Origin of the sequence: Spirosoma terrae, from assembly GCF_010435915.1 — a bacterium.
In the GTDB taxonomy this organism is placed as follows: Bacteria; Bacteroidota; Bacteroidia; order Cytophagales; family Spirosomataceae; genus Spirosoma; species Spirosoma terrae.
The window spans coordinates 230,686-461,371 of record NZ_JAAFZH010000002.1; the positions used below are offsets into that span (position 1 = coordinate 230,686).

Consider the following 230,686-nt stretch of genomic DNA (forward strand, 5'->3'; position numbering starts at 1 on the left):
AAATATACTTGTCGTTGTAGGTGTAACGTGCCTGCCCAAAAATCGAGTAGAAGTTATTCCCTAAGCCATAGTAGCTGTTTACCTGACGAGTAGCGCCTGGTGTTGTTGTGCCAATGGTTACGTAGTTAGGATCGGTGGTGAAAGGGTTCAAACCAGATCCATTGATTCCGCGGCCATTTCCGGTGTTCAGCGCTTCAATACCTGCTAATACACTTACGTCATGAATACCAAACTTCTGCTTGAACTGCGCTGTATTGGTAAACGTCCAGGCTAAGCCAACGTTTGCCGATTCATTATATACGTAGTTCGTATTGTTTTCCGAGTTTTCGTATTGCGACCGGTTATACGAGTTATTATAGTTGCTGAAGTACGTTCCGCCTAAGCTACTGCGTAGTGTTAACGAAGGAATAACATCGTATTCCAGATAAGCGTTACCAAAAGCGATCAGATTGTAGTTCAGGTTGTCTTTTGCTCCAATACGGTTCGCAACAGGGTTACGAGCATTATTGAAACCAGAAGCAGCCGTACCAGCATATCCTCCGAACACGTTGTAGACCGGAATAATCGGTGCCAGACGGAAAGCCAACAAGATGTCGTTCTCGTCGGCGGCAACGCTGGAGTTGTTGTTGGTTCCGTTACCCAGCGTGCTACCAGTGCTTCCCTGCAAACCAGTGGCCGATACATACGCTAACTGGATGTTCTCGCCAAAACGCAATTTCTTCGTGATATCGAACTCCGTATTGACCCGGAATGTGTAACGAGAGAAGTTATTGTATTGAATGATACCGGCTTGTTGCTGCATACCTAAGCTTAGGTAATAGCGGCTCGATTCTGTACCGCCAGAGAAACCTAATGTATGACGCATCAGGGGAGCAAACCGTGTAATTTCTTTATACCAATCGGTGCCTTGCTTATTGGCAGCAATAACGTTATAAATAGCGCCATTGGCAGGGTTAATATTATATTTTAACCGTTCTGCCTCCAGATTTACGGCTGAAGCCGATAAACCAGTTTGGCTACCTACTAACAAATAATCTGGCAAAACAGGAGTTTGTCCAGAACCATATTGGTTGTTGGCGATTCCAGTAAAGCTATCAGGACCAATAGTACCACCTGCCTGATAAATATCATTTTTACGGGCCTGCCATGTCCAGTCAGCCTGCTCTTGTGGGTTCAGGATTTTCTGGCCTTTACCTGGATCCGTGGTACCATATAGACCATCATAGGAAATGCTGAGCTTTTGAGCACGGCGCTGGCCTTTTTTGGTTGTCAGGACAATAACGCCAGATGCAGCACGAGCACCATACACAGAAGCAGAAGCGGCATCTTTCAGAACGGTTGTACTTTCAATATCATCGGGAGCCAGATATTGGATCGTTTGCGTAGGCACCCCATCCACAACGTACAAAGGTTGGTTACCACCAAAAGAACCGAATCCCCGAACACGTACCTGACTGGTCGTACCGGGTTGCCCGTTGGTAATAACCGTAACACCAGCTACGCGGCCCTGAAGCTGTTGTTCTACGTTGGTAGAAGGAACGACCTTAAGTTGCGCTGGTTTTACCGTAGATACGGCGCCTGTTACGTCTCTGCGATTTTCGGTCGAATAACCAGTAACGACCACCTCGCTCAGAGCCGTAGCTTCATCCTCGAGGGTTACGCTGACATCAGTTTGGTTGCCCAGGGCAACTTCCTTTGTCTTGTAACCGATTGCAGAAATGACCAAGGTAGGATCGGCTCCCCGAACGTTGAGGGAAAACGCCCCGTTGGCATCTGTGGCTGTACCCGTCGTTGTTCCTTTTAAAACAACGTTGGCCCCAGGCACTGCCCCATCAGCACCAGAAATCTTACCCGTCACCCGACGGTCTTGAGCAGAAGCATGAAAGCTCCATAGCAGCATAACTGCGCCTAAAAAAGAGGCTTGCAGAAGTCTGTAAAGTGTTGACTTCATAGGTTAGTTAAACTTAGTTTTAAGGGTTGCACTAAATTTATAGTAAAATTAATCGTACAAATATTATAGCTGTTTTATCATATTCCAAAGTAGAATAAGAATAAAATTTGGCTATTCTGTCTTAGTGAAGTACAAATTCTAGGTAATATCACTTAAGTTCGGGAGTAATTAGCCTGAAAAACAGCAGTTTAGCTGATTGGGTATATAGATAATAGACTATATATTTTTTTATTAAAATCTTATGAAAAGATCAACTATACTTTGTTTGAAGCCAATAGAGGGACTTTTTTAAAGTATATCTTTGCTTAATTATGCATACTAATTTTTATTTCCTTCGTCAACTGGCATCCGCTCTTGAAACAAGCCTGACTGGCTTACGATTTATGGAATGTTTTAGCCAGGATCGAGACGAAGTTGTTCTTGTCTTTGCACAGGCTAAAGGAAGGCTGAATTACTACAAACCATTTTATATCAAAGCAACCTTACGGCCCGATTTCTCTGGTTTGTCGTTTCCTGAAACGGTTCGTCGGGCCCGTACAAATAGTGTCGATTTGTTCGAAGCAATCAGTAAATTCTCCGAAGATGATTCGCCAAATCCAGCGTTTGAAAAAGAAGGAAGGGTAGTTATTGGTGTACGATCGTTCCTCAATGAACGATGTCTGGCAATTTTACTGGAGGATAATTACGCAATGGTGTTTAAATTTTTTGGTAATCGCCCAAACCTAGTGGCATTTTACCATAACACGGTAGTCGAATTATTCAATCAGCGACTTGTAGCCGACTACCAGCTTATATTCGATACCTTTGATAGACCTATTGATCAGTCCTGGGATGCTTTTGAAAAAGCTGATTTTGACCATCGGAAGCTATTTCCAACATTTGGCAAAATTGTTAATGATTGGCTCAGCACTGAATTCCAGAAGCAAAAGCTTCAGCCTGAGCAACAATGGATACTTATTCAGGACGTAGTGAAACAGCTGGAAAGCCCAATTTACTACGTAACAAAACTTCAGTATAGGCCAACCTTAAGCTTGCTGCCCGTTGGCGATATTCTGCAGGAGTTTTCTGATCCTATTGCGGCAACCAATCGTTTTTATGGCCTTTACAACGGTGTCGATACGTTCGATCGGGAAAAAGGAGAAATTCTTCGGGTGCTCGACAAGCGAAAAAAAAGGGCCGAATCGCTCATCGACGTAAATATGCAGCGTCTGATTGCCCGTGAGGAAGGGGCCAGCCACGAAGAAATGGGACATATATTGATGGCGAATCTGCACGACATCCAGGCTGTTCCTGGAGCAAAGTCGCCGGAGTCTGTTACGTTGACGGATTTTTATCGCGATGAACCAATTACGATTAAGCTCAAACCCGATTTGAGTCCCCAGAAAAATGCTGAAAACTTTTACCGAAAGTCTAAAAATGAGAAAATAGAAGAAGAGTTTCTGGCGGCTCAGGTTGCATCGCGCGAGAAAGAGATTGAGCAAATCGACCAACAGAAAACAGATCTGGCAGCGATCAATACATTGAAAGAATTACGGCGTTATAGCAAGTTGCATAACCTGCAGAATGAAGACGGTAGAAATAAGGGAGAGATTTCGCAATTATTTAAAGAAGCAATTGTGGATAATTTTCGGATACTGATCGGACGTAACGCCAGGAATAATGATTTGCTGACGCAGAAGTACGCGTTTAAAGAGGATTTATGGCTGCACGCCCGCGACGTGTCAGGGTCTCACGTTGTTATCAAATATCAGGCTGGTAAACCCTTTCCGAAGAACGTAATAGAACGAGCTGCCGAACTGGCTGCCTGGTATTCCAAACGGCGCACTGATAGCCTTTGCCCTGTTATTGTGACACCAAAGAAATACGTTCGTAAGCCGAAAGGACTTGCCGAGGGGCAGGTAATTGTTGAGAAAGAAGATATTGTGATGGTAGTGCCGAAAGAGTAAAAACAACTAAACGCTGGGGAGATATACCTGAAAGGTAGAGCCTTGTCCTTCCTGGCTCTTAGCGGTAATATAACCTCCGTGAATATCTACCACCTTTTTACAGATTGCCAGGCCCATCCCAGTTCCTTTATAGACTAAACGGCCATGTAGTCGCTGGAATATGGTAAAAATCCGGTCCAGATAGCGCTCATCAAAACCGATACCATTGTCGCCAATCGTTAGAACCGCAAATTGACGATCCGTTGTTGTGGTCGACGAAGCAATTATTTCGGGAGGCAGTTCGGCATTAGTAACGATACGCCCGCTTATTACGACCTGAGGAAGGCTGGATGTATGATCTGAGTTTGGTTTTTGAAACTTAAGCGCATTACTTAACAAATTCTGAACCAACTGACGTAGCAGCGATGCGTCGCCCTGAACGGTAGGGAGTTGATCGGTAATAATATGGGCATTCTGCTCCTGAATGGTCAGTTCCAGATCATCGATTACTGCTGAGACCAACTGATTCATGTCGACTGGTTTAAATTTTTTCGAGTTGCCTGATAGCCGCGAAAAGGCCAGCAAATCCTGAACCAGTGAGCGCATTCGATCCGCTGCGGTTTGCATACGCCGAATGAGATCACTGGCCGATTCGTTCAGTTCATGAGCATGCTGACTATGTAGCATATCGCCAAACGATACAATTTTACGTAGCGGTTCCTGCAAATCATGCGATGCTACGTAGGCATACTGTTCAAGGCTTTTATTGGAACGATGTAGCTCCTGAACCGTACTTTTAAGCTGCTGATGCATCTGTTTGGATGCCGTAATGTTTTGTATAGTAGCAACAAAGCCGTCATTCAGTGGTGTTAGTGTAATAGAAAGCCATTGTTCCAATACGGCAACGTATTCTTCCAGGTGAATGCTTTCCTCTGCACTCAGGCGTTGCTTGAGCTGTTCAATACGTTCGGGTTTGATTGGATAGATATCCGTTAGCATCAAACCCATGAAGTGCATGTTTCCCTGGTCTATCAGCTTCTCGAATTGGCGATTCGTGAGCGAAATCTGAAAATTGATAATTTCCTGCTGTGTATTGCGAACGGCTTCAAAAACGACTATAGCGTTAGGCGATGAATTCAGAACACCATTGAGCAGTGTTGTTTGTCGGGCAAGCCGTCGGGCTGTCTGATGCAGATCACTGGAGTCAGTGTAAGAAAGCATCAGACCATCATGACCGAAAGGGGCAGCAGATTGAATAACCCAAATCTCCCGATCATCAATGCGATAGTTTTGCTCTACCCGGCAGGCTTCTCCTGTTTCAACAACGTTAATATAGGCTTCCCAGAGTTTAGTTTCCTTAATCGCTGGGAAAAAGTCGGTTAGTAAATGGCCAGTAAGATCTGTTATGCCATTTTTGCTACCCAGGGTGTCTTTTATAGCCGTATTATTCGCAAAAAGATACCGGAAGTTTATGATCTGTCCCTGAGGGTTATCGTCATGTCGAACTGCTATTAGGCCAACTAAACCGTTAATGGAGTGCGTTAATGCTTGTTGCCACAGGAAAGATCGCTCTTCTACCGATAATTCGAAGCCACCGAAAGCTGATTGGGTTAGAGGTAGGTGATTCATGAAAGTTACGGGAGGTCTTCAGGCAGATACGTAATTACACAACTTTAAGTTTTATCCATTTCGTATAAATAATTCAGTTAAAGTGATGTGATTGACGTAGCAAAGACCAGTCAATAGTGTGGAATAATGCTTTTCTTGTAAAAAGTTAACTACTAGACTATGAGAGGATTGTTGTAAAGCGTTAAACTGGATGACCGTTAAATAATTGATGAATAGTCTATAATTTCAACAACGTGCTCTTAGCACAGTACCAATGTCAGTCTTTTTGGAATAACGGACTGCTTTCAGCTTGGTTCTTCAGTTCGTCGAGCTTTTTTTGTTCGGCTTCGGGTAACTGAAGCTGCCAACCCATTGAATTCGCTAGCTGATACATCATGTATTGTATCTGATTATTGGCAATTTTAGGTAGATCACTTTGAAGAGCCCGTTCATTCATAGCTTTTTTGGCTTCTTCCAGAATCTGTGTGTAATCGTCACCACTGAAATGATTCAGAATCCCAGCCTGTATATCATAAAATTTATAATCGGTATCTATCGATAAAACTTCCGGCTGAGGGAACGATTCGATAACTAATTTTTTATCTCCGCTGTCGGGGTTTCGGAAACGTACTTTGGCAAAATCGAAACCGACCAGAACCTTCGATTTGGCAATGATCATGGCTTTTTTGGGATCATTAAGCAGATAAAGAATTTTCTTCTGGTCCTGATAATTATAAATCTCGGAGAAATATCCCTCTGCCATGACCACTTTAAAGACCTTCTCAATACGTTCTAATAAGAGCGTTGATTCATATCGGACATCAGCCTTGCCTGAACGGCTACGTAGTATGTTGGCAAATGCAATGCCTCCACCGGCACCGACAAGGATCAATAAAATTATCGTTAGAAAATCCATCTGCGTTAAGACAACTGATCAGCAGTAAAGTAACAGATTTTAGACGGGTTTATTAAAAACAAAAAGGGGCCGGTTATGGCCCCTTCATACCTCGTGAAACTGGCTTTTACTTCGCGTAAGCTACTGCCCGCATTTCGCGGATGACAGTCACTTTAATCTGGCCAGGATACTGCATTTCTTTCTCGATTTTTTGCGAAATCTCGTACGATAGAGCTCCTGCTTTTTCGTCCGAAACATGATCCGCATCCACCATAATACGTAATTCTCGTCCGGCCTGTATAGCGTAGCATTTTGTAACACCGGGGAAATTTCCGGCCAATTCTTCCAGTTCTTTAAGTCGCTTGATATACGATTCCATCATTTCGCGACGCGCTCCTGGCCGCGATCCCGATACGGCATCACATACCTGCACAATTGGCGAGATCATGCTGGTCATTTCAATCTCATCGTGGTGAGCGCCAATGGCATTAATTACTTCTGGATTTTCTTTGTATTTCTTGGCTAGTTCCATGCCCAGAATAGCGTGAGGAAGTTCCGCTTCTTCGGGCCATACTTTCCCAATATCGTGGAGCAGACCAGCGCGTTTAGCCAGCTTGGCATTGAGACCTAGCTCAGCGGCCATAGTTGCGCATAATTTGGCAACTTCGCGGGAGTGCTGGAGCAGGTTCTGGCCATAACTGGATCGGAAACGCATCCGGCCTACCATTTTAATTAACTCCGGGTGAAGGCCGTGGATTCCCAGGTCGATTACGGTTCGTTCGCCAATCTCGACAATCTCATCTTCAATGTTCTTGCGGGTTTTGGCAACAATTTCTTCAATACGGGCGGGGTGAATTCGACCGTCCTGTACCAGACGGTGGAGCGAGAGCCGGGCAATCTCACGACGAACGGGGTCAAAGCCTGAAATAATGATTGCTTCAGGCGTATCATCAACGATGATTTCAACGCCAGTAGCGGCTTCCAGAGCCCGTATGTTTCGACCTTCGCGGCCAATAACTTTACCTTTTACGTCGTCTGATTCGATATTAAATACGGAAACGCAGTTTTCGATAGCATGTTCAGTCGCCGTACGCTGAATGGTTTCGATAACTACTTTCTTCGCTTCTTTCGTAGCGGTTAATTTCGCTTCTTCAATAATACTCTTTATGTAGGACGATGCTCGTGTTTCGGCTTCTGCCTTGAGCGTATCGATCAACTGTTCGCGGGCCTGATCGGCTGAAAGACCCGCTATTTTTTCAAGCTGGGTTACCTGTTCTGCCAACATTCGATCGGCTTCCTGCTGTCGACGGTCAACGTCTTCACGGCGCCGGTTAAGCGCATCTACTTGTTGCGATAAGCTATTTTTTTGCTGAGCGAGTTCATTACGTTGCTGATTCAGGTCGTTTTCACGATGCCGCTGCTGATCGGCCTGCTGGTTCAGTTGTTGTTCCCGCTGCTTTAATTTTGTTTCGTTCTGAAGAAGAATAGTCCGTTTCTGGTTGGTTGTCTCTTCGAATTCAGATTTTAGTTTAAGGTATTTTTCCTTTGCCTCCAGCATCCGGTCCTTTTTAATTGTCTCGGCCTGCAATTCAGCATTTTTCAGGATGTTAGCCGCTTTTTCTTCGGCTTCCTGCTCGCGTTTGGCATGATCGGACGCCATCATTCGGCGTCCGATCATTAGCCCAATCCCTCCGCCAGCGAAAGCGGCCAGAATGGCTAACCAAAGTGGAATATCCATTGTACTTATATCGTTTGGGGTGAACAAATAAACCATTCAACCTGCCGCGATACGAGTGCCCTGCACAATTCCAGGTATTGTGGGGTGTTGCCCCGCCGTTGTTATGTTGTTATGGCCGGCGTGACGACCTGATCTAATTGAGTTATTTTGTCAAACACCATCTGTTGTAATCGTTGCATCTGTCTTTCTCCTCTGAGCTTAGTTATCAGGCAATCGAAGGCTATTCGGGCCAAAGCTTCCTGTGTATCGTTGATCCCTAGATCTCGATACTGGTTCAGCTCGTCCTGAATCAGTTTGGCGGCCTCGCGCACGACTGCTTCCGATTCCGGCTCTACAAAAAGCCTATAGTACCGGTCGGCAATTTTTACGCGAATAGACAATTCTTCCATCGCTGCGGTCGGCTCAGATTGGGTTTTGCCCGGGAGCCAATTTAGGTTTATGACAAACTACTCAAGTGAGCAATACACCGTTCTAATTCCCGGATATACTCGTCGAGTTGTTTTTTAAATTCGGCATTCGTATCTGTTCCAGACAGATTGTTATTTACAATAATACCAAAGTCTTTTGACTTTGAAATCTTTTTTTCTGAATTATCCAGTTTTTTCTGTAACTCTTTCGAGAGCGTTTGCTGTTCTTTTAGCTTCTCATTCAGCTCTGAATTTTGTTCTTCTAACTGGTTAATTCGTTTCTTCGCATCATCACATATCCCCTTGAGCAACCCAATTTTTCGTTCGAGTTGTTCTACTAAGGCTATGATTTGAAGCTCACTGACCATACTTTACTGGTTGAACTCTTGACAAAAAATCAACAATCGGCAAGCTAATCAGTCAATCATTATTTACGAATAACAGCGCTCAATTCTCGTTCGAAACCACTAATCAACCGTTGCATAGTTTTGTCAATAGTGGCATCTGTTAACGTTTGAGTTGGGTCCTGAAGTGTAAAACTCACAGAATACGACTTTTTACCCGAACCAAGGTTTTCTCCTTCGTAAACGTCAAAAACATTTATCGAACGTAACAGCTTGCGTTCGGTCTGATGCGCCAGCCGACGGATTTGCTCGAACGTAACGGCCTTATCCAGCACAAGCGATAAATCCCGACGAACCTCAGGGAACCGTGGTACTTCTTCGTAACGTGATTTGGAATTAGCTAGTTTAAGAAGGGCGTTCCAGTCAAAGTCCGCGTAAAATACCGGTTGTTTCAGATCGACTAACTTCGCCAGTTTAGGTTGTACTAAACCTAAGCTCACTAACGGTTTCTTGTTAACCAGATACGTCAAGCCATACTGGAACAAAGATGGGTCAGCAGGCTGTGTATCAATCTGTTTTATTCTGAATAGATTCAAAACGCGCTGCACCGACGTAGCCAGGTCGTGGTAAGCCACCGACTGCGCTTTCTGCTGCCAGCTTTCAGCTTCCTGATTACCAACGAGTGCCAGACTTAAGCGCATTTTTTCGACATATTTGGTCGATCCATCTTCACTTTGCGTTTGAGAATAAATCTTGCCAAACTCAAATGTCTTCAGGTCTTTCTGACGACGATTGATGTTGTATACCAGCGTTTCGAGCGATGAAAACAACAGGCTTTGACGCATAACCGACAACTCCTCACTGAGCGGATTCAGAAGTGTTACGTCGGCGCCGGTCAGTGTCGAGCGAATGGCATCGTTATAAGCAGGTCGGGTTAACGACAGAGTAAGGATTTCATAAAAACCATTGGCGGCCAAAAGCTGACCTACCCGGCTCTGCCATTGGTTTGGATCGACTTTAGGGAACTCGGAGAGCGTATCGGCAGCAAGATGGACCGACAACGGTACGTTATCCAGGCCATAAATACGGAGAATCTCTTCAATAACGTCGGCTTCCCGTGTTACGTCTACCCGATAAGCGGGCACAACGGCGATGAAACTTTCGGCATTTACTTCATCGGCTTCGATATCCAATGCACTTAGGATACGGTGGATCTCGGTACGATCAATCTGGATACCAATCAGACGGTCAATGTTTTTATAGCGAACCTGTACCCGGAATGGATCAATTGGCGTTGGGTAGAGATCCGTAATGTCGGAACTCACCACGCCCCCCGCTACGTCCTGAATGAGCAACGCAGCCCGTTTGAGAGCAAAAACAGGCATGTTAGGGTCAGTACCGCGCTCAAACCGGAATGATGCATCGGTTTTCAGACCATGATGCTGTGCGGTTTTGCGGACAGATGCAGGCGAAAAATAAGCCGACTCCAGAAAAATGCTGGTTGTATGGCTAGTAACACCAGAGTTCTGACCGCCAAATACACCCGCAATGCACATTGGCTTTTCGGCATCGCAAATCATCAGGTCGGTAGCGGTGAGTTTACGCTCAACCCCATCGAGCGTCACAAACGGCGTGCCTTCTGGAAGTGTTTGTACAATAATCTCATTACCCGCTATTTTGTCGGCATCAAACGCATGAAGTGGTTGCCCGAGATCATGACAGACGAAATTCGTTACGTCGACGACGTTATTGATAGGGTTAAGCCCGATACTGAGCAGACGTTGTTTTAACCAGTCGGGCGATTCCTGAACGGTAAGACCGCTGATGGTTAAACCTGTGTAGCGCGGGCAGGCCACTACGTCGTCAACCCGTACGTTGAGCGTACGATCCTGGTTGTCGACAGAAAAACCATCGACCGAAGGCATAGTCAGTGGACGATTCAACACCGCTTTAAGATCGCGGGCTGTGCCAAAGTGAGAAGCCGCATCGATGCGGTTTGGCGTCAGGCCAATGGCGATTTGATAATCGGCTTCCAGGTTAAAGTAACGAGCGGCTGGCGTGCCATTGGGTAGATCGGTGTCGAGCACCATAATGCCCGCATGCGAAGCACCTAATCCAATTTCGTCTTCGGCGCAGATCATCCCTTCTGACGCTGCACCCCGAATTTTGGCTTTCTTGATCTGGAATGGCTCACCGGAAGAAGGATGTAACGTTGCTCCCACGAGAGCCACAATAACTTTCTGACCGGCCGCTACGTTCGGCGCACCGCAGACAATAGGAAGCGGCTGTTCAGCGCCCACATCAACCGTAGTCAGGCTGAGTTTATCAGCGTCCGGATGGCGAGAACAGGTCAGAACTTCGCCAATCACCACGCCTTCTAGGCCACCTGGGATGGCGTCAATTTTCTCGACTCCTTCAACTTCAAGACCTGTACCGGTCAGTATTTTGCCAACAACTTCAGGTAATTCAGGTAACTCAATATACTCTTGTAACCATTTATAGGAAATCTCCATACGATACCAATGCAATAAATATGACAAAGGTAAGGAGAAAAAGGGGGAAGCTAAATTAAGAAAAGCAAATGATCGTACTGTTCGGCAACTGAGTTTGCTTGGGAGGTTAGTGATAACGCTCACCAGCGTTAACGGCTACCGTTAATTTGTTTTCTGCTGGTGGAAGCGGACAGGCATAGGTGGGATTATAGGCGCAGTAAGGATTGTAGGCTGTATTAAAGTCCAATATAGCCTGATTAGCCGTCAGTTGTGCCTGCGAAAGCTCTATATAGCGCCCACCACCGTATGTTTCCTTGCCCGATGTGGCATCCCGAAATAGGATCGAATAGGTGTCGGCAAGTTTGACAATCAGAAGCCGACAGGTTTCCCCATTAAGATTGAAAACGGCGTGAGCAAACTTGTCATAAACTTCTTCTGAGCCATCGCTCATGCGGACAACGAGTTTCTGTGTTTTATCGGCAAAAGGCTCTAGTCGGGCAATCACCCGGTACGATGGATCAGCGGGAAAGTAGGAGAGGCCTTTAAAATTGGCTTTATCGGTAAGCGGGGAGTCAGCTCCGGTTTTGAACGAATCATCCTTTTTTTTTCGCTCTTCGCTCAGTTGCTGATTGTACTGTTCGGCGTTTACCGTAGCATCCAGATTGCCGGATGAGGAAGGACTGTTGTCGAAAAAGCTAAAATACAGAACAGCCAGAATGAGCAGGAAAACCCCTGCCAGCAAATACTTGTTTTTCAACATAGGTGCAAACGTGCGAAATTTTATTGAAATCCACTAAAATAGACGTAATTAATTGAACAATTCGGCCTTCATAAATTAAAGAATTGTCTATGTAACCTTTAGGGGTTTTTACTTATATTATTTTTTTAGGTTGTTTTAATATATTTGGCGTCAAAGTATAAATCTTCATAAGCTTCTATATCTGCCTCTCTACGATGTCTCAACTTTATCAGCTAAAAACGTTCGAATCCGATAAAGGAAACCTCACTGTTTTCGAGAATATTATTCCGGGAACGATCCAGCGTGTTTTTTATATTTATGGTGCCGGACAACATCCAAGAGCTGGGCATCGGCATCATCAGGCCTGGCATGCGCTTATTTGTCTCAATGGCCGATGCCGCGTTTACAGTCATAATGGAATTGAGGAAACTACTTACTGGTTGGATAGTCCCCGCGATTGTCTGGTATTAGAGCCGGAAGATTGGCATATAATGGACGAGTTTTCCGACGATGCGATCTTACTGGTTGTATCTAATCGGTTATACGACAAAGACGATTATATCTACGAACCCTACCCGAATAGCAGAGCGCTAGCTCACTCGGCATGATTCCTTTTCTGGATTTAGGACGCCTGAATCGTCCCCATGAACGTAGCATACAGGAAGCTATAAACCGGGTAGTCCAGTCTGGATGGTATATTTTAGGTCGTGAAGTCGATGCCTTTGAGCAAGCTTTTGCTAGTTTTTGTGGTACCCGGCATTGTGTGGGTGTAGCCAACGGCCTCGACGCGCTAACCTTGGTTCTGAAAGCCTGGAGTTTTCCGGCTGGTAGTGAGGTCATCATTCCGGCTAATACGTATATCGCGTCGATTTTGAGCGTTACGTTAACCGACCTAACGCCAGTTTGGGTAGAACCCGACCCCAAGACCTACCTTATTGATCCGACACGTATCGAAGCGGCCATTACGTCGAGAACCAGAGCCATTCTGCCGGTGCATTTATATGGTCGTTGCTGCGATATGGAGTCAATCCGAGCAATAGCAAAGCACTATGAGTTAACAATTCTGGAAGATGCGGCTCAGGCACACGGTGCTACGTATCGAGGGAAGAAAGCCGGTAATCTGGGCGATGCGGCTGGCTGGAGTTTCTACCCTAGTAAGAACTTAGGCGCTTTGGGTGATGCGGGTGCTATAACAACCAACGATGATAGGCTGGCAGCGAAGCTACGTGCCTTACGGAATTACGGATCAGCCCAGAAATACGTAAACGACTATGTTGGGCATAATAGCCGCCTGGACGAAATTCAGGCCGCCATCCTGTCGGCCAAGCTACCGCATCTGCCAGCGGATAATGAACGACGTAGCACCATTGCCCGACGTTATCTGGAAGGAATCATTAATCCGGCTGTTACGTTGCCGCCTGCCGATCAGATCGATCAGGACGCCTGGCATTTGTTCGTTATCCGGCACCCCGACCGTAATGCGTTACGTTCCTTCCTGAGCGAAAAAGGAATTGGTACCGACGTCCATTATCCAACTCCTCCGTACAAACAGCAGGCCTATATACACTACGCTCAGCTCTCATTGCCTATCTCGGAACAGCTACATCGGGAAGTCGTTAGCTTACCGCTGAACCCGGCTCTTACGGACGAAGACGTAACATTGGTGATTGACGCAATCAATCAGTTTGATCGATAATACCTCTTTAAAAAGCTACTGTATGCAACTGACGGTTGTTATTCCTGTTTATAATAGCGAACGAACGATTAAACCGCTCGTTGATCGGCTTCAACAATGTCTGCAAAAGGAACGCTTTGACGTAGTGCTGGTCAATGATGGGAGTGCTGATCAATCGGAGTCTGTTTGTGAACAGCTTACGCATCATTACGATAATGTCCGATTCATATCGCTGCGTCGGAATTTTGGGGAATTCAATGCTGTGCTGTGCGGATTAACACACGCTCGTGGAAAATATACGGCCATTATTGACGACGATTTTCAGAATCCTCCCGAAGCTATTCTGACGCTGATGGACGTAGCCGTGCAGGGGAATTACGACGTCGTGTACAGTCGCTATGCTCAGAAGAAACATCACTGGTTCAGAAACCTGGGAAGCTGGCTCGTTAATACCTTAACCACGTATTCACTCGGCAAACCAAAGGGTTTATATCTGTCTAGTTTTAAGCTAATTGAGCGTGATGTTGTGGCCGAAATCGTAAACTATACTGGCCCTTATCCGTACATCGATGGACTGATTTTTCGGGTCACACGTAACGTCGGCAGTGTTGAGGTACCGCACATGGACCGGGTCGAAGGACGATCAAACTATACGGTTAAAAAACTGGTCGGTCTTTTTTTGAACGTGCTGATTGGCTATTCTGTCTGGCCAATTCGCCTGTTTACCATAGTTGGGTTTAGTTTGCTGATTGCTAGTGTTCTGGCGGGATTTGGTCTGCTACTTGGCCGACTAACCAATACGTGGTCCACTCCGGGCTGGGCCATTATCAGCTGGTCGGTTTGGATGGCAACGGCGTTGGTGCTCACCTTTCTGGGAATAATAGGCGAATACATCGGGAAATTATTTATGACCAGTAGTGGTGTGCCGCCTTATGTTGAAAAGCAGCGACATGGTTTTAACCAACGTAACGAAATACACTCAACCCGCTCCGAATTAAGCACGTAACGTATGATTGGGATTTCTGAAGAATATGAGAAAATGTTTCAGCTGGAGGAGAAGCTCTGGTGGTATCGTATTCTGCATGAGCGAGTTGTTAAAACCATTCAGAAGCGTTATCCCGACCGTAAAGACATTACTATACTCGATGTCGGATGTGGTACGGGCGGAATGCTTGCCAGTTTGAGGCATAATGGATATACAAATCTGCAAGGTATCGATGGATCAATGGATGCGGTGGCGTTTTGCGAAAAACGTGGCTTCTCGGTTACGTTGCTCAATCTGAATGAGATAGCGTCTTTTGAACCAGACGCCCGTTATGATGTCCTGATCTGTAATGATGTTTTCTGCTATTTCAACGACGCCGATCTCGACCGATTACTGGGTGAACTAGTGAAACGACTTAAACCAACCGGATTGCTGATCTGTAATAATAACGCTTTCAATGTATTTCGAGGGCAGCATGATTTGGCGGTTGGTAGTATTCGCCGGTTTGTTAAAGCCGACTTTACGATGCTGGCGACTAAAGTCAGTCTGCATATTCTGGAGTCGACTTACTGGAGTTTTGTCTTATCGCCGATGATCTTATTGATGCGTCAGTGGCAGAACGCACAGCTTCGGCTGGGCTGGCAAAAGCCCGATAATGCCCAGTCGGACGTATATTTGCCCAGCGAATGGTTGAACGAAACGCTCTATCAGATTGTCCATATAGAAGATAAACTGCTACAACGAACCCCGTTTGGAAGTTCGTTGTTTGTCGTACTAAGTCCGGCCGGATAGTGTTGGAGGAAGCGTAATTACTAATCAACGATGTTTACGGGAATTATAGAAGCTACAGGTACCGTAGCCAGCATAGAAGCAGAAGGTACGAATCTGACGTTCCGAATCGAGTCGTCGATGGCGCCAGAACTAAAAATAGATCAAAGCGTAAGTCATAATGGTGTTTGTTTGACCGTTACGAGCGTTGCCGATGGGAGCTATACCGTAACGGCCGTTGATGAAACGCTGAAAAAGACCAATCTGGGCAGCGTCAAACCGGGCGATAGTGTGAATCTGGAGCGTTGTATGCCCGCTCATGGCCGATTTGACGGACATATTGTTCAGGGGCATGTAGACCAGACCGGTATTTGCACCAACGTACAGGATATGAACGGCAGTTGGCTGTTCGATTTTCAGTACGATCCAACCGTAGCCGATAACGTAACCGTCGAAAAAGGGTCTATTTGTATCAACGGCGTCAGTTTAACTGTTTTCAATTCGCATGACGATGGTTTTCGGGTTACAATTATCCCGTATACATATGAGCACACAAATTTTCGCGATTTGAAACCGGGCGATATTGTTAACCTCGAATTTGACGTTGTAGGAAAGTACATCAAAAAAATGCTGGCAGGCTATCGGTAATCGTTTTTATATTCTGCTAATTTTGGGCGTTTTAGGTAAACAGACCCATATATAAAAACCCATAAATCTCATCTCCACCAATTATTTGACTGAATGGCTAAAATCAGCACCCGATCTCTACCTGACCTGCTGATTCAGATTGGCATTGTTTTGGCCCTGATGGCCGTTTTGTTTCTGGGTTTCTTTTTCGTGTATTTACCTTTTACGACCAATCATGGTCAAACGATTACCGTGCCGGACGTGTCGAAACTGAGTTTCGATGAGATGAAGAATATTCTGGATGACCGGGGCTTACGCTACGAAGTCAGTGATTGTACATTTGTGGCCGGTGCTCAGCCCCTGACAGTTATTCAGCAATATCCGCGAGCCAACTCTAAGGTAAAGGAAGGACGTAAAATATACGTAACGCTCATTAAGCGGGTTGCTCCGATGGTATCAATGCCTAATTTGGTGGATATGATCGACCGTAGTGCCGCCCGTACACTTGAAGCGCTGGGGCTCATAGAAGGCGAACGAATTTACGTCCCCGACGTAGCGAAGAATTCAGTACTACGTCAGCTCTATAATGGCAAGGAAATAACACCGGGAACACCAGTGCCAAAAGGAGCCCGAATAGACCTCGAAATTGGGGACGGATTAGGAAATACGATGTTTGAAGTTCCGAACGTTGTAGGCTTACAACTAGATGAGGCAGAAGCGGCAATTCGGGGGTCAAATCTTAAAGTTGGCACGAAAATTTCCGTTGAAGATCCTGAGAAGGAAGTTGGCACTGTTGTTCGGCAACGGCCCGAAGCCCGGTCGGGCGAACGAATCCGTGTTGGCGAAACAATGGATTTGTGGGTTGTAGGGCCAATAGAACCCAACCAGGAGTAATCTGCTTCCGGAACCTATTGTACATGAATATTGCGCTACCTCTATTTCTGCATCAACGATTTGATCAGCGGCTGCTACGTTGTTTCCTGTTAGTACTGTGCTGTTTATTGTCGTTCATTGGCTACGCTCAGGCTCCTCTGAGTTTGCCTTTTTTCGACGACTTTTCAACAGCCTCAGGACAGCCGGGAATCGATCAGCCCGACCCCGCTCGTTGGCAACCGGGTAGTGGCGTGTACATCAATAACACGATGGCGATTAATCCGCCAACGATTAACGTAGCGTCGTTTGACGGATTACGGGCCAACGGGTTACCTTACGTTTTTAACAACGAACTGGCCCAGGGCTATACCGATACGTTAGCATCGTTACCAATCAACCTCGCCAATCTGACGGCCAGTGACTCAGTCTATCTAAGTTTTTACTGGCAAATCAAAGGGCTGGGTGAGCTACCCGATGCCGGGGATTCGCTAACACGTTTACCGGGCGATTCATTGACGGTTCAGTTTCTGGACGTTAATAACGTTTGGCGAACGGTATGGTGGCGAGTTGGGGGTGAACCCAATAATAATTTCTTTCAGGTTTTTATACCGGTTCGCGACCAGCGCTATTTGCATGCTGGATTTGCTTTCCGGTTTCGGTCGTTCGGGCGCGCGTCAGGCCCATTTGATACGTGGAATATCGATTACATCTATCTGAACAAAGGACGTAGTAATACAGATCGGTTTGTCAAAGATGTTGCTATTCGCGTGGCGCCAACTCCGTTTCTAAAACGATATACGGCTATGCCATTGACGCAGTATACAGTCAATCCCGGTGCTGAAACGGCCGATTCTGTATCGACAGAAATTGTTAATCGGTTTAGCACATTCAACTTTACAACGTTTCGCTTCACAGTACGCGATGAGGTGTCTGGACGACTCATTCAGGACCTTCCCCAAATCTCCTCTGTGCCGATTGAGGCACTTAGTTCTCAGCGTAAGGTCGTTAAGCCAGATCCTGTTACCAGCTTTGGTTCAGCAACCAGAGCCGTTTTACGCTATAAATTTGATATACTGACAACTGACGACCAGAATCCCTCAATTCCTGGAGTGAATCTACGGCAGAACGATACTATTTCGAGAGTTGCCGTTCTTGGTAATTACTATGCTTATGACGATGGGTCCTGGGAGTATGCCGCCCAAATTGGCCCCCGCGAGCAGGTAGCTGTCCGGTTTATTTTGAATAAGCCAGATATAATGGCTGGAATCATGGCCAGCATCGTTCCGATTCGGTTAAATCAAACAGGTCAGCCGTTTGTTATTACGGTCTATAGCAACACAAACGGGCGTCCGGGTAACGCTATTTATCGTCAGTCGTTTACGACGCAATATCCATCGTATCGGAATGGGTTCGTTACGTTCCCTTTTGATAGAGGAGTATCGGTGAAAGATACGTTCTATGTTGGTTACCAGCAAATTAGCGTGAGTGATACTACGTTCCTACGGCTCGGATTCGATAAGAACAGCCCGTTTGGTGATCAGATTTTCTACAATGGAGGCACTATTTGGGAACAGAACCTACAACCCGATCGTCCACTGCAACTGCAGGGTGCTTTTATGCTTCGACCAATAATGGGAGGGAAGCCAGATACCATTGTTACTGCTTTGCCAGAGCCAGAGCCGCTACGTCCGTTGCAGGCGTATCCAAATCCAACATCGGGCGTAATACGTTGGGAGAGTTCTAAAGTAACACGACTAGACGTACTGAGTCTGTCGGGTCAACTAATCCGACAAGCCGAACCAAGCCGGGGGCAGCAACTGTTAGATCTGAGCGATCTGCCCGATGGTCTGTATGTAGTACGGCTTGTGGAAGGCGATCGGCAGGTTGTTCAACGACTTATTATTCACCATTAATCAGTTTTGCCTATCGTTATGTAAGAGCGAGTAGCAAAACATACTAAACATGGATATTACCGTACAGGAATTAAAGGAAAGACTGGAGAAAGGCGAAACGCTTAATCTGATTGATGTTCGGGAACCCGCCGAATACGAAGCCGACAACATTGGGGCTCGTTTAATACCGCTTGGCGATCTGCCGTATCAACTCGATGAACTCGACGGTTTGCAGGATGAAGAAGTAATTGTGCACTGTCGTTCGGGTAAACGTAGCGCTATGGCCCAGCAAATTCTGGAGCAGAACGGTTTCAATAACGTTCGTAACGTTATTGGCGGTATGCTGGCGTATCGCGCTCAATAAGTGGCTGGCAGTAGACAGTAACCGTCAGACATGGATGCTGTCTACTGCTAGCTTAAGAATTTCTGTGTCATCGTCTGGGCCAAACCAGTGATAATCGCCCTGATTGTGAAACCAAGTAAGTTGCCGTTTCGCATATCGTCGGGAGTTTCGTTTTAACAGACGTACCATTTCCTCATACTCGTACTCGCCATTCAGGAAAGGGAAAACCTCCTGATAGCCTACCGTTTGTAAGGCTTTATAGTCACGATACGGCAGCAGTGAACGGACTTCTTCTACAAGCCCTGCTGCCAGCATAGCATCCATTCTGCTATCGATACGCTTATATAGTTCGTCGCGTGGACGATCCAGCGCGACAAAAACCGACTTGAATGGCCGTTCGATCGGTTGCTTCCTGCGAAATAGTGAATAGGGCTGACCTGTTGTCAGGCAAATTTCTAGCGCTCGTAAGACCCGCGCAGGATTTTTCATATCGGCTGCCTGAACATAATCGGGATCAAGATGCTGGAGTTCCTGTTGAATCGGGCCTAAGCCTTCCGTTTCCCATCGCTCACGAAGAGACTGCCGCAGTGCTGGATCGACCGTGGGCATATCGTCCAGTCCGACGCATATTGCATTTATATATAGTCCCGTTCCACCTGATAAAATTACTACGTCTTTTTTCTGAAATAATTCCTGGAGCAGCGTGAGACATTCCCGTTCGTAGCGACCTGCGTTTATGGCTTCCGTTATTGAATGTGAGCTTACAAAATGGTGTGGTACGCCATCCATCTCATAGGGTGTTGGTTTAGCCGTTCCAATTGATAATTCACGATAAAGTTGCCTTGAGTCAGCAGATACTACGTCGGTTTGTAAGGATTTAGCCAGACGCACGCAGAGCGCGGTTTTGCCTACTGCCGTGGGGCCAGCTATGACGAGTAGTGTTTTCAATACGTATTTTCAGATTGTTATGTATACAAAATTATTGAAGTAAAGCTGAAAACTGCTTTTTATACGAATAGCTTCAGTATGTAATCTATTCTTATTTTCTAGTATATAGGATTTATAGTTATATAGCCATAGCTTTGTCGTTCTATAGGTATATTTACGGTACTTGTTTTGTTTGTATTAGATGTATATTAGATACAAATAGGTATGTTCTTGAGGAATATCAAATAATATGGTGTCATTTGCTCACTTTTTTCTGTTATTTGTTAACCCTGTATCTCCATTTATAATTACTTAAATTATGTTGATCTGGTTAAGAATGTATAGATGTTAATTTTTTGTTATATAAATTTGACGACTATTTTTGCTAAGGTAAGTTAATTTTAATCTGAAATGATTACAATAGAACTCTGCCAGAAACAAAATGCTTGTCCTATATAGTATATATGACATAAATTTTTATCTTTGCCTTTGTTAGCCAAGTGCCTACTAGTCAGTGAGTTACATACCAAAAGGTTAGTGAATTCATTTCTCATGAACGCAAATAATACCGAAAACTTGTCAGAAATCTCCCAGCCAGTTTTAAAAAGAACATTAGACATCATCTGTGGCAAATGGCGTTTGTACATTATTTTTCAATTGAGCAAACAGGACTATCGATATGGTGAGTTGCGCCGTATGATCCCTGAAGTCAGTGAAAAGGTGCTAATTCAGGAGTTGAAAACACTGGTATCGCTAGGGGTTCTACAGAAAAGGTCTTACAATGAAGTGCCTCCCCGCGTTGAATACGGACTCACCCCAAAAGCGCGCGAAATACTTCCAGTTCTGAAGGAGATTGCAACAATAGGTAAAACGTTTCTTGACGTATAACGTCAGCAGACGTAACTATTTTTGACTTCGTATCGTTATTGGTTTTGAATCATTGGGTACGGAGGAGCGCATGAAACTATTGATCAGTGGACTTTTGGTTTCTTTATGGTGGGGTTTAGCACTGGTGCCCTCGGGGAGCCAGTCTGATCGTTATCATACGGATAAAAGACCAGCGTCTGTTGTTTATGAAGATTCGTTGCGCTATAACGTATATCGATTCCATATCACGGCTGCCGATAGTGGAGCCGTGCGCGACCTTATTATCAAAGCCTACAGAGGAGAATTGTTATTAACCAATTTCCGAACGCGGATTGATGGGGGAGTGGTAGGAGCGGAAGTCGCTGATTTAGATAATAACCGATTCCCTGAATTGTACGTATATAGTACCAGTGATGGCAGCGGCTCATTTGGTCGTGTGTATGGGTGGCAGTTCTTAGCGGAACGCAAGGCCGATATACAGGCAGCAAATTGGCTGAAGATGCCGGATGGCTATATGGGGCACGACAGTTTGTGGGTAGAACGGGATGTACTCTGTCGCCAGTATCCTATTTACAATTCAGGTGATGCCAATGCCGAGCCAACGGGTGGTGTTAACAGGATACGTTATCGGTTGAAAACCAACGGTAAAGCTTATACGCTTGTAACTGAGCAACCCATCGATCAGTCGGCCAGTCGATAAGCCAGTAAGCATACCGTTACGGTATGCTTACTGGCTTATTCAGTTTTTAGAACAATCGTAGGCCCAGGGATAACGTAGCGATGCCCAGGAAGCCAGTAATATCCTTATTTTTATAAATTCCTCCTACGGGCAACGCATATCGGGCGTCCAGATCAAGGCGTCGGAAAAAGGTATACCCTACACCGATTTCGGCCGCGTACGTAAATGGTTTAACTTCCAGAAGAGTTTCGGATGGACTTTGCGGATTTGGATTTTTTAAATCCGATGTAGTTTCTGGCGTTGGAATCGTAAGCGACAAAATACTAACCGTCGACGTACGAGTTGCCTGTGCCTTTGTCGTAAATAATAAATTAGGACCTACAAAAGCCCGGAACTTGCCATCGGCCCATTTTTTGCCAAACAAAATAGGAATATTGACTGATTCAAGAACCGATTCTGAGACCGTATTAATGCTGGCTGGTGTTGCTGCCGGGATTTGGGATGGCAAGGGCTGGCCAGCCAATGCTGCCGCTACTGCCGCCGATACCGAGAAATCGGTTTTCTGATTTAACAGAAAACGGTTGTAATCCACTTCTACCTGGATGTAAAATTTATCGAAATTCTTCCGACTCCAGATACCAAACGAATAACCTGTTCCAATGCCATTATTCTTATTGTTTAGTTCAGGAACAGTTAACGACGCAGTTAATGGAACGGGCGGAATAGTCGTATACCCGTGGGTAAAGGTTGCTCCTCCTTTGATGCCTCCTTCAAAATTTTCTTGAGCTAAGGCAGCTAGTCCGCAGAAAAGGAGGGATAGCGTAATGAGCAAGGTCCGTTGCATAAATCGTTGATAAAAGATAGTCGGGAAAAAATGAGAAGAATTCGGTTTTTAAACGTTGAGATTGACCATCTCTGCATCTAAAACGGCTATTATTATTTAAATGTTATTAGCCTTTCTCGTTAATAGAGTAAACATTAACACAATTACAGGGTTGTTTGACATAGATTAATTGGCTTATTTGCCAGCCACAAAATAGATGTTTCACTAATAATACCACGCTAAACGAATGGGGCTCTTATCATTTTTCAAAGGAGTAGGCGAAAAAATCTTTAACAAGGAGCAAACGGCAGCACCTGCTGATCCAGTACAGGCTGAGAAAGTTGAACCAGTACGTGCTCAGGCCTTGCTGGACCACGTAAAGCAATTAGGTCTGGCTTACAATACGTTAACGGTAAAAACAAAAGGAGATACCGTTACGCTGTTAGGGTCGGTTAAATCGCAGGAAGACGCCGAAAAAATCGCTCTGGCAGTAGGTAATGTTGAAGGCGTAAGTGCTGTAGACAACCAACTGGAGGTAGATGAACCAACTCCAGAAGGCAAATACTATACGGTTAAATCGGGCGATACGCTGTCGAAAATCGCTAAAGAAGTATACGGTGATCCAATGAAATACGGCATCATTTTCGAAGCGAACAAGCCAATGCTGAAAGATCCTGATTTGATTTATCCAGATCAGGTGCTACGTATCCCTCAATTGTAGGGTATCCGTAATCATATACACAAGGCTGAACAGTACCCGAGCACAGAAAAAATATGTTCTCAGGTGTTGTTCAGCCTTTCTATTGATAGACGAAAGGGGAGATCTTCTTTCCGAACATTCCGTCGGTGGATACGTTTACATGATCTCAACTGTATGAAAAACTTATGGCTGTTCATCTGTTATCGTATCTGAACGATCAATTTACGCCGGGTGCCATTGATCAGCTTAGTGGTGATCTCAACGAAGCACCCGCCAACCTATCAAAGGCCGTTTCTGGCTCAGTGCCTATATTGCTGGGTGCTTTGACCAAACGAGTGCAGGCTTCAGGCGGAGCTTCGTCCGTGATTGCTACGTTGGATAAGGCCGACTATAGCAATAATCCGCTCGACATAAGTCAGGTAACGGACTCGGACCGAAAACTAGCGGATACGTCTACTTCGGCCCGTACATTCCTGCATCAAATGCTTGACGATAAACTTACAGGAACCACAGAACTGGTTGCGATGTATAGTGGCGTGAAGCCAGAGTCGGCTCTGCTCATTTTTGAGTTGGCCGGATCAATTTTGATGGGTGTTCTTGGGCGCCAGGAACAGGAGAAAGGGTTGACGGCTCACAGTCTTACTACGTTGCTACTTGGGCAGGCTTCTGAGTTCCGACGGGCCGTGCCGAGTGGTCTGGAAGCAGTTAGTAGTTTACTTGGATTTGAAGAGCTCGTTACGCCTGCCGGGCCAACCACCGACGTGCAGGGGTCCGATAATTTCAGTGGTACGGAATTGAACCCCAATATCCCTAAAAGCGACGAGGGTGATCGCCGACGGGAAAATGTTCGTTGGTTACGCTGGGCAATGATCGTAATTGCTGGTCTAATACTGGCTCTACTAATACAGAAATGTAGTGAAAATCAGAACAGTATCGATGGCGTAAGTACCGACTCTACATCTCGTATCGAATCCAATGCGGTAGAAGATACATCGGTATCGACAAAACAAAGTATCGAAGAAGCACACGGACAGGTTGGCGATTCTACGGCACCGGGGGCTTTGGGGATTCGGGATTCATCGGCTGTAAAACCCTGATTCATAAAAAGGGAGCTTAAGCTAACAAAGGCCAAACAGTGCAAAGAATACGTTGGTTACTACATGTAAACTCAACGTATATGAATTATGATGCATAGTCGAAAAAAACAATGGCGGGTATGGCTGATAGCAAGCTTATTCGCCAGTTCAGGATTGATGTTCTCCAACTGTTCGGGCAATAAGTCCAGTTCGGAATCGGAGGGAATGTCTAATTCAACCGCTAGTGATAGCTCCGTTTTTGGTCGTCAGGGCGACACCATAAATTCAAGCCTGGATGCGCCCATACAAGCCCCGCCCGATAGCGCTAGTGCTCGGGGAGCGGTTGTTCCGGCCGAAATTAAGGTAAAAGCAAAGAAATAGACGTAATATTTCGGGCAGCCAATCAGTCCATAGGCTATATTGCTGGATAAATTGACTGTCCGATTTTTTTATGTTTGTTGACGCCATTGAGCGCGTAGATCTTTACACCCGACCGCTTCATTCGATTATTCGGCTGTATGGCCACGATGAAATTGTTCCAGGCAGCGCTACGTTGTTTTTTGTAAATGAGCTGGGCTGTGCTATCACGTGCAAACACGTTGCTGAACTAGTTACGCAGGCCGAACCGATTCTCCACAATTATCTGAATTTTCAGGGGGCTCGACGCCGAGTTTCTCGTGAAAAGAATGCTGCCAAACTGATCCGTGATCTGGAAGTTCAGTATAAACTCCAGTCCGAAACTATTATTCGGGTCCGTAATAATTTTATTGGCTGTGTCGATCAGTATGAGAAACTGACGATTGATATGCACCCAACGCAGGATCTGGCCCTGCTACGTTTCGAAGGATACAAACGGCTATTATATAACTCCTACGCTACGTTCGTGAAGGATACAAACCGGATCAAGCCCGGTAGGAGTTTATGCCGCCTGGGCTATCCATTTCCTGAATTTACTAATTTTCGATTTAGCTCGGAAGTCGACGATATCGAATGGACATCGGAAGGTCGTGTTACGTCTCCGCGTTTTCCTATCGACGGTATTATCACTCGGTTATTAAGTGAGAATGGCGGGATTACGGGTATTGAAATAAGCACTCCAGGACTCCGGGGCCAGAGTGGTGGCCCTTTATTCGATACAGGCGGGCTAGTATACGGAATGCAGTCGGCAACTCGTCATTTGCATCTGGGATTCGATATTGTCGATCGCGAAGTACTCGTCAATGGGCGCAAGAGTCGCGTATCAAACCACCCCTTCCTTAATGTCGGTCAATGCGTGCATGTGGACGTGATCAAGAATTTCCTGAGAGAAAAGGGGGTAAAATTTTATGAAGCCTAATGCCCGCTCTTTCATTGGCTTGCTCATAGGCAATAAATTTTTACCAATTTTCTTAGAGCAGCCATTGGCAGGTAGAGTCAGTTCACTGAAAAAAAGAAAGTGCGTCTGACGTAGTGAAATCGCCATATTGGATGCGCAGGAACAAAAAAATGGCGGCAAAATTGGTATTGAAATTCTGACATCTATTAATATATGGCGCTCGTTAGAGCTGGTCAACAAACGGATTAAACGGCGTCATTATCCCAATAAATAAGAGTTGGCTTTATCTTTGCGCGGCCAACTCTTTATTTATGTCCGAATTTACTCCTCAGACGAACCGGATAACGCCCTTTGCTACTGATGCGCTGGCGCTACTCAAACGTTTGATTGCGACACAATCGTTTAGCCGCGAAGAAGATAAAACGGCTCGTATCATAGGTGATTTTTTTCAGGAAAGACAGATTCCTTTTCAGCGCCTGAAAAATAATGTATGGGCTAAAAATCGCCATTTCGATGAGCAAAAGCCTACTATTTTGCTGAACTCGCACCATGATACCGTTAAACCCAACAAATCCTGGACGCTCGATCCGCTGGAACCACTCGTAAAGGATGATAAACTGTTTGGGCTTGGGTCAAATGATGCGGGTGGTTGTCTGGTTTCCTTACTCGCTACGTTTGCTTATTTCTACGATCGGCCGGATATGGCCTACAATATCGTGATGGCGGCTTCGGCTGAGGAAGAGATTTCGGGGCGAGATGGATTGGAGTTATTACTGCCTGAGCTTCCGCCAATTAGCTTTGCTATTGTTGGCGAACCTACCGAAATGCAGTTGGCAATAGCTGAGAAAGGGCTGCTGGTTATCGACTGTACAGCGCATGGGATCAGCGGCCATGCCGCTCGCGATGAGGGAGATAACGCCATATACAAGGCTATTCGCGATATTAACTGGCTTACTACGTATCAGTTCCCCAGAGTATCGCCAACGCTTGGACCAGTCAAACTGTCGGTAACACTGATTAATGCGGGTACGCAGCACAACGTAGTGCCGGATACCTGCACGTTTACCATCGACGCCCGTGTAACGGAGCAGTACACGCTCGAAGAAGTAATTGACACCATACGGGAAAACATTCAATCGGAAGTGCATCCCCGATCGGTTCGGTTAAAACCCTCCAGTATTCCTGCCGATCATCCAATCGTAAAGGCTGGTCTTGCGCTGGGACGCTATACATACGGTTCGCCTACAACGTCGGATCAGGCCGTTTTGAACTGCCCTTCGCTTAAATGTGGCCCTGGTCATTCTGGCCGTTCGCACTCGGCGGATGAATTTATCTATCTCCGCGAAATAGAAGAAGGAGTAACAGGATACATTCAAATGGTAGAGCAGGTTCTCTAAGCAATTCGCGATACATGAATAGTTGGTTATCTGGTATGGCAGTTCGACGCAATACGTTGAATTGCCTGAGATGACTTCTCCCAATACATACGGTCTTTAGAGAGATAGCTAATTTTTGTTAATCAATTAGCAGTAAAACTGTATGGATCCTTTGTTTTAGTTAGTCAGTAGTTGAATATATAAACATTTCTTTCCTCGGAAATGTAACCTTGAAAATGAGAAATTTGCGTAGCGTAAATCAGGTTTTTATTACGTTCCTGAGTGTAACCGTATTGGCAGGAACGAGCTTTAGTCAGGGCTCATCGAAAAAAAATCAAGCAGTAAACCATACGTATAGCCACGAAGCGTTTTCGCCAGCTTATATTAAGGATGCGTTAGTTAAATCCGCCAAATGGCAGCTTAAACATCCTAAACACAGTATTACTGACTGGACCAACGGCGCATTTTATGCTGGTTTATTTGCCGCCTACGAAGCAACGCAGTCTGCCGAAATACTGGATTCATTGTTAGCCATTGGTGAACGAGCAAAATGGCGTCCGGGCCCACGATACGATCATGCCGACGATATTGCTGTCTGTCAGACGTATATTGACCTGTATCGTATTAAACGAGATCCGCGTATGATTCAGCCCACCCTCGATACGATTCATAAATTAAGAACCGTATCGGGCAATGAAATCATAAAACATGGCCTGACCTGGTGGTGGTGCGATGCTTTGTTTATGGCCCCGCCTACATTAGCTAAGCTAAGTGCTACGTTGGATGATCCTGCTTTTAATACATTCTCTGATTTGCTGTTTAAGCAAACGTATCAGCTACTGTATAACCAACGAGAACATCTATTTGCCCGTGATGCCAACTATCTGATTGATGCCAAGGGCGCAGGTAAGAAAGAAACCAATGGACAGCCGATTTTCTGGTCGCGTGGAAATGGTTGGGTATTAGGTGGCCTGGTACGCGTTCTGAATGAATTACCACCTAAACATCCGACGCGTTCATTCTATATTGATCTCTACAAGCAGATGAGTGAACGTATCGTTTCATTGCAGCAGCCAGATGGTTTATGGCGGGCCAGTTTGCTCGATCCGGCTGCCTATCCTGGTGGAGAAGCCAGTGGCTCTGGTTTCGATTGTTACGCCCTGGCCTGGGGAATCAATCAGGGAATTTTGCTTAAAGAAACTTACCAGCCTGCTGTTGAAAAAGCGTGGATAGCGTTAACAAAGTTGATGTCGCCGGAAGGACGGGTTGGCTGGGTGCAGCCCATCGGCGCTGATCCTCGACGTAACTTTAGCGAAGACAGTTGGGAGGTTTATGGAACAGGAGCTTTTTTGCTGGCTGGATCGGAAATGATCAAACTGAATCCTTAGAACCTATTATGGCTTTGCTTCAGTAGCCTTGCTGGCCGACGCTTTTCAAGAATAAGTGCTTTACCACCAATGACACAGACTCGGTTCTGCTATCTGAACTGGGTTTGTAAAAAGTATCGTTGGGCGCGGAAAATTAATAATGGCTTTCAGAATAGATGCCAACAAATGCCGTATTTTGGCGGTTAGTTGAACATACACGACGATATAAGATTCCTTCATTATGTTATACCCTCTTACATTCGAGACAATTTATAAAGATAAAATCTGGGGTGGCCAGAAGATAAATACCATTCTTGGGAAAGATTTTTCACCACTACCGAATTGTGGGGAAACCTGGGAAGTATCTGATGTTGAGGGGAACGTATCGGTTGTGAAGGAGGGAAGCCTGCAGGGTAAAACGTTACGTGAACTGGTTGAGCAATACAAAGAGGAACTGGTTGGCAAACACGTATATGACCAATACGGCAATCGATTTCCGCTACTGATTAAGTTTATTGATGCCAACGACGATCTGTCGATTCAGGTCCATCCCGACGATGCGCTGGCTGCTAAACGGAATAGTGGCTTTGGAAAAACCGAGATGTGGTATATCATGCAGGCCGACGAAGGTGCTAAGCTAAATTCCGGGTTTAATCGGGAGGTAACGAAGGAAGAGTACGTACAGGCCGTGGCTGATAATACCATTCAGGATATTCTGAATATTGAGCCAGCTCAGCCCGGCGATGTGTTCTTTTTGCCAGCTGGTCGGGTTCATTATATCGGAAAGGGGTTGCTACTGGCCGAAATTCAGCAAACTTCCGACACTACGTATCGTATTTATGATTTCGATCGGGTAGATGCTACCACAGGCCAGAAACGTGAACTGCATACAGATCTTGCCGTAGACGCTATCGATTATCAACATTACGATCATTATAAAACGCAGTACGAGAAAAAGCTCAACGAGAGTGTCAATGCCGTAACGAGCAACTACTTTGTTACGAACGTATTAAATTTTGAGCAGGAAGTTGAACACGACTATAGCCACATCGATTCGTTTGTGATTCTGATATGTGTAGGCGGTTCGTTAACGATTGAAGCAGCGGGTGGGTATAGCGTACCGCTCAAAATGGGTCAGTGTGCGCTCATTCCAGCATCAGTAAACAACGTAACGCTAGTGCCCGATGGATCGATGACCGTTCTGGAAACATACGTACCATAAAGAGGTGTAGGCTGTATGATCGGCTTGGATGACGACGACAGCAATAGCTTATTTTTAAAATTCTTAAAAAAATAATACGCCCAATCGGAGCAGATCGCGGACAAGAGTTTACTAAACTCTTGTCCGCGATTTTTGATTTTTAGTCGCCTAATTTACAGCGATTTAATTGAGTTTTAATACGAAATGGTCAAACGGCCAGACTGTCAGAAGGCTTAAGTCGGAGATTGGTCCGCACCTGATGAGCGAAAAGTCAGGCCGTTTTATTGGGAACGAGTCAATTCAAATGCCGGTTTACTGAACGAGCTTCGCTGGTCTGCTAAAGGTATTCCGGCTTTTGTAGGTGTAGGGCCAATTCTAGGGCGGAGCTTATGCACTACCTTATATACTATGTTCTCTCAAGTTCACTATAGCCCAACGTTTGCTGCTGTCTTCCTCGCCACCAGTTTGTTAAGTTGTTCGTCAGAACAGACTCAGAATCAGGCGGCAACAGAGGTTCCTGCTCTGCCCGTTGTTCAGGTCAAACAATCGTCAGTCACTACGTATCAGGAGTTTGCGGCAACGCTTGAAGGTCGTGTCAATGTTGATATTCGGCCGCAGGTGGAGGGCTACCTGGAAAAAATATATGTCGATGAAGGGGCTTCAGTCCGCAAAGGGCAACCCCTGTTTCGGATCGATACCCGGACGTATCGTGAGCAGGTCGGTAATGCCGATGCTACGTTGTTATCGGCCAAAGCGAACCTGGAAAAAGCGGCTCTGGAGGTGACTCGACTGACACCGCTGGTTGAGAATAATGTTGTGTCGGACGTACAACTGAAAGCTGCTCAATCGGCCTATGCTGCGGCCAAAGCGAATGTTGAGCAGGCCAAATCAATGCTGGGTAATGCCAACGTCAATCTGGATAGAACCCTTATCAAAGCGCCGGTTAGTGGTTTCATTGGTCGTTTGCCTTACAAAGCGGGCAGTTTGGTTGGACGCTCGGAGGTTCAGCCATTGACTACCGTATCAGACGTACAGGAAATTTATGCGTATTTCTCAATGAGTGAGGTCGATTTTCTCCGGTTCACGCAACAGGCGTCGGGAGGGAGTATGGCCGATAAGATCAGGAAATTACCTGCTGTGGATCTGATTCTGGCCGACGGAAAAGCCTATGCCCAGAAAGGGCACGTAGAAATGGTTTCCGGGCAATTTGACAAGACGATGGGCGCCATCAGTTTTCGGGCCGTTTTTCCGAATTCACTGGGTTTGTTACGTTCCGGAATAACCGGCCGCGTCCGTATTCCAGAGCATCATTCGTCGGTTGTGTTGGTGCCTCAGGAGGCAACGTTTGAGCGTCAGGACCGAGTGTTCGTTTTTGCCCTAGCAGACAGTAATAAAGTCGTTAGCAAGCCACTGCAGATTGTGGGGAAAAGCGGCAACTATTACCTGATTTCGAAGGGCATACAGCCCGGCGACCGTATTGTTCATGACGGGCTGGACCGTTTGCGCGATGGCGATGTCATTGCCCCAAAGCCAATGGCTACGGATAGTAGCCACGTAGCAGAGACGCTATAAGATCAGTCAACAAAGTCAATGGGTTTCGGTATGAGCATTCCTCATATTGAAATGCTTCTCTACAATCATGCTCAAACTATTTATTGAACGTCCTGTTCTGGCCACAGTTATTTCGATTCTACTGGTCATACTAGGCGTAATATCGCTGGTGACGCTGCCCGTTACGCAGTTTCCCGAAATTGCCCCGCCCAGCGTTCAGGTAGCGGCATCGTATCCGGGTGCCAATGCCGAGGTAGTAGCGCGTTCGGTGGCAACTCCGCTCGAAGAAGCCATCAATGGGGTCGAAAACATGACGTACATGACATCATCGTCGGGAAACGATGGGTCGGTAGCGATTAACGTTTATTTCAAACTCGGTACCAACCCCGATCTGGCAGCGGTGAACGTACAGAACCGCGTAGCGAAAGCCACCAGCTTGTTGCCTGCCGAGGTTATTCAGGCGGGTATTTCGACCCAGAAGCAACAAAACAGCATGATTATGATCCTCAACCTGAATAGTAATGAGGATGTATATGATGAAACGTTTTTGCAGAACTACGCCAAAATTAACCTGATTCCTGAATTACAGCGGGTTAACGGAGTTGGGCAGGTCATGGTGTTTGGGGTAAAAGATTATTCCATGCGTATCTGGTTAAAACCGGATCGGCTGGTAGCCTATGGTATGTCTCCGCAGGAGGTTTTGGGGGCCATTCGCGAACAGAATCTGGAAGCCGCACCGGGAAAAATTGGCGAAAACAGCCAGGAAGCGTTCGAATACGTAATCAAATACAAAGGCAAACTGAATCAGCCCGAAGAGTACGAAAACATCGTTCTGAAAGCAAATGCCGATGGGTCTACTATTCTTCTGAAAGACGTAGCACGCATTGAATTCGGGTCGTTTACGTATAGTGGCGACACCCGAGTGAACGGACGGCCCAGCGTTGGAATTGCGGTTAACCAAATGGCCGGATCAAACGCCAACGATATTCAGGTGGCTATTCTGGCTATCATGGATAAAGCGGCAACCGCGTTTCCTAAAGGCATTAATTATACGATCGGTTATAGCACAAAAACATTCCTCGACGAATCGATCGATCAGGTAACCCATACTCTGATTGAAGCGTTTATACTGGTATTTATTGTCGTATTCCTGTTTTTACAGGATTTTCGTTCGACGCTTATTCCAGCTATTGCGGTGCCGGTGGCTATTGTCGGTACGTTCTTCTTCATGCAGTTGTTTGGGTTTACCATCAACCTGCTGACGCTCTTTGCGCTGGTACTCGCCATTGGTATTGTAGTCGATGATGCCATCGTGGTGGTCGAAGCCGTTCACGCTAAAATGGAAAAAAGCAGGCAGTCGGCCCGAACCGCTACGTTACGATCTATGCAGGAGATTTCGGGCGCTATCGTTTCCATTACGTTGGTGATGGCGGCTGTGTTTGTGCCGGTTGGATTCATGAACGGACCGGCGGGCGTATTTTACCAGCAGTTCGCGTTTACACTGGCGATTGCTATCCTGATTTCGGCGGTCAATGCGCTGACATTGAGTCCAGCCCTGTGTGCGCTACTACTGAAAAATACGCATGCCGATGGCCATCACACGAAGAAAGGCTTCCTGAATCGCTTCTTTGACGCGTTCAATGCCGGATTTACATCCATGACCAATAAATACCTGGGAAGTCTTCGGTTTTTAATACGTCATAAATTGGTTGGTCTGAGCGGGTTGGCTTTGGTGGGTGCTGTTACGGTCTATCTGATGCGGACAACGCCAACCGGGTTTATTCCTTCTGAAGATCAGGGATTTATTGCCTATTCGCTGAAGCTTCCGGCGGGTGCTTCCTTGCAGCGTACCAAGAAAGTTGCGGATAAAATAGAAGGTATTCTGCACAAGACGCAGGCGGTTGAACAGCATATCGAAATCAGCGGGTTCAACATGATTGCTAACTCGGTGAGCCCTTCCTATGCCGCTGGGTTTGTGAAAATGAAGCCTTACGAAGACCGGGGCGATGTAAAGGACCTCCAGCAGGTAGTTGACATGGTTAGTCAGAAAGTGGCTGGTATTGTTGAGGGGCGTGTTGATGTATTTACCATGCCAACGGTACCCGGTTTTAGCAATGTGGATGGCTTCGAACTCCTGTTGCAGGATCGGACAGGCGGCAAACTCGATAAACTCAGTAAGACTGCCAATGCGTTTATCGGCGAGTTACAGAAACGCCCGGAAATAGCGGCTGCTTTTACAACATTCGATACCGAAACGCCCCAGTTCGAAATTGAACTGGACGTAAAAAAAGCCAAGCAACTAGGGGTTTCAACCAGCGATATTCTGCAAACTATGCAGGTGTATTACGGCAGTACGTTCGCGTCTGATTTTAACCGTTTCGGTAAATTCTATCGCGTCATTGCCCAGGCCGATGCGCCGTATCGGGCCGATCCGTCGTCGATGAATAGTGTGTACGTACGAAATGCGATGGGCGAAATGGTTCCGATGACTACGTTCGTTACGTTAAAGCGTGTGTATGGACCGGAGTCGATTACCCGAAATAACCTCTTTACGTCCGTAATGATCAATGGTCAGGCCAAACCGGGGTATAGTACGGGCGATGCCATTCGGGCGGTTGAGGAAGTGGCCAAACAAAAATTACCCGTTGGCTATACCTACGAATGGACGGGTATGACGCGTGAAGAGATTGCGGCCGGTGGGCAGTCGAGCCTGATTTTTGGGCTAAGTCTGGTGTTTGTCTACTTCCTGTTAGCGGCTCAGTATGAGAGCTATATCCTGCCCTGGGCAGTATTGTTGTCTATTCCGACGGGGATTCTGGGCGTTTTTCTATTCATCAATCTGGCCGGTATCGACAACAATATTTATGTGCAGGTTGGGCTAATTATGCTGATCGGGTTATTGGCTAAAAATGCCATCCTGATTATCGAATACGCCATCCAGCGTCGTCGTGCCGGTATGGGTTTGCTGGCATCTTCGCTGGAAGCGGCCAAACTTCGTCTCCGCCCTATTCTGATGACTTCGTTTGCCTTTATTGTTGGGTTAGTACCATTAATGAGTGCTACGGGGGCATCGGCGAAAGGAAATCACTCTATTAGCATTGGCACAGCCGGAGGTATGTTAACGGGTGTTATGCTGGGGTTATTTATCATCCCGGTTCTGTTTGTCATTTTTCAGGGAATTCAGGAAAAAATCAGCCGGCCTAAAACGGCCGAAGAACGGAAAGCACTGTCTGAAGAAGCCTTTGCCGATAATCCGATAAATCGTAATTAATCATGCAGCGAACGTTTTTTTCGTCGTATCGCCTTTACATAGGTATTCTTGCGCTTGCCCTTATTTTTTCAGGCTGTAAAGTAGGGCAGAACTACCAGCGGCCTAACGCAAACCTGCCGGAGCAATACAGCCAGCGAGTCGTTTCTGATACGGTAACCAGTGCGCAAATACCCTGGCGGGCCTTTTTTCGGGACACCGAGTTACAGAATCTAATTGGGCAGGCGCTTATCAGTAATTTTGATCTGCAACTGGCCATCAAACGTATCGAAGAAAACCAGGCCTACGTCCGGCAAACCCGATACGCCTTGCTGCCTTCCGTGAATGCCCAAATCACAGGATCAACGGTAACACCTTCCCGGAATAGTTTGAACGGGCTGAGTTTAGAGAACTTTATTGGCACGCGCCACCTGGAAGACTTTTCGGCTAATCTGGCTTTATCGTGGGAGCTGGACATCTGGGGGCGTATCCGCCGACAGAATGAAGCGACAATAGCCAGTTTCCTGCAAACGGAGGAAGCCGCCAAAGCAGTTCGTACCGATTTGGTCGCTAATGTAGCAACGGGCTATTTTAACGTATTGCTGCTGGATGCTCAGCTGGACGTAGCCAACCGAAATCTGGCGTTGGGCGATACTATTGTGAAACTGGTTCGATTGCAAAAACAGGCTGGCGACGTAACGGAACTGGCCGTTCAGCAGGCAGAAGCCCAGCGGCAAACGGCCGATCTGCTGCGGTCGCAACTGGAGCAGGCGCTGGTTATCGAACAGAACGGCATTCGGCAATTGCTGGGTGGATGGCCTGGTAACGTAGCGCGGGGAAGCCGACTAACAACCTATCCAATTGCTGATACGTTGCTGACAGGTGTTCCGGCCCAATTGCTGTCTAACCGGCCCGACGTACGGGCCAGCGAACTGGGACTGGTTGTTGCCAATGCCAGAGCCGGAGTTGCCAAAGCAAACTTATATCCGGCGCTAACCATTACGGGTAGCGTAGGCTTGAACTCGTTTCAGGCTGCTAACTGGTTTGCTTTGCCTAATTCGTTGTTTTACAATCTGGCCGCTGGGTTAACACAACCTGTTTTTCTACGACGCCAGTTGAAAACTCAGGTGGAAGTTGCCGACATTCAGCGAGATGCCGCACAGATTCAGTTTCAGCAACGTTTATCGGTGGCCGTAAAAGAGGTGGCTAATGCGATGGTTCGCGTTGAGAAATTGCAGGAGCAGGAACGGGTTGCTACGTCCAGAGTTCAGACACTGCAGGGGGCGATCAATAATGCCAGGTTGTTGTTTCGTGGTGGCATGGCTACTTATCTGGAAGTTATTACGGCACAAAGCAACTCACTTCAGGCCGAATTAACGTTGGCCGATCTTAAACGTCAGCGACTCGGGGCTATGGTTGAGATGTACCGGGCGCTGGGTGGCGGCTGGAAATAAGTTTTATTTTAGCAATTCCGTATTGTTTGGCATACAAATACGATAGGAGTATAGAGAAGAGAATTCTATATTTGTTAAACAAGAGCATACATGCTTATATAGCCTGTTTTTTATGGCTACAGTGATATTCACTCTTGATAGCTATGATGAAACAACGCTTTCCTATCCTACTGGTTGACGATGATCCATTGCTGGTCGATGTGCTGAGAAAAGCCGGAGAGACATGCTTTTCGGAAGCCGTATTTACTCAGATTGCCAGTTTTGAAGATGCCAAAACGTATATCGATGATTTAGAAGGCAGAGGTCCCCGACTCATTTTACTGGATATTGATCTGCAGGACAAAGTCGATGGCTTGGATTTCCTGGCTCTGCTGCGGGCTCATCCGAAAGGGCGATTAATTCCAGCCGTGATTTTGTCCGCCAATAAAACCCAGAAACTCGTAGAAAGAGCTTATTTCTATGGGGCTTCATCTTTTACGACAAAGCCTTTTAGTTATGCTGACTGGAAAACATATCTGACAAATCTGCGGGCGTACTGGTACGAAACGGTTACGCTCATGGATGTCAGACATGAGAAATAGACGTAGTGACAAGATTAATACAATACGAAGCCCGACAAATTGAAAACTTGTCGGGCTTCGTATTGTAAATCTATGACAATCAATTATTGCTCTACCATTTCAGCATCGGCCAGAATATAGTTGAGCTCATAAATGTTATCGGCATTCAGTTTCAGCGTACCGTGGAAAGTCCGGCGTTCGTCGGTTTTAAATTTCTTACCCGCTTTTTTGAACTTCAGCGATACAACCGATTCGGGACCGGCACCACCGCAGAAGAAACAGGCGCTATAAGGAAACGCCGACAGTACGTATAAATTTGATTCCAGATCGACCGGTAATACGTAACCCGTTAGCTCAACGGTCTTACCATTCAGCTTTTGGATGCCCTGCCCAAATGTTGGGTAAAGCATATAGACGGATTCTTCAGCGTACCACTTTTTCTTAAACGTAACATCGCGCAAGACCTCCCACGATAGTTTTACAGGCTCAGCAGCAGCCGACGTTTTAGATGGAACATGGCCACTACCTGGGCTCAGAGGCTCCAGCGGACGAAAGGAGAAGGCTGCAAAACTGCCGAATAGCAAAGCAATGAGTAGGCGATTCATGGCGTTGGGCACAGTATGTGATAAGTGTGATGTAAAACTACGAAATTTACTACATTTACTCAATCTTTTGGCTTCGATCATTCCGACCTTGTCCGAACTACTCAACGATAACACAAAAAATGACCAGGCGATTCCATTTCGGTTTACTCGCCTGTATATAACGTTGTTTTCTATTCTGGCGGTACTACTGACGGGCAGCCAGATTCTCACGCAATGGCGATTGCGGACCGTACAGGACGAACTCTGGATTATTCGTTACGAAGCATTGCAGCGGCATCAAAGTCAGCAAATTGTTAAACAGGCCCTGCAACTGACCGATGGAAATGACCCGAAGCATTTCAGGCAGAACCTGGCTGAATTGCGCCAGATTTTCCAAACCTTTGAGCTGTATCATACCGAAGGCCGGGCCGGGCGAGTTAAAGACCATAACGTAATAATTCCTAACTCGAAACCCGTGCAGCGGCTTTATAATGGAATCGCTCCTGAGTTTATGGCTTTTCAACGTAGCATCAGTAAGCTGTTAAGCATGCAGCAGCCAGCAGATGCTTCTTTACCTGACTATCAGGCCAGTTTACAGCTATTGCTGGATAACGAGAAACCATTTCTGGAAGAAATAGACGCTATTGTCAGGCAGCATACAAGTGAGCTTAGAAATCAACTTGCCCGACTGGAAGAGATTGAGTTTTACATCTATCTGACATCCATTGCAGTTTTGTTAGGTATTGGCCTGCTTATTTTCAAGCCAGCCACCCGCCGACTGAAACAAACCATCGCCCAATTGGTCGAAGCTGAGCAGAAGGCCAGTATCGCTAATAAACAACTGCTGAATCTGAATAAGTCGCTCAGCGAAACCCGACAGCAACTGTTTGAGGCCACCCGGCTGCAGCATCAGCAGGAAATGGATGAACAAAAGCTTCGGACGTCTTATCTCATGGCCGGGCAGGAGGATGAACGAAAAAGGCTCTCCCGCGAACTCCACGACGGGCTGGGCCAGATGCTAACCGCTCTTAAATTACAGATTGAAGGACTGGAAGCGGGCCTGAAACGGGCATCCGCCGATTCGGAAACGGCCGGGTTAGCCGCGTACAGTAAAAATATTGCTAATCTTAAAAAACTTGTTACCCAAACTATCCAGGAAACCCGAACAATCTCTAACAATCTGATGCCTACGGTGTTAAGTGACTTTGGGATTGTTCCAGCTATTAAGATGCTGGCCGAAAATGACCGTAGCGACGAACTGGACGTAACATTTGAATCGAACCTTGCAGCCGGTGATGCTCGTTTAGATAAAAACATCGAAATCATGCTGTACCGCATCACCCAGGAAGCCGTTAGTAATGCAGTACGCCATGCCAGCCCATCACATATTCACATTGAGTTGATTGAGCGAGAAAAATATATTCACTTAATCGTGACCGACAATGGTCGGGGTTTTAATCCGATAAGTCAGCGTAAGGCCGTTCCCCGGCCAGCAAAAAATGGGCGTGCTCCTTCGCAGGGATTACATAACATGCAGGAGCGGGCCAATTTGCTGGATGGGAAATTGAGAATTGATTCAGTGCCCGGAAAAGGTACCCGGATACAAATTAGTATACCCTATCAGATGCAATCCGTTCATTATGATGCCAATTAAATTAATGCTAGTGGATGATCACTCGATTGTCCGCGATGGAATTCGGCTTTTACTGGAACAAGCCGAAGGACTGGAAATTATCGACGAAGCCAATGATGGCGAAGAGGCTCTCGAAAAATTAAAATCTCATCAGCCCGACGTGATTCTAATGGATATTTCGTTGCCAGGAATGTCGGGTATACAAACAACGCAGGTCGTAACCCGGCTCTACAAGAATGTACGTGTTCTGATGCTGTCCATGCATAATAACGAAGATTATATTCTTCGTTCGGTCGAAGCGGGAGCTTATGGGTATATCCTTAAAGATTCATCGTCTGATGAAATGATTAAGGCCATTCGGATGATTGCAGCGGGTGAAAAATACTATAGCTCGCCAGTAGCTTCCATTATCTTAAGTGGCTACATGCAGCAACTGAAAAAAGGTTCTAAACAAGGCGGACGTGAAGTACAGCCTTCGCGGCTTTCGAATAAAGAAAAAGAGATTTTACAGTTTCTGGTCGATGGGATGAGCAGCCGCGAAATTGCCGAGCGACTTCAGTTGAGCGTTCGTACGGTCGATAACCACCGGGCCAACATGATGCGCCGACTTCAGGTACGTAATGCGGCCGAACTGGTTCGTATAGCTGTTGAAGAAAAGCTGATCTAAAAAACAGTTTTCGTTTCAGAGCCGCTTTCTGGTCATTGCGAACTTGAAAAAACTTTTCTACGTTTGCCACATAAAACCGGTCTAACACGCCGGTTTTACATTTTCAATAATACTACATTAAGTAGATAGGATTACTAAACAAAACCCGTTTGTATTATGTCACTTCGCTTAGGAGATATCGCACCCGATTTTGAGGCTGATACTACACAAGGCCATATTCATTTTCACGAGTGGTTAGGAAATTCCTGGGGAATGCTATTTTCTCATCCCGCCGACTTTACGCCCGTCTGCACCACTGAGTTAGGAAGAACCGCTTTACTGAAAGACGAATTCGGTAAGCGTAATGTGAAAGTTATTGCCGTATCGGTCGATGATCTGGATTCGCACAACCGTTGGACTCCCGATATTAAGGACGTAACAGGCTCGGAAGTGAATTTCCCAATCATTGCCGATCCCGACCGCAACGTAGCAACGCTCTACGACATGATTCACCCGAATGCCAGCGAAAAAGCCACGGTACGTTCGGTTTTTGTGATTGGACCCGATAAAAAAATCAAATTGACGCTGACTTACCCAGCATCGACTGGCCGTAACTTTAATGAATTGATTCGGGTGATTGACTCGCTACAATTGACGGCCGACTATCAGGTGGCTACACCCGCTGACTGGCAGGAAGGCGATGATGTTATTGTAACGCCAGCCGTACCGAACGATCAACTTGAGTCGAAATTCCCTAAAGGCGTTACGTTCGTAAAACCGTATTTACGGACAACTCCACAGCCTAACAAATAATCGCTGGTTGTCAGAATAGACGATGAGGGGCTGGTACTCAGCCAGAAACGTTGTGTTACGTTCTGGCTGAGTACCAGCCCCTCACTAGTTTGGAAGAAAACAAACAAAGATTGGTAACAGCCTGTTACGATTGCGTTATTAACCAAATAAATCAACGTTATGGCAACCAACAAAAATTCTAATCCCGAGCACACAGAAGGGCCAGTAGCAACTGCCATTGAAGAGCAGACAGCCAAGCTCCCATCCGACATATTTCTGTGGTCTGCGTTAGGCTCAATGGCCGTATCCTTAGTATTACAATATCAGGGAAGCAAGAATCGTAGCTTATTTGTAGGCCAATGGGCAGCGCCGTTCCTGCTTCTGGGAATCTATAACAAGCTCGTTAAGCTTGAAGGCCACGATTAGTCTGTCGTACTGAACAAGACTCGCCCTCTACACTGGTGGAGGGCTTTTTTATGTTCGATATATTCGGCGAGAAAGCTGTATTTTTCGGCTTGAAAAACGAGTTATTACTTCATGAAAACCCGCGTTCTGGCCAACATCATTTTTCGGCGATATGGTATCTGGATTTCCATAGGTATGGTGTTACTAGTCGGTTACTGGGTCTTCAGAGCGTATCGGCACGATGATATGGACTGGCGATACGTTCGGGCGTTTGGCATTCGATTGCCTATGCGCTATGGCATTCATGGTATCGACGTATCGCGGCATAATGATCGAATAAACTGGAAAGATGTCCGACAGATGGAAGCGGAAGGCGTGCGCTTACAGTTTGTGTTTGTGAAAGCCACCGAAGGCGCTACCATGTCCGACAAACATTTCGATAAAAACTGGCGGGAGGCCAAAAAATCAAATCTTCGGCGGGGCGCTTACCATTTCTATCACCCAACTCGCGATCCGATTAAACAGGCTAAGAATTTCATTCGTCGCGTTGAGTTATCGTCGGGCGATTTTGCGCCGGTCGTAGATTTTGAAGTGACAAATGGCCAGTCGGACGAAACCATTATTGAAGGACTGCGACTTTGGCTTCAAACGATAGAAGCCCATTACAATGTTCGGCCGATCATTTATACAAACGGCAATCTATACAAACGATACATTAAAGGAAATCTGGACGATTATCCGCTCTGGATTGCCGACTATTCGACCAAGCATTTACGGGCTTACGATCCTGATCAGCTGTACTTGTGGCAGCACAGCCAGAATGGTTGGGTGAAGGGCATTAAAGGACAGGTCGATTTCAATGTTTTCGTCATGGACGAAAACCGAATGCAGGAGATTTGTTTATAGGAAGCAGACGTACCAGCTCCCTATAAACAAACACCAGAAGCTGGTTATTTCGCTTTTCGGACGTAGAAAACGAAGCCATTTTCTTCTCCCGTTTTCTTAACGTCGGGTAGCGAATCAAGGGCTGTATGCGTTTCGACGTTCTTCTTGATGAACCAGACATCTTTATCAATCTTGCCGCGTAAGAGCCAGTCTTCGTCGTAATAATTAGGATTCGTTACGGCTGGTTTTTGCGTATAAAAGAACGGCCCGTAGCTTCGATAACCGTACGCTTTTACGTATACATCCTGTCCCTGTGCCTTCTCAAAAAAGCGCATGGCTGCATCCTGCGAGATACCTTCGATCCGGCCAATGAAAAACCAAAGTGTTAACGTAATAAATACGGCCATACCGCCAAACAAAGCCACAATGGCGCGCTCGGTCTGGCGTTGGCTAAACCAGATCAGACTTAAGACAAGAACAATCAGTAGCCAGATTCCCGGCAGCACCTCCCAACCTGTCCAGTTAATTCTAGCGTCCAGATTGGCTTGCGTAAACGCATCCTGATCGGCAAACGATTTCACGAGGTCCATACGATGGGCCAGGATTGGTAAGGCTATCGTGGCCAGAATATAAACGCCCCCAATACTGATGAGTCCGGCCCGGAACCAGTTATTGAAGCGGATTTTGTTCGACTCCAGCTGGGTTAGGGTTATCGTTGCCAAATACGTCAATGGGAAATAACACATGGACGAATAGTGCACAATTTTGGATTGCACGATACTGAACAAAATCAAAACCACCCAGAACAAAATCATCATCCACCGACGGAATTCGCGTTGGTAATTTCGCTCGATCATCATCGGCGCAAATGCCCGTAATGCAAAAATGGAGGCCGGGAAACAACCAATGAGTAAGATGATAAAGTGATAAGCTGGAAAACCCGAATGGCCTGCATCGGGCGTACTGAACAGACGGAAATTATATTTCAAAAACTCGGTGATAAATACCGGACCGTGCAGAAACGTTTCCAGGCCATACCAGGCCACCGAAACTAACGTAGCGGCTATGGAATAGAATATGAACTGAATGGGTGTAATGAACCAGCGGAAACGGCTTAAAATCCAGTAAACCCCCAGCGTCAGACAGACGATTAGATAGGCTACCGGGCCTTTGGTGTTAATACCCATACCCAGTATAAAACCACCAATGAACAAATAACCCCAAACCCCTCGGGGTAGCAACATACTACTGGCAGTGCCTTCTCGTTTCCAGGACGCAAAAATCAGGTTGACCAGCCCAATAAAAATAAACAGATTAAAGAAAGGGTCGATGATGCCCGAACGGAAATAGAGATGCGGGGTAACTGATCCTAAATAAGCCAGTGACCAGATAAGCCCAAACCGATGCCCGTGAAGTTTTGCGCCGAGATTATAGAGATAAATTAACGTAATGATACCACAAATAGCATTCGGCAACCGAGCCGCAAATTCGTTCGTACCGAAGATGTTCATCATCAGTGACTGGCACCAGAAGAAGAACGGCGGTTTTTCGTAGAATGGTTTAAAGTCAACATGGACCCGTAGGTAGTCGCCCAGAACAACCATTTCGCGGGAGCATTCAGCAAAATTGATTTCGTCCCAGTCAAACAGCCGGACGCCCCCGAGGAAGGGAATAAATAGCAGAGCGCCAACTACTGCGAATAGGAGCGAATAAAAGAGTTTTTGATTCATACGTAACACAAAAAAGCCCTGCTCACAAGCGTGAACAGGGCTGTAAAAGTAAAGAAAAATGTTTGAGGCCCCACCGTTATTCGTTCGTTCATTGACTAATGTAGTGCCATGAAAACGAACTGGAACGGGGATTATTTCTTGCCACTCAGCCGATTAAGGATGTTACTGATAAAAGCATCGTCGATGCCCAGCGTCCGTTTGACGGTCGTATAAGCCGCCACCATTTTCTTGTCCAGCCAGATCAGAATAGCCTTGGCACCATCCTCTGGGCGGGCCTTATAATTGGTAGCCCGGAGCGTAGGCGTAACGGCTTCTTCGGTAAAATAGTAAAGAGCAATTGATTTCCGGGTCATATCGTCCGGGCAAAGAATCGGGTCGGGAAGACCGTGATAAGAATCTTCATCGGTGTTAAAAATAACGCAACGGTTAAAAATAGGCGCAATTTTTTGCACGACACCTTTCATCTGACGATCCCAAAGTTCAAGATCACCGCGATATTCGGGCTTCCAGTCGTGATTGAGGTATATAAGCAGATTCACCCGCCGACGCCAGTTTCGTTTGTGTGGGTGAACCGTGAAATCCGCATGAACGTTGAGAAATCCGTTCCGTTTCGACTGGTGAAGACCACCTCCTTCCAGCGAGTCATCAGGAATGAGGTTTGGAATGCCTGTTATCTTACTTAAATAAGCTACAAAACGGGGCGAATTCATCTCGCGAATAACGTCCTGGATAGCTGATGGCAGCAAATCCATTTTATTCAGACCGTGCTTCTTCTCGTTGACGTGAACGTAGTGAATCCAACCTGCATCACCTACTGCCGGAAATGAGGCCAGTGCTTTCTCGGCAGCCCAGGGTTCCAGAAAGTTTTCGAGCGCGATGTGTGGGTATGGCTGGTTTTGTTGATACCGTTTAGCGTCGTCTGACAGGGATTCCTGCCAGCGTTCATAGTCAAAGAGCGTATCGGTCCTGGTCGTATTCATGCCACAAAGGTATGTTGTTAATTGGGCTGTTCATAAGGAAACCGTTTTATGCACAAAAAGATTGCGTTGGAAATACGATATTCGCGACGGCAAAAGGAGTTTTACGTTTGTGAGTTTTCAGTTTATGAGTTTACAGTTTACAGTGGCTGCGCGTCACTACTATTTTGTGCCAGCCACTGTAAACTCATAAACTGAAAACTATAACTCAAAAACTCAAAAACTGAAAACTGTATATGCTTCCGAACCATCGATTTACCAGCCTTCCGGCTTATGATCAGTTACAGGCTCATTATGATGCTCTGAAAAATCGGCACCTTCGCGATTTGTTCGCAGAAGACCCGGAACGTTTTCCGAAGTTTACCCGGCAGTTTGACGATATCCTGCTCGATTTTTCGAAAAATCGTATTACCGACGAGACGTTTACGCTGCTGTTGCAACTGGCTGAACAGGCAGGATTGACAGAAGCAATCGGTAAGATGTTTGCAGGGGATAAAATCAACCGAACCGAAGATCGGGCCGTTTTACACGTAGCATTACGTAATCGTTCAAATACGCCCATACTCGTTGATGGTCAGGACGTAATGCCGGATGTGAATGAAGTCCTGGCGCACATGAAAGAGTTTTCGGATCGGGTACGGTCTGGCGAGTGGAAAGGCTATACGGGCGAAGCGATTACGGATATCGTGAACATCGGTATCGGCGGTTCAGACCTGGGACCGGTTATGGTAACAGAAGCACTAAAACCGTACGCTAGTCCAAACCTGCGGGTTCATTTCGTATCGAACGTAGACGGCGTTCATATCTATGAAACGCTCCAGAACGTTAAACCGGAGACTACGTTATTCCTGATTGCGTCGAAAACCTTCACAACGCAGGAAACAATGACCAATGCCCAAACTGCGAGGCAATGGTTCCTGGATACAGCCAACGACGAAGCGGCCATTGCCAAACATTTTGCGGCCCTGTCGACCAACCAGGCAGCAGTAGAAAAATTCGGGATCGATCCCGCCAACATGTTCGGCTTCTGGGACTGGGTTGGTGGCCGTTATTCGCTCTGGTCAGCCATTGGTCTGTCAATCGCGCTCTATATTGGATTCGATAATTTTGAGGAATTGCTGGAAGGTGGCCATGCAATGGATCTTCATTTCCGCGATACGCCTGCTGAAGAGAGTCTGCCGGTTATATTGGCCCTTGTCGGTATCTGGTATAACAATTTCTTCGGAGCGCAAACGGAAGCGATTCTACCTTATGACCAGTATCTACATCGCTTTGCGGCTTATTTTCAGCAGGGCGATATGGAAAGTAACGGGAAGTCAGTCGATCGTGAAGGGAAGCCCGTCGATTACCAAACTGGGCCTATTATCTGGGGTGAGCCTGGTACCAACGGACAGCATGCCTTCTACCAGCTTATTCACCAGGGAACCAAGCTTATTCCCTGCGATTTTCTGGCACCGGCAATCAGCCAGCGGCCCATTGGCGAACATCATAAAATTTTATTAGCCAACTTCTTTGCGCAGACCGAGGCCCTCATGAATGGCAAAACAGCAGAAGAGGCTGCCGAGGAGTTACGCAAATCAGGGAAGAGCGAAGAAGAAATTACGTTCCTTACGCCGTTTAAAGAGTTTTCTGGTAATCGCCCAACCAATTCGATTCTGTTCAAAAAGCTGACGCCCCGCACCCTGGGTAGCCTGATTGCGCTCTATGAGCATAAGATCTTCACACAGGGCGTTATCTGGGATATTTATAGCTTCGATCAGTGGGGCGTTGAGCTGGGTAAACAGCTGGCAAGCCGCATTTTACCCGAGTTGCAGGATGATGCGCCAGTAAGTTCGCACGATAGCTCGACCAACGGTTTGATCAATGCCTATAAAAAATTACGTAGTGAATAACGACACTGGTATTTTTTTATCCTATGATATACATAGATAATGTGGGATGAAAAAAAAATTAGAATAATCTAAAAACATTGTTCGTAACTGCTCTGTTTATGGGGTGTAGCTTCGGTTACACCCTTTTTTAGTACAACTCAACGCTATACAAAGAAAACAATGAAAACTCAGCTTACACTGCTGGCTGCCTGCCTATTGAGTGTAGATCTGGCAAACGCCCAGATGAACACAAACACTACGTCAACGACGACAACTACGTCTACGTACAGCGCTACTCCGGTTACTGATACTACTGCTACGTCGAACAACGCCTATTCATCTACGCCAACGACTATGTCGACAGACAGTGCGTCGAATATGAATCGTAACAGCACCTATTCAGTAACGCCATCGACGAACAGCTATAACAGTTCGGCAACCACTACAACAACAACAACCGAAACGTATAGCGCAGAACCCAAAAAAGATAAAGAATGGGGCAAAACCGGGAAATTCGGTATTTATGCTGGGGTTAATTTCTCTCGCTTTGTGAACGAAGTTGTTCCTGACAACGCCTACCGGGTAGGTTGGCAGGCTGGTCTTTACGGACGGACCGGTGGCACAATTTTCGGACAGTTAGGTCTGGAGTATCGGAATTCAACGTCGAACCTTATCCGTACAGGTCAGGGAACAACGCCAGGTTCAGTCTCTGATGAGGTTCGGGGCAAAATCGATCAGCACTTCATCGCTATTCCTGCTTATGTAGGGGTACGTATCGGTGGTACTCTGGGTTTACGTTTACAGGTTGGTGCCGAGCTGGCATCGCTGGTAGCGGTTGGTAACAACAACTTTAATCTGGGGAAAGACGATCTGAACCGGACGATTCTGAACGGACTGGCTGGTGCTGGTATCAATCTTGGACCTCTCACATTAGATGCTGTGTATAACCACGGTCTTCAGAATGTATTCGAAAATGCCGACACAAAACGCCGAATCTTTGCGGTTAACCTGGGATTCCGTTTTTAACTGATTGGTTCATCAATGAACGAGCCGCTCCTAGCCAGAGCGGCTTTTTTATGGAAACATATAGTTGCTAATTAGACCGTCGGGTGTAAATAAGCAAAACATTCAATAAGGCTACATAGTTGTAGGACATATATAGACCGACGGTCTTCAACTCAACACGTTATGAGAAAACTAGTAAACAAAGCATTGGTAGTGGCCGGAGTATGCAGTGCCGGTCTGGCATTTGGTCAGCAGAATTCCTACAATGATCGCTATGATCGCGACTATCGGGATTACCGTCCTTCCCGTCGTGACGAACGTTCTTTTGACCGGGACATCGAAGAGCGCCGGGACTATAACCGACGTAACGACGACAACCGCCGATACGACAATCGGTACATGGATCGGATGGGAAACAACCGTAACTACGGTCGGATGTTCGACGAGCGGGATTTAAGCAAAGCCTATGATGAAGGCTACGAAGATGGCCGCCAGAGTATTGCTGTTGAAGAGCGTAGAGAGCATCGGGAGAATTACAAAAATTTTACGTTTGGCCTTTACGGAGGAGCCAACTCGACCCGTTTTGAAGGAGAAGACGTTCAGGGCAATAGCCTGAGTGGTCGTTTAGGCTATCAGCTCGGCTTTTTTGTACGCGGTGGAGGCCGCGTATTTGGGCAGATTGGCGCTGAATACTTAACCTCAAGTTCTGATTTTTATCAGGCGGGCGATGGTAGTACGGTTAGTGACATTACGTCGAACGTCGATCAGAAATACATCCACGTACCAGCCTACATTGGTGTGAAGTTAGCCCAGTCGGATCGGGGAATATCAGGGGTCCGTCTTCAGATTGGGGCTGAGTATGCGGCACCGCTGGGCGTAAACAATAACGCATTCAATTTTTCTCAGAGCGACTTTGCGGCAGCAACCATTAACGGCCTGGCTAACATCGGCTTCGATGCGGGTCCGTTGTTTCTGGATTTTGTGTACCACTACGGATTTGCCGATGTGCTTAACAACGTGAGCAACACAAAACGCCGGATTCTGGGTGTTAATCTGGGAGTGAAGTTTTAAGGGTCTACAATTCAATTAGGAAGGGGTTATAGGCCATATCTTGAAGATATGGCCTATAACCCCTTCCTAATTGAATTGCCTGTTTGTAAGTTTACCAGTATGAAAATATGGCCTGTTGATTGGTAACTTCTATGAATACACTGTTCCCCATTTTTGTTAAGACCGAAAACCTGCACGTACTGATTGTCGGTGGAGGTTATGTAGGGCTGGAGAAAGCAAACGCCTTGCTGGCCAATGCGCCCAATACGCGGGTTACGCTGGTTGCCCCCGAAATCCGATCCGAGATTCAGGAACTGGCCCGGCAACATCCCCGGATGGAGCTGATTCAGGAACCCTACCACGAACTGTTTCTAGCCGATAAAGATCTGGTTATTGTCGGGACGAATAACAAAGACGTTAATCGGCAGGTGCAGCAGGATTGCAAAACACGTCGCATTCTGGTCAATGTGGCCGACACACCCGATCTGTGCGATTTTTACCTGAGTTCGGTGGTTAAAAAAGGAGATCTAAAAATAGCGATTTCAACCAATGGTAAATCGCCAACGTTTGCCAAGCGGTTTCGCGAAGTTCTGGAAGAACTATTGCCTGATAGTTTACAGGAAACTCTCGACAATTTAACCGCCATTCGCAATCAGCTAAAGGGCGATTTTGTTCAGAAAATGGAAAAGCTGAACGAAATCACAAAAGTGTTGAAATGAGCATATCTTCGCCTAAAAAACTCGTGAACATTCTGGCTATATCTGGTAGTTTGCGGCAAACGTCTACCAACACGCGTGTACTTCGCGTAATTTCTCAATTAGCTCCCATTGGGGTAAGTGTGAATCTTTATGAAAAATTAGGCTCCATACCTCCCTTCAATCCTGATTTCGATGGGGAACAGGTAGACGTATCAGTGGATGATTTTCGGGCAGAAATAAAAGCGGCTGATGCTGTTTTGATCTGTAGCCCCGAGTATGCTCATGGCGTTTCTGGTGTTATGAAAAACGCCCTCGACTGGTTGGTCAGCAGTGCGGAATTGATGAATAAACCTATCGGGTTGATCAATGCCTCTCCACGCTCGTTATTTGCGCATAAGGCAATGATTGAAACACTAACAGTGATGATGGCGATTGTGATTCCAGAAGCTTCACCAACCATCGCTATTCCAGGGCGGTCCCTTGACGAAGCTGGAATTTTAGCTGATGAAGTATTAGTCAGTCAATTAAAATCGGTTCTTGATGCTTTGGCAGGAGCAGTGGCGAGTTAAGGTATCTGTAGTCTAATACTTCATGTGAATATATTACAACCAAAATGTTAGACTACAAATCGCAAGCTCTTTCTTCATCGAATGGCTATATTAAACGTACCATCGATTAAGACTCGTTTTGGGTATCAGTAGCATCTATTGGCTTTCCTTACTTAGCAGTTACTTAACTATGTCACAGAAGAGCCAGAAATTTAGGAATGGCTTAATGGCTTGGGTCAGAAAAGGATGTCAAATGGTAGAGTCGATTTGTATTTAATTATAATCTCCACTGCTTGGCTAATTTTCTGATTTTTTAGTCCCCTCAAATAATTCACTTACAAAATAGTTTTTAAACTATTCATAAGTGGTCCCCCAGATAATGCTAACCTCAGGCTTAAGAGTAAGAAGAAAGTCTTTCAGTAGGTTATCAGAGTGAAAAGTTACTTGAAGGTGCTCAGCACTTGGGCCTTTTATAATTTTGATGGTTTCAATCAGACGTAGCACCTTATGAAGGCCCACCATCGACCAGCCATTGCCGGGATTATGAACCAGATCCTGCCAGTATACGGCTTCGGCTTCTTTCATTTTTTTCATTGTCAGCAAATAAGCCCCCAGAAACTGCCGGGGTGGCAGAGGCCAGTCGGCGAGCTACAGCTTATTTAACTGATCGGGGGTGAAAAAAATGTGGATACCTACATAATCGTCAAAATCGCTGTAATAGCCATGTTCAAACATAATCTTATACAGGTTGAAGACTTCATTTCTATCAAGTGTATCTGAAAGGCCTGAACGGCTAATCAAATGGCCACTAGAGAAGCGTAGATATTTCTTTTTTGTAGCGGCAAAACCATATTTTTTGTAAAAGCCTAGAACTTTAGATTGTGGATTAATAGGCAAAAAAAGAACATCAGGAATGTATTTTCTCTGAACCAGTATTTTTTTTTCAAGAACAAGAGTAAGAAATTTTTCGAAACTTGGATATGTGTGTACAAAATTAGGCTTATAAACAAACTCATACAGACTAGTATTGTTGACACAAATACTGATCGACTTATTTTTGTCCACGACAGGTACAATAATTAAGAAACGATGATTCCTCCTGTGCCTAGTAGCTATATCTTCAATAAAGCCTACCGGGAGATGTGGTTGACTAAGGATTAGTACAACTGCAAGAATAATTCTCATGTCTATAGTTTTCTAGTAAGGTTTAGGAATATGGTTGATTTCATAAGTCTAGGCTAATTTTCTTTCAAATAAGTTTAGGTATAGAACATGGGGTACAGTTTATATAATTGATATTTCAAATAAACTCGTTGCTACTCGTGGATTTCGTGTTGATCGAATCGGAAAAGTTCAATAGATCTGGCAGTGATTTCTTTCCGTAAAGCCACTTATGTAATAGTAAACTATTTTTATAGTTGTATTGCAATTTTTATAGTTATATTGTAGTGGTTTAACAAACTCGTTGGATATTTCAATTATGAAGTCTGTACTGACTGTTTCTAAAACGGCCTTATTTACAATCGTATCTTCATTGACTCTCGTCTTGTCAGGGTGCCAGAAAGATGCTGAACAAGCTTTAAAGGCTACCCAAAATCAGTGGGTTGATCCTAACCGCAATCTGATAGTTAATCATGGGAAAGTGGTGATTAAATTGGAGCCACATGGTAGTATACGGCCAAGGTTATTCAGGGTAAAATACCAGTTTACGAATTTATTCTAGATCGAGAAAAGCAACAGGACTTGCTTACAAGCACGGTTAATAATGCTGATGTTTACCTGACTGGAAAGTACCGAGATGGTTTGGTGATTGATGATCTACAAAACAGAAAGCGTTACGTATTATCCTTATATGATATTGCTAATCGACTGAAGGACATTCCTACTTACCAACCCACAACCGTTTTGATTAGGGGCTATGCAGCAGGATTAGCTCCTTACGGTCAGTTAGTTGCATTTAACTCCTATTGAGGCAACGGCAATTTGACTAAGTTTCGGTCTTCCATTGAAAAATATATGCTTAGTTATTCAACGAGTCCAGAGAATCTACAAATTATTGTAAGGATGCAGTTGTATCAAAGACCATAAAAGTCATCACCTGATTTATTCACCAAAATACAGCCCACTAACCAGTCTAGCTAAACCACTACGTCGTTTGCTTGGGTCGTGATTTAGTAAACCGACGCGGTCGGTATCTGTTCCGCTCTGGCAAAGGCTGATTTGTACCCTTTCTCAAGAAGGGGCAGCTCGGTCTTCTTGCCTTGTAGACGTAGCACCTTATGAAGGCCCACCGTCGACCAGCCGTTGCCGGGATTGTGAACCAGATCCTGCCGGTATACGGCTTCAGCGTCTTTCATCTTTTTCATTGTCAGCAAATAAGCCCCCAGAAACTGTCGGGGTGGCAAGGGCCAGTCGGCGGGTTCTGTATAGATGAGCTGATCGTCTAGGCTGATAGCTTTTTCAAGGCTGGCTACTGCCTGATCCTGTTTTTTTGAGTGGAATAGAATAGACGCTTCCAGAATATGGTCGGCAATGTGGGCCATTGGCTGAAACGAGTTGAACGGAATACGCCGTTTCTCAAGAACTGGATCGGAAAGACGACTACGTAGCCCTTTTAATTGCTGCTCTGCTTCAGCGATTTTACCGGTGCCTACAAATGCCATGCCTCGCGCGAAATGATCGAGCAGCGACGCATACGCCCAGCCATTATCGGGCTTTTCAGTACGTAGCACCTCGTTCCATTTTCCAAGTCTGACGAGCGTCAGCGATGGCAACATATACAGGTATTGATCATAGGGCGAATCGGCGGTAGGGGATACCGATTGTCGGCAACGTAGCGCATCGGCCAGGCCGGTTTCATACATCCCGCCCGTTAACGCACAATACGTCTGCACCGCAAAATAATGGGGCGAGTGTTTCACTAATCCCAGATGAGAAGCCAGCGAATCATAGAGCAGAAGATTCTTATCGGCGAGGTCATTAACGAGAACGCCCTGCGGAAAAAGACCGTTACGTTGGTATTCGTGACTAGCCATGTGAACCATGTGCGCTACGCCCGGAAACAGATTTTTGAGCTTGTCGGCGTTGGCCAGCGCAACCTGCGGGTTTTTTGATGCTTCGGTCAGGTGAATATGGTAATGCAGGGCGGCCGGATGATCGGGGAATCGATCAAGCACCGATTTACTTAAATCGACGACTTCCTGGGTCCAGGTTTTGGGCGTACCATCCGTATTCCAGAAATCCCAGGCATGAATCAGCATGATAGCGTCTACATACAACATTTTCGTGTCGGGGTCGTCAAATTCAGCAATCAGTTGTTTAGTCGCTGTGGCATAGGCCTGATTAAGTTTAGCCCGTTCGCTATCAGTTGGATCGGCCGAGTAGCGTGTATTCATCACTTCAATCAGTTTTTTCTCTTTCGGGCTGGCACTCCGGCTTGTTTCATTCATTCGAGCCAGAATTGCTGGCATATCAGCCGGGACTTTGTAGGTATGAGCCGCATTGTAATAAGGTCCACCAGCCAGTGCCTGTCCCCACCAGGCCATGGCGCAGGTGCTATCAATACGAGCCGCTTCTTTGAAAGAGGCCATAGCTTCTTTCATGTGGTAGCTATAATACATCGTTAGTCCCTGATCGAAATAGAACTGCGCGCTATCCTGCCGGGTCGATATGTTGTACGAATAATTTCCCCAGCCCGGCAGCGGGCCAATAAACTTCCCGTTGCTCATTGACGTAACAGAGCTACTGGCACTAGATCCGCACATGGCGATGCTGCTGGTTACGTTGCCGGATGGCCTGGGCTCTACGTTAACAAGTAAGGCCGTTGCTAAAAGAATGGGGCCGAGAAGGAACAGTAGAAGACCTTTCATGTTGTTTGCTGGAAGATGTCACAAAAGTGGTAGCATCATCCTGGACCAATCCTGGAGAAAGTCGATGCGTTCTTAAAAATAGGCCTTTTTCGTTGAAAATGCCCGTTCCAGCGGATAAATCGATACGTAGTGAGGTATGGGTACGACGGACAGTTTAACGGTTAGGATCGTCAATCCATAGTTCCAATAGCGCATAACTAAGGCTTTTGCCGTGAGTGTCCATAGTGAGCGACGTTGTAACCCCACCCGTCAATGCCTGGTGACAGACAAACTGGAGAGCGGGTAGATTAGGAACTTCATAACGAATCACCTCACCGGCTACAATAGCATTGAGATGAGTTTTCACTACGTCGGCAGTTACCTGATCGCATAAGAGAGGGTAATCTTCGGGTTTGTAGGGAATAAGGGAGAGCGTCAGCGTATTGCCTTTGTCGCCTGCCCGGCTATGGGCGATGTCGTATAGTTTGATTTTCATGCTTTAAAGACAGTGACCTGGGGTGATACTTGGGTGCGCTCAATCAGGGTAGATACGATACCCACAATCTCGTGAACGTATTTTCGGGCTCCTCCTCCGGCTGCCGGACCATTGGTATACAAGGCTTCCACTTCTTCGCCGACCAAAGCCGCCTGCTGTAACGTAGTGCTTCGGCCTGCCACCCGTAACCGGATTTCGTAAGGCTCCGGATACGTACCAAAGGCCCTTCGATGAACTGACGTACTGCCGATGTAATCGACGCGTAAATCCGTAAACTGATTGGCTAAGCGCTCCTGAATAATGGCCCCTGCCAATTTGGCCCGTCCTAATGCATTTGATCCGGCATACGAGATTTCACCTTCTCCGATATACCCAGCATCGTAGCCAACGCTGACTTTCAACGTATCGGGTCGGGGATGACCTTGTCCGCCTGTTGCTTTAACCTGATTGAGCCCTACTTCTTCCAAACGCACTTGGGTAAAATCCGCTACTACGTCGGGTGTTACGTAGCGGGCAGGGTCCATGACTTCATACAGTAATTGTTCCTTGGCGGTTGCCAGGCTTAGGTGCCCCCCTGTATTGGCTACTTTGCCAAAAATAGCAGTCCCGTCTATCGAGACATCGACGAAAGGGTGGCCTAAATGAGCCATGTCGGGGATGTCTTTTTTCGCTGGATCGGCGAAGTACCCACCTGTCAGTTGACCTGCGCATTCCATTAAATGGCCAATAACAGTTGCCTGACCAATTTGATTAACATCCGCCAACGACCAGCCGAACTCGTGCACCAACGGAGCTACAAACAGCGAGGGGTCAGCTACGCGGCCTGTTATAATAATCTGAGCGTCGGTTGCCAGGGCTGGTAAAATAGAATCGGTGCCCAGATAGGCGTTGGCAGATAGGAGGGAGCCAGCGGTTTTTAAGGGCAATCCTGTTTCCAGCGCAATTTCGTCGCCCGTTAGTTGACTGAATACGTCATCGCCCGTAATGGCGGCTACCGTTACGGAAAGGTTCAGCCTACGGGCTATTTCTCCGATTTTTTCGGCGGCTGCTACTGGATTGGCTGCGCCCATGTTGGTGATGAGCCGAACATTATTGGCCAACAAAACGGGCAGCAAAAGCTCAATTCGCCGTTCCAGCAGTGGATCGTACCCTTTCGTTGGGTCCTGCCGTTTACGTTTCTGCGCCAGAGCAATGGTACGTTCAGCCAGGCATTCCAGAATCAGGTAGTCCAATTCACCCTGTTGGGCCAGAATCAGGGCTGGTTCTAATCGATCGCCGGAAAAACCAGCGCCACAACCAATGCGAATACGTTCTTTCATAGATGAATCGAGCCGGTTAGCAGGGCCGCTACGGTCATTACCAACGTAGTGCCGAACGCCCATTTCAGGATAAATTTCTGGTGGTCGCCTAAATCAATTTCAGCTAGTCCGACGAGCAAAAAGGTGGAGGCCGTTAATGGGCTAACGGGGAAGCCAACGGTCATTTGGCCCAGCAAAGCCGCCCGGCCAATTTCTAAAGGATCGATGCCGAATTGAGTTGCTGACTGGCTCAATATGGGAACCACGCCGAAATAATAGGCATCGGGGGTGAACAGTAAGCTCGCGGGCATACTGGTAATGGCCGTTAGTGTCGGGAGCCAGGAGGCATGTTGCTGCGGAATGAGCGACACCAGCGAAGTAGCCATAGCGTCGATCATTTTAGAGCCGGTCAGAATGCCCGAAAAAACACCGGCCGCAAAGATCATGCTCGACACCATAAAAATGTTGTTACCGTGGCTACGTAACACTTTCTGTTGATCGGGCAATGTAGGGTAATTGATAAGCAGAGCTACGGTTGCGGCCACCACAAACAAGGCCGGAGTTGGCACCCAGCCTTTCATCAGCGTAACAATTAGCAGAATGGTAAGTATGGCGTTGATCCAGAATAGTTTAGGGCGCCGGAGCTGTTTCTGCTCCTGCGTAAGGTTTTCGTGGTGTACGTAGTGGAAATCGGTAATGCCCAGTCGTTTACGTTCTTTTAAACCAAACCAGTACGCGACGAACAATACCCACAGAATACCGGCTATAATGGCTGGGATATTGGGATTGAAGAGTTGTGTCGCATCTGTCTTTAACGTCGAAATAGCGCGTGCCGATGTCCCAGACCAGGGAACCAGATGCAGCGGACCAACGCTGAGGGCGACAATACCCGGCAGCATTAATTTATTGATTTTCAGCTGACGATAGATCGGTAGAAAGGCCGACATAACAATCATAAACGTAGCCGTGCCGTCGCCATCCAGATGAACAATCATGGTTAGAATAGCCGTTCCGATAATCACCTTTAAGGGGTCGCCTTTGACGGATCGGATAATCCCGGCAATGATCGGATCGAATAGACCGGCATCGAGCATCGTCGCGAAATACAGAACGGCAAACATCAACAAAATGCCCGTTGGCGCTACCTGTTTGATTCCCGCGAGGATCATGTCGCCCAGTTCTTTAGGACCGAAGCCAGCCAGAAAGCCCATCGCTAATGGCACGATAACCAGCGCCGTAATGACCGATAAGCGTTTGGTAATGATCAGAATAAGGAATAAACCAATCGTAGCAAACCCAATAACTGAAAGCATAGTACAGAATTACGGTTAATTGATAGAACGCAGATTGGTAGGATGGTTATGAGGTACACTGATCTTAATACATCATAACCATCCTACCGATCTGCGTTCTATCAGTTATTTTTCAATGTTGCCAGGAAACTCACTACGTCCCGAATTTCCCGCTTCGTAAGCAGATACTTCATATCGGGCATACTCGATGGCGCGTACGTAGTTTTGGTGATCTGATCTTTTTGGATTGTTTTGCTCGGATCGTCACCACTTTTTATGGTTATTTCTTTATCGTTTTCCTGTTCCACGATACCGCTGATCGTTTTTCCATCTTTCAACTCAACCGTAGCCGTGCCATAGCCAGGAGCCAGACGGGCGCTTGGATTGATGACCGCTTCGAGGAGTTGCTGACGAGTCAGGCGGTTGGCGACACCGTTGAGCCGAGGACCGGCATTCCCGCCCAGATCGTCGTAGGAATGGCAGCGGATACATTGTGCCGTCTGATGCCGGAAGAAAATCCGTCGGCCCTGATCGGGTTCGCCACCAAACAAGCTGGCCTGATACGAAGCCGTAGCTGCGTCGGGCGATTGCTTCGCCAGGATTTCCTTGTGCCGGGCAATCAATTGGGGCGACTTGGTTTCCTGAATCGCTTCGTCTAGTTCCAGCGTAACCTCCACCGGAATTTTATCCGCAGCCAGATCGGTTAAGAGCTGATCGAACAAGGGTTTCGTATTGGCAATAGGTAACTTGCCAAGCGTTACCAGAGCGGCCTGTTTCTCTTCCGACGAATGTGTTTTCACTACGTCGGTCAGTTGAGCAACCATCTGATCTTTGGGCATACTGGTTTTGCCGATCAAATCCAGCGCGGCTACCCGAACAGGCTTTTCTTTATCAGCAAGCGCTGTTTCGATAGCTTTACCGATTTGCTTGTCATTCAGGGCGGCCAGGGCACGTAGCGCTTCTACCCGAATCTCGGGAGTTTTATCGTTTTGCAGTCGATCAAACAGAACAGGGCTTGCCGTGGCTATCGATAATTTGCTGATGGCACGGATAGCGCTACGTCGGATGGGCAGTTCGTCATTGGTCGCCAACGTAGTGTACAAGTTGGCTGACTTCGTTTTAAGAACAGCGAGGTCGCGGGTAACGGGTCCCCGATAACGGCCATCGACACGGTCAAGTAGTGACGGTTTGGCCCAGGTGCTTAACGCATCCAGTGCTTCGGCCCGTAGTGCTGCCGGATTTTTAGCACCATTGGCATACTGAATCAGATTCTGCATCGCTTCAGGCGTACCAACGCGCAGATTGGCGTTAATAGCCCGGCGAATCAATGGCTCATTGGTAAACGTAGTGCTGGCCAGTACGTTGCCCAGAGCGGGTAACGCCTGCGGAATAGACAGGTCGTCGTTGATGCCACGAGCGGCTTCCGTAACGATAAACTCATCGCTGTCTTTCAGGAACGTAGCAATGCCGGGGTTGCTCATCCGACGTAGTGCCACCACGGCAGCAATACGTACTGCTTTCGATGAATGATTCGCCAGCGCAATAACTGGTTCTGGTTTCCCGATACGTGCCAGGGCCAGACTACCCGCGTGGCGGATGTAGGTATCTTCGTCTTTGTTCGCTTCGAGGAGCGAAATGATTGGCTGAATCGCCGGAGCATACGCAATACGGCCCAGGGCTTCGGCCGCAAAAAAACGGGTCCGACTGTTGTCGTCCTTCAGGAGAGGAATCAGGGCTGCACCGGCTTCCTTGTAGCGAATATCACCCAGCCAGCGCGCGGCCTGCGCCTGAATTTCAGGATCTTTGTCTTTCAGAAGCGGCATCAGCCGTTGGGCATATTTGGCCTCTTTACGAGCCAGTTGACTCAGTCCCCAGATACTATGAACGCGGGCCAGTTGATGCTCGGTTTGCTGAACCATCTGCCCGAATGCCGTGGCACCGGCTTCGCCCCGTTTCACCAGTTCGAACTGGGCTTTCTGACGAACGCGCATGTCCGCATTTTTCAGGTAGCCGCCGAGTTCGCTAACGGGCGTTTTGGCGAAACTTTGCGCCAGTAGCTTTTTCGTGAGTGCGCGTTCGGCCCAGTTGGCGCCGTCTTTATCGTCGAGCTTCCAGATACGTCCGTAATCTTTGGCATCCCAGCCGTTGATCCAGTCGGCTACGTACATGGCTCCATCAGGTCCGAAATCCAGACCGGTAGCCAATACGTTGCTCAGGATTTTTTTGGATTTATCCAGTTGAAATGAAGCGCCCTTGGGTTTCAACGTAAACGCATGAATACCCGATTGTGCCGGGCTACCCACAAATTCAGCAATGAAGAACGTATTCTTGTATTTCGGACTCAGCGCCGTACCCGGATTATAGAGCATTCCGGCCGGGCCGCTGACGAAGTTGGCCAGTGGTGGCAGAAAATAAGCAGCCTGCCCGTCGAAACGGGGTTTAAACATCTGCTCATCCATCCAGACTTTATACGTATTGTTGAGCGGATCGCGGTATTTGCCGTATTGCCAGTTGCTACGCCAGCCTGTGTCAGAGCCGTTTACGATGTACACCAGCCGCTCTTTCTCGCCGGGGTGGTCGCCGTCGTTGTCTTCGCTGATGAGATTACCGTATTCGTCGAAAACGAACTCGTGTGTGTTCCGTACGCCATAGGCAAACACCTCAAAATCGCTGCCGTCGGGGTTGGAACGTACTACTACGCCACTATTCGGATGCTCCCACTTTTTACCATCGGGCCCAACGCCATTGAAACCAATATCGCCAATCTGCCAGTAAATACGACCATCGGGTCCCATTTCTACGCCTGACAGACCATGACCGCCAAAACCAATATGAACGCCGTAGCCGTGCGAGAGTGATTTCTTCTCGTCGGCAATGCCATCGCCGTTTTTATCGCGCAGCCGCCAAAGGTCCGGTGCAACGGCTACGTACAGATCATTACCATCCGACAAAACACCGCCCATTACGTCGGTTACTTCGTCGTGAAAGTCGTTGACCGTCATTTTCGACAGATCCGCTACACCGTCGCCGTTGGTATCTTCGAGCCGGAAAACCTGCTCTTTTTCAACGGTCATGTCGCGCCAGTCGTGCGACCCGTCGCCGTTCAGATCTTTAAGCCACTCGTTTTTTTTGCTGTTGGCGGGCGAAAGAACGCGGTGCAGAAAAGCCCGTTTGTCTTCGATGGTCTGTAACCGATTCGACTCAATTTCCCAGTCCTGATGCCCGCGAATATCGAATTCTGAATTTTTCTGGCGGTTCGTGCGCGTATAGTACAAGCGCCCCTGATCATCAATATCGATCGCAATGGGGTCAGATACCAGCGAATCGACGCCCCACAGGCTTAGTGTCAGTCCATCGGCCAGTTGCGGTTTTACCAGTGCTTCGACGGCACGAGCCATTTCAACTGCTTTGGCGTGGGGCAGGCGTTTGATACGTCCACTGACAGGGTCATCCATGAAGGCGGTAGAACCTGCCCAGACCGTCAGGCCAACAGCCGCCAGAGGAAGCAAGGATTGGCGGAAAGGAAATCGGTTTTTCTGTTTCATTCAACAAATCGGCGGTCAGGTCAAGGAAAGATTCAGGTTGTTGCGATTTTCTGACGACCTAGTACCAAAGTTACTTTCAGAGTCGATTTACTGCCAGTTGGCACTTCGTGATCCCGCCCTAGAAAAGACAGCAGGATCACGGGGTGAGTGATTACAGGGAAACCTGCGGGCCGATGGCCAGCGCTTCTTTGTCGTGGTGGTATTTTTCGACGCACTGGTTGTCGAAGAGCATGGTTGCTCCGTTGGCGGGTGTGTACTTCTGCCAGGTAGGTAATCCTTTATGACCAGGATTGCCGGTGCGGGCAAAATTGATCCAGGACTGGCTCACTTTGTCGGCCAGGTCATAAGCGGCTTTCGTTCCGCCGGTCATTTCTTCACAGCGGCCAATGTTATTGAACACAAACGGAATTTCGCTGCAATGAATAGCCTTATAGCGCCCATCAAGCACTGGCGATTGCCAGGTGAACAGATACATATAAACCGGAGCGGGCGATGCGGCTTTCAAATCGGCCATTTTAATGGCACTACGTCGGAACATGCCGTCTACATCAAGCAGATCGGATGGTTTATTATCGGCGGGATAGGCTTTTTTCAGTGCCGCTACGTAGGTGTCAGTTTTATCGCCATACTGTTTCTGGAGCATGGCTTTAGCTTCTTCCAGTGTCAGGGTATTGCTATCGGGTAGCCGCAAAGAGGCCATAAACTCGTTCTTGGTGGAGCCAACCAGGAGTGGAATAGAAGCTGATATGGCCCCAGCGGTAGGGTCGGTGGGTTGATAAGGGAGAATGTTTCCGTCGAGAGTTGGGCCCCACGACAGACCAAACACGGCCTGTAGTTTGCCCTCAGCCTTGGCCTGCTCCTGTACTTTCTGGACCGCCTTTTTACCCGCGGCTGCCAGCTTTTCGTACGATACGTTCTGAATGTCGTCGATCTGTTCGGGCTTGATATTCAATTCCTCCAGTACGGCCGCGCCGACACGTTTGGTGAGTGATGGATCATGAAAAGCCAGTCCCAGCCCTCCGCTCTGAATGACGGCTTTATGGAAAAGACCTTTGGCCGATGGTGTGTTCAGCAGCGTATTGACTTTGCCACCACCGCCCGACTGTCCGAAAATTGTTACGTTGTTGGGGTCGCCACCAAAACTAGCTATGTTGGTTTTCACCCATTGCAGAGCAGAAACCATGTCCATAACGCTGGCATTTGACGACGATTTGTATTTATCGCCATAGGCCGATAGATCCAGAAAGCCGAGGATGTTTAGTCGATGATTGATGGAAACCAGCACTACGTCTCCTTTTTTGCTGATATTTTCACCGTCATAGGAAGGCAGTTCCTGCGACGATCCGGCGGTATGACCACCGCCGTGCAGCCAGACCATGACGGGTCGCTTCTTGGAGTCGTTAACGCCTGGAGACCAGATGTTCAACCGCAGGCAATCTTCATTCGGATAACCCCAGTCGTGGTGAAAAACAAACTCCGATTCGTCTGCCACCGCCGTGGTTGGGTCCATGAGTGGGCAAACGGGGCCGTACGAGAGCGAACTTCGGACACCCGTCCACGAATCGGGTTTGGTAGGCGCCATGAAGCGTGCCGCTTTAGCGTAGGGAATTCCTTTGTATGTGTAAATACTGTTGTGGACGTATCCGCGAACCTTACCCGATTCGGTTGGAACAACGGCAATATCTTTACCCGTTACGAGCGCCGTTGTTTCTTTTTTGACTTGCGCTACGCTGAAGGCAGGTAGTGCTAATACGGCCAGGGAAAAGACGATTCTGTTCATGATCATAAGGTTAGTCTGGTAAAGGTACTATTGAGGTAAAATCAGCGGTTTACTGGGTTCGCATGGTATTGAACAGAAAATCCAGCGCGGGGCCGTCGGGAAGAGACGTTGCCATCGTTTGATCGCCGAAGACAATAATCTGTTTGGTATTGGTTGAATAGCCTGGCCATTGGGGAAGTCCCTTAGCGTTTGGATTGCCTGTTTTGATGAAGTTGGCCCAGTACCCGGAAATAGTACGTGCCAGTTCCTGATCTACGGCGTTCAGTGGTCGAAGGCTCTTGTCTATGAATCGCAAGTTGTCATAAGCGTAGGGTACCTCGCCGGTATGAAAGGCTCCGTAGTTGGCATATTCGCCCGTAGCCGGAATCTTGCGCGTAAACCGATAAACGTAAACGTTTTTACCTTTCTGGCTCTGGATATTGGCCCAGGTATAGTTCTGTGCCCCAAAAATCATATCGCGGGAAAGATTTCGCTGCGATGTAGCCGCCTGAGCGTCGGTGTTGCCCGGATAAAATTTTAGAAATTCGTTGGCTTTAGCGCCGTATTGTTGCCGAATCTGTTTCTGGTAGTCGTCCGCGTTTTTCATCGGGCCGAACGCTAGCCCTTCATCTTCGTTCCAGCCGGTCAGCAACGTAACGTCATTCTCCTTATTAGCAGCAAAAATGTCGGCAATGGACTGCGGTAATACGTATCCGTCGATGATAGGGCCACGTCCCTGCGCTTTTTTAAGTAGTTCGTCGGCGGGTTTTGCTCGTAAGTCGGCCAGCGATGTTGCCCCTAATGACTGAGCCATTTTCAAGCCTGTTTCTTCGGCTTGCTGAAGTGACGGATAAGGTCGGGCGAAACCGGCTCCACTTTCAGCAATCGCTTTCTTAAACAGTCCTTTGGCTAATGGCGTAGCGACCATGCAGTTTACACTCATCGACCCCGCCGACTGACCCGCGATGGTTACGTTGGCGGGATCGCCACCGAATGCGCTGATGTTTTTCTGAACCCACCGCAGGGCGGCCACCTGGTCCATCAGCCCGTAATTCCCCGACGCCGATTTTCCAGATTCTTTCGTCAGTTCGGGGTGGGCGAAGAACCCGAACGGTCCTACGCGATAATTGATGCTGACAAAAACAATCCCTTTCTGAGCCGTTGCTTCGCCATCGTAAATAGCGCAGCCACTGCCGCCACTGTTAAATCCACCACCGTAAATCCAGACCAGAACGGGACGTTTTTCGCTGGCCGATTTGGCGCCTGTCCAGACATTCAGATACAGGCAATCTTCGCTGATAGGTTCTTTGGGGATCAGATACTCGGCGCTCCACGGACCGAAAGGTGCCGGAGTGCCCTGCATAGGGCTCGGACCAAAGGCGTCACAGGCACGAACGCCAGTCCAGGATTTAACCGGCTGAGGAGCTTTCCAGCGTAAATCGCCAACGGGCGGTGCGGCAAACGGAATGCCTTTGAAACTATGAATGTCGCCTTGTTTGTTGAGCGTGCCAGAAATAAACCCGCCCTCGATACGTACCTTCTCAAAGGTATTCGGGATGGCTATAAACGCTGGTAAACCAAGGCATAGAAAGGCTGCAATGCCAAGAAAATAGGCCGACTTTTTCATGCTGACTTATGGAATAGCCACTTGGTTGGCCTTTAAGATTTTGCTGAAAAACAACACCTGATACGGTAGGGCATTTTCCCAATATTCCCAGGTGTGGGCGCCAGGCCGTTCGGTGTAATCGTGTGGCGTCTGGTTAGCGACCAATTGTTGGTGGAGATCGCGATTGCCTACAATCAGGAAATCGTCGACACCAACATCGAAAATGAGCGGCAGGTTGTTCTTTTTGAGCTGCTCGGCGAGCGTCACCATCGTGTAACCCGGATAAGGCGAGTCACCATCTTTAGGGGCTCCCAACAGTTTTACAAAGTTTTCAGATCGGGATTTAGCGAAATCAGCGGGTACTTTCCAGGTGGACGTATTGATATTCATAACGCCACTCATACTGCCAGCCGCAGCGTATAAATCCGGATGACGGCTTGAAATAAACATAGCCCCATGCCCACCCATCGACAGACCGGCAATGATACGTCCCTTTCGGTCGCGCACCGTGCGATACGTATTGTCGATTTTATCGATTAATTCTTTGGAAATAAAGGTTTCAAACTGGCTGGTTTTGATAAGAGGACTATCAAAATAGTAGCTGGTCGGGTCGCCGTCGGGTGTTACTATGATGAGGTTATACTGATCGGCCAGCCGGTGGAGCAAGGTTTTGTCCGGCGTTTTAGTCAGCCAGTCCCGAAAACTACCTGTGCCCCCGTGAAGAAGGTACAAAACCGGAAAGGGTTGCTTTTTTAATTTTTTGTATCGTTCCGGCAGGACTACGGCTGCCCGGAGCGTGCGGTTCATACTGGTACTCTGTACGTCGATCGTATCAACCCTGGCGGCAAACGAATGAGCTGATAGGAAGCAGCCAAGAATGGCTAATAATACATTGAAACGTAGTTTGAGGGATGACATATTAGTGAACAGCGCTTCCGTTGGCTTTGAGTACATTGCTGAAAAATAAAACATGATTAGGCAACGATTTTTGCCAATAATCCCAGGTGTGGCCGCCTGGCCGTTCGGTATAATCGTGTGGGGTCTGATTGAAAAGCAAGCGCCGATGCAGTTCCCGATTTGGCTCAATCAGAAAGTCATCGACACCACAGTCGAAGATTAGCTGCTGACCGTTTGCTTTCATTTTATCGGCCATATTAACGACGGAGTAGGCGGCATACCGATCGGACGATTGCTCAATAGGACCCAGGATTTGCGCAAAAGCCTGCTTGATACCACTGGTCATCTCGGGCGTTAATTTCCAGCTATCCATGTCCAAATTGAGTGCTCCACTCATGCTGCCAGCTGCGCAATAGAGGTCAGGGTGCCGGGTGGCCAGATACAGCGAGCCGTAGCCGCCCATCGATAAGCCTGTGATAACGCGACCCTTACTGCTACGAATCGTGCGGTACGTATTGTCGATTTTATTGATAACTTCTTTGGTCAGATAGGTTTCAAATTGACTGTCTTTTATAACCGGACTATCCAGATAATAGCTGAATATCTCCCCTTCGGGCATAACGATAATCAGATTGTACTGGTCTGCCAGGTTGTGCAGCAGCGTTTTGTCGGGTGTTTTAGTGATCCAGTCATTGAAGTGTCCGTATCCGCCATGAAGGAGATAGAGGACGGGGTAGTTTGTTTTGTTTTTGGTATACGATTCAGGAAGCACGACAACTGCTTTTAGGTTCTTCTTCATCGTCTGGCTTGGAACAGCCAGTGAATCAACAGTGGCTCCCAACGTTGATAGTGATGCGCTACCGATCAATAAACAGCACAACAGACGAAGCAGATGCATACTTAATATGGATAATTTATTTGCTAACAGGAATGTGTGTTCTTTGGAGGGGGAGTCTTATACTCGAGTTTCCTCATTGTGTCAAAAGTACGTAAAGAATTGTTGCTTAAAAAGCATCAAACAGGAATTTGTAGAATTTGAGGATATAGTATGCTTTATAAGGAGTTCCGTTGGTAAAACAGGCTGTAACGGCGTAGCTTGAAGGGTATGGGCAGGCCGACCGACGTATCGGTTTAAATTGCAATCAGGGGCCATGAAAAGCATAGTTAGCGTATGAGTAACTATCTCGATTTTATATCAGTTTGTAGTTGTTAACTTTTTCACAGACACATCGTAAATTTGATACAGCACGACAGCTAAGTAGATACTGATGCGGCCACCGAATGGATAACAATTTTTGACTTTTCTGATTGGAATTAACGCAATCAATAGAAATTCCTCGGCCATCGCAGCTAGTAGAGAAATTATAACAGATAGCGGAGCGAAACGTCCGTAATAGTAACCTATTTTTTCACTGGCTCACCTGTAGGAGATCAGAAAACTTGGTTAACACTGTTGCCAATACCACATAATACTTCAAGCGACTCTTATCGGGAAGTAAAATTCAGGGCCATCTATGATTTGAACACAACGAACCGCTATTTGAACACGGTTTTCAGTACGACCTGGCTCAATTTTGCCGCATAAACAAATTAAGCTATGGACGTAACGTTAATTACCGGAGCTTCAAGTGGCATTGGCGAAGCATTGGCTACCCAGCTGGCTGCACGAAAACAGAATTTGTTGCTGGTAGCCCGCAGTGCCGGCAAACTCGATATGCTTTGTACACAACTCTCAAATACATATGGCATTCAGGCTCACTATATTCCGGCCGACCTGAGTAAGCCTGATGCTGCCGGGCAGGTTTATGAGGAATGTCATAAAAGAAAGCTAACTGTTACGCTGTTAGTCAACAATGCGGGCATTGGCTCGAGTGGTGAGTTTGTGAAAAATAATCGGCAAGCGGAGTTGGCCATGCTGCAGTTGAACAATGCTTCCCTGGTCGCTCTTTGTCAACTTTTTCTGTCCGATATGATTGCTAATAAAAGGGGCGGTATCATCAACGTAGCCTCACTAGCCGCGTTTTTTCCAAGCCCGTATATGGCTGTTTATGCGGCTTCGAAGGTATTTGTCCGGTCGTTTACCGAGGCCCTTACCGAAGAGTGTAAGCCATACGGCATTCGGGTCCTCTTGTTTAGCCCCGGTTTCACCAGTACCAATTTTATGAATACGCCCGCCAACGACAATGCCTGGGGTAAAGTACTGACCGATGGGGCTTACACACAAACGGCCGAACAGGTCGCCACTGAATTGATCCAGGCTTGGAAAAGAAAAGAAACCTTTCACGTATCGGGCCGCTTAAATGCCTGGGCAGTGCGGCTGGGAGCGTTGATCCCCAATGCCACCGTCGCTCGAATATTTGCCAGCCGAAAACGAAAACAAATGAATCAGTAAGCCGAGTTGCCATGCAAAAAGAGAATCTGCCAACCCTTAAAATAGACACCATCGCACAAAGTCATAAAGCATTGGGCATTGCAAAGCCCAAGCATCCGTTGTTTAGCGTGTTGCGATTTGAGGACTTGCCAAGAGTAAATAATGATGCGCGGGTGCGGTTGATTTTTGATTTTTACCATATTGTCCTGAAAAAAAACTGCCCCGGTAAGATTCAGTATGGCCAAACCCCCTATGATTTTGACGAAGGTGTCATATCTTTTTTTGCTCCCAGACAGGTCAGTATTTTGGAACCGGGCGATATACTGGCCAAATCGGGCTGGTTGTTGATGATCCACCCTGATTTTTTTAGAACGTTTGCATTAGGGAAAAAAATAAAGGATTATGCTTTTTTCGAGTACGCTGTTCATGAAGCGCTGATGATGTCGGAAGACGAGGAGCATTCGATTGACGTCATCTTTCAGCAAATTGAAAAAGAGTACAATTTACCCATTGATGCGTATAGTCAGGACGTGGTTCTATCGAATGTCGAGTTGTTGCTCACTTATTGCAATCGATATTATAATCGGCAATTTATTACCCGTAAACCCAGACATAGTGAGTTGCTGAGTCGAGTTGAACATGTGCTCCATGAGTGGGTGCGAAACGCAGCTGAGCAAGGCTTGCCAACCGTCAATGTTCTGGCGTCGCAGATGAACCTGTCGCCCAACTATCTGAGCGATTGTCTGAAGCAGCTGACGGGGCAACCTGCTCAGCAATACATTCATGAAAAGATGATTGAGCATGCTAAAGAAATTTTAGCCACAACTAATTTGTCAGTGAGCGAAATAGCTTACCAATTGGGGTTTGGATACCCGCAGTCATTCAGCAAGCTATTTAAGAGCAAGACGAATCAATCGCCATTGGAATTCAGAGCATCTTTTAACTGATCAGATCATAATTGGTGCGCCAGGTTAGACTTCTCAACGTTATTTTAATAACGAGGCTGTTTACGCTTTCTACAATCAACTACTAAGTCGTATGGAAAAACACCAGCAAAACAAAAAGTTTAAATAGCCTCTGTAACATAGATGTGTTGATGGAGTTAGTTATCAATATTTCTTCTGTACCGTAGTTAGTAATTCGTGCGGATAGCCCATTGCGGTAGCACTTACGTCATCTAGGCGCTCTATTTGGTTAGTAGTCAGGCTTATGTCAATTGCCTTCAAATTCCCTTCAAGGTGAGATAGCGTACGGGCTCCAATGATTGGGAAGACCCCTTTGCTTATTGCCCATGCCAGTGCTATCTGCCCTAGTGTACTATTGTGTTCATGGGCTATCAATTCTAGTTCATCTAGTATTGACTTTATTCGACCTTCCTCTTCATAGGCCCGGGAGGCAGAACGTGTCAGCCGCCCGGTCAAACCCTGTCTATATTTACCGGTCAGTAATCCACCCGCTAAAGGAGAATAGCCCATCATACCCATCCCAAATTGTTCAGCCATTGGCTTTATTTCTCGATCCGGTGTTCGTTGGGTGAGGTTGTATTCGAACTGAATCGCTGTTAACGGTAGGGAGCTAGCAATGGCGGCCGCTTTCCAGGCAGGAAAATTGGCCAACCCTGCATATAAAACTTTACCTGCTTTTACCAAGTCTTCCAGCCCACGAGCGATTTCTTCCAGGGGCGTATTACCGTCATCAAAATGCGGCATATACACGTCGATATAATCGGTTTTTAGTCGCGCCAGACTTCCTTCGATAGCTTGGCGCATGGCTTTACGATGGTTGCCCATATTGCCAACAGATGAGTTGGGTTGGCTGCTTAGGGTATACTTGGTACACAGAATAAAATCGTGGCGATTATGCTGGGTAAACTTGCCAACCGTTTCCTCAGCTTCACCAAATTGATACAGGTCAGATAAGTCTATACAGTTTCCACCAGCATCGGCATAAGCGGAAAGTATTTGCAGAGCGTCCTGAACTGTTGTGCCGTCCCCTCTGCGATTCCCTAACTGCGATCCCCCCAGAATGAGCTCGCTGGCTGGCAAACCCGTGTGTGTGCCGAATAATTTGTAATTCATCTCGCAAAGGACAGTCCATAGCAAACTTTAGTCAAGTATGGCTAAATTCAGCCGTATCAAAAAATTTATCTTTGTCAGATGTACGAGCGAAAACTACCGGTAGAAATCGAATGTGGCCTTCACCTGTTCATGGAAGTCTTGAACGGGAAATGGAAGATTAAACTCATTTGGTGCATTCATTCCGGAATTAATCGTCCGGGTGAATTACGACGCAAAATAGCGAAAGCCTCCCGGCGATTATTAGATACCCAATTAAGTCAGTTAGTAGCGCATGGTATTCTGGCCAAAACTACTTTTGATCAAAAGCCTTTAAAAGTCGAATATCAGCTCACGCCCTTGGGTGAAACGTTAATACCCGTTATTGAGTCAACAGCGAGATGGGGTGAAGTCCATCGTGATGTGTTAGAACCTCTCTTTACCAATGAGCAATAGGCTCCTGAACCTTTGTCGCAATTAACGCTCTCCGACTTGAGACAAAGAACTAATCATTATATGTATTGAGTGGATAAGGTTGTTACAGATAGCCTCCAGCTGTTTGTGATAACCTTATCACTTTGTTCAATTACAAGCTACGAATCCCTGCGACTGCGGTTTGAAACCAATGCGTTTTATAGCTGAACTGATACGTAGCAGATCTATAAACGCATAGCGTATAGAAGTCAGTCTGTGCTCAACGGATTATGTGGAGACCATTACCTTATTAGGAGGACGGCTGAAAGACTTTCGCTAGAGTCTGCTGTTAAGAAAGAACTCATCAGGACGTACTAACCTAAGTATTATGGCTGTTCATTTTTCACTGGATTTTAGAGCCCCCTTTGGGGTTGGGGATGTTGTCTATACTATGTTTCCGCCCGGAGTGCATGAATACGTAGGTGGCCCTGCTTCCTACAAAAGTCTGAAGGCTGTAGTGCTAACCATTAAGCTCCGACTGGATCTTGGGATTGATAACAACTGTCTGCTAGCCGAGCCGATGTCTGATCGATCTATTGATGTTAGACAAGTGATCTATACCCTAAAGCCGATATCGGTACCAGAGCTTTCTCCTTTTGAAGTAGAATGGTCTACTGAACCCGACAGCGAACCGATATTATTTGAACGGGAAGACCTGCTAGTGGCCAGTCGGTAAAGTAGCTATTGATACGTAGTGACGAACTATATGCCGTTCTCTAAGAGCGCTACGTATGCTAATAAGTTTGCTCAGTTGGTACTATTGACTGTTTTTTTACCCTCAAAACGTAACAGCTATGTCTATTCATTTTTCGCTTGACTTTACCACTCCGTTTGGCATTGGTGATCAAGTATACGTGCTACACCCACCGAAGGAAGTTCCCTGCACTGGCGGACCCGCCTGGTTACCCTATCGAAAAGGAACGATTACACGAGTCAAGCTGGTGTTCGATCTAAATCCGGGAAATGGATTGGTTGTCGCCCAGCCAACTGAGCAAAAAGTGCTGGCGGTAGAACGGGTGGTTTATACCATTGTTTGTCAGCCTGCCGAACATCACCAATCCGCTTTTATGGTCGAATGTCCAACCAGCTCCGATAGTGAACGTAGGCTCTTCAGTAATGAGGAAGACGTACAGTCGTATCTAGAGGCAGCGGTAGTGTAAACCAATAGGTTGCACACGGACGTACTACCAGATTCGGCTGGCGATTATATTGATGACTGTGTTCACGGCGAAGGCAATTCCAAAAGATACCGGGATCGAAAACTCGTTCAGCAAAAAAGCTTGCAGAAAAAGAAACGTAGTGAAACCCAGCAGGCCAATAACCAACCCCCGAAGCGTAACAATCGCAGCATTACTGCCCTGGAGCAGGTGCGAGAAAATGGCCAGCACCGACGTCATGATTGGGAAAGGCGTCAGGATACCACTCCAGTTGGGGCCCAGAATAGCAGCAAGTCCGGTAATCAACAACACAAACAAGGTCGCAACGCTCATCCGAATGAGAATATCAAATGGTAGCCGTCGAACCTGGGATGGCCGTTCGGTTGGAGTCGGGAAATAACGTAGCGCAATCAGTACGTAGACGATAACAAGGGCATAACTCACTCGTAACCCCAGCTTCAGGTAGTTGACGAAAAGAATGGTCAGCGTATAGATGACGTAAGAAAGCAGGAGGGTTGGCAACCAGCGGAAGTGCCGGGACAGAGCCGAGTAGCTGAGGCAGAAACTGATAAGCGCCAAGATGCCCGTCATGGTGCCCTGAATCGAATGAATACCAAAGGCCTTGCCCTGTTCGAGTAGGAAGAAGAGTAGGATAGGCCCCGCTGTCCACGGCATACTACCGATCAATCCGCCAATTTTGTTTCCCCAGCGACGAACCGCCAGCGTAACCAGGGCAATAACAGTCGGGATAAGCGTTACTTTAAGAAAAAGGAGATTCATTCGCGCGTATAGCAGGCACGTACCAGTCAGTGTAGCACTACTTTTTTCCAAAAGTATGGAAAGAGTACGTAATGAGGAAAGGTAATTCGCGGTAAGGCCGACTAGCTCACAGAGAGAAAACGGTTAAAACTAATGGCCGCCAAATAGCTGGTCGATAGAAGTAGGTTCGTTGTGCAGGATGAAGAAATAAATCAATCCAGCCAGTACTATGTAGCTAAACGCCAGCCATTTTTTCTTTTGGGCAAACTCAATCGGATGATGATAATAGTCGTAGATCATCGATGCAGACAAACCCATAACCATCAGAAAGAACGCGAACACGCCAAAATCTGTTCGGTACATACTCACCGAATGCATAAACCGAGCCCCCGACACAATGTAGAGCAGCCAGCAGCCGAAGCCTGCCCGGTAAAGATAAACGCTCAGCCGCCTGTCATTTTTTAGATCGAAAATGTCATCGGTGAATTTCTCGGACATGATTTTGGTTGTTTGTGATGGTGAATATATAAATTATAAGCTATTAACGCAAAAAGTACGATGCTTGATTCACAACCAGTTGACACTGCACAGAAATTTAATACCATGCAAATTGAGCTTGTGCGGGTTGATGATGCTTTTCATTTTGAGGCCGTTGGCATGTCGGGAGTTAAACAGCACATGGATGCGGCCACCGACATTGGCGGACATAACGAGGGAGCAAGACCGATGGAAATGCTGCTGATGGGGCTGGCTGGCTGCACCGCTATCGACGTGATCCTGATTCTTCAGAAGCAGAAACTGACGATCGATGATTTTCGCCTGAAAGTGGATGGTCTCCGCGAAAAAGGAGCGACTCCGGCACCCTTTCAGAAAATTCACATTACGTATTTACTGAAAGGGCAGTTAGATCCCGACAAGGTGAAGCGGGCTATCGATTTGTCGATGGATAAATACTGCTCGGCAACGGCTCAGTTCCGGCCTTCTGCTGAGATTACCTATTCGTTTGAAATTGCCTGATTATACGAATTTATATAGAAACCCTCCCGGTACGTTGTTCTCGGGAGGGTTTCTTTTTGATTACTTACTCTGTTTTCTGCACCTCAAAAAATCCGCGTTGAGTGCCAGCCTTGCCGTCCTGATTGATTCCGTTCACTTCAATCAGATAACGGCCCGATATGTCGGACGAATAGAAATCGATTTGCCCTTTCCCCTGGGCATTTGTCCGTAGAGAAGGATTCCAGTACAGCAGCGTTCGGGCGTCGGGCAGGCGGCTGGTCTGTTGCTGGGTTGTTACGTAGCGGGGAGCGAAAAATTCTCTCTGTAGCTGCAAACCATCATAATCAACTTTCACCAGTCGATCGTCAAGTGGGAATCCCGCCAGATCACCTTTGTAGGTCATGAAGCTAACAATGCCGTTATAAATCGTACTTCCTACAAAATAACGATTGGTTATTACGTCCAGCTTTTGAATCTTAAGCGGACTGAACGCCATGACTTTGTCGATATTGAAAACCGGAATGCCATCGATCATCACCAACGGGTTTTCGCTGAACAATTCACGGTAGGGCGCATTGGGAACGACGAAGTGAAAACGACCCTGCCGTTTGCGGGGCATCACACCAAGTACGTATTCACGCAATACGTCTTCCATGGTTGGAAAGCGGGTATAGGCGTCGAGCATATACGTTTCGCTGGGTTTTCCGTAGAAACCGGCACTATCGACCGCCGGGTACCGATACCGCAGCGACTGATTCCCCCAGAAGTTATTCTGAACCTGCATGGCAACGCTACGGTCCTCGATAGCACTGGTATTCTGCTCGGTGAGCATTAAGGTGGGTACTGTACTGGTGGGAGGTTGCTCCGAAAAAGGATTGTCGATAGTTAGTTTATACAGACTATCGGCCGGATTCGTTTGGGCATATACCGTTTTGGCACCGTAGAAGTCCAGCGTCTCGAACAATAACCTTCCCTTAGAATCGCTCTTGGCAAAGAACAGGCGAACCGGTTTTCCGGGTGAGGATAGATAGGCCGTTACGCCAGGAACGGGGGCATTATTGACCGCTGGGTTGGTGATACGTCCCCGAATCAGTAACCCATTATAATCAGGCAAAAACTGAAAGCCAGCCAACGCATTGTTTCCCTGACTGGTCAGAATGGTCTCCCATTTGAATCGACGCCAGCCATGGGTCAGCATCAGGTTGTCCGTTGCCCGACGGATTTCGCTGGTTTCAGGCTGGAAGTAATACGTTGGCGATTCAACAGCGCCTTGCAGGTCAGACGTTAACCATAAATAGCTCACAATATCCTTCGGCGTGAACGACGATAAAGAATCGATCCGATAAACGGCTACGGACAAGTCGGCCTGGGCGCTTGTCGACGCGTTGACGGTTGCATCCAGCGTAATTTTACTGCGATGGGGATACTGCTTTAACGTAGTGCCCAGTTGTATGGCTAGCGTATCGGTTGGTCGTTTGAAGTATAAACGCTCGCAGACCGGCTGGCGATTCGCATCGAAAAGCGTGACGTGCGAAATACCATCACCTAGCGCTTTTTTATCGAGTAAAAACAGCGTTTCTCCCTGTAGTGCACGCATCTCCGCTTTTTTAACCGCTTGGCGGGTATGGGCAAACAGGTAGACAGACGTAGCGGTTTTCGCAGTTGTATTGACAGTGATTTTTAGCTGGTCTGCGCCCGCATCATCAACCCGCATCGTATAGCCATCGGCGTACACGGTGGGCATGGCCTGCGTAATGGACTGCCCCTGATTGGTTCGGATAACGACGCGATACGTATCCGTACTGGCTGGCGTGAACGAAAAGGTGCCGATGCCGAATTTAAACGTCTTGAATTGAGCTAATGTATCATTTCCAGGGCCTAAAAGCCAACCTCGGGCGTCAACTCCTTTCCCGCCTGGCTCCGTAACTTTGAAGGCTACGTTGGCCGGTAAACCTTTTACGAGATTACCCCCTTCAGGAAATAGCTGAACACTATAGCTGGGTTTTTCCTGGGCGATTGGTGGATCGAGTGGTTTAAACGGATTAATGATCGTTAACGGTTGCTCGAAGAAATAGGCCGGGCTAAAATTACGCATCCAGCTTGTATAGGCACGTAGTACGTAGTTGCCCGAGAGGATGGACGCTGGTAAAAACAGACTGCCGGTTCCGCCTTCTGCCGACAGCGAAACTTTTGTCTGTAGAACGGGTTTGTGGTCCTGCCCCAGCAGTTCGACATAGGCAACTTTGCTGATCGAAAGAGGCTTATGGAACGTAGCGTCTACGTAGTTTATCTTAAACCACACCGTTTCGCCGGTAAAATGCGACGACTGATCCAGGTGTAGAAAAAGCTTTTCCTGAAGTACCTGCTGCCGATACGTATCAAACGATTGCTGGATAGCATCCGTCGATATCAATTGGGCAGTAGCTGACATCCCTTTCAGAATAAGGACGGGCAATAAAAATTGTTTCAGTATGCGATGCATCAGATAAGTATGTCAATGTCTACTGGTCCCAATAATCTGGTCGTTTCGTTACGCCACCTTTTAATCGGCAGTCAACGCAGTCGAATGACGTGGTCAGGTAAAGTCCCATATCAAACGGACTGATAACCGCTGGCTGATATTCCCGAATATCTGACAGCGATAACGTATCGATCAGGCAGCTGCCATTGCCGGTGAAAATCTGCCAGGGGGGGATCTGGGCTCTACGAATAAAAAGTCGCTTCGTCTCGACGGTGCCAACCCGGAAGAAACCCATTACAAGTTCGTTGGAATTGGCCACCGGATGAATATTGCCAATAACCATTGACGGCTGTGGGTCAAAAATGGAGCCTACGTTCTGGGTTATTTTAGCCAGTTGTTCGTAGTACGAAAAAGCGGGCTCGCTGAGCGCCGTTTGTTTGACCTGAATACTGTATTTGATACCAAGTTTGATGGACGAACTGGGAATGAACCGTAGCGGACGCTGGCTGATTACATCCTGACTCAGCCGAATGGAGGAGGACAGCTGAATGGTTCTGTCGATATAACTGCCCCAGCAACGGTAAACATTTTCGGTTCGATCGACAAGTTGATTGTTTTTCAGCTCCAGCGACGACTGGTAAGCCGCAACGTACTCCCAGGCTTCGTCAAACTCCCACCGATAGTACCGTGTTTTGTTGGTAGGATCGTGCGTATTAACATTGATCTGAATACCATCCGATTGAATCTGCCAGCTAACACTATCGATGGGAGGAGTGGTATTGACCGGTACAAATTCCGACAGATATTCGGCGCCCTGCGCAGTACGAATCCGTAAGCGATACGTTTCGTTCTGCGACGGCACAACGCCCGACAGTGTGTAGACACCACCGCTTTCTTCCTGAAGTTTGTAGCTGGCGTTGCTACTACTTTCGATGCTTACCTGGGCTTTGGTTTCAACCGTTGGTGCTTTTGTATCGGTCAGGTTTTGCGTACGCGATAATTGAATACTGGTCTTTGTGCTAGGCGCACTATTAAAGAACCCACTCACAACCAGATAACTACCCGGCGATGTGACTTCGGGCGGGCGGTAGGGGTCAATACACCCTCCGGCGAGCAGAAGGATAGACCAGGCGAGTAGTTGGCTATAAATGGATTTCTTCATGCGTGGAATTTGCGGCTTAGAGGTCGGCGTCATCCTTAAAATCTAAAGTTGTAGGTAATGGACGGAATGGGTTGCCCAAAAATGGATAATCGATAGCCATTGATGACGCCATTCTCCGATTTGAAATAGACGGAATACACGTTTCTGCGTCCGGTCAGATTATAGACCGAAATTGTCCAGGAACTATGCGCCAGTTTCCTGACCTTGTGGTTCCCTTCGATGTTCATCGCAAAATCGGCCCGGTAGTAGTCTGGAACCCGATACTGGTTCCGCTCCGAGTACAGAATCCGCTGAGCCCCATCGAGCGTAAACTTCGAAACGGGTAACGTAATGGGCCGCCCGGTGCTATAGGTAAAGTTCAACGACAGGCTGAATCGGCGGTTAATCCGATAGTTGCCAATCATTGTCACATCGTGGGGCTTATCGTAGTTGCTTGGATAATAACTGCCCTGATTGATCGTTTCGGCGCTCGTTGGCCCATTGGTACGTAGCAATGTTCGCGCATAGGTGTAGCTGAGCCAGCCATTCAATTTTCCTGTTGCCTTTTTGACGAGAAACTCAACGCCGTAGGCCATTCCCTGCGCATTAACAACATCGGTTTCGATGTGATGATTGAGCAGCAGCACGGCACCGCTCCGGTAATCGAGCAGGTTTTGCATGGTTTTGTAATACACTTCAACCGAGGTTTCAATGGTATTGGTCCGGTTGTTACGGTAAAAGCCCAGCGAATACTGATCGCCAATCTGCGGTTTGATATGCGGATCGCTCAGCTTCCAGATGTCGGTTGGGGCAATAACCGTGGTGTTGGACAGCATCTGAATGTACTGGCGCATCCGGTTAAAACTCGCCTTAATTGACGAAGTTGACGTTAAGGCATAGCGGAGCGAAAAACGATACTCGGGGCCGTGATAGGTTTTAATGGGCTGGTTATTACTGTACGATACCGTATCGATAATCGTGTTAACAGTTTTGGCTAGACCCGGCGCATACTGAAACACAGACCGTGGACCGAGATACGTGTAAGCCGAGTAACGTAGCCCACCACTGATCGATAATTTGGGGGTGATGTCAAACTTGTCGCCTACATAAATCGCATTTTCGATACCCTGTTCGTTGGCCACCACATCGGGCAGGATGAGTGATTCGCTACCCCGTGGCTGAAAATTGCCGGGCGATAGTTTGTAGAGGGTGGAACTGATACCAAAATCAAGGGAATGCTGATTGCTCGGAAAATAATTGAAATCGGCTTTAAGCTGCGACTGGTTAATACCGAAATTCAGATTATACGCATTTACCGGGTTTTTCTCGCTGTAGACGTTGTATTTATAGCCGCTGTAACTCCCCGTGAAAACGCTGTATAGTTTATTGTTAATAATGTGTTTCCACTTCAGAGTTGCGGCCTGATTCTGATATTGATACGTCGTGTCGCTGTTGAGTCGGAAACTATCGCTGCTTAAATAGCCGGTCACATACAACGTGTTACGTTCATTGAAATCGTGCGTAACGTGCAGATTCAGGTCGTAAAACGAAGCCCGGCTATTATTAAACGCCGTGTTCGGTAACTGACGTAGCAACCAGTCTGAATACGTTGAACGGCCGCCGATAATGAACGACGTTTTATCTTTTAATATAGGTCCTTCCAGCGTCAAACGACTCGTGAGCAAGCCGATACCGCCCGAGCCGACCAGTTTCTTTTTGTTGCCATCGCGCGTCTGGACTTCCAGTACCGATGAGAGTCGGCCGCCAAAACGGGACGGAATACCGCTTTTATAGAGTTCAGCGCTTTTGATGATATCAGGGTTAAACGCCGAGAAGAATCCAAATAAATGGGAAGTATTGTAAATCATGGCGTCGTTATAGAGAATCAAATTCTGATCAGTGGCCCCTCCGCGCACGTTAAGACCGGTAGAACTTTCGCCGACTGATTTTACGCCCGGAAGCGTCAGAATAACACGGAGCAGATCGGCTTCACCCAGCGCCGTCGGCACCTGTTTGATCGTTTTAATATCGACCCGCTGCTGGCCCATCTGCATCCCCGATATATTGACGTCTTTCTCGGCTTCGATCACGACTTCTTTCAGGGCTATTACGTCGTCTTCCATCTCAATATCCAGTTTCCCGTCTGAATACAGAATAATCCGGCGCCGGGCATCTTTCATGCCGATGCTACGTAGTTTCAGGTCATGGCGTCCGCGTGGTAACGTAATGGAATAGTAGCCGAACTGGTCGGTTACGGTTCCCATTCGTGGGTTTTCGATGTAGACGGCGGCCCCCACAACGGGTTCGCCGGAGGCTACGTTCCGTATTGAACCCGCAATGGTAGACCGGCCCGGCCTGATTGGATTGGTACGTCGGCCGATGTCATATACCTTATCGGGTTCAACGCGTTTGGCTTTGCCAAGCGTCAGGTAAGCATTGGCCGTTGAGTCGGTAGGGGCGGTGCCACCACCCCGAAAGTAACCAACAGGCAAATCAGTATGGATGGGTTGATCGAATGTAATGTAAATACGTTGCTGGCGGTCGACGGCGTAGAAATACCGCGTTCCTTCGAAAAGCTGACGAAGTACACTACGTATTGGCTGCTGATCGGCCTGTAGGTTAACAAGCAGGCTGTCGACATCGCTGGGGTTATAAAAAAAACGGTAGGGGGTACTGCTTTCAATCTGCCGAACGAACTGTTCGAAACGTAGATTGGCAAAATTACCAGTGATGGGCTTCTCGGTAGGTTGTTGTGCCTTTACCGTGGTTATGAGGCCAATGACGAACAGAAATGGGATAAGAGTGCGGTAGAGTTGAACCATTAGTAAGGCGTTAATTTTTCATACTGTTGTACTATTGCCGTTATGGCCTCTTCACGCTGCTGATTGAACTTGATTTTGGTTGACCGCAGGTATTTTCGAAGTGTTGCACTCTGGTCGGGAAACAAGGCAAAGACCGACCGTTTGCTTTTTACTTCGTGATAAGCCCCATCTTTAAAAATGAAGTACCTGTCCCTGACCAGATAATTTCCCTGATAAACCCGTTGCGACAAATCGTCCTGAACGGTTTTTTTTCGTTTGGCCAGAAACTTGACTGGCCCGTTGTGCAGCACCTGGTAGAAGCCCGTACTCACGCCTGCTGCGCTATCGGCCACCAGTCGAACAAACTGATAGTTGCGGAAAGCGAACGAACTGATACGTTCGCTGTGAGGACGAATCCGAAAGACACTTTCACTCAGCCGGATGGCCAGCTCGTCGCGAACGATATCGTACTGCATCATGACGTTCTGATGGTCAATCCCATTGTAAGACAGAGACCCCAGTTGCAGACTATCCGTTGCGAAGTAAGGATGGATTTTTATTCGTCGGTCGTGCGGAATATGCTCATTGCCATTATAAAGAAGCATATTTTCGGTTAGCGAACCTTTATAGAGTTGAATGGTCCGATTCTGAGCTAAAGCCAGAAATGAGCTGTCGGAACGGGCGGTTTGGCCGAGGGTATCCGTTACCAGGAAAAAAGATAAAACACTAAGCGCCAGATAATGCATAGATTAACGTTGACATGCCGATAAGCTGTTCGTCAAAAAGGATGAATTCGTCAGATAATAATGATCACAGCCGTATTTTTCTTATACGGTTCGTTTCTGTAATAAACTAAGCGGTGGAAAAATCCACCTTTGAGACGGTTAAGAAGGTGCTCTGGAACTATGTGTGAGCAGGTAGAAGAACAAAGATCAAGAACTGCAAGATATACGCTAGTGATGATACGTACAAGACGTTTGTTGAATAAAGAATTGAAAAGACGGGAGAGTAAGCAGATTGAGGTAAGCAGACAGATTGATACGTAAGAGAAACAGAATTAGTCCTGGTTTAATCCTCTTTGTAGAACGTCCTGAATCGCTGGCAATTCGGACTCAACCGTTTGGATATAGGTGTCGACAAGAGGACCTACTTCTTCGATCCCTTTTTGGGCTTTCACCAGGGCCTCGATGGATAAATTCTGCTCAGTAATTTTTGTTAAACCCATCATCATAGCGGGCGCTTTCTGCGTGTGGAGTGTTCGACCAATGGCGGGTACATCCTTATCCTGCAGGGCCAGCTTTAACTCATCCAGTTCTTTAGGGGTTTTGTCAAGATAAATTTCCAGTAGTTCCAGGGCCAGTTCGGCATCGTTTCCTACTGAATTGAGGAGCGGCTCCAGGGAGAACGTAGCAGGATTTGATGATGGTAGGGCGGTGGCGGGTTCAAGCAGGGACGAAAATTGAACGTCTTTATGCAGACCATAGTGGAGAATCATTCGTTGCAGATCCTCCATCTGGAACGGTTTCGGCAGAAAATCATTCATCCCTGCCTGCAAACATTGTTCGCGCTCGCTGGCCAGCGCGTGGGCCGTCATGGCTATAATCGGAATGTTGCTACGTAGCGTATGGCGGATGTGATACGTGGTCTGATAGCCATCCATAATCGGCATCTGAATATCCATCAGGATCAGGTCGAAATTCTCTTCCTGAAGCATATCGAGTGCCTGTTGACCATTCTCGGCAAGCCGGGCCTGATAGCCCAGGCGTTTGATAACCTGCAGGACCAGCCGCTGATTCATTACGTTATCTTCAACGGCCAGAATTTTCAAAAGTTTCGTCTCGCTGTCGGTGAGGGCCACGCCAGGGTCCATCGTTTGCCGAATCGATTCAGGCGCAATAGGGTACGTTAATTCAATCGTAAATTCAGAACCTTTGCCGGGTTCGCTGCTTACGTTAATCGAGCCGCCAAGCATGTGCGTAAGCGACTTTACGATATTGAGACCAAGGCCCGTGCCGCCGTAAAAACGAGTTGTGAAGTTGCTGGCCTGACGGAAACGTTCAAAAATATGGGGTAGCGCATCAGCGTCGATACCAATGCCGGTATCCTTAACCGAAAACCGAACCCGTACCGATTCGTCACGTATACCCTGATTAACAATGTGGGCCGAAACGGAGCCTTCTTTGGTGAATTTGATGGCATTGCTGAGCAAGTTCAGCAGGATTTGGGTAAGGCGTGTAGGATCGCCCAGAACCAGCGACGGCAACGTAGCATCTACCTCGAAGATCAATTGCAGATTTTTGTCGGCAGCTGCTGGCAGCAACATGGTCTGAAGCGAAGCCGTTAAGGAATGAATGTTGAATGGAATCGACTCAAGGTCGATCATGCCCGCTTCGATTTTGGATATATCCAGAATGTCGTTGACAATGGTAAGCAGGTTTTTTCCGGCCGTCTGAATGAGTTTCACATAATCGGCCTGCTCGGTGTTAAGGGGGGTGTGTTCAAGCAGGTTGGAAAACCCGATTACTGAGTTGAGTGGTGTACGGATCTCGTGGCTCATGTTGGCCAGGAAATTCTGCTTCAACCGGGCCGCCTGTTCCGCCATTTCCTTTGCTTCTTCCAGCCGAAAATGCGATTGTGCCCGTTCGCTGATATCAATGCTGGACGAGACAACGTATTGCAGGGTGCCGTCCGTATCAAAAACCGGACTGGCCGAACTCATCAATTGAATCTTTTTGCCATCAATGTGTACTTCTATATCATCCACCTGACTAGCCTCACCTCTAAGGGCTCTATAGGCTGGTCGGCGTTCAATCGGGTAGGGGTTGCCACTGGGATATTGATAAAGTTCAACCTTCCTTAACAGTTCAGTGTAGTTCTTTGAGGTACCCAGCGATCCAAACGTTTTCATAGATGCCTGATTGGCATAGTAAAGAGTACCTTCCTGATCAGTAACCATGATAGAAACAGGTACTGCTTCCAGAAACTGTTTGAGTTGCTGTTCGCTCTGTGCCAGTTTTTTGTTGAGCTGATTCGTATCGCGCAGGGTTTGAAATAGCCGGTAAATAGCCCAGAGAATGATGAGTAAAGCTGCTGCTGCCCCCACCAGGCTACTGGTTGTCGCATAGTTAGCCGATTGTTCGCTAGAAGCCGCTCTAACGTTCAGCAGGTCGTTTTCGACCGTTTCAATCGTTTTTAACTGATTGAAGAGCTGTGTGCTTAGACTCACGAAATTTTCGACAGAATCTAAGTGAGCAAGACCATTTCCGGTTGTGTTCTGCGAGAATAGGAACTCGCCGTGTTCCAGCTTTTGCTGAACCAACCGATCAACAGCCAGCAGGCGATTATGCTGAGATGGCCTTGCGGCAGTTAGTGTTATGATTTGCTTTAAATATGCCTTGATCTCCCGTGTGTTTCGATCATAGTCTGCTTTAAAAAAATGATTTCGATTACTAAGCAGATAACCCCGAAGATCATTATCCAGAGTAATTATATGGGCTTGTAATTGCTGGGTTTTCTGTAGTACAAGATGGGTATGAATCAGCCATTCGTTCTGTTCAACTATGCGTTGGGTAGTGCGAAGGGAGTTAATTCCAATAAGTATCGGAATTAACAGTCCAACCGCTAATATCCAGCCAATTCGTTTTGTAGACTCCATAGGTAATACGTAGGCCGACTTACTTTTCGGGTTAGCGTTGGATGCGTACAGCCTGATCTGTACAAACCGAATCAACCTCACCCCTCAAATGTTTCCCCGATGCTACTCAATTACGTAAAAATTGGCACTCAACGCTACTACCAGTACGGCCTGACCGTGTATGGCAAGACACATAGACGCTGATAAATTAGCACGTAGTGCCACATAGAATGATATATCAAATGTATAAACGAAAGATTACGTAAATAATAAGTTTGTTATTAGTTCGAGAAATAAACTATTTGGCTGTTGATTGCTTATCGGTTGCCAGCGTTTGAAGGTAGTTATTTTGTGTGGTTTTGAAAAGTGATTGCCAATGGCAGCAGGGTTATTCCTAAGAGAAGGATGGAAGAGAACGGCCTTTTTCGTTTCTTTGTCCTATGCAACAATATCACGATCTACTACGCCATATCCTGGCTAATGGGACTCGCAAAACAGATCGTACCGGCACGGGTACGATTAGTGTTTTTGGCTATCAGATGCGCTTTAATCTGCAGGAAGGCTTTCCACTGCTGACAACCAAAAAAGTACATACAAAGTCGATTATTCACGAACTGCTTTGGTTTATCAAAGGCGATACAAATATTAAATACCTGAAAGACAACGGCGTATCGATCTGGGATGAATGGGCTGACGAGAACGGCGATCTGGGGCCGGTATATGGTCGTCAGTGGCGCAGCTGGGCTACTACCGATGGACGTACCATCGATCAGTTAGCTGACGTATTGAAGCAGCTTAAAAACTCGCCCGATTCGCGCCGAATGATCGTCTCGGCCTGGAACCCGGCCGATGTACCCGGTATGGCATTGCCGCCCTGCCATGCGTTGTTCCAGTTCTACGTAGCAGACGGAAAATTGTCGTGCCAGCTCTACCAACGTAGCGCCGACGTATTTCTGGGCGTTCCGTTCAATATTGCGTCGTATGCGCTACTGACGATGATGATTGCGCAGGAATGTGGCCTGGAACCTTACGAGTTTATCTGGACAGGGGGCGATACGCATCTGTATCTGAATCACCTGGAACAGGTAGAGACGCAGCTTGCCCGTGAGCCCCGACCATTACCAACCATGCGTTTGAATCCTGACGTGAAATCGATTTTCGACTTTACTTACGACGATTTCACGCTCGAAAACTATAATCCGTATCCGGCCATTAAGGCACCGGTAGCCGTCTAACCTGTTTTAATGGAGTATTATAAGCAACTCTTTGATGATCCTGACTCCATTCCTGAGCGATGGATAAGTCAGGAATTCGAGGAATGTACGTTCCGAAAACTCGATCTGTCGCGAATGGCTTTTTCTGGGTCGAATTTAGTCAACTGCCGGTTCGAGGCTTGTAATCTGGGGGGTATTGAGCTGAAGAATACGAAGCTGTATGATGTTAGCTTCATTAACTGCAAGTTGGCTCACGTCGATTTCGGTAGTTGCAATGCGTTTGGCTTCCACGTTGATTTTCAGGAGTGTATGCTTGATTACACTGTTTTTCTGAATCGTAAGCTCAAGAAATCGCATTTCATTGATTGCTCGCTAAAAGAAGCTTATTTCCTGAAGTGCGATTTAACAGGAACGGCTTTTAAGCACTGTAATCTGGAGTTGACCAGGTTCGAAGACAATAATCTGACGCAGGTTGATTTTGCCAGCTCCTATAATCTGGAAATAAATCCAGACAGTAATAAGCTAAAAAAGGCCCGGTTCTCGCTGGAGAGTCTGCCGGGCCTTTTAACGAAACATGATCTGATTGTCAGTAAGTAGCCTACATTGTAATTGCCATTTTTGTCATCCCGACCGGTCCGCCGGTGCGGCAGGAGGGATGACAGAAATACGCCGATTATTATTCAGTTTTAGAAAGTTCAAACAGACTCACAATACAGCGGGCACTAAGCTTCTACAAGTTCCCTTTACGCATTTCTTTTACGGCATAGTCGGCAGCGCGGGCGGTGATCGCCATAAACGTCAACGACGGGTTTTGGGTTGAGGTCGACGTCATGCAGGCTCCGTCCGTTACAAATACGTTTTTGCAGTTGTGGAATTGATTCCATTTGTTGAGCATCGACGTTTTGGGGTCTTTCCCCATCCGGACGCCACCCATTTCATGAATGTCAAGTCCGGGCGCTTTGTCGGGTTTGTCGTGAGTCTGAATGTTGGTAAATCCTGAAACGGTCAGCATTTCGGTCATCTGCTCATGGAAATCCCGAATCATTTTTTCGTCATTCTCGTCGTAAGCGACCGATACGCGAAGCTGTGGAATTCCCCAGGGGTCAGTCAGGGTTGAATCCAGTGCAACGTAGTTCGTTTCTTTCGGAATGGTTTCGCCCATCATATGCGATCCTACGCGCCAGTTGCCGTATTTCGGCTGCATCAAACTCGTTTTTAGCGTTTCGCCCATGCCCGACGTATCGACCTGCGTCATGCGCGACGAACCAAAACCGGCAGCATAGCCACGCAGGAAGTCTGTTTCCTGCTTCGCTACGTTCCGAAAACGAGGAATGTAACTACCATTGGGGCGAATACCATCCGTCGTAGTGTCCTGAAATCCTTCGTGTTCGGCAGAAATCGTCGTGCGGAAATTATGGAAAGCAACGTATTTGCCCAGCAACCCATTGTCGTTACCCAACCCTTTCGGGAAGCGATTGGAAGTCGAGTTCAAAAGAATCAGATTCGAGTTCAGGCAAGCCGCATTCACGAAGATGATTCGGGCGTAGTACTCGGTCATTTGTTTCGTATTGGCATCGATAACCCGCACACCCGACGCCTTATTTTTTTTCTCATCGAAAATAATCGAATGAACAACCGAATCAGGCCGAAGGGTGAGTTTGCCAGTCTTGGCAGCCCAGGGCAAGGTCGACGAATTGCTGCTGAAATAGCCACCATACGGACAGCCCCGCTGACATAGGGAACGGTTCTGACATTGTCCGCGCCCCTGCTGGTAGTGAATAGGCTGGGGTTTTGTCAGGTGAGCGCAACGGCCAATAATAACAGGACGGGTGCCTTTATAACGTAGCGCCATCTGATCGGTAAAATGCTTCTCCACGCAGGATTGTTCGTGAGGAGGCAGGAACTCACCATCGGGCAATTGAGCCAATCCGTCTTTGTTGCCGGATATGCCCGCAAACCGTTCTACGTAGCTATACCAGGGCGCAATATCGGCGTAACGAATGGGCCAGTCGACCGCGAAACCATCGCGCGCGGGACCATCGAAATCATAATCAGACCAGCGTTGCGTACCCCGTGCCCACATCAGTGATTTTCCGCCTACCTGATAGCCCCGAATCCAATCGAATGGCTTTTCCTGTATGTACGGATGGTCTGCATCTTTGACAAAAAAATGACTGGCATCTTCCCGGTTGGCGTAGCATCGGCTGGCAACCGGGTTGGCGTCTCTATACTCTTTGGAAAGCTGGCCCAGGTGCTCAAATTCCCAGGGCTGCATCATGGTTGTAGGGTAGTCGGTTATATGTTTTACGTCACGGCCACGCTCCAGAACCAGCGTGCGTAATCCTTTGCCGGTTAGTTCTTTGGCTGCCCAGCCACCACTAATACCTGAACCAACAACGATGGCGTCGAAAGTCCGGGCTTTTATAGAATCTATAGTTAGAAAAGACATGATAGAACAGAGAAAAGTAACGGAGAATAAGGTAGATTACTTAGTGACCAGCGCCGAGTGGAACGCTCTGAACCGGAACGCAGCCGTGGTAATAGCCGGGAGCCATATTGAACTTCTGAATCGTAGTCATGTAGAATTCAGAGTTCGTGTACCCCTGAATGGTCAGACCTTTAATCATATCGACAAAAGGTTTGGCTGTCGGATCTGTTGAGTTGGTGAGACGCGCCAGTACGTCGGCCCGTTGCGTAGCTTCACAATCGACAAAGAGCTTTGAATAAGCCTGCTGCGCTGTCGAATCCGTTAGGGCCAGGCCCTGTTGTAAGGTTGTGCTGGCCTGCGGATCGTAGCAGTCACGAATCATTCGCAGGGCAAACCGATGTACATTAAGTGCTTTGGCTCCGGGCGTGTTTGTTTGTGGGATTAATGTCTCCACAATTTCTCCAAGAAAGGATTCCTGATCGGCGGGTACATTCGGGATGAGGCCAATCGATTCAGGTGTCCAGCCTGATGCCCAGGCTGGTAGGCTAAGTAAGCCTCCAAATGAAAGAGCCAGGCTCTTTACTGCAGAACGGCGTTGCATAGGTATAGTTGACAATAGCGAACAATCAAAAGCAGATAACGATAAATTACCTACTTGTTATATATGATATTCTCTTCCCCACTACTGGTTGCAATGATGTAAGAATAAAAGGATGGGGGCGAAATGGACTATTTCTAAATTAGCGTACTTTGCTTTTGTCCTCGAACTTTCCGGTGAACTATCTGTTAAGGCAGATAACGCAGTCGATTTACAATGAGAGCATTGGTGGCATTTATACTGGCAACACAGGTACTGGTAAGCAGTCTGCTTCCTGGTTTCGGTGTAGATCAGTCCGCCAAGCTTGTCGATCTGGCGCAGCATTATCAGCAGCACCGGAAAACGGAGCCAGACTTGGGCTTCCTAGATTTTATGGAGATGCACTATGGCGCAAATGCAGAGCACCAGAAGCATCCGAATCATAGCCACCACAATCTGCCAGCAGTTGGTCATGCGGTTCCGGCGTTTACTGAACCGTCGGTTATACTCCTATCATTGATGGCCCTCTCGGTACTATTGCTGGCGCAAACGGCCTGTTTTCGATACGCTAATTTATACTCATTTGTCAACGTATCGTCGTTGATCAATCCACCCCGACGCTAGCGGGGGCGTACCTGTTGGCCAAACTGTATCCCTACGGGTCGATTTCCCTCATTCTTCTCACCTTTTTCCGGGCTTTTGTAATCCGTTGGCACAAGTTGGGCTACGTTACTAGTCTGGTAATCAGTTTTAACCAAGCTGTTTGAACGTTACTGTGGTCGCGTTTTTGTCATTGCGACATAGGAGCAATGATAAAAATACCATTCTTACTAACGACACAGCTTTAACGCATTAATCCATCGGTTGCATTACGCCGAATGGAGCCCGTACGCTACTATTCAGGAGTTATCATAAGCCTACTTACCGTTCGTCGTCGCGATGTTGAACGCCATTATTCATTTTTCAATCCATAATAAATTAATTGTCGGTTTGTTCACCCTGGCGCTGGTTGGTTGGGGGGCCTGGTCGGCCTCGCAATTGCCGATTGATGCGGTGCCCGACATCACCAATAATCAGGTACAGGTCATTACCAGCAGCCCATCGCTGGCGGCTGAAGACATCGAACGGCTGGTGACGTTTCCTATTGAAGTAGGTTTATCGAACATTCCCGGCCTGACCGAAATTCGTTCGTTTTCCCGGTTTGGACTGTCCATCGTCACGGTCGTGTTTTCCGATGCGACGGATGTGTACTGGGCGCGTCAGCAGATCAGCGAACGATTGCAGAACGTAATCGGGCAGATTCCACCCGGCGTAGGCACACCGGTGATGGCGCCCGTCACAACAGGACTGGGCGAAATTTTCCAGTATACAGTCGTTCCGAAGAAGGGTTACGAAAGTCGGTACTCACTAACCGATCTACGTACCATTCAGGACTGGACCATCCGCCGGGCTCTATTGGGTACACCCGGCGTGGCTGATGTCAGTGGATTTGGTGGGTTGCTGAAACAGTATGAGATTGCCGTCGACCCCGACCGCTTACGGAGCGTTGGCATCACCATCACCGACCTCTATACAGCGCTTCAGCAAAACAACCAGAACACGGGTGGTGCTTACATCGACAAGAAACCAAATGCCTTCTTCATCCGCTCCGACGGTCTGATCCAGTCGCCCAGCGATATTGCCGACATCGTTATCCGGCTAAATAACCAGGGGTTACCGGTGCGCGTGCGAGACGTAGCACAGGTGCAAATCGGATCGGCAGTACGTTACGGTGCCGTGACCCGTAACGGCGAAGGCGAAACGGTAGGCGCTGTGGTTATGATGATTAAAGGCGAAAACTCATCGGCGGTTATTAAACGGGTTAAGGAAAAAATTGCCCAGATTCAAAAGACGCTACCCCCCGGTGTGCAGATTGTTCCGTTTCTGGACCGTACCAAAATGGTGAACAGTGCCATCGGTACGGTAGAGCGGAATTTGCTGGAAGGGGCTACCATTGTCATTGTGGTGCTGGTGTTGTTGCTGGGCAATTTTCGGGCGGGTATTGTGGTCGCATCCGTCATTCCGCTGGCGTTGCTGTTTGCCATTTCGATGATGAATCTGTTCGGCGTGTCGGGGAACCTGATGAGCCTGGGTGCTATTGACTTTGGGCTGATTGTCGACGGAGCGGTTATTATCGTTGAAGCGACGTTGCACCATATTCATTCCCGAATGAACGAACGGGTGAAGACGCCCTCCGATGTGGAGTTCCTGACTCAGTCCGAAATGGACGACGAAGTGTATCAATCGGCGGGGCGTATTCGGTCGTCGGCGGCTTTTGGCGAAATCATCATTCTGATTGTGTATCTGCCAATTTTGGCCCTGTCGGGTATCGAAGGGAAGATGTTTCGGCCAATGGCCCTGACGGTAGCCTTTGCTATTCTGGGGGCGTTTATTCTGTCGCTCACCTACGTGCCGATGGTGTCGGCCCTGCTGCTCAGCAAGAAAATCGAGCATAAAGAGTCGTATTCGGACCGGATCATCAAGCGGGTTCATCGCGTTTACGAACCGATTCTGCTACGTGCGCTCCATCATCGGCTGCTGATTCTGAGCAGTGCCGTTCTGCTGCTGGGCGTTGCACTGTTTCTGTTTTCGCGGATGGGGGGCGAGTTTATTCCACAGCTCGACGAGGGTGATTTCGCGGTCGATACGCGCACGCTGACGGGTAGCTCGCTGTCCGAAACCGTCGATGCTACGTTGAAAGCGCAGCGGATTCTGCTCAAACAATTTCCGGAGGTCGAACAGGTGGTGGGAAAAATTGGCTCCGGCGAAATTCCGACTGACCCGATGCCCATTGAAGCTTCTGACCTGATGGTTATTCTCAAACCAAAAGACGACTGGACATCAGCCAAAACGCGCGATGAGTTGGCCGGAAAGATGGCGGAAGCCTTGTCGGTTATTCCGGGCGTTACGTTCGGGTTTCAGCAACCCGTACAGATGCGTTTCAACGAACTGATGACCGGCGCGCGGCAGGACGTAGCCCTGAAGATTTACGGCGAAGATTTGGGCCAACTCACGAAACTGGCTGAGCAGGTCGGCGGACTGATCCGAACTATAGACGGAGCCAAAGACCTGTATATCGAGCAGGTGGGCGGACTGTCGCAAATTCTGATCCGGCTCGACCGGGCACAGATTGCCAAGTTTGGGCTGAACGTAGCGGACGTGAATCGGGTCATCAACACCGCGTTTGCCGGGCAGTCGGCGGGGCTGGTTTTTGAAGGCGAGAAACGGTTCGATCTGGTGGTTCGTCTGGCAGCGGATCGACGGCAGAGTGTCGATGATATTCGAAATGTGTACGTATCGGTTCCGGCCAGTGCCGCTGGCCCTGCCCAGCAGATTCCGCTTGGACAGATTGCTCAGGTGACAATTCAGGAGGCCCCTAATCAGATTCAGCGGGACGATACCCACCGACGGATTACACTGGGGTTCAATGTAAGGGGCCGCGATGTCGAAAGTATCGTTACAGAATTGCAGCAGAAAGTGGGGCAGCGGATCAAATTCCCGCCCGGCTATTCCATCAAATACGGCGGACAGTTTCAGAACCTGGTCGATGCCAAGCAACGATTGAGCATTGCCGTGCCGATTGCGCTGGCCCTGATTTTTGCCCTGCTGTTTTTTACGTTCCACTCCATTCGGCAGAGTTTACTCATTTTTATGGCGATTCCGATGGCGGCTATCGGGGGTGTATTTGCGCTCCTGATTCGGGGCATGCCGTTCAGTATTTCGGCGGGTGTTGGCTTCATCGCGCTGTTTGGAGTAGCTGTCTTGAATGGTATTGTCCTGATTGCGGAGTTTAATCGGCTTCGGCACGAGGAAGGTATCACCGATATGACCGAAATTATCCGGCAGGGGGCCGAGGTGCGGCTACGGCCGGTTATTATGACGGCCCTGGTGGCTTCGTTTGGGTTCATTCCGATGGCCATTTCGAACTCAGCGGGTGCCGAGGTTCAAAAGCCACTGGCTACCGTCGTGATTGGAGGTTTGCTGACCGCTACGTTGCTGACGCTTATCGTATTGCCCATTCTGTACTCGTTGTTCGAGCGAAAAGCTGTAGAAAAAGAAGCGCAGGCCGCCCGATCGCCGAAGGCAGCCGCTCCAATAAAAATTGCCAGCATCCTCCTCCTGCTGGGTCTGGCTACAACGGGCTGGGCACAAGGTCCGCAACAGCTTACGTTGCAGCAGGCCATTCAGCAGGCTACCACGCGAAACGGTCAGTTACAAACGGCGAATCTGGGTGTTAGCCAGCAGCAGGCGTTACGTCGGACGGCCTACGATGCCGGGCGGTTGTCGGCTACGCTCATGCTGGGCCAGTACAACAGTCGCCGATTCGACAACAATCTCACCCTAACGCAAACCATCCCGAATCCGACGCTGATGCGTCGGTTGGCCCAGCTGAACGATCAGACGGTCAGCGCACGGCAGGCGGAGGTGGCCGTTACGCAAAACGATATTCAGTACGGGGTCAAGTCAGCCTATTACGAATTGAACTATCTGTACCGGAAACGGCAGTTGTTTCAGCAACAGGATACCGTGCTGACCGAATTCGTCAAGGCGGCTACGTTACGGGTCAAAACCGGAGAAACGGGCAGTCTGGAAAAAGCCACGGCGGAAAGCCAGCTGGCCGACCAGCGGGTTAGACTAGCGCAGAATGAAGCGAGTCTCATTGCTAGCCGAAGTCAGTTGCAAATGTTGCTGTATAGCCCCCAGCCGGTTGAGGTTATTAGTGAACCGTTGCCGAAACTAACCGTCGACGGGATTCAGGACAGTATAGCCCTGGCTCGCAATCCACAACTTCGGCAGCTACAAGAGCAGATTCGGGTGGCGGAACAAAGCCGACTAGTGGAGCAGGCCCGGCTGAAACCCGATTTCCTGGTTGGGCTGTTCAGTCAGACGCTCATTGGCAGTCAACTGATCGATGGGCAGGAACTGTATTTTGGGCCTGGCTATCGGTTCAGCGGGGGGCAGGTTGGCGTTACGTTCCCGCTAATCGGTCAGCCGCAGAAAGCGCGGATCAATGCCGCCCGTATTGGTGAACAACTCGCCCAGACCGAATTGAAAAACCGACAGTTCGCGCTGAGTCAGCAACTAAAACAGGCGGTTGGGCAATACCAGCAGTATCAACAGGCACTGACCTATTACGAAACGAACGGGCTGGCGCAGGCGGATCTGATTCAAACCAATGCCCGACGCGCGTTCAGCAGTGGCGACATCGGCTACGTCGAATTTTCGCTGGCTCTGCAACAGGCTTTTACGATTCGGTCAAACTATCTCGACCTGCTCAACCAATACAACCAATCTGTTCTCTCCATCAACTACTTACTGGGTAACTCCTGATCCGACCCATGCCGTATACTATGCATACCTTATTTTCTGTAGCACTTCTGACACTTTTGCTGGCGGCTGGCTGTAGCTCGTCTGATAAACAGGCCGATAAAGCAGACGCTAACCTGGCCGAAGTAACGCCAACGAAGAGCGATTCTACTACTGCTGGCCCGGTCCGGGTGTCGCTCACTCAGGCCCAATACGACGTAGCGGCTATTCAACTCGGCCAACCTATGCTACGTACGCTCAACACTACGCTCAAAGCAAACGGAACCATCGACGTACCGGCTTCAAATCTGGTGTCGGTAACAGTGCCCTTTGGCGGATACATTCGGAAAATCGATCTGGAGCCGGGCATGAAAGTCCGCAAAGGGCAGCCACTGGTCGTGCTGGAAAACCCCGAATATATTCAGCTCCAGCAGGATTATCTGGATACGAAAGCAAAACTGGAATACGCCGATCTGGATTATGCCCGTCAGCAGGAACTGAGCCGCGACAACGTAAACGCGCTGAAGCAGTTCCAGCAGGTTCGCTCGAACCGGCAGAGCTTGCAGGCGCAACTGGCCGGTATGGCGCAACGATTAGCCATCCTGCACATTAACCCCGATAAACTCAGCCCGAGTCAGCTGACCCGTCAGGTAACTATTCCGTCGCCCGTATCGGGCTTTGTGACCAACGTACCGGTTAACAATGGTCGGTTCCTCAACCCATCCGACATCCTGGTCGAAATTACCAACGTCGACCACCTGCACGTTCGGCTCAGTATTTTCGAAAAAGACATCAGCCGGATTCATGCCGGGCAAATCATTCACTTTGGCATGGGTGGCGATCCGTCTTACGTGCATCGGGGAGAGATTTTCCTGATCGGTAAATCCATTGCCGCTGATCGGACCATTTCGGTGCTGGCGCATCCCGATGGTTACGCCCCGGATCGCCGGCCCGATGATTTCATTCCGGGGGGCTACGTATCGGCCCAGGTTGATGTACAAACACAACCTCTGCAAACGCTTCCTGAAGCGGCTGTAGTCAGTTATGGTGGGAAGTCGCTGGTATACGTTCTGGAGAAGAAGCAGGGCAACCCCGCCAGCTACCAGTTTCGACAGGTGGATGTAAAAACGGGCGTTCGGGAAAAAGGCTACGTAGCAGTGACGCTCCCCTCTAATATAAACCCAGCCACTACGCCGGTTGTCGTCAATGGTGCGTATAGCCTGTTAGCTAAACTTAATAACAGCGAAGAAGAATAAACATGGCACACATCCCACACAATCAACCCCACGTAGAGCAGCATCTGCGAAGCTCGGCTGTCATCTCAGACATTGTTATCGGTATGTCGGATGGGCTGACCGTACCGTTTGCCCTGGCCGCCGGTTTGAGCGGAGCCGTTGCCAGTTCGTCGCTGGTTGTTACAGCCGGAGTTGCTGAAATCGTGGCCGGGTCTATTGCTATGGGCCTGGGCGGGTATCTGGCCGGTCGTACCGAGGCCGATCATTACGAGTCGGAACGCCGACGCGAGGTGGCCGAAGTTGAGTTAGTGACAGAGCGGGAAAAGCAGGAAGTCCGTGAGGTATTTGCCAGCATGGGGCTTAATGCTGCTTTGCAGGAAGCCATTGCCGATGAACTGGCCAAAGACAAGACGAAATGGGTAGACTTCATGATGAAGTATGAACTGGGTCTTGACGAGCCTGACCCCAAACGGGCTACCAAAAGTGCGTTCACGATCGGGCTTTCCTACGTAGTGGGTGGGCTAGTTCCGTTGCTCCCTTATTTTATCCTAAGCCACCCGCACACCGCGTTGGGCTATTCTTGTGGCCTAACGCTGCTATGTCTGTTCATTTTTGGCTACTTCAAAAGTAAAGTCACCGGTCAACCGCCTGTTAGTGGCGCCATCAAGGTGACGCTTATTGGCGCCGTAGCCGCTGCAGCCGCCTTTGGCGTAGCCCGTTTCTTTAATGCCTGACCCGTCCATTGTTTAATACGTATGAAAACGATTCGCTTTTTCACGGACCCGGAAACGGTCTGGTACAATCTGTCCGACTATATTCAGTTGTTGCTGGATGCTGGGGTTATTCGCCCGTATCGGCCTGCACCGCTCTACAAGCGTAAAATAGCCTCCAAATCGATCCATGACATACTGTTTGATAAAGTAAGTAGACTCAACCCGACGTATCATCGGCAAAGGGAGGGTTCTATTTACGTCGATTGGGTTGTTTTCGAGCATCTATACCGATTTATTCGTCCCTTTCTGACGAATCCTGACTATTGGATGAACCCGGAAAGTCTGTTTCGCCAGTTGCAACTAGCTATAGAGCGACCAAAGCGTTCGAATCAGGAATTGCGTTCTGAAGTAATAGCCAACTATTTCTCCGAGCTAACCAGTATGCCTTTAGTGGATGGGCCAAACGATGAAATCGGTTTGTAATCGGTTAGTCGCAATACAGAGTTCGCTGCGGTATAAGAGCATTTATCCTCAATCTTTGACAAACCGCCCGGCGGCCCGGTTTGTCAAAGATGATAGTACAGATTAACTCACGGTACGTTACAGAAACGTGCCGCCTTCGTTATTTTTCAATTTTCGGTATTCGTCTTCCACCATTTGCTGCTCACTACCCCGGTGGTAAACCGAGAAATAATGCGATGCCAGTCCAATTCCCCAGCCAATCATAGCAAATAAGGGCCACGGTAACCGGAAGCCACCATAATTCGTATGGGACGTGAAGGAAGAAATTGCCCAGATGAGCCACAGACCAGCGTTGACGATCAGATAAGAACGTAAATGCAGCCGGAAGCTAACGCGTGCTTTTGCTTGTTTCCAAAGGAAAGGATCGCGGTCGGCCGAAGTTGGGTATGTCGATTCCATAGTCGTAAGTTGGTTTAGAATAAATGAACGTCGTTTACTTTATTTGCTCAGCACGGGCGTACTGGTTGTTGGCTTCAGAAAAACCGATTTATAGCGACTGATCAGTCGGCCGCCAATGAACGTAGTCAGACCCGTTGCCACAACAACAACTGGCCAGAACTGCTTCATGGGAAAAAGACGTACCAGCGTTTCGGCCCAGAAGGCTGCGTAGAGACCGACAACCGACCAGTTCATAAAAAAATAGTGGAAATAGATCCAGCTGCTAACATATCGTTTGAGTAAGGCAGGAACTATGCCGCCCACAATGGTTATACTGCTGAAAACAGCAGCTATGTGGAAAGGTCCAAAATTGCCAAACAAACGATAGATCATGAAAGCTGTTACGTTGACCAGAACCATTGCCAGTACGTAACCATACCCAAGTCGCTTGTGCAGGACGGTGCCCTTTTTCAGCAGAAGCACTGCTGTTCCCAGCACGAGCGCTGCGATAGCGGAGGCAAGGTGGACAAGGCCGGTGGCAGAATGAAAAATGGTTGTTAACATGGTCGTGGTTGCTACGGGTTTCTGTGATAAAGATACAGGGATGCTTTATTGGCTTTCACGCTAAATCTGACCAAATACCTAACTTGCGGAGTGAATACCCCTATAATCATGACCAATTCCGATATTGTTGAACTTCTGGAACTGACTGCCCGGTTAATGGAACTCCATGACCGCGACGCTTTTAAAACCCGAACGTATCAGTCTGCTGCGTTTAATCTGGATAAATCCACCGCCGATCTGGTCAATTTGCCCGTTGAGGAGTTGGTCAAACTACCAGGGGTAGGTAAATCAGTGGCCCAGAAAATCCGGGAAATTGCCGAAACCGGTCGTCTAGCTGAACTGGACGAACTGATGGCGCAAACACCGTCGGGGGTTTTGGATATGTTCCGAATCAAAGGATTGGGTGTAAAAAAAGTCAGAACGCTCTGGCAGGAGTTGGGAATCGATAACCTCCGCGATCTGAAACTGGCGGGTGAAAATGGTCAGATTGCCAAGATCAAAGGGTTCGGTGCCAACACACAGGAAAAGATTCTGGCAGCGCTGGAGTTTTTGCAGGAACAGCAAGGCAAAGTCCGTATGGACAAGGCGGATATGATCGCCAATCTGTTATACGATGAGCTGATAAAGCACTTCGAACGGGTCGAAATCAGTGGTCAGGTTCGGCGTAAAGCGCAGGAGGTTGACACTGTTCAGTTACTGCTGCAGACAAGCGATCCGATTGCAGCCATGCAGATTTTGTCTGGCCTGGCCAATCTGGAGCAAAACGAAAAGGAATCGTCGCCTTTTGTCTGGCGGGGCCAGCTACAGGGATTTGATGTGCTGGTAGAATTACCTTTCTATTCGGCGCAACAGATGAACCGTCAGCTATTTGTGCAGACGGCTACAGAAGCCCATTTACGGCAGATGGGCACGAATGGTACGTCTCTACTGGAAGTCGCTTATTCGAGTGTTATACCAGAAATTGCCGTGGACACCACAGAAGCCATCGAAAAGAACCTGTACGCGCAGGCTGGTTTGCCGTATATCGTGCCGGAGATGCGTGAAGACGATTTCGCCTTCCGTTGGGCGAGTCAGCATACGAACGACGAACTGGTGACCTGGCAGGACCTGCGTGGTACGTTGCACAATCACAGTACCTGGTCGGATGGTAAGCAATCGGTAGCCGATATGGCCGCATACTGCCGCGAGTTAGGACTGACCTATTTTGGTATTGCCGATCACTCCAAAACCGCTACGTATGCCAATGGCCTTGATGTGGACCGGGTTCGCCAGCAGCAGGCCGAAATCGATCAACTGAATGCTGGTTTTGGTTCGGACTTCCGTATTTTAAAAGGAATTGAGTCGGATATTTTAGGCGATGGTTCGCTTGATTACGATGACGCTACGTTAGCTACGTTCGATTACGTAGTGGCCTCCGTTCATCAAACCCTAACTATGTCGCTCGAAAAAGCGACGACGCGTTTACTAAAGGCGATTGAAAACCCATACACTACCATTTTAGGGCATCCAACAGGCCGGTTATTACTGGCGCGGGAAGGCTACCCAATCGATCATCGGGCTATTATCGATGCCTGCGCTAAACATCAGGTTGTGATCGAAATCAATGCTAGTCCGTATCGGCTCGACCTAGACTGGCGCTGGATCGACTACGCGATGCAAAAAGGCGTTATGCTCAGCATTAATCCCGATGCGCATGAGCTGGCTGGATTGCTCGACATGCATTATGGAGTAGCCATTGGTCGTAAGGGCGGACTTACCAAAGCGATGACGTTTAATGCGCTGACACTAAACGAAATGAGCGAATACCTGCAACAACGCCGGGAACGTATAGGTAAGTAACGGTAGCGGAGTAACAGAGAATTATTAATTATCGGTTAATCCTTTGTGTAAATAGGGTAAATCATTTGATTTATCTCTTTTATCAGTGGATTAGTAATAATCTGTTACTATTTTTTGATCGTTTCCGCGCTTCATAACCACGCCTTTATGCGGTTTCTACCTTTACTGCTACTCTTTTCTTTTCTGCTCACTAGCAACGTATTGGCTCAGCAACGGCCAGCGGCCAGCAACCAGACTACTACGTATTCTGCCACAGGCTATGTGCGGGATGCAAAGACAGGCAAACCTATTCAGGGAGTCAATATTGTGGCTCTGAACGTATCGAAGGGGTACGTAACGGCTAAAGACGGTTTCTATGTTGTGCAGCTACCGCCTGGAAAGTATATACTGCGGTTTTCGCACGTAGGGTATCGGACGCTGGAGGATACTATTTCGCTGCAAAAAACGCTCTTTAGAGAAGTCAGAATGCAGGATGATTCTAAAGATCTGGAAGAAGTGATTGTTACAAGTGAAGCCCCGGATCGTAATGTCAAAAAGGTCGAGATTGGTGTTTCTCAGTTGAGCATACGTAGCATCCGGCGCATTCCACCACTGATGGGCGAAGTGGATATTGTGCGGAGTTTATTGTTATTGCCGGGCGTCACAACCGTTGGCGAAGGTGCTCCGGGATTTAATGTTCGCGGGGGCGGCTCCGACCAGAATCTGATTCTATTCGATGATGCGCCTATTTTTAATTCGAGCCATTTGATGGGTTTCTTCTCGGTGTTCAATCCAGATGTGGTGCGGGACGTAACGCTGAATCGGGGAGGAGTAGCCGCTGCGTATGGTGGTCGGGCTTCGTCCGTTCTGGATGTTAAAATCAATGAGCCAAGTGTTGACAAATGGGGAGTAAACGGAGGAATCGGAATTATTTCGAGCCGATTGGGAGTGGAAGGACCCATTATTAAAAACAAACTGTCGTTTCTGGCAGCTGCCCGGGCTTCATTCAATGACTTTTTGTTCAAAATTGCGCCACCCAATCTGAAAGACACGAAGGCTAATTTCTACGACCTGACAACCAAGCTCAAGTACCAGCTTAATGAGCAGCATACCGTTACGTTTACCGGTTACGTAAGTACAGATGTTTTTAAACTGGCTTCCGATTCGCTATCCAGTCAGGAAATAAACGCTTCTTCTACCCAGTTTAATTACCAGACGCTGGCCGGTACGTTACGTTGGAATTACTTCATCAACAAGCAGTTGAATTTAGCTACGTCGGCCATCTATAGTCGTTACCAGGCCGACCTTTCGTCATCTGATTCTTCGAATGCCTTTCAGCTTAAGTCCGGCGTCTGGCATCGGCAGTTGAAATCCGATCTAACCTATACGCCTAATGAAACCCATCAGTGGCAGGCTGGAGTCAGTGCCGTAGATTATCTGATTCAACCTAATACACGCACACCGGGTCCAATTTCCAACGTATTACCCGTTGATCTTGCCCGCGAACGGGCGTATGAACTGGCGGCTTACATTCAGGATGAGTGGAAACTTACTGCCGATGTGTCGATTCTGGCAGGATTGCGTTACTCGGCTCTATTGAATCGTGGTCCGGAAACCGTTAGGACGTATCAGGCGAATCAACCGCGCCAGGACGAAACTGTGGAGTCGAGTAGAGAGTACGGGGCCGGAACGATTTACCACTCCAATGGGGGCCTTGAGCCTCGATTAGCGATTCGCTGGTCGCTGGGTGAAGGGAAAGCCGTAAAAGCGGGCTATAGTCGATTGCGGCAATATATTCAGCAGATTACGAATACGACAGCGGCCCTGCCAACGTCGCGCTGGCATTTAAGTGATATGTATACCAAGCCACAGATTGCTGATCAATGGTCGCTGGGCTATTTCCGGAACTCATCGGACAACGTTTTTGAAGCATCTGGAGAAGTGTATTATAAAACGCTGACCAATGCAATTGACTATCGCGATGGCGCCGAAATTCAGTTGGCCGAAGCGGTTGAAACACAGATTGTACAGGGAAGTGGTCAGGCTTATGGCTTTGAAGGCCTGCTACGTAAGAATAAAGGACTTTGGAGCGGTTTTGTCAGCTACACATACGCTCGTACCTTCCTGACGATGGATAGTCCATACGCCGAAGAGCGGGTCAATAGCGGTCGGGCGTATCCAGCCAATTATGACAAGCCACACACACTGAACGTACTGGCGGTCTATCGACCTACAAACTGGTTCAATTTGTCGTTGAATTTTACATACAGTACTGGGCGCCCCACCACGCAACCATCGGCTGTTGCCCGAATAGGCGGAGTTTTGGTGCCTATATATCTGGACCGGAACCAACAACGGATTCCCGATTACCACCGACTGGATTTTTCGATGACGTTTGAGCAGAATCCGCTTAAAAACAAGCGGAATCAGAGTAGCTGGGTTTTTTCCGTTTATAACGTGTATGCCCATAAGAATGCGTATTCTATTTTCTACAAACTCAGTCCGGCGTCTTTTTCGGATGCGTATAAGCTATCGATTTTCGGTACGGTTTTTCCTTCATTAACCTATAACTTCAAGTTCTGATCATGAATAAGTTTAGAGCGCTCTTATTAGGATTGGGAGTTATTGTTGCTGCGGTCTCCTGCGTTACAGAATTTCAGCCCAATACGGTCAGCATACCATCTGCCTTGATTGTTGAGGGCCAGATTACCAATCAGGCCGGGCCTTATACCGTTAAGCTTACCCGTACGGCTGACTATTCATACAAAAGCCTGAACTTCCTGGAATATGGGGCAACGGTTGTGATACAGGATGACCAGGGAAATCGGGAAACCTTAACGGAGCTGGCTTCCGGCGGTTTTTATCGGACCAGTGCTAACGGAATTCGGGGTGTGGCTGGTCGTAGCTATACGTTAAGTATTCAAACGAAAGATGGCCTTCGCTACGAATCTGCTGCCGAACTGCTACAGTCGGCTCCGCCAATCAAGAAGTTGTACTATGAGTATACGGTTGAGGGCGAGTCGTTTGTGTCTGCGAAAAATCAGGGCTGGAATGTCTACCTGAATATGCAGGACCCACAAACGCCTGGAAATTATTATAGGTGGGACTGGGCGCACTACGAACCGATCGATGTTTGTTTTAAAAAGGAAGAACTGGATGGGAGTCTAACAGGATTGCTTTGCTGCTCGCCCTGCTGGGACATTGAACGGTGCTACAACTGCATTAATATAAACTCGGATGCCAATGTCAATGGGAATGAAATAAGCCGTCAGTTTGTGATGCGGGTGCCGTATAAATCGCAGAGCCGCTATTACCTTGAGGTGCAACAACAGGCTATTAGTAAGGGGGCCTATACGTTCTGGAAAAGCGTTAAACAGTTGACCTCCAATACGGGTGGTTTGTTCGATGCTGCTCCGCAGTCGGTTCAGGGTAATGTACGATGTGTCAGTGATCCATCCGTTATGGTGTTTGGCTATTTTGGAGCAACTGGTGTATCGGAGTTAGCCATCAACGTCGACCGGCGTGGGGGGCAAGGTGTGCCTGAAGTCAGTTATCCAGTACGTATACCTGATCAATCGCCGTGCTACGTATGCGAAAACAGTCTGTATCGCACCCCGAACCAGCCCCGTTGGTGGTCTTATTAATTGGTTTGGTTACCAGCCGGAAAAAAGATATTTTTGCGGAAATAGAGTGAACCATGGCCAGCCCGGTAAAAATCCTTGTTTTACGCTTCTCATCCATTGGCGATATCGTCTTAACGACGCCCGTTGTGCGTTGCCTGAAACAGCAGTTGCCGGGCGCTCAGGTGCATTTTTGTACCAAGCGAGCCTATCAGACGCTTGTCGAAAATAATCCGTACATCGACAAGACATTTTTCCTGCAAGATAAGCTAGGAGACCTTATCCAGCAGTTACGTGCCGAAAAATATGACTATGTCATCGATCTGCACAACAATCTCCGTACCCGAATCATTAAGCTTCGTCTGGGCGTACGCTCCTATAGTTTCGACAAGCTGAATCTGCGTAAATGGGTTTATGTTCGCTGGAAAGTGAATGCCATGCCGAATGTGCATATCGTTGACCGCTATATGGCAACGGTTCAGCCGCTTGGCGTTCAGAATGACGGGCGTGGGCTCGATTATTTTATCCCTTACCGCGATCATGTCGAAGCCGATTGGCTTCCCGAAACCCATCGGCACAACTACGTAGCGTATGCCATTGGTGGGCAGCACGCAACCAAGAAACTGCCCGTACTACGGATGATTGAGCTTTGCTGGAAAATTAACCATCCGATTATTTTGCTGGGAGGTAAAGAAGATCGGGAAGCGGGTGATGAAATTGTGCGGGCCGTGGGTAAACACATGGTTTACAACGCCTGCGGGCAATACAATCTCAATCAGTCAGCATCCATTGTTCAGGGTGCTCGGGTTGTATTTAGTCATGACACGGGGTTAATGCACATCGCGGCTGCGCTTAAGAAAAAAGTTTATTCTATCTGGGGAAACACAACTCCTCAGTTGGGCATGTATCCCTACAAAACTCCCTACGTAGTGCTGGAACGTACCGGCCTCGAATGTCGGCCATGTTCCAAGATTGGTTTTGATCAATGCCCGCTCAAGCACTTCAAGTGCATGAACGAACTCTCCTTTGATTTTGAAGTTAGGGAGTTACGTAAAAAGAAAAATCTGGAGTAGGGCTACTCTTCTACTGGTCAGTTTCCGGGGTCAACCAGACGACTTTCTGCTCTGATGTATGGGACTGACCGATAATGTCGCGGTACAATTCAGGGCGTCGGGCTTTTCGGTAACGCGAGCCTCCCGCCAGTTGTAATTTTTCCGGTGTGCAGATTGCTGTTACTACGTCATTACCGAGCTGCCGACATTCGGCAAGAACATCGCCAAACGGATCGAGAATCATGGAACAGCCATTTTTGAGCTGATCATCGTCCATGCCAATCGGATTGGAGAAAACGACATACACCCCGTTATCGTAGGCGCGGGCGGGTAACCATTTCATCAGCCATGCCCGACCTTTTAATCCATCGAATTCGATACGTACTGAGGTTGGGTCTGCTTCGCGGTTTTCCCAAAGAACTGGGTCAACAAAGCCAGCGCCGGGACGGGTCGACGGCGTACACATCGTAACATGCGGCATAAAAATAATGTCTGCCCCCAACAGAGACGTTGCCCGAACATTCTCGATAATGTTGTTGTCGTAACAGATCAGAATACCACATTTCCAGCCAAACAGATCGAACACTACGTATTGATCGCCGGGCAGCAGATGGGGATTAATGAATGGATGAAGCTTTCGGTATTTGGCAATCAAACCCTCTTTTCCCACGCAGACATATGCTTTGAACAGCTGATCCTGGTGATCTTTTTCAAACAAACCCGCCAGAATGACGATGTTATGATCACGGGCAATCTGCGTGAGTGCCTGAATACTTTCGCCTTCTGGAATGTATTCGGCGAGGTCCAGCATTTGTTCTCTGGACAAGTTCCGGGCGAATGTATAGCCAGTAATCGAGCATTCGTGAAAGGCTATTACCTGAGCCCCCTGTTGGGCCGCTTTACCTGCTAATTTGCTGATGATAGCCAGGTTGTAGTCTTTATCGCCACTGGCATTTTCGAACTGTGCTGTTGCAATACGAAGATTTTCCATAACCACTTTCGTTTGATGGATCAAAGGTAGGCTGGTCTGAAAGTCAATAATTGTATAAAACCGACAAAGCAATTAAAGAGGGAGAGGCATCAGGTTTACGGCCAGCCTTTTTGTATTGGCCTCGTATTGTTTGGGCGTTATGCCAACGAAGTGGCTAAACTCCCGGATAAAATGAGCCTGATCGTAGTAGCCAGCTGTGTAGGCTAATTGAGTTAGATTGAGTAACGGATTTTGCCGATGAATTTTAAGGCAATTCTGGAGACGTAGTATGCGGGCAAATTGTTTTGGACCAATACCGATTATCTTGTTAAAACGGCGTTCCAGACTTCGTTCCGTGATCGTTAGTTGTTGGGTGAGTTGCTGGATAGGAATCGCACCGTTTGTAGAAGAAATCAGTTCGGCAGCCGCCTTGATCAAAGCCGATTCATGCGATAGCCGTTGCCTTAACCGGAGCAAAAAAGTCTCAATTTGTTTAATTCGGCTGATGGTGTTCGCGCATCTTAAAACGCTGTCTTGTAGATAAATTCCCGCATTCCCGAACACATCGCCAAAACTGAGTTGCTGATTGGTTGTTTCGTCTGCCGGTATGCTCGACAGCAGAGATAGCCCCCAGGGTTGTAGCACAACAATAAGCAGGCCGATATTCTTTCCCGTGCTTAAGTTATGATACCGATTGACTTGCCCGTACATGAAACTATCCAGATGAGTGGCTGGTAACGTCCTATCGTCGGAACGGGTTAACGAATCCGCGTAGGAAAAAACGAGACCCGCATGGCCATCAGGAAAGAAACGATGCGTAAACACGTTCTCGACCTGATGGTCAATAATCAGATAGTGCTTAACGAGATCGGCGAGTGCAGGAGAGGGAGCCAGTTGCATAGTATGCTTACACGGTCAGGCTGGGTGGCTGATTAACTACTTCCAGTTTAAACACATCAGGCCGGGCGTAATGGCCCACGGGGTCGAAGTCTAATTTACTCTTCGCTAACGTAGCAAAGTCGAGCTCAGCGGTGAGCAAACCTTCCTGATTCCAGAGCGGGCCAGCCAGCACCTCGCCCAAGGGAGAAATAATAACGCTACCCCCACCCGACATAATCTCAGGTTCATGGGTTAGATCGGCCTGGTAGCGTTCCGGGTAATCTGCTTTTCGGACGTACTGGTTGCAGGCCAGTACAAAACAACGCCCTTCCAGAGCAATATGTTGTATGGTCGACTGCCACGATTCCCGGGAATCAGCCGTTGGCGCTAAATAAATATCGATACCTTTCTGGTAGAAGGCCATTCGGGCCAGGGGCATGTAGTTCTCCCAGCAAATAAGTCCACCGATTCGGCCTAGTTTGGTATTGAAACTAACCAGCGTACTGCCATCGCTTTCGCCCCATACGTAGCGTTCTAATCCGGTTGGTTTCAATTTCCGGTGCTTACCCAAAAAGGAACCATCTTTACCAAAGTAAAGCAGCGAACAGTGGAGCGTACCGCCAATGGGGTCGCGTTCTGTAACGCCCAGGGCCGTAAATATCCCCGACTTTTTTACCGCTTCGCTGATTCGGTCAATTTGCCTGGAAGGCACTTCAATACTGTTGGCCCAATAATCCAGCCATGTTTCCCGACTTTTATCGGTTCGTCGGCCGATGGTAGCGTCGAACGTTAACCCGCGTGGGTAGCAGGGAATAAATGATTCAGGGAAAAGTAGTAATTGACAGCCTTCCTGAGCGGCTCTGTCAATCCAGGAAATAACCCGATCGACACTGGCTTCCAGGTCGAACAGAGCCGGAGTCGCCTGAACTACCCCGGCTTTTACCGTTTTGAAATGTACCATTGTTTAACTCAACATCTTGACATTATTTACTCCACACCCGAAAGGCTTCACCCTGAGCAAACTCCGACTGATCGGCAGGCAATTCCATAAAGCCGTCGGCGTCCAGCAAATTCGCGAAGTCGGCCGATCCTGAACCCGGCAGTGGTTCCGCAACCATTCTTCCGGCGGGAAGAGAAATTAGCCGGACGGGCAGAAAATACGTAATAGTTGGCTTAAACGTTATCGCTTTCGCTAACTGGGCGTAACGCGGTAGCTCAGACGGCAAACCTATTGACGCCCGGAGGTACGGAATAACGTAGCGGTAGGCACATAAGACCGTTGATACTGGATTACCGGGTAGCGCAAATACCGTTTGATTCGTAGACGTAGTACCGAACCAGATCGGTTTTCCAGGCCGTTGCGCAATTTGATGGAAATGCTTCTGTACACCAATTTTGGCCAGTACGTCCGGAACGAAATCTGCTTTCCCCGCCGAGACGCCACCACTAAGAATCAGTACGTCGTTTTCGGCCAGTAATTCCGTTAATCGGGTTTCCAGAATGGCTTCATCATCGACAATATGATTTAGCGATGCCGTTATTCCCAAGCTTTGTAAAGCAGCTCGGAGCATATAGGTGTTCGACCGACGAATCTGATAGGGTAGCGGTGCTTCATCGATGTCGACCAGTTCGTCGCCCGTCGAGATCAGCGCTACGCGTGGTTGTTTTGTGACAATAACGGATGCCTGACCAACCGATGCGGCTACGGCAATGGCTGAGGGGGTGAGTAATGATCCCGCAGCGACCAATTGATCCCCCGCTTTTCTGTCCACTGACTGACGATGAATATGTTGTCCCTGCTCGACATCGCTAATCGTAATCGTCGCCTTACCATCGGCAATCGTTACGTCTTCATATCGGATAATCGTATCGACACCAGCCGGGAGCATGGCCCCGGTCATCACTTCCAGGCAAGCTGTTGGATCTGCCAATGTTTGTTGGGGTTGCCCCGCAAACTGTCGGCCTAGTACTGGAAACGTCCGCTGACCGGCTGCATACGTAGCAAACTGAATGCCGATGCCATCCATTGCGATTCGATTAAACGGCGGAAAATCGCGGTCGGCCTGGATAGATTCCTGCAACACTCGGCCAGTAGCCTCCGTTAAGTGAACAGTTTCAGTGGGCAACTGCAACAGGTGCTCTTGGGTAATAGTGAAGGCCTCGGCGACGGAAAGCATGTTGGCAATGATGAATTATGAGTGATAAATGATCAATTTTACTACGAAAGTCGCAATCTATTCATCATTTATCATTCATAATTCATCATTATTTGGCATGAGCACTCTTTCTCATCTCGACGCACAGGGAAACCCGTCTATGGTTGACGTTGGGCAAAAAACAGTTAGCCGTCGCACGGCGCGTGCTCGTAGCGTGGTAGCACTCGGCCCCGATATTATGCAGCACCTGACGGGAACAGACATTCAAACCCGGAAAGGCCCCGTATTTCAGACCGCCATTATTGCCGGAACGATGGCTGCCAAACGTACCGACGATCTGATTCCGCTTTGCCACTCGCTGGGGCTCGACAACTGCCAGATTACGATTACGACCAGCGGTTCGGACGCTATTGTCGATTGTCTGGTTTCAACTGAGGGAAAAACAGGTGTTGAAATGGAAGCGTTGGTTGGCGCGTCGGTGGCGGCCTTAACAATCTATGATATGTGTAAGGCATTGTCGCACGATATCATCATTACCGAAACTAAACTGATGGAAAAAACGGGTGGAAAACGTGACTTCAAGCGCGACCAGGATTAATGGTCTGGTATTGATTGGTGGGTTAAGCAAGCGTATGGGACAGGACAAATCGGAACTAACGTATCATCAGAAACCCCAGCGCGACCACCTCACCGATTTACTTAAACCGTATTGCGATACGGTTTACTGGTCCGTAAATGCCAGCCAGGCCGCCAGTTTGTCGGATGCCGGGCAGCCGCTCATTGTCGATGCATTCGATAATCTGGTTGGACCATTAAACGGCATTATGTCGGCTTTTCAGACCGTTCCTGATACGGCCTGGCTGGCCGTAGCCTGCGATATGCCTTTCCTGACGGCTGAGTCGCTGGACGTTTTGGTACATGGTCGTGACGTGACAAAAAATGCGACCTGCTTCTACGATTCAGATGGCCGTTTTCCTGAGCCTTTATTATGTATCTGGGAACCTTCATTCTGGCCCATTCTACAGCAATCCTACACAGACGGTGCTTACTCGCCCCGCCGAATCCTGATGCTGAATGATATTCATCTATTGACAGCACCCAGCATTCGCGAACTAACCAACATTAACGATGCGGCAACCAGAGCCAGGCTAGGTTTATAGATTTTTTCATCGATATGCCATGTCTTCGAGACATGGCATATCGATGAAAAAATCGTTTATAAGGTTGCCCTGTTCTGCCCAAACATCCGCGGATGACTTCAGTTGATACATAAAATGCAAGCTTATGAACTCAATTGGGCAATACCTGATTACGATTGGTGCTTTTTTGCTGGGCAACATAGCAACAGCTCAACGTGTTACGTCGGCGAATACATTGTATGATTTTAGCCATCAGCGTATTCGTCATCAAAAAACGCTTGGCCTAACGCTTGGAGGGTATGCGCTGGCCAATATAGCCGCCGGGAGTATTATGGCGGGGCAAACTACTGGCGAAGCCCGCTATTTCCATCGGATGAATATATACTGGAACCTGGTTAATCTTGGCATTGCCGGGGCTGGTTTATTGGGTTCCCGGAACGTAAAGCCGGGCGACGAAACACTGGCGCAGGCTGTTCGCCGACATGAAACCATGAAGCAGGTGCTGTTGGTAAATGCCGGCCTCGATGTCGCTTATGTACTGGGAGGAGCGTATTTGCAGGAACGAGGACAATCCCGTCCCGATAAACGCGAACAACTAGAGGGATATGGTAAATCGATCATGCTGCAGGGTGGATTTTTGCTCGCTTTTGATCTGGTGAATTATTTCATTTTCAAGAACCGGGGCGACAAACAGGAAATAAAACTTCTTTCGGCCGGACCTATGGGAGTAGGGTTGGCTATGCCAATCCGATAGTCCGTTGCTAAGACATAAATACGGGTTAATCATGTTCGGGAAAGGCTTTTTCAGCGAAGCAGCTCCAACAACTATTCCGTATGGATGTTAACCGATAAGACATTAACTAGGACATACGAATGGAAAACCCACTTCGCGAATCGATTCGGGAGACAGCCAAACACTGGTGGATTCCCTTGCTGGTTGGTATAGTTATGATTGGCTTCAGCATCTGGATTTTGTCCACGCCAACAACATCTTATCGCTCGCTAAGCTTCCTGTTTAGCCTGGTATTGACTATATCGGGACTTGCTGAAGTAGCCTTTGCTGTTAACAACCGCCAGCAGATTCAGGGATGGGGCGGGTTGTTAATCGGGGCACTGATTGATTTGGCACTGGGGGTATATTTGCTGGTGAATCCAACCGTAACCATGATGGTTCTGCCCGTGCTGCTGGGAGCTGTGCTGTTAATACGAGGGGCTTTCGTAATGGGTCGTCGTTTAGTTTACGCTCTGTTGGGGTTGCTAACTGGGTTTTGATCTTACTGTTAGGATTAGCGCTCGTTATTTTTGCCATTCTGATGATCAGTAACCCCACGTTCGGCATGTTTAATATCATTATCTGGACGAGCATGGCTTTCTTTTTCGCTGGTGTTTATCGGATTTCCCTGGCTCTTCGTCTGCGTACCCTGAAAAAACGTATGGATCACGAATCGTAAGTAATTGGCAGCACATGGTTTTTCGCCATCAGCTCTGAACTTATCTGAATCTGGCGCGGTTTTGCGATAATTCACTAATCGCAAGGCCACTATGCAAACGATTCTACAACCTTTCCAAACGTTCATAGACAGAGTTGTCGAATGTCTTCGTGAAGATCCCGGTGCTATCGGTCTGGCAGTTGGCGGGTCCTGGATTTCCGCCGATATGGACGCCTATTCCGACCTTGATCTGGTGCTGGTAACAGAACAAGCCATTGCGCCCGACGTTGCTCATATGCGGGCGTATGCGTCGCGGCTAGGTACGCTCATTGGGGCGTTTCGGGGCGATCATGTTGGTGAACCTCGTTTGCTTATTGCTCTCTACGATTGCCCACTTCTACACGTCGATATCAAGTTTTTAACGCTGCCTGAATTTTATGAGCGTGTTGAAGATCCGGTCGTGGTTTGGGAACGTAACGGCTTATTAACATCCGTAATTCAGGATTCAATGGCGGAATATCCTCCTTTTGATTTTCAATGGATCGAAGACCGTTTCTGGATATGGGTTCATTACGCAGCTCTCAAAATTGGTCGGGGTGAGTATTTCGAAGCGATGGACTTTCTTTCGTTTCTGCGGAACGTAGTGTTTGGTCCAATGGTACACCTGCGTAAAGGTGGCTTGCCGAGGGGAGTCAGACGGCTGGAAACACTGGCTGATCAGACCGACTTAATACGTCTACGGAATACGGTTGCGGCACCAGAACGAGAATCACTACGTAAAGCAATGACGGAGGCCATTGCTTTCTACGAAGAGTTGCGGGATATACTGGCTCCTGCTACGTTGCAGAAAAACGATGCTGCCCAAACCGCAGTGTTACGTTACGTAGCAACGCTCTAACTAGTAGCCTGGACCTCCGGTCCGGGTAATGTCACAAACTTTTTTTACCCGGACCGGAGGTCCAGGCTACATTAAACATATAGCTGTAATGATTAATCAGGATGAACAATTTTTGCGCGAAGCCATCCAACTGGCGCGTGAAGGAATGACCACTGGCCAGGGCGGGCCTTTTGGCTCTGTGATCGTAAAAAACGGCGAAATCGTTGGACGAGGTTGTAATCAGGTTACGTCAACGAACGACCCAACTGCTCATGCCGAAGTGGTAGCTATTCGGGATGCGTGTCGAAATCTTGGTACGTTTCAGCTGGATGGCTGCACACTATATGCTTCGTGTGAACCCTGCCCCATGTGTCTGGGGGCCATTTACTGGGCACGACCCAGTCGAATTGTGTATGGAGCCTTCCATTACGACGCGGCCCGCGCTGGTTTCGACGACCATTTCATTTATAATGAGTTGGAAAAACCCCGCGAGGAACGTCATATTCCCATGCAGCAGTCACTACGTGACGAAGCCAATCTGGTTTTCGATGAATGGATTGCGTTGGAAAAACGAGTACCGTATTGAGTTTTTCGACAGGATTCACGGGATGAGTAGGATGCTTTTTATTGCCTTAACGCTTAAAGCGTTTTATCCCGTAAACACTATGGGCCTGACAGCTATCACGAATCTTGTCAATCCTGTCGAAACGAAAACCTTTGAAAAACCGTACTTTTGTAAAAAAAAGAGCCGATTCCTCGAAACGGCTTTCTAAACGGTTTTCGTTATGCCAGGAATGGAATTTTTTGGAGCGGCCGAGCGCAAGGAAATCAACGATGTGCTTGAGACCGGTATCCTGTTTCGCTATAATCACGAAGCACAACGCAACAATATTTATAAAGCCCGTGAGTTTGAGGCTGAAGTTGCCAAATTGGTAGGTGCTCAATACGCTCATGCAGTATCGAGCGGGTCAACGGCCGTTTTGTGCGCCCTGGCAGCTGCTGGTATTGGTGCCGGTGACGAGGTGATCGTGCCACCGTTTACCTACATAGCTACGGTTGAGGCCGTTCTGATGGCCGGAGCTCTACCTGTTTTTGCCGATATCGACGATACCATTTGTCTGAGTGCTGACGGTATCCGTAAGGCCATTACGCCGAAAACAAAAGCCGTTTGTCTGGTTCATATGTGTGGTCAGATGGCCGATATGGACGCCATCATGGCCGTTATCAACGAGCATAATCTGGTGCTGGTCGAAGATGCTGGTCAGGCAATGGGCGCCAGCTACAAAGGAGTTTATACGGGCCTTTGGGGTAAAACCGGAGCCTATTCCTTCGACTTCTTCAAAATTGCCACAGCGGGTGAAGGTGGCATCATGGTGACAAACGACGAAACGGCTTATAAGCACGCTGATTCGTATTCCGACCACGGTCACGATCATATTGGTTCAAACCGGGGTATGGAGCAACACCCAGTTATGGGCTTCAACTACCGGATCAGCGAACTCCATGCTGCGGTTGGGCTGGTTCAAACGCGCCGGGTTCCCGAAATTATTCAGAACAACAATCGCCATAAAAAACAATTGATGTCGACGTTGGGTCAGGTGCCAGGCGTGTCGTTTGCCCGTATTCCCGATGCAAACGGCGATTCGGCTACGTTCCTGAATTTGCTGTTGCCGGATACCGAAACCGCCGGTCGTTTTGTGGCTGAACTGAATGCGGCTGGTGTTGGAGGGTTCAACTACTGGTTCACGAATATGTACCACTTCATTAACCAGTGGAACCATCTGAAAGATATGAAGACAGCCGCAGCGTTGCCTATCGAGAAATTTGGTGCTCCGCAGGATTACCATAATCTCGATATTCCAAACGCACAGGCGGTGGTCGGGCGATTGGTTTCGTTCGGTATCCGGGCTACCTGGACATCGGAGGAAGTAGCTGCACTGGCTAAAAATATCGAAGCCGCAGCCCGCAAAGCCACACTGGTAGAAGCGTAACGTAATGCCCACGTTATTTATTAGTGCAGGGCTGCGCTTCTTCTTGGTTATGTTCGATCTTATCAATGAACCTTTCCATATTCATGTCGGTGACGGCGGACGAAAGCTCTGTAAGTATTGGATTTTTGCCGACGGAAGTTTTGAATTGGCAGATTCTAAAGGGTTTAAACAACGTGAACTGAACGATATTGAAGCGACGTTAACAGCACAAATGGCCTTAATTCAGGAAATGTATGGCAACTATTGCACAACCAACCATATTGCAATCAATTATAAAACCAAACGGAGTAGTTGATCAGGTAATGATTGATGATCTACCTATCATCAAGAATGTTTGGGTAGATGATACTCGAGTGCATATGGATCTTGAAGATGGACGGTCAATTGCATGGCCGTTTACCTGGTCGCCACTTTTAGCTAACGCCACTTCTGAGCAACGGCAACATTTTTCATTTTCTGCTTATCATATTTTTTGGGATGATATAGACGAAATTATTGGTGTAAAAAACGTTTTATATCCCCCTATTAAAGCGGCTGATGCTTAAAATTCAGCCTGAAGCCATCATGGTAGCTGCACAAACACAAACCACGCATAAGAACTTTAAAGGCATCGAGAAGACCGTTTTTGGTCGGGGAAGTTTTTCACAACTCGATGAAATTCTGGCTCCACGTCGGGGCGACAACGAAGGCTATTTTGTCTTCATCGTCGATAATTATTTTAAAGGAAAACCGCTCGAGGAGCGGGTTCCGGTTCATGCCGAAGACCTGACGTATTACATCAGTGTTGAAGAGCACGAGCCGACTACGGAGCAAATCGATCAGCTTCGCGATGAAATCCTGGCCAAAAAAGGGCTTCCTTCCGGGGTTGTAGGCATTGGTGGAGGAAGCATCATGGACATTGCCAAAGCATTGTCGCTGATGCTGACCAACGAAGGCTCATCGACGCTATATCAGGGGCTGAACCTAATCAAAAAACCAGGGGTGTATCACGTGGGGGTACCAACCATTTCAGGAACAGGAGCCGAAGTGTCGATGACTGCTGTGTTGACTGGACCCGTTAAAAAACTCGGTCTGAAATGCGAATGGACAGTCTTTAACCAAGTCGTGCTCGATCCTGAATTGATTGCCAGCGTACCGCGCAACTGGTGGTTCTATACGGGTATGGATACGTACATCCACTGCGTAGAGTCGGAAAACGGCCGCATGAATAACGCGTATTCGCATGCGTACGCCGAACAGGCCATGAAGCTTTGTCGGGAGGTTTACCTGGGCGAACAGTCTGGGCAGACACCCGAAAACGACGATAAACTGATGGTGGCGTCGTTGATGGGCGGGTTGAGCCTGACCTATTCGGAGGTTGGTGTGTGCCACGCGCTCAGCTACGGCTTATCGAAAATTCTGGGAACTCGCCATTGTTATGCCAATTGCCTGATCATGAATCATCTGGAAGACTACTATCCGGAAGGTGTTGCTGAATTCAAGCAGATGGTAGCGTACCACCAGATTGATTTGCCGCAGGGCCTGGCGAACGAATGGGACGATGAAACCATTACAAAGATGGCCCACGTATCGTATAATCTGCCCCATATGTGGCTGCATGCCATCGGTGACAATTGGCAGGAGGTCATTACCATCGACGTACTGAAAGATCTGTTCCGGCGCTTATAATTTATCTTAACTGTTGACAATTATGTCTCAAAAAATCGTTCGCGTTGGCGACATCGAGTGCGGGTCTGATGAGTTGTTCCTCATTAGTGGACCCTGCGTTATCGAAGACGAAAAAATTATGATGACGGTTGCCGAACAACTCCGCGAAATCCAGGAGCGAGTCGGTATCAAAATCATCTATAAATCATCGTTCCAGAAAGACAACCGTTCTAGTCTGGACTATTACAATGGTCCTGGTCTGGAGAAAGGCATTGCGATTCTGGCCAAAGTAAAAGAACAATTCGGGTTTCCGTTGCTGACCGATGTGCACTATCCTGATCAGTGCGCTCCGGTAGCGGAGGTGGTCGATGTTATCCAGATTCCGGCTTATCTGTGTATGCAGACTATGCTGGTTACGGCAGCGGCTAAAACCGGCCGGGTGGTGAACATTAAACATGGTCAGTTTCTGGCACCGGAAAACATGAAGCACCCGGTCAAAAAAGTGGAAGATTCGGGCAACGATCAGATCATACTGACGGAACGCGGATATACCTTCGGCTATAACGATCTGGTGGTCGACCCACGTAGTTTCTATCACATGGCACGTACCAACTATCCGGTCGTTTTCGACGTAACGCACGCCATTCGTAAGTATGGTATTCCGTCGGCCGATGCTAAAGGTGGTGCCCGCGAGTACTTGCCGGTATTGGCTCGCGCGGGTGTGGCTGCTGGTGTTGATGGTCTGTTTGTGGAAACGCATACCTGCCCATCCGAAGCCCTTTGCGATGCCGCCAGTCAGCTCGACATTCGCTATCTGGAAGAGTTCCTGAAACCCTTGCTAGAGCTACATGCTGTTGAAGTGAAATACCGCAATACCTTGCCAGAACTGGCGTAATTGACGATGTATGCTGTACGTAGTATGATGTATCTGGTTTCTAATGCATTATACTACGTACGGCATACATATTTTTTATGACCGATACAGAACAGATTTTTACAGAGCTTGGTGGGCAATTTGTTACCTCCGCTGATACGTTAACGGAGAAGTTAAAGGCCATTCGGGCTGTTGTTTTCGACTGGGATGGGGTTTTTAACGACGGCACAAAAACCGGTTCGGGAAGTAGCTCGTTCAGTGAGGTAGATTCAATGGGAACCAACCTGCTCCGGTTTGGCTTCTGGCTGCACCACGGCGGCCAACTACCTGTTGTGGGTATTATAACGGGCGTAACGAACGTAATGGCCGACGAACTGGTACGTCGTGAGCATTTCCATGCCTGTTATTCGCAGGCCAAAAACAAAGTGGAGGTATTGGCTCATTTCCTGGGACAGCATAATCTACAGCCGAATCAGGTTGCTTTTTTCTTCGATGATGCACTCGATCTGTCTGTAGCTGAAGTAGCAGGCGTACGGATCATGATTCGACGGAAGGCCAACCCTTTATTCTTGAACTACGCGATCAAGAATGGGTATGTGGACTACGTAACGGGTAACGAAAGCGGTCATTTTGCCGTTCGGGAGGGCTGCGAGCTAATGCTGGGTCTGCTCGGTCAATTCGATACGGTTATGAGTGAACGACTACGCTACCGCCCTGTTTACGATCAATATTACCAGCAACGGCAAGCCATCGAACCCAGTTACTGGACAGTTGGTCCGGATGGTCCGGAGCCGAAACAGTAATGGTTTTGTGAGCCAGACTAAGCGGAGTTTAGTCATTTAGTACATGTTAATGAAATCAGGTACAGCCTGATTTCTCCCAACTACAGTTATGATCATCGGTATTATTCCTGCCCGGTACGGGTCGACTCGTTTTCCCGGTAAACCATTGGCCGATATTGGCGGCAAAACCATGATTCAGCGCGTGCTGGAACAGGCCTGGCAGGCCGAGTCACTGGATAAAGTGGTGGTAGCCACTGACGACGAACGTATTGCCGAAGTCGTACGCCGGATAGGAGGAGAGGTTGTAATGACACGGACCGATCATCCCAGTGGAACGGATCGTTGTTGGGAGGCTTATAGCCGGCTGGTGGCAGAAGCGGAAGTTTCTCAGGATTCAACAAACTATATCGTCAACATTCAGGGCGACGAGCCTTTCATTGATCCTGAGCAGATCGATGAGTTGGCGGCTATTCTGGACGGCTCCGTCGAACTGGCCACGCAGATGGCTTCTGTCGACTCGGCTGATATCCTACATGATCCAAAAGAAGCCAAGATTGTTATTAACTCCCGAAATGAGGTGCTATACTTTAGCCGGGCCGCCATTCCTCATTTGTGGGGTGTCGATCCGTCTGTCTGGCATCTGCATCATACCTATCATCGACACGTTGGTTTATACGCCTACCGGGCCGATATTCTCGAACAGATTACGCTGTTGCCACCCTCTTCGCTCGAACAGGCCGAGTCATTAGAGCAACTACGTTGGCTGGAAGCCGGTTATCGGATTAAACTGGTTGAAACACGTTTCCAGACGCCAAGCGTTGACGATCCGGCTGATATTGAGAAAGCGCTACGTGATCTGAAGTAATAACAGACTACGTATCATTCTGGCTTATTAACCCCATTTATGTCATCTCATCACGTTGTTCGCGAAAAACAGGAACCCGCACTATTGATTGCCAATGGCGAAGCTTGTCAGCCTGAGCTACTTGGGCAACTTTTGGAGTGGAGCCCGACGGTGGTCGTGCTCGACAGCGCCATCTGGCGGGTGCTCGAACTGGGTATTAAGGTAGACGTATTGTTGGGTGATTTTGATCAGGACTTAGACCTCGATGTTATTCGGGCACAGCAGTATCCACTGGAGGTGGTGCATACGCCCGATCAGAATAAGACGGACCTGGATAAAGGTATCGAATTTCTGATTGAGCGGGGTTTTCCGGCGGTCAATATCGTATGGGCTACGGGTCGTCGGGCCGATCATAGCCTGACCAATATGACGAATATTGTTCGCTATAAAGAACAGATTCGTATAGTGATGATTGACGACCACTCCAAGATTTTCCCGCTGGTGGGTCGTTTCGAGAAATGGTATGAAGCCGGAACGCCTGTTTCGTTAATACCCGTCGGAACTGTCACCGGCTTTACGTCCGATGGATTAAAATATAACCTTCAGGACGCTACATTGACACTGGGCTACTTCACGAGTAGCAGTAACGAAGCCGCCGAAGATGGTTTTGTGCGGATCGAAGCCAAAACCGGTGATCTGTTGATTATGGAGTGCTGGGATTAGTTACGCGCCAAACCGACGTTGTAATGGCTTTTCAATACCTTCATATAACGCATAACTAATCCCCACAAGAACTATAAACAATATGACATAACTGTCGATGAAACGCTGTAGTACTCGGCTAATAATACCGATGTGAATCAGGTAAAAAGCGTACGAACTTCTTCCCAAAGCCTGGACTATAGAGGTTGATAATAATTTCTGGATGACTGTTTTTTCGCGTAGTAGTCCGAGAAGAAACAAGCAGATTCCTACGGGCAGGAATCCGTTGTAAAAGACGAATTCGCTTAGCAATGCTACGTTATTGTCTTCATAGAGAGTCACGATGAATGTCTGGGCAACGACGCATAGCATGGCCAGCATAAACCCAGTACGTGTTGTCTGCCTGTATGGTAAAATGCGCCATCGGTGCGCAAGCCACATTCCGGCAATAAACTCGAAAGCGCGGCCAAAGAAGGTATAGAAAAGGACAAAATGCAGGCTACCCAACAGTCCGTGCCCCTGCAAACAACCTACACTGTAACGTAACAGCAAACCTAGACCCACCAGCAAAGCTGATAGACGTAACGGTCCCCAACGTAGCATAAGACCGAACAGCATCGGCGCCGACAGATAGAAACAAAGTTCAACGGTCAAGCTCCAGCTTTGGGCGATCCCGCTGAATACATACTGCTCAGAAAGTCCTTGCGTTACAGTCAGATTAAGGAGAAGTTCAGTCCCGTTAATTGACTGCCCTTGCACAACTGCTGCTCCGACGGTTACTAGCAGAAGCAGTATATACAAAGGCCCAAGTCGTGCGAAGCGATTTTGTAAATAAGCCCGCCAGGACCACGTCTTGCTGGCATACTCCTCGGCGTATCGATGATAGATGAGAAAGCCGCTCAGTACGAAAAAAATGCTAACCCCGATATAACTCTGATTCACTAGCTGATGAAACCAGTTCGGGGAACGTATTGGATTGTAATGGTGCAGGAAAACCAGATAAGCCGCCAGCGCACGCAGACCAGTCAGCGCGGGAATTTGTTCGCTGGTGGTTGTCATCGTATTCGTATAACCCGGCCACGGCCTTGGTTTTGAGTTCCTTCGGAAACCCGCCAGTCTTGTTCTGAATCGTCGAGGGTGAGCGTATACAAATACACTCCGGCAGGTAATACATTGCCAGAATCGGACCGGCCGTCCCACAGCCACTCGTTGAGCCCAACTCGACTGGTAAAGCCAGGCTGATCGTTACGTAAAGCGCGAACAATATGGCCTGCTACGTCGGTAATAATCAGGTTAACTCGTTCGGGTGCTTTATCGCCGGTGATTCGAAACGCAAACGTTACCTGATCACAGAAAGGATTCGGATAGACGGTGAGGTCGGTCAGCGTTCGTGCATAACTGACCCGAAAACTGATCCGGTACGGGGCTGCTACGTTACCCAGCTGATCGCTGGCCGTAACCAGCAGATGATACGTGCCTTCTGGAAGCGTCGGAGATACGTAGCGAATCCTGAAAATCATATCCTGATTAGTAGACAGAATGCGGGCGTTACGCCAGCTAAGGCGCTCAAAATGAGTATTTTCTGGTCGTTGCAGGAATAGCTCAGTTCCCAATGTATCGCGACGTACCAGCGACCGATTATCATCGGCAACCAATACATCAATAGTAGGCTGAGCGGATACGTTGACTCCGTTTTCTGGCCGAACTCCGTCGATGGCCACTTCAAGGAGTGGGCCAGTCCGATCGGGACGCACGACTAATGGCAGGTCGAGTGTATTGTTAACAAACGAATATTCGGGCTGAATACGTGGATTAACCGTGAGCAACAGACGATTGATTCCGGGTATTTTTTCGGTTGGAATACGCATCATGAACCATAGCGTATCGCCCGAAACAGGCGCGTTCAGTTGCCATTGAGTCGCTATTGGTTGTGCTGCATTGGAGGCATAAAGCGTTTGTTGAATAGTTAGTGAATCCGAAAAGTTATAGGGACTGAGATTGATAAATTGAGCCGTAACGGAAACTGTATCGCCTTGCTCAATATCGGCTGGCAGCGCGTGAACTAACCGAAGCTGGCCTTCAGGAAGTCCCTGGGCCTTGCTGTCGGGATCGAACGTAAATGAGCCTGTCGACCATTGATTGGGGTTGCTCGTCTCTCGGACGCGCCAGAAATAGCGTGTTCTGGACTGTGTTGCCAGAGTTGTTACGTGTGTGATGGTTGTTTCGGCCCTTAGCGTTGTTTTGCTGTTTAGTGGGCTATCGAACCGGGCTGTTGTATCCAGTTCTACATCGAAGGTGTGAACGCCGGTGGCGGAATAAAAAGCCACCAGTTGGACTGTGCGGTTCGGAATCATGCCGGATTGTGGTGGATAAATAAGAACTGGTCCACTAGCGCCTACGGTCAATTCCACAGATGCCTGATTGTTTGTGTGGTTGAGTTCCTGAATGGTATTTGCCGGATTAACCGTAACCTCAAATCGATTCAGACCGATGGCCGTACGGTCGTTGGGCAGCGTAAGGAGCAGCGTATCCCGATACGCAATAGCACGAGGCAAAACCACGTTGTAAACACCCGTTTCCTGGTCGTCAAGAAATCGCCGTACACGTATTGGAAGGGCACTACGTCGGTATTGGCCGTAATTAGTGACGACAACCGACAGCCTGACCGAATCACTCAACGCTGTTAAAGGCTGGCCAGAAGGATTGTCGATTGTTACATCGTTGGTTGTTACGGCATAATCAGGGGTTGTAAACGGGAACAGTCGAATGGCTGGGTCGCCCTGCAAGACCATCTGCTGCGCGTTTGCCAGATATAGACCCGTTGGATTTTTGGCCAGTACGCGACGAACCGTTTCCTGCTGGATTTCGCCAACAGATCGATGAAGAGAAGTGCTATCGGTCAGTAACGTGTAGAATTGCTGACTATAACGGTCCAATACGTCGGTATAGCCCAGGTGGCTGTTGGCTATGGCGGCTATAGCGCCCCGATTCGGTGTAACGACCCAGTCTGAACTAAACGTGGGGCGGCTATAGAATATATTACCGCTGGCACAACCATTGATCAGCATCAGCGGATACTTGCCTTTATTGCTGTATCCGAGCGCATCGTTAGAACAGAAACCGATGTCGAGGTCCGATACATCGAGGCTCGAATGGCCAAAGAAAGTCATCAGTCCAACGCCTTCGTTAACTTCTTTCGCTACGTTGATCGACTCCACCGAATTGGTGGTTTTCTTGCCGATGGTCGCGATCTGTGCGCCAAGCGATTCGCCCATAGCCGTTGTACCATAATGACTAAGAATTGACTTGAACGTGATTGCTTCACCCGGATTCGCACCACCGCTTAAATGGAGTATTCGTTTACGCCAGGGTTGATCGGGAGGGGTGTTCTCAAACTCTTTTACTTTATTCAGATAATCAATGACTTGCTGAGGAGACGTAACGTTGAGTCGGCCGGTCGGAATAGCGGGTACATCCTGCGGCTCTCCGGCCAGTCCAGCGGTGAATAGCAAATCTGAACCGGGAAATCCGGCGGTTAGAACCAGATCGATGTTGACCTGGTCGTAATTGCGACGTACACTGGGCGTACTACGGCTGTGACCAATCAGGAGTAGGTAACGAGGTCGATTTGGCGAGTTTACACTCTGACGTAACAGTTGATCGGCAAACCGCCGGATCGCCAGTGGATGCCGTTCGCCATAGCTATACTGGTCGAACAACTGCTGAATCGATACCGTAAGTGTATCGTGCTGGCCGCCCGTCTCAGAGGCACGATACGTAGCATAAGCCCGTACTGCATCGTAGTAGCCGCCCGCTGGTTTCATCAGCAACTCGTGGCTAATGATCAAATACGTCGGTCGCCGTTCCGACCAGTTTTGGAACGTAACGGGTAAAAGACGAGGAACGGTTTTGACTTGGTCAGAACGTAGCACTGTCCGGCCGTTATACGTGTTGCGAACGATGAGTTGGTGGCTTCCTGCCAGGGAGGTTGTTGCTCCGATACGTATCGGAGCAACTGGGTCCGAAATATCCCAGAAACGAGCATTGCTACGGTCAACAGTCAAAAGCGAGCGACCAGTGGGGGTGGGGGTAAGCCGGTACGTTTGTGTCGCTAGGCCATTGTTGGTAATACGCTGTGGATATTGTAGGTGTATATACGAGACAGAATACGAGTCTGATCCGTCGTTTCCCGTTGAAACGGTCGATACCAATAGCTTTCCATCATTACCTATGTCAGACCAGAGCAGGTCCTTCGACATCCGGCCATTGGTATAAAGCGCGAAAGAGGCTGAGTCGATGTTTCGGCGGGTAGCTGGAGAAGAACCAACGTAACAATCAACGGTATGGTCAGTATATCCGCGACCGGCCAGTAAAACGTCTAAACGCGGTGCCGGGCCGTTTCGGTAGACGTTGTCGAGCGAAAACGTGTTATCGTAAAATTGACCTTTTTGCTGAATAAGACCAGTATATCCTTCGCCTTCTTCGTAGTAGCTATACTCTATTTTGGGTGGAATACCGGCAGCCCAGCCTGGGTATGAATCGGTAAACAATCGGAGTTCTTCGGCCCAGTGATACGGTTCGGGAGCTAGATTGTCGGCATTGGTATCTGAGTAGGAGGCCATGCGTTTACCGGGCTTTCCATCCAGACGCCACGTTAAAAAGTAGACTGTTGTATCGCTAAAAAGGCTGTAGTACGGATGTGGCTGGGCACTAACCGGCCGGTACAACAGCGAATCCTGAGCACCATCATTACCCTGTCCGTAAAACTCCAGGAAATCATCTTCATTAAACTGGTTATCGGCTTCGCCTGCTACGTAGATAGCCTGCTCAACGCCCCGATGGAAAAGCTGGATTGTGGCAGGCGGTATTGATTTTACTGGAAAACCCGCTTTTTCTAACTCTGTGTATGTTATTCTGTAAATGCCGGATTGAGCAATAGGGATCTTAAAATACGTTTGTTGGTAATTAATCCATTCATTGCCAGTAGGTTGTTGTTGGGCTAGAGTCTGAGCCAGCCCGGCAAGATAGCAGACAATAATCAATACGTTACGGCGCATAGTTGATGGGTATGGCCGTTAAAGTTACACTAAATTCTTTCTTTTGTATTCTTTTTATGTTTATATAGTGACATAAAAAAGGGCCTGCATTGCAGGCCCTTTTTTATACAGATAATGCAGCGATTAATGTTTATCGACCCATATTTTGCTCGTATACGAATCGCCACTCGACAAGCGCGAAACGGCTGCATCATAATTAGGTTTGTTGAGCAGCGTTTCCTGCGTTGAGTAAACAGCTCGGCGTGGAATCTGACCATTGGTCGAGCCGGCATTTGGGCCGGGTGTCAGCTTCGGATAGCCCATCCGACGCCATTCGATAAACGCTTCATGCGACCGGCCAAATAGCTGAATCCATTTTTGCGTACCGATTTTTTCCAGCTTCTGTTCTTTGCTTAAACCCGAGAACGATAGCTCAGCGTAGGTGGCGGGCACCGATGTAATGTTGAAAGGAGACATAGCCATAGCCGCCTTTACGCCATCCTGATAGAATTTTTCGGCCTGATCGGACGCAGCGCCCCAGCCTTCGAGAGCGGCCTCTGCTTTGTAGAAGCTCACATCCGCAAACGTAAACTGAGCGCACGGAATGGCGGGCGAGAATGCTTTGTTGAAGAACGTAGTCTGCGACGCTGTCGAATAATCGTCTTTGATGATGGTTTTCAACAACGCATCGGTCAATGCAACACCGATTCCTTTATACGCTGGTTTTCCGGCTTTTACCGAGCTAACCGTTGGCTGAACCAGGCCGGGCAAGCGCGGGTCATTGGTGGAAACCAGTTGATTTACAAACGTATCAGCCAGGTATTTCAGGTCAGGGCTACCGGCCAGCCAGTGGTTCAGCACAGGGTGCACATTTGAATTGGTCGCATCGTTATACGTCGGGATGGCGGCATTGTCGGCATTCGATTCGAGCAGGGGCTGTCCCATGGCTTCCGTAACGGTTTTTTGCGCCAGTGCCGGGTCCGAATAACGAATTCGCATCCCCAGGCGGAGTTTAAGCGAGTTGCCGTATTTCTTCCATTTCGCTACGTCGCCTTTGTAGTAAAAATCGGCGTTGCCGTAGCTGGCATCATTGGCGTTCAACTGAGCAATAGCCGCATCGAGCGTTGTAATCAACGATTTGTAAATGGACTCCTGCGTATCAAACGCAGGCTGATTGTTGACACTCTCGACACCCAGGGCGGTTTGCGAATACGGTACATCGCCAAATAAATCGGTCAGTCGTTGCCAGATGGAAATCTCCACCATGCGCGCAATGGCCAGTTTGGTACGTCCTTTCGGGTCGTTTTCCTGCCCTTTCAACAACTGATTCCGTATCTGGCTGATGTTACGTAAGTACGTATAATGGGCTGCCCACAGATCAGTATCGGCCTGCTGGATATAGCGTGAACTGGAAATCAGTACGCCCCCCGCCCAGTGCTGAATCCAGGAGCCGAATTGGTTGTTGGGGTATTCAAAGCCTTCTGAAAAAGCCGCATCGCGCTGCACTTTCGACAAAACCAGGCCGGGGTCAATGGTGGTAACAGAAGTAGGAGGGGTATTAATTTTTTCGAAGTCGCCCGTACATGCCTCCACCGCTAGTAGTGCAACCGCTATGTAAAGGGGTTTTAGTATTTTTTTCATCGATCAATCAAGTTTGATGGATTGGATCAAGTTTAGTCTGAGTAGGATCTACAGTTCGCAGTTGAAACTGAAACCGACGTAACGTAACAAAGGCAGGGCTGTCGATTCCAGACCCAGCGACGAGTTGTTGACGTTGAAGGCAGAGGCTTCGGGAGCGAAACCTTCTGTTTTACGCTGGAAGTAAAAGAGGTTCCGGCCATAAACGCCCGCCCGAATGGTACGGAACGGTGTGCGGCTAACCCATTTCGACGGAAGGCTATAATTCAGGGTTACCTCCCTCATCATGATGTAGCTGGCATCGTTAAGCATTTCTTCGGCGACTACGTTGTCTTTATCGGGGGCTATTACGTTCCAGTAGTCCTGCGCACGTACCGTTTTGGTATTCGCCTGTCCGGTGCTGGTCCAGCTACCATCGGCTGCTTTCGAGCCAACAACGCCCTCGGCTACGTAGCTGCCATCGCGGCCAGGAAGTGTTTTCTTGATTGTTCCATACACCAGTTCTTCGCGCAAACTTTGCGAATAGATGTTGCCGCCCTGACTGATATCAACCAGCCCCGATAAGGTTATGCCTTTGTAGCGCAATACGTTGTTGAAACCGCCAATCCAGCGTGGTAGTGCATTCCCGATCTCGTAGAGAATTTTGGCATTCGTTTTCACAGGAAGGCCGGTCGCCGGATCGATGATACGATTGCCGCTGGCATCCCGTATCCATTGGAAACCATTACCCAGAATGGTACCGAAAGGCTTGCCGGGCGTTGCAATAATCTGAACGCCCCGGTCGCTACCCAGAATGTAGGTCGAAACGCCTTCGGCCAGCGAAACCACTTTATTGCGGTTATGCGAGTAATTCAACGTTGCATCCCAGGTGAAGCCAGATGTTGTTTTTACGACGGTTCCGTTCAGAGACAATTCAATGCCGTGGTTCTGGATTTCGCCCGCGTTGATGAGTCTGGAGGTAAACGTACTGGACGGCGGTAAGGGTACGTTCAGAATCTGGTTTTTCGTGCTGGCATTATAGTAGGCAACTGACAGACCGATACGATTCTTCAGCAAACGCGCTTCCAGACCAAACTCATTGGAGGTTGTTAGCTCATTTTTCAGGTTCGGGTCGGGAATTGTCGACGAGAAGGAAGCCAGCGGAATGCCGCCCTGCGTGTACTGGTCCAGCGAATAATTGCCGTTCAACTGATACGGGCTTCCCGAGCTACCCGCTTGCGCCCACGATGCGCGAACTTTCAGGAAGCTCAACACCGGGCTTTGCAGACGAAAAGCGTCCGTCAGAATTAAACTTCCGCTGATAGCCGGATAGAAGAAGGAATTGTTCTTCGGCGACAGCGTTGACGACCAGTCGTTTCGGGCCGAAAAGTCAATGTAGGCCATGTCTTTATAGCCAATCGAGCCCGAGCCATACACCGAATTAATCGACGATTCCAACAGTCCGAATACATACGAATTAGTCAGCGTATTATTGATAATGAATAGATTAGGTGCGATAAATTCGTTACCTGTATTGCCCGTTGTGCGGGAGAAATAGCGCTGGTGGTTGGCGCCCAGGTTTAACGAGAACGAAATATCTTCCGACACTTTAGGAGTGAGCGAGAGCAGAATATCGCTGTTGTCTTCGCGGGTGCGGGTAACTTCTTCCGTAATATCGCCGTTTTTGTTGGTTGTTACGTAGGTGCCCTTGTCGCGATAGCGGAAACGCTGATCGGTATAGAAGTCGGTTCCGGTTCTGGCTGTCAGGCGAACCCAGTCGTTGAATTGGTAGCTCAATCGAATCAGTCCGATTATCCGGCGACGGTCATCGGTGTTGCGGGTTCGCGACATGGTCCAGTATGGGTTGGCGGTCGATGAGTTGGTGGCGTATGTTTTTTCAAGGCCAACAAACGGCGTAGTGCCGTAGCCCAGCTGTTTGGCTACGTCCTCGGCTGTCCAGGCCGAATTCGCCAGGATATCCATAGGAATGCTACGTGGCTGACTGATGAAAATATAAGCCGGATTGTCGGCCGCATCTGAAACCGTTGGTCGGTTCACACCCGCCTGGGCAATGTAATTGACCTTTACGTCGGCTTCCAGCTTAGACGTTACTTTCGCAACAGTCCGCAGACTGATGTTATTCCGTGCTAGCGTATTGGTTGGTACGTATCCGTTAATGTTTGTGTTGGAATAGGCGAGCCGGTAGTTCACGTTTTCGTTGCCACCTTCAAGACTGAGGTTATTGACCATCTGTTTTTCGGTATTGAAAAACGTCTGGAACGTATTGGGCTGTGGGGTTAGATTCAATACGTTACCCCATTGGTCTTCGTATTGCTGCCCTTCCATACGAGGCCCCCAGCTCGCTCTGGTAAACCGATCCCGGCCACCGCTCATTTTGGGCATTCCCTGAATGCTTGCTGCCTGAGCAGCCGCCCAGGTATAGATTTTACCGTCATTACCTCTGAAATTAGTAAACGTTCCGTCTAGGCCCTGAGCGTATTCATCCTGAAAATCAGGTAAGACCAGCGCATTGCCCAGCGAGTAATCGATACCGTATTTAATACCAATACCTTTCTTGTTTTTACCAGATTTAGTCGTGATTAACACGACGCCATTACTACCCCGCTGACCATACAAGGCGGCTGCATTGGGGCCTTTCAGCACCGACATCGACTCGATGTCTTCGGGGTTGATGTTCGAAATACCGTCGCCGTAATCGATACCGCCCGAACTGCCCGGCGTTTTCGGGTTCTGGTTGTCCATCGGAATACCGTCAATGACGTAGAGTGGCTGGCTGTTACCAACCAAAGAGTTGTTTCCCCGAATAATAACCCGCGACGAGCCACCGGCGCCATTGGCTGAACGAGTCACCTGCACACCGGCCACTTTACCGGCCAGACTGGTCGCTACGTTGGCTTCTTTGGCAGTAGCCAGATCCTGGCCGTTCAGTTCCTGAACCGAGTAACCTAGCGAACGTTTATCGCGCTTGATTCCCAAAGCCGTTACCACAACTTCGCTTAGCACAGCGTTATCTTCGCTCAACGTGACGATGATTTCGGTTCGGTTGCCGATCGGGATTTCCTGCCTGACAAACCCTACACCCGAAAAAATAAGCGTAGCGTTATTATCGGCATTGACCGAGAATTTTCCGGCTACGTCGGTAACGGTTCCCCGGGTAGTACCTTTGACCAACACGTTAATGCCAACCAAGGGCTCTTTTTTGGCGTCCAGTACGGTTCCCTGTATGACTCCCTGAGCCCACAAAACACTGGAAATGAAAAAGGCTACCATGGTCATAGATAGCCTTTTAGGAGAAATAATATGGAGATGTCTCTTCATATTTCTTAATAATTATTTAACAATTAATTAATATTTATTTAACAATAAAAGCTATAAAGCTACTGAAATAATACATATTGATCAATGACCATTCGGAGAAACTATCCGTCCGTATCGCGGAAATATGTATATAGGATTTATGCACTTGATTGTAGATATTAGTAGCTGTTTTCTGACTTTTCTTTTCTGACATGTTGCTTAGCCTGGAGGTTATTTTATGCTAGCCTTATTACGTCGGCTTTTCAAGCTCCCATTGCTTAATTTACCGGCGCAAAGTATCTGGATCATGGTGGGGCTGGTTTCCTGGACCGTACCACTGGGAAATTATATCTGGCTTGGCCCTCGTTACTTTCTGGACTGGCGTATTTTAGTACTGGCGTCAGGGGCTTCGTATTTCGTCTGCTTCTCGTTACTGGCGGCTCAGACGGCCATTATTCGCTGGATTACGAACCGGTATCCCAGGATTGAACAGACGCCGAAACGAATGATGCTGGAATTTCCGGTCTTTATTATTATGACCATCGGAACCGAGATCAGCGCTTTCCAGCTCTATAGCAGTCTCCCGTTCATTGATTTTAACCCATCGTCGGCTACCTTATATACCATTTTCTGGATTGGCATCGGTTCTAACTTCATTTCCCTCTGTATCTATGAATTATACTATACACTCACGAAATGGCGGGAGAATAGTCTTCAGACTGAAGCGTACAAACGCGAGGCTCTGTTGAACCAGTTGGAGGTGCTGAAAACGCAGGTTAATCCTCATTTTCTGTTCAATAGCCTCAATGCGCTTTCGTCGCTGATTAGCGAAGAGCCAGCCAAGGCCGAGCAGTTTGTCGATGAGCTGGCCAAAGTATATCGATATTTGCTTCAGACCAACGAGGGGAATCTGACCACGCTGGATCAGGAACTGGCCTTTATTGATTCCTATTATTACCTGCTTAAAACCCGCCATCAGGAAGGAGTTCACCTGACGGTAAACATTACCCCCGAAACCCGTACGTTATTATTGCCGCCCTTGACCCTTCAATTGCTGGTTGAAAATGCGGTGAAACACAATCGGGTACAGATTAGCCAGCCTTTACATATTTCGATCGATACTAATTCAGAAGGGTGGCTGCGGGTGAAAAATAATCTCCAGCCGAAGAGTCTACGAATGGCTTCGAACCGGGTCGGTTTATCGAATATTTCAACAAAATACCGACTCCTTGAGCAGCCCGAACCCATCGTGACCGATCATGATGGTCATTTTACGGTGATGCTACCTTTATTATATACGTAGCAATCGACTCAGACGAACGAGCAGCTTACAGGTCTGGAATGTGGTTTGTTTGTTCTTAAGCAATCGGTTGCATAAAGCGATTACTTAATGGAGATTAAGCGTTAGTTTTTGTAGTATTCAGCCTTATAGAAAGAGTTAAAGCCATTTTTTAGTGAGATATCTGCCGAAATTCTCTACTTTTCGACATGTATAATGTGTTTATTCAACCGATTGCAGAAAACGGAAAAGACTAAATTACCGGATTCTATAACTCAGTAAGAACTTCTTAAACCAACCCTTAATCACGACTTTATTCCCTATGAAAAAGATAGTTTATCTGCTGATAGGCCATCTGATCGTCTCTACGTATGCCTTGGCCCAGTCGGCTAGTCAGGATTCGGCCCGGAAAGCATTTATGGAAGCGCAGGCGGTTATTCAGAAACAATCAGCGGAAGACCATAAGCTGATGATGGAGCAACTGCATATTACGTCGCTTCGGTCGGGTCCATCAGGAAATCCGAATGCACCCAATGCGGCTAATGTCGATGAGTCGAAGGCCACTACCTATACGAGCTTACCGGATCCGTTGACCATGAAAAATGGGAAGAAAGTAACAACGGCCAGCCAGTGGTGGAGCAAACGTCGCCCGGAGATTGTGGACGATTTTGACCGGGAAATGTACGGGCGAGTTCCGAAGAACATACCGAACGTTACGTGGAAGGTCGTAAGCGAAACGCGCGAAATGAACGGTGATATTCCGGTAATAACCAAGAATCTGATCGGTCATGTCGATAACTCATCGTACCCGGCTATTAACGTCGATATTGAGTTAAGGCTGTCTACACCAGCCAATGCGACCGGCCCGGTGCCCGTCATAATGAGTTATGGATTTCGGTTCCTGCCTGGTTTTCGGCCGCCAGCATCAACGCAACCCGCAGAACCAACCTGGCAGCAGCAATTGCTGGCAAAAGGGTGGGGCTATGCTGTTATTTATCCAACCAGTTACCAGGCTGATAATGGAGCCGGTTTAACGAAAGGAATTATTGGGCTGGTCAACAAAGGCCAGCCGCGCAAACCCGACGACTGGGGCACGCTACGTGCCTGGGCATGGGGAGCCAGCCGGGCGCTGGATTACTTCGAAACGGATAAGGCCGTACAGGCTGAGAAAGTTGGTATTGAAGGCTTATCGCGCTACGGTAAGGCAACGATTGTAACGATGGCTTATGAACCCCGTTTTGCCATTGCCTTTGTGGGTTCTTCGGGAGAAGGAGGGGTTAAGATTCACCGTCGTACGTTTGGCGAGCAGGTCGAGAACGTAGCATCGTCGGCGGAGTACCACTGGATGGCTGGTAATTTTATCAAATACGCTGGACCCTTAACGCCCAATGATTTGCCCGTGGATGCCCATGAATTAGTGGCTCTGTGTGCGCCAAGGCCGGTTTTCATCAGTTCGGGTTCTCCACAGGTAGAGGGCAACTGGGTCGATGCCAAAGGCATGTTTCTGGGTGGAGCCTACGCCGGACCGGTCTATAAACTGCTAGGTAAAAAAGACTTGGGAACGATGGAGTTTCCGCCCGTAGAAACAGCCCTGGTTGAGGGAGATATTGCTTTTCGTCAGCATAGTGGTGGGCACACGACCGGCCCTAACTGGCCAACATTCCTGCTCTTTGCCGATCGGTATTTTAAGTGAAATTTATACATCATAGTTTGCCAATTCCTGTTTTATGTTCCTGTCAAATAAACTAACCCTTACGGCAATCGCCCTGATTGCCATCAGCACTGGCCCTTTGCTTGGTCAGAAGGCTCCAGCGAAGCCTAAACCACTCGTAACCAACCTATACACGGCTGATCCGTCGGCGCACGTATTCAACGGGAAAATCTATATTTATCCGTCGCACGATATTGAAGCCAACGTACCGGAGGATGATGAAGGTGGTCATTTCAATATGCGTGACTACCACGTTTTTTCGATGGATAACATCAACGGTAAAGTAACCGACCATGGCGTAGCGTTGGATATCAAGACTATTCCGTGGGCTGGCCGTCAGCTATGGGCACCCGATGCGGCTTATAAAAATGGTACGTATTACCTCTACTTTCCGGTTAAGGATAAGCAGGACGTGTTTCGGATTGGGGTTGCTACCAGCAAATCGCCAACTGGACCGTTCAAACCGCAGCCAAAGCCAATACCGGGTAGTTACAGTATTGACCCGGCCGTGTTTACCGATACGGATGGGAAATCGTATATGTATTTTGGAGGTATCTGGGGCGGACAGCTTCAGCGGTGGCATACGGGAAAGTATGATGCCAGTTTGAAGACCGATCTGAAAAAAGATAAAGAACCGGCGCTGACCGCCAAGGTGGCTCGAATGAGCAACGACATGCTGACGTTCGATGAGCCCGTCCGCGATGTGAAAATTCTGGATAAGAACGGCAAACCCTTACTGGGTGGCGATCACGATCGTCGTTTTTTTGAGGGAGCCTGGATGCATAAATACAAGGGTACGTATTATTTCTCCTACTCAACCGGCGATACGCATTATCTGGCGTATGCCACCAGCAAATCGCCCTACGGACCCTTTACGTATCAGGGAACATTTATGAAACCCGTAACCGGCTGGACGACGCACCATTCTATTGTGGAATTCAACGGAAAATGGTATATCTTCTACCACGATGTCGAATTGTCGGGGAAAACGCATCTTCGGAACATCAAAGTACGTGAGCTGAAACGTAACGCCGATGGGTCTATCCAGTTAATTACTCCCTGATTATCTGGGAATTATTCGGCCGGAAAATATGTCTGGGCTGTAGTAGTATTGGTTGTTATTCTAAACCCTAAACAGCCCAGGCATGCGATCCCTTACTATTCAGATTCCCCGGCCCTGTCATGAACGTTGGGATGCGATGCAACCGTCCGAACGCGGGCGTTTTTGTGCAAGCTGTCAGAAACCGGTTGTCGATTATGCCACTTTCTCCGATCAGGAGTTAGTACGCTTACTCAGTAAATCGTCGGAGACGGGTTGTGGCCGTTTTCGTGATGAGCAGTTGAATCGGTTGGTCGTAGCTCCTCAATCAAATGCTACGTCGGTATGGCATCGTTGGCTTGGTTTCCTGACTATGGGCTTTCTGAGCTGGCAATCGGTACAGGCGCAAAACAAAGAGTTACCCCCGCGAATAAATCAGGAACGGGTCGTCATTCCAACTCCCGCTACGTTACTGCCAACGATTCGTGAGACAATACCAGAATGGGTTTTCAGAGGAAAGGTTTCTCGCGTGGATTCGAATGGGGCTGTATGGCCGATCAAAAACGCGATGGTGTCGGTTTTACGGGTTGGCAGTAACACGGGTCAGGCAACACCAAGTGACAGTAACGGAGAATTTACATTAATGTATCAAGCGGCAGATCCCAACCCAGACGTAGAAATACGCGTTTTCGCTACAGGATATCGTTCTAGGAGATTCATCCTTCATTTAACTCCGTCGAATCATTTGATGAAATTAGACGATGTCATTTTTATTCTCTCCGATAAAGTAAAGCCAACGGTTATTTCAGGAGGAATGACGCATCTGACCGAAAATCTATCGACTGGCAGCAACTGAATGCATATAACATAACTGACCTGACTTCTGGAACGTAGCGTCAGGCAAATCAACTATCATTTATTTATGCGCCATCTGGTGGCTTTTGGCATAGTTCGCAACGTCTATAAACGGGGCAACCCAAATAGTACCTGCGTTTTGCTTCAGGTAACGTAGCAACTTGTTATGTTCTGGCAAGGCAACATTCAGCGAATGGCCACCACCTACCCCGTGAAACAGAAACACGATCAGCGAGTTGGTGGCCTGGGCTTTTTTTACCAGATCGATCATCTCTTCGCCCGATTGACCGTTGATAACGTATGAGCCAATATCCGCGAAATTGATCCCGTCTATTGTCAGCATTTCGGCCTTTGTGCCCCGAGCCGCCACAAAGTCGGCTTCCACGGATTTGTAATAATCAACCCCGCCAATTTTAGTATCCCCACAGGGATAGGCAAACGTACGGGCGGTTTTACCATCGAGCGTTTTCAGGAGCGTGTTGGTCATTTTGATTTCATCGGTCATCCGCTGGAGCGTGTACTTACTTAAATCGTACGTCGGATTTACCCACTCCCGGCCCGGCTGATCACCAGCGCAAGGGTGAAACAAGGTGTGGTTGGCTAGCTCGTGACCTTTATTGGTGGCTGTTTTCCAGCGAGGAATATTATTGGCAAAGCCAGCTGCATAACCCGACAAATAGAAGGTTCCGGTCAGACCTAACGAATCCAGCGCAGGAATGGCCTTGTCGAGATGTACGGCAAGCGCATCGTCGTAAGTCAGGACGACAGCGCATTGTTTACCATTCCAGGTAGTCGTGTTCTGGCCCAACGCTACGGTATGGACGATGGCCAATAACCAGAGAAGATGTCTATTTTTCATGTTGTGAACAAGTTCTGACTAGAACACTACGTACCGAAAAACGGTAGCTGAGCAACTGCACTATGTAGAGTCTTAGTGTACGATTTTTTACTCGCCTGAAGGAGGGTTATTGGCTGCCTTGTTGGCAAAGGACTGGATGGCTGGCAATTCAGCCTCTAAACTGTCAATGAGCTGAGTGACCAGTGGAACGAAATCCGACAACGGTGTTGTAGCCCTGATTAAGGTTTCCAGATGCTGGATTTGCTGAACGATATCTTCCAGGCCAAACATCTTGATGGCCGCTTTCTGCGTGTGAATAATTTTACCGATTTCAACAGGATCATTAGCCGCCAACGCCTGGCGTAGCTGAGTAAGGTGAAGCGGAGTTTGTTCGAGAAATAGCTCAACAAGTTCAAGCGCAAACTCCATATCGCCCCCTACCGAATTCAGGAGGGGTTCAATCGAAAAGGTTTCTTTACTCGATTTAGCAGGGATAACCGGCGCTGGTATTTTATTCTCGACAGTTGAGCTGGGCACGTATTTTAGAATCAGCTGTTGAAGTTCGCTGGGTTGAAACGGTTTGGGTAGAAAGTCATTCATTCCCGCCTGTAGACATTGCTCCCGTTCGCTGGCCAGGGCGTGGGCGGTCATGGCTATGATTGGTATGTGACTACGTAGCGTATTCCGTATCTGGTGAGTAGCGGTATAACCATCCATAATCGGCATTTGAATATCCATCAAAACCAGATCAAACGATTCGTGCCGAAGCCGATCCACCGCCTGCTGGCCGTTTTCCGCAATATGCGCTACGTGTCCAAGGCGATTCAGTACACCGAGCGCCAGCTTCTGATTCATGAGGTTATCCTCCGCAACCAGGATTTTTAAGCTATGTCCCGGTTTATCCCAGGGCGATTTGTGTTTGTTGATGAGCTGTTCGGCTGAGCTGGGTGCGATTCGGTAGGGTATTTCCACCGTGAAGGAAGAACCCTGGCCAGGTGTGCTGGATACCGTAACCCAGCCACCCTGCAATTGGACCAGCGATTTAACGATGCTTAGCCCTAAACCCGTGCCACCATACTGCCGGGTTGTGGAATCGTTAGCCTGCCGAAATCGCTCAAAAATATAAGGTAGTGCCTCGGTGTCGATACCGATGCCCGTATCCTGGACAATAAATCGGACGTAAACGGTTTTATTGGTCGACTTAGTTTTTTCGACCCGGATCAGTACGCTGCCCTGCTTGGTGAATTTGATAGCGTTGCTAAGCAGATTCAATAAAATCTGCGTCAGGCGCGTGGGATCGCCTAATAAAACCGGAGGAATGGTTGGGTCAATATCCGCCGTAAGCCGTAGTTTTTTGTCGCTCGCGGCCGATTGAAGCATCGTTCGAATCGAATCAACCAGCGACTGGACACTGAAGGGTATCGTTTCCAACGGCAACATGCCCGATTCAATTTTGGCGATGTCCAGAATATCGTTTACAATCGTCAGCAGATTTTTGCCCGCCGTTCCGATGTAGCTGGTAAATTCTTTTTGTTCATCGGTGAGGGGGGTTGTTTCCAGCAGACTTGAAAAGCCCAGAATCGCGTTCAGTGGCGTACGAATTTCGTGACTCATGTTGGCCAGAAATTGCTTTTCGGTCAAACGGGCTTCATTGAGGGCGAATGCGAAGCGATAAGATAGTACCAGCGACTGGAAAAAAAAGAAACCTAAGTATCCTAAAAAGAGACCTATTTTTATTGGAGTAGCTAATCCAAAATACTCGCCCAGAATCAGGCTGAAGATGACGAGCAGAATGCCAGTGCTGATTAATGAATACAGTGCTCCCGGCCTATTCTGGCGAACCGCCAGCCAGTATACGTAAAAAGCATAACCAATATAGGCGACCATTAAACCCAGAAAAGGGTTCATCAACTGCGTGAACAGGATAGGCGGCAGAACAACTACGGTTATGGCAAAAACCATGCATACCCACGCCATCAGCGTAATGATCTGACGGTGAGTATCCTGAGGATATAGTGACTGGGTATAGACCAGAAAGATAGCTATCGCCAGGTATAATGAAGTATACTCAAGCCGGATCGTGGTCGACCAGGCAAGGTCGGGAAATAAGGTGTGCAGCGCATAGTGGTCAGTGCCTATGATTCGGTACGTATAAATAAGACAGAACAAACCGAAATAAAGCATTGGCCGATCGGTCCGGCTAAAGCTGAATAGCCCAAGAAAAAACAGGCCAGTCATAAAAACGGCACCGCCCAGAAAAAGCGCCTGTGCCCGGCTGGTCGCCAGCTCTGTTTCCAGTCTGGTTGCTTCGCCGATACGTATCGCTTTGGCAGACCCGCCTTTCGCATGCTGAAAATTACTGATTTGCAGTAACAGCTTAAGTGTATCGGCAGATGCTGGTACCTGAACCAGTTGCGTCGACCAATAAGGGGTAGTAGCAAAGGACGTAGTGGCCGGAGTTCCATTATGGGTTACCTCACTGCCATTGACAAACAGCCGGTAAGACGTATACTGGTCGGGTAATTCCAGCATCAGTGGAACCGTTCGTTGGGGTAATAACACGGTCAGTGCATACGTAGCGTACCCCTGATTAGAAAGCGGCTCTTTTTTCCAGTTACTGGTCGCCCATAACTGCGGGAATTTCGTATACTCAAACGTCGATTCAGGGTCGGTAGGAGTACGTAGTTCGTTCCAGTACCATTTCCATTCTCCGCGTAAATCAATAGCCTGACTAGTGAAATCTATTTGTCTCAGATCAAGAACGCCCTGTTTGGCTAGCGGTTGTTTTATGGGCTGAGCCTGTAGCAGGCTTGAGAAGAATAGGATGGTGAAAAATGAGTAGGTTAAGGTAACGAATAATCGGCGGCAGGGCGTAGTATGTGTAGGAGCTATGTTCGTAATTAACGTCATCCAGGGTTGGGATAGCAGATCGCTCCATAAATAACGGATATAAGGGTAAACCTGGATGTGGTGCATTCGCAATCGTATCTACAAAGTTGGATGAGGAAGGTCGTTGCTGACTACAGAAGAATGATAAATTAATGTGAAATATACTTATCAAAAACTATAGTTTAAGTTATTATAAAGCAAATTATTTAACTTTAATAGGATTCTAAAGCCGCTTGTCTTTAAAGGGATCGCTGATTGCGACTGTTTTTTAGCTGGTGGTATGGAAATTTTCCGGTATCATTATAGAGTTAAATGGATCTGAACACAAGATAAATCCCTTCATCAATAGTGCCTACATTGTCCATGAAGAAAAGCCTCCTGACAGGCATTTTTTTATTGCCCCTGTTCTCATCATATGCTCAGCAGCGCCCTGCCCTAACGACAAGGGATTATGAACAGGCTCAACGATTTTTGTCTACAAACGCTGAGCAACTAATCGACCATGCTTCCGTCCGGCCAAACTGGCTCCCCAACGATCGGTTCTGGTATCGCGATTTAACCGCCAATGGAAGCGAGTTCATACTCGTAGACCCCGCCAAAGGAACCCGTACGACTGCCTTTAATCATCAGCGGTTGGCCGACAGCCTGTCGAAGGTGACGGGGAAGAAGTATGCAGCCGCTACGTTGCCGTTTCAGACGATTCGTTTTTCGCCGGATGAGAAAGCGATTATCGTTCAGGTCGGTGGCAAACAATGGAAAAGCAATCTCCAGACGTATCAGATTACAGCCGATTCGTCGCCCGTTACGTCAACTCCTGAACCAGGTGGTCGACCCGCCAGGGGAGAAGGGGGTATCGAGGTTTTATCGCCCGACCGAAAACGGGCTGCTTTCATCAAAGACTATAATCTCTGGCTACGTGACGTACAGACGGGAAAGGAAACGCAGCTTACGACCGACGGCATCAAGGATTTCGGCTATGCGACCGATAACGCTGGCTGGAAATCGAGCGACCGAGCTATTTTAGCCTGGTCGCCGGATTCGAAGAAGATTGCTACGTTCAGGCAGGATCAGCGGCAGGTCAGCGATATGTATCTGGTCACGACCAATGTAGGAAAACCGACCTTGAAACAGTGGAAATATCCTTTGCCCGGCGACAAGGATATTCCGACCATCGCCCGAGTTATCATTGAGGTCGATAATCCAAAAGTGATTGCGTTACAGATTCCGCCCGATCCGCACAGAGCTACGTTGAGCGATGATATTGCGAGTAGTGGCACATTTGACGATGTCAACTGGACAGAGGATGGGGCTAAGCTGGCTTTCGTATCGACCTCCCGCGATCATAAAGAGGAAAAAATACGTATTGCCGATGCCGCAACGGGCGCCGTGCGGGATGTATTCAACGAAATAGTACCCACTCAGTATGAATCGGGCTGGGGCGCCATCAACTGGCGCTACCTTGATAAATCGAATGAGTTTATCTGGTTTTCGGAACGCGATAACTGGGGGCATTTATACCTCTATGATGCCACGACAGGAAAGCTGAAAAATCAGATCACCAAAGGCGACTGGCTTGTGACAAAGCTGCTTAAGGTAGATGAGAAAAAGCGGGTGCTCTATTTCATGGCCAACGGTCGGCAAGCAGTGAATCCTTACTTTGGGCAACTCTGTAAAATTGGATTTGATGGCAAGAACTTTGCTGTACTCACGCCCGAAGAAGGAAATCACCAGGTGACGCTATCGCCTTCGGGAAACTACTTTGTGGATAGTTACTCAAAGCCAGATGTACCACCCGTTACGGTGGTACGTAATGCTGAAGGCAAACTCATTGCTACGCTCGAAAAAGCCGATATTTCGAGGCTGACGGCCACCGGCTGGCAGCCGCCGGTTCCGATTGCACTCAAGGCATACGATGGCAAAACAGATATCTATGGATTGATGTACCGGCCTACGAAACTTGACCCTGCCAAAAAATACCCGATTATTGATTATATCTATCCAGGCCCACAGGGCGGAAGCGTTGGGAACTGGTCGTTTTCGGCAGCCAGGAAAGATAATCAGTCACTGGCCGAATTAGGGTTTATTGTAGTGGAGATCGAAGGAACCAGTAACCCATTACGTTCCAAAAGCTTCCATGACATGAGTTATGGCAATATGGCTATTAACACGCTCCCTGACCAGATCACGGGTATTCGCCAGCTGGCGCAGAAATTCGGCTATATCGATACGACTCGTGTAGGTATCTGGGGACATTCGGGCGGTGGATTTGCTACCGCGACGGCTATGTTCCGCTATCCAGACTTCTTTAAAGTAGGTATTTCGGAGTCGGGTAACCACGATAACCGTAACTATGAGGACGATTGGGGTGAGCGCTATAATGGGTTGGCTGCCAACGTCGATTATGAAGCGCAGGCTAATCAGAATTACGCTAAAAATCTGAAAGGCAAACTCATGTTAGCGCATGGTATGATGGACAATAACGTACCGCCTTACAATACGTTACTGGTTGTCGAAGCGCTCGAAAAAGCTAACAAGGATTATGATCTGGTTATTTTCCCAAACAGCGCCCACGGCTTCGGCGTCTACAATCCTTATATGATGCGTCGGCGCTGGGACTACTTTGTCAGGAATTTGCAGGGCGCTGAAACACCCCACGAATTTTTGATCGATATCAAGCCCGATCCACGTACTAGTGTAAGGTAATTCTGCTACGTATCATAATGCATAAAGCCCGCTCAAGCGGGCTTTATGCATTGTCAATAAACGGTTATCGTACTACGATCCGCACATCTCGCAACCTTCCGGGTCATCGAGCGAGCAGGTCATAGCTGCGTACTGCTGCTCCAGATCCGTTACCATCGGAACAGGGGTAGGAACCGCATTCGTAGCATGCTCTTTGGCGTACTGCGCGTAATCGAGTGGTTTTTCGACAGGTGCTGTTTCGGCCATGGCTGGTTCGAGCTGGGGCTCGGCCTGAGGCTGAACAACCGTGAACTTAACCGCATCGGCAGCCGCTTTTGTGCGCAGGTAATACATACCCGTTTTCAGACCCGCCTTCCAGGCGTAGAAGTGCATCGACGTCAGTTTGCCGAAGTTCGAATCCTGAATGTGAATGTTCAGCGACTGCGATTGACAAATGTAGGCACCCCGGTCGGCGGCCATATCGATGATGTTCTTCTGCTTGATCTCCCAAACGGTTTTGTAAAGATCTTTGATGTTTTGTGGGATACCTGGAATTGCCTGAACCGAGCCGTTAGCCAGAATCAGGTTATTTTTCATGGTATCGTTCCACAAACCTAGTTTCACTAAATCTTTCAGCAGGTGCTTGTTAACCACCACAAATTCGCCCGATAGTACGCGACGGGTGTAAATGTTGCTCGTGTAGGGTTCGAAGCATTCGTTGTTGCCAAGAATCTGCGAGGTCGAAGCGGTTGGCATGGGGGCCAGTAGCAACGAGTTCCGAACACCGTGTTCAACAACGTCGTTACGTAGTGATTCCCAATCCCAGCGATTCGATTTTGGCTTAACGCCCCACATGTCGAACTGGAATTGACCCTGCGAAATTGGTGAGCCTTTCCAGGTTTCGTATGGGCCGTATTCTTTCGACAGTTCCATCGAAGCCGTCATAGCTCCGAAGTAAATGGTTTCGAAAATATCTTCGTTCAGGCGACGCGCTTCGTCCGACTCAAACGGCATACGTAGCATAATGAAGGCATCGGCCAGTCCTTGTACGCCCAGACCAATTGGCCGGTGGCGCATGTTGGAACGACGCGCTTCTTCTACTGGGTAGTAGTTGAGATCGATAATTTTGTTGAGGTTACGCGTAGCTACTTTCGTAATCTCATACAATTTCTCGTGATCGAAGCGCAGAATACCGTCGTTACCACGCGTGATAAACTTCGGTAGCGCAATCGAGGCCAGGTTACAAACCGCTACTTCGTCAGGAGCTGTATACTCGATGATTTCCGTGCAAAGGTTCGACGACTTGATGGTGCCGAGGTTTTTCTGGTTCGACTTTTTGTTCGCAGCATCCTTATATAGCATATAAGGCGTGCCGGTTTCGGTTTGCGACTCCAGAATTTTGAACCACAGATCCTGTGCTTTCACAGTCCGGCGAGCGCGGCCTTCACGCTCGTAGCGTGTATACAAAGCCTCAAATTCTTCGCCGTAACAGTCAGCCAGACCAGGACACTCGTGTGGGCAGAACAACGACCACGTATCGTTATCTTCTACGCGTTTCATGAACAAATCGGGCGTCCATAAGGCATAGAACAGATCGCGGGCACGGTTTTCTTCTTTCCCAGAGTTCTTTTTCAGGTCCAGGAAGTCATAAATGTCGGCATGCCAGGGTTCCAGGTAAATCGCGAAAGAACCTTTCCGTTTACCACCTCCCTGATCGACGTAGCGGGCTGTATCGTTAAAGACACGTAGCATCGGGATAATACCGTTGCTGGTTCCGTTAGTCCCCTTAATGTACGTTCCCGTAGCCCGGATGTTGTGAATACTCAGACCAATACCACCAGCCGACTGCGAAATCTTAGCCGTTTGTTTCAGCGTATCGTAGATCCCTTCGATTGAATCGTCCTGCATGGTTAACAGGAAGCAGCTCGACATCTGTGGCTTCGGCGTTCCGGCATTGAATAGCGTTGGCGTAGCGTGCGTAAACCACTTCTCACTGAGTAAGTTATAGGTTTCAATCGCAGCGTCGATATCATCCATATGAATACCAACCGCTACCCGCATCAGCATATGCTGCGGGCGTTCAGCAATACGGCCGTCGATTTTCAGTAGGTATGACTTCTCCAGGGTTTTATAGCCGAAGTAATCATATCCATAGTCGCGGTCATAGATGATGGTCGAATCGAGTAGCGCTGCGTGGTGGCGAACAACCTCGTAAACTTCCTTTGAAATCAACGAAGCATTTTCGCCGGTTTTAGGATCTTCGTACGTATACAGGCGCTTGATGGTGCCGGAGAACGATTTGTTGGTCTCTTTATGCAGGTTCGAAATAGCAATCCGAGCAGCCAGGATAGCATAATCGGGGTGCTTGGTGGTCATCGAAGCGGCTGTTTCGGCTGCCAGATTATCCAGCTCAGTGGTTTTTACGCCGTCGTAGAGGCCATTTACCACTTTCATGGCAACCTCAACAGGTTGAACATAAGCCGGGTCAAGACCGTAGCACAGTTTTTCAATCCTGGCGGTAATCTTGTCGAACTTGACCGACTCCCGGCGTCCGTCACGTTTGATTACGTACATGAGCGTTTGGGTTAGATTTTATAGTATATGAGAAAATTTTAATTCAATAATTGGGCGACTATAGGAGGTTATTGTCAGCTAGGAATAATAGTAATAAAGTAACCTGAATAGTAGAACTGTGACCGTTAAGCGTAGTTACGATGTAACGGAGTCTTAAAGTTCTATTGAAATAGACGGAAAATCAACCAGGATGGTTCGGTCGTTTTCGCGATTCGTTGAAACGTGCAACTCTAGCTAATGGGTTAAGAAATTGTTAAGCCGTAAGGCTTAGTGACTTAACAATACCCGATAGACGAGTCGAGCTAAAAAAAATAAAAGAGCGATTTTACTTTGCGGTCTCAAATCCAAACCTGACTAAGAGAGCCGTACTGAAGAAGTGTAAAGACTCCTGAAAATAGGAAGAAATAGGACAGTATCAAGGCTTTGTTAAGCGATTATTAGGCAACGGGACAGGTTTATCCGCTTGATAATCAAACAGAAAAAGAACCTGAAAAACTGCTTGTCAATCCCGGTATAACACCGTACCTTTGCAGTCCTTTTCGGTCGGAAACCGAGGAGATGACAAGAAACTGAGATTTAGATCATGAAAAAGGGCATTCACCCGGACTACCGCGAAGTGGTATTCCACGACCTGTCGAGCGACTATAAATTTGTGACCCGCTCAACCGTTCAAACTAAAGACACTATCGAGTTCGAAGGCAAAAGCTACCCACTCGTTAAAATTGAAGTTAGTTCGCAATCGCACCCATTCTACACGGGTAAGAACGTACTGCTCGATACAGCTGGTCGCGTTGACAAATTCCGTAAGCGCTACGGCACCAAATAAGCTTATTGTATTTTTAGTCGAAAAGCCCCGATACAAAGGGGCTTTTTGCATTACTTATCCATTGTAGCGCCAATGCCTCAAATTCGTCATTTGACTGCCTATCTGGAAAGCCTGGCTCCGCTGGCTTATCAGGAATCGTATGACAATTCTGGCCTGATTGTGGGTGATCCAACAACGGAGCTCCAGGGCGTGCTGGTAACGCTTGATGCCACGGAAGCCGTTATCGACGAGGCCATTGCCAAAGGCTGCAATCTGGTGGTAGCCCATCATCCCATCGTGTTCAAGGGGCTAAAAAAACTAAATGGCAAAACCTACGTTGAACGCACGGTCATCAAAGCCATCAAACATGACGTAGCCATTTACGCGATCCATACCAATCTGGACAACGTAGTGGGGGGCGTCAATTTTAAGATTGCGGAGAAGCTGGCGCTGCAGAACGTACGAATTCTTGCCCCTAAAACACAGGTGTTAAGCAAACTCGTTACGTTTGTTCCGGTTGCCGATACGCAGCGTGTCCTCGATGCTCTTTACTCGGCAGGGGCTGGACAGATTGGCAAGTATAAAAATTGCAGCTTCCGGGTAAATGGCACTGGTACGTATCAGCCCGGAGAGGGTGCGCAGCCTGTCATTGGCGAAGTGGGTGATTACCATGAAGAGTCTGAAAATCGGCTCGAAGTGATTTTTCCATCTCATCAGCAGGGGCAAATGCTGGCAGCGTTACGTCAATCGCACCCGTACGAAGAGGTCGCTTATTATTTAACGGCGCTTGATAATCAGAATCAGGAGGTTGGCTCCGGTGCTGTCGGTGATCTGACAGAGCCATTAGAAGGGGCGGCCTGGCTGGCCTATCTTAAGCAACGTATGGGGCTGAATCTGATTCGATACACCCCTTTACTCGATCGGCCAATCCGGCGTGTGGCCGTTTGCGGGGGCGTAGGAAGCTTTTTGCTATCGGATGCCATACGGGCTGGAGCCGATGTATTCGTTACGGCCGACTATAAGTACCACGAGTTTTTTGATGCCGACAAGCGCATTCTGATCTGTGATATAGGTCATTACGAGAGTGAAGTCTTTACAAAAGAGTTAATTAGCCTGCATTTGGCAAAAAAATTCACTACTTTTGCGGTAATTTTAGCTGAAACGGACACGAATCCGGTTCGCTACTTCATATAGCACTAACAATTTTCCGAATGGAACTGACGATTGCGCAAAAATTAGACGCTCTTCTTAAACTGCAATCCCTTGATTCTCAATTAGACGAACTCATAAAAATTCGCGGTGGCCTGCCCGAAGAAGTACGTGATCTGGAAGACGATATTGCCGGCTTCGAAACGCGTATTGGGAAGTTTCAGGCTGAAATCAAGACGCTGGAAGAGGATATCGAGCGCAACCGCATTACAAAGAAAGACGCCGAGAAGCTGATTACAAAATACAAGGATCAGCAGATGAACGTGCGGAATAACCGCGAATTCGACGCCATTTCGAAAGAGATTGAGTTGCAGTCGCTCGAAATCGAGTTAGCTGATAAACGGATCAACGAAGCTCAGTTCCGCGTGCGGGGTAAGGAAGAAGAGATTAAAACAACGCAGGCTGCGCTGAACGAACGGAAAGAAGACCTTAAGGCGAAAAAGCAGGAGCTTGATCAAATTACGTCGGAAAGCCAGGAAGAAGAAAAGGAAATCATTAAACAGCGCGACGAGCAGTCGACAAACGTAGAACCTCGTTTGTTGAACTCTTACAACAAAATTCGGAGCAATGCGCTGAATGGGTTGGCGGTTGTAACCGTAAAGCGGGGTGCTTGTGGTGGCTGCTTTAACGTAGTACCTCCTCAGCGTCAGGCCGATATTAAAGACAAAAAGAAAATTATTGTCTGCGAACACTGCGGCCGGATCTTTGCCGATGTTGAAGGGGCCCCTGAACCAGCTACGGTTGGTCGTGGTCGCTAATAGCACGCTAATTATGAAATTGTTGACGCCAAAAGCACCGGGCATTTGTCCGGTGCTTTTGTTTTTGCTGTGTAGCCTGCCTGTTTTTCTGAAGGCCCAGGATTTTAGCTGGACACCGGGGATGCAACAGGCTTACGTGGCGATGCACAAGCTAAAAATGCCTGCTGCCCGCCAGTTGCTGGCCAAAGAAAGAACCTACAACGGCATCCGTATCTTTCTGGACGATTATGCCGATATGATTACGCTGGTAACCACCGACGATGACCGGGCTTTTGCCAGCCTGAGCGACCGCGAAGATGAGCGGCTCAGCGCGCTGAAAAAACTGGATGAAGATTCGCCGTGGCAACGTGTCCTGCAGGCCGAAGTGCGGTTGCACTGGGCGTTTGTAAAGCTGAAGTTTGGTAAGGAATTAAGTGCTAGCTGGGATGTAATTCGGGCGTATAAATTGTTAGCGGCTAATCAGAAACGTTTTCCGGATTTTTTGCCGACCTATAAATCATTGGGAACGCTGCATATTATGATCGGCTCTGTACCAGATAATTACAGTTGGGTAGCTAACTTACTGGGCTTTCACGGTAACGTTCAACAGGGGCAGCAGGAACTGCTACGGGCGCAGCAAGACCCTACATTTCGATTCGAAGCCCAACTGATTGACCTGATGGTACGGGCATACGTACTAAAATTCACGGATTCAGATGGGCAGGAGCTGAAGCATCTGATCGCTGATAATGACGACAGCCTGCTGCTTCATTTCTTTGGAGCAACCATTGAGCAGAAAAATGGACGTAGTGAGCAGGCGTTGACGTACCTACAGGCTCGACCAACTGGCGCTACGTATCAGGCAATGCCTATCATCGACAACATTCTGGGCGATATTTATCTCCAGAAAGGACAGTATGCGACGGCAATCGCTCATTTTCAGGCATTCCTGAATACGTATAAAGGCCGAAACTTTGTCAAGGATTCATACTATAAACTGTTCTTGTGCCATTGGCTGGCCAACGAACCGGAATTGAAAGCTCGCCCATTTTTACAGAAAGTAACAGCGGTAGGACGAACGACTGTTGAATCGGATAAGGCGGCTCAGAAGTTCGCTCAGGCCTATCTAAAACAAGGTGTGTCGCCGAATCAGAAAGTGCTGATGCGGGCGCGTCTGGCTTCCGATGGCGGATTTACGGATAGTGCGTTAGCGTATTTACGGCCTTATACCGAAACGAAATTCCCAGTGCTGGCCGAAAAGGCAGAATTTAACTATCGGCTGGGGCGTATCTATCAGCGCCGAAAGGAACCAGACGTAGCGATATCGTACCTGAAACGGGCGTTGCTGCTAAGCGATTCGCGCGACGGCCAGCGCGAAGAACTTTCCTTTGGTGCTACGTCGGCCTTGCAGTTAGGCTACATTTACCAACAAAAGAATGACCGAACGCAGGCTCGGTTATTCTTTGAAAAAGCACTCGCTTTTAAGCATCACGAATATAAAAACAGTGTCGATAACAAAGCCAGGGCAGCTTTGAGTAGCCTGTAGACGTATTGTAAAAATAGATACGCCATGTCTCCAAGACATGGCGTATCTATTTTTACAATACGTCTACAATTAGTCATCAATAATTAAATCATCAATCAGTCCTGATTGACCACAATTCTGATGAAATTGATAATATGGCTCACTACCACCAAACCAGTTGAGGACTGATTGCTTCATTAGCCTGGTTGGTTTGGGGTCAGTAATACGTTGATAAGAGCTGTAAGGATATTGGGTAAAGTCAGTACACATGCCATGAGCTTGTGGATTCCTGTGAATATAAGCGACTAATGCCGTAAAGTATTGATCGGAATTAACCCATTTTCTTCTGAAGTTCTTTTCAAACAAACTGCCTGTTCGCTGCTCCTGAACTTTTATCGATTTGGCATATGACATGAAAAAACGTCGGAAAAGCTCGCTAATAATACGTTCTGGCACCGTAATATATTCAGTACCAGAATGAAGTTTTTTCTCAGTTTCTAATAAACTGCTAAAGGCTTTGATACGGACTAGTAGATGAAAGTGATTAGGTAATAGACAGAAGGCATACGTCTCCAGGTAGGGGCTTAAATAGTAATCGTATTTTTGAAGGAAATATGTATAGTTTCGATCCTGATAAAATATATTGTCGCCATTATTACCTCGATTATAAATATGATAGTATTGTTCTTCCACTAACGGTGGATAGTATTCATGACGATGGGTAGGCATATACTTTATAGTAAGTCACCAAACTAGCAAAAAAATAGATACGCCATGTCTTGAAGACATGGCGTATCTATTTTTTTGCTAGTTGATCTTTAATTACGCCAGTGCAGCTACACCGGGTAGTGTTTTACCTTCCATGTATTCGAGCAGGGCACCGCCACCCGTCGATACGTAGCTAACACGGTCGCCATAACCCGCCTGGTTAACGGCTGAAGCGGAATCGCCACCACCGATCAGCGAGAACGCACCGTTTTCTTCTGTCGCTTTGACGACCGCTTCGGCGATAGCATTGGTGCCCGTAGCAAAATTCGGGAATTCAAATACACCCATTGGACCATTCCAAAGGATGGTTTTAGAATTCAGAACGACGTCCGTAAATAGTTTGATAGTTTCTGGACCAATATCCAGACCCTCCCAGCCATCCGGAATTTCGCCGGTTGCCACAATCTGGCGATTGGCATCGTTCGAGAAATCATCAGCACATAGGTTATCGACAGGCATATAAATCTTAACGCCTTTTTCTTCCGCCTTTTTGAGCAGTTCCAGTGCCAGATCCTGTTTATCGGCTTCGAGCAGCGACTTTCCAATAGCGCCACCCTGTGCTTTGGTGAAGGTATAGGTCATACCACCGCCAATGATCAGATTATCGACTTTATCGAGCAGCTTTTCGATAATCAGAATTTTATCGGAAATCTTGGCGCCACCCATAATAGCGGTAAATGGCCGTTCGGCTTCTTCCAATATCTTTTTGGCATTGTCAAGTTCAGCCTGCATCACGTAGCCAGATACCCGATCCTCGAAGAACTGGCCCATCACGGCCGTACTAGCGTGAGCGCGGTGTGCTGTACCGAACGCATCGTTTACCCAAACGTTGCCAAGCTTCGCTAATTTCTCCGCGAAGGCAACATCGCCTTTTTCTTCTTCTTTATAAAAACGTAGATTTTCCAGCAATAGGATTTCGCCCGGTTGCAAGCTGGCTGCCTGATCGATGGCTGATTGACCAATGCAATCATCCGCAAATTTAACCTCGCGGCCAAAGGCTTCTGTCAGCGCTGGCAGCAAATGCTTCAGCGAGTATTTTTCTTCAGGACCTCCCTTCGGGCGACCCAGGTGCGACATTAAAATGGCTGAACCGCCGTCGTTCACGATTTTCATGACGGTTGGAATGGTAGCCTTAATGCGCGTATCGTCAGTGATGTTGAACTCCTTGTCGAGTGGTACGTTAAAGTCAACCCGAACCAGGGCTTTCTTCCCAGCGAAATTATAAGAATCTACTGTTTTCATGCGACTGCGTATGGTCGTTGGTTTGCGGGGCCAAACTTAACGGTTTTTTAGCAGAAGCGGGTAGGGAAATCAGTACTTCCCGGCACTTCCTCCTCCGCCAAAGTCTCCACCGCCAAACTTTACATCGTGTTTTGGCGCATGGCTGGCTCCGGCAGCGGCCTGGATGGTGGTAAGCATTTCGCTAGTTAGAAAGAATTCATCCGGCGAATCGTCGTCGGGAGCGTCGGTAAAGCCGTTTTTGGGTTTACGTAAATACTGGATACCTGTTATGGCTAAACCAACCAGTACGACGCCCCCAATCGTCAGCGCTACGTTCAGTGGAACCAGCGCTTTGTATTCGTGGAACGTAATGAAGGCAGCAATTAGCCCTAAAATGCCCAAAATGATCAGCATCCGGTCTTTTTTCTGTATGCCCTGCCACAGATAAAGAACAGGAATCACGAACGTTAACAACCAGAATAAAATGGCCAGACTAATTTCAGGCGCTTCGGCTGGATGTGGTTTAGTCAATAAGCCGTTTAATTCCCGAACCACGAAGTAATTGCCACTAGCGGCTAAAACGATCAGAGACAGCCACTGAGCCAGATTCAACGGATCGGTGTAGTAGGCTGAACGTAGTACTGACTGGGAGAGAATGATGTTGGGGTTTCTGGTTATGACATATAAAATCCCTGAAACAGCCATCATCACAAACGGTAAGGCATCTTTTCCCCAGCTAAACTCCAGCAGCCCGTCGAAAATAAACGTGTATAAAGCGGCTATGGCGAAAAACGCAATCAACGTATCGCCATAATACCAAAGTACCAATAGCAGGAAGGGCAGGGTAAACAGGCAGTGGGTGGCTACCGATAGGCCATTGGGCAAAAACTGGTTAAGGCCAAAAACCACAAAGCCGGTTTGCATAACGACAAACGCGTTATCGACTCCGTTCCGATAAAAGGATCGCCGTTGGATGAGCAGCCGACCAATAAGACCCGTGCCGAGGCCAAACAGACAATTAAAGATCCCATACGTAATATCGTCGCTGAACAGCGCTGAATAAATGCTGGAAGGAAGTAAATAACAGGCCAGAATGGCTACGGTCGTGAACAGAAAAAGGCCAATCTCGATGAAACCGTTCGTTTGCCGGAATTCAACGGGGTAGTGTTGACGAACGGCTTGCATTTGCTCACTGGTCAGCAATTGTTTCTTGTGCCAACGTTCGGCCTGATTAACGATTTCGCGATTATAAATCCATTGCTCATTATAGGCTTTCATACCGATGCGTTACGTTTGGGTAGCTGGCTGATTAAATAATAAACAACGCCAATGCCGGTTAGAATAAAATACCAGTAGTAGGTGCCATCATTATCGGGGTGGACGTAGTGAAAAAACAGGTACGTAGCGCCGATATAGCCATAAACAACGCTCATGAGCAGAAACAAAAACGACTGCTCACGCCTGGCGTAGCGGTCCAGAACAAAGCAGGCAGACACTAGTCCCAGAATAAATACCACCCGAAGCTCTTCGAAATTGAACAGACCCCCAAGCAGCGCTACCATAAGCAAGTTTCCGGCAATGGTTAAATACGTATAGGTAAAATGCGCTTTGATCCGTTGCCGCTCCAGAACGAAAGCCAAACCAATCAGAACCAATCCTAATGCGATGGCCGAAAAAACCGTTTCCTGATCGAAGAAATTGGTTTTAAAATACAGTTCCAGCGGGCGAACCGTAACGCCTACCCACGAAATTAAAGCGGTCAATCCCATGCCTAATACGCCACGATGATCGAAGCGATAGGCGAGGGGCAGGAAAACAGCCGCCGGAATCAGCGTGACCAGACCGTAGCGTGTTCCAAATACGTTATATTGATACTGAACGTAGCCTTCCAGCGTCAGAAACAGCAAACAGGCCAGTAGTAGTGCATAATCGCCGAATGACGAGCGGCTTTTCGCTTGGGCCGTTGTCCATTCGGGGCGATATTTCCAGGCGAACCAGAAACTTCCAGCGCAGGCGGCTGCAATAACGGCCAGCAAGGCGTTGTGCCCGATTTGGTCGAAGTTGTCGTAAATCAGTAAGCCCAATCCCGAACTCAGCGCCAGAATCCCTATATAGAGCATGGCACGCAATTCCCAATGCAGCGAGAAGGGTTTTTGCCGTTCATACTCAGTTAGTGCAGACTGCTGTTCCGTCGATAAAATTCCTTGTTTATCCAGTTCATTCAGAACCTCAGTTGGGGACATAACTAGTCTTTTTTTTGTTTTGTAAATAACCCATAAGGCTGCTTATTGTATGGTTGGACGCCAGAAAATTGTTCTTACGCCCCGATATTATCTCGATAACTTTCGCTACGTGCTGGACTTTGTCAAACGCTTGTATGGCGGTTTGCTCAACGAAGCCGAGTGGGATTTTATCCGCCGATTCGACGCATTAAGCCTCGATGCCCAATGTCTGTATGTACGGTTTAGTAACCGCAAAGGACTCTTTTTTCGCGTTAACAAGCTACAGTATACTGAAATTACTGACCTACCGGCAGCCGTTGACGAGTTGATCGTAGCTGGATTTGTTGACCGTTTATCGGCGCATCACGAGCCTATGGGCGACGATGCGCTGAGTGTGTTCACCAAACCCGAATTGTTGGATCTGCTGCCGCTGGAACCGGAAGAAATTAAGCCACTTAGCAAAGAAAAGAAAGAAGGCGTAGTTCGCTACGCGATGCAGGAGCTGGATTTTGGCGAGATCGTAACCAGCCTGACCACGCGCGAAATCGTGGTGAAAATGAATTTCGAGGCCGAAGGGATGATGATCAAATACCTGTTCTTTGGCAATCGGAGTGGCAGCATGACCGAGTTTGTTGTTCGGGATTTGGGGATGGTCAACTTTGAGCGCTACGACGAAAGCAAACTTACGGCCCGGTTTAGAACCCGTAAAGAGGTAGAGGATAAGCTGTTGATATCGCTGACGAGCGAAGAGTTTTATGAACTAAAAGAAGCCGAGACGCCCGCCGAAGATATTTATAACTGGTTTTTGAACTGGAACGAAACCCGGCCCGAGCTCACCGAAATCGCGATTCCGAGTTATCAGAAACTGGTTGTTCGGGTGGGCGCTTATCTGGAGCGCCAGAAATTGCCCGAGCAGGCCCTGGCCGTTTATGAACTCTCCGATCGTGTGCCGGCCCGTGAACGTCGGGTCCGTTTATTATTCCGGAATGGTTCGGTCGAGGAAGCGCTGGCCCTTTGTGATGAAATTGCCGTTAACCCATATAATGCGGAAGAACGCTACTTCGCCAATGACTTTCGGGAGAAAATTCTGAGTACCGGCGAAAAGAAACGACCTCGAAAAGCCACCACCCGGTTCTTATCCGATGCCGAAAGCGTAAACATTCCGGCGGCCTACCGGCATCATGTCGAAGCGGGAGTCATGAATTATTATCTGGAACAGGGTTACGACGCGGCTTTCACCGAAAATTATCCGTGGCGGGGTTTGTTTGGACTGGTGTTCTGGGATATTATTTATGATGCCAATGTGCAGGCTATCCACCATCCGCTTCAGCGGGCTCCGTCGGATTTTTATCTGCCTGACTTTTACCATAAGCGCGAAGAACTGCTCAGAAAGCGGCTGGCCGAACTAACCACAAAAGACGACTGGCGTCGGCATACGGGCCGAATGTTCAATGCGAAGTACGGCATCACCAACGTATTAGTCGACTGGTCAGATGAATTGCAGGCGCTCGTTCAACGTATCATTGATCTGCTGGATATTGAACAGCTACGACTGATTCTGCTCGAAATGGCCCGTAACGTTCGCGAACATACCCGAGGCTTTCCCGATCTGCTGGTCTGGAATGAGCAGGGGCAATACGACTTTGTAGAAGTGAAGTCGCCGACCGACCACCTTGGCCCTCAGCAACTTCACTGGCTGGAATTCTTTCAGACGATAGGCATCCACGGGAAAGTGGTGCGGGTAATCTGGGAGCTCTAACGAAAATATTTCTGGGTCAGCGTATCCAAAACCGCTTCATCTTTGCGTTCTTTAGCCGCGAATCTTTTTCTATCATGCAAAGACGGAGTTTTCTTAAACAATCTGGCCTGTTAGCCGCCGGAGCTTTTACCCTTAATCAGCTCGACGTATTAGCGGGTGCTCCTAAAAAGACAATCAACCCGTTTGGTGTTCAGTTATACAGTGCCCGCGACGTATTGCCTAAAGACCCTAAAGGTGTTATGACGGAACTGGCAAAAATGGGTTATAAACAGTTCGAAAGTTTCAGCGGTGCGAAAGGGTTTCTGTGGGGTATGGAACCTAAAGAAATCAAATCGTTCCTGGGCGATCTGGGTGTAAAGATGGTGAGCACTCACTTCAATTATACGGGTGAAGTGAGCAAGCCCGAAGTGCTGAAAAAGAGTATCGAAATGGCGCACGATGCCGGGTTGAGCTATATTCTGTGCCCCTACATCGGTCCGCAGAAAACCTGGGATGACTGGAAACGGATTGCCGATCAGTTCAACGCGGTTGGCGAAGAAGTTAGCAAAGCGGGTCTGAAATTCGGCTACCATAACCACGATTACTCGTTCCGTCCCCTCGATGGCAAGCTGCCGCAGGAATACCTGCTGGACAATACCGATCCAAAGAATGTAATGTTCGAGCTGGACCTGTGCTGGATCGACGTAGCGGGTGTGAACACGGCCGATCACCTGAAAAAATATGGCAAGCGCTATGAACTTTGCCATATCAAGGATTACAAAAAGGTAGACGGTAAACCCGTTCAGAACGACCTCGGCAAAGGTAGCGTAGACTTCAAAACAACGCTACGTAACGCTATGGATAGCGGTATCAAATACTTCCTGGTTGAGCAGGAACAGTACCCCGAGTCGCCAATGGTTAGCCTCAAAAATGACGCAGACTACATGAAAAAACTAAGCGTTTAATTCATTTACCTGTAGCCTGGACGTGAATGCTGGTACGCTAGCCCGGCCAGGCTACAGTTGCTTTACTACGTGTTTGTAGTTTTTGCCAAGTGGCAGTTGTTTTCCATTCTGCAGGTGAATGGTGTTTCCCTCAATATAATGCACAAACTTTCTGTTGAGGATATACGATTTGTGGACTCGCACGAACGTATCGCCCGACAGTTGGCTCTCAAAACTGCTTAGCGTTCTTGCCGTTAACAGGAAACGCTCTTTCTCCCAGACCTTCACGTAGTTCCCCAGGCTTTCCAGAAAATAGACCTCATTCAGATTAACCTGAACCAGTTTTTTGTCTGTTTTAATGTACGTATGGGTCGGTTCGAGGGCAGAAGTAGATTGGGGTGTGAGGGCCGGTGTTGCCGCTTGCTTACGTAGCGTGTACGTTGCCAGGGCGCGGTTGGCCGCTTTCAGAAACCGATCGAAACGAAACGGTTTCAGTAAATAATCGCAGACGTCGAGTTCGAAACTTTCCAGGGCATGTTCTTCATAGGCCGACGCAATAATCACGAGCGGTTGCTGAGGTAAAGTCCGCAGGAAATCCAGACCGCTTAATTTGGGCATTCGAATGTCCAGAAAGATCAGGTCGATTGGCTGCCTGCTCAGAAAGTCCAGTGCTTCGGTGGCCCGGTAACATTGTCCGGCGTTTTCCAGAAATGGTACGTCGGCCATGTAGGCCAGAATCACATCGTGGGCTAGCGGCTCATCGTCCACAATCAGGCAGCGCATTCTCATGACAGATTTAATTGCAATTCGGCAATAAAGATATGGTCTTGTACCGTTGTGGTCAGCATGTGGCGATTAGGATAGAGTAACGTCAGTCTACGCTGCAGATTACTCAGGCCAATCCCCAACGTAGCACCGGATCGGGTGTTTGCTTCAACCGAGTTTTCGCATCGAAAATAAAGCTGTTGCTCATCCGACCGTAATGTTAGTCGCAGAATGGCTTTTTCTTCGGCGGGTTCGATCCCATGTTTGAACGCATTTTCCACAAAAACGATCAGCAGCAATGGAGCAATGGTCGTTTCGTTGTCAGCTACATACAGCTCGAAACGAACATCTAGTTTCTTTTTGAGCCTGATTTGCTGCAATTGGATATAGTCGTTGAGGTAGTTGATTTCCTCCTGAATCCTGACCTGCGGCTCTTTTCCCTTATAAATAACGTAGCGCATCAGTTCCGACAACTGGAGAATGCTTTCGGACGTTTGTTTCGATTGCTGAAGGCTCAGTGCGTACAGATTATTCAACGTGTTGAAAAAAAAGTGAGGATCGAGTTGCTGTTTCAATAGGTCGAGTTCCGTTTGTGTTCGGGCCTTTTCCAGCGCCAGAATCTGGTTGTTTTGCCGGGACCATTGCAGGGCTAAAACAACGGGTAAACTAACCAGAACGATACTCAGGGCAGCAAACGCATTTTCCAGTTTGAACGGATTTGTCGGCAGAATAGGGCCGAAAAGCTGGTTCATGGGTAGCATGCTGATGAATTGGCCCAGAATGGGGTAGAGGAAAGCAACCAGTGCCAAAGCCATTAATACGTACACGACAAGGCCATGTTGTTTCAGGATGCTGGAAACCAGAAAGCGGCTATTGATATAAAAGAAAAAATAGCCGCATACGTAGGTAAGTAAAAATTGAACGGAGATACTAAGGAACGTACCGAAATGGCGAACGATATGCCCAATCCTAAACTCAAACCCAATCAATAACTTCCCGTCCGAATAATAGGCTGGATCGCCCAAGCTGGATACCGCCATAGCACCCAGTGAGCAGGCAATAAAGGTCATACTGAGCAAAATAGCCGTGTCGAGGCTAAGCTTTTTAAACCATTTGCTTTGTCGGCCCCGCTTTTGGTAGTAAGCGTTAGCTGTCAGCAGTAATTCCAGACAATAACTGCCAATGGCTCCGCTGACGATCCATTCGCTGTACGGCTTCGGCAGGAATACAACACCGATAGCGGTGCTGACCGGCAGACAAAGCCCAAAGCTGAACAGCCAATAGGTCCAGTATCGCTTGCTCGACAGTGATTGATGTAATCGTTCTTTATGCCAGGCAAACAACAAGGCTGGGGAGAGTGACGGCGTTAGAACGAGGAGCGTCTGGCCGTAAATTGACCAGGTAGGCGAGGCTGCGGTCAGTGTATAGGAAATACCGAGCCAGAGCAGCAAACCCATAAAAATCCAGAATTCCTGACGCTGGACGTGAGCGAATACGTTGTTCCATTTTGCTGAAACCATCACTAAAAAAAGGGTTTATTCGTCAGCGCTGCAAATCATAATGATGAACGTATTGATTAGGATGACGTACGTAAAAAAACGCGGTCATCCTGTCTGATCGGTCGTTTATCCAGAAGCATTTAACCTTGATCATCTATAGTTGAAGCAACTGTTCTGGCCATCTAGCTTGCGTTCCTAACAAACGATAAGCAGCCGCAATGACCAGACTAACGATTCAAAACCTGACCAAACGGTATAGCAACGGCGTTAAGGCGTTGGACAACGTATCGCTGACTGTTTCTAACGGTATGTTTGGGCTGTTAGGGCCAAATGGTGCTGGCAAATCGACTCTCATGCGTACGCTGGCAGCGTTGCAATTCCCCGATAGTGGACAGATCTGTTTTGATGGGAAAGACATTCATCAATACCCTGGGCCGCTACGTAGTCAACTGGGGTATCTGCCTCAGGATTTTGGCGTCTATCCGAAATTGTCGGCTATCGATCTGCTACATCACCTCGCCCTGTTGAAAGGTGTAACGAATAAAGCGGAACGTAGCGATCAAGTTATGGCTTTGCTCCAGCAAACCAATCTCTATGCCGTCAGGAAGCAGGCAGTCGGTACGTTTTCGGGCGGTATGCGACAACGATTCGGTATTGCGCAGGCGTTGCTGGGAAATCCTCAGCTCGTGATTGTTGATGAGCCAACGGCCGGGCTCGATCCGCAGGAACGAAATCGGTTTCATGATTTGCTGAGCGAAATTGGTGAGCAGGTGGTTGTGATCCTGTCCACGCATATTGTCGAGGACGTTCACGATTTATGCCCTGAGATGGCGGTGCTGGCCAATGGGAAAATCATTCTGCGGGGGCAACCCGCCACCCTGACCGAAGCCCTGAATGGACGCGTCTGGCATAAATCGGTGCCCAAAGAGGCTCTGTTTCAGTATCAGCAGTCTTTTTCAGTGATTTCGACGCGCCGGATGGCGGGAACTATTCATATGTATGTGCTGGCCGACGATTGCCCGGATGTTGGTTTTAAACTCGTTTATCCGGGACTGGAAGCGGTCTATTTTGCTGCTTTGTTGGGTTGCCAGCCGCAGGGAAAGGGGGGGCATATATGGTAAGCTCTTTACTGCGATTCGAGTTCGCCTACCACAGCCGACAACTGACGTTCAGGGCTGCCATATTGCTTTTTTTCGGGCTGGGCGTAGTAGCCACTCAGGGGCATTTTGGCGGGAACGACGTTCATGCGAATTCGCCTTACGTAATAACCTACCTGGTTGGCTTTCTCTCCCTGTTTTCAGCCTTTGTCGGTACGTTGTTCTGCGCGAATGTCGTTCTACGGGACACGACGTACCGGATGGACACCATTCTCTACGTAACGCCCGTCGGGCGATTGACTTATTTCGCTTCCCGGTTCGTAGGCTTGCTGTGTGCCGTATTTCTGGTGCTTTGTTCAGCCGTGGCGGGGATTGCTGTCGGATCAATCCTGCTGAAACCTGAGCAGACCGGCCCTTTTGATCTCTGGTATTTCTGTCAGCCCTTGTTGGTTTTCGGCTTGCCTAATGTACTGTTTACGTCCTGTGCCCTGTTTTGCGTGGCGCTGTTTACCCGGAATCTAAGAGCGCTCTACGCAACAGGAATGCTTTTATACGTACTGTATCTGTTGGGCTCGATTCTGGGTAATTCGCCTGTATTCGCTAATGCTACGATAAAAACGGCTGGGCCAGACATGCTTTCGATTATACTGGACCCTTTTGGACTATCGGCGTTTTTTGGTGAAACCCGTTCCTGGTCTGATGAGCAACGTAATACGCAGCTGTTTCCAGTAGGCCAAACCTTTCTGCTAAACCGATTACTATGGACCAGCCTGTCGTGTTTGCTGTTGGCAGCAACGTATCGTTATTTCCCGTTTCGCCTGCCCATTTCATCCAAAACTGCCCGTAAAAAGCAACGGGAGAAAGCTGTTCGCTACGTTACCTATCGGCGTGTGGTTGTTCAGACAAAAGGGGCGTTGTATGGGTGGACGACGCTCTGCTCCCAGCTAAGAATGGAGATCATTTCGTTACTCAAAGACATTCCGTTCATGGTTATGCTGGGGCTGTGGATATTCGTGTTCACCGTCGAAGTAAATGATGCACTCGTGGGCGGTATATACGGTGTTCGTATCTATCCATCGACAGGGGTTATGGTCGATGAACTCCGTTCCATGCGCCCGGCGATGTTGCTGCTTATTTTTTATGCGGCCGACTTGCTGGAGCGTGAACGAGAAGCCAATATGCAGGCGCTCGTCTACACGACTCCGGTACCCAGTGCCAGTATGTGGGCCGCCAAAACGCTGACACTTGGCGTGTTAGTGGCGATTTTGGTCAGTGTGAACATAGCAATTGGCGTGGCTATTCAGTTGGTCCATGACTATGCCGCAATCGACTTCACTATGTATCTGTCGCTGTATTATTATAGTGGTTTACCTCTGTTTTTACTGGCCGTTCTGGTGGTGTTTATACAGATCATATCGCCCAATAAGTATCTGGGTATGCTGCTGAACGTAGTGGTGGCGGTGGTGTGGCTGTTCAGCCGACGATTAGGGTTGGAGCATTTTTTACTACGTTATGCTACGGTTCCCGATCTACAGTTTTCGGAAATGAACGGCTTTGGCCATTATACAAAAGCATTCTTCTGGTATATGCTCTATTGGTCGGCTTTTGCCGTCGTTCTATCGTGTCTGACGGTGGCTGTCTGGCAACGTAGCCTGTATCAGCGTTGGTGGCAGCGGATCACAGCCATTAGATCATCAGTGAGTAGATTGAGTGTATTGATCGGTATTGTCGGGCTTCTGGCCTGGCTATCGGCCGGGGCATACATCTATTATCAAACGAACGTGGTTGGTAGGTATCGGACACGTAAGAATCAGATCGACTGGCAGATACGTTACGAAAAAACCTATCAGCCTTTGTCGAAGCTACCACAGCCGATTATTAGGTCGGTCAAAACAGTCGTGGCTATACACCCGAAAGCAGGACGGTATACCGTAAAGGGTTGCTACGTACTAAAAAACGAATCCAGTCAGCCACTATCAACAATCTGGGTTGGCGTTGACCCGGACGTGACGAGGTCTACCATCGCTATTTCGGAAGCAAACACACTGCGACATGACGCGGAGTTCGATCAGTATTGGTTTTCGCTGTCAAAGCCGCTCGAACCCGGCGCTGAACTGACACTGACGTTTTCAATGGATGTTGTCCGGTCGGGGTTTATGCCGTTCAACAATGAACATTCGGTCGTGGAAAACGGTACGTATATCGAACTCGAAAAATACGTACCGCAGCTGGGGTACAATAGCCGCTACGAAACCGACGACGCTTTGGCCCGAAAAGAAGGCGGTCTTCCCAAAAAAAATACGGTACGTTCACGTGACAATCAGTACCACCTGATTCACTATGAAACAACCATTTCGACGGAGCCTGATCAGTACGTTGCTACAGTCGGCAATTTGCAAAACTCCTGGACGGCCAATAATCGCCGGTTTTTTTACTACAAAACTTCTGCTCCAATCAACTTCATGTTTGCGCTGAGTTCGGCCAGGTATGTGGTGCATCAGGAGAAATACAAAGGTGTCGAATTACGTATTTGTCATCAGTCAGGGTGGTCCCGTAACGTAGCGACTATGACGCAGGCGATGAAAGATGCATTGGAATACGGGAATAATCAGTTCAGTACGTATCCACTAAAACGGCTTACAGTGGCCGAAATTCCGCACTATCGGGGAGCAGCTACGGCCTATCCGGGGGTGATATTTAGTGCTGAACGTATCAATTTTATGGGCGATTTTCGGGACACCAATCGGCTGAATTATGGGTATGCTATCGTCGCGCATGAAGTGTTGCACCAGTGGTGGGCCAATAAGGTAGCATCGGTTTACGGTCCGGGCCAGGGACTATTGACCGAATCGTTGGCTAAATACGCAGAAGCGGTGATTACCGAAAAAGCTTTCGGTAAGATGAAACTTCGTCAATACTGGCAAGCCGACAATCGGCTCTATTTCTCGATGCGTAATCTGGATGGGCCGGAATTGCCGTTATGTACGTCTGAGCAGCCTGCTGTGTATTATCAGAAAGGTGGACTGGTGATGTACGCCATCAAAGAAGAACTGGGCGAAGCAAAACTGAACCGGGCGTTACGTCAGCTGATCCGTAAACATGCGTATCCGGGTAACAAAGCGACCGTCGATGATTTAGTCCGTGAATTAGGGCAGGAAGCGTCGCTCATCCAGCGTAAACGTATCAGCGACTGGCTGAATAAAGTAATCGTTTATTCCATGAATGTTCGCGTTGTGTCGTGTCGTTCGCTGCCGACTGGCCAATTCAGGGTAACGCTTCGTGTTACGTTGGCGAAAACTGATCAAACGAAGGGAAAACTCCCACCTGATGACTTGATCGATGTGGCGCTGTTCGATCAAGTCGCCGACGACTGGAATCAGACGACAAAACCTGTTTATCTGCAAAAGCACCTGATCACGAAAAACGAAACATTGATTACGCTGACCGTCAGCAAAAGGCCTAAGGCAGTGGCTATTGATCCGTACGGATACGTGTTGGACGAAAATCCGACGGACAACGTAGCAAGTTTTTGACAGGATTAACGGGATTGACAAGATTTTATAGTTGATCCTGTTAATCTTGTCAATCCTGTCGAACGAAATAAAAAGCACTATCTTTGCGCCACGTTTTGGGTTTCTCCTTCGCCAGAAGAAGAATTAAAAGGGAACACCGGTGCGAATCCGGGGCTATTCCCGTAGCTGTAAGTTCTGATTACCAGCCTGTAACAAGAGAGCCACTGCCGTTGGGCGGGAAGGCGTTACCGGTAGAACAAGCCAGAAGACCTGCCTCAGACCAATTCATGATTCGAGCTTTCGGGTAAAAAGCCGGAGATGAAAGACAGAGTTGATTGGCGGGTTCAACGCTACATTCGCAAACGAGTGTCTGATTCGTTTGTCTTTTATTTCAGTTTCCGAAGCTCATTACTTAATCTCATTTCACCTGATTAATGATGAGCAAAATCATTACGTTAGTGTCAGCGGCTCTGGCCGTGTCGTCTCTGTCTGCATTGGCGCAGGACAGTTCTCCAACTCCTTCTCAGCCTGTTCAGCTGGATGCCGTAACGGTTACGGCCAACAAAATCGAGCAGAAATTGTCGCAAACCGGCAAGGTCGTTACGGTACTTTCGGATTCCGTGTTGCAGCGTTACGCGACGCAGTCTGTCAGCGAGTTATTATCGCGGCAGGCTGGTTTACAGGTTGTCGGATCAAACGGTCCCTTGGGTACCAACCCTGATATTTATTTGCGGGGCGCTTCGTCGGGTAATACGCTGATTTTGCTGGATGGATTACCCGTCTATGACCCATCAGGAACAGCCAATACGTTCGACCTCAACCTGCTGACCGTGGGCGAGTGCGACCGTATCGAGATTCTGCGGGGCGCTCAGTCGACCAGCTACGGGGCTGATGCGGTGGCAGGTGTTATCAATATTTTTACGAAGCGAAACAGCAATGCCGCCGGACGTAAGCCTGTTGGCGTAAATGCCACGGTTAACTACGGAACCTACAATACGTTCCGGGGAACGGTAGGGGTGAGCGGGCAAACCGACCGGTTGTCCTATAATGTGCAGTACACGCGCTTATCGTCGGCTGGTTTTTCGGCGGTAACCGATCCAACGGGAACCAATAATTTTGATAACGACGGTTATAAACAAAACGCATTATTGGCGAATCTGACGCTTCAGCTTACGTCGCGGTTGAGCTGGAAAGTGCAGGGGCTGACTACGGCCTACACCGCCGATATTGATAACGGAGCGTTTGCCGACGAGAAGGATTTTACGTATAAAAGTCAGTTCAAGCGGTTTGCAACGGGGTTTGCCTTTAAGCACGCACACGGGCAGCTGACACTCAATTATAGCATTGGCGACAGCCGCCGGACCTACAAAAATGACTCGACACGGGTTGAGCCCAATGCGTCAGAGATTTATTCATCTCAAAAGTATGGCGGTCTGGCGCATTTTGCCGAGTTATATCATAACCTGAAACTCGGGTCCTGGGGCGAATTACTGACAGGGGCTGACTATCGGCTCAGCAACACCGATCAGGAATATTTATCGATCAGTGCTTACGGGCCGTATCAGTCGCCACCGATTGGGGCCGACACGGCCAAAATTGGGCAGGTTGGCATTTATGCAACGGCTATACTGACGCCTTATCAGGGGCTTTCGGTTGAAGTGGGTGGCCGCTATAATCGTAACTCGTTGTATGGTAATGTATTCACCTACTCGTTCAATCCGTCGTATCTGATTGCTGATCGGCTGAAGGTTTTTGTCAACCTGTCGTCGGGATTCCGGGCGCCAACGCTTTATCAGCTGTTCTCGCCCTATGGCAACAAAGCACTGAAACCCGAACAAAGCTGGTCGACTGAAGTGGGGGCTCAACTGTTTAGCAAGAGCCGGAATGCCTGGGTTCGGGCCGTTTATTTTGATCGTTTGATCAAGGACGTAATTTTCTTCGAATCACTGAATAGTGCTCCTTATGGTCGCTACGTTAATTTCGACCGCCAGCACGATCAGGGCGTTGAACTGGAAGCGCAGGCCGAACTGAACAAACTGACCCTCTCCGGCAACATTACGTGGCTGACGGGCGAGGTAAAAACGAAAGTGGCTGGCCGCGATACGACCTACAACAACCTGTTCCGTCGGCCCAAAACGCAGATCAACGTGAGCGTAGGGTACCAGATTATCCCCCGGTTGTTTGTGTCAGCGACCTTGCGGTCAATCGGCGAACGGACCGACCGTTTTTACAACAGCGAAACGTTCAATACCGACAACGTAACGTTAGCCGCCTATTCGACGATCGATGTATATGCTGAAGGCCGAATAACACCTCAGCTACGTCTGTTTGCCGATGTTCGTAACCTGTTTAATGAAACGTATTACGATATTTACGGGTATAATACGCGTCGTCGGAATGCCAATGTTGGCTTACGATTTACGTGGTAATTAAGCAGGTATTTTTCTGACAGGATTAACAGGATTGACAAGATTTGCTGGCCTATCTGAATCCTGTCAATCCTGTCGAAAAAACATATCAGAAAAGTTACGCATTATGAAAGCTTGTTCCTTTTTGCCAGCGGCTACCCAGATGGTCTATGATATGGGCCTGCAACATCTTCTGCATGGTGTTACGTTCGAATGTCCTGAAGAGTCGCGTATGGAGAAAGAGATTCTGGTCCGGTGCGTGCTGGAAGGACACGATTATTCCAGTGAAGAGATTGACCGGATTTTTTCGGCGTCGAAAGCAGAGGGCCGAAGCCTGTATTACGTAGAAGAAGAGAAACTTCAGGCCATTGTGCCCGACGTAATTTTTACGCAGGATGTGTGCGAGGTTTGCCAGATCGACACCAAATGTACGCAGGCCGTACTGGATCGTTTGCCTACGATGCCTACTGTGGTGGCACTAACTCCACAGAGTTTGACGGATGTGTTCGACTCGGCCATTACCATTGCTACCGCCCTGGGCCACGAAGAAGCGGCTTATACGTATCTGCAAGGCTTACGGTCTCGGATCGATACGGTAATTGATCGCCTGCGTGCTGGACGGGTTCTGCCTAAACGCGTGATGGTGATGGAGTGGATGGGGCCGATTTATAACTGTGGGCATTGGATTCCTCATCAGATTGCGTATGCTGGTGGTATCGATATGCTGGGTAATCCATCCGGCGATAGTATCGTTACGGCCTGGGACAAAGTACGTCGCTACGATCCCGAAGTACTGGTGATTGCGCCCTGCGGATTCACCACCGAGCGAACCATTCAGGAATTGTCCCTGCTGGAAAAACAACCGGGCTGGTACGATCTGAAAGCGGTGACCGATGGGGCCGTGTACGTAGCAGACTACGATTTGTTTACGCAACCTTCAGCCGCTACGCTGGTCGATGGTATTGAGTTACTGGCCGCTTGTTTTCATCCCGATTTATTTGCGGTTCCCGCTACGTTAGAGTCAAAAGTTAACCGATTATATGGAGAAAAAGCAGGCGTATCTGCACCTGGTAACGGGCGGAGCGCGTAGTGGCAAAAGCCGATACGCGCAGGAACTGGCCCTGAGCTGGAGCGACAATCCGGTCTACGTAGCAACGGCTAAAGTTTGGGATGATGAGTTTGCGGAGCGCGTAGCACATCATCGGCAGGATCGCGGACCGGAGTGGACCGTATTGGAAGAAACGCATCAGGTGAGTTTGCTTCCTATTGCCGAACGGACTGTGATGATCGACTGCGTAACGCTCTGGTTAACCAACTTCTTCAGCGATACCAGGAGCGATGTCGCCGAGTCGCTACGTCTGTTTAAGCAGGAAATCGATACCTTACTGACCCTGCCCGGCCAATTCATCATCGTTACCAACGAACTGGGCATGGGACTTCATGCCGAAACGGCTGTCGGACGGGCGTTTACCGATTTGCAGGGATGGGCCAATCAATACGTAGCGAGCAAAGCCGATGCTGTTACATTGATGGTGAGTGGATTACCGTTAGCCGTTAAGACGCCGGTATTATGAACAAAGCGGTCATGAACTGGTCGGGTGGGAAAGATTCGGCGCTGGCTTTGTGGCGTGTGCTTCAGTCGGATGCTTATCAGGTGGAAACATTGCTGACCACGCTGAATGCGGCTAATCGGCGTATTTCCATGCATGGTGTTTCTGAAGCCTTGCTGGATGCCCAGGCTAACCGAATCGGGTTGCCCCAAACGAAACTCTATCTGCCCGAAGAGTCGTCTATGGTAGCGTATGAACAACGGATGAACGATACGCTGGAACCGCTGATTGAGGCCGGCGTGACGCACGCTATATTTGGGGACATTTTTCTGGAAGACCTGCGAGCCTGGCGAGAAAATCAGCTTGCCAGCCGAAACCTGACCGGCGTGTTTCCAATCTGGCAGATTCCGTCTTTGCAATTGCTGGAAGAGTTCTGGGAAGCGGGCTTCAAGACGGTGGTTGTCAGTGTCAACAGCCAGTATCTGGATAAGTCGTTTTGTGGACGCGTGCTCGATCGGGAGTTTGTTCGTGATTTGCCGGCCAACGTCGATCCGTGCGGAGAAAACGGCGAATTTCATACGTTCGTTTATCAGGCCCCCTACTTTGCCGAACCCATTGAGGTACAGGTGGCAGACATCGTTACCAAGACCTACGATTTCAAAACGGCCACTGGTGAGCAAGTTGTCTCAACCTATTATTTTACTGATTTGCAATTGCTTCAATAAGCAGGTGCTGGTTCTGTTACGAACAAAAAAGCCTTCAGGTAGGGTTTGTAGCGAATAAATCGGTTCTTTGCTGAATAAAATGAGATTGATTGTAGGTTGCATGACAATTAGTAATCGTTTACTCAGCGGTATCTGCATTGGGTTAGTGTCATTTATTACCGGGGCTTGTCGGGTCGAAGATGCGCCACCTATGCCGTATGGGGCAGGGGCCTATGTAGTAAACGCGGGTTTGCCCGGTGGAAATAATGGGTCTATTTCGTTCTGGAGCCGCGATTCGAGCCGGGTGTCGACAGATATATTTAACGCGGCTAACGGTCGCTCGCTGGCCGGTACGGTTCGTGATTATACCGAAATTGACGGAAAGGGCGTGATTCTGGTCGACAACAACGCCATTGGGCAGGATCGGGTCGAAATTGTGGAGGCCGGAACATTTAAATCAATCGCAACCTTTCAGGCTCCCGATGTTGAAAACCCCCGTCAGGTTATCTATGCCGGTCCCAATAAGGTCTACATCAGTTGTTGGGATACAACCAACGTGGGTGGAGTGACCTATCCGAAGGCGGGTTATATTCTGGTGTTAAGCCTGGGATCGAGAACGGTGTTGAAAAAGATCCCCGTTGCCAAAGCACCCGAGCAACTGGTGCTTATCGATCGAGAGGTATTTGTCGGCAGTATTGGTGGTGAGCGCGTTTTGACTGTCATCAACGCTGATACCGATGAAGTTGTACAGCCGGGACTTGATGCGGGTGTCAATTCGAATCCGATTGGCCTGGATTTTAACGGCAAGCTATGGGCCTATACCTCGTCGACCAATGAAATGGTACGTATTAGTCCGACCAATAAACTGGTTGAAACCAGAATTAAAGTTGGAGACGGTACCAAAAGGCCAACTGCCATTACGCTCAGTGCCGATAAAAAACTGATCTACTTCGTGAATGCCTACACCGACCGACAGGCGGGCGAAACGTATCGATTCTCGATCAACGATACCGAAATTCTGGCAACGGTTCCGTTTATCCGGCGGTATTTTGCGGGTTTAGGCAGTGACTTGGGTGTTCCTGGCACCGATAAAGGCCGGGCGCTGCTTTATGCCGCTACTCCATCGGTTACGAATCAGCCGGGCTATGTGCTACGTTACCAGCCTAACGGCGCACTGGTCGATTCGATCCGGGCCGATATAGCTCCCATGCGCTTCTATTTCAAATAATACGTTGTATTTACAGTTCCAGGGTTTCCATTCGTAAGCGTGATTCTTCCAGATCAAGCTCATAGAGAATGGTCCGTAACACTTCGTCGTCGTGGTTGCCTTTGTGTCGCCAGCGAGTAGCTAATTGGCGCTCTACTTCAATAATTTCCAGTTGAATACGTAGCGTTTCGCGTATTTCCGATTCATTGACCCGCGATCTGCGTCCGTCCTGATGCACGCGAAGTCGGTCGATACGGGTTTCGTATTTCTTTTTCAATAAGGCCAGCGCTTCGTCGGAAATGTCATCGCTTAGTGAATAATTCGCTTCCAGGTGTTCGATGGCCAGGCTGGCCAACTGGATACGTAATTTAATTTCGTCCTGTTTGCCCTGCTGATCGGGCTGGATGTTTAGCCACCGGATCAGGTACGGTAAAATGATGCCCTGAAGTACTAACGTAGTGAAAATAACACAGTACGTAAAGAAGATAATCAGATCGCGTTGAGGAAAGGGTTCACCATTATGAAGTCGTAAGGGTAAGGCCAGCGCCACCGCCAGCGAGAGTACACCCCGCATACCCGTCCAGCCAATTATGGTAACGAGTTTTTGATCGAAAAGCGGATGGTTCTCCTTTTTTGATGAAAATAAACGGGGGAGATAGCTGGCCGGAAATACCCACAGGAATCGGGCTAAAATAACGGCTATACTAATCAAAGCGCCGTAGCCAATCAGGGCAATAGGCGAGTAAGCGGACGTAGTGAGCAGAATCCGGCGTAATTGCAGGCCCATCAGCACGAACACAATACTGTTCAGCATGAACGTCACTACGCTCCAGACGTTAATGGTTTGCAGATGCGCCTGACGCGACAGAAACTCGGAGGAACGTAGCGTTAGAAAGAGTCCGGAGGTGAGTACGGCCAATACACCCGATACATGCATTTCTTCAGCGATGAGGTAGCCCACAAACGGAGTTAGCAAGGTGAGTGTGGTTTCAACAACGGGCGTATCGTCGGTTAGCTGATGGATTCGCTTGACAACCCAGGCCAGACATAATCCAATAAGTATGCCGCCTGAAACGACCAGAAAAAATTCTTCTCCGGCTTCCAGTATCATAAACTGCCCCGTTGTGACGGCCGCTACAGCGTATCGATAGACAATCAGGCCGGTTGCATCGTTGACCAGACTTTCTGCTTCCAGAATGACCATAACCCGCCGTGGCAATCCCATCTGTTTGATAATAGATGTACCGGCAATTGGGTCGGTAGTGGATACCGTAGCACCCATCACGAAGGCCAGCGGCCATGAAAAACCAGGTACAAACGTATGGGTTGCCCAGGCCACAATCAGCGTCGAGAATAGTACTAAACCGAATGCCAGCAGTAATATAGGTCGGAAGTTGGCTTTGAAATCCGCCCAGGAGGTATTCCAGGCTGCCGAAAAAATGAGTGCAGGCAGAAAAATAAGAATAACAATATCGGGCTTAAGATCGACCGAAGGCAGACCCGGTATCAGGCTAATGGCAATACCGGCCAGGACCAGCACAATAGGTGAGGCAACGCGTACGCGTTCGGCCAGGGCTGCCAGGGCCGTGATACTAGCTAGCAGGGTAATAACTAACGCAACACTACTCATACTCAAAACAACCGCGTAGCCAGTCCGTGTGTTTAGCGCTGACGGTCGCATCACCAATGCCCAGAGCGAATTCAGTGCAGAATGAGGATATTAAGGCCTTTTTTAGCTTTTAGGCTTATAGTCGTTCCTAGTTGTCGGAATAATGAATAATTTGCCATTTGAGGGCGTATATTTTTTAGCGTCAGCGTACGTTCTACATCTGGAAAACTCTCTTACAATCACTTTTACCTACCTATCTATCTATGAAACGTAGAGAAGCCATACAGCAAGCAGCCCTGATGATGGGGGGCTTGTTGTCGGCACCCACGCTGGCAGGCGCAATGGGACGTATCACCAACACGGGGCCTAGTGTCAGTGTGTCGGCAGAACAGGAAGCCCTGCTTGCCGAAGTTGCCGATGTAATTATCCCAACCACCACGACGCCGGGAGCCAAAGCGGCTGGTGCCGAAAAATTCATTGTGCGTGTCATGCGTGATTGTTATCCTAAAAGTGACCAGGAGAGCTTCTACGCTGGACTAGCTAAGCTGGATACCACTAGTAAAACCAAGTTTGGTAAAGGATTCATGGAGTTAGACGCAGCCCAGAAAAACGAAATCGTCAAGCAGAGTATGACTGACGATAAACCGTTTTTCCTGCGCATGAAAGAGCTGACAACAACCGGCTACTTTACGTCAGAAATTGGCGCCACCAAAGCGCTTGAATACCTACCTGTTCCGGGTCAGTTTAATGGTTGTATGCCCATGAAACCCGGCCAGAAAACCTGGGCTCTATAAATAGTCTACAGTTTTCAGTTTATAGTTTTCAGTAGCAGACGCGTCAGCAGTTCTCTTGCGTCAGCCACTGAAAACCGAAAACTGAAAACTATAAACTGAAAAACTCCTTCAGAAAATGAATCTCAATATTGATGCAATAAAAGAAATGACCTACGATGCCATTGTGATTGGCTCGGGGGTAACGGGTGGCTGGGCATCCAAAGAACTGACCGAAAAAGGGCTAAAGGTCCTGATGCTCGAAAAAGGCCACCAGCTCGAACACGTAACGGGCTATGAGTACGCCATGAAAGATCCGTGGCAGACCAAATATAACGGTCGGCTCACTATGGAGCAGAAGGAAACGCACCCCAAACTGATGCGCGATTATCCCTACAATGAGATGACCGAAACGTATTGGATGAAAGATATCGATTCGAACTATAAAGAAGTAAAGCGATTCGACTGGTATCGGCCTAATATTGTTGGGGGTAAATCGATCATGTGGGGGCGTCAGTCGTATCGCCTGAGCGACATCGATTTCGAAGCCAATGCCAGGGAAGGTATTGCGGTCGACTGGCCGATCCGCTATAAAGACGTAGCGCCCTGGTATTCGTACGTAGAGAAAGTAGTCGGTATTTCGGGCGAAGCACTCAACCTGCCGCAGCTTCCCGACAGCGAATTCCTGCCACCCATGGAAATGTACTGTGTTGAGAAGGAAGTGCGTAAACGCATCGAGAAAAACTTCCCTGGCCGTACCATGACCATCGGTCGCGTAGCCAACCTGTCCAAAGCGGCTCAGGCGCAACTGGGCATCGGCCGGGCTCCGTGTCAGTATCGGAACAAATGTTCGCTGGGTTGCCCATACGGTGCGTACTTCAGCACCCAATCCTGTACGTTGCCTTATGCCGCCAAAACTGGTCGCCTGACGCTACGTCCTGATTCGGTGGTGACGGAAATTATCTACGACGAAAATCAGAAGCGGGCAACCGGCGTTCGGGTGATCGATGCCGTTACGTTACAGGCTCGCGAATATTTCGCCAAAGTGATCTTCGTCTGCGGCAGCGCCCTGGGGTCGACGGCTATTATGCTTAACTCGAAATCGAACCGCTTCCCGAACGGGATCGGTAATGATTCGGAGCAACTGGGACATAACCTGATGGATCACCACTTCCGGATCGGTGCATCGGGCGATTGGGAAGGCGACCTGGACAAATATTATATCGGTCGGCGTGCCAATGGTATCTACGTACCGCGTTACCGCAACATTGGCAACGACAAGCGCGATTATGTGCGTGGGTTTGGTTATCAGGGTGGCGGCAGCCGTCAGAACTGGCAACGTAACATCGCTGAATTAAGCTTTGGAGCTGACTACAAAGAAGAACTGACCAAGCCGGGTCCGTGGACTATGGGACTGGGTGGTTTCGGCGAAACGCTGCCTTACTACGAGAACCGGATGTATCTCGACAAAAACGAGAAAGATAAGTGGGGAATGCCACTGGTCGTTTTTGATGCTGAGCTGAAAGAAAACGAGAAGAAAATGCGCGTCGATATGATGAACGACGCCAAAGAAATGCTCGAATCGGCCGGGGTTAAAAACGTAAAAGCGTATGATCGCGGCTCGTATCTGGGTATGGCTATCCACGAAATGGGAACCGCTCGGATGGGTCGCGACCCGAAAACGTCGGTGCTGAATGGTAACAACCAGATGCACGGAGTTAAGAACGTATTTGTTACGGACGGAGCCTGCATGGTGTCGGCATCGTGCGTGAATCCGTCCTTAACATACATGGCGCTGACGGCGCGTGCGGCTGACTTTGCCGTGAAAGAAATGAAGCGTAAGAGTATCTAAGTAGTTTTCGTTATCTAGTGTAGAGGTGCCATCTGATTTTGTCAGATGGCACTTACTGTATTCTGATGGGTGAGTAGCGATTCAAACCGTTTGTCTGGTAGGCTAAGCAGGATTAATCAGCTACTGAACAAATCATGACAAATTTGGCAGAAGACGGGTATAAATGCCCTAAATAAACCCTTTAACAGAGGTTAGTGTGTCACTAAAATCTATTGTCCAAACTTTCGTCTATTCTACCTATGAGCCCTATTCGTTCGGTTAAGCGCTCTTTGCTTTCTCGTCGAGCTATAGCCCTTTCCGCAGCCGGATTGCTAATTGGTGGTAGTTTTGTCGGGGCCTATCAGAATCGTAATCTGAATGCTGCTTCGCAAAAATACTTGGCCAGCTTGTTCGCGCGTCTTAGTAACGACGATAAACATGATCCAAAATATGCCGTCGGAAGCCTGAACGTAGCACCAGGGCTGGAGGCTACGCTTTTTGCGGCTGAGCCCATGCTTAGTAACCCAACGGATATCGATGTCGATGCCAAAGGACGGGTCTGGGTTTGCGAAGCCTATAACTATCGACCCGCCATCAATGGAAACCCGACCCGCAAGGAGGGCGACCGGATTGTAATTCTGGAAGATCAGAATGGCGATGGAAAAGCGGACGTAACCAAAGTATTTTATCAGGACCCCAGTATTGAGTCGCCACTAGGTATCTGGGTGCAGGGAAATAAAGTTATCGTGTCGGATAGCCCAAACGTTTGGGTATTAACGGACGAAAACGGCGACGATAAAGCCGATAAGAAAGAACTTCTGTTTACGGGCATCGGCGGTGAGCAGCACGATCATGGCATGCACACGTTTGTGTTCGGGCCGGATGGAAAGTGGTATTTCAATTTCGGAAACGAAGGAAAGCAGTTGCTGGATAAAGATGGCAAACCGGTTATCGATATAGCCACTGGCAAGACTATCGATAAACAGAATTTTAAGCAGGGAATGGTCTTTCGCTGCGACCCCGACGGGAAAAACGTTGAAATGCTGGGCCAGAATTTCCGGAATAATTACGAAGTGGCGGTCGATTCGTACGGTACGCTCTGGCAGTCGGACAACGATGACGATGGCAACAAAGGCGTTCGGATCAACTACGTAATGGAGTACGGCAACTATGGGTATACCGACGAAATGACGGGTGCTGGCTGGCAGGCTAACCGCGATAATGTCGAGCCCGAAATTCCACGCCGTCACTGGCATTTGAACGATCCGGGCGTCGTGCCTAACCTGCTGCAGACAGGGGCCGGTTCGCCAACGGGTATCATTGTCTACGAAGGTAAATTACTCCCCGACGTATTCCGAAATCAGGTTATTCACTGCGATGCCGGTCCTAACGTAGTACGGGCTTATCCGGTACAGAAAGATGGTGCGGGCTACAAAGCTCAGATCGTAAACGTACTGGAAGGGGCGCGTGACCAGTGGTTCCGCCCAGCCGATATTTGCGTAGCGCCCGATGGTTCGCTTATCATTGCCGACTGGTACGATCCAGGCGTAGGCGGTCACCAGGCTGGCGACCAGAATCGTGGCCGTATCTACCGCGTAGCACCAGCGAATTCGCCCTATACCATGCCTAAAGTGGACGTATCGACCGTTGAGGGAGCCATCGAAGCGTTGCAAAGCCCGAATATGTCGATCCGGTACGCGGGCTGGCAAAAGCTTCGTGAGTTCGACAAAAAAGCGGAAAAGCCGCTGGCGAAACTCTACAAATCGTCGGATAACCCCAGAATGCAGGCTCGGGCCTTATGGTTGCTGAGTAAGCTCGACAAAGGAAATAAATACGTAGAATCAGCCTTGAAGAGCGCTAACCCCGATCTGCGTATCACGGCGCTACGGGCGGCCCGTCAACTAAAAGTCGATATTATTCCGTACGTAAAACAGCTGGTTAATGACCAGGACCCGCAGGTGCGTCGCGAATGCGCTATTGCGCTACGTCGTAGTACATCGCCTGAAGCGCCTGCTTTATGGGCGCAGTTGGCCAGCCAATACGATGGTACTGATCGCTGGTATCTGGAAGCGCTCGGAATTGGCGCAGATGGCAACTGGGATACGTATTATACGGCTTGGTTAAAGCAACAGGGCCAGGACCCACTGGCTAACGCTGCTGGTCGGGATATTGTCTGGCGGGCACGTACGAAGGAATCGGTGCCGTTACTTGCCAAACTGGCGGGTGATCAGGGAGCTGACCTGAACCAACGGCTACGCTATTTCCGCGCTTTTGATTTTAACCCCGGAGCCAATGAAAAATCGGCAGCGTTATTGGGTATTTTACAAACAAACAGTGGCTCTGTCGACGTAACAAAACTGGCGCTTCGGCATTTAGATCCTGCTTTCGTGAAAAATTCGCCAGTGGCGACTACCGCTCTGAACAAACTCCTGAGCGATGTATACGGAACGCCGGAATACATTGAGCTGGTCACGCGCTATGAGCCTGTTTCCGAAAACACACGACTGAGTCAGTTAGCGCTGGCTAAGTACAATGAAGGCATAGGGCGCGATGCCGCCCGGCAATTGCTGAAGCAACAAGGCGCTTCACTCGTCTGGGCGATAGTCAACGGGCAGAATCCCGATCAGGCAACGCAAATGATTGGGGCTTTACAACGAGTTGGCAATAAAGAGTCGCTGGACATTCTGAAGAGCGTAGCACTCGATGAGAAACGTTCGGCCCCGTTACGTATGGCCGCTACTCGTTCACTTGGTGGTAGTATGGATGGTGCTGATATGGTCATTACGTTGCTAAAATCAGGTGATATTAAAGGTGACTTCAAAAAGGCAGCCGCGCAGGGAGTTAGTGGCGACTGGCGTAAGAACGTTCGACAGCAGGCCGCTAATTTTCTGGATGGTGGTCAAAGCTCGGGTGGCCAAAAACTGCCAAGTATGAATGAGCTTCTGGCGATGAATGGCGAAGCTACCAAAGGCGTCTTAGTCTTTAAAAACAACTGCGCTATTTGCCATCAGGTCAATGGAGAAGGCATGGATTTTGGTCCCAAACTGTCGGAAATTGGTTCTAAACTTCCCAAAGAAGGGCAATATCTGGCTATTTTGCATCCCGACGCGGGTATCAGTTTCGGATTTGAAGGGTGGGAAGTAAAATTCAAAGATGGCAGTACCATGTCGGGGATTGTTTCCAGCAAAACCGAAACCGATCTACAAATGAAATTTCCGGGTGGTGCCGTGCAGAACTACAAAATGGCCGATGTCGTATCCATGAAACAAATGGACGCGTCTATGATGCCATCGGGTCTCCAGGAAGCCATGAGTACCCAGGAACTAGTTGATTTAGTCGCCTATTTAACGAGCTTAAAAAAACAATAACAACCGGGATTTATGGGATTTAACTGACCGACTTTGATTTAATTTTTCGCTTCTTTGAAGCGCTCTAATCAATACAAAATCAAAGTCGGTCAGTTAAATCCCGTAAATCCCGGTTCTGACCACTATGCAACGACGCAATTTTGTAAAATCGACAGTTGGGCTTGCAGGAGCCGCCGTTTCTGGAGAATCGCTAACGAACAACTGGCACTCGCAGCCGAATTTCCTGGCGAAGAATAGTTTCAAACTCAAATACGCTCCTCATTTCGGAATGTTTGAAAACAGTGCGGGCAAAGACCTGATCGACCAGCTTAAGTTTATGGCCGATATGGGATTTACGGCACTGGAAGACAACGGCATGATGGGCCGCGACCCGGCTACCCAAACCAAAATCGGTGAGGAAATGGCGAAGCTGGGTATGACTATGGGCGTATTCGTACTCGATAAAGGTGGAAATTCGCAGAATACGCTAGCCGCTGGGAAGCAGGAATACATCGATATCTTTCTCAATGGTTGTCGGAAGGCCGTAGAAACGGCGAAGCGGGTCAATGCTAAATTTACGACCGTGGTTCCGGGTGATTTTGAACGGAATTTGCCGATTGGCATTCAAACTGGCCACGTGATTGATGCGCTACGTAGAGGGGCCGATATTCTGGCTCCGGCTGGCCTGACTATGGTACTGGAGCCGCTCAGCGATACGCCTAATCTGTTCTTACGGACATCCGACCAGACCTACGAAATATGCCGCGCCGTGAATAGTCCTTCCTGCAAAATTCTGTTCGATATTTATCATATGCAGAAAAATGAAGGACACATTATTCCGCACATCAACTGGTGCTGGAGCGAGATCGGGTATTTCCAGATTGGCGACAATCCTGGTCGTAATGAACCGACTACTGGCGAAATTAACTACAAAAACATATTTAAGTACCTCTACCAAAAGCAGAAGGAAGCCGGAAAGGAATTCATCTTTGGCATGGAGCACGGCAAATCGCAGAAGGGTAAAGAAGGCGAAGTGGCGCTAATCAAAGCATACGTAGAGTCAGACAGCTTTACGGTGTAGTAGTACAGGAATGTAAAAGAAAACCCCGGCAAAACACACTGGTTTTGTCGGGGGTTAACGTAGTAAAATGTCCCTTCATGGGTTACTAGCCGGTTGATCTGGCTTACAGAACGACAACCGAATTTTCTTCACCCGAAATGCCACTGGCTACGTACTTATCAGCGGCCCAATCATTTGCCCAGGTTGTGCCATCAAGAACGTAGCGATATTGATATTCGCTACCTACTGGCAGTTCAACCGTTGTTTTGTACGAACCATCCTTCTGCTTTTTCAGAATCTGGGTAGTAGTGTCCCAGCTGTTGAATTCACCGGCCAGGGCGACCGTTTTTGCACCGTTGACAGCTTCAGCCGGTAACTCAAACGTTACTTTTGCAATAGGCTTGCTTTTGAGGAATTGTTTGGCAACCGCCATAGTGGTTCATTATTTGGTTTGCGACACAAAATTATATTGAAAAAAAAGTAATATCATAGTTATCAACTCTTTATAGGATAATATTCTTCGAAAAGTTACAATCGATATACTTACCTTTATAGTCCGCTCTAAAAATTGTCCAATTTATAAGGGCTAACTAATTGTATTTATCAAAGGCCTGTTGAGTAATATTTCTAATCGAAGTTAATCGGTCGTCGTATATACCTCCAACAAGTGTATACGGCAACCGTCGCTTGTCAAGCTCGTGTCGGAACAGTGACAGCATTTCGGCGCGTCGGTCGCCCTGATCGCGTATTTCGTCGGCAATCCAGGGAATATCAATGTCTAGCAGGATATACGTATCATACTGAATTTGCTGCTCTAATTCATACAACTCAGGAGGAACCGTTTGTACATACAGGTTCGAATAAATCTGAGTTGTGATAACATCCGTATCGCAGAAAAGTACACGATTGGCCATCCGTTCGGCCGTTAAAACTGCTTCTGTTTGTGCCTTCCCAATTCGAATAAAATCATCGACGACGAAATGGTTGGAATGAATTAGGCTACGGGCCATTTCAGGAACGAAATTAGTCTGAAACTCCTCGGCCAATTGTTGCGATAAGGTGGTTTTTCCTACACTTTCGGGCCCATAGAGACATATTTTCTTGACAAAATACGGCTTTACTACGTCGGGTATATACGCCCAGTATCGAAAGGGCTTCTGTCGAATTAACGTAGCCGATACAGGAATGATCTGTCGATCCGGATCAAACGGAACGTGCCGCAAACCAGAATGATACGCTAAAGGGGTTGCATACGATTCGGACGAAAAAAAGACACTGACGGTTGGGAAACGACGCTTTATAAAATTGGCCCATAGCTTAGTCGCTTCCCATAACGGGAGCGATGGATCATGAAAATCGTCGGGCTCGGCAACTACTTCAATATTGGGAAAAGGCGATAACAATTCCACCAACCAGCGAAGACGAAGGTCTGGCGATATGACATCATCGGGCGTAACCGTCATGGAAACGATCAGATGATCGCATTGCTTTTGAGCAAAGTCGATGAGGGCCAGGTGCCCTTTATGTACGGGTAAAAACTTGCCGAAAACTAGCCCTGTTGTCATCGTGAAATAGTCTAAAGCGTCCGGTTCGTTTTTATCATAACACGAAACTACTTGACAACTTCTGCTACAGGCTTATAATTCTGGTATTCCCGCGTCCAGTGCCAGGCTCCTATAGCCGCTACTACGCAGAAGACAGCATACTCGATTCCCACCAGTTTAACGCCTTTAACGAAATACATGTAGGTCAGAATCACATCAACAATAAGCCAGACGTACCAGCATTCCACTCGCTTCTCGATCATCAGGAACGTAGCCATAATGCTCATCACCGTCGTGAATGAATCCAGATAGGGAAACGCACTGGGTTTGCTGAAAAGTACCGGAAACCATTCGTGCAGATTGCTGGCAAAAGTGCCTAACAGAATGGTAGCCAGTACGCCGGAAAGCGTCCAGATAACCAGTTGTCGGGTTGGAATTCGGCTGATGCGAAGTTCCTGATTCGTGTCTGCTTCATTTTGTTTCGGGTGGGTCCATCGCCACCAGCCCTGTAGATTGGTGATGAAGAAAAACACCTGCAAAAACATATCAGGATAGAGCTGAATCTGATAAAACAGAAAAAAAAACAGGAAAACACTCACCGCTCCGATGGGCCAGCTCCAGATATTGGCACGGGCCGATAGCCATACAGCAACAGCGCCGGTACTGGCTCCAAAGAATTCGAGATAACTCATTGGGTAATCCCAGAGCGTGAAGAAAATCGTGTTGATGTCGAAAAAATCGGGCATGAATGAAAGTAATCGGCAGCAGATTTTAGCTTTACTAGCACGAAAGTACACATTAACCACGTATCTGATAATCCTGCCTATGCAACGTATTGCCATGCTTGGAGGAGGCTTTATTGGCCGCTTCTATGCCGATTCGATCCACGGCCAGCGCAGCCGCGACAAGGTTGTGGCTATTTATGCCCGTCGGGAAGAAACGGCCAAAAAATTCGCGGCTGATTATGGCTGTGATTTCGCATCGACCGATATGGAAGAAGTGATTGCCCATCCTGATGTCGATATGGTTTGTATTGCCTTACCGAACAACATTCACGAAACTGCTGTCAACCTGTGTGCCAAACACAAGAAATCAGTCGTATGTACGAAACCATTGGGACGTAACGCAGAAGAAGCGCTTCGGATGATGCAAACGGTTGAGGAGGCTGGCATTTTTGCCGGTTACCTTGAGGATTTGTGCTACACTCCCAAATTTCTGAAAGCGCTGGAAAGCGTTAAAAATGGCGCTTTGGGTCGGATACTCTGGGCGAAGTCGCGGGAAACGCACCCTGGTCCACACTCCGACTGGTTTTGGGATAAAGAACAGGCTGGTGGTGGCTGTATGCTCGATCTGGGTTGCCATTGCGTGGAAATTTCCCGCAACTTCATCGGCAAAGACATTAAACCGGTTGAGGTAATGTGCTGGGCGGCTACCCAGGTGAAACCCATCGATGCCGAAGACCATGCCATTGCCCTCGTTAAATACGAAAATGGCGCCATTGGCCAGTTTGAAGTAAGCTGGACGTTCCGGGGCGGAATGGACCTGCGCGATGAAGTAATGGGAACTGAAGGAACGATCTGGATCAATAATTTCCTTCGTACTGGTTTTGAGATGTTCACTACTGGGAAAGGAGCTGACTACGTAGCGGAGAAAGCCGAATCAACATCGGGCTGGTTGTTTCCGGTGGGCGATGAGGTAAATGATCTGGGCTATAATCACATGTTTACGGACATGTTTTCGGCGCAGGAACAAGGCCGCGAACCAGCCGAAACCTTCTACGACGGATACGTAGTGAATGCGGTGCTGGACGCGGCTTATCGGTCGGCCGAAACCAAGCAGTGGGAGAAAGTGAATTTACCCGTATGGCGTGGTCAGGAGGGCGTAACGCAGCAAACAACGCTGGTCGATTATGACGAGCATTATTATCTGATCAAAGAAGAGGTGACCCACGATGGGCGTCATAAAGTAATTTTAAAAGACAAACAAACCGGTAAAATCAGCGAGCGCGATATCGTGTAATTACTGGTTTTTTGACAGGATTAACAGGATTAACAGGATAAAAAGTACACCAATAATCTGGTAAATCCTGTTAATCCTGTCAAAAAAACTAACCACAAACAAATCGAATTGGGCTATATTGGCTTCGTAATCCGTTGAGTTACGCACTCACGGCTCATCGTTGTCGAAACAATAATCAAGTAAACGGAATGTGGTTAGAGTCGAAAAAGATTGTAGTGATTGGTGGTACAACGGGGATGGGTTTGTCGGCCGCGATGGCATTCGTCCGTGAAGGCGCGCAGGTTGTTGTGGTTGGACGAAACCCGGAGAGCTGTGCCGTAGCTGAAAACCAATTGGATGGCAACGGTCTGGCCATGTCTGGTGATGCATCGGACCCGCAAACAGCCGTAAAAGCCATAGCGCTCTGTCAGCAGATTTTTGGTGATTTCAATGGGCTGTATCACGTAGCGGGTGGGAGCGGACGGCGCTTTGGCGATGGTCCCCTTCATGACATTACGTTAGAGGGATGGCAGTACACAGTTAACCTTAACCTTACCTCATTGATGCTGTCGAATCAGGCTGCTGTTCGGGCATTCAGAGCACAGGGAAATGGAGGGACTATCCTGAATATGGGTTCAGTACTGGGCTCCAGCCCATCGCCAGCCTATTTTGCTACGCATGGATATGCCGCCGTAAAATCAGCTGTTATTGGGTTTACCAAATCAGTAGCCGCCTATTACGCCAACGATAATATCCGGGTTAACGTACTGGCGCCCGCCCTGGTCGAAACCCCGATGTCGCAGCGGGCTACCACCGACGCGACCATTATGGCTTTTGCCAGAACAAAACAGCCGCTGGATGGTGGACGTATTGGCCAACCGAAAGATCTGGATGGGGCTGCGGTTTATTTTATGTCTGACTATTCGGCCTTTACAACGGGACAGATTATCACGGTCGATGGTGGCTGGAGTGTCAGTGAAGGCCAGCTATAAACGGTGATTTTCAACATACATACGTATGTATCAATACGTCAATGAAGCCTTGCCAAGCCAATGAACGCCATCGGAATTGATCTTGGAGGTACCTGGATTAAGGGCGTGCTCATGCAGGTAGAAACCGGCGATATGATAAAGCAGCTTTATCATCCTACCAACGGCGATAAAGACTGGAAACAGGCGGTTGCCGAAACGGTGTCGGAGTTACGTAACGTAGCGTCTGATCCCGTTTCGGCAATTGGTCTGTCGGCACCTGGTTTACCCAATGTAACGAATCAATATATAGCGTTTATGCCCGGTCGGTTGAGCGGGCTGGAAGGCTTCCATTGGGGGCATTTTCTGGGAAGTTCTGTTCATATTGTTAACGATGCTCATGCTGCCTTACTAGCCGAAAGTCGCTTTGGCGCGGCCAAAGGCTACAAAAACGTCGTCATGCTAACGTTGGGAACAGGTGTTGGCGGAGGTGTTTTGATCAACGGCCAGCTTTATCAAGGCAATTTTCAGAAAGCAGGCCACGTTGGCCACATTGCTGTGGGCGACGAAGGCGAACGCGACATTACCGGCATGCCGGGCAGTCTGGAAGATGCGATTGGCAATGCTTCGGTCGAGAAGCGATCGCTGGGGCGTTTCAGTTCTACGTATCAACTGCTCGAAGCCTACAAACAGGGCGATTATTTTGCGCAGTGGCTCTGGTTATCCTCTGTTCGTAAACTAGCCATTGGCATCAGTTCGCTGATCAATTGTTTTTCGCCGGATGTGGTGGTGCTGGGTGGGGGAATCGCCCAGGCCGAAGACGATTTGCTACGTCCATTGACTGATTTTATGACTCTGTATGAATGGCGGCCCGGTGGCTACGTAACGCCTATCAAACTAGCTCAGTTTGGCGATATGGCAGGAGCCATCGGAGCTGCCAGCTTCGCTATTTCGTCAGAACCGGGATTTAGCTGATTTTAGGATGAAACAGATTTTGTTTTCGCTTCTTCGAAGTGCTTTGTTAATGAATAAAATCTGCTTTATCCTCAAATCGGCTAAATCCCGGTTCTGACATAATCCTTTATGACCTTGATCCAGACTTATTTACAGAAGTGCCGTCAGATTATCGATACGGTAGAAGAACAAACTCCTCAAATTCAACAGGCAGCCCGGTGGTTTGCCGATACGATTCTGGCTGGCCGAATGGTGCATGTGTTCGGATCGGGACACAGCCGAATTATGGTGGAAGAGATGTGGCCACGGTATGGCTCTTTTCCTGGTTTCAACCCAATCGTTGAGCTTTCTCTGACGTTCCATAATCTTGTGGTTGGGGCTAATGGACAGCGACAGGCTATGTTTCTGGAGAACGTATCGGGCCTGGCTGACCGTATCCTACGTAACTACGCATTGTCTGATCAGGATTGTGCACTGGTTATTTCGTCGTCGGGCTGTAACGTAGTGCCGATCGAAATGGCCGAATTATTTCAGCAGCAGGGCGTAAAAGTCGTTGCGCTGATTACCAAAGAGCATTCCGGAAAAAGTGCCAGCAAACGTACTGATGGCAAAAAACTCGGCGATTTCGCTGATTTGATCCTGGATACGGGTGCGCCCGTTGGCGATGCTATGGTCAGTGTTCCGGGGCTGGAAACGCCTGTCGCGCCGGGTAGTACGGTCGGTGGCGCTATGCTTATTAACAGCATCAAAGCTGAGGTCGCTCAGCTGCTTACAGAAGCCGGTCGGCCTCCCAAGGTGCTGACTGCAGGTGTGTTAGTTGGTGCCGAGCGTGCGACCGAATTATTTGAATCGGCCTACGACGAACACGCCCATCGACTGGCGAAATTATATGAGCAGGTCGGCGTGCCGAGTTACGTTAGCCAACCGAACGATAGAGAACCATGATTGAGACCGAACGTCTGACCATTATTCCACTGACGCTTGAGCAGGTTCGAGTGCACATAGCCGATCGGTATCGATTAGAAGAGTCGTTAGGATTAAAAAAAGGGCATCGCGAAGTGGTAGAGCCCTTGTTGAGCATAATCCGGTATTTTACGATTCCCCGTCTGCAGGATGGTTCAAACGATCCGCTCTATCACACGATGTGGCTGGCCATTGATCGTCAGAAACAACAGTTTGTTGCGGAAGCCAAATTTAAAGGCGAGCCCGACGAAACTGGTACCGTTGAGATCGGCTATGGTACGTATCCCGCTTTGCGTCGACATGGGTATATGAGCGAAATGGTAAGTGGTCTGGTCAGTTGGGTAATTCAACAGCCTGGCGTGTATCGGGTGGTGGCCGATACCGAAACTGAAAACGTAGCGTCGCAACGGGTGCTGGAAAAAAATAGATTTCGCTTGTTTGATCGGGTAGAAGATATGTTATGGTGGGAGTATACACCATAAGCGTATAGCTCCAACTAGGGTAAGCCATCCGGTATGGCAGAAAATCAACGAATCGTGTGAAAAAATAAAAAAGCTTCCGATCTTACGTTCGTATTTTTAGTCATATTATTCGTTGAAAAATGCAGCCTGTTCCTATTAAAACTACGGTTGTTGGCTCCATGCCGTTTCCGGGCTGGCTTGAATTTGCCAGTCAGCATCTTGCGCAGTTTGGCCCTGCCGATATTTCTGAAATGATTGAGGATGCGGTTACTACGTCTGTTCATGATCAGGTAGCTGCGGGGCTGGATGTGATAAGCGACGGCGAGCAAACTCGTTTCGACTTCAATCTGTCATTTTACGGATATATTTCCGGTATACAGAACAACGACACAGAACTTCGACGGTTTGGTCCACCTGCCCACGATCAGCGTGGTAAACACAACATCGTTGAACTACTAACTGCACCAAAAGGATTGGGCGTCGTAGAAGAGTACTTACGGCTAAAACGATTAGCGCCCGAAGGGCAGGGATTAAAAGTGTCGATTCCGGGACCTTATACGCTCAGTGGCCGGTTGTTGCCGGGCAGTTTGTATACAGATCGATGGGACGTAACAGAGGCCCTATTGCCGATTGTCAGCAAGGAAATTGCGGATTTGGTGGCTCTTGGTGTCCCCGAAATTTGCGTAGACGAACCCTCCATGTCGTGCTACGCCTATAAAGAGGATACGAAACGCTTCGTCGATATTTTTAACCGGACTGTTGCGCCCGGCGTCGGTAAAACACGGCTATCCATGCATCTCTGTTTCGGGAATTACAAAGGTCGTTCGGTTGGCAAAAAGACCATCGCACCGATGTTGCCCGATTTTCTCGATATGAACGTCGATGAGTTACATTCGGAAATGACCATCCTGAATTTCTCGGAAGTGAACTTACTGGAGCGGTTTGCCGAGAAGTTCGACGTAGCCGTTGGCGTGATCGATGTAAAAAGCTATTACATCGAAACGCCGGACGACGTAGCGGAGCGTATCCGAAAATGCCTGCCTTACGTGCCCGCTGAGAAACTGGCTGTTGCGCCCGATTGTGGACTAAGTCAGACCGCACGCTGGGCGGCTAAACAAAAGCTGGCCAACATGGTAGCGGGTGCAAAAAAAGTACGTAACGAACTGTAATCGTTTACGGTAATTCGTTACGTAGTTCGTCGGTAATCTGACAACGTTCACTGGTCAGTTTATCGACGTTTTCTTCTAGTAATAGTCTCGTTCGGGCCTTGTCAAAACCTTCGCTGTAGGCAGCGCGGAGGTGTTTACGCTCCATAGCTTCCAGAAAGCGCCGAACATCGTCGGTTGTTTCCAGAAGAAGCGGTGGTACTTCGGTGGGTCGGTCGTCATCGTCTTTAGCAACCATCGTAAAGTAACTGGTATTGGTGTGTTTCACGGTTCCGAATTTGACGTTTTCGGCAATAACCTTGATACCAACAACGAGCGATGTTCGCCCTACGTAATTGACGGAAGCCAATAGAGAAACCAGTTCCCCGACCTCTACAGGTTGTTTGAAGTTAACCCCGTCGACGGAAACCGTAACGCAGTATTGACCAGCGTGCTTGGCGGCACAGGCATACGCTACTTTATCCATTAATGACAGTAAAATACCTCCGTGGATTTTGCCGCCAAAATTGGCATACGAAGGGATCATTAACTCCGTAAGGGTTGTGCGTGAATGGCTAACAGGCTTGGCAGTCATAGTAAATGGTTTTGGTGGATCGACAGACGCAACGCTACGTCGGTTTCTGTAAAGGTATATGCTCTGGATGTATCGAACGTATGATCACTACGTTCTGGGGGCATAATAAATGATGCAGACGCCAACAAGCGCAATCAGAGCTCCCAGAATATCATACTTATCAGGTCGGAAGCCATCTACGTACCACGCCCAAAGTAACGACATCCCAATAAAGATTCCGCCATACGTAGCGTAAACCCGACCAAAGCCCGCTGGCTGGAACGTAGCAACTACGCCATAGGCTGCGAGAATAATACCACCCAGAATTCCATACCAGAGCGGTTTATCGGCCTTCATCCACAACCAAACCAGATAGCCTCCGCCAATTTCGCATAAACCTGCTAAAATGAAGACCAGTAATGATTTACCAACGGTTTCGAGCATTATAAACATCGAATTAGTGACTGTATATCGTTGAAAATAAAGCAGAAAAGAAGCGGTAATCGCCGTAAACTTACCGTCGAAAAGCACATCAATTATACGTTTCCTTTTGCTACTTCAGTTGTTGGCGCAACCAAGCTCTGACGGGTTCATCGTACCACCTTAGACTGGCATAAGCCAACACGATTGCTCCTGAGAAGGTAAGTAGGGCATAGGGCCAGGCCTGCGCTAATGTGATTCCCTTGTGATTGCTGACCCAGGCTACGTAAAAATAAACGAGTACGTAATGGGTCATATACAAGGGATAGGAAAGATTGCCGAGAAACTGACAGATTTTTTCTTCCGTCTTGCTACGTACCACCCCACTGGCACCGACATAGACGATCAATGGAAAGACAATGATGATGCAAAACGCTTCGTACAAACCATTCATCCAGAGCTGTTCGGCACCACCTATTCTTGGCATCAGCAAAACAAGCGCAACCAGCAGGCTACACCACAAGAACGCGTTTTTGATAGCCATTGGCCGCGCAACCCGCGATAAGAACAAGCCCGCAAAAAATGGGAATATTGTACGGGTGATCCCAATGCGCATATGTTCGACATTGAGCGTCCACCCACCAGTAACGTCTCCGTTGGGGTTTGTAACCGCAAAATGCAGCAGCACAGCACCGGCTAACGCGACAAAGCAAGCCAAGGCTGTATTCGATAGTTTCCGTAGACCCAGCGCGTAAAGAATATTCGCTATATACTCGAAAAACAGGGACCAGCCAACGCTGTTGAGCGGATGCATTTCCTGCCAGCCGCGTATATCCATCGACAGGGGGACGGGTAAAATCGTCCATCCGATTAGCATAACAACCATCAGCTTCCAGACTGGTACGGTATGAATAAGCGGCCATATCGGGGAGTCGGTAAAGTAAAAGCCTAGTGCGCCCAACGTCATGCCTAACACAACGAGAGGTTGCAGTCGCTCGAACCGGCGCCGAAGAAAGCTGCCGATGGTTAGTTTATCCCATCGGTCGTCGTAGGCATACCCAATAACAAAGCCGGAAAGGAGAAAGAAAAAATCAACCGCCAGGTAACCGTGGTTGACAACATTGTCGAGGTGACTGGTGGCAAGCGGTTCGGTCAGATGAAAGAATACTACGATGATAGCGGCTACCCCCCGGAGTCCATCTAATAGCTGGTAATGTGGCTTCGTAGCAAGTTCGTTATTGTTCATTAACAGGAAATTTGTACCAACTTAGGATAGCGTTTACGTATAACCTATCCTAATTCTTACGAGAGCGATACAGTGAGCGTATGTCTACTACTAAGGCGGCTACTGGTACGCAATCTACTCGTAGAGGGCAGAGGCTCGCGGCAGGGATGGTAACTACTAACCATACAAAAAAGCGGACTCTCACAGGAAAGCGAGCGTTATAAGCGAATATTACAGCTTGATGTATAGTTTTGTAAAGTCATTCAATACCACATTAGGATTGAATGATTGGTACGGTTGCCACCTATGCGCTGATAGTACCTGAAAATGGATAAGCGCCCTTTACTACGCCCTCGTTTACGAAAGGAAATGTTTCTAGAAAAGATTAAAGCTGCAGAATCAGGTGTGATGCTTTACGGTATCACGCCACCAAAAACCGGTACGTCACCAGAACGAGTTACTGAGATTGCCCAGAAAACGATTGAGCGACTCACCGGGCTGGATGTAGATGCGCTCGTGGTGTATGATGTTCAGGATGAGTCTGCCCGCACAGCCGAAGAAAGACCATTTCCGTTTATAACCGCGCTTGATCCGCTCACGTTTGCTGCTGATTATCTGGATGCTTTATCCATCCCTAAAATAATCTATCGTCCTGCCGGTAAATTTTCCAACGAAGAGTTATCCACTTGGCTGGAAGAGTTGCATGAGCACAACTTCTATCCCGTTTTCGTTGGCGTACCGGCCCCTGATTTTCCGGTAAAAACCAGCCTTTCGGAAGCCTACAAAATTTGGAGTAAGCATCAGACTACCTCCGTTATTGGGGCCGTAACGATCCCTGAACGCCATAACGTACTGAACGACGAGGACGCCAGGATTGTGGAGAAAATGAGCTCTGGGGTATCCTATTTTATATCCCAGTGTGTATTCAATCTCGATTACGCTAAACGGGTAATCGAAGACCTGGCCTTACGCTGTAGCCAACAGCAAATAACTCCTCCGACCGTTATTTTCACGCTCACTGCCTGTGGATCAGCTAAAACGCTCCACTTTATGGAGTGGCTGGGTATTCATGTGCCGGACGATTTGAAAGAAGAGCTGAAAACATCGGAGGATATTCTCGAAAAATCGGTGCGGTTGTGCCTCGATATTGCTTCAGCGCTGACTACGTTCTGCATGGAGCGTTCCATGCCATTCGGCTTTAACATCGAAAGTGTTGCCATTCGTAAAGCCGAAATCGAAGCATCCATTCACATGGCTAACAGCATAAGTCAGATGCTAAAGGACAAAGGCGTACGAAAGGCGTTAAAAGTAAGGGACGAATCGCCTATCAGCCAATGAAAGTAGTGAAACTCAGTACAACCACGACCATCGTTTCGCCCAGTCCAGTAAGGCGGCATTACGCCACTTAAGCACCGTTTTCCCGCCTTGCTGACGACCATCGAAAAGGGACGTATCGCCCCGGTCGGTGTACCAGTTCGAACCCAGTTTAAAGTCGCTGGTACTACGTTTTCCCGGCCAGACATTGTGTACGACGAACTTTCCGCTTCCCTGAGGGAAACCAGGAATTGGTGAACTGAGCGTATAACTGAGCGTTTCGCTTTGTTTGGGAATGTACCTGATCGCGTAGTTGCCATGACCCAGATAATAACCCGCCCATTTCTGCTCACCAATCTGAGCCTGAACGGTCATCGTAAAACAGGCTGAATCAGCCGGAATGTTGAGATTAGGCCCTTTAACGTGAAACTCCATGATCGAATAAACGCCTACCGTATCGGCGGTAGATGTATTGCGGTTGAAAATAGTACGTGGGCTGCGATTGAACGTTTCAAAACTGCCTCCCCAGCTCTCTCTGAACGGATTATTCGGGTTGCCATCCATCATGTAGAGCAATGACGGCGTATCGCCCATTTTTATATTCCCTTTGTAGTAACTCTTGAAATCGTTGCCCAGATAACCGGCGGCACGAATATAATGGTCATAATAATTGCTGGTATTCAGGCTGTCGGGTACGCCATTGTTGGAAAAGAACCCGTTATATGATCCGTTGGCTTCAATAAACCAGAGATTTGGGAAATTTCGGGCGATATAGGCGTAACTGTTGGCACTCCATTTTTTGTTAGGCCCACCAATCCAGTACACTTTAATTTTATGTTGAATTTCCGGCGCATCGTGCAGTGCCTGTGCTACGTCTTCTAAACCTCCCCAAACCAGTACCCAAAGCGGTTGTTCGCTTTTCTTTTTCGCACACGTAATGATCCAGTTCGACCCTTCAGTGGCTGTCGCGTAACCCTTAAAGGGCGCTTCTCCATGCCGCCCCTGCTTGCAAACAGCCCGTAATGCATCGGGGGTAGGATAATTCGTTACGTGCTGACTCAGTTTAGGAAGGTCTTTTTCGTACAGATCAATCATTCGCAGTAGCTCGTGTTTTGTTCCGTTGCCATAGGAAGGAGAAGATACCAATCCTTCTGTCTCGAACAGGTTGCTATACATCAGGAAGTGAGTTATGGACTGATTGTCGTCGGGGTCGGTGCCGCCGATGTCGGTACTGATGAGGATGCGTGGCTTGACCGGTACGGGCTTCTGGGCAACAAGCGAGAAAGGAAGGATGACAAGCAGGTATGTAACTACTAAGTTTTTCATACTAAGATTTTACCTTACTAAGAGCTGGATTTTGTAATGGGAGTGGTCGGTGTGATAATGAAATAGAGCTAAACCGATTGTGGTTCTACTGCATCTTATTGCCCAGGCAACGTAGTATAAAGGGAGTTGCGTGAGAACTGGTTTGCTACGGCACCAATGCCAGATAGCGGGAGAGGTACAAATGGAAAAAACGTTGTGTACTGCTAACTGTAATGTGTTACGTTCTCCGCTTTTTGAGGTTACCCGTAAAAAGCATTGTAGTGAACGGTAATTTGTGATTTTTTAAACACTTGCTCTAAACACCACTTTATTCTTAAAACTCAATACATTATGAAAACGGTAAAGAAAGGTGATCAGGTTGAATGGAACTACGGTAAAGGCAAGGGAGCCGGAACGGTAGCGGAGGTCCATAAAGAGGATGTAAGCCGGAAAGTACAGGGCACGACGGTTAAACGCAAAGGTTCCGATGAGGAGCCTGCGCTGGTGATTAAGCAGGATAATGGAAAGAAAGTTGTTAAATCGGCTAGTGAGGTAGAAAAGCAATAAACCGTGCAACTATGGCGACAACAGCTCAACACAGGCAGACCGATGAGGAGCAGGACATTCAACAGGAGTTTAAGCACCTGGTGAATATGTCGGCTTCGGAACTCAACGAGTGGCTAAAAACCAACGAGTCAAAATCCGTAGGTCAAAAGAAAGAGGGGGCCAGTGAATCAATCGGCCATCAGTCGGGCGAACACATTATGGCTATTTTAGAAAAGAAAGCCAAAGACGTATCAGATGATGACCTGCACCAGATGAAACGAGTGGTCAGTTATATCAAACGGCATCTGGCTCAACGCCCAGACAAAGTAGACGGCTCAAACTGGGCGTATTCGCTGAAGAACTGGGGCCATGACCCTGGCAAAAAATAAACAGATTTGGTTGAGCTGACCAACCTGGTGCCTAATGCGGTTTACCAGGTTGGTCTAATTTTTGGCATCAGTACGAAGGAGTAAGCTCTTATGTATGGCTTTACTTCTGAAAAGCAACAGCTACATAGCTCCAACATTTTTTACGTTGCAGGATTTACCTATGACATAAGGCTGTCACCGGGTGCCTATTTCTTTGGGGTATCAATCAATTAAAAGATACCTGTATGTTTAATGTACTAGCTGATATAGCCTGGTTAAGCGTTTTACTCGCATTTGTGGTCTATTTTGTTCTGGGAGCCTTATGGTTTACCTTATTTTTCCCCCGACAATACCGGTTTTCGCTGGGCAGAGAAAATGACATGCCACAAACTACGGCGCCTATTTTTATTATTGGTCCAGCTGTGTGTACGCTCGTGATTACGGTTGCCACGGCTGTTCTGATCTATACGCTACCCATTGATTCTTACAGCGATGCGTTGCTATTTGCAGCTATTGTAGGGCTGGGCTATCTATCGGCCAATACGGTTACTATTGCCATCAATCCGAATATTCCTCGACCTCTACTGTACGGATTGATCAGCGGTACGTATCATCTGGTAGGAATACTGATTGTCTGTATGATCTTAGTGACTATGAAATAAACAGATACGTAGTAATGGTCGCTGGCTAATCGAACTGTAGTTCTGACCGGTGCTATTACTACGTTACTCATCTGAGGAGATCCTGCGAAAACAGTACGTATACGATCAATCATGGCAGAAAAAGAAATAAAAACGGTTTGCCCACTGAGTCGGCAGCAATGGCGGGAGTGGCTGCAGGCGCATCACCATACAGAAAAATCGGTCTGGTTGGTTTATTACAAAAAGAAATCAAATCGATCGACGCTGGCCTGGAGCGAAGCCGTGGATGAAGCGCTTTGTTTTGGATGGATCGATAGTCTGGCGAAGCCTATAGATGAGGAACGATACAGGCAGTTTTTCTGCCGACGAAAGCCAACTAGTGTATGGTCGAGAATTAACAAGGAAAAGGTTGAGCGGCTTATCCGTGAAGGGTTAATGGCCCAGGCCGGTTTGGACGTGATCGACCGGGCAAAGAGCAATGGCTCCTGGGCAATTCTGGACGATGCGGAAGCCTTAATAATTCCGGCTGATCTGGAAGAGGAGCTTCAGAAGAAACCGAATGCCAGGGCTTATTTTCTAGGGTTGTGCAAATCCGACAAACGGAATCTTCTGCAATGGCTTGTGTTGGCTAAACGGCCTGAAACGAGGCAAAAACGCATTGTTGACATCATAGAGTCGGCTGAGCAAGGCCTGAAGCCTAAACCTTTTCAGGAGGCTAAAAAGTAATCTGCGCATTGAATCAGTAGGCGCAGACGTAGCATGTAAGCAATGATTGATCCCGAAACAACCCGCCTTTCCCGATTAGTAGCGCTACTGACGCTCCTTCAAACGAAACGAGTGCTGACGGCTACTGAGTTGGCCCGCCGTTTTTCGGTGAGCCGACGTACCATTTATCGCGACATTAGAACGCTCGAACAGGCAGGTATTCCTGTCGTAACGCAGGAGGGAAAAGGCTATGCGATGCTGGAGGGTTATCGGATTCCGCCGGTCATGTTCACGCGCGAAGAAGCCATTGCGCTGCTCACCGCAGAAAAGCTGGCTGTTCAACTCACCGATGCGCCTACGGCTCAGCTTAGTGGCCAGGCGATGGAGAAGTTGCGGGCTGCCCTACGTTACGCGGATCGGGATCATCTCGAAACGTTAGAGCCTCATATTCAGGTTTTAGAGCTTGCTAGTCAACCCGCTGGCTCGAATGCTTACCAACTTTTGGTAACTGCCGTTACAGCGCACCGGGTCGTCAGGTTGGTCTACTATTCCGCTGAAGCGGGATCGCTCAGTACACGTGAGATAGAGCCTATAGGGCTTTATTTAAGTAAGCACTGGCATGTAGTGGCGTATTGCCGGTTGCGGCAGGCTTTTCGGGATTTTCGCCTTGACCGCATCCAGCACCTCTCCCTCAGCGAAGAGGTTTTTCCGTCCCGCCCCGAAACCTTGCAGCACTATTGGGCCGACGAAGCCAGGCGTCGTTCAAAGGAAAAGGTTGTTATCCATTTTCGGGCAACTGCTATCATGCCAGCCTTGGCCCAGCATTTACAGGATACGAAACATCAATATGGCTGGGCACACGATCAACCTCAATCAGACGGAAGTGTGGAAATGACATTTCTCGTTGGCTCACTATCCTATCTGGCCACCTGGCTGCTTCCGTATGGAGGAGCCATAACGATTCTGGAGCCACCTAAACTGCGGGAGCATTTACGGGATCAGGCTCAGAGGGCTTATACTTTTTTCTGTGCCTTCCAACCGGATTTCCCAACTGGAGAATGATTGATTTCCTGCTAGCCGATCCTATTTAATGGCCAAAATACCAAACGCCAACTCTGATTGAATTGGCGTTTGGTATACTACGTAGTTCGCGAAAGTTATATTAGAAAGCCGGTACGAATAAAACAGCATCCGCTACCACGGGGCCGTCGGGTTGTTTGGCAACGATTTCTACCGACGATGTTTTTCCTTTGGGTAAGGTGTATTCGCCCAGTGATACCCATTCGCCGGTGGTCTGACCTACTACAACAATATCGGCGGGTTTGATGGGAATGGTTTTGCTGCTAGTGCCGTTCGATACTGTAATGCCTAGTTCTGTTGTCGTCTTGGATAGGCGAGGGAAGTAGGTGTAAATGTGATATTTACCGGCTTTGAGAATATCAGGCGTAAACTTCACGGAGCCACCGGCCGATTCTTCGTTCACCAGATACGACGGGCCATAACCACCTTTGAGTTTCGTTTCCAATCGCCACGAACCGGTGGTCGCTACGTTGTCTTTGTTGTCGTTGTCGACCAGAATTTCGGGCGTGCTACCATCGGCCAGGGGATCAGCTTTTAGTTTCTGCTGAAGTTTGGCAACGTCGATTTTCTGTACGCTGGTTTTGGCATCGATCGCCATAGCTGCCGCCAGCGCCGTCGATTGCCCCAATACCATAAAAACGGGTTCCATACGTATTGAACCATACGCAATGTGAGAAGCCGACAGACAAACCGGAACCAGCAAGTTCTGACATTCGCTTTCTTTCGGAATCAGGGCGCGGTATGAAATGGGGTAGGGACCAAAGCCGCCAACTTCCACGTTTCCTTCGTTCTTCGCCATTTTTTTGCCGTCTTTTTCGATGACAATCCGCTGAATATTGTGCGAATCCATCGTATAGGCGGCCATGCCAACACCATCGTTCACGACTTCTTTGCCCTGGCAATTGGCCTGCGTCATGACGTAAGCACCGACCAGCCGCCGAGCTTCGCGGACGTAGAGTTGTGGCGACCAGTTTCCGTTGTCGGTGTATTCGTCTTTTGGGTAGCCCCACTTCAGCATCGACTGTCGAAGCTCTTCAGGAACGCGCGAATCATGACCGAAGAAATACAGCAGACTTTTGGTGTACAGTTCGTGGTCGCGGATGATTTGCGCCCGTTTCTCATAGCTCGCGTCGGGGTATTCGTAATTCATCCCGATCATGTCGGTTGAGAAACCGTTTCGGTTGTTGATGTCGGTTTTTTTGTTGGGCATTCCGCTCCAGATAAAATAATCGTTGAGCGTTTTCCGATTAGGTTGGGCCGCAATCAGCCGAGCCAGTAGTTCAAACTTAGTCGAGTCGTAACCCGCCGGGCGCGTAATAGGCACCTGATTCGCCGGGTCCGACGACAGGCAGATGCGGTAATTATACGCCTGCACTTTGGTATCGCCCGTACCGTTGGGCTCGAGTTTGGCCGGACTAACGCCCCAGACCAGCCCCGATTCAGGATTGCCAGGCGTTTTATACGGGTCGATACCATCGGGAAGCTGGTGACCCGTCATGAGCTGCACACCGCTGATCGTTTCGTTGTATTTCGAATTGTCTTCGCGCCCAACCGTGTAGGATACGCCTGCTTTGGCCATCAGATCCCCTTCATACGAGCAGTCGATAAACATCTTGGCCCGAACGCTACGTTTCGCGGATGGATTGTCGGCGTTTTCGAGAACGATTTCCTGAATTTGACCGCCGTTCTTCTTCACACTCGCCAGCCGATGCGAATACAGTACGTTCACCTGACCACGTTTGACGTATTCCCCGAATAAATCTTCAGCTACGTGTGGCTCGAAAATCCATTGTTCAAACTTGCCGTAGTGCTTCCCGATCCGTCGGTAATAATCGCGGGAAATGCCGGTGATCGCGTATTTATTGCCAATATCGGTCAGGCCAAGACCGCCCGAGGTCATACCGCCGAGGTGTTTTCCGGGCTCGATCAGTAGCACGGTTTTACCCGCTTTTCGGGCTGTATAGGCCGCTATAACACCGCCCGACGTGCCGCCGTATACACAAATGTCGACCTGCTGCTGGGCAATGGCCGAAAACGTAATTAGAAAAGTAAGACAGAATACTGTTACGTATCGCATAATATAAACTGAGGTAATGATAAGTATGCAATCACAAATAGCTTAGAGTAACTCTACAAGGGTATTTTTGTCCTGCTGACGAAGGAAGCATCTTCGGGAGCAGGACAAAAGTCATCTCTGTAGATGCTTCCTTCGTCAGCAGGACAAAAAATAAACTAATGTATTTTCAGCGACCTAATTAACCTTATTTTGCTTGTAAAGCGGCTAGTTGATTCGCTTCAAAATTGGCATCATTCGCACTGATGCCCTTGCTATAGACCAGAATTGCCTTTTGCTGGAGCAACGATTTCTGCAAGTCAGAAACGGGTAAAGTATGAACGGATTGTTTTTGCTGAACACATAATGCCGCTGCTGTTCCGGCGGCCTGCCCGAGGGCCATCCAGCAGGGTTCCATACGTAGCGTGGAAAAACCGATGTGCGTGGCCGATGCCGGAACCGGAGCCAGCAAATTCTCAAGGGGTGAATCAGGCACGATTACCCGAAACGGTACGGTGTACACAGCCGACGGATAACTGATAAAACCATCCAGATGAATACGGCCTGGCTCGCGTTTTCGAACGGCGTGCGAATCGAGGGCGTAGTGACTGGCTGTGATGCTATCGGCGTGTAGGGGAGGACGTTCGCCGGGTTTTACGGGGATGGCGTCCTGCGCTTTGAAGATGTATTTGCCTTTCATCCGGCGACCTTCGCGCACGTAGAGTTGCCGGGGAAAATGGCCGTTGTCGGTGTATTCGTCTTTAGCCCAGCCCCATTCCGAACACTCTTTGCGGAACCAGTCGGGCAGTTCGGAGTCGTTCTGGGCGAAGTAAAACAAGCCTTCGGTGTATTCACGAAGCCGTTGTGCAAAGCGGTCGCGCCAGTCCCAACCTGACGTTGGATAGGGCCAGTTTTCTTCGGGCAGATCGGTCGAGATGAAGGCATGGTGCTGGTTGTTGCCGTCGTTTTTTCCGTTGGGCAGCTTCACCATATTCGTTAACCAGGCAATGCCTTTGGGCATGCCGGGTACGTCGGGACGGATGCCCGCTTTGGCGTTACGTTCGAATTCGGCCTTCTGCGCATCGGTGAGTTTCGACATCGCTACGCCCGTGTAATGGCCGGTTTTGACGTCATTAATCAACGATACGTACTCTGCCCGATTGTAATTGGCTGGCTTCTGAATTTTTACCCGGATTTTTGGGTCATTGGTTACGCAAAGGCGGTAGTTGTACGATTGCACGGCATTGTCGCCCGCAAACGTCGAACCCGGACCTTCTGGACCTGCCCAGTATTTATAAACCCGACCAGCGCCCACTTCGCCGTATTCCGACTTACCTTCCCGACCCAGAAAAAACGGTACGTCCGCAGCCGCGATCAGATCGCCCTCATACGTAGCGTCGATGAAAAAACGGCCCTGATACGTTTCCGGCTTCTTCGTCGTACGGTTCAGTACGCGAATTCCCTGAATCCGGTTGTTCTGAATCGTCAAGTTTTCGGGTTCGAAGTCGAACTGCCGCATCGTCAGTACCGTTACGTTGGGGCTTTCTTTCAGAAAATCATTGAAGATTTTGGCTGCTACCGAAGGTTCGAAATGATAGCCGTCGGAACAATCCTTGGCTTGCTGCGAATCGGCCCCGTATTTCGCTACGTAGTGCGCTTTGATCCGGTTCACAAATTCGATAAACAGCCCGCCCGTAGCACCACGTGTAGCAATATCGGTGGCCCCGAGACCATTGGCCGGTAAGCCGCCAATGTGGGCCGTACGTTCCAGAAGCAACGATTTTTTGCCCATTCGCGAAGCCGCCACAGCCGCCATAATGCCGCCGGGCGTACCACCAACGATTATCAAATCATAGTCACTATCCGCTAAAGGTGCAGTTGTATTCGCATATAATTCGGGAAGACCGGCCGAAAAAGCCAGACCACTCAGGCCAGAGATTTGTAGAAAACGACGGCGGGTTGTAGGCATGTTGGAAAAGATTGATAGAACGCTGGTATTTATGATTAGTATGGTTTAAACAGATCATACCAATCATAAACATCAGCGTTCTATATGAAGCTTAATAACCAGGGTTTTGGGTGAGTGCTTTATTGGTTACGGTTTCGATGAATGGTATTGGCCACAGGTAATCGCGTTCGGGCTTGAAAATCCGAACTTCCACTACACGCATATCAGCTTTGTTCGGCACCGAGCTGTAATCGGGCGTACCGTTAGCGTCGATGACGGGTGCCGTAGCCAGTAAGCCTTTTGGAATACGACCCAGAAAATTACCGGCCAACAGCTTGTCGGCCAGCTTCCAGCGACGAATATCCACTAAACGAAAGCCCTCGTTCGTCAATTCATACTTGCGCTCTTTCCGAATAATCGACCGGAGTTCGGCCTGGGTTTTGCCGGTTTTGATGGCGGGCATATTCACTGTCGGGCGCTGACGGACCGCGTTGATGGCATCATAAACCGACTGATCGATCTGGTTGGCTTCAATTTTTGCCTCGGCGTAAATGAGCAATACTTCGGCGTAGCGAATCAGGCTGATGTTCAGTTCTGAATTGCTCCGGTCGTTGGCGTCGGTCAGGTCGGTGTATTTCCGCCAGCAATAGCCGGTATACGTAGCAAAAGCGTGAATCGCATCCTGATTATCCACACGGGCGCCGGTAGCATAGTTGATTGTTTTGACGCTGTCTTTGTGGGTTTCGAACTTGAAATTGAAGTAATTAGAACCCGGGACCGCTACCGTGAAATCGAGCCGGGGATCGCGATTTTTGAACGGATCTTTCGGATTGTAGAGGGGCGATTTGTCAATCGTCAAACCGTCTGTACACTCGTACGCATCGACCAGCAACTGCCCCGGAACTTTGTTGGAAGCGCCCTGCGCATTCCGCGACAGAAAATTCTGCGGAGTTGCGTGAACAACCGTGCTGGTTTTCAGGTACTGAAGCGCGAAAATAATTTCAGTCGATGTCTGACCGGCATACGAGAATAGCTGACCATAATTCGTGTGCAGTTTGTGGTAATTCAGGTCCATAACCGCTTTGGCTGCGGTGGCTGCATCGGCCCATTTTTCGTTGTAGAGCGCAGTACGTGCTTTGGTGGCTAAAGCGGCTCCTTTCGTAGCCCGGCCAGCGTTGATGCCACTGTAGCTAACGGGTAAATCGTTAGTCGCAGCGTCCAACTCGCTCATAATGAACGTAACGCATTCTTCTTTGGTGCTTTTAGGAACCTGCGATTCCGCCAGACCGATCGTTTTGGTAACCAGTGGCACCCCGCCAAATAACTCGATCAGGTAGTGATACGTATAGGCACGCACAAAACGGGTTTCGGCGCGGTAGCGAGCCTGCAACGTAGCATCCATCTTGCCATCGAGCTTGCCCATGTTGTCGAGAATGAAATTACAGCGGCCTATGATCTTGTAGGAATTGTCCCAGATCGATTTCGAGAAGCCGTTGTTGCTGTCGTGACTGCCTTTCCCGATTTGTTGCAGCGAGCTATTATTCCGATCCCAGCCCAGGTCGGTACCATCGTCGAGTAAGAGCTGCATGGGCATACCGTCGAGCGGGTGGAAGTTCATCCCTTTATAGCAGCCATTGACGGCCAGTTCCAGTTCGCTGGCATTGGCAAAATAAGACTGGTCGGCGGGGCCTTCCAGCGGGTACCGTTCGAGGTAATCTTCGCAGGACGTAGTACTGAGCGTCAACGCAACGGCCAGAAACCAGTAGTGTATTTTTTTCATTTGTAAAGTCTTTAGGAATTGAATAAATGCGGCTGATGCTTAAAAATTGACGTCGATACCAAAGCTGTACATTTTGACCTGCGGATAGCTACGTCCTGATCCCACCGGCGATTCGACATCGTAGCCGTCCCAGAATTTGTCGAACGTGAGAATGTTCTGACCGTTGGCAAACACGCGGATGTTGTTGATGCCGATTCGTTGCGTCAGTGACGTAGGAATCGTATAGCCGAACTGAATATTTTTCAGGCGGAGGTAAGCCGCGTTACGTAGCCAGAAACTGGAGATTTTTTCGTTGTTAGCTTCGCTGAACGCCAGCCGGGGAAACGTAGCATTTGGCGTTTCGGGTGTCCAGTGATCTTTGTGTTGTTCCTGCACGGTTCCGCCCAGAAAGAACGGCATAATGCCCTGCTCATACAGCATACCATCAGCCTTGCCTACGCCCTGAAGGATAAGGTTCAGACTGAAACCTTTATAGTAGGCATTCAACGTAGTGCCGTAGGTAAAGCGGGGAATGGTGTTGCCCAGTACTACGTTGTCGTTGCCGTTAATGATGCCATCGCCATTCTGATCTTTATACTTAATGTCGCCGGGTTTGATAACGCCGAACTGCTGGGCGTGCGAAGCTACTTCGTCCGCTGTCTGGAATAAGCCTTCCGCCTGTAATCCATAGATCGACTGGATAGGGTACCCTTCGCGGTTGGCTAGCGTTCCGACCTGATTCACACCCCGTAAATCGACCACTTTGTTTTTAACATCCGAAATGTTGAACCCAATATCGTAGCGAAAATCCCGGATCGATCCTTTATAATTCAGACCAAGCTCCCAGCCTTTATTTTCAACAACCCCGGCATTCTGATACGGTTTTCCTAACCCAATGATGGCCGGAATGTCCAGATCGAGCAGAATGTCCCGCGTTTGTTTGTAATAATAATCGGCGGTGACCGACAGGTTCGACAACACCACAGCGTCGATACCAATGTCGGTCATCTCGGTAGTTTCCCAGGAAATACCCGAGTTGGCTAACGTATTCAACGCTACTACGTTGACAATCTGTTTGCCGAATGTATAAGGCCCAAATTGTAGCGCCGACATGAACGGGTAATTACCGCCCTGAATGTTCTGATTACCTAACTGGCCCCACGACGCTCTAAACTTCAACTCATTGATGGTTCCCAAAAGTGGCTGCATAAACGATTCCTGCGAAATACGCCAGCCAGCCGACACCGACGGGAAGAAGCCGTATTTGTGCCCTTTCGAAAACCGCGACGAACCATCGTACCGCGCATTGGCTTCAAAGAGATATTTCTGCTTGAAATCGTAGTTGATACGGCCAAACGCCGATTGCAATGCCCATTCAGAAGCACCGCCCGACGACCGCTGAAGGTCCGACGCCCCCGCATTTAACACCTGATAGTCGGGCAACAAAAACCCTTCGCGGTAGCCCGTTACGTTGTCGTTTCGAAAATCCTCCCGCGAGAAACCACCCAGTATTTTCAATCCGTGATCGCCGTATACTTTGTCGTAAGTCAATGTGGCCCGGAGCGTATTGTACATCGACCGGTTGGTGGTTTCGGTCAGGCTACTACGTGCCGGAGCCAGAAAACTCAACGTACCGTCGGGCTTGTACGCCTGTACCGATTTGTTGAAATTTTTGTCAATCGAGAGCGCGTATTTGGGCGAATAGGCAAGTTCAGCCGTAAGTCCGTCAACGGGTTTATATACCAGAGCTGCGTTGAGCATGACGTAGGGGCTGTTGTTTTTTCGGGTGCCCCCATCGCGCGACATCGCAATTGGGTTGTCGCCGTTCCAGCCGTCGCCCCAGGTGCCATTCGAGTTGATGCCAATCTGGTTGGCCGGAATCCGGTTCATCCAGTGAAACACTTCTTCCGAACCCCGTCCTGGTTCGAGTGTGGTAGCGGCCACAATCTGCAAATCGGCGCGGGCACTGAATTTTTTGGAAATCTGAATGTCCATATTGTTTCGGAGCGTATACCGCCGGAAACTGGAGTTTTCGATAACGCCTTTCTGATCGAGATAACCGGCAGACGTCAGAAATCGAATTTTTTCGCTACCACCGTTGATACTGAAAAAGTGGCTTTGTTGTAAGCCGGAGCCGGTTAATACTTCGCGTTGCCAGTCGGTATCGGGATATAAATCGCGGTTGGTGGCCCCTTCGGTGCGGTATTTATTAATCAGGTCGTCGGAATACAACGGCGCGCGACCAACGTTCACATAGGCTTCGTTAGTTAACAGCATATGGTCGATGGCGTTGGCCATTTTGGGCAGATTCGTGGGCGATTGCCAGCCGATGTAGTTGTTGTAACTCATCGAAATTCGGTTGGCTTTGGCCCGTTTGGTCGTTACCAGAATCACGCCATTGGCCGCCCGCGATCCGTAAATCGACGCCGAAGCCGCATCTTTCAGCACCGTAATAGACTCAATGAGGTTCGGATCGATGCTGTTCATGGAGCCCTCAATATTGTCGATCAGCACCAGTGGATCGGAGTTGCCAAGCGTACCGACACCCCGAATTCGGATAGTTCCGGCATCGCCACCGGGACGGCCCGATCGCTGCGTTACCGTAACGCCCGGCATCATACCCTGCAAGGCCGACGACGTTTGCCCAACCGGCCGGCGGGTAATTTCTTCGCTGGAAATGCTGGAAACGGCACCCGTTACGTTCACTTTTTTCTGCGTGCCGTATCCCACAACCACCACTTCCGACAGCGCTTTGGTATCGTTCTGGAGCTTTATGCCGATTGTGGTGCGATTACCAACGGTGGTTTCCTGCGGAAGGTATCCCACGAAGCTGAAAACCAATACGGCCTGCTCGTTGGGTACGTTCAACTGATAAAAGCCTTTGCTATCGGTGCTGGTGCCGCGCGTTGTGCCTTTCACCACCACACTCACACCTGGTAAACTGGCACCCGATTCGTCGATGACCGTACCGCTGACACTGATGTCTGCTACGTTGGCTTGATGCGTACCGGACGATTCAGCTCCATTTACAGCCGTTCGCTCATCAGACGTAGCGGGCAAGGGAGTCGACTCTGTTGCTTCTTCCTGGCGGCTCAATACGGTTGCCTTTGTGCGGGCAACTTCGGTAATGACGTATGTGTCTTTTCGGATTTTGCGGACACGTAAACCCGTGTTTTTCAGGAGATGAGTTAAGTTTTTCTCTAGCGATGAGTTTAGATTAAGGGCGTCGGAAGAGACGTTTTTACCGGCCATGATCCGGTCTTCAAAAAGAATTTCAACCCGGTAATGGCGCTGTAAATCGAGTAATACGTTTTTGAGCTGGGTTTGTACGCTTCGGTTTGTCTGGCGCGGCAAAACCTGAGCGGAGGCAAACGTCTGGCAGAAGCTGAGCTGGGGAAATCCAGTCAACGAAACAGCTACCAGACTTAACTGGAGTAAGGTTTTCTTCATTAGTTTGACTTAAGAAAGAGGGGGAGTAATCAGTTATCTTTTAGAATGGGAGTTGCGCCCGTAGAATCGACGCGGAGTGTGAACGTAGCAGTCAGTAAATCAAGGAGTTCATTGGCGGTTCGGGCGTGAAAATTGCCGGAGATGGTACGTTGTGCGAGCGAATCGTCGGCTACTTCTACCTTCTGGCCGAAATATTCGCCAATCAGGTAACACGCTTCCCACAGCGACGTATCGCGAAACTGAAAGAGATGTCCTTTTTGGGCGTCAATCGCTTTTACGGGAGCCAGTGGGCGGAGATGAATGTTTCCCTGTTGGGTGAGCATGGCCATTTCGCCGGGCTTCATCACCAGTTGCTGTTTTTTCGTGTCGGTTTTGTAGTCGATTCGGATTTTGCCCCGGTCGAGCACTACGTTGGTACCCTGTTTTCGTGCGTAAACCGTAAACTCGGTACCGAGTACTTCAACCTGAAACTGATCGGAAGTTTTTACGACAAACCGCTGATTATCCAGCTTGTGCGTTACCGAGAAGCGAGCTTCGCCGGTGAGAGAAACCTGCCGGATATCCTGCCGGAAACCGAAGCGCGGTACCTGAAGCGATGAGTTGGGTTTCAACGTAACGCCGGTGCCATCTTCGAGCTGAATACGTTGAGTTTGATCAACCGCCGTTTGATACGTCTGGTAGAGGAGTGTGGTACGTACGGGGCTGAGGGCTATGCCCAGAACCAGTAGCGCGACGGCAGCCACCAGATATGGCCGCCAGTTCCACAGTCGGAAAGGCGATGTTGTTGCTGGTTCGTTCACTATGTCTGGGGTTTCGGTCTGGTCCAGGCGTTGCGCCAGCTTGTCGAAGGCTGTTTCCTGATCGGGCTGAAACTGGAGGGCACTCATTTCCCATTCCAGCAGCCAGGCGTGGAAGGTTTCGGTATTGGCCGGGTTTTTCAGCCATTCTTCCACGATCTGGCGTTCGAGGGGGTTGGCCTGTCCGGCCAGATAGGCAAACAGGTTCTGTTTCGATAACGAATGAGTCATATTCGTATAAGTTGAACGGGAGACGTTACAAACCGTTTTCTCCCTTAATCCATTAAGCAAAAAGATTGAAAAGAAGCAGGAGTAAGGTCCACTCCTCGCGTAGTGTCTGGCGCAGATGTTTGAGCGCTCGGGAGATATGCACTTCCACCGTTCGGGGCGAAATCTGTAATTCGGCGGCTATCTCGTCGTATTTTTTGTTCTCAAACCGACTCAGCAGAAACACCCGGCGGCATTGGGCGGGTAGCTGGCTAATGGATTCATTGACAGCCAGGAAGAGATTGTTGAAATGCACCTCCGCATCGGGCTGTGGCTGGTTGCCGGGCAGGTTATTTTCGGTGCTCGATTCGATGGAGTCGGTTTTGCCGAATTCTTTGCGCAGGTGCGTATACGCTTCGTTCCGAACCGCCGTAAATAAATAGCTGATGTACGACGAATGAATTTTCTGGTACGCTTCCGACCGATAGAACTGGTAAAAGACTTCGCTCACCAAATCTTCGGCCAGTTGCCGGGAGTACACAAACCGAACGGCATGGCTGCACAAGGGCGTGTAATACTGCCGGAACAGCAACTCGAACCCTTTACGGGGGTCCTGCTCGAAGGTTTTTCGTAGAAAAAGTTCTGAATCGTATACCGTCGACATTGGCTTTGGCTCGTTTACGGATGGCGAGGGCCAGGGGTCGGAGGTAGCGTTAGGTGACAATACAGTAAAGATAGCCATTGACTCGAAAATGCTAAACGAATCAAAGACTTAATTGCACAATTTTACCCTTACTGGTTTTTGAAAAAAAAATCGTCAGGCTCGTTTTTAGAGAATTGAAGGGCTTTTTATTCGGAAATAATGGCATTGACTGTGAGGCCGAATAAAGACCCCTACTAAGAATTCAGGGCATGCGGAATAGCGATGACTAGAACGGCTTACGTATCGATTCGAAGCCGAATTGGTTGCCAGGTATCAATTTTTGAAGAAATAGCGATCGGTTACGAGACCCAACGATGAAGTGGTTGATCGACGAACCAGTCGATTCTGGGTGTCGTACTCTGTTACGTAGGTCGTTGGCTGGGGCGTAGTGAGTGTATCCTTAAAGGTTCGGCTGAGGAGGTTATTCATGCTCATATTCTGGTGAATATAACCCAGATTGAGCGTCCAGTAGATTCCTTTCAGTACGTTGGGCTTATTGTCATACTGAAACTCCGTTTTGACAGTCGAAATAGTGCCATTGGCATATTTATGGCTCATAAGCGTCATGTTATCGCCCTTATAGTCGAAAAGCTGGCCGACGTGATAGCCGTTAGGGTCTTTTACTTCAATCAACCGATTGGCTGAGTCGTAAATGAGGGTGTTACGTTCCAACACACGCGCTTGTCCATCCAGTTCTACCCGATACAACAGGTGAGCACTGTGACGCTCCTTTGCATCATATACCATCTGCTCCATGAAATAGAAGGATGTGCCGCCGGGCTGGATCACTTTGGTAAACGTTCGATAGGGTTTGTCATTTTTGTATTCATAAATCACCGCATTATCGACGCCTTTAGACGGTGAATTAAGTACCGACCGACCGATGATTCGCTGCCTGGTATCATAGGGGAAATTTATCGTAAGACTCGTGGGATTAGCCCCCGCATACGTAGTTATAATTCGATCCAGTTTTCCTTTGGGCGTTACAGAAGCGTTGATAACAGCCACAAAATCAGGAATCGTAACCTTTATCAGCGAATCATCTTGAGTCACCAAAGCCGACAGCGAATCGCTGGGGTTCTGGAGTTGCGTAACGGGTTCCGGCTGGTTCGACTGACAAGCCTGTAACAGGAAAGCAAAAAGAGTGAATGAGATCGAAATCCTGAAAAGAAAGCGCATTACGTATGTAGTTGAGTCCGTTTTGACTAGTGCTGTAAAGCTACGTCCAATATAGGAAGCTTTGCGGTCGTGCTAGTTACTTTTTATCAGCAAATCGCCCGGTTTAGGGTAGGCGGTTCGCATTATTGTATTTCTGCTGTTAATGAAGATGTAAAGTGTTTATCCACAACGTGTAGATGTGCGCCAATGGACAACAAAATGTTGGAAATTAGCACAGCCATTAATCTTTTCTCTGCATGAATTATTTCCTGGAATCACTGCTACTGGTAGCCTGGGGATTGTTGATAGCCAATGGCTGTAAACCGAAGGAAGATACCCTGCCAGCACCTACTACAGAAGGACTCAATACGTTTGGTTGCAAAATCAACGGTAATGTCTGGATCGCCAATGGAGTTCGTAATGATCAGGGCCCGGCGGCTAAAGCAATTGACGTCGAATTCAGGCCGTTGAGCGACTCCACTTTTTATTTGTTCATCCATACCAATGCCAGCTCTAAAGATCGCATTCAATTAGCACTGACCAAAGGCGTAATGGGTACCAATAAGGTCAGAAACCGCTACGACGATCCTTTTGCTATTTACTACGACAACCAGTTCCGGCTTTTTACCTCAATGGAGTCCAATCCTGGCAACGTAGTCATTACTCGCCTGGATACCCAGAAGCGAATTGTATCAGGAACCTTCGAGTTCGACGGTCAATATCCTGTCAGTAAAGAGGTGGTACGAATCACGGAGGGCCGTTTCGATATTGATATGAACAAGCTGTAACCGGTTCGCTTCTCCAGTAATAAGTTTTTTTACACGCGCACCAGAATTATCCAAAGTTGTTTGGGAGATTCTGGTGCGCGTGTGTTCTTATTGGTCTAAAGGGTGGGTTATTCGTTGGTATTTGCTGTGTAAATCGGTATTTTATTTTTAAAATATTAAAAAAATTGAAATTTTTTCTGGAGAAGGGGTGCCCGGCCAACGGCTTCGATTGTCTTCTGGATAATTAACCTAAAAGCTTATGAACGAGAGCAAATTTCTGGAAACCTTGGTTGAACGCTATCTCAACAACCAGGCAACTGACAAGGAACTGGAAGTATTTATGGATTTGCTCAGGCAGGGAAGGCTGGACGATTTGATTAGGGAGCGCATGGATAGGGACGAAGAGCAGGATAACCCCGAAAACCCGGAATGTTCAACCGTCAGAAGCTTCCACTCTCAACTACAGTGGTTGCAAATAGCAGCCTCCGTGGTTCTTATTCTTTTTTGACTGTCTTAAAGCTGGCTCTGCTATGATGGTCAGCATGGCCTCTTTTCAAAGGGCTTTCACGACGCTTTTGCAATACAACAACCTGTTAACTGATTAAGTAAATGAGTGTATCATTACAAAAGAGAATTCGGGCCCTTGTCTGTTTGGCAGTCTCGACCTCGATTATTGTACCTGCCGATGCTGGGAACCGACCGCATAATGGGGGAAAACCCAGTCAGAACTATGAAAAACGGGCTGATTCTTACGGTAAGACTACCGCTCGGGCAGTAATCACAGTGCGCGGACGCGTTATTTCGCAGGAAGACCGTATGGCGATGCCGGGGGTCAATATTGCCATAAAAGGCACAACGACTGGCACCACAACCGATGGTGATGGCAATTATACCATCAACGTACCATCGCAGGAAAGCACGCTCATTTTTTCGTTTCTGGGGTACGTATCGCAGGAAATCCAGGTCGGTACACAAACCGCCATCAACGTAACGTTATCGCCCGATTCGAAAGTGCTGAACGAAGTGGTGGTAACGGCGCTGGGTTTTAAAGAAGAAAAAGACCGGCTGGGCTCTACAGCATCGACTATCAAAGCCGAAGACATTAAACGGTCGGGAGAAACGGGCGTCATCAACGGCTTAGCTGGTAAGGCGGCTGGCGTATTGATTTCGCGCTCCACCGGCGATCCGGGTGCCGGTTCGTATATTCAGATTCGCGGCCAGAACACCATTACAGGCTCAAACCAGCCGCTGATTATTATCGACGGCGTACCGATGAGCAACAGCACCACGGGCGATTCGCGGTCGGGCGTAGCACAGCAGTCGCGTTTGAACGACATCAATCCCGAAGATATTGCCAGTATGCAGGTGCTGAAAGGGGCGTCGGCGGCTGGTTTGTGGGGTTCCCGAGCGGCCAACGGCGTTATCGTGATAACTACCAAACGGGGGGCTAACGATAACAAACTGAATGTCAGCTTCACATCAACGGCGTCGTTCGATAAGGTTAACGTAATACACCCGTTGCAGGAAGCGTATGGACAGGGCTCTCTCGGCGTTTTTAACCCAACCACCCAGTATTCGTGGGGCGATAAAATTTCGACCCGGTCGGGCGCTGAGGACGTAGTGAATATGAATGGCGCTCGGTTTGAGTCGGATAAGGGCAAGACGTTTTACCCGATTATTACCAAAAATTCGCAGGAAACCTTTAACGAAGCCAGAAAAGACGCCGTTTTTAGGACGGGTACGTATCTCGATAACAACCTGAGCATCAGTGGAGGGAACGATAAAGGGAACTTCTACCTGAGCTTCGGGAATCTGGCACAAAAGGGCATTTTTGCTGGACAGAGCGATTACAAACGTAGCTCCGTGCGGTTTAACTCGGTCCGTCAGTTCAACGATATTGTGCGGGCATCGGCCAATGCTAACTTTATTCGTACGACGTCGAACCGGATTCAGAAGGGCGATAACACCAGCGGTGTATACATTGGTATGCTACGTTCGTCGCCCGATTTCGACAGTCGTTACTGGAAAGGAACGTATTACGCGTCGCCAACGGCGGCCGGTATCCGTAATCGCCAGCGTTCGTACCGGAACTACCTCGGCGCATCGGCCAACCCGAGCTACAACGACCCGCTCTGGACCATCAACGAACTCACCAACCTGACCGAAGTTGACCGGCTGATTATGAATACAGAGCTGGTTGTTACGCCCAAAGACTGGTTCAGCATTACCGCTCGTGGCGGCATCGATACGTTCAACGACCGTCGGGTGACGAACAACCCGGTTTCGTCAGTCGTAAACTCGGGCGCCGGTCAATATGAACAGCAAATTATTTCAGAAACGGAATTGAACCTCGACGTAATCGGTCGGGCCAGCAAAGATCTTTCAGAAAATGTAACGAGCACATTGATTGCCGGATTTAATATCAATGATCGGAAATACAACAGCTTAGGTGGTCAGATGAACGGTTTTATTCTGGAAGAAGCGCCATCAAACTTTGCCAACTCGACGGCGGCTAACAACTATCCGTACAATTCGCAATCGCACCGCCGGACGGCTCGCTTATATTCGACTCTGAACCTGGGTTTTTATAATCAGTTGTTTGTTAACGGGTCGATTGCAGCTGAGTCGGGTTCTACGTTCGGCAGCGCATCGAAATCGACGTTCTATTACCCATCCACCGACGTAGCGTGGCAGTTCAGTCAGTTGCCTATTTTCCGGGCAACACCGCTCTCGTTCGGTAAACTGCGGGCTTCGTATGGGATTGTGGGTATTCAGCCCGAGCCGTATCGGAATACAACGCCTTATATCAGTGCGTCGTTCAGCAGTTGGGCTACCAACCTGACGGGTTCGGGCTACGGCGGTGCGTACGTAGAAAGTGCTACCCAGGGCGACCCAAACCTGCTTCCCGAACGCAAAACGGAGTGGGAAATCGGAACCGACCTTCGCTTTTTCAAGAACAAACTCTCTATTGGCTACACCTATTACCAGAACCAGATTCGCGATCTGTTGCTACAGGTATCGTCGGCGGGCTCTACCGGATTTAGCCAGAAATACACCAACGCCGGTAGTATGGAGAACAAAGGTATGGAGGTCGATATTAATGTGAACGTATTGCAAAAGAGTGATTTTCAGTGGAATGTGTTTGCCAACTGGAGCCGGAACCGCAACCGCGTAACGAATTTGGGCGGCACGGAAATCATTACGTTTACGGGCGGGGCATTGAGTACCGTAGCTCACGTGGGCGATGCGTTGTCGGCTTTCTATGGCGGAACGTATCAGCGCAAAGACGACGGCTCTATGGATCTGACACCAACGGGTTTCCCAAAACTAAGTACTACGTTGGGTGTGGTGGGCGATCCTAATCCCGATTGGCGGGGCGGCTTCGGAACCAATGTGTCCTATAAAAAACTATCGCTGAATGTCTTGTTTGAAACGTTCCAGGGCGGTGATTTCTACGAAGGAACACGGGGCGTACTAGTCAACTTCGGTACGTATGCCGACGTGGGTAATGAAGTAACCTTGCAGCAGGATATGTACAACTATGCTGGAACGCTCTTCAAAGCCGGTACTACGCTACGTGGTAATGTAAAAGATTATGGTGGTGGGCCTGTGTTGCTCGATCAGTCATTCTATACGTCAATTGGCGGCCATTCGGGCCAATTGACTGAGCAATTTGTGCGGGATGGTAGCTGGACACGGATTCGGGAAATAACGCTGGGCTACGTTTTGAATTCGGCGGGTTTCCGAAAAAAGACCAGGCTGGAATCGGTCAGCTTCGGCGTAACGGCACGTAATCCTGTTCTCTGGACAAAAGTGGTGGGTATCGATCCCGAAACGAACGTATCGGGTGTGGGTAACGCACGTGGTGTGGATTACTTCAACAATCCAAGTACAAAGTCGCTGGTTTTCAGCTTGAAAATCAATTACTAATCGAACAAAGAAACATCATGAAACGTCGATATAAAACTATTTTTTCGATACTGGTTGGGCTGGCTTCGTTTTCCTGCGAATCGCTGGTGTCGGATATGAACCAGGACCCCAATAACCCGACAGACGCATCGGCCGAATACCTTTTCACCGGCACACAGATTGCGCACATTGCTGCTCAGGAGGGCATGGCAAGCCGTTTGACGATTGTCTGGACGGGCTACGGATTTGGTGCTTTCCAGCAGTTTGGAACATGGGGGCAATACCAGATTACAGCCGCCAACTTCGACGACGATTGGAATTTGTTCTACACGGGCGTTAACAAAAATGCAGCCCGGACGTTGGCCAAGGCAACGCAAAATGGTAACCGCGTCATGGCTGGAATAACGAAGATTATTCAGGCTCAGAATATTGGTACGGCTTCCGAACTATGGGGGGATGTACCGTTTTCGGAAACGGCTAATACGGCCAATTATGCCAATCCGCATTTCGAAGCGCAGGCTGAGTTAATTCCGAAGCTGATTGCGTTGCTGAACGATGGCATTGCCGATCTGGAATCGGGTATAGGTGCTGTTAGTACGCGCGATATTTTCTTCAGTGGCGACGTAACGAAATGGAAACAGGTGGCCAACACGTTGAAAGCTCGATTGTATCTGGATTTGAAACAGTACGACAACGCCTACACGGCAGCGCAGTCGGGTGTAAGTTCGTATGCCAATTCGATGTATGCCACACACGGCACTACCGCCAGCGTGAACGAAAATCAGAACTACAGCTTTCTGACTAACGTCCGGGCGGGTAGTATTACGGCAGAAGGAGCCTACAATGCCGAGTTGCTGAATCCGGCCAAAACTGCTACGTATCGCGGCAATTCGAAAACCAACGAGACAGCTCGGTTCAAATTCTACTATCTCGAAAATGGCGTGAACGCGCCGGGCGTTATTGAGCCTAATACGCTCACAACTACGGCTAACCGGGGTTTCTTTGCGCGCGATGCCAGTTTTCCGCTCGTTACGTATCAGGAGAATCTGCTCACGCTGGCCGAGATGGCACTACGTTCGGGAAAAGGTTTTGACGTAGCATTGGGGCATCTCAATACGTATCGTAGTTTCCTGAATGGAGGTGGCTATCTGCACGCTACGTATAAAGTGGCTGGTACCTATAAATATGATCCCTACGTAGCGGCTGATTTTGCGGCTGGCGGCATCGAAAACAAAGATGGTATAACGGCTAACAATGCGTTGCTGCGTGAGATTCTAGAAGAGCGTTACGTTACGTTCTACGGTCAGCATATTGGTTGGAACGACGAACGCCGTACACGTAGTGAAGGGCTGGGTATCAAACTGAAACCAAACAACGGTAGCCAGTTGCCGGGGCGCTTTATTTACTCGCAGAACGAAATCAACTCCAATCCAAATAGCCCACGTACCGTGCCGAGTCTGTTTGAAACAACCGCTATCTATAAGTAGAAGCCATTTTTTTTCTGACAGGATTAACATGATTTACAAGATTCTCTACACCAACTTATCCTGCAAATCATGTTAATCCTGTCAGAAAAAAATAAGTATATAATCGACTGAACTACAGTAAAATGCAGTATAAAGTATACCCGTTTCTGATCATTTTTAGCCTGTCTGTCAGCTCTGTTTTTGCGCAGTCGCCATTTACGGTGCAGGAGGCAAAGACACTGCAAAAGCGGGCCAAGGGCATCGAGATTGTGAAAGACACCTATGGCGTACCGCACGTGTACGCCAAAACCGACGCCGATGCCGTGTTTGGGGAAATGTATGTGCAGTGTGAGGAGTTTTTCGACAAAGTTGAAACCTCGCTGATTGGTCGATTAGGCCGGACGGCGGAAACCGAGGGAGAAAGCTCGATTTACAAAGACCTCTGGACGCGGATGTTCATCGATTCGGCGCAGGCTGTTCAGCTTTATCAGAAAACGCCCGATTGGCTCAAAAAACTCTGCGATGGGTATGCGGCAGGCATCAATTACTACCTCATTACGCATCCGGCCGTAAAACCCAAATTACTGACGCGCATTGAGCCGTGGATGATTCTGATGAACAACGTACCGGCTATGGGCGGCAGCAACGTCGGCGAGGCTGACTTTAAGGCGTTCTACGGAAAAGAAGCCACACAGCCTATGGCAACCAGCCGGAGCTTCACGGCTGAACCACCCAAAAATGACGGCTCGAATGGCTTTGCGCTGGCACCCTCGCGCACACAGAGCAAGAAGGCAATGCTGTTCATCAACCCGCACGCTGAATACTATGGGCGTATTGAAATTCAGTTGGTTAGCGAAGAAGGTCTAAACTCCTATGGGGCTCCTTTTCTGGGGCAGTTCAACATTTTTCAGGGATTCAATGAGTTTTTAGGCTGGATGCACCCCGTTTCATTGTCGGATGCGAAAGACCTCTATGCTGAGCATGTAGAACTGAAAAAGGGCCGGCTCATGTATCGCTACAACGGTGCCTGGAAGCCGGTCGACAGTACGACCATTGAGCTTCGCTACAAAAAAGGAGATAGCTCGGCAACCAAGAAATTCACTACGTATCGCACGCATCACGGCCCGGTTGTTTACGCAACGGCGACGCGCTGGATCGCGCTAAAGACCTACGAGCCAAACATCGAATTGTTGGGGATGCACTGGCTCAAGATGAAGGCTCGTAGCATGAAGGAATTTACGGATGCCATCAACGCCCGCGCTATGGTTGGCAGCAACGTAGTATACGCCGATAAAGATGGCAACATTGCCTACTGGCACGGCAATTTCGTACCAAAGAAAAATCCATTGCTCGACTGGCGACGCCCGGTCGATGGTACTACGTCGGCGACAGAGTGGCAGGGTACGCACGAACTGACCGAGATTCCGCATTACATCAATCCGGCCAATGGTTGGTTGCAAAACTGTAATTCGACACCCTTGTATGGTGCCGGTACGTTAGACACGACGATGCTGAACAAGTTGCCTTCGTATATGTTGCCCGACGGACATACGCCCCGCGCTGTTCATGCCGTGCGCGTGCTGACGCCATTGGAAAATGCCACGATGGACGATGTGATTAAAGCGTCGTACGATACGTATCTGCCCAGCGGTGAGCGCTTTGTGCCAAGCCTGATTACAGCTTATAACACAACCTCGAACGATTCGCTACGTTCGAAACTGGCGGGCCCCATCGACGTACTGAAAAATTGGGATTTCAAGACCGATACCAACTCCGTGGCCACTACGCTAACGGTGCACTGGCTCGAAAAAGTGATCCAGCTCGATATGGCACGACTACCTCGTCCGGCCACTACCGAAGAGCAGTATTCGTTGACCAACGGAGCCGCTCTAACTACCGAGTTTCTTTCTGCAACAGAACAACTTACTGCATTGGCGCAGGTTGTGACTGAACTCGAAAAAGAGTTTGGTACGTGGCAGGTAACCTGGGGGCAGGACAATCGGTTTCAGCGGATACCCGACAAAGATCCAAGCGATGACAAACTGAGCTGGGGCGTTCCGGCAACGCCCGGATTTATGGGTTCGCTGAATGCGTATGTCAGTAAAAAAGCAGTCAAAACCCACAAACGATACGGCATTACGGGCAATACGTTTGTGGCTGCGGTGGAGTTTGGCGATAAACTCCGTGCCAAAACCATCCTGACGGGTGGAGCCAGCTCTGACCCCAATTCACCCCATTATCTCGATCAGGTGAAAGGCTACATCAACGGTGAATACAAAGAGATTTATTTCTATAAAGACGACGTATACAAACACGCCGAAAAAATCTATCACCCCGGCGATAAGTGATGTGTAGCCTGGACGTCCACGTCCGGGTTGATTAAAATTTAATTACTACCCGGACGTGGACGTCCAGGCTACTGGTTTTTCTATGAAAAGGCGAGATTTTGTAAAATTATCCGGTCTGGGTATGAGCGCTACGTTGCTTCCGGCTGGATTAATAGCCGGAAATCGGATTTCAGCTGAGGATTTGTTAAGTCCGGGTATCGACGTAGCAACGAAAAAACGGCTGGCCGACGTAGCGCTTAATGCAGCTAAAAGTAAGGGCGCTACGTATACCGATGTACGGATCGGACGGTATCTTCGGCAGTATCTGTTCACCCGCGAGAACAAAGTACAGAACATCGTAAACTCAGAGTCATATGGTATTGGTGTTAGGGTGATTGCCAACGGTACGTGGGGATTTGCGTCAACGAACCTGATGACGCCGGAAAGCATTGCTGAATGCGCCAGAGAAGCCGTCGATATGGCGAAAGCAAATGCCGAAATTCAGCTCGAACCCGTAGTGCTGGCTCCGCAAAAAGGCGTTGGTGAGAAAACCTGGAAAACGCCGATCAAGAAAAACGCGTTCGAAATTCCAGTCAAAGAGAAAATCGATTTGCTGATGGAGGTGAATGGTGCGGCTTTGAAAAATGGCGCGTCGTTCGTTACGTCGAACCTGTTTTTTGTAAACGAACAGAAATACTTTGCTTCGACAGACGGCTCGTATATCGATCAGGATGTACATCGTATGTGGCCCACGTTTACGGTCACGGCGGTCAATAAACAAACGGGACGCTTCAAATCGCGGGATGCGCTGAGTGCGCCGATTGGTATGGGCTACGATTACCTGTCCGATAATCCGGCCGAGAAAATTGTGATTCCCAACGGCCCCACTACGTATCGCTACGCCTATAACATGATTGAAGACGCTACCGCAGCGGCTTTGCAGGCGAAGGAAAAACTGAGTGCGAAATCGGTTCCGGCGGGCAAATACGACATGCTTCTCGATCCGTCGAATCTGGGCCTGACCATCCATGAATCGGTTGGGCACCCGCTCGAACTCGACCGGGTTCTGGGCTACGAAGCCAATCTGGCCGGAACCAGCTTTGCGACGATGGAAAAGCTTCAGTCGAAAAATTTCCAGTATGGTAGCAAAATCGTCAATCTGGTAGCCGATAAAATCCAGCCGAACACAATGGGGTTGGTTGGCTACGACGATGAGGGCGTTCCCTGCAAAAAATGGAATCTGGTTAAAGACGGAATTCTGGTCAATTTTCAGGCTACCCGCGATCAGGTGCATTTGCTGGGCGAAAAAGAATCGCAGGGGTGCAGCTTCGCCGAAAGTTGGGATAGTGTTCAGTTTCAGCGGATGCCGAACGTATCGCTCCAGCCGAATCCGGAGAAATACAGCATCCACGACATGATTCGCGACACCGAAAAAGGGATATACATTCTGGGCCGTGGCTCGTCGTCTATTGATCAGCAACGCTATAATTTTCAGTTCAGCGGTCAGCTTTTCTACGAAATCAAGGACGGTAAAATTGCAGGTATGCTCGACGACGTAGCGTACCAGTCGAACACGCAGGAGTTCTGGAATTCCTGTTCCCGCATCTGCGACAAAGACGACTATCGATTGTTCGGTACGTTCTTCGATGGTAAAGGCCAGCCTGGTCAGGCCAGTGCCGTATCGCACGGTTGCCCCACTACGCGCTTCAACGGTGTCAACGTAATCAATACCGGACGGAAGATCTAAAGGGATGTATGATGTGTAATATATGATGTATGAAGTAGGATTCGACTACCAATTTAAGCTACCTCATATATGATACCTCATATACCATACACAAATCCCATCTCCTAAAAACATGGCCATCCTAACACAAGAAGAAGCGAAGACGATCATCGATAAGGTTTTACGATTGTCCAAAGCCGACGAGACGAAAGTTGAATTAAACGGTGGGCGTTCGGGAAATATCCGCTTTGCCCGCAACTCGGTATCGACATCGGGGGCAACCAATAATCTGTCATTATCGGTAACGGTGGTTATCAGTAAACGGGTCGGAACGTCGGATATCAACGAATTTGACGACGCATCACTGGAAAAAGCCGTTCGGAGGGCCGAAGAAATGGCTCGGTTGGCACCCGAAAACCCGGAATATATGCCGATGCCGGGTCCGCAGACGTACAGCAAACCACAGGCATTTGTTGACACAACGGCCAGCATGAAAGCACCCGATCGGGCCAGACTTGCTGGAGCCAGTATCAAATCCATTATGGCGAGCCAGTTAAGTGGAGCCGGTTTTCTGGAAGATTCATCCAGTTTCAATGCTATTGGTAATAACAAAGGATTATTCGGTTATCACAAGAATACGGGTGCTAACTTCTCGCTTACCATTCGCACGCCCGATGGTACTGGTTCAGGCTACGCGGCTGGTGATTTCAACGACGTTAGTAAACTCGATACGGGTTCGCTGACCGACGTAGCGATTCAGAAAGCGCGGGCTTCGCAGAAAGCGATGGCGCTGGAGCCTGGTAAATACACCGTTATTCTGGAACCGATGGCGGCCGGGGAGTTGATCAATTTTATGATTAACGCGATGGATGCCCGCACTGCCGACGAAGGACGTAGCTTTTTGGGTAAAAAGGGTGGGGGAACGCGCCTGGGTGAAAAGTTGCTCGATGAGCGCGTCACGATTTACTCCGACCCAACCGATCCGCAAATTCCGAGTTCTCCGTTTTCGTCGGACGGTTACCCGCACGAAAAAGTGGTTTGGTTCGAAAAAGGCGTTGTGAAAAACATGTCGTATTCGCCGTTCTGGGCCAAACAAAAAGGGGTGAAGCCATTGCCGCAACCGTCGGGTTTTGTGATGGAAGGTGGCACTCAATCGCTGGCTGAATTGATCAAAGGCACTGAAAAAGGGATTCTGGTAACGCGGTTCTGGTATACCCGTTGGCTCGATCCGCAAACGTTGCTCTACACCGGCCTTACCCGCGACGGTACGTTCTTTATCGACAACGGGCAGATTAAGCATCCGGTCAAGAATTTCCGCTTCAACGAAAGCCCGGTCATCATGCTCAACAACCTCGAAGCGCTGGGCAAACCGGTACGTACACGCGGCAATATGGTTCCGCCCATGCGCATCCGCGACTTTACGTTCAGCAGCCTTTCTGACGCGGTGTAGACAGACCTCACCCTAAATCCCTCTCCTAAAACAGGAGAGGGACTTGCAAAACGGTTTCTAAAAAGCCCCTCTCCTTATTTCAAGGAGAGGGGTTGGGGTGAGGTTAACTTTTCATTCTCAACAATCAATAATTCTCTTTTACCTCCAATGAAAAAAATTACCGGACTTGTTCTTTCTCTGTTTGCAGGAACAATGCTTTATGGTCAGACACGGGCGCAAAACCCGGAAGCGAATCAGGTTGCTACGTTACAGCGGCAGTTGGCGGGAATGCAGCATCAGTTCGACGCGCTCGACAAAGCCATTGACGATCTGACGTGGTCGCAGCGTTTGGGCGATGCTACGTTAGTCGACAAAGTGATCATTACTGGTCCACCGCCAGCCGTTATTAAAAATCCAACTGGTCAGGGCGCGAAGAACCCGGTACGTTTCTCGGCTTATGTATTCATCCCGTCGAAGATTGACCCGTCGAAAAAATACCCGTTACTAGTGCTGCCACACGGTGGGGTTCATAGTAATTTCAATACGGCTTATGCGCACATTGTGAAAGAGTTAACGGCGCAGGAATACGTAGTGATTGCCCCTGATTATCGCGGAAGTACGGGCTACGGGCAAGGTTTTTACCAGCTGATTGATTACGGCGGACTGGAAGTAGAAGACACCAAAGCCTGCCGCGATTACATGCTCGAAAATTATGATTTTATCGACAAAAAGCGGGTCGGTATCCTGGGCTGGAGCCACGGTGGGATGATTACATTACTCAACTTATTCAACTACCCATCCGATTATGCGGTTGGTTACGCCGGTGTGCCGGTGAGCGATCTGATTGCCAGAATGGGGTATAAAAGCCAGAGTTATCGGGATGCGTATTCCGCTGATTTTCACCTTGGCAAATCCGCTGATCAGAACGTAGCAGAATACCGGAAACGCTCACCGGTCTGGAATGCCGAAAAACTACAGACACCCCTCCTTATTCATACCAACACCAACGACGAGGACGTGAACGTGCTGGAGGTAGAGGCATTGATTAGAGCCTTCAAAGCCGAGGGGAAAAAGTTTGATTATGAAATCTACAAGGAAGCGCCGGGTGGACACACGTTCAACCGGATCGATTCGTACGGAGCTAAAGAGAGCCGGATGAAAATCTATAATTATCTGGCACAATACCTCAAGCCCAACAGGAAATTCAAAGACGTAAAAGAACTCATTGAAGTCAGTTATTTTCCGAAGCAGGGCAAATAAGTGTAGATAACTTCCCAAAACGAAGCCTCCGAACCGTTCAACACGGTTCGGAGGCTTCGTTTTGGGAAGTTATCTATTGGATCAGAGTTCGATTATAGGCATGAAGTCGCCCGATTGAGCCAGCACTTCTATAAAAAGACTGAACGCTATGCCTATGTCTCTTTCCACCGCAAACTTGATTGTCTGCATCGATTTGACCATGTGCTTTTTTATGGCACTACTCGAGATGCCTAAAAGTTGAGCGGCTTCGTCGTAGCTTTTTCCCTGCTGACGGCATAAGGCAAAGACGTTCCGGCTTTGGGGCGATAACGTATCGAGCACTGATTGTAGAAATTGCTGATACTCTTTTGTCAGCAATACATCTTCGGTGTCGTTTTTCGACACGCGATAACTCTTCACTACGTCGGCTTTTACCCGATCTTCTACGGCCGCGCGCTTAAGGGTGTTAAACGTGTGATTTTTAGTAATGGTAAACAGATAGGACCTGAACGAATTCACTTCCTGAATGGTCTGCCGGTCTTCCCAGATTTTCATAAAGATTTCCTGGCAAATATCATTTGAAAGATCAGGTGACTTCAGGAATTTGTAGACAAAGCGATGAAGACTTGGTTGATACAGGTCATAGAGCTTACTAAATGCTTTTTCATCGCCCATTGAGAGTTGGTTCAATAATGTACGTTCGTTCGAAAAAGTCATTTAAAGAAGTGGGTTAAAAATGAGGAAGTTATAGGTCTATTTTGTCTGATTTAGTGGATAGATAGTATTTATCTGGCAGTGTAAAGACTTCGGTGATAAGAAAGCTTGGAATTATTATAGTGAATTTCTGTTGTTTAAAATTTAATTCCGAATTAATGATAAATATAAGTATAATATTCTGGTTAAAATTTATATGCTTAGTTTTTATGTGACGTGGCTGTATGTGTGACTTAGTTGGAAAAGAACAGAGTCAGCGTTGAAGGACCATAGCAGTTAGTACCTGCATATAGTATAAAAGCAGACAATTGCGTCTTGATTGTGACTTTGGCGAGATAGAATTATACTATTTTGCCAGCGGAGGTTCGTAGGATTAAATTAGTTTTTTAATCTGATTTTAATCTGTATCTTCCCTAACTAGCCCCATATCCTACTGCTGCTGATTGAGTCGAATGATTGATGAAAGCGTACCGATTGAGGTGACTTTCGTTCAGCACAGAGCGCTAAAGGAGGTCATCGGCGACTTATTCTGCTCTAGTTATTCGATTATCAATGTAGGGTTGTTCGCTTGGTCGCGGCAGAAAAAAGGGCTGTAATACGATCTCAACTAGGTATGAAAAACGAAACGTATCACGATTACGTCATTAAAGATGGCGAGTTCATTGGGGAGTTTGAAAAAATGTATCAACGTTTCGATGATCCCTGGATGCAGTCGTCTCAGCCCAACAAGTACGCCCGAATGGCCGGAATTGTGCATCTAAAAAACTTTCCGATACGTAGTGTACTGGAATGTGGTTGTGGGTTGGGCTACTACGCCAACTGGATACACCAGGATACAGGTATTATACCGCAAAGTGTTGATCTATCGGAGACGGCCATCGATAAAGCCAGAGCGTTGTTCCCTCATCTAAATTTTGACGTAGCTGATATTACGTCAGATCTTTCGAGTTATAGAGGAACCGACTGCGTTTTGCTGAGCGAGATCATCTGGTATATTTTACCCGATCTGGATTTTATTCTTCAAACATTGGGCAATGAATTTGCCGGAAGGTATTTGCTGGTAAATCAGGTGTTTTATAAAGGTACACAACAATACGGGACCGATTATTTTACTACGCCAGCCGAGTTTATCGATTACGTTCCCTTTCAGCTGGTGGGTTACTGTGAGGCCACAACAGAGCGAGATACAACCGTAGAGTCATCCATTATTTTTCGAATCGAACAAAAGCGTAGCTGATGGTAAAGCCTGACGTAGCACGTTACGCTAAAAAGAAGGGTACTCTTCAGCTAGTGACAAAAAAAGTCAGCCCCTTCAACGGACTGACTTTTCGATCTAACCAAAGAAACGTATTTCAGAAACCTAAATAAGGTTAACTCTTTTCGTTTACATGACAAAAATAGCGTTTGATTGAAAGGGAGAGATTAAATCCCGTACTCCACACAATAAATAGACGGTGGACCTATAAACGTTTTGCGATTGGCTGGCGTTAAACCTCTTACTTAATGTTGAGTAAAAAACGCACAGGAAACGCCATTCTGCTACGAATGGTGTTTTTTCGTTTTCACCTCCTTGATTATTGCAGCTATGGAGGAATCACAAGACCTATTTTGACGCTACGTAGCGGCTTCTACTGCGGGATCGCACAAACGCCGGGCATTGACTTGTTTTGGACCTATATGAGAAAAACATCAGCTATACAATCCTGCCCTGAAAAACGCGAAATTGACTGTCGAGTAGTAAAAAAACGCTTAAGCTAATCTGTTAGTAAGGTTGCTTTCCATTTTTGCAGCTCCTGGTGATGCCTGGCCATGGCCACATCGAAGTGTTGCTGAGACTGGTATAGCTGCTCCTTAAGGGCCTGCAACGATTCGGGGGTTTTGCAGTTGATGAGACTATTGGTCAGGCTCATTTTTTCCTGCAGGAGTCTATCAACTTCCTTTTCTGTTTGTTCGACCTCCTGTTTTTGTTTTCGCCAGGCCATTTGTCGTTCGTTAAATTTCTTGCGGGATTCCTGCTGAGGGTCCCATGTGGGGGCCTGGTCTGGGTCAGATAACTCGAAAGGCTCCGGGCTGACAACCAACGGCAGAAGTTCTTCGGGTTGCTGGGCTCTGGCTTTTAAAAGACCGATTGTGCCCCCTACCACCAGAGCAACTCCCAGAATAATTACGAGTACGTAGAGAAAGAGCATGTTTTTCATTGACTTGGTTTGACCGTTCCTGTATGAGTAGAGACTGATTAGCTACGAAAGTATTGATAACCTGTTTTCTAGGGGAAAGGGTGAGAAATCTTTATCGATTGGGACTTTTTTAGAGTTTATAGCACAAAAAAAGGTTGGCCTTTCAGAACAGGGTCTGTTATGTGATCACCCAGAGAGATGTATCGACTTATGCTTTCAGGAGATTTCTGGTGTCTAGATGAACTTAGCCTACGGCTACGACAGCAGGATGCTGTCGGGGGACAACGGATCAAGTCTGGCTACGATTCCAGACTGGCAAAACGTAACAGGTTCACAGAAAGGTATAAAAAGCAAAAACCCCGAAAATTTCTTTTCAGGGTTTTTATTCATGTTAGTGACCGATACGGGAATCGAACCCGTGTTACCGCCGTGAAAGGGCGATGTCCTAACCGCTAGACGAATCGGCCGTCTTGTGTACAAGACCCAACGTTTTTGACTTTTCTGTCGCTGCGTTGGCGAAACGTGGTGCAAAGGTAAGGCGATATTTTTATAATGCAATACCTGGTGTCAAAATTTTTTTAAAAAAAGCGTTTCAGTACGATTTACTGCTATTTTTGAAGAAGTTAGCTCACGAATTTTTTTTAGCCTTATTCATGAAACACCTTTTGTTGCTGGCGGGCGTACTGGTTTCGTCGTTGTTGGCGAATGCCCAACCGACAAACTCGTCGTCCAGGCCAGATTCACCTGATCAGTTCCTGGGATACAAAATTGGCGAACGATTTACACCTCATCATCGCGTTTTAGCCTATGCCGAGCAGATTGCCCGACAAATGCCTAATCGAGTTAAATTATTACCGTATGGCACAACCCACGAGGGCCGCCAGCTCATGGCGGTTGCGGTTGCCTCTGAAGCGAACATGGCACGCCTGGAAGAGATAAGAACCAACAATCTCAAGCGGATTGGTATGCAGGAGGGCCAGCCTTCAAGTACACCCCAACTACCGATTGCGTGGCTTAGCTACAACGTACACGGCAACGAAGCGGTTAGTTCGGAAGCCTTTATGGAAGTGTTGTATCGGCTTCTGAACCCAACGGATGCTGTTTCGCAGAAAATCATGAATACGACCGTCGTTATTCTCGATCCAGGTTTAAATCCTGACGGTCATGATCGCTACGTGAACTGGTATAATCAGATGATGGGACAGAATCCAGACCCAACCCCGTTTGCTCGTGAGCACGTTGAACCCTGGCCCGGTGGACGGTATACGCACTACCTGTTTGATCCAAACCGTGACTGGGCGTGGCAAACGCAGGAAATCACGCAACAGCGTATGGCACTTTACCAGCAGTGGATGCCGCATCTGCATGGCGATTTTCATGAGATGGGTGTAGAGAGCCCGTATTACTTTGCTCCGTCGGCCAAGCCGTATCACGAAGATATTACACCTTTCCAGCGGCAGTTCCAGCAAACCATTGGGCAATACTGTAGTCGCTATTTTGACCGGAACGGCTGGTTGTATTACACCCGCGAACGGTTTGATTTATTCTATCCCAGTTATGGTGATACGTATCCGACCTACAACGGGGCAATCGGTATGACGTATGAGCAGGGTGGCAACTCACGGGCGGGACTGGCTATTCAGAAAAACGACGGCGATACGCTTACGCTACGTCAGCGTATCGATCACCACTACGTAGCGAGTATTGCTACGTTAGAGTCGGTTGCTGATCGTCCGGCTGAAGTTGTCAAAGAATTCGGACAGTTTTTCGACAAGTCACGGAATACACCGATTGGCCCTTACAAAGCCTACGTAGTGAAAACGAATGGCGATGCCGGGCGCTTAAAAGCGTTGCAGCAACTGCTGGACCGTAACAAAATTACGTATGGCTATGCGGGAAAGGCACAGACGTTAGCTGGCTTCAACTATACGTCTCAGAAAACCGATAAAAGTGTTTCGGTGGCGGCCGAAGATATGGTTATCAGTGCGTATCAGCCAAAATCAACGCTGCTAAAAATTCTGTTTGAACCCAACTCGAACCTGGAAGATTCTGCTACGTATGATATTACAGCCTGGTCGCTACCGTATGCATTTGGCCTACAGACATATGGTGTAACAACTCGTCTGACACCGGTTGCTACGTCGCCAGCCACCAGTAAATCAGCTTCTACAGCGGCCACGAAACCGTATGCCTACATTGTTCGCTGGCAGTCGTTACCGGCGGTTCAATTTCTGGCGGGTGCGATGAAACAGAAGGTGAGAGTGAGAGCGGCCGAGAAACCGTTTGAACTGGAAGATAAAACATATCCATCGGGTACGTTGATTGTAACACGCGCTGGTAATGAGCGATTTGGTGATCGTTTCGATGCTATTGTTCAGGCCGAAGCGTCGAAAGTGGGAGCCGATATAACACCCGTACAGACTGGTTTTGTGGCAAAAGGGTCTGACTTTGGGTCTGATTTTGTAACGGGTCTTAAAGCACCACGCGTGGCTCTGGTTATTGGTGACGGTACACCGCCCCCATCGGCTGGGGAAGTGTGGCATTTCTTCGATCAGGAACTGAACTATCCCATCACACTTATTGATGGCAATACGTTGGCGAACGTAGAGTGGAGTAAGCTGGACGTATTGATTCTGCCTACCAACTACAACTATGGCCGATTCCTGAACGATAGAGTGCTCGCTTCGATTAAAGAGTGGGTCCGGAGCGGTGGAAAACTCATTGCAATGGAACGTGCCGCGTCTTTCCTGGCGGGTAAGGATGGCTTCGACCTGAAAGAGAAAGAAGAAAAAGCGAAGGATAAGAGCAAGGAAAAAGGAACACCCGTCGATTCGCTCAAAGTATACGGAGATCGTGAGCGGACGGCAATCTCGGATGATATTCCGGGCAGTATTTATCGCGTCAATATCGATACGTCCCATCCGCTTGGGTTTGGCTTGACCGGCGGGTATTACACCCTGATTCAGAACGCTTTTAATTTTGATTTTCTGAAAGATGGCTGGAACGTAGGCTATCTGAAAGGCGATAACTACATAGCGGGTTTTTCGGGTAAGAATGCAAAAGAGAAACTCAAAAATACGTTGCTGATGGGCGTGCAGGATTATGGTCGCGGGAGTATTGTGTATTTAGCCGATGATCCGCTTTTCCGGGGCTTCTGGTATAATGGTAAACTCCTGTTCGGTAATGCTGTGTTTATGGTTGGTAATTAGTGTACTATGAGGGTTTAACTGACCTGAATTATAGTGAAAAGGCAACAGCTGAGAAGTCGTTGCCTTTTTAATTGACGTGCCTTCATGGCGTATTATGGACCATATTTTTCCTTACTTTCGTTCTATAATTCTACTACGTATTTCCCCGGTGAAACTGCTTCCTATTCTGGTCATTGCCCTTTTTCTGAAAAGTGCGCCAGAGCTCTATGCCCAGAAAAAAAATGAATCGTATCAGCTTCATATTAGTCAGGCCACATCGCCCATCGTTGTCGATGGATTAGTTGAGGAACCGGCGTGGCAGGCTGCCGAAGTAGCCAATAATTTCTGGATGGTTCTCCCTATGGATACGAGTCGGGCCCGTGTTCGAACGGATGTTCGGATGACCTACGATGCGCAGCATATTTACCTGAGTGCGATTTGTTATCATGGGTACGTAGAGGGGCCTTACATTGTTGAGTCGCTACGTCGCGACTGGGCTTTTTCGAAAAACGACAATTTCATTTTCTTCATCGATACCTTTGATGACCAGACCAATGGTTTCACGTTTGGTACGAATGCGGCCGGAGCGCAGTGGGATGGTTTATTGTATGAGGGCAGTAAGGCAAATTTGAGTTGGGATAATAAATGGACATCAGTCGTCCGAAATTATCCCGATCGTTACGTATTGGAACTGGCCATCCCATTTAAAACGATTCGGTACAAAAAAGGCATAACCCGCTGGGGAATCAACTTTAGCCGGCAGGATTTAAAGACAACCGAGAAATCGTCCTGGACGCCTATTCAGCGTCAATTTCCGACCGCTTCATTGGCTTATACGGGTGTGCTGGTCTGGGATCAGCCTCCACCGCAGCCAGGCCCCAACATCTCCATTATTCCGTATGCGCTAACGGGGTTAACACGTAGCTACGAAGAAAAAACGCCTACGCAAACCCGCTTTGACGCAGGGTTGGATGCTAAAGTCGCTGTTACGTCGTCGTTGAATCTGGACCTGACGGTTAACCCCGATTTTTCGCAGGTTGATGTTGATCAGCAAGTGACGAATCTGGATCGGTATGAGCTGTTTTTTCCTGAAAAGCGCCAGTTTTTTCTGGAAAACGGTGACCAGTTTACCAACTTCGGCTATGCGACCATTCGCCCGTTTTTTAGTCGGCGGATTGGTTTGGGAGGGGTTCCGATTCGGTTTGGGGCTCGGTTGAGCGGAAAGCTTAATAAAGACTGGCGAATTGGCGTGATGGATATGCAAACGGGTCGGGTAGAAGACAGTGGTTTACCGGCTCAGAATTTTGCGGTGGTTGCGTTGCAACGACGTATATTTTCCCGGTCGAATATTGGCTTTCTGTTTGTCAATAAAGAGTCATTGGCCTATGAGCCCGCCGTCGACAAACCTCGGTATTCGCGATACAACCGGAACTTCGGGCTGGAATATAACCTGGCGTCCTCCAATAACCTCTGGAGCGGAAAGTTGCTGTATGTGAAGTCGTTCAGCCCGGAGCAATCCGGGAAAGATGCCGTCTATGCGGCTAATCTGCAATACAATAGTCGTCGTTGGCTACTTAGCGGGCAATACGAAGCGGTTGGGACAAACTATACCGCCGAGGCAGGATATGTGCCCCGGCGAGGCTACGAGCGGGCAGCGGCAACAGTAGGCTATACGTTTATTCCGACGGGTGGTTCGGTGTTGACGCATGGACCAACGTTGACATCCTTTTATTTCTTTGATGCCTCTGGGAAACAGAGTGATAATGAAAGCTACCTGAGTTATGCCGTTACGTTCCGTAGTAAAAGTGTCCTGACGGCCTGGGCTTCGACCGATTTTGTTCGCTTACTCCAGCCTTTCGATCCAACCAATTCGGGTCGTGAAACCCTGGCGACTAATTCGGAGCATCGGTGGAAAGCCTGGGGAACGCAGTTCGTGTCAAAGCCTCAGAGTTTGTTTACATATGGATTTTCTACCCGCTATGGGGGCTACTATGTGGATGGGACTCGTTTGAACGTTACGGCAGACATCGGTTATCGTTTTCAGCCTTATGTTAGTCTGGCAGCCAATATTAACTACAACGATATACGATTGCCGTCGCCCTGGGGCAAAACGACGTTCTGGCTGGTTGGACCACGTTTCGATCTGACCATGACCAATACGCTCTATCTGACAACTTTTTTGCAGTATAACGAACAGGTCAAGAATATGAATCTCAACGCCAGGGTTCAGTGGCGTTACAAACCTGCTTCCGATCTCTTCATTGTCTACACGGATAATTATCTGCCTAACATGGGTGAACCCGGAATTTTCTCCGTCAAGAATCGGGCGTTGGTTATCAAGTTTACCTATTGGTGGAATGTCTGACGATCAGCATTTAGAACAAAGCGTTCTGCTGATGGTTAAATGAGCAGTTATCCCAAAAGTGGGGTATTTATTTGCTACACAAAAACAACCAGCGTTTATGAAAACCTTACTGCGAATTCTGCCAATTACCTGCGTCGCGCTCTTTCTGACCGTTTTTCTGACAAGTTGTGAGCTGGTCGGCGATATATTTAAGACGGGTGTCTGGACTGGTGTCATATTAGTTGTGCTTGGTATAGGAGTCGTGATCTGGCTTGTATCCAGACTATTCGGCGGGGGTAGAAACTGACCTTTCCTTATACCATCTTGTTTTGATGCGACCTCCGACCCGAGGTCGCATTTTTTTGTATTATATCAATATAGATTAGTTTAAATTGTTGTGTTCGTTTCGGTGATCTAGTATATTTAAGCCATAGGTCATCAACTCAGAAAGGTTATGCGTAAATGGTTACTGTTTCTAGTACTGCTGTCTTCCGGCTCTTATGCTCAGGATTCAACACAGGTAGTCCACTATCTTGACAAGAGCGTCTGGCGGGTCGAGTTTTTTGGGCCGGGTGTTATTAACGAAAGTCGCCTGGGAAAAAACACTACGTTCGTTTCGCAGTTCCGCTTTATAGCCAACGGCGCTTATGAAAAGAATTCCTCGATAGGGGGAGGCAACGAATCACGGTCTGCCATAAAGGTTTACCCACAATTGTCAGGGGCCGGTCGGTACTATTATAATTTTGTCCGTAGACTAGAGCGGGGGAAATCGATTCGGTATAATTCAGGCAATTATATTAGCACGAAGCTACTGTATACGCTTCCTGCCATAATCGAAACCTCTTCGGGCGGCTTACAGGCTCCTGATGTCCAGGGCGTATCGGTGCAGGCACTTTGGGGGTTTCAACGAACGTACCGCCGGAATTTTTACCTGAATCTGGAATTAGGGTTAGGCGTGAATACGTATTCCAGCGAGCCATTGGGCGGGGCTGCTTATTTTACGCTGGGTTATACGTTTCCTAAACGTTCATAATAAGAAAACCGGCCTGTTCGCAAACAGGCCGGTTTTCTTATTACGGTATAGTTATTCGTTAGGCAACCAGTTCCAGCAGCCCATCGCGCTGAAGAACAGCCTTCTGGCGTTCGCTCAGGTCGTCCGAGGCTTTCATAAGCGGCAGCCGAACTTCATTGGAAATCAGGCCTAAAATGTCCATAATATTTTTTACGCCAACCGGGTTGCCTTCTTCGTACAGAAGCGGATCGATACGTAGGAAGTGCCCCAGTTCTTTCTGCGCGAAGCGGAAGTCGCCCTGAAGAGCGGCTTCGATAATGCCCGAAAATTTCGTCGGAAACGCATTGGCAATAACCGACATTACGCCAACACCACCAATGCTGATGATGGGGACGGCCTGAACATCGTCGCCAGAAATTAGCAGGAAGTCGTCGGGTTTGTCGCGGGCGATCTCCATGCACTGCTCGATAACGCAGGAGGCTTCTTTAACACCGATTATGTTTGGATGCTGCGCTAATTCACAGATTGTTTCGGCGCTCATATTGATGCCTGTCCGGAACGGAATATTATACAGAATAACGGGTACCGGACTGGCATCGGCAACGCGCGTAAAATGCTCAATAACGCCCCGTTTCCCTGGTTTGTTGTAATACGGGCATACCGACAGAATGGCATCTACACCATTGAAATCGATATCGTTCATACCGGCTACTACGTCAGACGTAACGTTGCCGCCGACACCAAAGACGATAGGAAGGTTCTTCGGATTATTTTCCTTCAGGTACTCCAGCAACTGTTTCTTCTCCTGTTTCGTCACCGTTGGCGATTCGCCGGTGGTACCCTGGAGGACTATGTAGCGCACGCCCCCTTCTGAGACGTGACGGATAACGCGGCCAAAGCCGTCGAAATCAATTGACTGGTCAGTGTTAAACGGTGTCACAATGGCGACGCCAACACCATGGAATTTAGTGTCCATTATTGGAAACAGGAGTTTATTACCACAAAGTTACGGGAATTGAATGGGAAAATTTATGTAAATCCGCGAACCATTACAACGATGTTAAATGGTTCGGAGTCTAGTTTTTTAAATTTTGATGGCGATGCGGCTACTTATTGTTCTTTTCATCATCACTGGCTTGGCGGGTTGTAAGCAGGAGGATGCTCTTCCCCTGGTCAATAGTACCATTATTGAGGTGAAAAGCCAGGCAAGCTGGCAAACAGAACGCCTGGATGATACGTATGTCATTCAATTTCCTAGCGACTACAAAGGGGGAATTGGCCCTACGATTGAAGGACCGGAATTTAGTCTGGTCAGAAATGATCAGCGCGCTTATTTTTTGGGAGCGGGTGCTCTTTCAGGTGCAGCTACGCCGTTAGCAACTCCGCTGCCCGAGCGCATCAATCTGGGCAACGTAGTGCTGGATCGATTGGTAACGCTACGTCGCGATGGGCAAACACAGGGCTTATTTTATTATGCCGAACAACCTAAAACCTGGGGGCGGTTGTATTTGCTCAAGGACGGTCAGTTTGGCTATAGCATGACCGTCCAGTACAATATCGAACTGCACCGCGAAGTTTTAGGTATTCTGCAAACCATTCAGCCTCGATAAGTCGTCACGGATTTACGCATCCAGCATCGCCAGAAATTCATCTTCGCTGATCATCGGTACGTTCAGCTTTTGTGCCTTTTCGAGTTTTGACGGACCCGCGTTTTCGCCCACGATCAGGTAGTTGAGTTTCTTGGAAATACCGCTAAGCACTTTACCGCCATTGGCCGCAATCCGTGCCTCCAGCTCTTCACGACTGAAATTGGCAAACGTACCGGTGTATAGGAACGTTTTTCCGTCGAGTGTATCACCTTCCCGCTCCACTACCTTCTTCTCTCCCGCAAAGTTCAAACCGGCAGCCCGTAACCGCTCGACAAAATCGCGGTTGTCAGCATCGGCAAACCAGGTAACTACGCTTTCTGCGATACGTGGTCCCGTATCCGGTACCGCCAGAAGGGCTTCCTGAGACGCCGTCATAATGGCGTCCATCGACCCAAAGTAGTCGGCTAGTTTTTCGGCAGTAGTGTTACCAACGTAACGAATACCCAACGCGAACAATACGTTCTGAAAGGGCTGCGCTTTGGATCGTTCGATAGCCGACAGGATGTTTTCAACGGTTTTTTCGCGGAAACTGACCACCCGGCGTTTACCGGTTTCTTCGTCCAGAAAAACCTTTTCTATACCCAACAGATCGTTGTAGGTTAGGCTGTATAAATCAGCGGGCGTTTGGGCCAATCCCCGATCAATGAGCAACTCAATTTTGCCTTCTCCCAAACTCTCAATATTCATGGCCCGGCGCTGGATAAAATGCTCAAAACGAGTTTGGCGTTGAGGAGGGCAGCCTTTTTCATTTGGGCAATAGAAATTGGCTTCGCCTTCTTTCCGAACCAATGGTGTTCCGCAGGCCGGGCAGGTGGTTGGATAAACGATTGGCGTACTTTGATCGGTTCGTCGATTCAGGTCTACGCCGGTGATTTTAGGAATAATTTCACCGCCTTTTTCCACAAAAACCGTATCGTTTAGCATTACGCCTAGCCGTTCAATTTCGTTGGCATTGTGCAAGGAGGCCCGCTTTACGATCGTTCCTGCCAGCAGAACGGGGGTAAGCATGGCAACTGGCGTTACGGCTCCCGTACGGCCAACCTGATACCGGATGTCGTTCAACACGGTGCTGGCTGCCAGCGCCTTGTACTTGAAGGCAATTGCCCAGCGGGGACTTTTGGCGGTATAGCCCAATTCGCGTTGCTGATCGTAGCGATTCACTTTAATGACAATACCGTCGGTGCCGAGCGGTAGATCGAACCGTTTGGTTTCCCATTCGTTGATAAACGTCATCACTTCCCGGATGTCGGCGCATTTTCGCCAGGTTTGTGATACATTGAACCCCCATTTTTTCAGGGCCACAAGACTGTCTTCGTGGGTTTGAAAAACTTCCGGCTCCGACAGAAAGGAGTACAGGTAACAGTCCAGACGTCGTCGGGCCACGGCGGCTGAATCCTGTTGTTTGAACGTACCGGAAGCCGCGTTACGTGGATTGGCCAGCAGCGGTTCACCAATGTCTTCCCGTTCTTTGTTGATCCGTTCAAATTCGGCCAGTGGCAGGAACCCTTCGCCACGAACTTCGAATAACGCAGGGATGTCGGGGCCCGTAACTCGTAGCGGTACTGTGCGAATCGTTCGAATATTGTTGGTTATATCGTCGCCCCGTACGCCATCGCCCCGAGTAGCGCCCTGGACAAGAACGCCATTTTCGTAGGTTAAGCTCAGCGCCACGCCGTCAAATTTTAGCTCACACACATACTCGTATTCCTGGCCATTGAGTCCTTTTCGAACGCGATTATCAAATTCGACCAGGTCTTCTTCGGAATAGGTGTTTCCTAAGGAGAGCATTGGGAATCGGTGATAAACGGTAGAAAATTCCTTACTGACCGTGCCACCCACGCGCGAGGTTGGCGAATCGGGTCTACGGAGTTCAGGATGCTTATTTTCAAGGTCTGCCAGTTCGGCCAGTAGCTGATCAAACGTAAAATCATCTACCTCCGAAATGCTGTTCTGATAATATTGATAATTGTAAAAATTAAGGCGATCAGTCAGTTCGGCTATGCGCTCCTGGGGTGTCATAGGATAAGTTAAAATACGTAACTAAGGCAATTTAACGATAAAGGTAAGGGAGGACGCGGTAATTCGATAGACTCTGCGCGCTTATCGATTCCTGCATTTATACGGTGTAATTACTCCCTCGAACTAAATCTCAATATTGGGTTTGTTTCCTGGTTCAAACAAAAAAATAGTAGCTTTACAGGATAAAAAAAACAGCACTTACTAAAATCGGATAAGAAGCCTTTCTTTGCAAAGTTCTGATTTTTCGGTTGCTTTTACGTTAACTTATGATTCAGCCATTCGTCGCCCCTTCGCTACTTGCCGCAGATTTTTCCAATCTGCAACGAGATCTGGAACTGATAAATCGTAGCGAAGCCGATTATCTGCACTTCGACGTAATGGATGGCGAGTTTGTTCCCAATATTTCGTTTGGCTTTCCGATTCTTCAGGCTGTTCGCCAGCACTGCCAGAAACCGGTAGATGTTCACCTGATGATTGTGGAGCCAGATCGTTATATCGATGCCTTTGCAGAAGGAGGTGCATCGGTCATTCATGTGCATTATGAGGCCTGCACACATTTACACCGTACGCTTACGCATATTCGTGAGGTAGGCTGTAAGGCTGGTGTAGCTCTAAATCCGCACACGCCGGTTAGCCTGCTGGAAGACGTACTGGAGCAAATCGACGTAGTACTCATTATGTCAGTTAATCCGGGCTTTGGCGGGCAGTCGTTTATTCCTCATACGTATCAGAAAATAAGAAAGCTGAAGCAACTTATACGCGCCAGCCAGACCTCCACGCTAATTGAAGTGGATGGGGGCGTCGGTATGAAAAATGCATCGGCACTTGTGGAGGCCGGAACCGATATACTGGTGGCGGGTAGCTCCGTTTTTGGCGCTGATGACCCGCAGGATGCCATCCGACAGTTAAAAAATAGCCATAGACCTATGGAAGCCTGAATAGAACCTGACAACACCTAACACTTAACCGACTCTGCCGCAGACTGTACTTATGAAGAAATTATATCTGGTCGTTACGTTCAGCCTATTGTGGTTGACGATGGCCTGTCGTGAAAATAAAAAATCAGAAGCGACCTCTTCTTCCGAAGATACAACAACTGCGGTTGCTCCGACGGCTCCGGAATGGGCTCGCAACGCCACCATCTACGAAGTAAATGTTCGTCAGTTTTCGAAGGAAGGTACGCTTAAGGCAGTAGAAGCTCAACTTCCTCGTCTGAAAGAACTAGGCGTAGATATTGTCTGGCTGATGCCTATTTTTCCGGTTAGTCAAACAAATAAAAAAGGTACGCTGGGGAGCCCATATGCCGTTGCTGACTACAAATCGGTGAACCCCGATTATGGAACGCTGGCCGATTTCAAGTCATTGGTTACCCGTGCCCATGCGCTTGGTTTACGGGTTATTCTGGACTGGGTGCCCAACCATACCGGGTGGGATCATACATGGATAAAAGAACACCCAAACTGGTATACCAAGATCAAAGGAAAAATGACGGTTCCGCTTGATCCAAAAACAGGCAAGGCGACAGACTGGACCGATGTCGCCGATTTGGATTATACTAACCCGGACATGCGGATTGGCATGATGGACGCCATGAAATACTGGCTGGTGGAATACGATATTGATGGTTATCGTTGCGACGTAGCCGGATACGTACCGGACGATTTCTGGGCGCAGCTACGGCCTGAACTTGATAAGATTAAGCCCGTATTTATGCTCGCCGAATGGGAAGACGACCCCGACCAGTTTAAGACCTGTTTTAACGCCAACTACGGCTGGGCCATGTTTACCATGATGAAAGCCATTGCCAAGGGCGAACGACCCGCCAGCAGTCTCGATACGTTACGGGCAAGCAATCAACGGCGTTTCCCGAAATGGTACTATCAAATGATTTTTACTCAGAATCATGACGAAAATACCAACAATGGTACGCTCGATGAAACATTTGGTCCGTCGGCTGATGCGTTTATTGTGCTGAGTAGTACGCTGGAGGGAATGCCACTGGTTTATAATGGCATGGAGTCGAATCTGAATAAGCGACTGGCTTTTTTTGAAAAAGACACGATTTCCTGGGGTACCTATTCAAAAAGCGAATTCTTTAAAATGTTGCTGACGCTCAAACATCGGAATAGGGCCTTATGGAATGGGCTCGCTGGTGGGCAGGCTGAAAAAATCGTGACCGATCGGGATGATAAGATTTATGCGTTTACCCGCCAACGGGACAGTGATCGCGTAACCGTGATTCTGAATCTGAGTAACGAGCCTCAAACGTTTAGACTAACCGGTGAGGGTTACGAAGGGGTCTATACAGAAATATTTAGTCGCCAATCAATCGAACTTCACCCAGAAATGTCCCTTACGCTCAAACCCTGGGAGTATAAAGTCTTAACCAATTAAGTTTTTTGTATTTTTCCTCCTACAATCTAAACTAGCATTTTAAAGTTTAATGATTGGCGCTGCATTCGCTTGACTGTAGCGTCTGCTACGGCTATTTTACTTACTTGTTCATGTTTATGAGTGCTCGGAGTATCTTATCTGGCTTTCTGGGAATAATGGTCGGGACGACCTGTTTGGCTCAATCAGTTGGATCGCGCTCCGCCGAACCTCAAAAAGGGGCTGCCAGGCAGGCACAAACTACGGCGCACGTACTGTGGGCCAACCGGGTCGTTGGTGTATCGTCAGAAAAAAAGCTCGATTCGAATGGCGAGCAATACAAAGCGTCGCAGGCATTAGGTAAGCCCAACAAACTTCCTCAGCTAGGTGAGAGTCCGGCGGCCTGGTCGCCCAGAGGCAGTGATGGAAGCGAGGATGAATGGATTCATGTAGGCTTCGAAAAACCAATCACGATACGTCAGATTATAGTTGGCGAAAACGTAAATCCGGGTGCGGTGGTGCAGGTGCTGGTAATTGACCAGAAAGGGAAAGAGCATCAGGTATATAAGATTGAAAAATCGTCACCGCGCCAGGAGCCTCTCCTAAAGATTCTGGTGGCTGATTCGGCGTTGATCGCCGATCAGGTAAAGGTTGTGATCAATGGATCAGTGATACCCGGACCGAATCAGATCGATGCTATCGGCATTTCTGATGAAACAAAGTCCGTGACGGCCGGCATCAACGTATCGAAGGATACGCCTAAGGAAATAGTAAAAGAGAACCTCGGCAAAACAGTCAATTCGACTGGGCAGGAGGTGGCACCTGTTATCTCGCCCGATGGACGAACGCTCTATTTTACCCGTAATTTTAATAAGGCAAATATTGGTAGCGCTGATCATCAGGATGTTTGGTATTCAACCTACGAATCGGGGTCGTCGGGTAATCCGGCAGGCTGGAGCGAAGCTGTTAATGTTGGGCCACCTATTAACAATGGGGGCGATAACGCCATCAGTGGACTTTCTCCTGACGGACGAACGGCTTACCTGATCAATATTTATCGTCCCGACGGCGGATTGACATTCGGTATATCGAAATCAACCAAAACCCGTCAGGGGTGGTCGCAGCCCGTTGAGTGTAAGATTGCGGACAATTACAATCTTCATGAAAAACACCAGCTGGAGTTTTGTGTATCGCCCGACGGCAAGTCGATTATTCTGGCGGTTCAGCGCAAAGATACCCAGGGCAATCGCGATTTATACGTAGCCCATCAACTGCCTGATAAAACCTGGGCTGCTCCCGTTTCGTTAGGGCCTGTCGTCAATACGTCCGACTTCGAAAGTTCTCCGTTTTTGGCCGCTGATGGCCGAACTCTTTATTTTACGTCAGGCGGTCATCCCGGCTACGGTAACGGCGATATTTTCGTAACACGCCGACTTGATGATTCCTGGACGAACTGGAGCGAGCCCGAAAATCTGGGGCCTGCCATCAATACGCCCGAATGGGACGGTTATTTTACGATCCCGGCCTCCGGCGATTATGCCTATTTGAGTTCAAGGGCAGGTTCGATGGGGGAAGATGATATATTTCGCCTGAAATTGTATCCGGCCATCAAACCAGATCCTGTGGCTATTATATCCGGGCAGGTGCTGGATTCGAAGAGCAAAAAACCCGTAGCGTCTGAAGTCATTTCTAATCTGGCCGATGATAACAAAGAGACCGCTAAAGTAGACTATGACCCCGAAACGGGCGAGTATAAACTGATTCTGCCTACTCAGAAAGTATACACACTGAAAGCCATCAAAGACGGTTATTTCCCGGCAACCGAAACAATCGATTTAAGCAAAGACAAACGTTTTCGCGACATCAAGCGTAATTTATTGATGGTTAAGATTGAAGCCGGACAAAAAATTACCATGCGTGACGTACTGTTTGAGCAAAGCCAGTTTACCCTGTTGCCCGGCGCTAATGCTGAGTTAGACCGTATCGTTGCTATGCTAACCCAATACCCCGAGATGGAGATTATGATCGAAGGCCATACCGACAATCAGGGCGACTGGGAACCGAATATGAAACTATCGGCCGATCGGGTTCAGGCGGTAAAAGAGTATTTAATCGGGAAGGG

Annotated in this window: 188 protein-coding genes, 1 tRNA gene and 1 riboswitch (2 of these 190 running past the window's edge); of the genes, 116 read left to right on the forward strand and 73 right to left on the reverse strand. The window is 48.3% G+C overall.

Features of this window, described 5'->3' with window-relative positions:
- On the reverse strand, nucleotides 1-1,951 hold the 5' portion of the coding sequence (locus GK108_RS06000; protein ID WP_163944393.1) for a SusC/RagA family TonB-linked outer membrane protein. The gene continues 1,379 nt to the left of window position 1, outside the view; 1,951 of the gene's 3,330 nt are visible here — the first part of the coding sequence; the start codon lies at nucleotides 1,949-1,951; the stop codon falls past the left edge of the window.
- A 311-nt stretch (nucleotides 1,952-2,262) separates the two neighbouring features.
- On the opposite strand from GK108_RS06000, the gene GK108_RS06005 reads away from it, so the two are divergent.
- On the forward strand, nucleotides 2,263-3,897 hold the full coding sequence (locus tag GK108_RS06005) for an NFACT RNA binding domain-containing protein (RefSeq protein WP_163944395.1): 1,635 nt from the start codon (nucleotides 2,263-2,265) through the stop codon (nucleotides 3,895-3,897).
- A 6-nt stretch (nucleotides 3,898-3,903) separates the two neighbouring features.
- Here GK108_RS06005 and GK108_RS06010 read toward each other — a convergent pair whose 3' ends face one another.
- From GK108_RS06010 to GK108_RS06040, 7 genes are all read right to left on the reverse strand, one after another.
- A complete protein-coding gene (locus tag GK108_RS06010; protein WP_163944397.1) occupies nucleotides 3,904-5,505 on the reverse strand; it encodes a sensor histidine kinase in 1,602 nt (533 codons plus the stop codon).
- A 256-nt stretch (nucleotides 5,506-5,761) separates the two neighbouring features.
- Nucleotides 5,762-6,400, reverse strand: coding sequence for a DUF4230 domain-containing protein (locus GK108_RS06015; RefSeq protein WP_163944399.1), 639 nt, complete (start codon nucleotides 6,398-6,400; stop codon nucleotides 5,762-5,764).
- 106 nt (nucleotides 6,401-6,506) lie between these two features.
- Complete coding sequence (gene rny / locus GK108_RS06020) at nucleotides 6,507-8,117, reverse strand: ribonuclease Y (protein WP_163944401.1); 1,611 nt, start codon at nucleotides 8,115-8,117, stop codon at nucleotides 6,507-6,509.
- 101 nt (nucleotides 8,118-8,218) lie between these two features.
- Nucleotides 8,219-8,506, reverse strand: a complete 288-nt coding sequence (locus tag GK108_RS06025) for a cell division protein ZapA (RefSeq protein ID WP_163944403.1) — start codon at nucleotides 8,504-8,506, stop codon at nucleotides 8,219-8,221.
- 47 nt (nucleotides 8,507-8,553) lie between these two features.
- Nucleotides 8,554-8,892 (reverse strand): hypothetical protein, encoded by a 339-nt coding sequence (locus tag GK108_RS06030; RefSeq protein ID WP_163944405.1) that lies wholly within the window; start codon nucleotides 8,890-8,892, stop codon nucleotides 8,554-8,556.
- A gap of 59 nt (nucleotides 8,893-8,951) precedes the next feature.
- Entirely contained in the window at nucleotides 8,952-11,381 is a 2,430-nt protein-coding gene (pheT, locus tag GK108_RS06035; protein WP_163944406.1) for a phenylalanine--tRNA ligase subunit beta, read from the reverse strand.
- A gap of 106 nt (nucleotides 11,382-11,487) precedes the next feature.
- Entirely contained in the window at nucleotides 11,488-12,120 is a 633-nt protein-coding gene (locus GK108_RS06040) for a DUF1684 domain-containing protein (protein WP_163944409.1), read from the reverse strand.
- A gap of 194 nt (nucleotides 12,121-12,314) precedes the next feature.
- On the opposite strand from GK108_RS06040, the gene GK108_RS06045 reads away from it, so the two are divergent.
- The 8 genes from GK108_RS06045 (at nucleotide 12,315) to GK108_RS06080 (ending at nucleotide 19,283) form a co-directional block, all read left to right on the forward strand.
- On the forward strand, nucleotides 12,315-12,707 hold the full coding sequence (locus GK108_RS06045) for a sugar 3,4-ketoisomerase (protein WP_163944412.1): 393 nt from the start codon (nucleotides 12,315-12,317) through the stop codon (nucleotides 12,705-12,707).
- Complete coding sequence (locus GK108_RS06050) at nucleotides 12,704-13,795, forward strand: DegT/DnrJ/EryC1/StrS family aminotransferase (protein ID WP_163944414.1); 1,092 nt, start codon at nucleotides 12,704-12,706, stop codon at nucleotides 13,793-13,795. The genes GK108_RS06045 and GK108_RS06050 overlap by 4 nt, the downstream gene beginning before the upstream one ends.
- A 22-nt stretch (nucleotides 13,796-13,817) precedes the next feature.
- A complete protein-coding gene (locus tag GK108_RS06055) occupies nucleotides 13,818-14,780 on the forward strand; it encodes a glycosyltransferase family 2 protein (protein ID WP_163944417.1) in 963 nt (320 codons plus the stop codon).
- Between the two features lie 3 nt (nucleotides 14,781-14,783).
- Entirely contained in the window at nucleotides 14,784-15,551 is a 768-nt protein-coding gene (locus GK108_RS06060; protein WP_163944419.1) for a class I SAM-dependent DNA methyltransferase, read from the forward strand.
- Nucleotides 15,552-15,581: 30 nt separating this feature from the next.
- A complete protein-coding gene (locus GK108_RS06065) occupies nucleotides 15,582-16,175 on the forward strand; it encodes a riboflavin synthase (protein WP_163944423.1) in 594 nt (197 codons plus the stop codon).
- Nucleotides 16,176-16,268: 93 nt separating this feature from the next.
- Nucleotides 16,269-17,048 (forward strand): PASTA domain-containing protein, encoded by a 780-nt coding sequence (locus tag GK108_RS06070; protein ID WP_163944426.1) that lies wholly within the window; start codon nucleotides 16,269-16,271, stop codon nucleotides 17,046-17,048.
- Nucleotides 17,049-17,071: 23 nt separating this feature from the next.
- Nucleotides 17,072-18,940 (forward strand): T9SS type A sorting domain-containing protein, encoded by a 1,869-nt coding sequence (locus GK108_RS06075; RefSeq protein WP_163944429.1) that lies wholly within the window; start codon nucleotides 17,072-17,074, stop codon nucleotides 18,938-18,940.
- 49 nt (nucleotides 18,941-18,989) lie between these two features.
- Nucleotides 18,990-19,283, forward strand: coding sequence for a rhodanese-like domain-containing protein (locus GK108_RS06080; RefSeq protein ID WP_163944434.1), 294 nt, complete (start codon nucleotides 18,990-18,992; stop codon nucleotides 19,281-19,283).
- A gap of 24 nt (nucleotides 19,284-19,307) precedes the next feature.
- Here GK108_RS06080 and miaA read toward each other — a convergent pair whose 3' ends face one another.
- Nucleotides 19,308-20,210 (reverse strand): tRNA (adenosine(37)-N6)-dimethylallyltransferase MiaA, encoded by a 903-nt coding sequence (gene miaA / locus GK108_RS06085; RefSeq protein ID WP_163944437.1) that lies wholly within the window; start codon nucleotides 20,208-20,210, stop codon nucleotides 19,308-19,310.
- Nucleotides 20,211-20,741: 531 nt separating this feature from the next.
- Here miaA and GK108_RS06090 point away from each other — a divergent pair.
- Together GK108_RS06090 and GK108_RS06095 are read left to right on the forward strand one after the other, a co-directional pair.
- Nucleotides 20,742-21,077, forward strand: coding sequence for a winged helix-turn-helix transcriptional regulator (locus GK108_RS06090; protein WP_163944441.1), 336 nt, complete (start codon nucleotides 20,742-20,744; stop codon nucleotides 21,075-21,077).
- Nucleotides 21,078-21,147: 70 nt separating this feature from the next.
- The gene (locus GK108_RS06095) at nucleotides 21,148-21,756 is read left to right on the forward strand and encodes a hypothetical protein (protein ID WP_246224723.1); all 609 of its coding nucleotides are present in this window, start codon (nucleotides 21,148-21,150) and stop codon (nucleotides 21,754-21,756) included.
- 46 nt (nucleotides 21,757-21,802) lie between these two features.
- Here the strand turns inward: GK108_RS06095 and GK108_RS06100 are convergent, their stop codons facing one another.
- Nucleotides 21,803-22,579: an outer membrane beta-barrel protein gene (locus GK108_RS06100; RefSeq protein WP_163944444.1), complete on the reverse strand. Its 777-nt coding sequence runs from the start codon at nucleotides 22,577-22,579 to the stop codon at nucleotides 21,803-21,805.
- 226 nt (nucleotides 22,580-22,805) lie between these two features.
- Here GK108_RS06100 and lysM point away from each other — a divergent pair, with 226 nt between their 5' ends.
- From lysM to GK108_RS06155, 11 genes are all read left to right on the forward strand, one after another.
- Nucleotides 22,806-23,279 carry a peptidoglycan-binding protein LysM gene (lysM, locus tag GK108_RS06105; protein ID WP_163944447.1) on the forward strand — a complete coding sequence of 158 codons (474 nt, stop codon included), beginning with the start codon at nucleotides 22,806-22,808 and terminating at the stop codon, nucleotides 23,277-23,279.
- Nucleotides 23,280-23,443: 164 nt separating this feature from the next.
- Nucleotides 23,444-24,355: a DUF937 domain-containing protein gene (locus tag GK108_RS06110; RefSeq protein WP_163944450.1), complete on the forward strand. Its 912-nt coding sequence runs from the start codon at nucleotides 23,444-23,446 to the stop codon at nucleotides 24,353-24,355.
- A gap of 87 nt (nucleotides 24,356-24,442) precedes the next feature.
- Complete coding sequence (locus GK108_RS06115) at nucleotides 24,443-24,715, forward strand: hypothetical protein (protein ID WP_163944453.1); 273 nt, start codon at nucleotides 24,443-24,445, stop codon at nucleotides 24,713-24,715.
- A 70-nt stretch (nucleotides 24,716-24,785) separates the two neighbouring features.
- A complete protein-coding gene (locus GK108_RS06120; protein WP_163944456.1) occupies nucleotides 24,786-25,670 on the forward strand; it encodes a S1 family peptidase in 885 nt (294 codons plus the stop codon).
- A gap of 290 nt (nucleotides 25,671-25,960) precedes the next feature.
- The gene (locus GK108_RS06125; protein WP_163944459.1) at nucleotides 25,961-27,046 is read left to right on the forward strand and encodes a M20 family metallo-hydrolase; all 1,086 of its coding nucleotides are present in this window, start codon (nucleotides 25,961-25,963) and stop codon (nucleotides 27,044-27,046) included.
- Between the two features lie 215 nt (nucleotides 27,047-27,261).
- Nucleotides 27,262-28,413, forward strand: a complete 1,152-nt coding sequence (locus GK108_RS06130) for a glycoside hydrolase family 88/105 protein (protein WP_163944461.1) — start codon at nucleotides 27,262-27,264, stop codon at nucleotides 28,411-28,413.
- 220 nt (nucleotides 28,414-28,633) lie between these two features.
- Complete coding sequence (locus GK108_RS06135; RefSeq protein ID WP_163944464.1) at nucleotides 28,634-29,614, forward strand: type I phosphomannose isomerase catalytic subunit; 981 nt, start codon at nucleotides 28,634-28,636, stop codon at nucleotides 29,612-29,614.
- 387 nt (nucleotides 29,615-30,001) lie between these two features.
- Complete coding sequence (locus GK108_RS06140) at nucleotides 30,002-31,165, forward strand: efflux RND transporter periplasmic adaptor subunit (protein ID WP_163944468.1); 1,164 nt, start codon at nucleotides 30,002-30,004, stop codon at nucleotides 31,163-31,165.
- Nucleotides 31,166-31,232: 67 nt separating this feature from the next.
- Nucleotides 31,233-34,415, forward strand: coding sequence for an efflux RND transporter permease subunit (locus tag GK108_RS06145; RefSeq protein WP_163944471.1), 3,183 nt, complete (start codon nucleotides 31,233-31,235; stop codon nucleotides 34,413-34,415).
- A gap of 2 nt (nucleotides 34,416-34,417) precedes the next feature.
- Nucleotides 34,418-35,845: an efflux transporter outer membrane subunit gene (locus tag GK108_RS06150; protein ID WP_163944473.1), complete on the forward strand. Its 1,428-nt coding sequence runs from the start codon at nucleotides 34,418-34,420 to the stop codon at nucleotides 35,843-35,845.
- Nucleotides 35,846-35,988: 143 nt separating this feature from the next.
- Nucleotides 35,989-36,426 carry a response regulator gene (locus tag GK108_RS06155; protein WP_246224724.1) on the forward strand — a complete coding sequence of 146 codons (438 nt, stop codon included), beginning with the start codon at nucleotides 35,989-35,991 and terminating at the stop codon, nucleotides 36,424-36,426.
- An 83-nt stretch (nucleotides 36,427-36,509) separates the two neighbouring features.
- Here the strand turns inward: GK108_RS06155 and GK108_RS06160 are convergent, their stop codons facing one another.
- On the reverse strand, nucleotides 36,510-37,010 hold the full coding sequence (locus GK108_RS06160; protein WP_163944476.1) for a DUF3299 domain-containing protein: 501 nt from the start codon (nucleotides 37,008-37,010) through the stop codon (nucleotides 36,510-36,512).
- Nucleotides 37,011-37,077: 67 nt separating this feature from the next.
- Between GK108_RS06160 and GK108_RS06165 the strand changes: the two genes are divergently transcribed.
- The 5 genes from GK108_RS06165 to GK108_RS06185 all read left to right on the forward strand — a co-directional run bounded on the left by GK108_RS06165 (nucleotide 37,078) and on the right by GK108_RS06185 (nucleotide 41,371).
- Entirely contained in the window at nucleotides 37,078-38,643 is a 1,566-nt protein-coding gene (locus GK108_RS06165; protein WP_246224725.1) for a sensor histidine kinase, read from the forward strand.
- Nucleotides 38,644-38,647: 4 nt separating this feature from the next.
- Nucleotides 38,648-39,289 (forward strand): response regulator transcription factor, encoded by a 642-nt coding sequence (locus GK108_RS06170; RefSeq protein WP_163945442.1) that lies wholly within the window; start codon nucleotides 38,648-38,650, stop codon nucleotides 39,287-39,289.
- A 156-nt stretch (nucleotides 39,290-39,445) separates the two neighbouring features.
- On the forward strand, nucleotides 39,446-40,081 hold the full coding sequence (locus tag GK108_RS06175) for a peroxiredoxin (RefSeq protein WP_163944479.1): 636 nt from the start codon (nucleotides 39,446-39,448) through the stop codon (nucleotides 40,079-40,081).
- A gap of 159 nt (nucleotides 40,082-40,240) precedes the next feature.
- On the forward strand, nucleotides 40,241-40,486 hold the full coding sequence (locus GK108_RS06180) for a hypothetical protein (RefSeq protein ID WP_163944481.1): 246 nt from the start codon (nucleotides 40,241-40,243) through the stop codon (nucleotides 40,484-40,486).
- A gap of 111 nt (nucleotides 40,487-40,597) precedes the next feature.
- Nucleotides 40,598-41,371: a glycoside hydrolase family 25 protein gene (locus GK108_RS06185; protein ID WP_212592743.1), complete on the forward strand. Its 774-nt coding sequence runs from the start codon at nucleotides 40,598-40,600 to the stop codon at nucleotides 41,369-41,371.
- Between the two features lie 44 nt (nucleotides 41,372-41,415).
- Here the strand turns inward: GK108_RS06185 and GK108_RS06190 are convergent, their stop codons facing one another.
- Both GK108_RS06190 and GK108_RS06195 read right to left on the reverse strand, forming a co-directional pair.
- Nucleotides 41,416-43,080, reverse strand: a complete 1,665-nt coding sequence (locus GK108_RS06190; RefSeq protein ID WP_163944483.1) for an ArnT family glycosyltransferase — start codon at nucleotides 43,078-43,080, stop codon at nucleotides 41,416-41,418.
- A gap of 131 nt (nucleotides 43,081-43,211) precedes the next feature.
- Nucleotides 43,212-44,060, reverse strand: coding sequence for a 2OG-Fe(II) oxygenase (locus tag GK108_RS06195; RefSeq protein WP_163944485.1), 849 nt, complete (start codon nucleotides 44,058-44,060; stop codon nucleotides 43,212-43,214).
- Nucleotides 44,061-44,293: 233 nt separating this feature from the next.
- Between GK108_RS06195 and pgi the strand changes: the two genes are divergently transcribed.
- From pgi to GK108_RS06220, 5 genes are all read left to right on the forward strand, one after another.
- A complete protein-coding gene (pgi, locus tag GK108_RS06200; protein WP_163944487.1) occupies nucleotides 44,294-45,949 on the forward strand; it encodes a glucose-6-phosphate isomerase in 1,656 nt (551 codons plus the stop codon).
- A gap of 159 nt (nucleotides 45,950-46,108) precedes the next feature.
- Nucleotides 46,109-46,954, forward strand: coding sequence for a PorT family protein (locus GK108_RS06205; RefSeq protein WP_246224726.1), 846 nt, complete (start codon nucleotides 46,109-46,111; stop codon nucleotides 46,952-46,954).
- 162 nt (nucleotides 46,955-47,116) lie between these two features.
- Entirely contained in the window at nucleotides 47,117-48,004 is an 888-nt protein-coding gene (locus GK108_RS06210) for a porin family protein (RefSeq protein WP_163944489.1), read from the forward strand.
- A gap of 131 nt (nucleotides 48,005-48,135) precedes the next feature.
- Nucleotides 48,136-48,702, forward strand: coding sequence for a precorrin-2 dehydrogenase/sirohydrochlorin ferrochelatase family protein (locus GK108_RS06215; RefSeq protein ID WP_163944491.1), 567 nt, complete (start codon nucleotides 48,136-48,138; stop codon nucleotides 48,700-48,702).
- Nucleotides 48,699-49,250 (forward strand): NADPH-dependent FMN reductase, encoded by a 552-nt coding sequence (locus GK108_RS06220; protein WP_163944494.1) that lies wholly within the window; start codon nucleotides 48,699-48,701, stop codon nucleotides 49,248-49,250. Before GK108_RS06215 ends, GK108_RS06220 begins: the two co-directional genes overlap by 4 nt.
- A 333-nt stretch (nucleotides 49,251-49,583) precedes the next feature.
- Here GK108_RS06220 and GK108_RS06225 read toward each other — a convergent pair whose 3' ends face one another.
- The 11 genes from GK108_RS06225 to GK108_RS06275 all read right to left on the reverse strand — a co-directional run bounded on the left by GK108_RS06225 (nucleotide 49,584) and on the right by GK108_RS06275 (nucleotide 64,868).
- Complete coding sequence (locus GK108_RS06225; protein WP_163944497.1) at nucleotides 49,584-49,823, reverse strand: hypothetical protein; 240 nt, start codon at nucleotides 49,821-49,823, stop codon at nucleotides 49,584-49,586.
- A 54-nt stretch (nucleotides 49,824-49,877) separates the two neighbouring features.
- Nucleotides 49,878-50,414 carry a hypothetical protein gene (locus GK108_RS06230; RefSeq protein WP_163944500.1) on the reverse strand — a complete coding sequence of 179 codons (537 nt, stop codon included), beginning with the start codon at nucleotides 50,412-50,414 and terminating at the stop codon, nucleotides 49,878-49,880.
- Nucleotides 50,415-51,400: 986 nt separating this feature from the next.
- On the reverse strand, nucleotides 51,401-53,098 hold the full coding sequence (locus GK108_RS06235) for a tetratricopeptide repeat protein (protein WP_212592744.1): 1,698 nt from the start codon (nucleotides 53,096-53,098) through the stop codon (nucleotides 51,401-51,403).
- Between the two features lie 154 nt (nucleotides 53,099-53,252).
- Complete coding sequence (locus GK108_RS06240) at nucleotides 53,253-53,573, reverse strand: AtuA-related protein (protein ID WP_163944502.1); 321 nt, start codon at nucleotides 53,571-53,573, stop codon at nucleotides 53,253-53,255.
- Nucleotides 53,570-54,892 carry an acyclic terpene utilization AtuA family protein gene (locus GK108_RS06245; RefSeq protein WP_163945454.1) on the reverse strand — a complete coding sequence of 441 codons (1,323 nt, stop codon included), beginning with the start codon at nucleotides 54,890-54,892 and terminating at the stop codon, nucleotides 53,570-53,572. The genes GK108_RS06240 and GK108_RS06245 overlap by 4 nt, the downstream gene beginning before the upstream one ends.
- Nucleotides 54,889-56,184 (reverse strand): CitMHS family transporter, encoded by a 1,296-nt coding sequence (locus tag GK108_RS06250; protein ID WP_163944504.1) that lies wholly within the window; start codon nucleotides 56,182-56,184, stop codon nucleotides 54,889-54,891. The genes GK108_RS06245 and GK108_RS06250 overlap by 4 nt, the downstream gene beginning before the upstream one ends.
- A gap of 101 nt (nucleotides 56,185-56,285) precedes the next feature.
- The gene (locus tag GK108_RS06255) at nucleotides 56,286-59,708 is read right to left on the reverse strand and encodes a HEAT repeat domain-containing protein (protein WP_163944506.1); all 3,423 of its coding nucleotides are present in this window, start codon (nucleotides 59,706-59,708) and stop codon (nucleotides 56,286-56,288) included.
- Between the two features lie 151 nt (nucleotides 59,709-59,859).
- Nucleotides 59,860-61,488, reverse strand: coding sequence for a carboxylesterase/lipase family protein (locus tag GK108_RS06260; protein ID WP_394366271.1), 1,629 nt, complete (start codon nucleotides 61,486-61,488; stop codon nucleotides 59,860-59,862).
- Between the two features lie 49 nt (nucleotides 61,489-61,537).
- Complete coding sequence (locus GK108_RS06265) at nucleotides 61,538-63,094, reverse strand: carboxylesterase/lipase family protein (RefSeq protein ID WP_163944510.1); 1,557 nt, start codon at nucleotides 63,092-63,094, stop codon at nucleotides 61,538-61,540.
- Between the two features lie 6 nt (nucleotides 63,095-63,100).
- On the reverse strand, nucleotides 63,101-63,991 hold the full coding sequence (locus GK108_RS06270; RefSeq protein WP_163944512.1) for an alpha/beta hydrolase: 891 nt from the start codon (nucleotides 63,989-63,991) through the stop codon (nucleotides 63,101-63,103).
- Between the two features lies 1 nt (nucleotide 63,992).
- Nucleotides 63,993-64,868, reverse strand: a complete 876-nt coding sequence (locus GK108_RS06275) for an alpha/beta hydrolase (protein WP_163944514.1) — start codon at nucleotides 64,866-64,868, stop codon at nucleotides 63,993-63,995.
- A 699-nt stretch (nucleotides 64,869-65,567) separates the two neighbouring features.
- Between GK108_RS06275 and GK108_RS06280 the strand changes: the two genes are divergently transcribed.
- Together GK108_RS06280 and GK108_RS06285 are read left to right on the forward strand one after the other, a co-directional pair.
- Nucleotides 65,568-66,362 carry an SDR family NAD(P)-dependent oxidoreductase gene (locus GK108_RS06280; RefSeq protein ID WP_163944515.1) on the forward strand — a complete coding sequence of 265 codons (795 nt, stop codon included), beginning with the start codon at nucleotides 65,568-65,570 and terminating at the stop codon, nucleotides 66,360-66,362.
- A gap of 11 nt (nucleotides 66,363-66,373) precedes the next feature.
- The gene (locus GK108_RS06285) at nucleotides 66,374-67,288 is read left to right on the forward strand and encodes a helix-turn-helix domain-containing protein (protein ID WP_163944518.1); all 915 of its coding nucleotides are present in this window, start codon (nucleotides 66,374-66,376) and stop codon (nucleotides 67,286-67,288) included.
- A gap of 162 nt (nucleotides 67,289-67,450) precedes the next feature.
- Here GK108_RS06285 and GK108_RS06290 read toward each other — a convergent pair whose 3' ends face one another.
- Nucleotides 67,451-68,419 (reverse strand): aldo/keto reductase, encoded by a 969-nt coding sequence (locus tag GK108_RS06290; protein ID WP_163944522.1) that lies wholly within the window; start codon nucleotides 68,417-68,419, stop codon nucleotides 67,451-67,453.
- Nucleotides 68,420-68,548: 129 nt separating this feature from the next.
- Between GK108_RS06290 and GK108_RS06295 the strand changes: the two genes are divergently transcribed.
- The 3 genes from GK108_RS06295 (at nucleotide 68,549) to GK108_RS06305 (ending at nucleotide 70,029) form a co-directional block, all read left to right on the forward strand.
- Nucleotides 68,549-68,851 (forward strand): winged helix-turn-helix transcriptional regulator, encoded by a 303-nt coding sequence (locus tag GK108_RS06295; protein ID WP_246224727.1) that lies wholly within the window; start codon nucleotides 68,549-68,551, stop codon nucleotides 68,849-68,851.
- A 346-nt stretch (nucleotides 68,852-69,197) separates the two neighbouring features.
- Complete coding sequence (locus tag GK108_RS06300; RefSeq protein WP_163944528.1) at nucleotides 69,198-69,545, forward strand: hypothetical protein; 348 nt, start codon at nucleotides 69,198-69,200, stop codon at nucleotides 69,543-69,545.
- A 118-nt stretch (nucleotides 69,546-69,663) separates the two neighbouring features.
- Complete coding sequence (locus GK108_RS06305; RefSeq protein WP_163944530.1) at nucleotides 69,664-70,029, forward strand: hypothetical protein; 366 nt, start codon at nucleotides 69,664-69,666, stop codon at nucleotides 70,027-70,029.
- 24 nt (nucleotides 70,030-70,053) lie between these two features.
- Here GK108_RS06305 and GK108_RS06310 read toward each other — a convergent pair whose 3' ends face one another.
- Together GK108_RS06310 and GK108_RS06315 are read right to left on the reverse strand one after the other, a co-directional pair.
- Entirely contained in the window at nucleotides 70,054-70,806 is a 753-nt protein-coding gene (locus GK108_RS06310; RefSeq protein ID WP_163944532.1) for a hypothetical protein, read from the reverse strand.
- 129 nt (nucleotides 70,807-70,935) lie between these two features.
- Nucleotides 70,936-71,283, reverse strand: coding sequence for a hypothetical protein (locus GK108_RS06315; protein WP_163944534.1), 348 nt, complete (start codon nucleotides 71,281-71,283; stop codon nucleotides 70,936-70,938).
- Nucleotides 71,284-71,388: 105 nt separating this feature from the next.
- Between GK108_RS06315 and GK108_RS06320 the strand changes: the two genes are divergently transcribed.
- Nucleotides 71,389-71,802, forward strand: coding sequence for an OsmC family protein (locus GK108_RS06320; RefSeq protein ID WP_246224728.1), 414 nt, complete (start codon nucleotides 71,389-71,391; stop codon nucleotides 71,800-71,802).
- Between the two features lie 64 nt (nucleotides 71,803-71,866).
- On the opposite strand, the gene GK108_RS06325 is transcribed toward GK108_RS06320, so the two are convergent.
- The 5 genes from GK108_RS06325 to GK108_RS06345 all read right to left on the reverse strand — a co-directional run bounded on the left by GK108_RS06325 (nucleotide 71,867) and on the right by GK108_RS06345 (nucleotide 81,839).
- Complete coding sequence (locus tag GK108_RS06325) at nucleotides 71,867-74,263, reverse strand: hypothetical protein (RefSeq protein ID WP_163944538.1); 2,397 nt, start codon at nucleotides 74,261-74,263, stop codon at nucleotides 71,867-71,869.
- Nucleotides 74,264-74,282: 19 nt separating this feature from the next.
- Nucleotides 74,283-75,404, reverse strand: coding sequence for a DUF4249 domain-containing protein (locus GK108_RS06330; RefSeq protein ID WP_163944540.1), 1,122 nt, complete (start codon nucleotides 75,402-75,404; stop codon nucleotides 74,283-74,285).
- A gap of 35 nt (nucleotides 75,405-75,439) precedes the next feature.
- Nucleotides 75,440-78,205, reverse strand: coding sequence for a TonB-dependent receptor (locus GK108_RS06335; RefSeq protein ID WP_163944542.1), 2,766 nt, complete (start codon nucleotides 78,203-78,205; stop codon nucleotides 75,440-75,442).
- A complete protein-coding gene (locus tag GK108_RS06340; protein ID WP_163944545.1) occupies nucleotides 78,205-78,930 on the reverse strand; it encodes a hypothetical protein in 726 nt (241 codons plus the stop codon). The genes GK108_RS06335 and GK108_RS06340 overlap by 1 nt, the downstream gene beginning before the upstream one ends.
- 311 nt (nucleotides 78,931-79,241) lie before the next feature.
- Nucleotides 79,242-81,839 carry a response regulator gene (locus GK108_RS06345; RefSeq protein WP_170305384.1) on the reverse strand — a complete coding sequence of 866 codons (2,598 nt, stop codon included), beginning with the start codon at nucleotides 81,837-81,839 and terminating at the stop codon, nucleotides 79,242-79,244.
- A 419-nt stretch (nucleotides 81,840-82,258) separates the two neighbouring features.
- On the opposite strand from GK108_RS06345, the gene GK108_RS06350 reads away from it, so the two are divergent.
- Both GK108_RS06350 and GK108_RS06355 read left to right on the forward strand, forming a co-directional pair.
- On the forward strand, nucleotides 82,259-83,053 hold the full coding sequence (locus GK108_RS06350; RefSeq protein ID WP_163944547.1) for a thymidylate synthase: 795 nt from the start codon (nucleotides 82,259-82,261) through the stop codon (nucleotides 83,051-83,053).
- 9 nt (nucleotides 83,054-83,062) lie between these two features.
- Complete coding sequence (locus tag GK108_RS06355; protein WP_163944550.1) at nucleotides 83,063-83,629, forward strand: pentapeptide repeat-containing protein; 567 nt, start codon at nucleotides 83,063-83,065, stop codon at nucleotides 83,627-83,629.
- 133 nt (nucleotides 83,630-83,762) lie between these two features.
- On the opposite strand, the gene GK108_RS06360 is transcribed toward GK108_RS06355, so the two are convergent.
- Together GK108_RS06360 and GK108_RS06365 are read right to left on the reverse strand one after the other, a co-directional pair.
- Complete coding sequence (locus tag GK108_RS06360; RefSeq protein ID WP_163944553.1) at nucleotides 83,763-85,481, reverse strand: GMC oxidoreductase; 1,719 nt, start codon at nucleotides 85,479-85,481, stop codon at nucleotides 83,763-83,765.
- 40 nt (nucleotides 85,482-85,521) lie between these two features.
- A complete protein-coding gene (locus GK108_RS06365) occupies nucleotides 85,522-86,061 on the reverse strand; it encodes a gluconate 2-dehydrogenase subunit 3 family protein (protein WP_163944556.1) in 540 nt (179 codons plus the stop codon).
- A 213-nt stretch (nucleotides 86,062-86,274) separates the two neighbouring features.
- Here GK108_RS06365 and GK108_RS06370 point away from each other — a divergent pair, with 213 nt between their 5' ends.
- From GK108_RS06370 to GK108_RS06390, 5 genes are all read left to right on the forward strand, one after another.
- Complete coding sequence (locus GK108_RS06370) at nucleotides 86,275-86,661, forward strand: hypothetical protein (RefSeq protein WP_163944558.1); 387 nt, start codon at nucleotides 86,275-86,277, stop codon at nucleotides 86,659-86,661.
- Between the two features lie 315 nt (nucleotides 86,662-86,976).
- A complete protein-coding gene (locus tag GK108_RS06375; protein WP_163944561.1) occupies nucleotides 86,977-91,407 on the forward strand; it encodes a CusA/CzcA family heavy metal efflux RND transporter in 4,431 nt (1,476 codons plus the stop codon).
- A 20-nt stretch (nucleotides 91,408-91,427) separates the two neighbouring features.
- On the forward strand, nucleotides 91,428-92,639 hold the full coding sequence (locus GK108_RS06380) for an efflux RND transporter periplasmic adaptor subunit (protein ID WP_246224729.1): 1,212 nt from the start codon (nucleotides 91,428-91,430) through the stop codon (nucleotides 92,637-92,639).
- 2 nt (nucleotides 92,640-92,641) lie between these two features.
- A complete protein-coding gene (locus tag GK108_RS06385; protein ID WP_163944567.1) occupies nucleotides 92,642-93,352 on the forward strand; it encodes a VIT1/CCC1 transporter family protein in 711 nt (236 codons plus the stop codon).
- A 21-nt stretch (nucleotides 93,353-93,373) separates the two neighbouring features.
- On the forward strand, nucleotides 93,374-93,814 hold the full coding sequence (locus GK108_RS06390; RefSeq protein WP_163944570.1) for a hypothetical protein: 441 nt from the start codon (nucleotides 93,374-93,376) through the stop codon (nucleotides 93,812-93,814).
- 117 nt (nucleotides 93,815-93,931) lie between these two features.
- On the opposite strand, the gene GK108_RS06395 is transcribed toward GK108_RS06390, so the two are convergent.
- The gene (locus tag GK108_RS06395; RefSeq protein WP_163944573.1) at nucleotides 93,932-94,252 is read right to left on the reverse strand and encodes a 2TM domain-containing protein; all 321 of its coding nucleotides are present in this window, start codon (nucleotides 94,250-94,252) and stop codon (nucleotides 93,932-93,934) included.
- A 39-nt stretch (nucleotides 94,253-94,291) separates the two neighbouring features.
- Nucleotides 94,292-94,795, reverse strand: coding sequence for a DUF2306 domain-containing protein (locus tag GK108_RS06400; protein ID WP_163944577.1), 504 nt, complete (start codon nucleotides 94,793-94,795; stop codon nucleotides 94,292-94,294).
- 108 nt (nucleotides 94,796-94,903) lie between these two features.
- On the opposite strand from GK108_RS06400, the gene GK108_RS06405 reads away from it, so the two are divergent.
- The 4 genes from GK108_RS06405 to GK108_RS06420 all read left to right on the forward strand — a co-directional run bounded on the left by GK108_RS06405 (nucleotide 94,904) and on the right by GK108_RS06420 (nucleotide 101,306).
- Nucleotides 94,904-96,634 (forward strand): DNA polymerase/3'-5' exonuclease PolX, encoded by a 1,731-nt coding sequence (locus GK108_RS06405; RefSeq protein WP_163944580.1) that lies wholly within the window; start codon nucleotides 94,904-94,906, stop codon nucleotides 96,632-96,634.
- A gap of 147 nt (nucleotides 96,635-96,781) precedes the next feature.
- A complete protein-coding gene (locus GK108_RS06410) occupies nucleotides 96,782-99,196 on the forward strand; it encodes a TonB-dependent receptor (RefSeq protein WP_163944584.1) in 2,415 nt (804 codons plus the stop codon).
- A 2-nt stretch (nucleotides 99,197-99,198) separates the two neighbouring features.
- Complete coding sequence (locus GK108_RS06415; protein ID WP_163944587.1) at nucleotides 99,199-100,257, forward strand: DUF4249 domain-containing protein; 1,059 nt, start codon at nucleotides 99,199-99,201, stop codon at nucleotides 100,255-100,257.
- A gap of 53 nt (nucleotides 100,258-100,310) precedes the next feature.
- The gene (locus GK108_RS06420) at nucleotides 100,311-101,306 is read left to right on the forward strand and encodes a glycosyltransferase family 9 protein (protein ID WP_163944591.1); all 996 of its coding nucleotides are present in this window, start codon (nucleotides 100,311-100,313) and stop codon (nucleotides 101,304-101,306) included.
- Nucleotides 101,307-101,316: 10 nt separating this feature from the next.
- On the opposite strand, the gene GK108_RS06425 is transcribed toward GK108_RS06420, so the two are convergent.
- The 4 genes from GK108_RS06425 to GK108_RS06440 form a co-directional block, all read right to left on the reverse strand.
- On the reverse strand, nucleotides 101,317-102,276 hold the full coding sequence (locus GK108_RS06425) for a nitrilase family protein (protein WP_163944594.1): 960 nt from the start codon (nucleotides 102,274-102,276) through the stop codon (nucleotides 101,317-101,319).
- A 72-nt stretch (nucleotides 102,277-102,348) separates the two neighbouring features.
- The gene (locus tag GK108_RS06430; RefSeq protein ID WP_163944597.1) at nucleotides 102,349-103,155 is read right to left on the reverse strand and encodes a helix-turn-helix domain-containing protein; all 807 of its coding nucleotides are present in this window, start codon (nucleotides 103,153-103,155) and stop codon (nucleotides 102,349-102,351) included.
- A 7-nt stretch (nucleotides 103,156-103,162) separates the two neighbouring features.
- Nucleotides 103,163-104,095, reverse strand: a complete 933-nt coding sequence (locus GK108_RS06435; RefSeq protein ID WP_163944599.1) for a carbon-nitrogen hydrolase family protein — start codon at nucleotides 104,093-104,095, stop codon at nucleotides 103,163-103,165.
- A gap of 22 nt (nucleotides 104,096-104,117) precedes the next feature.
- Entirely contained in the window at nucleotides 104,118-105,311 is a 1,194-nt protein-coding gene (locus tag GK108_RS06440; protein WP_163944603.1) for a molybdopterin molybdotransferase MoeA, read from the reverse strand.
- Between the two features lie 97 nt (nucleotides 105,312-105,408).
- Here GK108_RS06440 and moaC point away from each other — a divergent pair, with 97 nt between their 5' ends.
- From moaC to GK108_RS06515, 15 genes are all read left to right on the forward strand, one after another.
- Nucleotides 105,409-105,888: a cyclic pyranopterin monophosphate synthase MoaC gene (gene moaC / locus GK108_RS06445; RefSeq protein WP_163944607.1), complete on the forward strand. Its 480-nt coding sequence runs from the start codon at nucleotides 105,409-105,411 to the stop codon at nucleotides 105,886-105,888.
- The gene (locus GK108_RS06450; RefSeq protein ID WP_317166491.1) at nucleotides 105,863-106,450 is read left to right on the forward strand and encodes an NTP transferase domain-containing protein; all 588 of its coding nucleotides are present in this window, start codon (nucleotides 105,863-105,865) and stop codon (nucleotides 106,448-106,450) included. Before moaC ends, GK108_RS06450 begins: the two co-directional genes overlap by 26 nt.
- A gap of 124 nt (nucleotides 106,451-106,574) precedes the next feature.
- Nucleotides 106,575-107,183, forward strand: coding sequence for a DUF6992 family protein (locus GK108_RS06455; RefSeq protein WP_163944610.1), 609 nt, complete (start codon nucleotides 106,575-106,577; stop codon nucleotides 107,181-107,183).
- A 119-nt stretch (nucleotides 107,184-107,302) separates the two neighbouring features.
- Nucleotides 107,303-107,701 (forward strand): HdeD family acid-resistance protein, encoded by a 399-nt coding sequence (locus GK108_RS06460; protein WP_163944614.1) that lies wholly within the window; start codon nucleotides 107,303-107,305, stop codon nucleotides 107,699-107,701.
- The gene (locus GK108_RS06465) at nucleotides 107,698-107,880 is read left to right on the forward strand and encodes a DUF308 domain-containing protein (RefSeq protein WP_163944617.1); all 183 of its coding nucleotides are present in this window, start codon (nucleotides 107,698-107,700) and stop codon (nucleotides 107,878-107,880) included. The genes GK108_RS06460 and GK108_RS06465 overlap by 4 nt, the downstream gene beginning before the upstream one ends.
- 91 nt (nucleotides 107,881-107,971) lie before the next feature.
- A complete protein-coding gene (locus GK108_RS06470; RefSeq protein WP_163944622.1) occupies nucleotides 107,972-108,757 on the forward strand; it encodes a nucleotidyltransferase domain-containing protein in 786 nt (261 codons plus the stop codon).
- 88 nt (nucleotides 108,758-108,845) lie between these two features.
- Entirely contained in the window at nucleotides 108,846-109,322 is a 477-nt protein-coding gene (locus GK108_RS06475; protein ID WP_163944625.1) for a nucleoside deaminase, read from the forward strand.
- 199 nt (nucleotides 109,323-109,521) lie between these two features.
- Nucleotides 109,522-110,727, forward strand: coding sequence for a DegT/DnrJ/EryC1/StrS family aminotransferase (locus GK108_RS06480; protein WP_246224730.1), 1,206 nt, complete (start codon nucleotides 109,522-109,524; stop codon nucleotides 110,725-110,727).
- A 4-nt stretch (nucleotides 110,728-110,731) separates the two neighbouring features.
- Nucleotides 110,732-111,022 (forward strand): DUF4160 domain-containing protein, encoded by a 291-nt coding sequence (locus GK108_RS06485; protein ID WP_163944628.1) that lies wholly within the window; start codon nucleotides 110,732-110,734, stop codon nucleotides 111,020-111,022.
- On the forward strand, nucleotides 110,961-111,272 hold the full coding sequence (locus GK108_RS06490) for a DUF2442 domain-containing protein (RefSeq protein ID WP_163944630.1): 312 nt from the start codon (nucleotides 110,961-110,963) through the stop codon (nucleotides 111,270-111,272). Before GK108_RS06485 ends, GK108_RS06490 begins: the two co-directional genes overlap by 62 nt.
- Nucleotides 111,265-112,395, forward strand: a complete 1,131-nt coding sequence (locus GK108_RS06495) for an iron-containing alcohol dehydrogenase family protein (protein ID WP_246224731.1) — start codon at nucleotides 111,265-111,267, stop codon at nucleotides 112,393-112,395. The genes GK108_RS06490 and GK108_RS06495 overlap by 8 nt, the downstream gene beginning before the upstream one ends.
- Nucleotides 112,396-112,417: 22 nt before the next feature.
- Nucleotides 112,418-113,269 carry a 3-deoxy-8-phosphooctulonate synthase gene (gene kdsA / locus GK108_RS06500; protein ID WP_163944633.1) on the forward strand — a complete coding sequence of 284 codons (852 nt, stop codon included), beginning with the start codon at nucleotides 112,418-112,420 and terminating at the stop codon, nucleotides 113,267-113,269.
- A 77-nt stretch (nucleotides 113,270-113,346) separates the two neighbouring features.
- Nucleotides 113,347-114,051 carry a phosphatase gene (locus tag GK108_RS06505; RefSeq protein WP_163944636.1) on the forward strand — a complete coding sequence of 235 codons (705 nt, stop codon included), beginning with the start codon at nucleotides 113,347-113,349 and terminating at the stop codon, nucleotides 114,049-114,051.
- Nucleotides 114,052-114,139: 88 nt separating this feature from the next.
- Nucleotides 114,140-114,895: a 3-deoxy-manno-octulosonate cytidylyltransferase gene (kdsB, locus tag GK108_RS06510; protein ID WP_163944638.1), complete on the forward strand. Its 756-nt coding sequence runs from the start codon at nucleotides 114,140-114,142 to the stop codon at nucleotides 114,893-114,895.
- A 39-nt stretch (nucleotides 114,896-114,934) separates the two neighbouring features.
- Nucleotides 114,935-115,597, forward strand: coding sequence for a thiamine diphosphokinase (locus GK108_RS06515; RefSeq protein ID WP_163944641.1), 663 nt, complete (start codon nucleotides 114,935-114,937; stop codon nucleotides 115,595-115,597).
- On the opposite strand, the gene GK108_RS06520 is transcribed toward GK108_RS06515, so the two are convergent.
- From GK108_RS06520 to GK108_RS06535, 4 genes are all read right to left on the reverse strand, one after another.
- Nucleotides 115,598-116,635: an acyltransferase family protein gene (locus GK108_RS06520; RefSeq protein ID WP_163944645.1), complete on the reverse strand. Its 1,038-nt coding sequence runs from the start codon at nucleotides 116,633-116,635 to the stop codon at nucleotides 115,598-115,600.
- On the reverse strand, nucleotides 116,632-120,633 hold the full coding sequence (porU2, locus tag GK108_RS06525) for a putative type IX secretion system sortase PorU2 (RefSeq protein ID WP_163944648.1): 4,002 nt from the start codon (nucleotides 120,631-120,633) through the stop codon (nucleotides 116,632-116,634). Before porU2 ends, GK108_RS06520 begins: the two co-directional genes overlap by 4 nt.
- Nucleotides 120,634-120,756: 123 nt before the next feature.
- Nucleotides 120,757-122,253, reverse strand: coding sequence for a SusD/RagB family nutrient-binding outer membrane lipoprotein (locus GK108_RS06530; protein ID WP_163944651.1), 1,497 nt, complete (start codon nucleotides 122,251-122,253; stop codon nucleotides 120,757-120,759).
- Between the two features lie 48 nt (nucleotides 122,254-122,301).
- Nucleotides 122,302-125,568, reverse strand: a complete 3,267-nt coding sequence (locus tag GK108_RS06535; RefSeq protein WP_246224732.1) for a SusC/RagA family TonB-linked outer membrane protein — start codon at nucleotides 125,566-125,568, stop codon at nucleotides 122,302-122,304.
- A 217-nt stretch (nucleotides 125,569-125,785) separates the two neighbouring features.
- Between GK108_RS06535 and GK108_RS06540 the strand changes: the two genes are divergently transcribed.
- From GK108_RS06540 to GK108_RS06555, 4 genes are all read left to right on the forward strand, one after another.
- Nucleotides 125,786-126,850 (forward strand): sensor histidine kinase, encoded by a 1,065-nt coding sequence (locus GK108_RS06540; protein WP_163944654.1) that lies wholly within the window; start codon nucleotides 125,786-125,788, stop codon nucleotides 126,848-126,850.
- A 298-nt stretch (nucleotides 126,851-127,148) separates the two neighbouring features.
- Nucleotides 127,149-128,519, forward strand: a complete 1,371-nt coding sequence (locus GK108_RS06545; protein ID WP_212592745.1) for a glucuronyl esterase domain-containing protein — start codon at nucleotides 127,149-127,151, stop codon at nucleotides 128,517-128,519.
- A gap of 34 nt (nucleotides 128,520-128,553) precedes the next feature.
- Nucleotides 128,554-129,600, forward strand: coding sequence for a glycoside hydrolase family 43 protein (locus tag GK108_RS06550; protein ID WP_163944657.1), 1,047 nt, complete (start codon nucleotides 128,554-128,556; stop codon nucleotides 129,598-129,600).
- A gap of 82 nt (nucleotides 129,601-129,682) precedes the next feature.
- Nucleotides 129,683-130,432: a carboxypeptidase-like regulatory domain-containing protein gene (locus GK108_RS06555; protein WP_163944660.1), complete on the forward strand. Its 750-nt coding sequence runs from the start codon at nucleotides 129,683-129,685 to the stop codon at nucleotides 130,430-130,432.
- Between the two features lie 60 nt (nucleotides 130,433-130,492).
- On the opposite strand, the gene GK108_RS06560 is transcribed toward GK108_RS06555, so the two are convergent.
- Together GK108_RS06560 and GK108_RS06565 are read right to left on the reverse strand one after the other, a co-directional pair.
- Nucleotides 130,493-131,290, reverse strand: a complete 798-nt coding sequence (locus tag GK108_RS06560; protein ID WP_163944664.1) for a polysaccharide deacetylase family protein — start codon at nucleotides 131,288-131,290, stop codon at nucleotides 130,493-130,495.
- A gap of 87 nt (nucleotides 131,291-131,377) precedes the next feature.
- Nucleotides 131,378-134,245 carry an ATP-binding protein gene (locus GK108_RS06565; RefSeq protein WP_163944667.1) on the reverse strand — a complete coding sequence of 956 codons (2,868 nt, stop codon included), beginning with the start codon at nucleotides 134,243-134,245 and terminating at the stop codon, nucleotides 131,378-131,380.
- A gap of 276 nt (nucleotides 134,246-134,521) precedes the next feature.
- Here GK108_RS06565 and GK108_RS06570 point away from each other — a divergent pair, with 276 nt between their 5' ends.
- Nucleotides 134,522-136,861 carry a S9 family peptidase gene (locus GK108_RS06570; RefSeq protein ID WP_163944672.1) on the forward strand — a complete coding sequence of 780 codons (2,340 nt, stop codon included), beginning with the start codon at nucleotides 134,522-134,524 and terminating at the stop codon, nucleotides 136,859-136,861.
- Between the two features lie 72 nt (nucleotides 136,862-136,933).
- Here the strand turns inward: GK108_RS06570 and GK108_RS06575 are convergent, their stop codons facing one another.
- A complete protein-coding gene (locus tag GK108_RS06575; RefSeq protein WP_163944675.1) occupies nucleotides 136,934-139,414 on the reverse strand; it encodes a ribonucleoside-diphosphate reductase subunit alpha in 2,481 nt (826 codons plus the stop codon).
- A gap of 583 nt (nucleotides 139,415-139,997) precedes the next feature.
- On the opposite strand from GK108_RS06575, the gene GK108_RS06580 reads away from it, so the two are divergent.
- The 4 genes from GK108_RS06580 to GK108_RS06595 all read left to right on the forward strand — a co-directional run bounded on the left by GK108_RS06580 (nucleotide 139,998) and on the right by GK108_RS06595 (nucleotide 143,711).
- Complete coding sequence (locus GK108_RS06580; RefSeq protein ID WP_163944678.1) at nucleotides 139,998-140,240, forward strand: type B 50S ribosomal protein L31; 243 nt, start codon at nucleotides 139,998-140,000, stop codon at nucleotides 140,238-140,240.
- A 72-nt stretch (nucleotides 140,241-140,312) separates the two neighbouring features.
- Nucleotides 140,313-141,413 (forward strand): Nif3-like dinuclear metal center hexameric protein, encoded by a 1,101-nt coding sequence (locus GK108_RS06585; RefSeq protein ID WP_163944681.1) that lies wholly within the window; start codon nucleotides 140,313-140,315, stop codon nucleotides 141,411-141,413.
- Between the two features lie 17 nt (nucleotides 141,414-141,430).
- A complete protein-coding gene (locus GK108_RS06590) occupies nucleotides 141,431-142,186 on the forward strand; it encodes a zinc ribbon domain-containing protein (RefSeq protein WP_163944685.1) in 756 nt (251 codons plus the stop codon).
- Between the two features lie 13 nt (nucleotides 142,187-142,199).
- Complete coding sequence (locus GK108_RS06595; protein ID WP_163944688.1) at nucleotides 142,200-143,711, forward strand: tetratricopeptide repeat protein; 1,512 nt, start codon at nucleotides 142,200-142,202, stop codon at nucleotides 143,709-143,711.
- A 69-nt stretch (nucleotides 143,712-143,780) separates the two neighbouring features.
- Here the strand turns inward: GK108_RS06595 and GK108_RS06600 are convergent, their stop codons facing one another.
- From GK108_RS06600 to GK108_RS06615, 4 genes are all read right to left on the reverse strand, one after another.
- Nucleotides 143,781-144,419 carry a hypothetical protein gene (locus GK108_RS06600; RefSeq protein ID WP_163944691.1) on the reverse strand — a complete coding sequence of 213 codons (639 nt, stop codon included), beginning with the start codon at nucleotides 144,417-144,419 and terminating at the stop codon, nucleotides 143,781-143,783.
- Nucleotides 144,420-144,512: 93 nt separating this feature from the next.
- Nucleotides 144,513-145,700, reverse strand: a complete 1,188-nt coding sequence (locus GK108_RS06605; protein WP_163944694.1) for a phosphoglycerate kinase — start codon at nucleotides 145,698-145,700, stop codon at nucleotides 144,513-144,515.
- 69 nt (nucleotides 145,701-145,769) lie between these two features.
- On the reverse strand, nucleotides 145,770-146,957 hold the full coding sequence (locus tag GK108_RS06610; RefSeq protein ID WP_163944697.1) for a hypothetical protein: 1,188 nt from the start codon (nucleotides 146,955-146,957) through the stop codon (nucleotides 145,770-145,772).
- Nucleotides 146,954-147,922 carry a DUF2157 domain-containing protein gene (locus tag GK108_RS06615; RefSeq protein ID WP_163944700.1) on the reverse strand — a complete coding sequence of 323 codons (969 nt, stop codon included), beginning with the start codon at nucleotides 147,920-147,922 and terminating at the stop codon, nucleotides 146,954-146,956. The genes GK108_RS06610 and GK108_RS06615 overlap by 4 nt, the downstream gene beginning before the upstream one ends.
- Nucleotides 147,923-147,971: 49 nt before the next feature.
- Between GK108_RS06615 and GK108_RS06620 the strand changes: the two genes are divergently transcribed.
- Complete coding sequence (locus GK108_RS06620) at nucleotides 147,972-149,660, forward strand: VRR-NUC domain-containing protein (RefSeq protein ID WP_163944703.1); 1,689 nt, start codon at nucleotides 147,972-147,974, stop codon at nucleotides 149,658-149,660.
- Between the two features lie 74 nt (nucleotides 149,661-149,734).
- Nucleotides 149,735-150,604 (forward strand): sugar phosphate isomerase/epimerase family protein, encoded by an 870-nt coding sequence (locus GK108_RS06625; protein WP_163944705.1) that lies wholly within the window; start codon nucleotides 149,735-149,737, stop codon nucleotides 150,602-150,604.
- 51 nt (nucleotides 150,605-150,655) lie between these two features.
- On the opposite strand, the gene GK108_RS06630 is transcribed toward GK108_RS06625, so the two are convergent.
- Together GK108_RS06630 and GK108_RS06635 are read right to left on the reverse strand one after the other, a co-directional pair.
- On the reverse strand, nucleotides 150,656-151,366 hold the full coding sequence (locus GK108_RS06630) for a LytR/AlgR family response regulator transcription factor (protein ID WP_246224733.1): 711 nt from the start codon (nucleotides 151,364-151,366) through the stop codon (nucleotides 150,656-150,658).
- 2 nt (nucleotides 151,367-151,368) lie between these two features.
- Nucleotides 151,369-152,868 (reverse strand): sensor histidine kinase, encoded by a 1,500-nt coding sequence (locus GK108_RS06635; RefSeq protein ID WP_163944710.1) that lies wholly within the window; start codon nucleotides 152,866-152,868, stop codon nucleotides 151,369-151,371.
- A 197-nt stretch (nucleotides 152,869-153,065) separates the two neighbouring features.
- On the opposite strand from GK108_RS06635, the gene GK108_RS06640 reads away from it, so the two are divergent.
- The 7 genes from GK108_RS06640 to GK108_RS06670 all read left to right on the forward strand — a co-directional run bounded on the left by GK108_RS06640 (nucleotide 153,066) and on the right by GK108_RS06670 (nucleotide 163,346).
- Nucleotides 153,066-153,968 (forward strand): ABC transporter ATP-binding protein, encoded by a 903-nt coding sequence (locus GK108_RS06640; protein WP_163944714.1) that lies wholly within the window; start codon nucleotides 153,066-153,068, stop codon nucleotides 153,966-153,968.
- Nucleotides 153,962-157,477 (forward strand): ABC transporter permease/M1 family aminopeptidase, encoded by a 3,516-nt coding sequence (locus GK108_RS06645; protein ID WP_163944717.1) that lies wholly within the window; start codon nucleotides 153,962-153,964, stop codon nucleotides 157,475-157,477. Before GK108_RS06640 ends, GK108_RS06645 begins: the two co-directional genes overlap by 7 nt.
- A gap of 80 nt (nucleotides 157,478-157,557) precedes the next feature.
- Nucleotides 157,558-157,748: riboswitch (cobalamin riboswitch) on the forward strand.
- A 142-nt stretch (nucleotides 157,749-157,890) separates the two neighbouring features.
- Nucleotides 157,891-159,885: a TonB-dependent receptor plug domain-containing protein gene (locus GK108_RS06650; protein WP_163944720.1), complete on the forward strand. Its 1,995-nt coding sequence runs from the start codon at nucleotides 157,891-157,893 to the stop codon at nucleotides 159,883-159,885.
- A 106-nt stretch (nucleotides 159,886-159,991) separates the two neighbouring features.
- On the forward strand, nucleotides 159,992-160,954 hold the full coding sequence (locus GK108_RS06655) for an ABC transporter substrate-binding protein (protein ID WP_163944723.1): 963 nt from the start codon (nucleotides 159,992-159,994) through the stop codon (nucleotides 160,952-160,954).
- Nucleotides 160,905-161,438: a bifunctional adenosylcobinamide kinase/adenosylcobinamide-phosphate guanylyltransferase gene (gene cobU, locus GK108_RS06660; RefSeq protein WP_163944726.1), complete on the forward strand. Its 534-nt coding sequence runs from the start codon at nucleotides 160,905-160,907 to the stop codon at nucleotides 161,436-161,438. The genes GK108_RS06655 and cobU overlap by 50 nt, the downstream gene beginning before the upstream one ends.
- Nucleotides 161,435-162,139 (forward strand): Dph6-related ATP pyrophosphatase, encoded by a 705-nt coding sequence (locus GK108_RS06665; RefSeq protein WP_246224734.1) that lies wholly within the window; start codon nucleotides 161,435-161,437, stop codon nucleotides 162,137-162,139. Before cobU ends, GK108_RS06665 begins: the two co-directional genes overlap by 4 nt.
- 100 nt (nucleotides 162,140-162,239) lie before the next feature.
- Nucleotides 162,240-163,346 (forward strand): YncE family protein, encoded by a 1,107-nt coding sequence (locus GK108_RS06670; protein WP_163944729.1) that lies wholly within the window; start codon nucleotides 162,240-162,242, stop codon nucleotides 163,344-163,346.
- Between the two features lie 10 nt (nucleotides 163,347-163,356).
- Here the strand turns inward: GK108_RS06670 and GK108_RS06675 are convergent, their stop codons facing one another.
- The gene (locus GK108_RS06675; RefSeq protein ID WP_163944733.1) at nucleotides 163,357-164,955 is read right to left on the reverse strand and encodes a Na+/H+ antiporter; all 1,599 of its coding nucleotides are present in this window, start codon (nucleotides 164,953-164,955) and stop codon (nucleotides 163,357-163,359) included.
- Nucleotides 164,956-165,197: 242 nt separating this feature from the next.
- Here GK108_RS06675 and GK108_RS06680 point away from each other — a divergent pair, with 242 nt between their 5' ends.
- From GK108_RS06680 to GK108_RS06695, 4 genes are all read left to right on the forward strand, one after another.
- On the forward strand, nucleotides 165,198-165,728 hold the full coding sequence (locus GK108_RS06680; protein ID WP_163944736.1) for a gluconate 2-dehydrogenase subunit 3 family protein: 531 nt from the start codon (nucleotides 165,198-165,200) through the stop codon (nucleotides 165,726-165,728).
- Nucleotides 165,729-165,843: 115 nt separating this feature from the next.
- Nucleotides 165,844-167,556, forward strand: a complete 1,713-nt coding sequence (locus GK108_RS06685; protein WP_163944739.1) for a GMC oxidoreductase — start codon at nucleotides 165,844-165,846, stop codon at nucleotides 167,554-167,556.
- A gap of 239 nt (nucleotides 167,557-167,795) precedes the next feature.
- Nucleotides 167,796-170,903: a PVC-type heme-binding CxxCH protein gene (locus GK108_RS06690; protein WP_163944741.1), complete on the forward strand. Its 3,108-nt coding sequence runs from the start codon at nucleotides 167,796-167,798 to the stop codon at nucleotides 170,901-170,903.
- A 124-nt stretch (nucleotides 170,904-171,027) separates the two neighbouring features.
- A complete protein-coding gene (locus GK108_RS06695) occupies nucleotides 171,028-171,963 on the forward strand; it encodes a hydroxypyruvate isomerase family protein (protein WP_163944744.1) in 936 nt (311 codons plus the stop codon).
- A gap of 103 nt (nucleotides 171,964-172,066) precedes the next feature.
- Here GK108_RS06695 and GK108_RS06700 read toward each other — a convergent pair whose 3' ends face one another.
- From GK108_RS06700 to pnuC, 3 genes are all read right to left on the reverse strand, one after another.
- A complete protein-coding gene (locus tag GK108_RS06700) occupies nucleotides 172,067-172,375 on the reverse strand; it encodes an isoamylase early set domain-containing protein (protein WP_163944746.1) in 309 nt (102 codons plus the stop codon).
- Nucleotides 172,376-172,532: 157 nt separating this feature from the next.
- Nucleotides 172,533-173,507 carry an AAA family ATPase gene (locus tag GK108_RS06705; RefSeq protein WP_163944751.1) on the reverse strand — a complete coding sequence of 325 codons (975 nt, stop codon included), beginning with the start codon at nucleotides 173,505-173,507 and terminating at the stop codon, nucleotides 172,533-172,535.
- A 47-nt stretch (nucleotides 173,508-173,554) separates the two neighbouring features.
- Nucleotides 173,555-174,232 carry a nicotinamide riboside transporter PnuC gene (gene pnuC, locus GK108_RS06710; RefSeq protein WP_163944754.1) on the reverse strand — a complete coding sequence of 226 codons (678 nt, stop codon included), beginning with the start codon at nucleotides 174,230-174,232 and terminating at the stop codon, nucleotides 173,555-173,557.
- A gap of 79 nt (nucleotides 174,233-174,311) precedes the next feature.
- Between pnuC and GK108_RS06715 the strand changes: the two genes are divergently transcribed.
- The 6 genes from GK108_RS06715 (at nucleotide 174,312) to GK108_RS06740 (ending at nucleotide 179,999) form a co-directional block, all read left to right on the forward strand.
- Entirely contained in the window at nucleotides 174,312-175,505 is a 1,194-nt protein-coding gene (locus tag GK108_RS06715; protein WP_163944757.1) for a Gfo/Idh/MocA family protein, read from the forward strand.
- A 188-nt stretch (nucleotides 175,506-175,693) separates the two neighbouring features.
- Nucleotides 175,694-176,476 (forward strand): SDR family NAD(P)-dependent oxidoreductase, encoded by a 783-nt coding sequence (locus tag GK108_RS06720; RefSeq protein ID WP_163944760.1) that lies wholly within the window; start codon nucleotides 175,694-175,696, stop codon nucleotides 176,474-176,476.
- Nucleotides 176,477-176,536: 60 nt separating this feature from the next.
- Complete coding sequence (locus GK108_RS06725) at nucleotides 176,537-177,427, forward strand: ROK family protein (protein WP_163944763.1); 891 nt, start codon at nucleotides 176,537-176,539, stop codon at nucleotides 177,425-177,427.
- A 108-nt stretch (nucleotides 177,428-177,535) separates the two neighbouring features.
- Entirely contained in the window at nucleotides 177,536-178,351 is an 816-nt protein-coding gene (locus GK108_RS06730; protein WP_163944766.1) for a sugar isomerase domain-containing protein, read from the forward strand.
- Entirely contained in the window at nucleotides 178,348-178,851 is a 504-nt protein-coding gene (locus GK108_RS06735) for a GNAT family N-acetyltransferase (protein WP_163944769.1), read from the forward strand. The genes GK108_RS06730 and GK108_RS06735 overlap by 4 nt, the downstream gene beginning before the upstream one ends.
- Nucleotides 178,852-178,970: 119 nt before the next feature.
- Nucleotides 178,971-179,999, forward strand: a complete 1,029-nt coding sequence (locus GK108_RS06740) for a methionine synthase (RefSeq protein ID WP_163944772.1) — start codon at nucleotides 178,971-178,973, stop codon at nucleotides 179,997-179,999.
- A gap of 4 nt (nucleotides 180,000-180,003) precedes the next feature.
- Here the strand turns inward: GK108_RS06740 and GK108_RS06745 are convergent, their stop codons facing one another.
- The 3 genes from GK108_RS06745 to GK108_RS06755 all read right to left on the reverse strand — a co-directional run bounded on the left by GK108_RS06745 (nucleotide 180,004) and on the right by GK108_RS06755 (nucleotide 182,215).
- Nucleotides 180,004-180,570, reverse strand: a complete 567-nt coding sequence (locus GK108_RS06745) for an acyl-CoA thioesterase (protein WP_163944776.1) — start codon at nucleotides 180,568-180,570, stop codon at nucleotides 180,004-180,006.
- 87 nt (nucleotides 180,571-180,657) lie between these two features.
- A complete protein-coding gene (locus GK108_RS06750; RefSeq protein ID WP_212592746.1) occupies nucleotides 180,658-180,993 on the reverse strand; it encodes a YnfA family protein in 336 nt (111 codons plus the stop codon).
- Between the two features lie 109 nt (nucleotides 180,994-181,102).
- Nucleotides 181,103-182,215, reverse strand: a complete 1,113-nt coding sequence (locus GK108_RS06755) for an acyltransferase family protein (RefSeq protein WP_163944779.1) — start codon at nucleotides 182,213-182,215, stop codon at nucleotides 181,103-181,105.
- A 348-nt stretch (nucleotides 182,216-182,563) separates the two neighbouring features.
- Here GK108_RS06755 and GK108_RS06760 point away from each other — a divergent pair, with 348 nt between their 5' ends.
- Nucleotides 182,564-183,532 carry a methylenetetrahydrofolate reductase gene (locus GK108_RS06760; RefSeq protein WP_163944782.1) on the forward strand — a complete coding sequence of 323 codons (969 nt, stop codon included), beginning with the start codon at nucleotides 182,564-182,566 and terminating at the stop codon, nucleotides 183,530-183,532.
- Nucleotides 183,533-183,544: 12 nt separating this feature from the next.
- Here GK108_RS06760 and GK108_RS06765 read toward each other — a convergent pair whose 3' ends face one another.
- A complete protein-coding gene (locus tag GK108_RS06765) occupies nucleotides 183,545-184,834 on the reverse strand; it encodes a nucleoside hydrolase-like domain-containing protein (RefSeq protein ID WP_163944785.1) in 1,290 nt (429 codons plus the stop codon).
- 330 nt (nucleotides 184,835-185,164) lie between these two features.
- On the opposite strand from GK108_RS06765, the gene GK108_RS06770 reads away from it, so the two are divergent.
- The 5 genes from GK108_RS06770 (at nucleotide 185,165) to GK108_RS06790 (ending at nucleotide 188,135) form a co-directional block, all read left to right on the forward strand.
- Nucleotides 185,165-185,380, forward strand: coding sequence for a hypervirulence associated TUDOR domain-containing protein (locus tag GK108_RS06770; RefSeq protein ID WP_163944790.1), 216 nt, complete (start codon nucleotides 185,165-185,167; stop codon nucleotides 185,378-185,380).
- An 11-nt stretch (nucleotides 185,381-185,391) separates the two neighbouring features.
- On the forward strand, nucleotides 185,392-185,748 hold the full coding sequence (locus GK108_RS06775; RefSeq protein WP_163944794.1) for a DUF3140 domain-containing protein: 357 nt from the start codon (nucleotides 185,392-185,394) through the stop codon (nucleotides 185,746-185,748).
- Nucleotides 185,749-185,972: 224 nt separating this feature from the next.
- The gene (locus GK108_RS06780) at nucleotides 185,973-186,389 is read left to right on the forward strand and encodes a DUF1761 domain-containing protein (RefSeq protein ID WP_163944797.1); all 417 of its coding nucleotides are present in this window, start codon (nucleotides 185,973-185,975) and stop codon (nucleotides 186,387-186,389) included.
- 111 nt (nucleotides 186,390-186,500) lie between these two features.
- On the forward strand, nucleotides 186,501-187,094 hold the full coding sequence (locus GK108_RS06785; protein ID WP_163944801.1) for a YdeI/OmpD-associated family protein: 594 nt from the start codon (nucleotides 186,501-186,503) through the stop codon (nucleotides 187,092-187,094).
- Nucleotides 187,095-187,136: 42 nt separating this feature from the next.
- On the forward strand, nucleotides 187,137-188,135 hold the full coding sequence (locus GK108_RS06790; protein WP_163944804.1) for a helix-turn-helix transcriptional regulator: 999 nt from the start codon (nucleotides 187,137-187,139) through the stop codon (nucleotides 188,133-188,135).
- Nucleotides 188,136-188,235: 100 nt separating this feature from the next.
- Here the strand turns inward: GK108_RS06790 and GK108_RS06795 are convergent, their stop codons facing one another.
- The 7 genes from GK108_RS06795 to GK108_RS06825 form a co-directional block, all read right to left on the reverse strand.
- Entirely contained in the window at nucleotides 188,236-190,230 is a 1,995-nt protein-coding gene (locus GK108_RS06795; protein WP_163944808.1) for an FAD-dependent oxidoreductase, read from the reverse strand.
- Nucleotides 190,231-190,414: 184 nt separating this feature from the next.
- Nucleotides 190,415-192,175, reverse strand: a complete 1,761-nt coding sequence (locus GK108_RS06800) for an FAD-dependent oxidoreductase (protein WP_163944811.1) — start codon at nucleotides 192,173-192,175, stop codon at nucleotides 190,415-190,417.
- 91 nt (nucleotides 192,176-192,266) lie between these two features.
- Nucleotides 192,267-193,934, reverse strand: a complete 1,668-nt coding sequence (locus GK108_RS06805; RefSeq protein ID WP_163944813.1) for a RagB/SusD family nutrient uptake outer membrane protein — start codon at nucleotides 193,932-193,934, stop codon at nucleotides 192,267-192,269.
- Nucleotides 193,935-193,973: 39 nt separating this feature from the next.
- A complete protein-coding gene (locus GK108_RS06810) occupies nucleotides 193,974-197,363 on the reverse strand; it encodes a SusC/RagA family TonB-linked outer membrane protein (protein ID WP_163944816.1) in 3,390 nt (1,129 codons plus the stop codon).
- A 29-nt stretch (nucleotides 197,364-197,392) separates the two neighbouring features.
- Nucleotides 197,393-198,391, reverse strand: a complete 999-nt coding sequence (locus tag GK108_RS06815; protein WP_163944820.1) for a FecR family protein — start codon at nucleotides 198,389-198,391, stop codon at nucleotides 197,393-197,395.
- 52 nt (nucleotides 198,392-198,443) lie between these two features.
- A complete protein-coding gene (locus GK108_RS06820) occupies nucleotides 198,444-199,109 on the reverse strand; it encodes an RNA polymerase sigma-70 factor (protein ID WP_246224735.1) in 666 nt (221 codons plus the stop codon).
- Nucleotides 199,110-199,343: 234 nt separating this feature from the next.
- Nucleotides 199,344-200,249 carry a hypothetical protein gene (locus GK108_RS06825; RefSeq protein ID WP_163944823.1) on the reverse strand — a complete coding sequence of 302 codons (906 nt, stop codon included), beginning with the start codon at nucleotides 200,247-200,249 and terminating at the stop codon, nucleotides 199,344-199,346.
- Between the two features lie 236 nt (nucleotides 200,250-200,485).
- Here GK108_RS06825 and GK108_RS06830 point away from each other — a divergent pair, with 236 nt between their 5' ends.
- The 8 genes from GK108_RS06830 (at nucleotide 200,486) to GK108_RS06865 (ending at nucleotide 213,112) form a co-directional block, all read left to right on the forward strand.
- Nucleotides 200,486-201,016: a DUF6252 family protein gene (locus GK108_RS06830; protein ID WP_163944827.1), complete on the forward strand. Its 531-nt coding sequence runs from the start codon at nucleotides 200,486-200,488 to the stop codon at nucleotides 201,014-201,016.
- A 238-nt stretch (nucleotides 201,017-201,254) separates the two neighbouring features.
- Nucleotides 201,255-201,503 carry a hypothetical protein gene (locus GK108_RS06835; RefSeq protein WP_163944830.1) on the forward strand — a complete coding sequence of 83 codons (249 nt, stop codon included), beginning with the start codon at nucleotides 201,255-201,257 and terminating at the stop codon, nucleotides 201,501-201,503.
- 101 nt (nucleotides 201,504-201,604) lie between these two features.
- Complete coding sequence (locus GK108_RS06840) at nucleotides 201,605-204,925, forward strand: SusC/RagA family TonB-linked outer membrane protein (RefSeq protein WP_163944833.1); 3,321 nt, start codon at nucleotides 201,605-201,607, stop codon at nucleotides 204,923-204,925.
- A gap of 17 nt (nucleotides 204,926-204,942) precedes the next feature.
- Complete coding sequence (locus GK108_RS06845) at nucleotides 204,943-206,391, forward strand: SusD/RagB family nutrient-binding outer membrane lipoprotein (protein ID WP_163944836.1); 1,449 nt, start codon at nucleotides 204,943-204,945, stop codon at nucleotides 206,389-206,391.
- 122 nt (nucleotides 206,392-206,513) lie between these two features.
- Entirely contained in the window at nucleotides 206,514-208,718 is a 2,205-nt protein-coding gene (locus tag GK108_RS06850; protein WP_163944839.1) for a penicillin acylase family protein, read from the forward strand.
- Between the two features lie 82 nt (nucleotides 208,719-208,800).
- Entirely contained in the window at nucleotides 208,801-210,444 is a 1,644-nt protein-coding gene (locus GK108_RS06855) for a TldD/PmbA family protein (protein ID WP_163944841.1), read from the forward strand.
- Between the two features lie 112 nt (nucleotides 210,445-210,556).
- Entirely contained in the window at nucleotides 210,557-211,873 is a 1,317-nt protein-coding gene (locus GK108_RS06860; RefSeq protein WP_163944844.1) for a TldD/PmbA family protein, read from the forward strand.
- A 147-nt stretch (nucleotides 211,874-212,020) separates the two neighbouring features.
- Nucleotides 212,021-213,112 carry an alpha/beta hydrolase family protein gene (locus GK108_RS06865; RefSeq protein ID WP_163944847.1) on the forward strand — a complete coding sequence of 364 codons (1,092 nt, stop codon included), beginning with the start codon at nucleotides 212,021-212,023 and terminating at the stop codon, nucleotides 213,110-213,112.
- Between the two features lie 81 nt (nucleotides 213,113-213,193).
- Here the strand turns inward: GK108_RS06865 and GK108_RS06870 are convergent, their stop codons facing one another.
- Nucleotides 213,194-213,808, reverse strand: a complete 615-nt coding sequence (locus GK108_RS06870) for an RNA polymerase sigma factor (protein WP_163944850.1) — start codon at nucleotides 213,806-213,808, stop codon at nucleotides 213,194-213,196.
- A 449-nt stretch (nucleotides 213,809-214,257) separates the two neighbouring features.
- Here GK108_RS06870 and GK108_RS06875 point away from each other — a divergent pair, with 449 nt between their 5' ends.
- Together GK108_RS06875 and GK108_RS06880 are read left to right on the forward strand one after the other, a co-directional pair.
- Nucleotides 214,258-214,401, forward strand: coding sequence for a hypothetical protein (locus tag GK108_RS06875; RefSeq protein ID WP_163944853.1), 144 nt, complete (start codon nucleotides 214,258-214,260; stop codon nucleotides 214,399-214,401).
- A gap of 17 nt (nucleotides 214,402-214,418) precedes the next feature.
- Nucleotides 214,419-215,042 carry a class I SAM-dependent methyltransferase gene (locus GK108_RS06880; RefSeq protein WP_163944855.1) on the forward strand — a complete coding sequence of 208 codons (624 nt, stop codon included), beginning with the start codon at nucleotides 214,419-214,421 and terminating at the stop codon, nucleotides 215,040-215,042.
- Nucleotides 215,043-215,559: 517 nt separating this feature from the next.
- On the opposite strand, the gene GK108_RS06885 is transcribed toward GK108_RS06880, so the two are convergent.
- Both GK108_RS06885 and GK108_RS06890 read right to left on the reverse strand, forming a co-directional pair.
- Nucleotides 215,560-216,003 (reverse strand): hypothetical protein, encoded by a 444-nt coding sequence (locus tag GK108_RS06885; RefSeq protein ID WP_163944856.1) that lies wholly within the window; start codon nucleotides 216,001-216,003, stop codon nucleotides 215,560-215,562.
- A 374-nt stretch (nucleotides 216,004-216,377) separates the two neighbouring features.
- Nucleotides 216,378-216,449 (reverse strand) — tRNA-Glu (locus GK108_RS06890).
- A gap of 186 nt (nucleotides 216,450-216,635) precedes the next feature.
- On the opposite strand from GK108_RS06890, the gene GK108_RS06895 reads away from it, so the two are divergent.
- From GK108_RS06895 to GK108_RS06910, 4 genes are all read left to right on the forward strand, one after another.
- A complete protein-coding gene (locus GK108_RS06895) occupies nucleotides 216,636-219,191 on the forward strand; it encodes a M14 family metallopeptidase (protein ID WP_163944857.1) in 2,556 nt (851 codons plus the stop codon).
- 148 nt (nucleotides 219,192-219,339) lie between these two features.
- A complete protein-coding gene (locus GK108_RS06900; protein WP_317166492.1) occupies nucleotides 219,340-221,535 on the forward strand; it encodes a carbohydrate binding family 9 domain-containing protein in 2,196 nt (731 codons plus the stop codon).
- 97 nt (nucleotides 221,536-221,632) lie between these two features.
- Complete coding sequence (locus GK108_RS06905) at nucleotides 221,633-221,821, forward strand: hypothetical protein (RefSeq protein ID WP_163944859.1); 189 nt, start codon at nucleotides 221,633-221,635, stop codon at nucleotides 221,819-221,821.
- Between the two features lie 147 nt (nucleotides 221,822-221,968).
- Nucleotides 221,969-222,547: a hypothetical protein gene (locus GK108_RS06910; protein WP_163944860.1), complete on the forward strand. Its 579-nt coding sequence runs from the start codon at nucleotides 221,969-221,971 to the stop codon at nucleotides 222,545-222,547.
- Nucleotides 222,548-222,605: 58 nt separating this feature from the next.
- Here GK108_RS06910 and dapA read toward each other — a convergent pair whose 3' ends face one another.
- Entirely contained in the window at nucleotides 222,606-223,502 is an 897-nt protein-coding gene (dapA, locus tag GK108_RS06915; RefSeq protein ID WP_163944861.1) for a 4-hydroxy-tetrahydrodipicolinate synthase, read from the reverse strand.
- Between the two features lie 124 nt (nucleotides 223,503-223,626).
- On the opposite strand from dapA, the gene GK108_RS06920 reads away from it, so the two are divergent.
- The gene (locus tag GK108_RS06920; RefSeq protein ID WP_163944862.1) at nucleotides 223,627-224,136 is read left to right on the forward strand and encodes a hypothetical protein; all 510 of its coding nucleotides are present in this window, start codon (nucleotides 223,627-223,629) and stop codon (nucleotides 224,134-224,136) included.
- Nucleotides 224,137-224,148: 12 nt separating this feature from the next.
- On the opposite strand, the gene ligA is transcribed toward GK108_RS06920, so the two are convergent.
- Nucleotides 224,149-226,194 carry an NAD-dependent DNA ligase LigA gene (gene ligA, locus GK108_RS06925; RefSeq protein ID WP_163944863.1) on the reverse strand — a complete coding sequence of 682 codons (2,046 nt, stop codon included), beginning with the start codon at nucleotides 226,192-226,194 and terminating at the stop codon, nucleotides 224,149-224,151.
- Nucleotides 226,195-226,460: 266 nt separating this feature from the next.
- On the opposite strand from ligA, the gene rpe reads away from it, so the two are divergent.
- The 3 genes from rpe to GK108_RS06940 all read left to right on the forward strand — a co-directional run.
- On the forward strand, nucleotides 226,461-227,132 hold the full coding sequence (gene rpe, locus GK108_RS06930; RefSeq protein WP_163944864.1) for a ribulose-phosphate 3-epimerase: 672 nt from the start codon (nucleotides 226,461-226,463) through the stop codon (nucleotides 227,130-227,132).
- A 52-nt stretch (nucleotides 227,133-227,184) separates the two neighbouring features.
- The gene (locus GK108_RS06935) at nucleotides 227,185-228,588 is read left to right on the forward strand and encodes an alpha-amylase family glycosyl hydrolase (protein ID WP_163944865.1); all 1,404 of its coding nucleotides are present in this window, start codon (nucleotides 227,185-227,187) and stop codon (nucleotides 228,586-228,588) included.
- Nucleotides 228,589-228,704: 116 nt separating this feature from the next.
- On the forward strand, nucleotides 228,705-230,686 hold the 5' portion of the coding sequence (locus GK108_RS06940; protein WP_246224736.1) for an OmpA family protein. 121 nt of this gene lie beyond the right edge of the window; only the first 1,982 of its 2,103 coding nucleotides appear in the window; it begins with the start codon at nucleotides 228,705-228,707; its stop codon lies off the right edge, out of view.

Coding starts and splice junctions, on each gene's coding strand:
- GK108_RS06005 (WP_163944395.1), top strand. CDS start 2,263: ATGCATACTAATTTTTATTTCCTTCGTCAACTGGCATCCGCTCTTGAA.
- GK108_RS06010 (WP_163944397.1), bottom strand. CDS start 5,505: ATGAATCACCTACCTCTAACCCAATCAGCTTTCGGTGGCTTCGAATTA.
- GK108_RS06015 (WP_163944399.1), bottom strand. CDS start 6,400: ATGGATTTTCTAACGATAATTTTATTGATCCTTGTCGGTGCCGGTGGA.
- rny (WP_163944401.1), bottom strand. CDS start 8,117: ATGGATATTCCACTTTGGTTAGCCATTCTGGCCGCTTTCGCTGGCGGA.
- GK108_RS06025 (WP_163944403.1), bottom strand. CDS start 8,506: ATGGAAGAATTGTCTATTCGCGTAAAAATTGCCGACCGGTACTATAGG.
- GK108_RS06030 (WP_163944405.1), bottom strand. CDS start 8,892: ATGGTCAGTGAGCTTCAAATCATAGCCTTAGTAGAACAACTCGAACGA.
- pheT (WP_163944406.1), bottom strand. CDS start 11,381: ATGGAGATTTCCTATAAATGGTTACAAGAGTATATTGAGTTACCTGAA.
- GK108_RS06040 (WP_163944409.1), bottom strand. CDS start 12,120: ATGTTGAAAAACAAGTATTTGCTGGCAGGGGTTTTCCTGCTCATTCTG.
- GK108_RS06045 (WP_163944412.1), top strand. CDS start 12,315: ATGTCTCAACTTTATCAGCTAAAAACGTTCGAATCCGATAAAGGAAAC.
- GK108_RS06050 (WP_163944414.1), top strand. CDS start 12,704: ATGATTCCTTTTCTGGATTTAGGACGCCTGAATCGTCCCCATGAACGT.
- GK108_RS06055 (WP_163944417.1), top strand. CDS start 13,818: ATGCAACTGACGGTTGTTATTCCTGTTTATAATAGCGAACGAACGATT.
- GK108_RS06060 (WP_163944419.1), top strand. CDS start 14,784: ATGATTGGGATTTCTGAAGAATATGAGAAAATGTTTCAGCTGGAGGAG.
- GK108_RS06065 (WP_163944423.1), top strand. CDS start 15,582: ATGTTTACGGGAATTATAGAAGCTACAGGTACCGTAGCCAGCATAGAA.
- GK108_RS06070 (WP_163944426.1), top strand. CDS start 16,269: ATGGCTAAAATCAGCACCCGATCTCTACCTGACCTGCTGATTCAGATT.
- GK108_RS06075 (WP_163944429.1), top strand. CDS start 17,072: ATGAATATTGCGCTACCTCTATTTCTGCATCAACGATTTGATCAGCGG.
- GK108_RS06080 (WP_163944434.1), top strand. CDS start 18,990: ATGGATATTACCGTACAGGAATTAAAGGAAAGACTGGAGAAAGGCGAA.
- GK108_RS06090 (WP_163944441.1), top strand. CDS start 20,742: ATGAACGCAAATAATACCGAAAACTTGTCAGAAATCTCCCAGCCAGTT.
- GK108_RS06095 (WP_246224723.1), top strand. CDS start 21,148: ATGAAACTATTGATCAGTGGACTTTTGGTTTCTTTATGGTGGGGTTTA.
- GK108_RS06100 (WP_163944444.1), bottom strand. CDS start 22,579: ATGCAACGGACCTTGCTCATTACGCTATCCCTCCTTTTCTGCGGACTA.
- lysM (WP_163944447.1), top strand. CDS start 22,806: ATGGGGCTCTTATCATTTTTCAAAGGAGTAGGCGAAAAAATCTTTAAC.
- GK108_RS06110 (WP_163944450.1), top strand. CDS start 23,444: ATGGCTGTTCATCTGTTATCGTATCTGAACGATCAATTTACGCCGGGT.
- GK108_RS06115 (WP_163944453.1), top strand. CDS start 24,443: ATGATGCATAGTCGAAAAAAACAATGGCGGGTATGGCTGATAGCAAGC.
- GK108_RS06120 (WP_163944456.1), top strand. CDS start 24,786: ATGTTTGTTGACGCCATTGAGCGCGTAGATCTTTACACCCGACCGCTT.
- GK108_RS06125 (WP_163944459.1), top strand. CDS start 25,961: ATGTCCGAATTTACTCCTCAGACGAACCGGATAACGCCCTTTGCTACT.
- GK108_RS06130 (WP_163944461.1), top strand. CDS start 27,262: ATGAGAAATTTGCGTAGCGTAAATCAGGTTTTTATTACGTTCCTGAGT.
- GK108_RS06135 (WP_163944464.1), top strand. CDS start 28,634: ATGTTATACCCTCTTACATTCGAGACAATTTATAAAGATAAAATCTGG.
- GK108_RS06140 (WP_163944468.1), top strand. CDS start 30,002: ATGTTCTCTCAAGTTCACTATAGCCCAACGTTTGCTGCTGTCTTCCTC.
- GK108_RS06145 (WP_163944471.1), top strand. CDS start 31,233: ATGCTCAAACTATTTATTGAACGTCCTGTTCTGGCCACAGTTATTTCG.
- GK108_RS06150 (WP_163944473.1), top strand. CDS start 34,418: ATGCAGCGAACGTTTTTTTCGTCGTATCGCCTTTACATAGGTATTCTT.
- GK108_RS06155 (WP_246224724.1), top strand. CDS start 35,989: ATGATGAAACAACGCTTTCCTATCCTACTGGTTGACGATGATCCATTG.
- GK108_RS06160 (WP_163944476.1), bottom strand. CDS start 37,010: ATGAATCGCCTACTCATTGCTTTGCTATTCGGCAGTTTTGCAGCCTTC.
- GK108_RS06170 (WP_163945442.1), top strand. CDS start 38,648: ATGCTAGTGGATGATCACTCGATTGTCCGCGATGGAATTCGGCTTTTA.
- GK108_RS06175 (WP_163944479.1), top strand. CDS start 39,446: ATGTCACTTCGCTTAGGAGATATCGCACCCGATTTTGAGGCTGATACT.
- GK108_RS06180 (WP_163944481.1), top strand. CDS start 40,241: ATGGCAACCAACAAAAATTCTAATCCCGAGCACACAGAAGGGCCAGTA.
- GK108_RS06185 (WP_212592743.1), top strand. CDS start 40,598: ATGAAAACCCGCGTTCTGGCCAACATCATTTTTCGGCGATATGGTATC.
- GK108_RS06190 (WP_163944483.1), bottom strand. CDS start 43,080: ATGAATCAAAAACTCTTTTATTCGCTCCTATTCGCAGTAGTTGGCGCT.
- GK108_RS06195 (WP_163944485.1), bottom strand. CDS start 44,060: ATGAATACGACCAGGACCGATACGCTCTTTGACTATGAACGCTGGCAG.
- pgi (WP_163944487.1), top strand. CDS start 44,294: ATGCTTCCGAACCATCGATTTACCAGCCTTCCGGCTTATGATCAGTTA.
- GK108_RS06205 (WP_246224726.1), top strand. CDS start 46,109: ATGAAAACTCAGCTTACACTGCTGGCTGCCTGCCTATTGAGTGTAGAT.
- GK108_RS06210 (WP_163944489.1), top strand. CDS start 47,117: ATGAGAAAACTAGTAAACAAAGCATTGGTAGTGGCCGGAGTATGCAGT.
- GK108_RS06215 (WP_163944491.1), top strand. CDS start 48,136: ATGAATACACTGTTCCCCATTTTTGTTAAGACCGAAAACCTGCACGTA.
- GK108_RS06220 (WP_163944494.1), top strand. CDS start 48,699: ATGAGCATATCTTCGCCTAAAAAACTCGTGAACATTCTGGCTATATCT.
- GK108_RS06225 (WP_163944497.1), bottom strand. CDS start 49,823: ATGAAAAAAATGAAAGAAGCCGAAGCCGTATACTGGCAGGATCTGGTT.
- GK108_RS06230 (WP_163944500.1), bottom strand. CDS start 50,414: ATGAGAATTATTCTTGCAGTTGTACTAATCCTTAGTCAACCACATCTC.
- GK108_RS06235 (WP_212592744.1), bottom strand. CDS start 53,098: ATGAAAGGTCTTCTACTGTTCCTTCTCGGCCCCATTCTTTTAGCAACG.
- GK108_RS06240 (WP_163944502.1), bottom strand. CDS start 53,573: ATGAAAATCAAACTATACGACATCGCCCATAGCCGGGCAGGCGACAAA.
- GK108_RS06245 (WP_163945454.1), bottom strand. CDS start 54,892: ATGAAAGAACGTATTCGCATTGGTTGTGGCGCTGGTTTTTCCGGCGAT.
- GK108_RS06250 (WP_163944504.1), bottom strand. CDS start 56,184: ATGCTTTCAGTTATTGGGTTTGCTACGATTGGTTTATTCCTTATTCTG.
- GK108_RS06255 (WP_163944506.1), bottom strand. CDS start 59,708: ATGAAACAGAAAAACCGATTTCCTTTCCGCCAATCCTTGCTTCCTCTG.
- GK108_RS06260 (WP_394366271.1), bottom strand. CDS start 61,488: ATGAACAGAATCGTCTTTTCCCTGGCCGTATTAGCACTACCTGCCTTC.
- GK108_RS06265 (WP_163944510.1), bottom strand. CDS start 63,094: ATGAAAAAGTCGGCCTATTTTCTTGGCATTGCAGCCTTTCTATGCCTT.
- GK108_RS06270 (WP_163944512.1), bottom strand. CDS start 63,991: ATGTCATCCCTCAAACTACGTTTCAATGTATTATTAGCCATTCTTGGC.
- GK108_RS06275 (WP_163944514.1), bottom strand. CDS start 64,868: ATGCATCTGCTTCGTCTGTTGTGCTGTTTATTGATCGGTAGCGCATCA.
- GK108_RS06280 (WP_163944515.1), top strand. CDS start 65,568: ATGGACGTAACGTTAATTACCGGAGCTTCAAGTGGCATTGGCGAAGCA.
- GK108_RS06285 (WP_163944518.1), top strand. CDS start 66,374: ATGCAAAAAGAGAATCTGCCAACCCTTAAAATAGACACCATCGCACAA.
- GK108_RS06290 (WP_163944522.1), bottom strand. CDS start 68,419: ATGAATTACAAATTATTCGGCACACACACGGGTTTGCCAGCCAGCGAG.
- GK108_RS06295 (WP_246224727.1), top strand. CDS start 68,549: ATGGAAGTCTTGAACGGGAAATGGAAGATTAAACTCATTTGGTGCATT.
- GK108_RS06300 (WP_163944528.1), top strand. CDS start 69,198: ATGGCTGTTCATTTTTCACTGGATTTTAGAGCCCCCTTTGGGGTTGGG.
- GK108_RS06305 (WP_163944530.1), top strand. CDS start 69,664: ATGTCTATTCATTTTTCGCTTGACTTTACCACTCCGTTTGGCATTGGT.
- GK108_RS06310 (WP_163944532.1), bottom strand. CDS start 70,806: ATGAATCTCCTTTTTCTTAAAGTAACGCTTATCCCGACTGTTATTGCC.
- GK108_RS06315 (WP_163944534.1), bottom strand. CDS start 71,283: ATGTCCGAGAAATTCACCGATGACATTTTCGATCTAAAAAATGACAGG.
- GK108_RS06320 (WP_246224728.1), top strand. CDS start 71,389: ATGCAAATTGAGCTTGTGCGGGTTGATGATGCTTTTCATTTTGAGGCC.
- GK108_RS06325 (WP_163944538.1), bottom strand. CDS start 74,263: ATGCATCGCATACTGAAACAATTTTTATTGCCCGTCCTTATTCTGAAA.
- GK108_RS06330 (WP_163944540.1), bottom strand. CDS start 75,404: ATGAAGAAATCCATTTATAGCCAACTACTCGCCTGGTCTATCCTTCTG.
- GK108_RS06335 (WP_163944542.1), bottom strand. CDS start 78,205: ATGGTTCAACTCTACCGCACTCTTATCCCATTTCTGTTCGTCATTGGC.
- GK108_RS06340 (WP_163944545.1), bottom strand. CDS start 78,930: ATGCATTATCTGGCGCTTAGTGTTTTATCTTTTTTCCTGGTAACGGAT.
- GK108_RS06345 (WP_170305384.1), bottom strand. CDS start 81,839: ATGGAGTCTACAAAACGAATTGGCTGGATATTAGCGGTTGGACTGTTA.
- GK108_RS06350 (WP_163944547.1), top strand. CDS start 82,259: ATGCAACAATATCACGATCTACTACGCCATATCCTGGCTAATGGGACT.
- GK108_RS06355 (WP_163944550.1), top strand. CDS start 83,063: ATGGAGTATTATAAGCAACTCTTTGATGATCCTGACTCCATTCCTGAG.
- GK108_RS06360 (WP_163944553.1), bottom strand. CDS start 85,481: ATGTCTTTTCTAACTATAGATTCTATAAAAGCCCGGACTTTCGACGCC.
- GK108_RS06365 (WP_163944556.1), bottom strand. CDS start 86,061: ATGCAACGCCGTTCTGCAGTAAAGAGCCTGGCTCTTTCATTTGGAGGC.
- GK108_RS06370 (WP_163944558.1), top strand. CDS start 86,275: ATGAGAGCATTGGTGGCATTTATACTGGCAACACAGGTACTGGTAAGC.
- GK108_RS06375 (WP_163944561.1), top strand. CDS start 86,977: ATGTTGAACGCCATTATTCATTTTTCAATCCATAATAAATTAATTGTC.
- GK108_RS06380 (WP_246224729.1), top strand. CDS start 91,428: ATGCATACCTTATTTTCTGTAGCACTTCTGACACTTTTGCTGGCGGCT.
- GK108_RS06385 (WP_163944567.1), top strand. CDS start 92,642: ATGGCACACATCCCACACAATCAACCCCACGTAGAGCAGCATCTGCGA.
- GK108_RS06390 (WP_163944570.1), top strand. CDS start 93,374: ATGAAAACGATTCGCTTTTTCACGGACCCGGAAACGGTCTGGTACAAT.
- GK108_RS06395 (WP_163944573.1), bottom strand. CDS start 94,252: ATGGAATCGACATACCCAACTTCGGCCGACCGCGATCCTTTCCTTTGG.
- GK108_RS06400 (WP_163944577.1), bottom strand. CDS start 94,795: ATGTTAACAACCATTTTTCATTCTGCCACCGGCCTTGTCCACCTTGCC.
- GK108_RS06405 (WP_163944580.1), top strand. CDS start 94,904: ATGACCAATTCCGATATTGTTGAACTTCTGGAACTGACTGCCCGGTTA.
- GK108_RS06410 (WP_163944584.1), top strand. CDS start 96,782: ATGCGGTTTCTACCTTTACTGCTACTCTTTTCTTTTCTGCTCACTAGC.
- GK108_RS06415 (WP_163944587.1), top strand. CDS start 99,199: ATGAATAAGTTTAGAGCGCTCTTATTAGGATTGGGAGTTATTGTTGCT.
- GK108_RS06420 (WP_163944591.1), top strand. CDS start 100,311: ATGGCCAGCCCGGTAAAAATCCTTGTTTTACGCTTCTCATCCATTGGC.
- GK108_RS06425 (WP_163944594.1), bottom strand. CDS start 102,276: ATGGAAAATCTTCGTATTGCAACAGCACAGTTCGAAAATGCCAGTGGC.
- GK108_RS06430 (WP_163944597.1), bottom strand. CDS start 103,155: ATGCAACTGGCTCCCTCTCCTGCACTCGCCGATCTCGTTAAGCACTAT.
- GK108_RS06435 (WP_163944599.1), bottom strand. CDS start 104,095: ATGGTACATTTCAAAACGGTAAAAGCCGGGGTAGTTCAGGCGACTCCG.
- GK108_RS06440 (WP_163944603.1), bottom strand. CDS start 105,311: ATGCTTTCCGTCGCCGAGGCCTTCACTATTACCCAAGAGCACCTGTTG.
- moaC (WP_163944607.1), top strand. CDS start 105,409: ATGAGCACTCTTTCTCATCTCGACGCACAGGGAAACCCGTCTATGGTT.
- GK108_RS06455 (WP_163944610.1), top strand. CDS start 106,575: ATGAACTCAATTGGGCAATACCTGATTACGATTGGTGCTTTTTTGCTG.
- GK108_RS06460 (WP_163944614.1), top strand. CDS start 107,303: ATGGAAAACCCACTTCGCGAATCGATTCGGGAGACAGCCAAACACTGG.
- GK108_RS06470 (WP_163944622.1), top strand. CDS start 107,972: ATGCAAACGATTCTACAACCTTTCCAAACGTTCATAGACAGAGTTGTC.
- GK108_RS06475 (WP_163944625.1), top strand. CDS start 108,846: ATGATTAATCAGGATGAACAATTTTTGCGCGAAGCCATCCAACTGGCG.
- GK108_RS06480 (WP_246224730.1), top strand. CDS start 109,522: ATGCCAGGAATGGAATTTTTTGGAGCGGCCGAGCGCAAGGAAATCAAC.
- GK108_RS06485 (WP_163944628.1), top strand. CDS start 110,732: ATGCCCACGTTATTTATTAGTGCAGGGCTGCGCTTCTTCTTGGTTATG.
- GK108_RS06490 (WP_163944630.1), top strand. CDS start 110,961: ATGGCAACTATTGCACAACCAACCATATTGCAATCAATTATAAAACCA.
- GK108_RS06495 (WP_246224731.1), top strand. CDS start 111,265: ATGCTTAAAATTCAGCCTGAAGCCATCATGGTAGCTGCACAAACACAA.
- kdsA (WP_163944633.1), top strand. CDS start 112,418: ATGTCTCAAAAAATCGTTCGCGTTGGCGACATCGAGTGCGGGTCTGAT.
- GK108_RS06505 (WP_163944636.1), top strand. CDS start 113,347: ATGACCGATACAGAACAGATTTTTACAGAGCTTGGTGGGCAATTTGTT.
- kdsB (WP_163944638.1), top strand. CDS start 114,140: ATGATCATCGGTATTATTCCTGCCCGGTACGGGTCGACTCGTTTTCCC.
- GK108_RS06515 (WP_163944641.1), top strand. CDS start 114,935: ATGTCATCTCATCACGTTGTTCGCGAAAAACAGGAACCCGCACTATTG.
- GK108_RS06520 (WP_163944645.1), bottom strand. CDS start 116,635: ATGACAACCACCAGCGAACAAATTCCCGCGCTGACTGGTCTGCGTGCG.
- porU2 (WP_163944648.1), bottom strand. CDS start 120,633: ATGCGCCGTAACGTATTGATTATTGTCTGCTATCTTGCCGGGCTGGCT.
- GK108_RS06530 (WP_163944651.1), bottom strand. CDS start 122,253: ATGAAAAAAATACTAAAACCCCTTTACATAGCGGTTGCACTACTAGCG.
- GK108_RS06535 (WP_246224732.1), bottom strand. CDS start 125,568: ATGAAGAGACATCTCCATATTATTTCTCCTAAAAGGCTATCTATGACC.
- GK108_RS06540 (WP_163944654.1), top strand. CDS start 125,786: ATGCTAGCCTTATTACGTCGGCTTTTCAAGCTCCCATTGCTTAATTTA.
- GK108_RS06545 (WP_212592745.1), top strand. CDS start 127,149: ATGAAAAAGATAGTTTATCTGCTGATAGGCCATCTGATCGTCTCTACG.
- GK108_RS06550 (WP_163944657.1), top strand. CDS start 128,554: ATGTTCCTGTCAAATAAACTAACCCTTACGGCAATCGCCCTGATTGCC.
- GK108_RS06555 (WP_163944660.1), top strand. CDS start 129,683: ATGCGATCCCTTACTATTCAGATTCCCCGGCCCTGTCATGAACGTTGG.
- GK108_RS06560 (WP_163944664.1), bottom strand. CDS start 131,290: ATGAAAAATAGACATCTTCTCTGGTTATTGGCCATCGTCCATACCGTA.
- GK108_RS06565 (WP_163944667.1), bottom strand. CDS start 134,245: ATGCACCACATCCAGGTTTACCCTTATATCCGTTATTTATGGAGCGAT.
- GK108_RS06570 (WP_163944672.1), top strand. CDS start 134,522: ATGAAGAAAAGCCTCCTGACAGGCATTTTTTTATTGCCCCTGTTCTCA.
- GK108_RS06575 (WP_163944675.1), bottom strand. CDS start 139,414: ATGTACGTAATCAAACGTGACGGACGCCGGGAGTCGGTCAAGTTCGAC.
- GK108_RS06580 (WP_163944678.1), top strand. CDS start 139,998: ATGAAAAAGGGCATTCACCCGGACTACCGCGAAGTGGTATTCCACGAC.
- GK108_RS06585 (WP_163944681.1), top strand. CDS start 140,313: ATGCCTCAAATTCGTCATTTGACTGCCTATCTGGAAAGCCTGGCTCCG.
- GK108_RS06590 (WP_163944685.1), top strand. CDS start 141,431: ATGGAACTGACGATTGCGCAAAAATTAGACGCTCTTCTTAAACTGCAA.
- GK108_RS06595 (WP_163944688.1), top strand. CDS start 142,200: ATGAAATTGTTGACGCCAAAAGCACCGGGCATTTGTCCGGTGCTTTTG.
- GK108_RS06600 (WP_163944691.1), bottom strand. CDS start 144,419: ATGCCTACCCATCGTCATGAATACTATCCACCGTTAGTGGAAGAACAA.
- GK108_RS06605 (WP_163944694.1), bottom strand. CDS start 145,700: ATGAAAACAGTAGATTCTTATAATTTCGCTGGGAAGAAAGCCCTGGTT.
- GK108_RS06610 (WP_163944697.1), bottom strand. CDS start 146,957: ATGAAAGCCTATAATGAGCAATGGATTTATAATCGCGAAATCGTTAAT.
- GK108_RS06615 (WP_163944700.1), bottom strand. CDS start 147,922: ATGTCCCCAACTGAGGTTCTGAATGAACTGGATAAACAAGGAATTTTA.
- GK108_RS06620 (WP_163944703.1), top strand. CDS start 147,972: ATGGTTGGACGCCAGAAAATTGTTCTTACGCCCCGATATTATCTCGAT.
- GK108_RS06625 (WP_163944705.1), top strand. CDS start 149,735: ATGCAAAGACGGAGTTTTCTTAAACAATCTGGCCTGTTAGCCGCCGGA.
- GK108_RS06630 (WP_246224733.1), bottom strand. CDS start 151,366: ATGCGCTGCCTGATTGTGGACGATGAGCCGCTAGCCCACGATGTGATT.
- GK108_RS06635 (WP_163944710.1), bottom strand. CDS start 152,868: ATGGTTTCAGCAAAATGGAACAACGTATTCGCTCACGTCCAGCGTCAG.
- GK108_RS06640 (WP_163944714.1), top strand. CDS start 153,066: ATGACCAGACTAACGATTCAAAACCTGACCAAACGGTATAGCAACGGC.
- GK108_RS06645 (WP_163944717.1), top strand. CDS start 153,962: ATGGTAAGCTCTTTACTGCGATTCGAGTTCGCCTACCACAGCCGACAA.
- GK108_RS06650 (WP_163944720.1), top strand. CDS start 157,891: ATGATGAGCAAAATCATTACGTTAGTGTCAGCGGCTCTGGCCGTGTCG.
- GK108_RS06655 (WP_163944723.1), top strand. CDS start 159,992: ATGAAAGCTTGTTCCTTTTTGCCAGCGGCTACCCAGATGGTCTATGAT.
- cobU (WP_163944726.1), top strand. CDS start 160,905: ATGGAGAAAAAGCAGGCGTATCTGCACCTGGTAACGGGCGGAGCGCGT.
- GK108_RS06665 (WP_246224734.1), top strand. CDS start 161,435: ATGAACAAAGCGGTCATGAACTGGTCGGGTGGGAAAGATTCGGCGCTG.
- GK108_RS06670 (WP_163944729.1), top strand. CDS start 162,240: ATGACAATTAGTAATCGTTTACTCAGCGGTATCTGCATTGGGTTAGTG.
- GK108_RS06675 (WP_163944733.1), bottom strand. CDS start 164,955: ATGAGTAGTGTTGCGTTAGTTATTACCCTGCTAGCTAGTATCACGGCC.
- GK108_RS06680 (WP_163944736.1), top strand. CDS start 165,198: ATGAAACGTAGAGAAGCCATACAGCAAGCAGCCCTGATGATGGGGGGC.
- GK108_RS06685 (WP_163944739.1), top strand. CDS start 165,844: ATGAATCTCAATATTGATGCAATAAAAGAAATGACCTACGATGCCATT.
- GK108_RS06690 (WP_163944741.1), top strand. CDS start 167,796: ATGAGCCCTATTCGTTCGGTTAAGCGCTCTTTGCTTTCTCGTCGAGCT.
- GK108_RS06695 (WP_163944744.1), top strand. CDS start 171,028: ATGCAACGACGCAATTTTGTAAAATCGACAGTTGGGCTTGCAGGAGCC.
- GK108_RS06700 (WP_163944746.1), bottom strand. CDS start 172,375: ATGGCGGTTGCCAAACAATTCCTCAAAAGCAAGCCTATTGCAAAAGTA.
- GK108_RS06705 (WP_163944751.1), bottom strand. CDS start 173,507: ATGACAACAGGGCTAGTTTTCGGCAAGTTTTTACCCGTACATAAAGGG.
- pnuC (WP_163944754.1), bottom strand. CDS start 174,232: ATGCCCGATTTTTTCGACATCAACACGATTTTCTTCACGCTCTGGGAT.
- GK108_RS06715 (WP_163944757.1), top strand. CDS start 174,312: ATGCAACGTATTGCCATGCTTGGAGGAGGCTTTATTGGCCGCTTCTAT.
- GK108_RS06720 (WP_163944760.1), top strand. CDS start 175,694: ATGTGGTTAGAGTCGAAAAAGATTGTAGTGATTGGTGGTACAACGGGG.
- GK108_RS06725 (WP_163944763.1), top strand. CDS start 176,537: ATGAACGCCATCGGAATTGATCTTGGAGGTACCTGGATTAAGGGCGTG.
- GK108_RS06730 (WP_163944766.1), top strand. CDS start 177,536: ATGACCTTGATCCAGACTTATTTACAGAAGTGCCGTCAGATTATCGAT.
- GK108_RS06735 (WP_163944769.1), top strand. CDS start 178,348: ATGATTGAGACCGAACGTCTGACCATTATTCCACTGACGCTTGAGCAG.
- GK108_RS06740 (WP_163944772.1), top strand. CDS start 178,971: ATGCAGCCTGTTCCTATTAAAACTACGGTTGTTGGCTCCATGCCGTTT.
- GK108_RS06745 (WP_163944776.1), bottom strand. CDS start 180,570: ATGACTGCCAAGCCTGTTAGCCATTCACGCACAACCCTTACGGAGTTA.
- GK108_RS06750 (WP_212592746.1), bottom strand. CDS start 180,993: ATGCTCGAAACCGTTGGTAAATCATTACTGGTCTTCATTTTAGCAGGT.
- GK108_RS06755 (WP_163944779.1), bottom strand. CDS start 182,215: ATGAACAATAACGAACTTGCTACGAAGCCACATTACCAGCTATTAGAT.
- GK108_RS06760 (WP_163944782.1), top strand. CDS start 182,564: ATGTTTCTAGAAAAGATTAAAGCTGCAGAATCAGGTGTGATGCTTTAC.
- GK108_RS06765 (WP_163944785.1), bottom strand. CDS start 184,834: ATGAAAAACTTAGTAGTTACATACCTGCTTGTCATCCTTCCTTTCTCG.
- GK108_RS06770 (WP_163944790.1), top strand. CDS start 185,165: ATGAAAACGGTAAAGAAAGGTGATCAGGTTGAATGGAACTACGGTAAA.
- GK108_RS06775 (WP_163944794.1), top strand. CDS start 185,392: ATGGCGACAACAGCTCAACACAGGCAGACCGATGAGGAGCAGGACATT.
- GK108_RS06780 (WP_163944797.1), top strand. CDS start 185,973: ATGTTTAATGTACTAGCTGATATAGCCTGGTTAAGCGTTTTACTCGCA.
- GK108_RS06785 (WP_163944801.1), top strand. CDS start 186,501: ATGGCAGAAAAAGAAATAAAAACGGTTTGCCCACTGAGTCGGCAGCAA.
- GK108_RS06790 (WP_163944804.1), top strand. CDS start 187,137: ATGATTGATCCCGAAACAACCCGCCTTTCCCGATTAGTAGCGCTACTG.
- GK108_RS06795 (WP_163944808.1), bottom strand. CDS start 190,230: ATGCGATACGTAACAGTATTCTGTCTTACTTTTCTAATTACGTTTTCG.
- GK108_RS06800 (WP_163944811.1), bottom strand. CDS start 192,175: ATGCCTACAACCCGCCGTCGTTTTCTACAAATCTCTGGCCTGAGTGGT.
- GK108_RS06805 (WP_163944813.1), bottom strand. CDS start 193,934: ATGAAAAAAATACACTACTGGTTTCTGGCCGTTGCGTTGACGCTCAGT.
- GK108_RS06810 (WP_163944816.1), bottom strand. CDS start 197,363: ATGAAGAAAACCTTACTCCAGTTAAGTCTGGTAGCTGTTTCGTTGACT.
- GK108_RS06815 (WP_163944820.1), bottom strand. CDS start 198,391: ATGACTCATTCGTTATCGAAACAGAACCTGTTTGCCTATCTGGCCGGA.
- GK108_RS06820 (WP_246224735.1), bottom strand. CDS start 199,109: ATGGCTATCTTTACTGTATTGTCACCTAACGCTACCTCCGACCCCTGG.
- GK108_RS06825 (WP_163944823.1), bottom strand. CDS start 200,249: ATGCGCTTTCTTTTCAGGATTTCGATCTCATTCACTCTTTTTGCTTTC.
- GK108_RS06830 (WP_163944827.1), top strand. CDS start 200,486: ATGAATTATTTCCTGGAATCACTGCTACTGGTAGCCTGGGGATTGTTG.
- GK108_RS06835 (WP_163944830.1), top strand. CDS start 201,255: ATGAACGAGAGCAAATTTCTGGAAACCTTGGTTGAACGCTATCTCAAC.
- GK108_RS06840 (WP_163944833.1), top strand. CDS start 201,605: ATGAGTGTATCATTACAAAAGAGAATTCGGGCCCTTGTCTGTTTGGCA.
- GK108_RS06845 (WP_163944836.1), top strand. CDS start 204,943: ATGAAACGTCGATATAAAACTATTTTTTCGATACTGGTTGGGCTGGCT.
- GK108_RS06850 (WP_163944839.1), top strand. CDS start 206,514: ATGCAGTATAAAGTATACCCGTTTCTGATCATTTTTAGCCTGTCTGTC.
- GK108_RS06855 (WP_163944841.1), top strand. CDS start 208,801: ATGAAAAGGCGAGATTTTGTAAAATTATCCGGTCTGGGTATGAGCGCT.
- GK108_RS06860 (WP_163944844.1), top strand. CDS start 210,557: ATGGCCATCCTAACACAAGAAGAAGCGAAGACGATCATCGATAAGGTT.
- GK108_RS06865 (WP_163944847.1), top strand. CDS start 212,021: ATGAAAAAAATTACCGGACTTGTTCTTTCTCTGTTTGCAGGAACAATG.
- GK108_RS06870 (WP_163944850.1), bottom strand. CDS start 213,808: ATGACTTTTTCGAACGAACGTACATTATTGAACCAACTCTCAATGGGC.
- GK108_RS06875 (WP_163944853.1), top strand. CDS start 214,258: ATGATTGATGAAAGCGTACCGATTGAGGTGACTTTCGTTCAGCACAGA.
- GK108_RS06880 (WP_163944855.1), top strand. CDS start 214,419: ATGAAAAACGAAACGTATCACGATTACGTCATTAAAGATGGCGAGTTC.
- GK108_RS06885 (WP_163944856.1), bottom strand. CDS start 216,003: ATGAAAAACATGCTCTTTCTCTACGTACTCGTAATTATTCTGGGAGTT.
- GK108_RS06895 (WP_163944857.1), top strand. CDS start 216,636: ATGAAACACCTTTTGTTGCTGGCGGGCGTACTGGTTTCGTCGTTGTTG.
- GK108_RS06905 (WP_163944859.1), top strand. CDS start 221,633: ATGAAAACCTTACTGCGAATTCTGCCAATTACCTGCGTCGCGCTCTTT.
- GK108_RS06910 (WP_163944860.1), top strand. CDS start 221,969: ATGCGTAAATGGTTACTGTTTCTAGTACTGCTGTCTTCCGGCTCTTAT.
- dapA (WP_163944861.1), bottom strand. CDS start 223,502: ATGGACACTAAATTCCATGGTGTTGGCGTCGCCATTGTGACACCGTTT.
- GK108_RS06920 (WP_163944862.1), top strand. CDS start 223,627: ATGCGGCTACTTATTGTTCTTTTCATCATCACTGGCTTGGCGGGTTGT.
- ligA (WP_163944863.1), bottom strand. CDS start 226,194: ATGACACCCCAGGAGCGCATAGCCGAACTGACTGATCGCCTTAATTTT.
- rpe (WP_163944864.1), top strand. CDS start 226,461: ATGATTCAGCCATTCGTCGCCCCTTCGCTACTTGCCGCAGATTTTTCC.
- GK108_RS06935 (WP_163944865.1), top strand. CDS start 227,185: ATGAAGAAATTATATCTGGTCGTTACGTTCAGCCTATTGTGGTTGACG.